The sequence below is a fragment of the Tianweitania sediminis genome (genome assembly GCF_017813335.1).
GTDB lineage: Bacteria > Pseudomonadota > Alphaproteobacteria > Rhizobiales > Rhizobiaceae > Tianweitania > Tianweitania sediminis.
Map to the genome: position 1 here is coordinate 980,001 of NZ_JAGIYY010000001.1, position 220,833 is coordinate 1,200,833.

A 220,833-nucleotide genomic window follows, 5' to 3' on the forward strand; every position below is an offset into this window, starting at 1 on the left:
ATCTGTTGCAATAGATTGGGATGACTTGTGGCTAGGGGTGAAAGGCCAATCAAACTCGGAAATAGCTGGTTCTCCGCGAAATCTATTTAGGTAGAGCGTCGACCGAATACCCTCGGGGGTAGAGCACTGGATGGGCTAGGGGTCCTCACCGGATTACCAAACCTAACCAAACTCCGAATACCGAGGAGTACTAGTCGGCAGACACACGGCGGGTGCTAACGTCCGTCGTGGAAAGGGAAACAACCCTGACCAACAGCTAAGGTCCCCAAGTTATGGCTAAGTGGGAAAGGATGTGAGGATCCCAAAACAACCAGGATGTTGGCTTAGAAGCAGCCATCATTTAAAGAAAGCGTAACAGCTCACTGGTCTAAATAAGGGTCTTTGCGCCGAAAATGTAACGGGGCTCAAGCCATACACCGAAGCTTTGGGTTTGCATCTTTGATGCAAGCGGTAGCGGAGCGTTCTGTAAGTCTGTGAAGGGTGACCTGTGAGGGCGCCTGGAGATATCAGAAGTGCGAATGCTGACATGAGTAACGATAAAGAGGGTGAGAGACCCTCTCGCCGAAAGTCCAAGGGTTCCTGCTTAAAGTTAATCTGAGCAGGGTTAGCCGGCCCCTAAGGCGAGGCCGAAAGGCGTAGTCGATGGGAATCACGTTAATATTCGTGAGCCTGGAGGTAGTGACGGATCGTGTGTGTTGTTCAACCTTATTGGATTGGTTGGGCTTCGAAGCGGTCCCAGGAAATAGCTCCTCCTTATAGCCCGTACCCGAAACCGACACAGGTGGACTGGTAGAGTATACCAAGGCGCTTGAGAGAACTCTGCTGAAGGAACTCGGCAAATTGCACGCGTAACTTCGGAAGAAGCGTGACCCTTTTTTGCGCAAGCAGAGGAGGGTGGCACAGACCAGGGGGTAGCGACTGTTTACCAAAAACACAGGGCTCTGCGAAGTCGCAAGACGACGTATAGGGTCTGACGCCTGCCCGGTGCTGGAAGGTTAAGAGGAGGGGTGCAAGCTCTGAATCGAAGCCCCAGTAAACGGCGGCCGTAACTATAACGGTCCTAAGGTAGCGAAATTCCTTGTCGGGTAAGTTCCGACCTGCACGAATGGCGTAACGACTTCCCCGCTGTCTCCAGCAGAGACTCAGTGAAATTGAATTCCCCGTGAAGATGCGGGGTTCCTGCGGTTAGACGGAAAGACCCCGTGCACCTTTACTATAGCTTTACACTGGCATTCGTGACGGCATGTGTAGGATAGGTGGTAGACTTTGAAGCCAGGGCGCCAGCCTTGGTGGAGTCACCCTTGAAATACCACCCTTATCTTCATGGATGTCTAACCGCGACCCGTTATCCGGGCCCGGGACAGTGTATGGTGGGTAGTTTGACTGGGGCGGTCGCCTCCTAAAGAGTAACGGAGGCGCGCGATGGTGGGCTCAGAACGGTCGGAAATCGTTCGCTGAGTGCAATGGCATAAGCCTGCCTGACTGCGAGACTGACAAGTCGAGCAGAGACGAAAGTCGGTCATAGTGATCCGGTGGTCCCGTGTGGAAGGGCCATCGCTCAACGGATAAAAGGTACGCCGGGGATAACAGGCTGATGACCCCCAAGAGTCCATATCGACGGGGTTGTTTGGCACCTCGATGTCGACTCATCGCATCCTGGGGCTGGAGCAGGTCCCAAGGGTATGGCTGTTCGCCATTTAAAGCGGTACGTGAGTTGGGTTCAGAACGTCGTGAGACAGTTCGGTCCCTATCTGCCGTGGGTGTAGGAATATTGATAGGATCTGTCCCTAGTACGAGAGGACCGGGATGGACGAACCTCTGGTGGACCTGTTGTGGCGCCAGCCGCATAGCAGGGTAGCTACGTTCGGACGGGATAACCGCTGAAGGCATCTAAGCGGGAAACCCACCTAAAAACGAGTATTCCCTGAGAGCCGTGGAAGACCACCACGTCGATAGGCCGGGTGTGGACACGCAGCAATGCATGAAGCTTACCGGTACTAATAGCTCGATCGGCTTGATCATTCTCATTACTCGTGCCCATCAAAGATGATGGACACGCGATCTTTAGCACTCACGCGTCGTATCGGCCCTCCAGGCCGAACGCTCCGCGAGGGCGGGCAAAAGTGCCCGGCGGCCAATTCGGCCTTGCGGCGCAAAAGCGCCGACGCCAGGATCGCGAAACCAAGCAGAAAAGATAAAAAGGGCTCAGCCCTGCACCAGCTTCTCAAACCTTTGAACAATGCGCTTCGTTGACCTGGTGGTTATTGCGGAGTGGCTGCACCCGATCCCTTTCCGAACTCGGCCGTGAAACGCTCCAGCGCTGATGGTACTTCGTCTCAAGACGCGGGAGAGTAAGTCGCTGCCAGGTCTGCAAAACGCATCGTTCAAAAGCTTCTCATCACACACGCACAGAACAACCCAATCTCCGGCCAAGCCACATCAAAAAGGCCAAAGGCCGAAGACAAACGCTGACCCAATCAGCGTATCGGTGACGCGGGGTGGAGCAGCCCGGTAGCTCGTCAGGCTCATAACCTGAAGGTCGCAAGTTCAAATCTTGCCCCCGCAACCAACAATTACCTCAGGTTTTAAAGAACGGCGGCGGCGTCTGCACGGACTTGCCGCCCTTGCTTTGCCGCACAAGAAGCCCATCCTTGCGTCGGATGGAGCGGCTGCATGCAGAAAGATGACCTTGGACTTCCTTTGAGCGGCGCCTCCAGTCGCAGCCGCGAGCTTTACGCCGTTGCCCTGGGCAATCTACAGCGCTTCGGCGGCGATCCCGTCGCCCGGCTGAATGAAGCCTTGGAACTCGACCCGCATTTCACCATGGCCCATGTGCTGAAAGGATACCTTTTCGCGCTGAGCACGGATGCCGCGGCGACCCGAACAGCGGCGAAGATTCACGAGGCGGCGCAAGCCACAAGCGGCACCGAACGTGAGCGGGTTCATGTTGCGGCGCTCGGGGCTTTGACTAGGGGTGGGTGGCATGATGCCGGCGCTCTTCTTCAAGAGCTTACAACAACCGAGCCCCGCGACGCACTCGCGTTGCAGGCTGGCCATCAGATTGATTTTTTCACAGGAAATGCCGCTCGGTTACGGGATCGGATCGGCTTGGCGATGCCGCATTGGCACGAGCGGATGCCCGGCTACCACGCGGTGCTGGCCGCGCATGCCTTCGGCCTCGAAGAAAACGGCGACTACGCAGCGGCCGAGAAGGCCGGTCGGCGCGCCGTGGAACTCGAGCCGCGCAACGGCTGGGCGCAGCATGCGGTCGCGCATGTGATGGAGATGCAATGCCGCCAGCGCGACGGTATTGCCTGGATGCGCGCCAACCCGGATGTGTGGTCGCAGGAAAGCTTTCTCCAGGTGCACAATTGGTGGCACCTCGCTCTTTTCCACTTCGATCTCGGCGAGGCCGACGAGGTGTTGGCGCTTTATGATGGTCCGATCTGGGGCAACCAGTCCAAGGCCGTTCTCAACATGGTTGATGCCTCCGCCATTCTTTGGCGGCTGCATCTCGGGGGCATCGACGCCGGGCAGCGCTGGAACACGCTCGCGGATGCCTGGGAGCCGGCGGCTGGTGCTGCAAACTACGCCTTCAATGACATGCATGCCATGATGGCCTTTGTGGGTGCCGGGCGGCCGGCTGCGGCCGCGCGCCTCTTGGAGGCGCAGCAGTCGACCATGAGGGGAACCAGCGACAATGCCGGATTCACGCGCGACGTTGGCCATCCGGCGGCCAAGGCCATATGGCTGTTTGGCCAAGGGCAGTATCGCGAGGTCGTGGCGCTTTTGAAGCCCTTGTCGAAGATCGCGCATCGCTTCGGCGGAAGCCATGCGCAGCGGGACGTGATCGACCTCACGCTGATCGAAGCGGCGTTGCGTGCCCGGGATGGCGAAACGGCAGCAATGCTTGCCGGGGCACGTAAGCAGAGCCGCCCCGAAAGTCCTCTGTCCCATCTTTTTGCCGATCGGGCTGCCGTCCTCCTCCCTTAATTTCGAGCCGCAAAGAAATCTGGCGCATCCGGCGTTTGCGGCTTCTCGGCTTCGGGCGATTTGCTATGAGTGGACCGCGCTGCGGGCGCTTGCCCGTTTCACTGGAGGACTGCGATGTATCTCGGACTCGATCTCGGCACCTCGGGCGTCAAAGCCCTGCTGATGGACGGCGAGCAGCGCATCATCGCATCCGCCAATGGCGAGCTTCAGGTTTCGCGCCCGCGTTCCGGCTGGTCGGAACAGAACCCGCAAGACTGGCTCAACGCAACGCAAACCGCTGTTGCAGGATTGAGGGCCAGCCATCCTGCGGAACTTGTGGCTGTGAAGGGGATCGGCCTTTCCGGGCAGATGCATGGCGCCACCCTTCTCGATGCGTCCGGCGCCGTTTTGCGCCCCTGCATCCTTTGGAATGACACGCGCTCGCACAAGGAAGCCGCCATTCTCGATGCCGATCCTCGCTTCCGTTCGATCACCGGCAACATTGTGTTCCCGGGCTTCACCGCTCCCAAACTCGTCTGGGTCAAGGAAAACGAGCCGAACCTGTTCGCCCAGGTCGCCAAGGTGCTTCTGCCCAAGGATTACCTGCGCCTTTGGCTTACGGGCGAGACCATCTCGGAGATGTCGGATTCTGCTGGGACGGCGTGGCTCGACGTCGGCAACCGCCGTTGGTCGTCGGAGCTTCTGGCCTCAACCGATCTCGACGAGAGCCACATGCCGCGCCTGGTGGAAGGAACGCAGGTGGGTGGCGTGGTCCGCGCAGAGCTCGCGGCCTCATGGGGCATGGGCAGCAGGGTCGTGGTCGCGGGCGGCGCCGGCGACAATGCGGCGTCAGCTTGCGGCATGGGCACGGTGACTCCGGGCTCCGCTTTCGTTTCGCTGGGTACATCCGGCGTTCTTTTTGCTGCCAACGCATCCTATCTCCCCAATGCAGAAAGTGCCGTGCACACCTTCTGCCACGCGCTGCCGAATACCTGGCACCAGATGGGCGTCATCCTGTCGGCGACGGACTCCTTGAACTGGCTGTCGCGCATCACCGGAAAGAAGGCGGCAGATCTCACACAGCCGCTCGGCGAAACGCTCAGGGCGCCAACGGGCGTGACCTTTCTGCCTTATCTTTCCGGAGAACGGACCCCGCACAATGATGCCCTGATCCGCGGTGCCTTTGTTGGCCTGGAACAAGAAACCGGGCCGGTTGAGATGACGCAGGCCGTGATTGAAGGCGTGGCTTTCGCGATCCGCGACAATCTGGAGGCCCTCCGCAGCGCCGGAACCGAGCTCGCCCGCGTCACCGCAATCGGCGGCGGGTCGCGCTCGGTCTATTGGCTCAAGGCAATTGCCACTGCGCTTGGAACGCCGGTCGACCTGCCGGCGGACGGCGATTTCGGCGCGGCGTTCGGCGCGGCACGGCTTGGGTTGATCGCAGCAACAGGTGCGGATCCTGTGGTTGTGTGCACGCCGCCGGCAACGCGATCCACCATCGACCCCGAAGGCGATGTAATGTCCGCCTTCGCGGATGCCTACGGCCGCTATCGCCGGCTTTACCCCGCCATGAAAGCGGCTTGAGCCGTTCCCCATCCGCTTCTTTTCGGAAGGATCTTTCCCATGACCACAGGTTTTTTCGGCGACGTTCAGCCGGTGCGCTTTGAAGGTGCGGATAGCACCAATCCGCTCGCCTACCGCTTCTACAACAAGGATGAGGTGGTGGCGGGCAAGCGCATGGAAGACCACCTGCGCTTTGCGGTGGCTTACTGGCATTCCTTTGCCTGGCCCGGCGGTGATCCGTTCGGCGGCCAGACCTTCGAGCGGCCCTGGTTCACCGATGACATGGCCGGCGCCAGGCTGAAGGCCGACGTTGCCTTCGAGATGTTCACCGCGCTCGACGTGCCGTTCTATTGCTTTCATGATGCCGATGTCCGGCCGGAAGGGCAGAGTTTCACCGAAAGCGCACGCCGGCTCGACGAGATCGTCGACATCTTTGCCCGCAAGCAGGAAGAAACCGGCGTCCAGCTCCTGTGGGGTACGGCGAACCTGTTTTCCCACCGCCGCTATATGGCGGGCGCCGCCACCAACCCTGACCCGGATGTGTTTGCTTATGCCGCCGCAACGGTGAAGCACTGCATCGATGTTACAAAGAAGCTCGGCGGTGCCAACTACGTGCTGTGGGGTGGGCGCGAAGGCTATGAAACGCTGCTCAACACCGACCTCAAGCGCGAACGCCAGCAGGCCGGCCGCTTCTTGTCCATGGCCGTGGACTACGCCAAGAAGATCGGCTTCACCGGCACGATCCTGATCGAGCCCAAGCCGCAGGAACCGACCAAGCATCAGTATGACTACGATGTCGCGACGGTGTACGGCTTCCTGAAGGAGTTCGGGCTCGAGAACGAGGTCAAGGTCAACATCGAGCAGGGCCACGCGATCCTTGCCGGCCATTCCTTCGAGCACGAACTTGCGCTGGCAGCCGCGCTCGGCATCTTCGGTTCAATCGACATGAACCGCAACGATTACCAGTCTGGCTGGGACACGGACCAGTTTCCCAACAATGTGCCGGAAATGGCGCTTGCTTACTACGAGATCCTGAAAGCGGGCGGCTTTACCACGGGCGGCACCAACTTCGACGCCAAGCTGCGCCGCCAGTCGCTTGATGCCGAGGATCTGCTCGTCGCCCATATTGGCGGCATGGATGCCTGCGCCCGCGGGTTGAAGGCTGCAGCCCGAATGCTTGAGGACGGTGTCTTGAGCGGCTTCGTCGAGGAGCGTTACAGCCGCTGGAACAGCGCGGAAGGCCAGGCGATACTTTCGGGCCAGCGCACGCTGGAAGACGTGGCGCGGCGCGTGATCAAGGATGCGGTCGACCCGCAGCCGCGTTCCGGCAAACAGGAATGGCTGGAAAACGTCGTCAACCGCTACGTTTGACGGCTCTTACTCCCAGAAGCGCTTGGCGTCGGCAAAGTCGCCATGCGCTTCGGACGCAGCTGCGATCAGCTTCTTTTTCTTGGTGCCGCCTGCAAGCGCCTGCGCATCGGGATCATCGCTCAAGCCAAGGTGCTGGATCAGATCCGGCGCTGCGGCGAGATCGTTCAAGGCTCCGAGCTGGTCCTGCAAGGCTTCCAGGGCTGCCACGAATTTGCCGTGGCGCCGGCGCTGGCGTTTGTCCGTGTAAAGGCCGGCAAAGAACTCGGCTGCATAGCGCAGCTTCTTTGCGTCCTTTCGGACCTCATGGCGCTCGGCTTCTTCCAGCTGGTCGAGCTTGCCACCGCCCTTCTTGACCTTCTTACGGAATTTCTTGAGCGGTTGCGCTGCAAAGATCGGCGCCGGCTTGGTTCGCTGCTCGTGCGTGTCCTCGTTCGTCAGCCATGGTCCCATCGAGGTCCACTCAACTAGGTCGATCATCATCATGCGCACGCGCTTGCCGTTCAGCGCCGTGATGATGCGGTCATAGGCTTCGTCGCGCGCCGTTTGCAGCCTTTCGCGCAGTGCTTCCGCTTCGTTTCGCTTGATGAGAACATCGAGGTCCCGCCCTTCACCCAAAAGGCCCGCGAGCCATTTCAGGTCACGGCGGATCAGCTCGGCATCGTCATCAGCGTATAAAGCCTTGAAGATCGTGAGCGCGGCGCGGAGGCGCCGCAGCGCCACGCGTGCCTGATGTAGCGCGGCCGGGTTCCTCGTATCGAGAAGCAGGGCTTCATTTAGCCGGTAGTGCCGCAAACAGGCGGTGATGATCGCCTGAAACGCCGATTGTGCCGACATTTCGGGCACGAGTTCGACCGACTCAGCCTTGAAGCTCTCGGCTTGAGCTTCCAGAAACAGATAACCTCGTTCGGCCTTGCTGTTGACGCTCAGCCGGACCGGCGCGAGTTCGTCAAGCTGGCGGGCAAGCCGAAACAGCACGGCAAGATCGCCGCGCTTGCTTTCCATTTCCATCTCGTGGATCGGCGAACGACGTTCGGAGGCGAGGATTTCGCCGACATCCAAGGCGCACTCGACGGCGTCCTCGCCATCCACGAACTGCCAGCGACGGCGCTTAACGCTCATGCGGAACACCGGCGTCAGGCTGTCCGCATCGTGGCCGAGCAGCATCGCCAACGGCGTTTGGCTGTCGATCACCAGGGTTTCCGATGGCACGACGCGCTCCCATTCAGGGCGCGCAAACAGGCCCGCCGCCTTTCTCGAGGTGCCTTTCAGCGTTTGGACAAGCTGATCGTTTTCGCGGCGAATGCGCAGGGAGAACCCGTTGGCCCGCAACTGTCGTTCCGGCGTGTCGAAATAGGTCGCCTTCAGCTCGAGCGTATCCGGGTCGCTTCCAAACAGGCCCGATGATGCGATCTTCTCGACATCGTCTTCAGCAATCTGAAGCTTCAGTTCAATTTCCATTCCGAGCCTCACAACGGCGAACGCTTCGCATCATAGCTAAGGCGGTTTTCGCTTTTCTGACAGTAGCTACCATTTATGTCGCGAGTCTCCAGCAGAGGGTCAGCCGCTGCGCATGCGGCCCGGCGGCTTGCCGAAGGCGCGCGCGAAGGCGCGGGTGAAACCGGCTGCGCTGGAGAAGCCCGTGCGTTCGGCCACAACGGCCATCGGCTCCCGCGTGTCGAGAACGAGTCGCCGCGCCGTCGCAAGGCGCAAGCGCAAAGCATAAGCGCCTGGCGTTTCGTTGAGCGCCTTCAAAAACAGTTTTTCCAGCGTGCGGGTGCTGACGCCCACCCGCCGCGCGATCGCAGAGATCGGCAGCGGCTGGTCAAGGTGACTTTCCATCAGGCGGATTGCGGTTGTTAGGCGGGGATCGTGACGGTCCAAACGGCCAAGCGACACCAAAGGCTGCGCATCGTTGGGAGCACGCGCCTGATCATAGATAAAGACGGACGCCACATCCAGCGCCACAACGGCACCAAGCCTTGTGCGCACCAGATGCAGCATCAGGTCGAACGTTGGCGACGCGCCGCCGGCGGTGAAAACCGGACCGTCGATCACATACCGATCAGGCCTGACATCGCTGCCGGGGAACGCGGTGGCGAAATCTTCCATGTCTTCCCAATGCGTGGTGGCGGCCCTGCCTTCCAGCAGACCGGCATGGCCCAGCACCCAGGTTCCGGCTTCCACGCCCCCGACCGCCCTCGCCGCACGGCCGACGCGCCGAATGGCTGCAAGTAAGGGCCGGTTGGTTTGAAGCCGTGTGCCGAAGCCCCCGATCGCAATCAGCACGTCGGTCGGTCTGCTTGCATCGAAGGAGCCATTCACCGCGACCGGCAATCCGCACGTGGTGATCGGAGGCGTTCCATCCGCCGACACAAGGTGGAAGTCGAACAGCTTTTCACCAGTAATACGGTTGGCAGCGCGCAACGGATCGAGAGCGGATGCCACGCACATGATCGAGGCTCCGGAGAAGACGAGAAAGGTCATGCGCAAGGGCGCATCTTCAGAACGGAAGATCGACGCTGGTTCGCTTTTCATCAACCGAGCTTCGTAAATCATCAAACGGCCGGTGCCAACTGCGTGGATGATCGCGCTTCCAATCTAGGAGGATCTGCACCATGCCGCTCGAAATGAACCGCGAGGTTTTCATCACCTGTGCCATCACCGGTTCGGGCGGAACACAGGACCGCAGCCCGCATGTGCCGCGTTCGCCTGAGCAGATTGCGCAATCCGCCATCGATGCCGCTAAGGCCGGCGCGGCCATCGTTCATTGCCATGTGCGTGATCCCGAAACCGGCAAGCCGCGACGCGACGTGCATCTTTACCGCGAAGTGACGGAGCGCATCCGCGACGCCAATGTCGACGTTGTGCTGAACCTCACCGCTGGCATGGGGGGCGACATGGTGTTCGGTGATCCTGAGAATCCGCTGCCGCTCAAGGAACAAGGCACCGACATGGGGGGTGCCACCAACCGCATGGAGCATGTGCGCCAGTGCCTGCCGGAAATCTGCACGCTGGATTGCGGCACGATGAACTTCGCGGAAGCCGACTACGTGATGACCAACACGCCCGGCATGCTGCGCGCAATGGGCGGCATGATGACCGAGCTTGGCGTGAAGCCCGAGATCGAGGCTTTCGACACCGGACATCTCTGGTTTGCCAAGCAGCTCGTGGCAGAGGGTGTTCTGAAACCGGACGCGCTGGTGCAGCTTTGCATGGGTGTGCCCTGGGGCGCACCGGACGACCTCAATACCTTCATGGCAATGGTCAATAACGTCCCGAAGGAATGGACCTTTTCGGCCTTTGCGCTCGGCCGCAACCAGATGGCCTATGTAGCAGCCTCGGTTCTTGCCGGCGGCCATGTGCGTGTCGGGCTGGAAGACAATCTGTGGCTCGACAAGGGCGTGCTTGCCACGAACGCTCAGCTTGTCGAGCGGGCGGTGACCGTGATCGAAACGATGGGCGCACGCGTCATCGGGCCGGAAGAAGTCCGCAAGAAACTGAACCTGACCAAGCGCGCGCCGCTGCCTTCCGCTGCCTGAGGATGCAAGCCATGACCAAGATCACCAAGGCTGCAGCGATCGGCGGCGGCGTTATCGGCGGGGGCTGGATCGCGCGGCTTGCGCTAAACGGGATCGACGTAAAGGTCTTCGATCCCCATCCTGAAGCCAAGCGCAAGATTGATGAGGTGATCGACAATGCACGGCGCGCTTACAAGCGCATGGCGGTCAAGGGCCTGCCTAGGGAAGGCGAGGTCACCTATTCACTGTCAATCGCCGAAGCCGTAGCTGGCGCCGACTTAATCCAGGAAAGCGTGCCGGAGCGGCTCGACGTCAAGCTGAAGACGCTGGCGGAGATCGATGCCGCGGCTCCGGTGGACGCGCTGATTGGGTCATCCACGTCGGGCTTCAAGGCGACCGACATGGCAAAGGACCTGAGGCACCCTGAACGCTTCCTAGTCGCCCACCCGTTCAACCCTGTTTACCTCCTGCCGATCAATGAGATCGTGCCTGGCGAGAAGACCAGCAAAGAAGCGGTGGAGCGTGCGCGCGAAGCCTATACCAGCATTGGCATGAAATGCGTTGTGCTCACCAAGGAGATCGACGCCTTTGTCGGTAACCGTCTGCTTGAGGCTGCATGGCGCGAGGCGCTGTGGCTGATCAAGGACGGCATATGCACCGTCGAGGAACTTGACGACATCATGCGCTATGGCTTTGGCATGCGCTGGGCGCAGATGGGCATGTTCCAAACCTATCGTATCGCCGGCGGCGAAGCAGGCATGCGCCACTTCATGGCTCAGTTCGGCCCGGCACTCTCCTGGCCCTGGACCAAGCTGATGGATGTGCCGGAGTTCAATGACGAGCTGGTCGACCTTGTCGCGAAACAGTCCGACGATCAGTCCTCCAAATGGTCGATCCGCGAACTTGAGCGGATCCGCGACGAAAACCTGATCGGCATCATGGAAGCGTTGGCCAAGGCCGAGAATGGCCAGGGGTGGGGCGCCGGCGAGTTGCACAACTCCTATGTCACGCGGCTCGGTAAGGGCGCGCCCAAGATTTCCAAGGCGGCCGAAAAGGCCAAGGCGACTAAGCCGAGGAAAGTCGGCGCGAAGAAGAAGGGCTGAACCCATGCATTTCGGTCTTTCGGAAGAGCAGCAGCTGATCGTCGATACGACGCGGGCCTTTGTCCAGAACGAGCTTTACCCGCATGAACTCGAAGTCGAGCGCACGGGCCATCTGCGCATGGACCTCATCAAGGAGATCCAGGGCAAGGCGATCGCAGCCGGGCTCTACGCCGCCAACATGCCGGAAGAGGTGGGCGGTGCGGGGCTCGATACCCTGACCTGGCTGCTTTACGAGAAGGAACTCGGCCGCGCGAATTATGCGCTGCACTGGACCTGCGTTGCCCGGCCCTCCAACATCCTGCTGGCCGGCACCGACGAGCAGAAGGAGAAGTATCTCTATCCCTGTATTCGCGGCGAAAAGTGGGACTGTCTTGCCATGACGGAACCGGGCGCGGGTTCCGACCTGCGCGGTATGAAGGCGACCGCGGTGCAGGACGGCTCCGACTGGGTGCTGAATGGCACCAAGCATTTCATCAGCCATGCCGACATCGCGGATTTCGCAATTTGCTTCATGGCCTCGGGCGAGGAAGAAGGGCCGCGCGGCAAACGCAAGAAGATCACCGCCTTTTTCGTCGACAAGGGCACGCCGGGCTTTGCCGTCCGCGATGGCTACCGCAATGTTTCGCATCGCGGCTACACGAATTCCGTTCTTGAATTCGACGACTGCCGTTTGCCCGCCGGCCAGGTGCTGGGCGAGGTGCACAAAGGTTTCGAAGTCGCGAATTCCTGGCTCGGCGCCACGCGCCTCCAGGTTGGCGCCACCTGTCTTGGCCGAGCCGAACGCGCGCTGGAGCAGTCGATCGCTTATGCGGCCGAACGGCAGCAGTTCGGCCAGCAGATCGGCAAGTTCCAAGGCGTGTCCTTCAAGCTGGCCGACATGGCAACGGAGCTCAAGGCAGCCAACCTGATGGTTATGGAAGCCGGCTGGAAATACGATGCCGGCACCGTCACCGACGAAGACATGGCAATGGCCAAGCTCAAGGCTACCGAAATGCTCGCGTTTGTGGCCGATGAAGCCATCCAGATCCATGGCGGTATGGGCTTGATGGACGACCTGCCGCTGGAACGCATCTGGCGCGACGCTCGGGTCGAGCGGATCTGGGAGGGTACTTCGGAAATTCAGCGCCACATCATCAGCCGTTCGCTGCTCCGCGCGGTGGGCGGATGAGCCGCCTCGAGCGTCTTCTTCGGCCCCGATCGATTGCTGTGGTTGGGGGCGGGGCCTTTGGGACGGCCGTCGTGGCACAATCGCTCAAGATGGGGTTTGCCGGCGAAATCTGGCCGATCCATCCGACGAAAAGCGAGGTCTCTGGCGTCACCGCCTATCCCGACGTCGCTTCTCTGCCAGGCGCACCGGATGCCGTTTTCATCGGCGTCAACCGCACGCTTACAGTGGATATGGTGGCGCAACTGCACGCCAAGGGTGCCGGCGGCGCAATTTGTTTCGCGGCTGGCTTCCTGGAAACGGACGCGGATGATGCGGACGGTGCGCGGCTGCAGCGCGAACTTATCTCGGCGGCCGGCGACATGCCGATCATCGGCCCGAACTGCTACGGCCTGATCAACTATGCCGATGGTGCATTGCTTTGGCCTGACCAGCATGGCGGACAACGCCTGCCGGAAGGCGCCCGCGGGGCGGCGATCATCACGCAATCCTCCAACATCGCCTGCAACCTGACGATGCAGCAGCGCGGCCTGCCGGTCGCGTTCTTGATGACGGCTGGCAATCAGGCTCAAACCGGCCTGTCCGATATGGCGCTCGGCCTTATCGAAGACCCTCGCGTTTCGGTTCTTGGCCTGCATATTGAAGGTTTCGATTCCGCCGCCGGGTTCGAGCGGCTCGCGGCGCGGGCGCGCGAACTGCGCAAGCCGATCGTTGCCATGAAGGTGGGGCGGTCGGAACAGGCGCGCGCTGCGACCGTCTCGCACACGGCGTCGCTGGCAGGCTCGGATGCCGCATCCGACGCTTTCCTGAAGCGCCTCGGCATTGCGCGGGTAGATACTATCCCCTCTTTCATCGAGACGCTGAAGCTGTTGCACGGCGTAGGTCCGCTGACGGGTGGCGCGCTTTCCTCGCTGAGCTGTTCTGGCGGAGAAGCATCGGTGATGGCCGACAGCGCCGAAGGTCGTAGCGTGTTTTTTCCGAAGATGGAGCGGCACCATTATGCGCGGGTAAAACAGGCGCTGGGGCCGCTGGTCGCGGTCGCTAACCCGCTGGATTACAACACCTTCATCTGGAACAACGAGCCCGCACTGACCCAGGCCTTCACCGCCATGGTTTCCGGCGGCTACGATCTCAACGTGCTTGTTCTCGACTTTCCTCGCACCGACCGTTGCTCCGACGCGGCCTGGTGGCCAACGGTAAATGCTTTTGAGGCCGCACTGAAGAGCCATGGCGCCAAGGGCGCGGTTGTCGCTTCCATGGGCGAAAACCTGCCGGAAGCCGTCGCACAGGACCTGTTCGGGCGAGGAATTGTGCCCATCCATGGCATTGCCGAAGCCATGGATGCGGCGGAGGCTGCGTTGGCAATCGGGAAGGTGTGGTCTGCACCTCCATCTGCTGCCCTGCCCACCGCGGCTTCGAGGCCAAATGGCATAACGCACACCCTGACGGAAGCAGCCGCAAAGGCCTCCCTTGCGCAAGCTGGCCTGCCCGTTCCACAAGGCATGGAGTGCGCCGGCACGGAAGAAGCAGTGGCAGCGGCTGAGCAACTCGGCTTCCCTGTTGCCCTGAAAGCGTTGGGGGTTGCGCACAAGAGCGATGCCGGCGCAGTCTTGCTCAACCTGAAGGACGAGGCTGCGCTTCGCGAAGCCGCGCATCGCATGGTGGGTCTGGGGACCGGCCTTTATGTCGAACGCATGGTGACTGGCGCTGTGGCGGAACTCATCGTCGGCATCACGCGCGAGCCGCTTTTTGGGCCGGTGATGACGCTGGGCAGCGGTGGCGTGCTTGTGGAACTCCTGCAGGATACGGCAACTCTGATGCTTCCTGCTTCGGCCGGCGAGATCGAGGCGGCGCTGCGTGGGCTCAAGCTTTTTCCGCTGCTTGACGGCTATCGCGGACGCGAGAAGGCTGATCTCATGGCGGCAATCGCTGCCATCGAGCGGATCGGCGCCTTTGCCCTCGAGCATGCCGACGGCATCGAGGAGATGGACATCAACCCGTTGATCCTTTGTCCGGCAGGCAAGGGCGCCTGGATCGCGGACGCCCTGATTGTGGAACGACTGGAAGGAGACCGCGCATGAGCGAGTTCATCAAGACGCGCAGGGAGGGTGGCGTTCTCGGAGTGACGCTCGACCGGCCAAAGGCAAACGCGATCGATCTTGCCACATCGCGAGAAATGGGACTGACGTTCCAGGCCTTCCGCGACGATCCGGATTTGCGGGTCGCGATTGTTCGAACCGCCGGCGACAAGTTCTTTTCGGCCGGTTGGGATCTGAAGGCTGCGGCTTCTGGCGACGCTGTCGACGGCGATTACGGCGTGGGCGGCTTTGCCGGGCTGCAGGAGCTGCGCGATCTCAACAAGCCGGTGATCGCCTGCGTGAACGGCATGGCAGTTGGCGGTGGCTTTGAACTCGCGCTTTCCTGCGACCTGATCTACGCGTCCGAGCACTCTTCCTTTGCGCTGCCTGAAATCAAGGCCGGTACGCTGGCTGATGCGGCCACCATAAAGCTGCCGAAGCGCATCCCCTACCATGTTGCCATGGATCTGCTTCTGACCGGTCGCTGGATGGACGTTGCCGAGGCGCATCGCTGGGGCCTCGTCAACGAGGTTTTGCCGGCCGACAAGCTGGAAGATCGTGTTTGGGAGGTCGCGCGGCTGCTTGCTGGCGGCCCGCCGCTGGTTTTCGCGGCGATCAAGGAAGTGGCGCGCGAAGCCGAAAGCAGGGGCTTTCAGGACATGATGAACTTCATCATGCGGCGCAAATTCCGGACGGTTGATGAGCTTTACGGTTCGGAAGACAACATGGAAGGCTTCAAGGCCTTTGCGGAAAAGCGGGATCCTGTTTGGAAAGGCAAGTGATGGCCGCGGATTATTCCAAGCTGATCGATGCGGAAACCTGGGCGTTTATCGAGCGCACCAACAGCTATTATCCGCCGGACACGGTGGATTACACAGTCCAGGAGCAGCGCGCGATCTACGACCGGATGTGCCGCGAGTTCCATTCGGGCTACCCCGCCGGGGTCACTGCCGGCACAGGCCCGGTGGAAGATCCCGCCGGTGATGTGCAATGCCGCGTGTACCGGCGCGACAATCCCGACAATGCGGCAGCCGTCATGTATCTTCATGGTGGCGGCTTTATTCTCGGCGGGCTGGAAAGTCATGACGACGTTTGCGCCGAGATTTGCGCGCAGACCGGCTTCGACGTCATCTCTGTGGACTACCGGCTTGCTCCTGAACACAAGCATCCGGCGGCCTTCAACGATGCCATGACAGTGTTCCGCTTTCTGCAAACACGTCCCAAGCCCATCGTGTTGTGCGGGGATTCTGCTGGCGGCAATCTGGCGGCTGCGGTGGCGCATGCAACGCGCGGACAGCCTAACCCACCGATTGGGCAAGTGCTGATCTATCCAGGGCTCGGCGGGAACCAGAGCGAGGGCTCCTACGTCACCCATGCCGACGCGCCGATGCTGACCAAGCGTGATCTCGATTTCTATCGCGCGGTGCGCACGAGCGGCGGCGATCTGTCAAAGGATTATACGTTCGCGCCCTTGAGGGACCCGGACATGAGCGGCCTGCCGCCAACCGCCATCATCACGGCAGAATGCGATCCTCTTTCGTCCGACGGCGAGACCTACCGCGACCGGATTCAGGAAGCAGGGGGGCGAGCCTGGTGGCAGGAGGAGGCGGGGCTTGTGCACGGCTATCTGCGGGCCCGGCATTCCGTCGCCAAGGCGCGCGACAGCTTCACCCGCATCGTGAACGCAGTATCGTTCCTTGGGCACAAGGAGTGGCCCTACTGAGTCGCTCTCATCAAAGTTCGTGCGACAGCAGCGTTGTCAGAGCGATGGCAGCCAGGGCGAAAACCGCGATTTTCCAAACGTCTTTTCGCTTGCGCAGGCCCGGAAGGCCCAAAGGCCGCCATAAATGAAGTGCCATCATTATCAGAATGATGATGGAAAGGGCTTTGCTCAAGAGACGTCCTCGCAGGTTCGGTGGCTGGCCTGCGCGCCTGATCTTTCGTATGACACGGCCGCGTCGACTCTCAAGAGAGCGTCCTAGCGAAAACGGGAGCGGCGGCAAAGCCGCAAGCGGGCGGCAATGACATCCCTGAGCAAAAGCGACGCTGGAGTTCGCGGTGCTGAAAGGAACACATCTGATCGGGCATACAAGGCTCGCTCTTGGAATGTGGCGTCATGCAGACAGGGGGAGTACGCATGCAGAAGCAACATGACGATCGTTTGAGCTACGAAAAGGCGGGTGGCGAGTTCATCCCGCTGTCCCCATCGACACCCGACCGCCGCGTTGAGATGAGCGTTGAACTCGACGCGGATGTTGCCGAGAAGATCAAGGCGCTCGGACCGGATTGGCAGGAAAAGGTCAACCTCATCCTCAGGACTGCAAAGCTCTAGCCTGATTGATCTTTCCCGCTGCATCGACTGGACGGCGGCGTTTCTGTCCGCCAAACATCACGGGCAAGGTGGAGGAAGAAGATGCCGTCGCAGTACCACGAAACTTATTCAGCCTGGCAACGTGACCCGGAGCGCTTCTTCGCCGAAGCCGCAAAGGAGATCGACTGGTTTACGCCTTGGGACAAGGTGTTTGATCCCGAAGCGGGCGTTTATGGCCATTGGTTTGTCGGTGCCACCTGCAACATGTGCTACAACGCCCTGGACCGGCATGTCGACGGCGGGCGCGCCGATCAAACGGCGCTGATCTATGACTCGCCGCTGACCGGCACGAAAGAAACCTACACGTATCGCCAGATCCTTGATGAGGTGGTGGCGCTCGCCGCAGTGATCCGCGCCCAGGGCGTCGAAAAGGGCGATCGTGTCATCATCTACATGCCGATGGTGCCGCAGGCAGCCTTTGCCATGCTTGCCTGTGCGCGGCTAGGCGCCATCCATTCCGTCGTGTTCGGCGGCTTTGCCGCCAAGGAACTCGCAACACGCATCGACGATGCGCGACCAAAGCTGATCATCTCGGCATCATGCGGGATCGAGCCCACGAGGATCATCGACTACAAGCCGCTGTTGGACCAGGCCATCGACATGGCGACTGCCAAGCCCGCCCGTTGCATTATCCTCCAGCGGGCGCAAAAGCCCTGCGCTCTGACCGAAGGGCGTGACCTCGACTACCGTGACAGCGTTGAGGACGCCAGAAGCGCCGGAACCACGGTGGAATGCGTCCCGGTGGAAGCGCCGGACCCTCTTTATGTTCTTTATACATCGGGCACCACCGGCAAGCCAAAGGGCGTGGTGCACGACACGGGCGGGCTCATGGTCATGATGAAATGGACCATGTGGAACGAGTTCGGCGTCAATCCTGGCGAGGTGTTCTTTTGCTCGTCCGATGTGGGCTGGATCGTCGGCCACCATTACATCGTTTATGGCCCGCTTCTGCACGGCGCTACATCGATTCTTTATGAAGGCAAGCCTGTGGGCACCCCCGACGCGGGCGCGTATTGGAGGGTGATCGCCGAACACGGCGCGGTGGGGCTTTTCACGGCGCCAACAGCCTTCCGCGCCATCAAGAAGGAAGATCCGGAAGGGCGGCTGGTCGGGGACTACGACCTGTCGAAGCTCCGCACGCTTTTTTTGGCGGGCGAGCGCGCCGATCCGGAGACGATCAAATGGGCGGAAAACAAGCTCCGCGTGCCGGTTGTCGACCACTGGTGGCAGACTGAAAGCGGCGCGCCGATCAGCCACAACCCGGTGGGGCTCGGCATGCTGCCGGTGAAATACGGCTCACCGGGCATGCCCATGCCCGGCTACGACGTGCAGGTAGTGGACGACAGCGGCCACCCGGTTCCCCGCGGCACGCTCGGCAATGTGGTGATCAAGCTCCCCCTGCCGCCAGGCGCGCTGCCGACGCTCTGGCAAGCGGATGAGCGCTGTCGGGAAGCCTATCTTGCCGAGTTCCCCGGCTTCTACAAAACGGCGGATGCAGGCTTCATCGACGAGGACGGCTATATCTTCATCATGTCGCGCACCGACGACATCATCAATGTCGCGGGCCATCGCCTGTCCACCGGCAGCATGGAAGAAGTGGTTGCGGAGCATCCGAACGTCGCCGAATGCGCCGTGATCGGCATCGCCGACTCCTTGAAGGGACAGGTTCCACTTGCGCTTGTTGTGCTCAACGCCGGCGTGGAGCGGGACACGGCCGAGATCGAGCGTGAGGTGGTGGCAATGGTCCGCGACCGGATCGGTGCGGTGGCGGCCTTGAAGCAGGTGATTGCCATCAAGCGCCTGCCGAAAACGCGCTCGGGCAAAATCCTGCGCTCCACCATGCAGAAGGTGGCGGATCGGGAAGAATGGACCATGCCAGCCACCATCGATGATCCGGTCATCATGGACGAGATCAGCGAAGCGATGGGCCAACGCGGCTTGGGCGGCAGCGGAATGGCCAAGGCCGGTTGATTTCGCTGCGCCGGGCAGACACTGTCGCGCCGCAACGCGACAGCCCAGCATGGAGATTAGCATGGCACTCGACGGCAAAACCGCAATCGTGACCGGAGGGGCAAGCGGCATCGGGTTTGCCATTGCGGAACGCTTCGTGCGGGAGCGGATCAAGGTCATCCTTGCGGATGTGGATGTTGCAGGTGGCGAGAAGACCATCGAGACCCTGAAGCGCTTGGGCGAGGCGAGCTTCGTCAAAACGGATGTGTCCAAGCGTCTTGACGTGCACAATCTGCTGGCGGCCGCGAACGACCTTTACGGTGACATCGACATACTCGTAAACAACGCGGGTGTGGTGCACGGTGCAGACTTCCTCGACGTGGAGGAAGCCGACTTCGACCGCGTTCTTGCAATTAACCTCAAGGGCGCTTTCCTTACCGGGCAGGCGGTGGCGCGCTTCATGGTGGAAAAGGTCAAGAACGGCGGAAGCGCTGGCGCGATCGTGAACATGTCCTCCGTAAACGCGGTTTTCGGCCTCCCAAACCAGGTCCCTTATTCGATTTCGAAAGGCGGCATGAACCAGTTGACCAAGGTGATGGCTATTTCGCTGGCGCCTTATGGCATTCGCGTCAATGCGATCGGTCCCGGATCCATCAACACGGCCATGCTCGCCTCGGTCAACAACGACCCTGAAGCTCGCCGCCGAATCTTGTCCCGCACGCCCATGGGTCGCGTGGGCGAAACCTCGGAAATCGCGTCGATTGCCGCCTTCCTTGCATCCGACGACGCCAGCTACATCACCGGGCAAACGATCTATGCGGATGGTGGACGTCTTCCGCTCAACTATACGGTTGCCGTGAAGGACTGACGCCTCACCTCGACTTACGCCCTTCCTGCTCTTCTGATCTCGCTTCGGATGTTCCTGACACTATGTTGTCAGCAGTGTCATGCGATGGTCCACTCCCGTCCGTCGTTGCGGACGCGGGTTTGCAGGTCTCGCCGCTTGTGGCTGAGCAGGAAAGGGTTTCGTCGATGCGCCGCGCCGATCGCCTGTTCCAGATCGTTCAGCACATGCGCGGCAGCCGCTTGGTGACGGCGCAGAAGCTCGCGCAATGGCTGGAAGTTTCCGAGCGCACCATCTACCGCGACATCGTCGATCTCCAGGCCACTGGCGTTCCGATCGAAGGCGAGGCGGGTGTCGGCTATATCATGCGGGAAGGCTATGATCTTCCGCCCTTGATGTTTACCCGCGACGAGATCGTGGCGCTCGTGGCAGGCGCGCGCATGGTACGTGCGTTCGGGGGCGCCACCATGGCCCGTGCCGCCGAGGAGGCCCTTGTGAAGATCGGGGCGGTTTTGCCTGAAGGCGAGCGCGAGCGGATCAACCGGACGGAAATTCATTCCCCGCTTTGGGTGATCAAGGACCAGGACCGGGCCGCCATTGATCTGATGGAGCGCGCGGTGGAAAGCCGCGATGTGGTTGCGCTCGACTATCTCGATGAGCAAGGTCGCGCGTCCACCCGGGACGTTTGGCCCCTGGGGCTCTGGTTCTGGGGCAAGGTCTGGACTCTAGCCGGGTGGTGCGAGTTACGCGGCGACTTCCGCACCTTTCGAATTGACCGCATCGCGAAGCTAGAACTGGCGGGGCGGCGCTTCAAGCCCGAACGTGGCCGTATGCTGAGCGACTTCTACCGCGCCATGGAAGCACGCGAAGGGCAGGAGCGTGTTTATCACCGAACTTCGGTGGCGAGCTGATCACAAAAAAGCGGCAGTCCGAAGACTGCCGCTGATTGGCGTCAGGAAGAGAGCACCGAGCCTTACTGCTCGTCCTCGTCTTCCGTCTGGCTGCGGTTCTTCAAGGAAGACAGCTTGGCGAAAACCGCATTCGCGTCGAGTTCCTTGTCGTCCTCGTTCTGCGGTTCCGCGACTTCAAGGCGCTCCGTCATGGATGCCGGCAGCAGGGTTTCTCCGGAGGCTGCTACGGGACCCTTTTCGCGCGACGCGCGGCTCACTTCGAGGTCAAGGTCAATCTGCGAGCACAGGCCCAACGTCACGGGATCCATCGGCGTGAGGTTGGCTGCATTCCAGTGCTTGCGCTCGCGAATCTGTTCAATCGTTGCCTTCGTGGTGCCGACAAGCCGCGAGATTTGTGCGTCCTTCAGCTCAGGATGGTTGCGGACGAGCCAGAGAATGGCGTTCGGGCGATCCTGGCGCTTGGACAAAGGTGTGTAGCGCGGGCCCTTGCGCTTCGACTCCGGCACGCGAACTTTTGGTTCCAACAGCTTCAGGCGATGGTTGGGATCCGCCTCGGCTTTGGCGATCTCATCGCGGCTGAGCTGACCTGTCATCATCGGATCCATGCCCTTGATGCCCTGCGCCGCTTCGCCATCGGCGATCGCTTTCACTTCAAGCGGATGCAACGAGCAGAACTGGGCGATCTGATCGAAAGAAAGCGCTGTGTTGTCGACCAGCCAGACGGCTGTCGCCTTGGGCATCAGGAGCGTGTTCGCCATCAGATAAATCCTCTCGTTCGCCCGCGTCTTTCTCGCGGGCGGTGGTTCAAACCACCAGATTTTGGAAATCACCTCCGATATAGCCAAACTGAGACCGTCCCGCAACGGGAATGGCTTCGCGGCGGTTTTTGCCGCGTGTTCGATCCGGCGCCGCTGGACAGAAAGGCCACTTTCGTTTCTGCTGCTGTTTAGATCCCTCGAAGGAACCAGCCATGGCCAAAGGACAAGTTCGCAGCAACAAGGAAGTGCGAAAACCGAAGAAGGACAAAGCGGCTGCTGCAAAGCCCGCTTCTTCGCCCTTCGGCTCGCAGGTCAAGGATTCCGGCAAGCCGGGAGCTCCCGGTAAAGGCAAGTAGCGCACGCCCGGGAGCGTCTCGACTCTCAGGGTACCTCAAGAACAATCTTGCCGATGTGATCACCGCCTTCCATGCGTTCATGCGCATGGCGGGCGTCGTTGAGCGTGAAAACACGATCCATGACCGGCGCGACTTCGCCCGAAGCAAGCAGCGGCCAAACATCGGCCTCCAGGGCCGCGGCAATTGCGGCCTTGAACTCTACCGAGCGTGGCCTCAGCGTCGAACCGGTGTGGTGAAGTCGCTTCACCATCAGCTTGGATACGTCCGTCTGCACGGACGCGCCGTTCAGGGTTGCGATCTGCACGATACGCCCGTCCATCGCGGCAGCGTCGTAGTTTCGCGCAACATAATCGCCGCCTACCATGTCCAGGATCACGTCAGCGCCTTTGCCGCCGGTGAAATCCTTCACGGCCGTCACGAAATCTTCTTCGCGGTAATTGATCGCGCGATCGGCGCCGAGCTGTTCGCAAGCGGCGCACTTGTCGGCCGAGCCAGCCGTAGCGATCACCTGAGCGCCGAAAGCTTTCGCCAGTTGGATGGCCGTCGTGCCGATGCCCGATGTACCGCCATGCACGAGAAAGGTTTCACCCGCCTTCAGCCCGCCACGCTCGAAGACGTTGTGCCACACGGTAAAGAAGGTTTCCGGCACTGCCCCGCCTTCCACCATGCTGAGGTTTTCCGGCAGGGGCAGGACGTTGGTTCCATGAACACGGCAGTATTCGGCATAGCCGCCGCCAGGCACGAGCGCCACGACGCAGTCGCCGACCGCCCAGCGGGGTGTTTCCGGCCCAACCGCTGCAATCTCACCCGCAACCTCGAGGCCCGGGAGGTCCGACGCATCCTTAGGTGGCGGATAGGCACCCTTTCGCTGCAAAACATCCGGGCGGTTGATCCCGGCAGCACGAACCTGGATCAGCACCTCGCCGCTCCGCAACTGGGGGAGGGGCCGCTGTTCCGGCACAAGAACTTCCGGTCCGCCGGGGTTCTTGATCGCCACGGCGCTCATTGTTTCGGGCAGATGACCGTTCACCGGTGCGTCAGGCATGACAATCCCCTTCATTCGGCTGGTTGCCTTTCATGAAGCCGCTTTATCTATGCTTCAAGCGAGCAGAATAAAGCGGAGGAGTTCGGTGAGCATCTTCGAGGAAGAATCGCGCAAGCGGTTGGCAGCCCATGAGATCGGTCAGGATCTGGCGCTCTTGTCGGCTGACGAGCTTCGCAGTCGCGTTGAGATGCTGCGAGCTGAAATCGCGCGGCTTGAAGAGGAACTGGCGGCCAAGCATCAAACGAAGTCGGCGGCCGAAGCGCTTTTCCGCCGCACTTAGTCGCCACCTGTCGCCTCCAACCTCCCTGCCGATTCGCTCGGCGGACTAACTCCAAAGATGGTGATCCATGCTTGCGAGCTACCGTCCGATCTTTTCCCTGCTGCGCGGCACTGCCTTCCTGCTTGCTGCGTCCGGTCTTCACAACCTGCTTCTCCCGCTGCGCGGACAGGCGGAAGGGTTTTCGACCTGGTCGCTTGGTCTTCTTGGCACAGCATGGGCGGGCGGCTTCGTGGCTGGCTGTGTTTATGCGCCCCGGCTCGTCCGCCGCGTGGGGCATGTGCGGGCGTTCGGCACTTTTTCCGCCTCCGCGGCGATCATCGTGCTGATTACTGGCCTCGTGATCAACGAGTGGGCCTGGATCATATCTCGTGTTTTCACCGGCTTTGTCATGGCCGGGGCATTCATGGTGATTGAAAGCTGGCTCAACGAGAAGGCGACCAACGAGAACCGCGGAACGGTGTTCGGTCTCTACATGATGGTCACCTATGCTTCCATCATGGCCGGGCAATTGGCGGTGGCAGCCGCGGATGTCAGCACAAGCTCGCTGTTCATGGTGTCAGGGATCCTGTTTTGCTGTTCCTTGATCCCGACCACCGTGTCCATTGCAGCAACGCCCCAGCCGCTGCAGGACGTTTCGCTCAATCTGAAAGGCCTTTATGCCAACTCGCCCGTCGCGTTCACGGCCTGCTTCCTTGTGGGCGTGGCGAATGGGGCGTGGGGCACGCTAGGCGCCGTCTACGGCGCGCGGATCGGCATCTCCACGGCCGAAATCGCCGTCATGATGAGCCTTGTCGTGGTGGCGGGAGCTGCGATGCAGATCCCGGCAGGGCGGTTGTCCGACATCACGGACCGGCGGTTTATCCTTGCGGGAGCGGCGCTTCTTGGCGCCCTGATCGGTGTCCTGATCTTCTTGATCGAGCCACGCTCGGGCCTCGTGGTGATCGTGACGACCTGCGCTTACGGCGCCATGGCCTATATCCTGTATTCGCTGGCTGTTGCGCATGCGAACGACCATGCCGATGCCAGCGATTTCGTGAAGATCTCCAGCGGATTGCTGCTGCTTTACGGCTTCGGCACCATGATCGGACCAGTGCTCGGTTCGGCCCTGATGTCGGAGATGCGGCCCGAAGCCGTATTTCTCGCCACCGCCCTCGCGCATGGCACGCTTGCAGCCTATGCGGTGCTGCGCATCTCGCGGCGAGCCCCGGTTCCGATCGAGCAGCGTGAGGCCTTCAACGCGCTGCCGGCGGAGCGGGCGCAAACACCGCAAGCCATCCTGCTAGATCCGCGTGGGCCGGATGATGAGGAGGAGGGACGGAGCGATGTGGAAGAACGAAAGGATCGGGAGCTTGCGGAGCCTGTTCCCGGCTAAACAAAAACCGCGCCACCAGAGGCGGCGCGGAGCACTGAAGACGTCTCGAGGGATCCGATGATCCCAGCACACTTAATGGGTCGTGTGCGCCACCTTGAGTTTCGTGATCTCATCCTTGAGCGCGAGCTTGCGTCGCTTCAAAGACAGGATTTCCAGATCGTCGCTGGAGGGGCTCGCCATCGCCTGCACGATCTGCTTTTCCAGATCTCCGTGCTTGCGCTGCAATTCCTCAAGATGGGAAGTCAAAGACATCATCTATTCTCCCTTCTGGTTCCTCGAACTGAACCGCGCCGGGCTTGTTCCACCGCGGCCCGAAGCTCCGTGACGGTTCAATGACACTTTGCCACCGAAGCAGTTCCGTGTCGAACATCACGTAGTAGCATTTAACGTTGGGACAAGATGTGTTATGCGCGAGCCAGATGCTGAAGGGCATCGTTTTCCACCCATGCCGCCAGCGTCCAGCGCCCGGAGTGACCACTTCATGTCCGAACAGGATCAGGCTGAAATCCGCCTGGAATATGCGCGCATCAGGCAAGAGCATGCTGATTTCGACGCCGCCATCAACGCAATGATTGCAACCGGCTGTGATCCGCTCCAGATCCAGCGGATGAAAAAGAAGAAGCTCGCCTTGAAGGACCGCTTGTCCGAGGTGGAAGACAAGATCATCCCGGACATCATCGCCTGACTAGTTGGCAAACGGAACAGGACGCCTCGCATGGACGGTAAAACCGTTGATGTCGCTGTGATCATGGGCAGCCAGTCTGACTGGGCGACCATGAAACATGCCGCCGATATCCTGGATCAACTGCGCATTTCGCATTCCGACCAGATCGTGTCGGCACACCGAACGCCCGAGCGGCTGTTCGACTTCGCCAAGGGAGCCAAGGCGGCTGGGTTCAAGGTCGTCATCGCAGGGGCGGGCGGTGCAGCGCACCTTCCCGGCATGGCCGCGGCCCTGACCCCGCTGCCCGTGTTCGGGGTTCCGGTGCAATCCAAGGCGCTTTCTGGCCAGGATTCGCTTCTGTCGATCGTTCAGATGCCGGCCGGCATCCCCGTTGGCACGTTGGCGATTGGACGCGCCGGCGCCGTCAACGCAGCGCTGCTCGCGGCCGCGGTTCTCGCGCTGCACGACGAGGAACTCTCTAAGCGGCTTGATGCTTTCCGAGCCAATCAGACGGCCGGCGTGGCCGATCATCCCCGGGATGACGCATGACGGGTTTGCCAGCGGGTTCCACCATCGGAATCGTGGGCGGTGGTCAGCTTGGCCGCATGCTCGCCATGGCCGCGGCGCGGCTGTCCTACAAGACAATCATCCTTGAACCGCAAGCGGACTGCCCGGCTGCGCAGGTGGCGAGCGCGCAGATCATTGCCGCCTACGACGACCGCGACGCGCTTGGGCAACTGGTGCAAGTCTGCGACGTGGTGACCTACGAGTTCGAAAACGTTCCGCTGCCGGCCGCCCACCACCTCGTCGCGTCCGGTGCTCGCCTGTTCCCGCCGGCACGTGCGCTCGAAGTGGCGCAGGACCGGATTGCCGAAAAGGCTTTCCTGAACGGAATCGGCATCGAGACCGCTAGGTATGCTGCGGTGGGAGATGACGCGGCGCTTTCCCGCGCGCTGGCTGACTTCGGGAACAGCGGTATCCTGAAAACCTGCCGGATGGGCTATGACGGCAAGGGACAGAAGCTGTTTCGCGATGCCCATCCGCAGCGGGTGGAGGGGACCTATGCCGCCATGGGCGGCGTACCACTGATCCTTGAAGCGCTGGTGCCCTTTGAGCGCGAAATCTCCGTAATCGCGGCGCGCAGCGTCGATGGCTCCGTTGTCGCCTATGATCCTGCAGAGAATGTCCACCGCGAGGGTATTCTGCGCAGCTCCACTGTCCCGGCGCGCATTGGGAGGCAAACCGCAGAACAAGCGCAGGCTACTGCCGGGCGCATTCTCTCGGCCCTGGACTATGTGGGCGTTATCGGCGTCGAGTTTTTCGCGCTCGCGGACGGCACGCTGAAGGTTAACGAGATCGCGCCGCGGGTGCACAATTCCGGCCATTGGACCGAAGCCGCCTGTGTCCTGTCACAGTTCGAGTTGCACATTCGCGCAGTGGCCGGCCTGCCGCTTGGCGACACCCGTCGCCATTCCGACTGTTTGATGGAGAACCTGATCGGAGATGACGTCGAGCGCGTCCCGCAGCTTCTCGCCGAGAGCGGTACGCTCGTGCACCTTTACGGCAAGAGCGAAACGCGCGCAGGCCGCAAGATGGGCCATGCAACGCGCTTGATCGGCTGACAGCTCACTGCGCGTCGGGAACGGGGCAGCTCATATCGATTTCATCGCACACGAGGTAGTCTTCGAGCTTGTCCGCGCGCTCGCTCGTGATGTCGGCGAGGCACTGGCTTTCGAGCATAGGAAAAATCGTGCCGCCTTCGGCGTTTGCATTGAGAAAGCGGCATTCGGCATCGCGGAAGGTGATCCACGCCCGTTGTGTCGCCCGCAACCGCTGCTTCAGGTCGTCTTCGCCTGTTAAACGGCTTTCGATGGCACGATAGGCTGTGTTGAGGCGGGTATCCGCTTCTTCTAGCGCCTCAGCGGCACACAGGTTCAGCTCCATCTGGTTTTCGCTGGTTTCACAGTCCTGGGCGGCCGCCGTCCGCGGCGAAACGCAAAACAGCGCCAGCATGGCAACAACAAAAATGGGTCGCATGATGAAGAACCTCCGGCCTGTTGTTAGATGCAACCGCGCGCCTATGGTCAAGATGCGGTTGACATCGGCACCGGCCCTCGGTTAGAGACACGCCACAGTTTCGGCGCGCCTTCGCGGGCGCGCCTTTCATTTCGGCCGCGAGGCCGCACCGACGGATTGAGCCGATGAAGATCAAGAACTCCCTGAAGGCCCTCAAGGGTCGTCACCGCGACAACCGCATGGTCCGCCGCAAGGGCCGCATCTATATCATCAACAAGACTGCGCCGCGCTACAAGGCTCGCCAGGGTTGATCGTTGGCCGGCTTTTGGCTGGCTCACGCATTTATCAGTTGGACGTTCCGCACGACCTGACTAATCTCAGGGTCATGCGGAACGTTTTTTTGTTTATGGTGCTGGTGCTTCTCGGCGGGCTTTCGGGTGCCCGGGCGGCGGAGCCCGACGTGCAGCAGGTCCTTTCCCCGACGTCGCGCGAAACGACGCGGCATAGCCAGACGTTGGACGACCTGTTCCACGCCTTGAAGCGCGAAGGCAACGTGGTTGAAGCCGAGCGCACCGCCAACAAGATCAATGCGGAACTGGCCCGTTCCGGCAGCTCCACGATCGACCTGATGATGAAGTGGTCGGCCGATGCCCTCAAAAACAAGAAGTACAGCGTTGCACTCGATTTTCTGGATCAGGTGATCACTCTCCGGCCCGATTTCGCGGAAGCCTTCAACCGCCGGGCGACTGTGCATTTCGCGATGCAGAACTACGCAAAGTCGATGGCCGATATCGAGCGGACGGTGGAACTTGAGCCGCGCCATATCGGCGCGATGGCGGGCTTGGCACAGATCATGAAAAGCACTGGCCGAAAGGAACTGGCGCTGCGTGCCTATGAGCGCGTGTTGAGCGTCTATCCCGCTTTCCGCCAGGCCCAGGATGAGGTCGGTCGCCTTGCCGATGAACTGGCCGGCGAGCGCGCCTGACGTCCTTGCCTTTTTCTATGAGCCGCAAGAATGCTGCAGTGAACCAGCGCTATAAGCCAGTCGTCCTTCCACCCGATTGGTGAGCGCTTCCATGCAGTCCGTTCTGCTTGCTGCTGCCGCAGTGCTTGCGACGCTGTTTTTCCTCACCCGGGTCGGCGCAGCATGGATTGCGCGGCGTTTCCCGCCCGTCGGACACTTCGCGACGGTCCGCGGAACGCGCCTGCATTATGTGCATGTGCCCGGCCCCGCCGATGGCAACCTTCCAGTTGTGGTTTTTATCCATGGGGCCAGCAGCAATCTGCGGGACCAGATGGTGCCGTTTCTTCCCGTGTTTCGCGGGAAGGCCGAGCTTCTTTTCATGGATCGTCCGGGTCTTGGCTGGTCGGAACGGGGCCCTCGAGGCACCAACCACACGCCAACCGAACAGGCGCAAACAATCGCCGCTCTCCTCGAGCACCTGGAGATAGACCGGGCCGTGATCGTCGCCATTCCTTTGGCGGCGCGGTTGCCGCCGCGTTTGCGGTGGCGGAACCGGCGAAAACCGCGGGGCTTGTGTTTCTTGCCGCCGCTTCGCACCCTTGGCCGGGTGCTGCCACTTCCTGGTACAACAAGGTCACGTCGGTGCCGGTGCTCGGCTTCCTGTTTGCCGAGCTTTTCGCACTGCCCGGCGGCTTGACGCGTTTGCCACAGGCTGTGGCTTGCGTCTTTGCACCGAACGCCCTGCCAGCAGACTATTCAGATCAGGCGGGTATTCCGCTCATCCTGCGGCCCGGTTCGTTTCGCGCCAATGCCGAAGATGTGGAAGGGCTTTACCGGCATGTCAGCGCCACCGCGCCGAATTACCCCACGATCACGGCGCCGACTGTCGTGATCACGGGAAATCGTGACACGGTCGTTTACGAGGAAATCCACTCGGAAGGGCTGGCGCGCGACATTCTCGGCGCCGAGCTGGTCTGGGTGGACAATCTCGGCCACAAGCCCGACTGGGTGGCACCTGACCTCGTGCTGGCGGCCGTTGCCAAAGTGGCAGGGAACAACGCGATCGACCTTCAGGCGGCAGCGCGGGTCGTCGAGGCGCGTATCGCGGGCGATCAACACAATGTCGGTCGTTGCCCTGAACCTGCCGGCGCAACGCAAAGCGAGCCGCTCGCGCAGTAGACTACAGGCCGCGAAGGCCGTCCGAACCGATATAGGCTATGCGCAGCATGTTGGTGGCGCCCGGCGTGCGCAGCGGCACGCCCGCCGTCACGATCACACGATCACCGGGCGAGCCGAACGCTTCGCTGTGCGCGATGCGGCAGGCGCGATCCACCATGTCGTCAAGATCGGTGGCGTCCGGCGTGACCACGCAATGGCAGCCCCACACGAGCGACAAGCGCCGGGCCGTTTCCACAACAGGCGACAACGCTATGATCGGCACCTGCGGCCGTTCGCGGGCCGCGCGCAACCCGGTGGTGCCGGATGCGGTGTAGGTGACGATCGCCGATAGTCTCAGCGTTTCCGCGATCTGGCGCGACGCCAGGGAAATGGCGTCAGCGCCCGTGGCTTCGGGCTCGGTGCGCTGGGCATTGATGATGCCGGGGTAGGTGGGGTCGCGTTCCACCCGTTCGGCGATCTTGTTCATCATCGAGACGGCTTCTGCCGGATATTGCCCGGCTGCCGATTCCGCCGACAACATGATGGCATCGGCGCCCTCGAACACCGCTATGGAAACATCCGAAACTTCGGCGCGGGTCGGAACCGGCGCCGTGATCATGGATTCCAGCATCTGCGTTGCCACCACCACCGGCTTGCCGGCACGGCGCGCTGCGCGTGTGATCTGCTTCTGGATCCCCGGCACGGCTTCGATCGGCATTTCGACGCCGAGGTCGCCGCGCGCCACCATGAGCGCATCCGAAAGCTCGATGATCTCGGCCAAACGGGTGACAGCCTGCGGTTTTTCGATCTTGGACATCAGCAAGGCCCGGCCGCGCGCAACCTTGCGGGCTTCCGCAAGATCTTCCGGCCGCTGGATGAAGGACAAGGCGATCCAGTCGACACCGGTTGCGAGAACCGCATCAAGATCCTTGCGGTCCTTTTCGGTAAGAGCTCCGACCGGCAGCTCCGTGTCCGGCAGGCTCACGCCCTTCTTGTCGGAGATTTTGTTGCCGGCAACGACGCGGCAAGCGATGCTCTGGCCGTCGCCTCCTTCCGCCAGAAGCTGAAGGCGGCCGTCGTCGATCAGCAGGCGGTGGCCCGGCTTCACTGAGGCGAGGATTTCAGGATGCGGCAGATGCACCCGGGTGGCATCGCCTGGCGTGGGATCGTTGTCGAGCGTGAAGCTTTGCCCGATCTCGAGTGTTACAGATCCAGCGGCGAACTTGCCGACGCGCAGCTTCGGCCCCTGCAGGTCTGCCAGGATCCCGATCGGGCGACCAACAGCCTGTTCCACAGACCGGATGCGCCCGACCAGCGTTTCCATCGTTGGATGATCGGTGTGGCTCATGTTGATGCGAAATACATCCGCGCCGGCTTCGAAAAGCTTGCGGATCATCGCTTCGTCGGAGGAAGCGGGTCCCAGCGTTGCGAGGATCTTGACCTTGCGGCTGCGTCTCATTGGCCACCCGTTCCGGTAACGGCGCCGTTGCCGTTTGCTGCCGGGTCGTCGGTCAACTGGACCATCCAGCTGCCTTGATCACCGGTGTCGTATTCCTGGAAGCCGGAGCGCTGGAAACCGCGTGCGAAGCAATCGTTGACGCCGGCAATTTTGAACTCTCGTTCGGCCACGCACATATTGACGGGGCCGTCCCAGCGTCCTCCACGCTCGGCATCTTCCGCATAAAGGTAGTAGTATCGCGACGAGAGCGGGCCCTCGATCAGCGTCTTGCAGCTGGAGCCCTCCACATGCCACCAGCCTTCCGTCACCCAACCGGCATTGGCGCGATAGCCGATGGCAACGCCAACCAGGTTCTGTGTTGCATTACATACCCGGAAGTCAGCTCGAGCTTCACCCGTTGCCGCACCCATCAACAAGGGCGCAAGAACAGCAGTTGGCAGGACGAGCTTCGCGGCGCGCGCGATTCGATCAAGCGCTGCGAGAACCGATGCGAATCGCTTCACTTCGTTTTCCCCTGCCCAATCCAAATCGACATGCTGACCACCCGCTCCTTTTCGGCAAACTCGGCCACCCTGTCAACGAAGCCGAGCCCCTCAATCAAATCGCTTGAATCCGCTTTTCTCGCCATTGGGCCTGATCGGCAACAATGTCGAAACAGCGGCATTGCTCGGCACAGCTGCACATGGGAAGAACCATGATCGTGCAACATGACAGATTTTCACCCTCAGCACTCATGACCCAACAGGTTTCCGAAGCGTTTGAGCGGATCGACGGCGATTGGAGCAGAGGCCTCTTGCTCCTGGCTGACCATGCGGGCCGAGCCGTGCCCGGCGATTATGCCGATCTCGGACTCACCGCACGGGAGTTCGACCGGCACATTGCCTACGATATCGGTGTCGCAAACGTGACCCGCGGGCTTGCTGCTGCGCTCGAGGTGCCGGCCGTGCTTTGTCCGTTCAGCCGTTTGCTGGTGGACCCGAACCGCGGCCACGACGATCCGACGCTGATCCGACAGCTCTATGACGGTACAATCGTGCCCGGTAACTACCCGCTGAGCCAGGAAGAGCGCGAGCGCCGGCTCGAGCGCTTTTACCGGCCTTACCACCGCGCGGTTGCGCAGGCCGTGGAGCAGGTCAGCCAAGCGAGCGGCAAGGCACCCTTTCTGTTTTCGGTGCACTCCTTCACGCCCGTGATGCAGGGACAAGAGCGGCCCTGGCATGTCGGCATCCTTTGGGACAAGGACGATCGCGTTGCGCGCCCGCTGATGGAGATGCTCGCGGCAGACCCGGTGCTATGCGTTGGAGACAACGAGCCCTACGAGGGCGCTCTGCGCGGCGACACGCTTTACCAGCACGCAACCGTGAAGGGCTATGCGCATGCCTTGATCGAGATCCGGCAGGATCTTCTTGCCACCGAAGCCGGTTGCATGGAGTGGATCGGACGGCTTGTGCCGATCCTGGAACAGCTGAACAGCATGTCCGACCTGCATCGCGTGCAGCATTTCGGATCCAAAACCGGTCCGCTCGACCACGAAGAAAATGTCTGAGGCTTTGAGATCATGACACCTGAACAAGAGCGCGATTTCGAGGCTGCGGCCTTTCGCCGGCTCCTTGACCACCTTTCGGCGCGCAGCGATGTTCAGAACATCGACCTGATGAACCTCGCCGGTTTTTGCCGCAACTGCCTCGCCAACTGGTATCGCGAAGCCGCGGAAGAAAAGGGCCAGCCGCTCAGCAAGGACGAGGCGCGCGAACTCATTTACCGCATGCCTTATGCCGAATGGCAGGCCTTGCATCAGAAGGAGGCGTCGCCGGAGCAGAAGATCGCCTTTGAGCAGGCGCGTCCAAGCGACCATTGAGGCGGCGAGCCTTCAACAGGCTTGACCCTGACCCGCGCCTTTGGCAATCGGACCGCCGCGCGACCGAACCCTTGTGTTCCTGAGTCGCTCCTTCCAGAACACCGGAGATCAGCATGGCCGATGAAGTGACCGATTCCTCGCAAACTGTTGCCGCAGGCCAGTTGCGCGCCTTCATCGAGCGGATCGAACGGCTGGAAGAAGAAAAGAAGAACATTTCCGACGACATCAAGGACGTGTACGCCGAGTGCAAGGGCACGGGCTTTTAGTCCCCCCTGCTTCGTGTAACCTTCGAACAAATCCAAACACTTCAATGGACTACACGATCGCGAGTGGCATCACACGCGTTCGAGCCGACCAAAGGAATCACGACATGGCCGACGAAGTCACCGACAGCAGCCAAACTGTAGCGGCAGGACAGCTGCGCGCCTTCATCGAACGCATCGAGCGCCTCGAGGAGGAGAAGAAAAATATCGCCGACGATATCAAGGACGTATACAGCGAATGTAAGGGGACCGGATTCGACACCAAAGCGGTCAGGCAGATCATCCGTCTCAGGAAGCAGGATCAGGCCGAGCGCGAAGAGGCGGAGGCGCTCCTCGACCTGTACATGAACGCGCTCGGCATGTGACTCCGATTTCAGGAGTGTTGCGTTGCGTTTCAGCGCCCGCTGCGAATGAGTGAGGCGTGAGTTGCTGGGGCGGCGTAGGCCCGAAGTGTAGCAAGCCGATGCCCAAGCAACACCTCCAGGAGGCTCCCTCCGGAAGAGACTTAGCTGCGGTTGGAGGATCTAATTTCTTCACCCTGCCCCTTGAGGGCAGGGCTTCCTCCGCCGAAGAAAAGCGGGCGGGAAGCCTAGCTGGGGCTTATCTCGGCAGTTGCTTCGAGAGAGCCATGTCCCGGCTGGCTCAGAACTGCAAGTTGCGATCCTGAAGTTTGTCGCGACGCAGTCGTAAACCCGGTCCGGCTGAAGCGTGCGCAGCGGTGGGTCGATATCGGATATCGCAGGTGGAGTCCTGGCCGGAGTTCTCGCCGTCCGCTTCGGTGCGAAGCCGCCAACTGGTTCGTCCGGAGGCCTATTCTACCCCAACCGTCCTGACAGGCGCCCCTTGAGCGGAAGTCAGCCTCGGCTTCAGAACCTCAGGTCATCTCTCGATAGCATCGAAAGCGGAATCCTGAATCCTGCCCCGTGACCCCCGTCGGCCTCGACGAAAAGGACTCCCTTTTTCTCCAGCGCCGCACGGAGAGCCGACAGCGTCTTGGCGGAGGCGGAACCGGCGGACCGGGCACGCACCAGCGTCCGGCCGCTCAGCTTGGCCGCGGCTGCCGTCTCGTCCACCGAGAGGCCGATCGCGTCCGCCGCAGCCGTCAGGACGGAGAGTTCCGACTCGTTGCCGGGTGGAAGCCGCAGGCCCGGACCTAGATCGCCTGCGCTCGGCTCGAATGTCATCCCGCACGCCACAAGGGCATCGCGCAGGGCGGCCAGCGTGGCTTGAGTCATCCGTTCATTGGCTTCGCTGCGCACCACGGTGCCCTTGTCCAGTCCGGCTGCGGCGGCGAGCTCGATCTGGGACAGGTCAGCGGCAATGCGAGCGGCGCGCAGCAACTCGTTCGGCACAAGCACGGGCAAGGATTCCTCGAATCCTTCCCTGATCGAATCCTTGCCGTCCTAGATCAAGGATTCGTTTCGGCGGGGTTGCAGCCACCATAAAAATGGCGTCTGAAGTTGTACTAAAAACGGTACTGGACGACATAATGCTAGTGCGGTATGTCGTCGTTCCAGGATCTTCCGAGATGATTCGGAAGCAGGAGAGATGATGACAGCTGATCGCAGAGCGAAGCACCAGCCGGACTATCTGCGGCTGCGTAGCCTCCGCGGCTTAGGCTTCAAGGTTGCCCGGGATCCCACGGAACTCATCGACGCGGGTGGCCCCGCAGTTCGATCGCCTTCCGCCGAAACGCCGTCGATCGCGACGCCATAGCGGACAGGCGCACCTGCTCGGGGTCGAAGGGGAGAGGGTAGTGGCCGTTTCGAAGGCGGCAGCGGACCGCAGGACAGCGCCCTCGCATCAGGGCCGACTGTCGACGGCGCTTTCCGGATCAGGCGAGCCTAAAGAACGAGCCTCAAGAAGAAGATGGACGTCATGGGAAACAAGACACCACGCGTTCGGGAAGCCCGCGGCGCAGGAGTTCCGGAAGCCGATCCGCTTCCGGGCTTTGCAGAGAACGGGCGCGCCTCGCTGGCTGGCGAGCATCTGCCCACCGCCGTCGAGTTGATGGCGGGCATGCCGTTCTTCGAGGGCAGCATGCACAGCGACATGGCGGAATGGGGGAGGGAGCATGCCAGGGAAATCCGGAAGCGCGGCGACCTGGATGGCGCCCTGCATCATCTGCGCCTTCTTGACCGCCTGGTCATGAACCCGGGCGAGGGGGCTGTCGAGAGGCTGCTCGCGGGGATCGATCCGGAGCTTGGCTGGCACGAGAGCGAGACGCGGCAGAGCCTGCTGCGGGCCCGCGTTTACCTCGCGCACTTCCTCGTGCCGGAGCACATGGTGTTCGTGGCAGGCGAACTCGCGGCCCTGAGCCTTTCGCATCCGGGCGCCGGCAGCCGCGTGTTCATCAGGAAGGCGTTCGCATGGACGGCGCTCTGCCACGAAATACAGCAGAGGGGCCTCCGTGGCGCCGTGACCGATTTCCCCGCCTTCGAGCGGGCCTTCGAGCTGAAGTTCGGAGGCGCTGCCCCGGCCTGCCGCGGAACCGCTCACTGAGGCTTCGGACACATGGCGGACGATCCGATCACGCGCCGTTACAGGCGCCGCGAACGTGCTGCAGCGCGCGGCGATCATCTCCCCGACGAGCGAGAGCTGCTGCGCGGCATGAGCTTCCTCTCCAACGACATCAACAAGGATGCCGCCGAATTTGCCAGCCGCCTCGCGCGCCGCATACGCAGGCGAAGGCAGCCCGCCCTGGACCCTCTGGCGCTGGCGCTTGACGAGCTCGAGCTCGGCTGCCTGGAGGATTCCGTGGATGCCATTGTCAGGCAGCTCGAAGACGTGCCCACCGACAGGTCCTTTTCCAGGGCAGCGGTGCGGCTGCGATGCCGCATCTATCTCGCCAACCTCGGGAGGTCGGACGCGATCGCCTTGACTGCGGCGGCGAAGGCGAAGGCAGCGCTCGACGAACGGTACTGGCGTCCCGAAGACAGGTTCCGGCTTGCCCTGGAAGCTTTGGGATGGGCAACCATGGCAGCCCGGATGGAAGCATCCACGCTGGGAGTGCCCCGTAATCACTACGCATCGCGTATCAACGGCGAAGCTGAATCCATCGGGCGCAGCTTCCGATCCGTCTTCGAGCACGCACGGGATGAAGCGGGTCCTGAACCGGAATTCAACGCTGATCCCGATCCTATTGAGGAACTCTCGTTCGAGAAAGAGCCCCTATCCGTCGCTAGGGCGCAGCAGGAGGGCGTGGTTGTTTTCACCAGGATAGGGAACGCGACGACGACAGCGGGAAAGCAGGTGCAGATAGAGTTTTCCGGGGTCGTAGGCGTTCGCCTTCCGCTGCCGGGGGTACCCAACGACCTCGCGGCTGTCCGTCGCCGTCTCCTGCACGAGTTTCCGTATGCGGAAGAGATCGTTGACTTGATGCTGGGGCCCCTTGCTTACCGTGATTGCGTGCGGATCCCGCCAACGGTCCTTATCGGAAGCCCGGGCAGCGGGAAGACAAGGTTCGCCCGTCGGCTCGCAGAAGAACTCGGACTCTCCTGCGAGGTGGTTCCCTGTGGCGGCATCTCCGACTCCTCGCTCGGGGGGACACCGCGCCAGTGGCACACGGGCCAGCCAAGCCTTCCCGTCATCACGATCCGGCGGGCCAAGAGCGCCGGTCCGCTCATCGTCCTGGACGAGATCGACAAGACGGGCGTGAGCCGCAACAACGGCGCGCTGCACGACGTCCTTCTCGGCCTTCTCGAACAGGAGTCCGCCGCGCGCTGGATGGACCCGTACGTGCTGGCTCCGTGCGACCTGCGGCACGTCACCTGGATCATGACGGCGAACGCTCCGGACCCGATTCCGCATCCGCTCCGCGACAGGCTGCGTTTCCTCCGCTTTCCTGATCCGCGCGCGGGGGACCTGGGCGTGCTTGCGGCACGGCTTCTGCAAGCCGGCTACGCAGAAAGGAACCTGGATCCGCGCTGGGCGATGCCGCTGGACGGGATGGAGCTCGAGGCGCTCTCCTCCGCCTGGCAGGGCGGATCGATGCGTGTCCTGCAGCGCCTCGTGGAATGCATCATAAAGACCCGGGATGCCGGCGGGCAGAGCCACTGAGGCAGTTAAATGAAGCCGACGATCCACTCCGGTCCCCGCCTCGGACATGACGAGCTCGATCCGGTCGTTCCTGCAGGGCCCTGCGACGTGACGGGCCAACTCAGCGCGGGTCTCATTCGGAACGATCTTCCAGGCTGCGGCACGGGTACGTGCAAGCCTTCGACAAACAGGAGCCAGGTGGGGACATGGTCATCAAGCTGAACCGGGACGGATCTCCGAATCCGCCGCTCGACCGGATGCTGGGCAAGCTCGGTTCCCTCGTGTCGGACATCGAAGCGATCCGGCGCGGAGTTTCGCCCGAAGAGCTGGCCGGCAACCAGCCTCCGATGCTCGCAAGCTGGACGCCTCGCCTAGGCCAAAAGATGTACCTCGAAGGGCTCTCGACGGGGCACCCGAAACTGTGCGGACAGGACCGCCTCATCTCGACGTCCGAGCTCTTCCTTCTTTCCGAGGACCAGGCGTGGGCGCGTACCCTTTCCCGCTGGTATCGGCTTGGCGAACCGGGCTTTCTCCCTGGCAGTGCCGTGCGCGCAGCCGAGACTTGAGGCATCGGAAAGGTCGGCTGTCATGAGGCTCTGGATCCTATCCGACCTCCATCTCGAGTACGCTCGTCTGAGCCAGCCGCTCGTCGTACCTGACGCGGATGTCTGCGTCGTCGCGGGCGACCTCTGCCGCGGGCCGGAGGCAGGAGTGCGCTGGCTGGAAGAGCACGTGGCCGGAAGCATGCCCTGCGTGTACGTCGCCGGAAACCACGAGTTCTATAAAGGCAGCATCCTGGAGGGCATCGAGGGAGGCCGCTCGGCGTCAGTCACAAGCGGGCGGGTCCACTTTCTCGAGAACGGGTCCGCGTCCCTGGGCGGCATCACCTTCGTGGGGGCGACGCTTTGGACCGACTTCCGGATCGAGGGTCACCGGCTGCTGGCCATGGCGCATGCGCGCGAGCGGATGAACGACTACCGGAAAATTTCCCTCCGCAGGAAACCATGGCAGAGATTCCTGCCTGAAAGCGCCGCAAGGCTTCACCAGGATTCCCGTTCGTTCATCGCCGCCGCACTTCGGTCCGCAGGCGGGCCTTTCGTGGTCGTCACCCACCACCTTCCCCTAAAGGCATCGCTCTCCGCGGAGCATGAGGGAGACCTGCTGAACGCCGCCTATGCATCGGACCTCTCGGAGATTCTCGATGAATCCGCGCCAGCCGTTTGGGTGCACGGCCACGTGCATGAGTCCTTGGACTACATCCACGGGGCGACCAGGGTCATCTGCAATCCCCGCGGGTATGCCGACGAGAACGGGCGGTTCGATCCTGCGCTGGTCGTCGAGGTTCCGGTCCCTTGACCTGACTTGCGCCTGCCGGGGTTGAGGGTGCCGTCGCGCCGTGACGAGACACCCGCTGGTTGCCCCGGCTCAGTGGCGCTGCCGATGCTGCACGGCACGGCACCCATAACCGAATTAGCGGTTATGGGCACCTCCCGTCTCCCGTTTCCTGGAACCCGCCATCCTTCCTGTCTTGGAAGCAAAGTCGAGGTCGGGGGTTGCCAGCGTTGTGGATCCGGACAAGCCTTGATGGCGAGCCAGAGAGGAAGTGCGCGATGAACCTGAACGTTTTCTGGGAAAGGGCAGAGCAGATGCTCGTGTCGGACAGGCACTGCCACAATCCCGCGCAGATCGCTGCCTTGCTGGAAGCAGCGGGTTTTCCGTGTACGGGTGCGGGGGCCTACGCCGTTCACGAACTGCTCTGGTCCACGGCGACGAAAGAAAGCAACCGCGTGCACCTGTTCCTCGCGATTACGTCCGCCCGGGCGGACCAGGTTGCCGAGGTGGGTCTCGATCGCCTTGGTGCCCTGCAGAGCTCTTTCCGGAGGCAGTCTCTCAGGCAGCCTGAACTGGCAGATTACGTTGATACCGCGGCGCGGTCGGTCGCCATGGCGGCGTTCGCAACTGTTATCCAAAAGAAGCGGGATCTGCTCGCGTTTCTCGGTTCGCAGAGCATCGGAGCCAACTCCAGCGGAATCGAGTTCCAGCGGCTCGAGGTCCTGAGCCTGGGAGAAGCCCTTGAGCTCGTGAGCGCGAACCGGGGAGGCATACTCCGCCTCCGCGGGAGGATCGGGGTGGGCTGCGAGTACTTCGACCGCTACGTCTCCCGAAACTGGGAGCGGTGGTCGCCTGTCCTGAAAGCGGACTTCCTCGGGATGCTCGACCAGGAGATGCCAGATATCGATCCCGTCGAGTTCCTCGACATCTTCCAGCAGGCCCTGATCGGCAGCGATTGGCGCGATGACCTTGCCGCTGAACTCGTGGCGCGAGGCAGCGGCATCCTTGATGCCGCTGCGCGATTGCGGTGGGAAGCTGCACTCAACGAGTTCGAGCCCGTCGATCCTGAGGAGCAGGCCGAAAGTCTGGGTAGCGAAGCCGTAGCTGCCTGAGCCGGGCCTCTCGCTTTCCAGGCGGAACGGCTACCTGGAAGTGCAGCACGGCTATTGGCCGCCGATTACAAAGGCACTGTCCTCAATGGACAGCTTGGACGCGATGGTTATTACGTCGGCCGCAATGAACCGGCCCGCATCATCAGTCATGCAAGAGAGATGGCAACCCGCCGTAACAGGATTCGGGCCTTCGAAGGATCGAGGACTGAAAACAGTCCGTTCTCAACCTTGAGCTGGCGGGGGGAAACCTGTCCAGAAGCAAGACGTCGCTCGTCCGCATCGCGCGAGCGCTGCTTGGCTGCACGACGGTCTTTCACGCTGAAGTATTCTGCCTTGGCGACCATTTCAGTCTTCTCTCAGAGCCGTTTATCCATCTTCAGATCACGAAAGTCAATAAACGGACCACTTGTAGCACTTCCCGATAACCAATTCATGAATTCCGGGTTCCAGGCAGCGGACCGGCAGCTTCCGGTGCACAGAAGGCGAACACAGCCGTTCCGGATGCTTCCGCCCTCGACGACCGAGAGCCGGACTTTTCGTTTGCGGTTCCACCGGAAGCCCGTCAGGCTGGTGACCCTCATGAAGGAGATCGTCACCGAACCGTTGGAGAAGCGGCTGGAGTCGAAGTTCGGCGAGGGCCCGGTCCACGAGGGCATCCTCGCGATCTGGGTGAAGTCGAGCCGGACGACGAGGCGGGGCCCTACGAGATCACGTTCCTCTTCGTCTGCGAAGACGAACCCGCAGCCGAGAATCTTGACCACCTGCTGACGGAGACCTTCGGCACGGAGGAAGCCGTCGGAATCGCCACGGTCGACATCAAGGTCGAGATGCGCGTCACAAGCGCTGAAGGAACGACCCTCGCCGATGTCCAGGATCACGAGCGACTGTCGACGTTCGACCATTTCAGCAGTCTGGAGGAAGCAACCGCCTGACGATTCAACTTATGGATCTCCGTCGGTTTTCTCACGCTACATGGGTCTACAATCGCACCGCTTATGGATTAGATGAGCAACGGAAAATCGCAGAAACGCTGGAACGGACAGCACGACTTGGGTCAGATCACATCGACCACCGGGCAAGATGCGCGACCGACTGAACGGAGCTGTGTTCCTAACCCGCCACGGCTGTCTGCTCCAAGCCCGAATGTGGCGAAGGCCTGAAGGAGAGGGCTTACACCTACCGTTCAAGCGCTGCTTCAGATTGCCACCGGTGAACGGCTTCCCTAGACGGTCGCAAGGAGGCCATCTAAGGACTTCCGAACGCCTGCGTCGGCATCGTGTCCTGGTATGGATGTAGTGCTGTACTGAAACGATTCGAGCGCATGAGCAGAGCCGCCACCCCATCCAGCCATGTCCCATCCGTCGACCGGATCCTGCCGGGGATTGGCCTCATGCTGGTCTTCTGTATCGTCGCTCCCTTGATCGATGTCGCTTCAAAGATCGCGGTGCAGACTGTGTCGCCAGGGGTGGTGACCCTCGCTCGCTTCCTTGTTCAGGCAGCGCTTATGGCGCCGATCGTGCTCTTGATGCGCTTGCCTATGAGGATGAACGCATCGATCGCCCGGTTGATCCTTCTGCGCGCGCTGGCCAACATCGGTTCCACCATCTGTTTCGTAGCTGCGGTCAGGGTCATGCCGATTGCCGATGCACTGGCAGTGACCTTCCTGTCTCCCTTCATCCTGCTCCTCATGGGACGGTTCCTTCTGGGCGAACAGGTCGGTGCGCGTCGCATCGCGGCATCGGTGGTGGCCTTCTGTGGCGCGATGCTGGTAATCCAGCCATCCTTCGCCCGTTTCGGCGCCACGGCTCTGCTTCCCGTGGGCTGCGCCTTCTTCTTCGCGCTGTACATGCTGGTGACACGCCATCTCAGCCGCGAGCAGCATCCGGTGACGATGCAGCTGAACACAGCACTCGCAGCGAGCCTCATCTGCATTACGCTGCTCTCCATCGGTACGGCTGCCGACATTGAACCATTCAGCTTCGTGCTGCCTGCCGGGACTATCTGGCTGGCCTGTCTGGCAGTTGGAGCCGCGGCGACGGTGAGCCACCTGGCGATTACGTATGCACTCTCCTTGGCCCCATCCTCCACGCTGGCACCCTTGAACTATCTGGAGATCGTTACAGGTACAATTTTCGGGTTCCTGTTCTTCGGCGACTTTCCCGGCGGCATGATCTGGACCGGGATCGCCGTCATCGTCTCCTCTGGGCTTTATGTGATCAACCGCGAACGGGCTCTCGCCAGATTAAGGCTACCAAGGGAACTAGCTCGCTAACTCGGAGGCACCCTTGCGGGCCGGGAGGCGAATGGCCGCTGGCAAATCAAGTAGCAGGCGCAAGGATGCCTCAACGGGGGTCGTAAGCTGTCGTTCGCTGAAGTATCCGGAGCGGTGGAATGGAGAGGCTCCCCAACACCTTCAACTACGATATGGACGTAGTGTTGACATCGTGCTTGGCAAACTGCCCTTGGCGGGACCCGAAAGCGAGTTCCGCTCGGCTGTGGCTGCTCGAGACGGGACAGCCCGCAGGCTGGAGGTCCAGCGTTCGCGGGAGGCGTTCTGCTGCTCTCCAAGACTGACGTTGCCACGCCTCTCGCATTGGCAGCCTTGCCCGGACCCGAGGCAACCGACTTCGCCAACGCTGCCTAGGATTGCCTATGGAGTGTCCGAGGTCAATGCCAAGCACGGAGTACGCATGGTGGCAGACCACAAGTGCAAGCAAGCGGGCGAGCACACCTTGAAAGGCGGCCATCGCCGTGCGGCGCTGGGACAAGGCGGCCTCAAGATTGCCTGAGATCATCAAGCTCGCCTTGGAAGAGGATCTCCACGAGGTCGTCCAGCGCCTGGCGGAAACCTTCGACGTGCCCCTGAACGCAGCCGTGGCCATTGCGCTGCGGGATTAGGCAATCGGCAACGGCTACCTGCCGCCGGATGATGCCTTGGACGAGGGTACCCCGACCGAAGGCAACGCCTGAGACGGGAGATGCCGCCGCAGAACCCTTAGGCCAGCGGCGGTTTTCACGTGAGGCTCAGTTATACGGCGAGCCACCTGGCGGCGCGGCCCGTGTCGGGCTGGAACGTGTTGTCAGTCATGCGGTAGGACCGATAGCGGTCGTGCCACCACTGCAGACGGCGGCTAAATGCGCGCGCGGCGGCCGCTGTTGCCCCGCCAATGATGGCTCCTGCTATGAACGCTGCCGAAGGGAACCGAACGCCTTCATGTTCGCGGCAGCCTGCCCGCCGCTCCCGATAGCCGCAGCGGCCGTTGTCGTAGGCCCGTCCGTTCCTGCGCTCGAACCGATTCTCGGGAGGTTCCTTTCGCCGTTTCCAGCTTCAGGAAACAACAGCGGTCGATACTTCGCGAAGCAGGCACCACGACCGGAGCACGACATGACGCGGCCTGTTTCCGAAATCACAGAGGATCTCGTTGCAAATGTTGCGAGGATCGACCGACTGCTGAACGAGGCTGAACTGACCGCCTGCATCGAGAGCGCGGTGACGGGCTCCCCCGAGAAAATAACCCGGGACGCGATCGACCGCCTTCTGTCCGCCCGGCATGCTTCAGCGTTGATGGCGGCGAGTTTCGGCCGAAGGGTCCGTCCTCGCGTGAGCTAGTGCGGCCAAGACCATCGTCGGTGGCGTCTCCGTTCTGTGGCCCTCCCGGAACGAGACGGCACGAGCGTGCTGGGGATGTGCTGGCACGTCGATCAACTTACGGTTTTACTGCCGGGAGCACCCTTCCGATCCTCGGAACGGCCTCGTAAGCGTTGGCCAGCGCCCGCTGTTGCGGAATTGCGTTTTGGCAGGAGATTTGATCGCATGCTGATCACCATCGGTATTCCGCAGGAATCCCTGGTGGCCTTCCACCGGCTGTGCAGCGCCCACGGCATCAAAGTCAGAAAGGAGATCGAGGAAGGCCCTGCGGGCGGGAATCCTAGCTTCCACCTTGCTGTACACGACGCTGCCGCGCTGGCAGCGTTTGCGGAGTTCTATTGGGGGTAGCGGGCTCCTGCGCCCTGCGGAAGTGCCTGCAAAAGATCCGGCGGGGCGAGGGCGCCCGCCTCAGCCTGCATAGATCTCGATGAATTTGCGATGCGCCCATCCGGAACTGCACGGTCCGGTGTAAGGTGCCGTCTCGCGCCAGTCCGTAGTGACGCCGCACGGTTCGAAGTCGCCCTTGATGTAGACGACTCCCAGCCAGTCACCTCTTTCCGCGCAGACGAATACCTCCTGGCCGTTGTGGATCTTGTCGATCCTCTTCGACTTGATGTCGGGTGCGGCCTTGACCGCCAGCCAGCCGTCGCCGTTTGGATCAAGCCCTTTCACGTAGGCGTTTGAGCATGGATCAAGCCCCGTTCCGCCCTCGATCATGACGGGCTTGGAAGGCCGCTTGAACCCTTCCTGCGAGCCGCTGGATGTCGTCGCGGCAGCCAGGAGGGCCATGCCCAAAAGGAATGTCTGCGTCTTCGCGGTCATAGATCCAGATCCTCCGTCGGCCCCAACGCGGATGTCTCGCGGGCGGATCCCTTGCGATCAGCCACACGCTTCCTCCGTCAGCCCCTTCCGTTTCCGTGAGCTTGGGGCCGATCGCTGCGGTCGCCGAGAAAGGTTTCGAGGCAGCAGTCCTGCGGCAGGGGCCCAGGTCAAGCGTCCTGATTTCGAGGCAGGACCGCACGTGCGGTGCAGAGGGTGCAATCGCCTCAGGCAAAACACGTCGTTCGTTCATCTAGGGTCGCAAGGAGCGGAGCCTGGGAGCAAGATCATCCCTTCTTCATCGCGACTGGCTTCTGCGGACACCGAAGCTGCTGCGGGTAGGCTTTTTCAACGGCTACCGGGCGCAGGCCCAAACACCTGTGCCAGTTGGTCGGCTGGTCGATTTTCAAACTCATGTAACAGGAGTAGCGGCTGGAAGTGACTTCCTGCCAAAGCTGGCGGTATACGCGGGAACGGGCATGTCAGACAGAGCGGCACACGCACAGGTGTTTTTGGTCGCTCTCCTCTGGGGGCTAAACTGGCTCGCAAGCAAATTCGCGCTGGCGGACATCTCGCCTTGGTTTTTCAGGACGCTCACCTTCGGCGTTGGTGCAGGTAACCTGATGCTTGCTTCGCGGTGGTGGGGTACCTCGATGGCGATCGCGAAGGGCATGCCGCGTCTTCACCTGGCGGTCGCCGGCATCTTGAACATCGGCGGGTTTGGCATCTTCTCTGCATTCGCCCTTCTTGAAACATCGGTGGCTCGCACCAGTATCTGCGCCTACACCATGCCCATCTGGACCACGCTGCTTGCCCGCATCGTATTGGAGGAACGCTTGACCCGGGCAAGAACCGGCGCGCTCGTTACAGGAACAAGCGGGTTGGCCGTGCTGCTCTGGCCGCTGTTTGCGGAAGGGATTCCCATAGGAGCGCTTTATGCCCTCGGAGCCGCCGTCAGCTGGAGTGCCGGAACAGTGTACCTGAAATGGTCTGGTGTGCAGGGCCATCCGCTGGCCATTGCGGCATGGCAGCTCGTCGCTGGCACCTGTGCGGTTACGATAGGGTTCCTGGTGGACGGAGCGGATTTCGGAAACCGGATGGACGCGCTTTCCGCCGCCGGCTTGATCTACGGCATCTTCCTGGGAACAGCACTTGCCTATCTGTTGTGGTTCAACCTCGTAGGACGGCTTTCCGCAAGTGCGGCCGCAATGGGAACGTTGATGGTTCCGGTGGTCGGCGTTCTCGCCTCGATCGGCTTCGGCGAACGACCGGATGAGGCCGATCTGGTCGGCTTCGCCTTGATCTTCGTTGCTTCATTGCTTGCGCTGTGGCCTGCGGGAAGCGACAGGAAGGTGACAACACGGAACCAGGCGCGGGCGGGCTCCGGAACGTGAATGCGCCTGCTTTCGCGAACGGGGGACGGCTCGGAGGCCAAGGCAGGCATCGTTCGCAAAGATCGCGGCGGAACAGGAGCGCGTTGCGCGGCCCGCGGCACCCTGATCCCCGCGCCGGGATCCGCCAATCCCTCCCAAGCTAGATCATCGCCAGCGGTCGCTTGCCCTCCGGCGGCGGGAAGAGGCGATCGAGCTCGCTCAGGTCCTCGGGCATCAGGATACGTTCCGCGGCCTCCACGTTCTCTTGCGCCCTCTCGGCGGAGGATGTTTTCGGGATCGCAATTACGCCGGGCCGGGACAGGACGAAGGAGAGAGCTGCCTGAGCGCCTGTAAGTCCTCGTGCCGCGGCAAAAGCTGCGAGGCGCGCATCCCGAAGAAGCCGCCCTTCGTCAAGCGGGGAGTAGGCCATGACGGCGACGCCGCGTTTCTGGCACCATGGAAGGAGATCATGTTCGATCCCGCGGCTGTCGAGGTTGTATAGCACCTGGTTCGCTGCAACGTTGCTGCCGCCGGGGACAGCCATGAGCTCTTCCATGTCGTCGGTGTCGAAGTTGGAAACTCCCCACGCGCCGATCTTGCCCTCGGCCTTCAGGTCCTCGAAAGCCGTAACGGTCTCCGCCAGGGGAATGCGGCCGCGCCAGTGCAGCAGGTAGAGGTCCATCTGCTCGATGCCGAGGTGGCGCAGGCTGCGTTCGCACGCCTCGCGTACCTTGCGACCGGAAGCGTTGGAGGGAAGAACCTTGCTGACGATGTAAGCCTCGTTGCGTCGACCGCTCACCGCCTTCGCCACGACCCGCTCCGCACGTCCCGAGCCGTACATCTCCGCGGTGTCGATGAGCGCCAAGCCAAGGTCCAAGCCGCGCCGCAGGCTGGCGACTTCGGCGGCCTCTCCGCTCGCGCTTTCGCCCATGTGCCACGTTCCTTGGCCGAGCGTGGGCACGGTCGCTCCGGACCGGAGTTCAGTCCCGGAAAGGGTGTTCATGGCAGCGCCTCCGTTGCGGCATCCAAGTCGAAGTGGGGCATCAAGAGGCTATGTAAAGCTCCGATGCGAAAGCCTGCCCATGCAGTGCCCTTCCGACGGGTCCTCGCATCCGTACCGCTGATCTGCCCCCTGAGCTTGACTGCGGGTAGAGGCAGGGAAGTCTGCGGACGATGCCACAAGCGCTACCGCTCTGCTCGCCTGACGCAGAAGTCGTTGCCCGAGGATCGGTTCAGGAAGCAGGTTCCGGATACGCTGTCTACGCGGGCTACGGTGTCGGTGCCGTTCACTTCGGCTCGGTCGCCTTCCCGCGGCACGACCGTCTTTGCGCCGGGAGGCCACGTGAACTCCCCGACGATGCCCGACGGCCACTTCTCGGACGTGGATCTTCCGAGCGACATGCTGCATGCCTCGTCATCCACGTCGCTTCCTCACGCAGGACCCTGCACTGGAAGGCGCTCGCAGCATCGCCGCGGACCGTTGCCGGTCTCCTGAGCGGCGCGAGCTTCGTTTAAGGGTATTAGAGGGCTAGCGGGTGTAGAATCTCGGCATCCGACCTGAAGCTGTCGGCCGTGCAGTTGCAGCGTGCATGGGTTGCCCGAGAGGGTTCCTGAGAGAACTGCCGCATAACCGGAGAAGCAGTTATGGCCGTTCCCGGAGTCTTGACGCAATGGAAGGTCCCGTGAGCCAGATACGGATCGGTAGGCTCGGCATGAGTCGGTTGCTGGACGGTGGCAAGATCTCGCGGCAGGCCGAGCAGGCTCGCACTGGATGAGAACTCGGCGTTCACCTGCGTTTTCTAAGACATCCCTGGCATCGGGATCATAGCGGTGACTGCGGTCGATCCCGCTGTTCCATTGCAGCTTACGGCCTCTGCGGCCGTTCTTCGCAAAGCTGATTATGGCAGTCACCAGCGGCACGCCTATGTCGGTCGACCCGGGCACAGACGACTTCGGCTCCTGACGCGGCAGCTCTAGGTCCGCCTCGATTGTATCAACGCGACAGCGCTAGCCCGTTCAGCATGGCTAGCGCTTCCGACGCTAGTTGGCGCGTCAGCTGCCCTGCCGACATCTCTCGTCCAAGCGAGGCTGCCTGGCCTGCCCAGAGTGACATGAAGTCTCCCGAACCCTGCGGTTCCGTGGCAGCACGCAGTGGCGCCAGCGCGCCACCCGCAAGCGGGAACCCGGGCGCATCGGCGGCAATTGGCCCAACCTCCCGCATGACGCGGTTCACGATGCCGCGCGCAGGCCTTCCGGTAAAGACGTTGGTGAGCGCCGTTTCCTCCGCCTGTCTGCTTCTGAGGGCGAGGCGGTGCGGAGCAGCAACCCTAGCTTCCGGCGTGAACAGGTAGGCGGTACCGATCTGAACAGCCGCAGCTCCCAGCACGAATGCGGCGACGATGCCGCGCGCGTCGGTGATTCCGCCTGCCGCGATGACAGGCAACTTAACAGCATCGACCACCTGCGGTACCAGCGCAAAGGTGCCCACCTGTGTCGAAAGGCCGTCATGGAGGAAGTTGCCTCTGTGCCCGCCTGCTTCGAGCCCCTGCGCGATTATGGCATCGCAGCCATGCTCCTCCAACCAGCGCGCCTCTGCCACAGTGGTGGCCGACGAAAGGACTGTCGCGCCCGTGGCCCGAACCCGGTCGAGCAGTCGTCGCTCTGGAAGGCCGAAGTGGAAACTCACCACCTGCGGCCGAAATTCTTCCACCAGTTCGCAGAGCCGATCGTCGAATGGAGTGCGGTTGGAGACAGGAACGGGACGGTCAGGGTCGAGCCCGACCTCAAGGTAGTAGTTCCGGAGACGCTCGCGCCAGCGGGCCTCCCGCATTGGATCCGGGGTGGAAGGCGCGTGGCAGAAGAAGTTGACGTTGATCGGTCGGCGGGTCTGCTGCCGGATGGCCTCGAGCTCGCTGCGGGCATCGGCGGCTGTCAGTGTGGCGCAGGGAAGGGAACCCAGCCCGCCCGCATTGGCCACGGCTACGACCATGTCCGAGAACACCGGGCCGGCCATAGGCGCCTGGATCAAGGGGAATTCGATTTCCAGCACATCAAGCAGTCGTCGGTCAGGCCATGGCATCGGTGCGCTCTTTGCCTTCGGTTGAACATGGTCCCAGTGTTATTCTGGAGGTGCAGAAGAGAACAAACGAAAAGAAGCTGCTTCGTAGTGCAACTTTCGTGCACCAAGCAGATACCCTCGATGTCGGAAGCCACGTCGTGCCCGTCTTGAAGTCGACAGCGCAAGCAGGGAGGCGGCCGTTCTTGGGTGTCAGAGGGTCGGACGGCCGAACCCGGAGCGGCTAGCTTGTACATCACCTCGTTTAGATCGAGTCCTCCAGATCACGGCTCCTGACGGGATGATGCCAAGTGCATCAGGATGTTCCGGTCAACTTCGGACAGCCGCGTGTCGAGCACGCCGATGGCGATACCGCTCTCATCGGAAGTCCCCTCGCGGAGAATGACGTAGACGATGTACGTGATGATGGTCACGAAGTTGAAAGCAACGCGTCGCGGTCGGGCCGTTCGGCTTCAGTGTGCCACTGCATGATGCTAGTCACGGCGCGACCAACAACGAGGCGCATCGAGATGTTCAAGAACGAAGCCGACCGGATCTGGGTGGAAGAGGCCATCCGAGAGATCGAGGCGGATTTCAACAGGTCCGCCGATACCCACCTGCTTCGGGTGCCGATCGCGGCATGCCCGCAGATCGCGCTGTACCTCAAGGATGAATCGACGCACCCGACGGGCAGCCTCAAGCACAGGCTGGCACGCTCGCTTTTCCTTTACGGCCTCTGCAACGGCTGGATCGGGCCTGGGACCGTCATCGTGGAAGCCTCCAGTGGATCGACGGCGGTGTCCGAAGCGTATTTCGCACAGATGCTCCATCTTCGCTTCATAGCGGTGATGCCGCGCTCCACCTCCGCCGAGAAGGTCGCGCAGATCGAGTTCTACGGAGGGCAGTGTCATTTCGTGGAAAACGCCTCTGACATGTACGCGGAGAGCGTAAGGCTGGCCGCGAAGCATCGTGGCCATTACATGGACCAGTTCACCTTCGCCGAGCGGGCGACGGACTGGCGCGGAAACAACAACATCGCGGAGTCAATTTTCTCGCAGATGGCAGACGAGAGGCATCCGGTTCCAAGTTGGATCGTCGTGGGAGCGGGCACGGGTGGGACCTCTGCAACCATCGGCCGATACATCCGCTATCGGAGGATGCAAACCCGGCTCTGCCTGGCGGACCCGGAAAGTTCAGTCTTTCACCGGCATCTCGCTGACAGCTGCGTCGTCTCGGGCTCCGGAGAGCGCTCCTTGATTGAGGGGATCGGACGGCCGCGGTGCGAACCTTCCTTCTTGCCGGAACTGATAGACGCCTGTTATTCCGTTCCGGATGTCGCAAGCATCGGTTCCACCCGCGCACTTTCGCGCCACATCGGCAGGTCGTGTGGCGGATCGACGGGGACGAACCTGTATGCGGCCGCACGTGTAATCGCCGGAATGAAGGCTCGGAACGAATCCGGATCGGTGGTGACCCTGCTGTGCGATTCAGGAGACCGCTACCGGAGCACGATCCTTGACGATGCCTGGCTCAGGCAACGAGGCATCGACGTTTCGGAGGTCGAGGACCAGATGAAGCGTTTTCTGGAAAGCGGCGAGTTGCACTGAGTTGATCGGATGCAGTGCACACGGTCGACTTGGGCATCACCATGCTTGATGGCAAGGCGGAGCTGGGAGGGTGGATGACGGAGTCCCGCTGAGGCCATACGGACCGATCCTGCGCAGATCGCGCAGGACACCCGTCGGAACGATCGCCGCCTAGATGGTGCTGTCGGCGTTCCGGCTCATCGAGGTGCATCTCCCGTCCGCTTGTATGCCCATGACAGGGCCGGGACATAGAACCCGATGCCGATCAGGATTCCTAAGGTAGCGGTGACCAGGATGGACACCGGCGTGGTCACGCCGCGAACGGTCGATCCCTCCTTGAGGATGACCCCCAACGAAGCCTGTCCCCGTATTGATGCGCGATCTCACCATGTCCGAAGCGGAAATCCGTGCCTGCTGAAGGATCAAGGCTTCAAGGCGGAAAGCATTTCCCGCGTCGTGAGCAACGGCCAATTTGTTCGAATACCGGATGCGGAACCACACCCCGCAGGCTATAGATGCATTCGCGCGCCTGCCGCAGGTGAAGACATTCGCCATAGCGGCCTTGAACGCGTGATTGCCCGACCCGGTTTAGGTGCCGCAGCCGTTATAGGGCGACTGTGGGATAGTCGATAACGACTCGATGGTCTTCGACACCCTTCACTCCGGGCACGTTTTCCGCGAGCACACGGGTCGCCCGACGTTCGTCTTCGGAGATAATCCAGCCCCGCAGGATGACAATACCGTTTTCAACCTCGACGTCGGTTTCGTCGGCTGTAGCCCAGGGTTGACCCTTCAAGTCATCCAGCAACCGCAAGCGGATCAGGGAGTTCGAAGGCGGGACGGTCGCGGTGGACTGGCCGGACGCAGAGGATATGAGCATCCGGACGATGTCGCTCCGGCTGACGATGCCGACGACCTGCTGTCCTTCAAGGACCGGGACGCGCTTTATGCGCAAGCGCTCCAGCTTGTCGACTATATCTGGCACCGGTGTCATGGCATCCACCGAGTACACACGATGCGTCATCACGTCGGAAACCCGCCGCGAGTGGGAACGTGCGTATTCCTCTGCCAACGTGCAGGATTCGAGAAAGAGCCTGAGCCACCAGGAACGACGGTGTTCCGCGGTCCCTAGTTCCGCACGGTGAAGCAGGTCGCCTTCACTGAGAATGCCTACCAGCCTGCTGCCATGGACAACGGGAACAGCGCTCACCTGGTTCTCGACCATAGCTTTTGCCGCTTCCAAGACCGTAGTGTCAGGCGTGACCGTAGTCACCTCCACCTTCATGATGTCCTTTGCGTACAGCATAACCTGTCTCCTTGTTAAACGGAGACAGGTTGTTCCTCCCAGCGGTTTAGTTCAAACGAATATAAATGCTCTGCGGGTGCAGCAAAACCTTATCCCGAAACTTGCAATGAAGGATTTCCACGACCCGCGTGTAAGGGTTCTTACAGCGCGTCAGTGGGAGCCGGCACTTCTACACTTCGACGATCGCTTCGAGCTCTCGCAGCCGGGAAGGGGCTGCACAGCGGAGCTGAGGTGAGCTCTTCTTGGATCCGCAGCCGTGTCGGTCGCCCATGTCGGTCGAACGCCCTACGTCATTCGGTGATCAGCAGATCCATCGGGATGTCGTGAGGCTGCGGGTAGATGGTTGGGATCCTCGTCTCGCCGTAACCGATGCCTATCACGCAAGGCTTGGAAGGCATCGCTGCCAAGGTACGGTCGAAGAAGCCGCCGCCGTAGCCCAGCCTGAATTTGTGCGGGTCGTATCCGACCAGCGGCGCGACGACTATGTCCGGCAGAACGGCTGCGCCATGGGCAGGCACGAGAATGTTCCATACGCCGCGTTCAAGAGGGTCGCCGGGCATCCATAGGCGGTACTCGAGTGGCGATCCCTTTGCGATCACGACAGGCAGTGCCAGCCGTCCTCCGCGTTCTACGATGCCGATCGCCCAGCTGCGCAGGTCCGGCTCGCCCCGGACGGGCCAATAGGAGCCCACCGTCTTGCCTTCGGGGTCGCCGATTTCCTGCTCGAGCCTTCTGACGATCCTGGCGGAACGTATGCTTCTTTCTTCGACAGGAAGGGCTAATCGTTCTGCAAGGAGCCGCTCGCGGACAGCCTTTCTCCAGGCTGCAACGGTGTCAGGGTCGCCTACACGGAGCGGTTCATAGGAGAACTCGCCCAGATAACAGGGAGGGGAGGAGTAGGTGCGGCGACCGAGATCTTCTTCCACGTTCGACATCCCGTTGACTGCGTTAGCGTCGTGGAAGCGACGCAAGAGCGCAAACGGAATAATTTGCTGTATGAATGCAAGAAAATCGTTTTGGGACAGATCGCGGCCTTGGACATCGACAGAGCGAAGACCTTTCTTGAGATCATACATTCGGGGAACTTCCTGAAGGCAGCAGACAGGCTGCATGTCACCCAGACGACCGTTAGCGCCCGCATCCGGACGCTTGAAGAGGAACTGGGACGAAAGCTGTTCGAAAGGAGAAGGGAAGGCGCGGTGCTGACCCCAGCGGGTCGCGAATTCGAACGCTTCGCTCAATCGTTCGTGCAGGTCTGGGAGCGCGCGCGTCTACAGCTCCGGATGCCTCCGGGGCGCACGAGCATCGTCGCGATAGGAGGGGAACTCAGCCTCTGGAATCCGCTCCTTCTGGACTGGCTGGTCTGGATGAAGGAAAATCGGCCTGCCACCGCCATCCATGTCAAGGTAGGGCTTCCCGATCAACTCGTCGAGCAGCTCAGGACCGGAGTGCTGGACCTTGCCGTGCTATACGCGCCGAAGCTGGTGCCGGGTTTCAAGGTCGAGCTCATCAAGGAAGAAGAGCTGGTGCTCGTGACAAGCGAACCGCAGGACGAGGATGCCACCAACTACGTTCATGTAGACTGGGGTCCTCAGCTGTCCGTAGACCACGTGCTTGGTAGTGGGGGGACTTCCGAACCGGGATTGCTGGTCGGCCTTGCCCCGCTCGGCCTCAGCTACATCCTCCGTGTCGGAGGGACGGGCTATTTCCGGATGGGAGCGGTCAGGCCGCATCTGGAAGAAGGCAGACTCCGCCTGGTGCCCGATGCTCCGAAATTCACCTATCCCGCCTATGCGGTCTATTCCGAAGCAACGGACGCGAGAGCAGAAGTACAGGAAGCGCTGACTGGATTGAAGGCGATCGCGCGCTGAAACTTTGGCGGCAGCGGCGTGGAACAAAGATGCGGGGAACCGCGGTATTCTCCTCACGTTCCTCGCGAATGAAGAACCCTTTCTATTCGGTAGGTCATTCCACCCGAAGCATCGACGCGTTCGTACGGCTGCTCGGTGCCGGACGCGTGGACTTCGTCGTCGATATCAGGACAGTTCCGCGATCAAGAACAAACCCGCAGTACAATACAGACGTTCTCGCCGACAACCTGCGTCCGTACCAGATCGGCTACGAGCATGTGCCTGAACTCGGCGGACTGCGTAAACGGCAGGAGATGGAGGATTGCTGCGCGAACGCCTTCTGGACCAACAACAGCTTCCGCAACTATGCGGATTACGCAACCTCGGAAGCTTTCCAAGAAGGATTGGACAGGCTCATCCGACGGGGCCGTGGCCGCACGATTGCGATGATGTGCTCGGAAGCCGTTTGGTGGCGCTGCCACAGGCGGATTGTTGCAGACTACCTGCTGGTCCGGGGTGAAGCCGTGTTCCATCTGATGGGCGATGGCCGGGCCGATGCGGCGAAGATGACCCCCGGTGCTCGCGCCAGCGAGGACGGGCGCGTTATATATCCTGCAGGTGAGGCATCTTAGGCTTTGACTTTCCTGCGGCATCGGTCAGGATGGCACCGTGAAAAAGATAACGTTCCGACATACTCATATCTGGAAGCGGCCGAAAAACGGCCGTTAGCCCTGGCCCGTCGGCTAAGTCCTTCTGGCCAGGGATGACACTCCTCAAAGCAATATAAACAGCTCCTTACCGCCGATACTGCACTTGGCGGTTCGGTAGTGCATGGACAGGAGTCCGGAATGTCGAAGAGAAACGGTAATCGCGAGATGCGGAAGCCAAGGCAGCCGAAGGAGCCGAAGTCGGTAGCGCCGACGAGCGTTTCGCAGATCGGACAGCGACTGCCGTCAGGCAAGCGTTGACGGAAAGGCGGTGTCGGCGTGGTCTGCCGATGCCGCCTCATTGGCTCGGCAATGGGATCCGCTCATTCGCCTCTATCGGGAAAGTCTCATGCGGCGCTCGGCGGAATGACCCAAGTTTGATCCTGTTTCTTAGCGGGAAATCCGACGCAAAACGTTTCTTGCACACCTGCCAAAGGAATCGCAGCTCCACATGCCGCCCTAGGCAGGATGATATGGGTGCATCCTCGAATGAGTTTCTAAAGGGTTCAAAAACATATTCGAAACATCGTAGCTGTGCTAGCCATGGTTAAACATCCAATTTCTTGAGAAGTGCGGATCCCTCTGACCCAATTAGTTCACGTCTTCACGAGCTAACACTTGAACGTGCTGGCTTCAGGCAATACTTATTGTCCGGCTGCATGGATCTAAACTGAGCACGCATGGAACCCACCGGGGCCGTCGAAGGTCCGCTTAAGTCAGAACCGTCAATGGAAAGGCATGCAATGGAACTCGCTCCAGGCGATGTCGTTCAGCTCAAGTCAGGCGGCCCTAGAATGACGATAGAGAAAGTCGAAGGGGCCCAGGCCGTTTGCGCGTGGATGGATCGAATCGCACACAACAACCTCGGTAGCTATCAACCTCAGCGACACACCTTCGCTTCGGCAGCGCTCATAAAAGTCGAGGAATAGGCTCTTGCGGTCTTTGCAAGCATTTCAAGCTTTTCTCGTTCGCTCCGGACCACTAGATGTTGATCCGCAAACCGACAAGGAAAGATCTGGCTCTATAGGGAAAGGCAGCTCGTCGTGTTGTAGAGGGCAGCTTCAAAAAAGCGGGTAATATGATGGAGCAGTGGCGCGGGAGCGAGGCTAGAACACATCCTCCGATTGATGGGTCGGATATGAAGTAACGGTCGGTAGAGCGTCTGATACGGAGTCCGCTGCGATGGAAGTGGATGATGGCCGGAGCGCTGAGCGAGGATCTGCGGTTATGGGTTTTGGAGGCATCGTCGGAGGAGTGTCGGCCGATCAGGCTGCTGATCGGTTCGGGGTCGGCATATCGACGGCAATCCGACAGCTTCGTCGTCGTAGACGCTGCCAAGGTCTGGACCTGATGCCCGAGAACTCCCGGACCATCGCAGAAGCAGGCATCAGGATCACCAATGCCGCGAACGCGCAGCTTGGCTTCTCTCACTCCAATAAACCCCGACTGGAAGGACATCCCGTTGTGCTGCGGGACCTTTTCGTAAGGAGGACAGGAAGCTGAAGGGCCCGGCCGGTCGTGGCCATTTAGCCGGGCAAGCTCGACCGCGTCCTAATCGGAACCGCGGCGTCCGCCCGCCTCGCTCCTTCACGCAAGGAGGGAGATGAAGCAGGGTAGCGAACTTCTGAACGACAACATCCAAATAGGTAGTGGGAGTGTTGCGGAGCGCCCGTGTTTACAGATAACCGGATATCCGGTTATCTGGTTCCTGCAGACGCTGAACGGGGAATCCGCTTCAGTCGAGCAGCGAAGAGGAACTGATGTCTCAGTTGCCCCGTCTTTTTGTAACGGCTGACCTTCGCGCTTGCTCGGAGCCACTCCGGTCTTGTGGGTGAGCAGCCCCGTCTACCTGCTCGCCTGCGTGGCGGCGTCGGCGACCGTCTTCTTCCTCGCCCATGTGCCGCAGTCGCGGGAATCGCTGCTGCTGCGTTTCGATGCGGTAGAACTCGCGCTCTTCGCTGTGCTGGGTGCGGACAAGGCTCTCGACATCGGCGCGGGACCTGTCGCCGCAGTCGCGATGGGAGTCGTGACGGCCACTCTTGGAGGTGTCGTGCGGGACGTGCTGAGCGGCGAAAGCCCCGCCATACTGAGCCGCGAGATCTATGCGACGGCCGCACTCGCCGGAGCAGTCGTGTTCGTCCTGTTCCTCGGGGCCGACGTGCCGCGCGAGACGGCGATGGTCACTGGTTTCGTCGTGGCTCTGGCGATCCGCTTCGGGACCCTGCATTGGAACTGGTCACTGCCACGTTACGGCCAGCCTTCCGGCGACACGTGACCGCCGCAACCCGGCCTCGGCACCCTTGCTTCCGGATGGCGGCAGGAGAAGGCTGGCCCGCAAAGAAGAACCGAAGGAGAAGAGAATGATAACTGGTCCGCAATGCCGGGCGGCGAGGGCGCTCGTCGAGATCACCCGCGGCAAGCTCACCATCCGCTCGGGCGTCGATGAAGCCGTCATCCGCGACTTCGAGCACAAGCTCGACGAGCCTGACGACAGGACCATCGCGGCGCTCCAGGCAGCCCTGGAGGAACTCGGCGCGGTGTTCATTGACGAGAACGGCGGCGGCATTGGGGTGCGGCGGAAATTCACGGAATCGGAAGCCAAGCGCATCGCCCGTCTGGAGGGCGAAGGAGGGATCGTCGCCAACGACCGGGTGCCCTGATCGGTCCGGACGCGCGATCCGCTTCGCGCGCGTCCGGACCCTCGTCAGGTCACTGCGCCGGCGGAGGCCAAATGGCCCGCTGTTTCGGGGTTCCTCTCCATCGCTTCGATTGCGGCCAAGGCTTCTGCCGGGGAAGTCGCCTGGCGGAGGTATTCCCGATGGGCGGGCCGGCGAAGCAGGCGGCTCGATTGCGACAGGCTGAGAAGGAAACCTCCCGCGTCGCTCGGCCACAGGAGCCCGAGCATCAGATCGATGTCGCCGTCTTGCGCGTCGAAGGCAACCGGATGCTGCATCGTCGCGATCACCGCGGCAGGCATCGAAATTCTTGGAAGCGCGGCATGCGGCATCGCTAGACCGTCGCCTTCGCGGTCCACCCGAGACGCTCGCGGCGACAAAGCGCGTTCAGGACCTGTCCCTGTGGCCGCCCTGTCCTGCGGCCGAGCCTGGACGCGACCGCCTCGAGCGCGGAACGCTTTTCCCTCGACGGCAAGCCTAGCAGGAAATCGTCTTCCCTGAGGAGTTCGCTGAGCTTCACGACAGCCTCGGCACCATGCCGCGCGGATCGCGGTGCGGGATCGGTCGGTCCAGCAGCGCGGCCGGCACGACGGTTGAATCGATGCACCACGGGCAACGGGATGCCGCTCTCGGCAGGGATCGGTTGCAGGAAAGGCAGACGTGCTTCGTCCGGAGTATTCTCATGTCACGCTCCATCGTGCGGCGCGGTGGCGCCGCGGGAATGAACCGCATCGTCGGGGTAGTGCCGGAGCAGGGCGTTGAATGCGGGATTGAGGGTGGCGCTGCCCGCTCCGGCGAAGGATTCGGCCTGTTCCGACAAGCCTCGAAATCCTGATGAAGGTTTCAGTGCACATGGCGATCTTCCAGCATCCTTTCCTTTACGGATGGCGTGTGCCGCCCCCCGTGTTTGTTTCCTTCAGAACACCAAGAACGCAATGATCATCATGCCGAAAAGGCTCACGCCCACGATCGTCATGGTCGCCATATCCAATGCCATCTTCCTTCATTGCATTCGGGCCGCGCTCAGGAGCCTGGCGGCATGCGTCGCGGTCCGGGCATCCTGTGATGAGGTCTCGATATTCGAGGGAACGAGACCCGCCACCACGTGGGGAATGTCGTTCCGCGAGATGCCGATGTCTTCGAGCTGCCTGTCGTCAAGTCGATGAAGCGCGGCGGCGGCCTGGCCACGGTGCCAGCGCTCCATCGCGCGGGAGATCAGACCTGCGACGGTCGCGCGAAAGACAGGCATCAAAACTGATGCGGGGTGGGTATTGGGTTGATTGAATTCGGACATGATTGCCGCTCCATTCACAGTGCTGATCAAGCCACGCGCGGAAGAGTGCGCAGGCGGCGTGCATGACATCGGGTGCGTTCCCGGGAGGAGCGCGCCGTCGCGAAATGCTTGATTGTCTTGGGAGCCCCGAGGCGGAGAACGCGTGCGTTCGAGCCGCTCGGGGTTATGAGCGGGTCAGGGTTGGCGCGAAGAAAGCGAACCAGTTGTTCTTTTGCATGAAGTTCAACATACGAGATATATAGTCAGATCGGAAAGAAATTTCAACATACAAGGCAGATTGCGGCCTTGCGTCGCTGCTTGTTTATTTTGTTTATGTTTGACTTTATTGTTGATTTGTCATGATGTCGGCCATGACTAGAATTCCTTCACACGGACTTTCCTTCCGGCGGCGGCCCAAAGCGGGATTCTAGCCCTGGTCCGCGGCGAGCGCCCCAGGACCAGGGCTGACCTTCCCATAGTTCGAAGCATTCCCATCCAGGATCCGGCGCGCTCGTGCGCGGCCCGATCGATGGGACGTTGGAAGAAGGAATACCGAAATGGCGACAAGAAGAGGCAACCGCGAAGTCCGTAAGCCGAAGCAGCCCAAGGAGAAGGAGGTTCAGGCTGCGTCGACAGTATCGGCGATCGCCGCGCCCGGACCTGGAGCGAAGCGGCGTTAGCGCTTCGCAACGGGCTGGGCCGCGTGAATGCGACCCGGCCCCCCAACCAAGTCCCGTGATCCTGCGTCCGGGGAAATCCCGTCAGTCCAATCATGCCACGAGCCTCCAGAAGAACGCCGCGCTCATCGCGGTGCCCAGCGATGACCCCCGCTCTCACCATCCACGCCGGAAGCGCTCTTGCGACAGGTGCGCCGAGGTAACCGCCGATCGTCGCGGCCGTGATCATCACGACCGCCTGCGGCCAGGCCACCAGGCCGGCTGCCGCGAAGGTCGCCATCGAGATCGCCGACACGACGAAGGACAGGCCGTTCTTCCGGTTGAGGTCGCGCATTCCCCACTGCGAAAACAGCGCAAGCAGCATGATCCCGAGCCCGCCGTTGAAGTAGCCTCCGTAGACCGCGATGACCATCGTCCCGACTGCCCCGGTGGCACCCGCTCCGGCGGCGTGCTTCTCCATCAGTGTCCTGAGGCGGTCGCCGAACGCGAAGACGAGGGTGGCCAGCGCCAGAAGGAACGGGACCACGGCCGCGAAAGCTTCGTTGGAAGACACAAGAAGCAGCAGCGAGCCGACAAGACCGCCTGCGGCCATCGCTGCCGTGGCCCGCAGTAGCATGCCCGGGTCGAGTGCCCTGATCTCCCCGCGAAAGCCTGCCGCCCCGCCGAGATACTCCAGAAAGACGGTGACGGCGCTAGTCGCATTGGCCGCTATCAGCGGCACGCCGTGTAGACGAGGGCGGGAAGGTCAGGAACGTGCCTCCGCCCGCGACCGTGTTCAGCATGCCCGCGAAAAAGGCCGCAACGGCCAGCAGCAGATACTCGGTCATCGTGTGCCTTCGCGGTCACGTCACTGCCGTCAAGCAGCCGAAGGGCCGGGATCGTCAAACCCGTCTGGGGAGGCGGCGACAAGCGGAGCCCGGTCGTAAAATGCGCCGCGGATCAACCTCAGCGAAGGTTTGCCGTGCCCGTTTACCATCGAGTGTCTTTCCAGAGCTTCCTTTTCCCGCCTGGCTGCTTCCGGCTGGTAGTCCACCTTCTCGAGCAAGATGCGCTCCTCGACACCGTCGCTGTTCGTGAACACGAAGTGCTCGCCCTCAGCGAGGCCAAGAAGCGCCAGACCGCGCGAGGTGGTGACGGGCAGGAGCATGCCGACCGTCGACGCCATTCTGTCGTGCGAGATGATCCTAGTATCGGGATCGCGTCCGCTCACGCTGAATGTGACGCGACTGCTCATGGTCGCGACATCGTCCGGAACGTCGTCGCGGAACATGACGATGGCGGATTCGATCTTCCGCTTGAGGATCGGCGCGAGCGGATCGTCCCGGCCGAGGCAGCGGTCGCGCATGACCTCGACGATCGTGAAGTCCTTCGTGGTGAGGATGCAGGTTTCTTGTGACATCGTAATTCTCCATTGCTCCGCCTGGGAGCGGTAAAGTCGGGGCGTGGTGGAGAACCGCTGGCGGCATGCATGCGGCACAGGGGGCTACGATCCTGCTGTGAGGCATCCTCCGTATAGCGAGAGGCGGCTGAGCGGCATCGACATGGTCATGCCGGCCGCAGTTCGGGCTGCGCCCGTGCAGGCTGGACGACTTCCGTCTGTTCGACGCTCTCCACGGTCAGCCTGTGGATGCGGCCGTCGCGCGATGTCCAGTCGATCGACTGTGAAGCGGACAAGCCGATAAGGGCCGCGCCGATCGGCGTGAGGACTGAAATCTTGCCTTCAGCAATGTCTGCCTCGCCCGGAAACACCAGCGTTACGGTTCTGGCTTCGCCTGCATCGGTGCTGTAGCTCACTGCGGATCCCATCCGCACGACCCCGGATGCAATGCGTCGGTCATCGACGATGCGACCCCGGTCGAGCTCGGCGAGAAGTTCCTCGGCCGTCTCTGAACCCTTGGCAGCACGTATCTCGGCGAGGCGCACCAGCTTCTCGTGCTCAGTGCGGGCGATGGTGATTGCAGGCTTGCGCCCGCCCATGGTGGTGGCCATTTTCGAAAACTCTTCCAAAATGATAGAACCGCGGGCGCGAAAGGGCACCAACGGCTGAAAGATTGACTGTGTGGATTGGTTTGTCGCCGTTCCTACATCGCCGCGTTTCGCAGCGCGTGTAGGCCTATGCCCCGCGGCCGGGGCGCGACGCGACCGAGCCGGGGGTTAGGTGCCCGCGATGGGGAACGCCCGTTCAAGCGGGAGGATGCAGCGATCGGTCGACATGATGCAGAACGTGGGATACGCCAGACGCAAAGTCAAGCCAGGCAAGTTTCTGCAATTCATCCGACTTGGCCCTACCTATTGCTGCCGCCACGGCTGCTTGACAAGCATGCCGATAGCGCCCACCACTGGGGCATGACCAGCGTCTTCCCCCTCAATGGAATTCTCTTCAGGGTGTGCCCCATCGCGGGCAATTAGCCCCCGGTCGGGACGCGTTGCGCCCGGCTGCGGGACACAATGCTGGCTGCGGCCGCTCCACTCCGCACAAGCGACTCCTTTCCAAACACGAAGATCAGACCGTCGATACGCGCTGGGAGTGGGGCGGTCACCGCGCGACGTAGGCCGGAAACGGACCCGTCACGACAAGTGGCTCAAGCCGCTGATGGCGCCGACGCGCGACAAATTCGACGCGCTTCCGCGTCTGGCGATCTCCCCGCGCACTCCGAGCCAGAACAGCGCGCCGAACAGGCGCAGAATTGAAGATTGGACACTCTCATGAACACCAACGAATGGCCGGTTCACGGCAGGATTACGGGGCCCCTCGTCATGATCGGGTTCGGCTCGATTGGCAAAGGAATGCTGCACCTGCTGGAGCGACATTTCGAGTTCGACCGCTCTCGCTTCGTCGTCATCGATCCGAACGACGCGGACCGCGCGCTCCTCGACGCGAATGGCATTCGCTTTGTCCACGCGGCCGTCACCCGCGACGGCTACCGTGACCTCCTTACTCCGCTGCTCACCGAAGGCGGCGGGCAGGGTTTCTGCGTCAACGTATCGGTCGACGTTTCGTCGCGCGCCGTCATGGAGCTCTGCCGCGAGGTCGGTGCGCTTTACATCGATACCGTCGCCGAGCCCTGGGCGGGCTTCTACCTCGATGAGAGCGCTGGTCCGGAGGCACGCACCAACTACGCCCTGCGCGAGATCATCCTCGAGGCCCAGGCAGAAAACCCTGGTGGCCCGACAGCCGTGAACTGCTGCGGCGCCAATCCGGGCCTGGTCTCATGGCTGGTCAAGCAGGCCCTGCTGAACCTTGCCAAGGATATGGACATAGAAGGTCCGGAGCCGAAGACCCGATATGAATGGGCCGCGCTTATGCAGCGCGTAGGCGTCAAGGGAATCCACATCGCCGAGCGCGACACCCAGCGTTCGCTATCGCCGAAGCCGATCGGAACATTCGTCAACACCTGGTCCGTCGAAGGATTCGTCGCCGAAGGCTTGCAACCGGCCGAACTCGGCTGGGGCACGCACGAGACTTGGATGCCGGAGAACGGCCGCAGGCATGGGAAGGGCTCGCAGTCCGCGATCTACCTTCTCCAGCCCGGTGCCGACACGCGCGTTCGTTCCTGGACCCCGACCGCCGGCGCCCAGCACGCTTTCCTCGTCACCCACAACGAGTCGATCACGCTGTCGGACTACTTCACCGTCCGCGACGAGCACGGGACTGCTGCCTTTCGCCCGACGTGCCATTACGCCTACCATCCTTGCGATGACGCGGTGCTGTCGCTGCACGAGATGTTCGGCAAGGCCGGAACGCCGCAGGAGACCTTCCACATCCTCGGGGAGGACGAAATCGCCGATGGTGTCGACGAACTGGGCGTGCTCCTCTTCGGGCATGACCGGAATGCCTACTGGTACGGCTCGACGCTTTCCATTGAAGAGGCGCGCGCGCTCGTCCCTCACCACAATGCGACGGGGCTTCAGGTGACATCCGCGATCCTTGCCGGAATGGTGTGGGCACTCGAAAACCCGTCGGCAGGCATCGTCGAGGTCGAGGAACTCGACTTCCGTCGCTGCCTGGATATCCAGACCCCCTATCTGGGGAAGGTTTCCGGGACTTACACCGATTGGACACCGCTTGACGGTCGGCCCGGGTTCTTCCCGGAAAACATTGATGCATCGGCTCCCTGGCAGTTCCGAAACGTGCTCGTCTCCTAGCGGCCTAACCGCACGATGAGGCTACGGCGGAAAGGGTTCGTCTCTGCTCGGCCGGAACCTCGGTCGTGTGGCCGCCCTGTTCCAGGAGTGCAGTCTCCGGAACGAGCGCTGCAAGCGCGCGGATGCTCGCGCGGGCGCGGCCCGCCGCTACTCCTTCCAGCAGTTCCCCAAGCAGGAACAGGAAGACCACGGCGGCTGCTTCCTCGGTGTCGTCGATAAAGACAGCGCCAAGGGCCGCTACCGTCATCAGCGTTTCGATGGTGAAGGGCATCCCGATGCGTGCCGCAGCCCACGCGCGGCGGGCGATCGCCCCTCGCGATGCAGCATGTCCGGACTGCGAACTGCCTGTGGACTATCGTTCCCGGCAGGAGTGAACGTTGAACATATCCGCAAGGTCGTTATGATGCGGCCGTGTTGTCCTATTGGAGAGTTCCTGCCGTGTGTCTTTCGCAATCCTCTGATTGCAGCATTTCGAGAACCCGCGTTCGCTTCTTGAACCACGCGGGGAGCCTGATCGCAGGACTATAGCCCTGGCGCGGCCGCAAGGCCGTCGACCGGGGGCCGGAAATCCACCCAACCTCAAGTTCGGTTCTGATTTCCGGGTCTGCCACCGCTGGCCCGGTGGAGACTAATATGTCCATGTCAATTGCTGGCGGCTCGCTTGCCGCGTCTTGCTCCGTCCGCGGAGACAATCTGAAATGAAGATCCTCATCGTCGGCAGCGGGGTCATCGGCGTGACTTCCGCATGGTACCTCGCACGTGCGGGCCATGAGGTGACCGTGCTGGATCGCCAGCCCGGACCCGCCCTCGAAACCAGCAATGCAAACGCCGGAGAGGTGTCGCCGGGTTACTCGTCGCCATGGGCTGGGCCGGGGATGCCCCGGAAGGCGGCCAAGTGGCTCATGATGAAGAACGGACCTCTTGCCATACGGCCCCGCCTCGATCCCGCTATGTGGTCATGGTTGCTGAAGATGCTGGGAAACTGCTCGGCCGAGCGGTATGCCATCAACAAGGCGCGCATGGTTCCGATCGCCGAGTACAGCCGAGACTGCCTGCGCGAGCTTCGTGCTACTACGGGCATTGCCTATGACGAGCGTACGCGAGGTACCCTCCAGCTCTTCAGGACGCAGGAACAGCTTGACGGTTCCGCAGACGATGTCGAGGTCCTGAAGGAATTTGGCGTCCGGCATGACATCCTGGACCGTCAAGGATGCATCGATGCCGAACCGGCCCTTGATTTCGTGTCGGAGAAATTCGTCGGTGGACTCCGGCTTCCGCAGGACGAGACGGGCGATTGCCGCATCTTTACCGAGCGGCTGGCAGCCTTGGCCTCGGCCGCGGTCGATTTCAGGTACGGAACCACCGTGGAAAGCCTGGTTCTCGACGGTGGAAGGATCGTCGGGGTCAAGGCTTCCGACGAAACCCTCATGGCAGATGCGGTAGTTGTAGCAGCGGGCAGCTATTCGCCCCGACTCCTGGACCCGGTCGGGGTGCGCCTGCCAGTCTACCCGGTCAAGGGCTACTCGATCACCTTCCCTGTCATGAACGACGCAGCATCCCCGGTTTCCACTGTCATGGACGAAACCTACAAGATCGCGATCACCCGCCTGGGTGACAGGGTGCGTGTCGGGGGTACAGCCGAAATCTCGGGCTTCGACCTTTCTCTGCCGGTCTCCCGCCGTGCTCCCCTGGAACATTCCGTGACTGACCTGTTCCCGGGTGCGGGCAGGGTGGATGGCGCCAGCTTCTGGTGCGGGCTGAGGCCGATGACGCCGGACGGTCCGCCGATCGTAGGAGCAACACGGGTGCAGGGCCTCTACGTCAACACCGGACACGGGACGTTGGGCTGGACGATGGCGTGCGGCTCCGGGAAGGTGCTGGCGGACGTAATATCCGGATGCGCTGCGGACATCGACGTATCTGATCTGGAACCGGGACGTTACGGGCGATGACTTCGTCTGCTCTGAAGTCGGGAGGAATCCTTACGGTCGATCTCGAAGCGGTGGCCGCGAACTGGAAGCTGCTCTCGGCAAAGGCCTCGCCAGCTCGCTGTGCTGCAGTGGTCAAGGCAGATGGCTATGGCCTCGGCGCGGTTCCCGTCGCGGCCGCCCTGCAGGCGGTCGGCTGCAAGGAATTTTTCGTCGCGCATCTGCAGGAAGGCATCGCTCTTCGGGAGGCAACGGGTTGGTCATCGCGGGTATTCGTACTCAACGGCACGCCTCCCGGAACCGAGGGCCTCTTCGTGGGTTCGGACCTCATCCCGGTGATCAACACTGCCGGGGAGCTCGCCAGGTGGCGTTCTTATTCGGCCGATACGAACAGCCGTATGCCTGTCGGGCTTCAGCTCGACACCGGAATGTCTCGGCTTGGAATGACGCAGTCTGACCTCGCCGACATAGCGGCGGATCCGACGCTGGTCCGCGGTCTGGACGTCGTCCTGGTCATGAGCCATCTCGCATGTGCCGACGATGCGGGCAGCTGCGCGAATGAATCCCAGCGCAAGGAATTCGCACGCCTGCGGGCGATGCTTCCGTGCGCGGCCCCTGGGTCGCTTGCGAATTCATCCGGTATCTTCCTCGGAGAGGCCTACGGCTACGATCTCGTTCGTCCGGGAGCGGCCCTGTACGGAATCAATCCCGATCCGTCCAAGCCGAATCCTATGCGCCAGGCTGTCAACCTGTCCGCCCCGGTGATACAGGCCCGACGGGTCCCGGAGGGCTCCTTCGTGGGATACGGCTACGCTGCCCGCGTCAGAAGGTCCTCGGCGCTTCTCACCGTTTCGCTCGGCTACGCCGATGGCTGGCCAAGGACGGCTTCATCTTTGTCAGCCTTCTTCGGCGGACAGCGGCTGCCACTCGTCGGAAGGGTGTCGATGGACACTCTGGTAGTCGATGCGACCGACTGTGCCCATCCTCCGGTGGAAGGCGATCTCCTCGAATTCATATGTCCGCAGCAGACCTTGGACGACATCGCCAGCTCCGCCGGAACCATAGGGTACGAGATACTCACCGGTCTCGGAAACCGCTTCAGGCGGATTTACCTGGCTGCCCCCCGCCGAGCCTGAGTCCAGCGCCGACGAAGACTGACTGTGTCCTGTGTCTAGCTGAAGGAATGTCGATGGCCGAGCACACACTGCTTGATGATGCCATGGTCCGCCTGGACGAGGCCGCGTCCCATCTGAGCATCGATCCGGATGTCATTGAAAAGCTCAAGTATGCCCGCGAGACCACCAAGGTGCGCCTGATGATCCGCATGGACGATGGCTCGAGAAAGTCGTTCCTCGCCTGGCGCTGTCGTTACGATGATACCCGCGGCCCAACAAAGGGAGGGATCCGCTTCCATCCTGGGTCCACGGCCGACGAGGTCGAAACCCTTGCATTCTGGATGACGTTCAAATGTGCGGTCATGAACCTGCCTTACGGCGGCGGCAAGGGAGCGGTGCAGGTCGACCCGCGCAAGCTCTCGAAGGCCGAGCTGGAAAGGCTTTCCAGGGCCTACATCCAGGCATTCGCGCGTATCCTCGGACCCGACCGCGACATACCCGCGCCGGATGTCTATACGAACTCGATCATCATGGGCTGGATGGCCGACGAATACGCGCAGATCGTCGGCCAGCATGAACCCGCAGTCATCACCGGAAAGCCGATTTCGCTTGGCGGTTCGCTGGGTCGCGGCGATGCGACTGCTCGAGGCGGATATTACCTCGTTCGCCATCTTGCCGCAGACCTCAAGCTCGACGGTCAGCTGCGGGTGGCCGTTCAGGGCTTCGGCAACGCGGGACAGCACATAGCACGCCTGCTTGGTTCGGACGGTCACCGTATCGTGGCGGTTTCAGATTCCGGAGGCGCGATCTTCTCAGACAACGGCCTGGAGCTGGATGCGCTTCTCCGGGCCAAGACCGAGGGAAACAGCGTTGTCGCGACGGCTGGCACGAACGGACATGAAGTCATCTCGCCAGGGCAGCTTCTGGGTGTCGAATGCGACCTCCTCGTTCCCTCCGCGCTGGAAAACATGATCCATGAGGAGAACGCAGCAAGCATACGAGCCAAGTTGGTCCTGGAGCTTGCAAACGGACCGATCACGCCGGAAGCGGACGGTATCCTGAAAGCCGCGGGTACAGTGGTCCTTCCCGATATCCTGGCCAACGCGGGCGGCGTGACGGTCTCCTACTTCGAGTGGGTCCAGAACCGGCAAGGCTTCTACTGGCCCGTGGAAGAGATCCATCAGCGTCTTCAGGCCATCGTGGAACGGGAAGGCAGGGCAGTGTGGAACGTGAGCCGCGAGAAAGGTGTGACGATGAGGACCGCGGCGTACGTGCATGCATTGGAACGGCTAGCGGAATCCATCGAAGCTCATGGCACACAGAGCTTCTTCCAGAGCTGACCTTGCCAACAACGGAGCAGGGCTGAGCTTGCTCCTTACCCGGCCCGAGAACCAAGGCGACCTGATGGCGCGTATCCTGAGGGAGAGCGGGCATGCCGTACATCAGGCTCCGCTCCTGAAGGTCAAGCGCCTTGACCATGATCCCAGGCTTCTAGCTGGCGCCTCAGCGGTGATAGTCACATCCGCCAACGCGGTTCCCTCGCTGCTGGCGGCGGCCGCCGACCTGAAGGTTTTCGCAGTGGGTCCCGACACGGCGGCCGCGCTCCGCGAAGCAGGTTTCCGGCAAGTAAAGGCGGCTGCCGGAACGGCCGAAAGCCTCATCAGGCTGATCGCAGGTGAATGGAGTCCCCAAGACGGGCCGATGGTGCATGCCGGCGGCGAACATCTCTCGGTGAACGTGTCCGCGCGGTTGTCGGATCTTGGGTACAGCTGCTCGCGGGTTGCGGTTTATACAACCGAACCCGCAACGCGATTGCCGGAGGAGATCGATCATCTGCTGGCGAGCGGCGAGATCGATGCTGCCTTGTTCATGTCCGCGCGTACGGCCGACGTGTTCGTCGAACTCGTTAAAGCGGCGGGCCATGCGGAGAAATGCCGCTACATTACGTGCCTGTCGCTTTCAGAGCGGATTGCGGGCCGGCTCGCAGGGCTTCCCTGGAACGGAAGTTCGGTGGCAACCAGTCCGACGCGCGCGGGAATCCTTGCTTTGATTGATGCCATGAGGCCCCGGGCCGTTGCACTCCCTGACGCAGGCCACTGAAGGCCGCAGCGTGTCGAAGGCAGAAGGACCCGCGCCCGAGGGGTGTGGGAGGCGCGGGCCCTTCCGTCAGGTCAGGGAAAGAGCAACTCCCGGTCGTCTTCCCCTTCGCTGATATGGCTCGGCAGACCTAGCTGGCCAAGCAGGCCAAGGAACGGGCGGGGAGGAAGCTCCTCGACGTTCGCCATCCTCCCGATGTCCCACCGTCCCGTCGCCACGAGGATCGCGGCGGCGGCTGCGGGCACGCCTGCCGTATAGGAGATGCCCTGGCTGCCGACCTCTTTGAACGCTTCCTCGTGGTCTGCAACGTTGTAGATGAAGATTTCCCGCTCTTGGCCGTTCTTGACCCCTCTCACAAGGTCTCCGATGCATGTCTTTCCCTTGTACCCGGGCGCCAGGGACGACGGATCGGGGAGTGCCGCTTTCACCACCTTCAACGGGACGACCTCGAGGCCTTCGGCTGTCGTAAGCGGCTGCTCCGACAGCAGGCCAAGGTTGTTCAAGACGTTGAACACGTTGATGTAATGCTCGCCGAAGCCCATCCAGAACCGCACGGTCGGCACCCCGAGCAGCTGCGATAGCGAATGCACCTCGTCATGCCCGGTGAGGTATGCCTTCTGCCGCCCGACGACCGGCAGGTCCCACTCTTTGCCTACCTCGAACATCCGGTTGGAGATCCACTTTCCTTCCTGCCAGGACCACACCCTTCCCGTGAATTCGCGGAAGTTGATCTCCGGATCGAAGTTAGTGGCGAAGTACCGCCCGTGGCTCCCGGCGTTGATGTCGATGATGTCGATCGAATCGATGCGGTCGAAGTATTCGTCTCTTGCGAGCCGCGCGTAGGCGTTGACGACGCCCGGATCGAACCCGGCGCCGAGGATCGCCGTAACGTGTGCCCTCTCGCATTCGCCCCGCCTCTTCCATTCATAGTTCGCATACCAAGGAGGCGTCTCGCAGACCTTGGACGGCTCTTCGTGAATGGCGGTGTCGATGTAGGCCGCTCCGGTCGAAATGCATGCCGACAGCACCGACATGTTCACGAACGCGGATCCTACGTTGATGACGATTTCAGCACCTGTCTTCCTGATCAGCGCTTCCGCTGCGGCGATATCCATCGCGTCGAGGCTATGGGCTTGCAGCTCGCCATTCGCCGCGAGGGATTCGCTCTGGCGCACTGATCCGACGATGGACTCGCATTTCTCAAGCGTTCTGGAAGCGATGTGGATGTCGCCGAGGATGTCGTTGTTCTGCGCGCACTTGTGCGCGACGACGTGTGCAACGCCGCCAGCGCCGATGATGAGGACGTTTCTCTTCATTTCGGGGGGATGGTCTCTTCCGTTTTAGGGTTAGCTACTCAGGAAAGGCTCGACTCGTAGTCGGCGTAGCCGAACTCACGGACGGCCGTGACCGAGCCATCGAACTCGCGAATGGCGATGGCGGGCATCGCGATGCCGTTGAACCAGTTCTTCTTCACCATGGTGTAGCCGGCCGCGTCCTGGATCGAGATGCGGTCGCCTACCCTGAGCGGGTCCTCGAAGCGGAAGGTGCCGAAGATGTCGCCTGCCAGGCATGATTTGCCGCACAGGATATACTTGTGAGGCCCGGTATCCGGATGAACCTTCGCCTCTTCCCGGTAGATCAAGAGGTCCAGCATGTGGGCCTCGATGGACGAGTCCACGACGGCCACGTGGCGACCGTTGAACATCGTGTCGAGGACCGTGACCTCCAGGCTTGCGCAATCAGTGACAGTGGCTTCGCCGGGTTCCAGATAGACCTGCACCCCGAAGCGTTCCGAAAACCCGCGCAGGCGGTCGCAAAGCGCATCCAGGGGATAGCCTTCGCCAGTGAAGTGAATGCCCCCTCCCAGGCTGACCCAGTCTACGTACTTCAGCAGCTCCCCGAACCGCGATTCGATGTCGTCCAGCATGAGGGAAAACTGGTCGAAGTCGTCGTTCTCGCAGTTGTTGTGAATCATGAAGCCGTTGATCCGATCGAGGACGGCTTCGATTCTGCCTGGGTCCGGCTCGCCGAGGCGGCTGAAAGGGCGGGCTGGATCTGCCAGTTCGAAGGACGACGAACTGATGCCCGGGTTTATGCGCAGGCCGCACGCAATGCCGCCCGCGCGTCTGCCGAAGCGGTCGAGCTGGCTTACCGAATTGAAGATGATCTTGTCGGCGTGGCTGACTGCCTCGTCGATCTCGTGATCCGCCCAGGCAACGCTGTAGGCATGCGTCTCGCCCCCGAAGCGCGTGTGTCCGAGCTTCACCTCGTTGAGAGAGGACGAGGTGGTCCCGTCAAGGTACGGACGCATGAAATCGAACAGCGACCAGGTGGCGAAACACTTCAAGGCAAGGAGCGCTCGCGCGCCGGACTTCCTGCGAAGGTAGGCGATCTGCGCGAGGTTTCGCCGAAGCTTCCTCTTGTCGATCAGGTAGAACGGCGTTTTCAGCATAGGCTTCTGGTTCCTGCGAAAAGGGCGGGAGGCTTCGTTGGGGGTACGCCAGTCACGGCCAGGCCAAGAACGCGCCGCTTCATGCTGCGGGCGGCCAGCGAAACGTTGATCGAGACTTTCGAGCCGAAGACATCGGCGTGAGGGGTTCTGACCGTGCCTGAAAGCGGGCCCTGCAGCATGCCCGGGGATCGCTCGGCGAACCTGTCCGGGGCAGGCCGGAAGTGTCCTCCTGACAGCGAGCCTATCCATTCGCACACGTGTTCGGCAGGCTGCCGGAGCCGCGACAGCACCTCGAGATATTGTTCCTGCAGTGCGGGAACGTCTTCGCATCGACTGACGTGCGAAAGCCGAAGGATATCGCACCCCAGCTGGTGGGCCTCTTGGACAGGTCTTCTCCAGTAGATCCTCTTGCCATCGGCGATCTCTATGTATTCGTCGATCGCGGGTACGGGGATCGCCTCGGTTGCATGGGCCGCCATGAACATGAAGGGATCGCAACCGCCAAGCGACGAGTTCAGACGGGTGTCATTCGCACCAAAGGGCGGAGGTTCGAAGTCGATGACCTTCGAAACTGACGAGCTGATCTGCCAGCTGCTTGCCGCCACCTCCGCCGCTTCCTGCAGAGACAGTCCCGCATGCGCGTGCAACGCGTTCGCGATCGCCAGCCTGATGCAGTCTCGGGACGATCGCGTATTGGGCGAATGCCGCGATGCCGATGCTTGGTGACAAGCCTCTTTCAAGCGGTGCACGGTTGGCACATCGAGCCCGAGCACCTCGGCGATCTCGCTTTCCGGCACGGTGCCGTTGAGCCACGCGTTCAACTTGACGATGTGGAAGGATTCACTCATCGCGTGGCTTCCCGTCTCGCGAACGAGGACTGTGCCCTCGCGTCCAAGCACTGCCGCGCCGAAACGGTGGTCGCCTGCAGCTGGGAAAGGATCTCGTCGGCCGATGGAGCTCGACGCAGGCTCCTGAAGGTATCGGGCTGGTACAGGATGCGACAGAAGGAGGAGAGTGCCCGATTGAAGGCAACTGCCTCCTTGCGCGGCCAGATGACCGCAAGCACCACGTCGACCGGCTGTGAGTCAGGCGAGCCGAAGTCGATCGGGTCCTTCAATATGGCCAGTGCAGCCGCCGGTCTCCCCATGTCTCCCACGAGGGCATGAGGAAGGCCGATGCCATGCCCGATACTCGTGGAGCCGAGCGCCTCCCGGTCAAGGAGAGCTGTGGAGACCGCAAGCGCCGGGAGGCCCGTCACTTCGGCGAGGTGACAGGAGAGTTGCCGAAGGACGAAGCGCTTGGCAGGTGCCTTGACCTGCATGAAGACATCATCCGCAGTCAGGAGGTCGGTGATTTCCATATTGCCTCCTCGCCATGGCCGTAGGACCACGGACGATCGACACCTCGAAACAAGGCGTGAAGGTCGTTCTGATTATCGTGAAGCCTGGCAGACCCGGACGCTGAGCCAGGGGTCAGATCGCGTCCGGGTCAGATTCCCGCTTTGAGCAGGCGCGTTCCCCTGGGGGAAACGAAGGAAGGCACGGTCAACATGCTCGAACCCTAGCCATTCCGCGCGCTGGTGCAAGGCAGGCCGATCCGGAGTTCAGGCACCGACCTGTCTCGGCGACTCGGCCCGGCAGCGTAGAGTTCATCGAGGATCCGCGGAAGGTCTTCCCGAGCGATCCCGAAGCCCTCCAGCTGACGGTCGCCTGAGGTCTCGAAACGCCTGATCGACCTTGACTGCCGCTGAAGGCTGAAAAAGGAAGCGACGCGGCCCGCAAGCCCGCGAAGCCTCTGCACGCCGTTTTGAACGTGTCTCGGAAACGCGGATGCTGCCGCCGCGAGCAGACTGGATTCCCTGAAGCCAAAGGAGGGCGAGGGATGAAACACCGGGGTCGAGCACCATGGGCACCTGATGGCTGCCTTCGGCACGGTACGATTGCAGGTAATGCAGTTGAGCTTGAAAGGAAACTTCCTCATCACAGCCTCCGTCGTGCGACGCATCCACGTCGCGAGGTCAGTCCGCGATGTATTCCCCGAAGAAGGCGCTGTGCGGAATCAGAAGTCGAAGTGCCTGCTTCGGGAAAGGGACCGTCCCTCTCCGGCAAGCCTCGATACTTTGATGAAAGTCTCCATGCACATGCCTCTAACTTAATCCTCAGGTTCCAAATTGTCGAGGCGACGGAATGTCACCTGGTGGGTACGTAGATTGCGAAACGTTACAGCCGGGGGGGACCTCATCGCGAAGGAAGCCAGGCATGCGGTTCATCGACCGCATGCCTGTAGGAGGTTGACTACATCAGTAGTTGAGGAACGCGACGATCAGCAGCCCGAAGATGACTGTTGCAAGTATGGCGGTCGTGGCGGTGTCCATCGGGGGGCCTATGCTTCACCAGCCGCGACTGACCGATCGCGCGGCATTTTCAACGTTCCCTGAGTGGGATCTGTTGGGGAAGCGGTCGCTGGGCTTCTCGAAGCCGACGCAAACATCTCGTCTACCGTACGGGAAATGTCGTTCCTGGCGATGCCGATGTCTTCGAGTACCCTGTCGTCCAGGGAGTGGAGCAGGGATTCCGCCTTGTATCGGTGCCACCTTGTGAAAACGCAGGTCAGCGCCCCCGCCAGCGGAGAATGGTTGATCGATCTTTTTCGGTTGGACATGATGCCCTCTGCACACGGGCCTGGCGCGGGCTCGAGATGCAATGCTGCCAGGCGAAGAAACGTCAGGTGGCTCGGCTTCCGCCGCACGCAGGCTTGCGTTGACGGGAACTGACACCATCTGGGTGAGCGCAGCGCCCCCGGGAGGATGCAGGCACGCCTGCAGATCCCCCGGGGCTACGGGCGGATCAGAAGTGATCTCGACGACAGCAAGTAGATGCGGGAATGCCGTGCAGCATTCCGGCACGGCAATGCCGGATCTGTGCGCCTCAACCGACGGACAGCCATTGATCGTCCTTCTGCCCGGCTCCCGTTATCCTTCACATCCAGGCTCGCCAGAAGAAGACCGCGCTCATGATCATTCCGACCGCTATGACCACGAACCTGATCACGGCCGGCGGCAGGGATCTGGCAACGGGCGCTCCAAGATATCCTCCGACAGTGGCCGCCGCCATCATCAGCAGCGCTTCGGGCCAGGCGACAAGGCCCGCCGTGGCAAAGGTAATGACCGAAACTGCAGAAAGGACGAGCGACAGGGCGTTCTTGAGCCCGTTCATGACGTTCAGGTCCCTCATTCCCCATAGGGAAAACAGCGCCAGCAGCACGATGCCCAGCCCGCCGTTGAAGTAGCCGCCGTAAACGGAAACCATCAGGGTTCCCATGGCGCCTTCCGGCTTGCCGAAGCTATGCCGCCGGGCGAACGCCTGAATAGGGGCGCCGAAGGCAAACGCCAGCGTCGCAATGACGAGCAGGAATGGAACCACCGCCGAAAACGCCTCGTTCGAGGAGACCAGCAGCAGAAGGGATCCGCCCAGTCCCCCGAGAGCCGTCACGGCGACGATCTTCACAAGCCGGAGGCGGTCGAAAGTCGATATCTCCTTCCGGAAACCCAAGGTGCCGCCGATATAGCCGGGAAACACCGCGACGGCGCTGGTTGCATTCGCAGCCACGGCGGGAACGCCTGCGTAGACGAGCGCGGGAAAGGTAAGGAAGGTTCCTCCGCCCGCGACCGTGTTCAGCATTCCCGCGAAGAACGCGGCCGCGACCAGGACCAGATACTCCGGCACGGTGTGCTCCTGCTATGATGGCGGTCAAGCCGCCGACGGTCCGGGATCATCGAAGCCTTCCGGTGTCGGCGAGGCGAAGGGATCAGGGTCGCGGAGCGCCCCCTGGATGACCCTGAGGTTCAGCCTCCGCTGTCGGGGAGTGGACATCTGCTCGAGAGCGTCCCTCTCGCGCCTAGCGGCTTCCGGCTGGTAGTGGACCTGATGCAGGCGGATCCGTTCTTCAGCCCCGTCATGTCCCGGCATGACGAACTCCTGCCCCTCTTCGAGGCCAAGCAGCGCCAAGCCCCGCCCTGTCGAGATCGGCAGGTACAGTCCGATCGGCGATGTCATGCGGTCGTGGCAGACGATCCGAGTATCAGGGTCGCGGCCGTTCACGCTGAAGGTCAGCCTGCTTCCGAGCGTGGCTACGTTTTCCGGCATCTGGTCACGGATTACGATCGTGGCAGCCCTGATCTTCCGGTTCAAGATGGGCACCAATGGATCGGACCGGCTCATGCAGCGGTCCAGCATGACCTCAAGCACGGTGAAATCTTTGGTCGTTAACAGGCAGGCATCGTTTTTCATCGCTGTTCTCCCTCGCCCCCTTCGGGAGCGGTTACCTTGAGGCATGACGGAGACTCCCCTGGCCGCCCCAGGCGGGCAGGGGTCAGGATCCTGCGATGAGGCAGCCTCCATACAAGGAGAGACGGCAGCAAGGCCCTTCTTGAGTCACGAGGCATCCCGCAAGTCTGCCGCGGCCGAAGAAGGCACCGAGGTCTCCGGATTGTCCACTGACCGGAACGTCAGCCTGTGTGTCCGCCCGTCGCGCGCGGTCCAGGCGATAGAATGTCCGGCAGACAGCCCGATCAAAGCGGTGCCTATAGGTGTCAGGATCGAAACCTTGCCCTCTGCGATGTCTGCTTCACCCGGAAAGACCAGGGTCACGGTCCTGTCTTCACCGAGGTCGCTGGTGTAGCACAGCGTCGACCCCATTCGGACTACGTCAGCGGCGACCCGGCGGTCATCCACCACCCGACCGCGCTCCAATTCCGAAATGAGTTCCTCGGCCAACCCGGGATTCCGCGAGGCGAAGGATTCGGCGATGCGCCAGAGCCTTTCGCTGTCCGAACGTGCGAGCGTGATGGCGGGTTTGCGGTGCTTTTTGATCGCAGGAGCCATTTACTTGGCCTCCTCGAGGCTGTTGCCGACCGACAGCGTAATGTCGTCCGGATGTGATCAAATGGGAATTTTCGCTTTTCGGATGCCCGGAAGGGCATATCTGCCTACGCCCCGCGGCCGGGACGCGACGCGGCCAGCCGGGGGTCAGATGCCCGCGATGGGGCAAACCCTGAAGAAAGTAGAAAGGGCGCGCGAGAAGCAAACCATGATGCGACAGACGTGGGCCTTCGGAACGGAATTGTCAAGTCGTGGACCTGTCGCGCGCCGGGGGCAGCTACTCCGGGCCTGCCTTCGCGGGGACATAAGAGAGGGAGCGATACAGGTCCGGGCCGTCCAAGCGGAGTTCAAGCATCTTGGGCAGGCTAGTTGAACCAGACGATAGAGCAGGCGCGGAACTCGCGCTCGACTGGATCGCGGAGTTTCCATCATCTACAGGATGCCTAGCACGCAGCCGAATGTCCTGCTTGCCGACCTGTCCTAGGCCTGTAACTACATGCGCCATTATCCCGTCGGGCCACCACAAGCTCTCGTGGAGATGCACCTGCACTACCGGAGCGGCGAAGACCGGATCGTCGCAGGTCTGCTTCTTGATCGAATTCTTGGTAGCGAAGCGCTGAGACGCTTGGTCGGGCGGCCAGGCAATGGCTCAGGAGAGGCGCTTCCGAGAAGATAGACATCCGTGCCGCCCCTATTGACCATGCGGTATCGACCCGAAGGCTGCGATGCCGTCAGCCACGGCGGGTTCCGTCCTCCAAAAACCAGCCCTCTGGCTGGATCAGAATGGCCTGCGCGACCTCCCTCTCTGGTCTTGCCCCCATTCCGACCTAGGCAAGTTTGCGGGCGCTTTCTTTAGCTTAGGCTGATGCGATCGGCCGACTGAGGCGCTTGACAGGGATGCAGTCCTATCGCCTGCGGAAGCCACTCCAAGACAGACTTACGCTGATGGCTGCCATGGTTATAGGCTGCTCAGGTTCCTTATCGCACAGGGGCAAGGCACCGATGCTTGCGCCGTCCAAACATCCCTTGGATGCTGCGTCGCCGTGCTACGGCGCGTCCGGCATAGCCAAGTTGCACAAAGCTCTTCCAAGGCATGACCTCTGTGCACCGGGGGCAGTGCGACGGCAATGCGCTTGTGACCGGATCCACGACGGCAGCCAAGGCGACACTAGACTCGCCGTCAGCGGCGCCTCCGGAGGCGCCGCCCATTCCTAAGGGCTTCCTGTACTAGCCAAGACGGCGTCACGCTGCAAAGGATAGCCTGCTGAAATCACCTGCTCCATCGAGCTGTTTGGGCTGAGCTAGTTACGCCCGGCCCTGCAACGTGGACCCGACATGGCTGGATCCTCGTCCCCCATCATTCCACGGAACTACTACTCCGAGCGAACTGCAACTTGTGGTGCTGATTTGCTGTTTATGACGAGGAACACCTGAGATAGGGATGCCAAGCCAGCTGAGGCTGGGATGAACTGCAGGTGACGTGCGATGATCGACGAAAAGCTCCAACCCATCTTAAACCAGGTCCTTCAACGCAATGCAGGCGAACCTGAGTTTCACCAGGCCGTGCGGGAGGTCTTGGAGAGCTTAGGGCGGGTCGTGGCAAAGCACCCTCACTATCTTGAACATGCGCTGATCGAGCGCATATGCGAGCCTGAGCGCCAGATTATCTACCGGGTTCCCTGGGTCGACGATGAAGGGAATGTCCGTATCAACAGGGGATTTCGGGTGCAGTTCAATTCCGCTCTCGGACCTTACAAGGGCGGGATCCGTTTCCACCCGTCTGTCAATGTCGGAATCATCAAGTTTCTTGGCTTCGAGCAGACGTTCAAGAACGCTCTTACTGGGATGCCCATCGGGGGCGGTAAAGGCGGATCGGACTTTGATCCGCGCGGCCGGTCCGACGGAGAGATCATGCGGTTCTGCCAATCCTTCATGACCGAGTTGCACCGGCACATAGGAGAGTACACCGACGTTCCTGCTGGCGACATTGGCGTGGGCGGACGCGAAATCGGTTACATGTTCGGGCAGTACAAGCGACTCACGAACCGCTACGAGGCAGGAGTTCTGACTGGGAAGGCTCTATTCTATGGCGGATCGAGAGCTCGCACTGAAGCGACGGGATACGGCAACACCTACTTCGTCCAAGCGATGCTTGCAACCAAAGGCCTGAGCTTCGAAGGCAAGAAGGTCGTGGTGTCAGGATCGGGCAACGTTGCAATCTACAGCGTCGAGAAGGTTCAGTCCTTCGGAGGCAAGGTTGTCGCAGTCTCTGACAGTTCCGGCTATGTCGTTGACGAAGAGGGCATCGATCTAGGACTTCTCAAGCAGGTTAAAGAGGTGCGGCGCGGACGCATTGCCGACTATCTGCGGCTCAAAGGGGAAGGTCGATGCACCTTTTTCATCAAGGCTGGTGAGGGAACGATCTGGGATGTTCCTTGTGACGTTGCCATGCCTTCTGCAACGCAGAATGAACTGACAGGCCGCGATGCGAAGGTCTTGATCGACAACGGCGCCATCGCCGTCGGTGAAGGCGCGAACATGCCATCGACTCCTGATGCCGTCCGCATATTCCAGGAAGGGGGCGTGATGTTCGCTCCGGGCAAGGCTGCCAATGCGGGCGGCGTAGCAACGTCAGCCTTGGAGATGCAGCAGAACGCCTCCCGCACAGCTGGACGTTCCAGCAGACCGAAGCTCGCTTGGCCGACATCATGCGCACCATCCATGACACGTGCGCGAGCACGGCTGAAGAATTCGGGTCGCCTGGTGACTACGTCCTCGGTGCCAATGTCGCGGGATTCGTCCGCGTGGCTGAGGCAATGCGTGCGTTGGGCGTAATCTAAGCGAATGCCGCTCATGGGCGGGTGCGGGGATCGTTGTCCCTGGCATTCAGGAGCGGACCTAAGCACGCAGCGGCTCCGTGGCAGCTTCCTTGGTAGAGCATGTGAGCCATAAGAACTTCGTTGACCGCTCGGCTGCTCGTCCGGCTGTCACAACAAACGGAAGTAGCTGGAGGGGAATCGGCTGGATCAATATCGCCCGTGAGCCGGAGGTTCAGAGCCGCTGGCAGGCTCTTCCGGATGTATTCCGACGCGATGGTGATTGACGAGGGACCCGCCCTTCCATCCTGAGAATAGGAGGAGAAGCACTACTGCGGCGGACAATAGCAAACCCCAGGGGAGCACCCCCTGGGCAGGATCAGGTCCCCAACGCACGAACAGATTGATCATTGCGAGTACCACCGCTGCGAGGTTGGCAATCATGTGCTGCCACGCATCGCTCATCTGGCGGATCCGAACGTTGCCGAAGAAGTCGACGAACCCTGCAACGGCAGCCAGGGTGCTCATGAACAGAGCGGAGACGAGGAGCCAAAACGAACCACGGCCCCAAAATGCATCACCCGTCCCCCAGAACACGAGGTCGCTGGTAAACGTGGCGATTAGCAGGGCGATCGGGAACGGAATCAGCATTGGGTGGATGGGATGGCCGGCGATTTTCGCGGTGGTGGCAATTCCTCTTAGGTCCTGCAGCATGGCGTCACCTCCATATCGGGATCCAACGGTGTCTGAGGTTCTAGGTTCCCTAAGGACGTGCGCCGTGACGCGGCCGGGACTGTGGCGGAACGGATATCGCGCGTGGCGTGGCGAACGTTCGATCGCCGCGATCAACGAAATCGAACCGTGCCGTGACTGAGCAGGCGAACAGGTCGCACCCACAAGCTCGTGAGCGGCCAAGGACTGGCATCAGAAGACTGCCGCGAGAACCGCAATGAGGGCGACTGCGAGTGCGGCGAGGCTAGGCACCATAACTACTGCTCCGGATGCAAGTGCAAGCGCCGCCACCCAATCGAAAGGCCTGTCAGATGCTTCTCTCACTTATTGCTCCTTTCACCGACGCCTTCCGTGAGAACGCCACCGACGGACAGCACGTTCCCACTCAACGAGGAAGGCGCCGCGGACAACTGCTCCTTCCATGCTTCCTGCAGCAGGGGGGCATCCGTGCCTTCCGCGATCAGGACTCGTTCTGCTGCACCGTCGAGATCGTCGTACTGCCCGCTCCGCATGGACCACAAGAAGGCTGCAAGGCCCGCTATTCCCATTCCCAGCGCTATCGGCACCAGCCAGGCCAGGTAGCTCATGCCGCATCCGCGAGGCGCATAGCCTCTAGCTCAGGCCCAGCGGCAGCGGACTTCTTCACGCGAGGAAGGCGCAGCGAGTTGCCGACCACGACGATCGATGATGTCGACATGGCAATCGCAGCCATCAGGGGTGTCACGTGGCCCAGCACCGCCAGAGGTACGACTAGGACGTTGTATGCAATCGCGAGGCCAAGGTTCTGCCGCACGAGGCGTGCAGCGGCACGGGCGACACCGACCGCCTGCGGCACGGCTTCCAGGCTGCGTCCCAGGAACACAAGGTCGGCCGCGTTGCGGCCTACGTCGGCCGCCGAAGATGGGGCAATCGAGACATGCGCGGCCGCAAGCGCGGGCGCGTCGTTGAGCCCGTCGCCGACCATCAGCACCCTTCGCCCCGCGGATGCCAGCTCCGCGAGGCGCGCGACCTTGTGTTCCGGCAACGCGCCGTGGCGAGCCTCCGAAATCGCCAGCGCCGCCGCTACTTTGCCGACTGCCTCTGCGTTGTCGCCGGACAGCAACTCGACGGTCATCCCGACTTTCGCCAGCGTCCGAACGGCTTCTGCCGCGCCAGCCCGCAGCCCGTCCGAGATCGTGAACGACCCCACGGACTGCCCGTCTTTGCTTAGCCACGCACCGGCTTCGTCCGAAACACGCCCGGGCTTGGCTGAGGCCCAATCCGGCCGTCCTAGCCTGTAGACGCTTCCTCCGACGCGCGCCTCGATGCCGAAGCCGGGAATCTCGCGAAGGTCCTCGACGACCGTACGCGAAGCTGTAAGTGCAGCCACAGCGCGGGAGACCGGGTGCCTCGAGTAAGACGCGATGCTCGCGGCGGCCGTAAGGTCTGCAGCCGCCACCGCATGCGGGACCGAGCGCATCGCTCCGGCGGTCAACGTGCCCGTCTTGTCGAAGACGACAGCGTCGGCTTCGGCGAGGCGCTCGAGAGCACTGCCGTCCTTCAAGGTAATGCCAAGGTCGAATAGGCGACGCGCTGCGACGACCTGCACCATCGGCACGGCAAGGCCCAGCGCACAGGGGCAGGTGATAATGAGAACGGATATGGCGACTGTAACTGAGGTATGCCAGTTGCTCGTGAGCAGCAGCCATGCTGCGCAGGTGGCGAGCGCCAGCAGGTGAATCACGGGCGAATAGAGCGCCGCCGCTCGGTCTGCAATCCGCCGGTACCGCGCGCGCCCGTCCTCGGCCGCCTCCATGAGCCTCACCATGTCGGCAAGAAAGGAATCGCGCGCCATCCTGTCGGCCCGGATCGTCAGCGCGCCATTACGGCTAAGCGTGCCGGACAGCACCTCGCTGCCAGGCTGCGCGCGTTCGGGAGCCGACTCGCCCGTCACGACCGAAAGGTCAAGGCTGCTGACACCCGCCACGACGGTGCCGTCTACCGGAATACGATCTCCGGGCGCGACCAGCAGATGGTCACCGACCTCGATCTCCGCGATGTCACGGAACTCGCGCGCTCCGTCAGGTCGGATCAATGTCGCGCCCCTCGGCATCAGGCGGGCTAGCCCCATCACAGCATTCCGCGCCTTGGCTCGCATCGCATGGTCGAGGGTGCGCCCCGCAAGCAGGAAGAAGATCAGGGATGTCACCGCGTCGAAGTAAGCATGCTGTTCTCCTGCCAAGGTGTCGTAGAGGCTGAGCCCGAGGGCAAGGAGGATGCCAACCGAGATCGGGAGGTCCATGCTCGAGGTCCACGTGCGGACCGAATGCCAGGCCGAGGCGAAGAAGACGCGCCCGGAATATCCGACGGCGGGCAGGGCGAGGAGGGCGGAGATCAGGTGGAAGGCGTCGCGTGTTTCCGCGTCCGCCCCCGACCACACCGAGGCGGAAAGAAGCATGATGTTCATGGCAGCGAAGCCGGCGACGGCCGTCGCCTTCAGCAGCCGTGACAATTCCGGATCGCGTGCATCGTTGCCCACATCGACCACGCTGGCATCGTAGCCGGCGGCCTTCAGCGCATCGAACAGGGGAGGCACGTTTCCTTCGCTCTTCCACCGCACCGCCACTCGGCGCGACGTCAGATTCACGCGGGCGGCAACTACCGAATCAAGCCCGCCTAGCGCGCTCTCGATGGTTGAGATGCAGGCCGCGCATCGCACCTGCGGCACGGACAAGTCGGTCTGGAACATGCCGCCGCCCAAATCTCTGCTCGCCAGAACCATCTCGCGAGCGGAGAAATCGCCGATCTTCGCCAGCAGTAGCCCAGCCTCGGTTCCCGGCGCACAGCAGCCCATGGTCAGCCCTCCGGCAGGGCCACTGCCCTGTAGGCATGCCACGTGGCATGTCCAAGCAGAGGGAAAATTACGACCACCCCGACGAGCCCTGTGGCGACGCAGACGCCGAAAAGCACGAGAACCATTGCGCCCCACACGATCATCGGCAGCAGGTTGTTCCAAACCAGCTTCATGCTCGTCGCCATTGCGGTCAGCGCGTCGACGCGTCGGTCGAGCAGCATAGGCACCGCGAAGACGCTGGTGGCGAAGGCGAAGGACGCAAACAATCCGCCAACGACAGTGCCCACCAAGAGCATAGCCCATCCATACGGGCTTCCTACGAGCAGCCCCACGACACCATCGAGACCGGGGAAGGCGGTGACACCGAAGAACAGCGCCCACAGCAGCACGGCTGCACGGTTCCAAAGAAGCGTCAGCATGCACAGCAGCAAACCTGTGAAGAACACCTGCGCGCCGGCGCTCGGACGCACGCGGAGCATCGCGCCGAAACTGGCCTGCCGCCCCTGCTCGATCGCCCGGCTCTTCTCGTAGAGGCCGGCGGCGAGGGAGGGGGCGACGATCAAGAAACCCGCCAGGGAGGGAAAAAGGATGTAGTCGCGACCGAACGCGATCAGGGTCCAGACAAACGCCACGGACAGGACGAAGACACCCACTCCGTAGGCGATACTGAACGCTGGCCGGATCCAGAAATCCCGCCAGCCGGCTGCCAACCAGCCTGCGCCGGCGAGGAGCGGCAGGTGGCGCTGAAGACGCGGGTCCCTCGTCTCGCCGATGCCGGATGTCTCGCTGAGCAGCCAGTATGAATTGTCGGTTTGGCCCATCTTCTTCTCCTCAGCACGCCGACTTTGCAGCGCGGTAGCCTTGGCCGCTGCTGGCGGCCTTAAGGTGTTGCACGCATTCCGGCTGCGACTGGAACGCGACGTAGACGAGGTGCGCGTTTGCTCCGGCAAAGATCAGCAGCCCCGCCGGGACGAGTAGCCATGCGAGCCGCAGTTTCCGGCGGGATAGCTCGGTCCGAGAGGTCAAGGCTGACGCGCCCCTAGATCGTGGACGTAGAGCGACAGCGTGCGGATCTCCACGTTTGACAGCCGTTCGTCCCATGTCGGCATATGGCCCTGCCTGCCTCCGTGTACGGAAGCGATGATGCTATCCATGGTGCCCCCGTATACCCAATAGGCATCGGTCAGGTTGGGAGCCCCAACCTCCGAGCTGCCTGCAGCGTTTTCCCCGTGGCAAGCGGCGCATGTGGTGGCGAACACCTCGCGCCCGGCCTCAATCCGCTCCAGGTTCTCCGCGGTCGAGTATTCAGGGTTCGTGAGTGAGTACACGTAGGCGGCGACGTTCCTGACCTGCTCACGATCAAGCATTTCGTCTCGCCCGAAGGCGGGCATCTGGGCGATGCGGGATTCGGGATGCCTCGTATTGATACCGACGCGCATCGTCTGCTCGATAAGCTCCGGGCCGCCGCCCCAGAGCCAGTCGTCGTCGGTCAGGTCGGGATAGAAGGCGCGCCCCTTGCCGTCGCGTCCGTGGCAGGCTGCGCAGTTGTCACCGAAGAGCTGCTGCCCGGTGCCACGGACAGTCTTCATCAACGCCTCGTCCGCCACTATCGCGTCGTAGGGTTCGGTCTCGAGGCGCGCCATCCAGGGTGCCCGCTCCTCCTGGCCTTCGACGAGGCGCGCCTCAACGGTGGTCCTCTGATCTGCCCCGAGAAGTCCTTTCGTGTACGTCTCGCCCAGCGGCCACGACGGCATGAAGAACCAGTACGCGAAGGCCCACAGGTGGGTGATGATCAAAAAAATCAAGACCCCGCGCGGAACTGGCGTGTCGAGTTCCTTGATGCCGTTCCACTCGTGGCCCGTGGTTTCACGGCCGGTGACCGGATCGCGCTCTACTTCTGCCATGGCTTGTCGTCCTGATCGAGGATGCTGTGCTTGGCGCGGTCAAAACGTTTCCGGTTCTTTGGCCAGAACGCGTAGACGCAGACGCAGAGGAAGAAGCCCATCATGTAGAACAGGCCCCAACTTTTGGAGAACGCCACAAGCGAGTTGTAGCTGAAGTCCATTCCGATCTCCTTAGTCTTGCGCCTCCGGCGGCTTCTCGGTGGCTGCAGTGTCGCGGTAGGCGGCGTTAGTCAGCCGTCCGAGGATCTGGAGATAGGCGACAAGGGCGTCCATCTCCGTGACGTGGGTGGTCACACCATCGAAGGCGCTAACCTGCGTCGCGTCGCCGTACCGCTCGGTAACGCCTGCCGCGAAATCAGTGTCAGGCGTAGCCTGGCCGTAGGCGTCTCGCGCGGCATTCTCCACCATCTCTTCCGTATACGGAACGCCGAGCGTGCGCTGCACAGCAAGGTGGTCCCGCAGGTCCTCCGTCCTCAACTGATTGCGGGCCAGGAAAGCGTAGGCGGGCATGTTCGATTCCGGCACCACGTCCCGCGGGTTCGTCAGGTGCGCCACGTGCCAGAAGTCGGAGTACTTGCCGCCGACGCGGGCGAGATCCGGCCCAGTGCGCTTCGATCCCCACAACATCGGTCGGTCATAGCGGGACTCGACCGCAAGCGAATATGGACCGTAGCGCTCCACCTCGTCGCGCAGCGTGCGGATCATCTGGCTGTGGCAGGCGTAGCAGCCCTCGCGGATATAGATATTGCGGCCAGCCAGTTCCAAAGGCGTGTACATGCGCATGTCCGGAGCTTCTTCCACGGTCTCGTCGATCGTGAAGAGCGGCGCGATCTCGATGATGCCGCCGACGCTCGCCGCGGCGATGATGGCGAGCACGAAGAGGACCGCCGAGCGCTCGATCTTGCGGTGAAACATCTCAGGCATATCGCTACTCCCCCGGCACCACAGCGGCCGTTACGGGCACGTCGGCCGTCCGTGCTGCCATGGGCACTGACCGCACGGTCATCCACATGTTGTAGCAGCCAACGACGGTTCCGATGAGGAACAGGAGGCCGCCGAAGGCTCGGGCAATGTAGTAGGGGTACATCGCCACCAGCGAGTCGATGAACGAGTAGGCGAGCGCGCCTTCCTCGGTGTAAGTCCGCCACATCAAGCCCTGGATAATGCCGGAGTTCCACATCGCGAACACATAGATCAGCGTTCCCACGATCGCCAACCAGAAGTGGATCTCCACCAGCGCCGCCGAGTACATGCGTTCGCGCCTCCAGAGGCTTGGCACCAGCGTGTAGAGCGATCCGAAAGTGATCAGCGCCACCCAGCCTAGCGCGCCTGCGTGAACGTGGCCGACGGTCCAGTCCGTGTAGTGGCTTAGCGAATTGACGGGCCGGATCGCCATGAACGATCCTTCGAAGGTCGACAGCCCGTAAAACACTGCCGCCGCCATCATGAAGCGGAGCGTCGCGTCATCACGCACCCTGTGCCAGGCACCGTTGAGGGTCAGAAGCGCGTTTCCAGCGGATGCCCAAGAAGGGACGAGGAGCATGACCGAGAAGGTCATTCCCAGCGTCTGCACCCAGTGCGGGAGTGCTGTGTAGTGCAGGTGGTGCGAACCCGCCCACATGTAGAAAAAGGTAATACCCCAGAAGCTCAGAATGGACAGACGATAGGAGAAGATCGGTCGCTGAGCCCTTACGGGGAGGTAGTAGTAGAGCATGCCGAGGAAGCCGGCCGTCAGGAAAAACGCTACCGCGTTGTGTCCGTACCACCACTGCACCATCGCGTCCTGCACACCTGGCCAGATCGTGTAACTCTTCACGCTGCCCCACGAGACCGGAATCGCCAGGTTGTTGACGATGTGCAGGATGGCAACCACCAATATGAATGCCATGAAATACCAGTTCGCGACATAGATGTGCGGCTCCTTCCGGCGCGCGATCGTCGCGATGTAGAGAATGAAGTAGGTCACCCAGACGATCACCAGCCAAAGATCAGCATACCACTCGGCTTCCGCGTATTCCTTGGACTGGGTGACACCCATCAGATAGCCGGACACGGCCAGCAGACAGAACAGGTTGAAGCCCAGCAGCACGAACCAGGGGCTGATCTGTCCAGCCAGCCGGGCACGGGACGTGCGCTGCACAACGTGGAAGGAGGTCGCTATCAGGGCGTTGCCACCGAAGCCGAATATGACACCGCTCGTGTGGGTTGGCCGCAGCCGACCGAAGGTCGACCATCCAGCATCGAACGCCAGGTCCGGCCAAGCCAGCTGCGCGGCGACCCAGACCCCCATGAACATGCCAAAGACGGCCCATGCCATCGACAGGATGATCCCCGCCTTGATCGGGTCGTCGTAGTACGAGGCTGCGCGGTCCTCCGTCGGTTCGGGATCGTAGAACGTCGACATGACCAGGTAAGCCACGATGCCGCCGAACAGCATGACGATAACGCCATGGACGCCGAGCACGTCCGAACGCCCGACCGCCGCCATGGCGATGCCGACGATCGCCACCGCGAGCGCGATGACCAGCGCGTTTTGCCGCTCCGAGGACGTAAGCTGCCGAATCATGATCCCTCCGTCTGCTGCCAAGCGGGCACCATTCCCAAGCGGCCGCTTGGCGAATCTCGACCTCGCAAGCCTTGGGAAACTTTGCAGCCCGAGGCCAGGTCCGCAAGCGTGCACTGGTCGAACACGCCGAGGTAGGCCTTCAGGGCTGCTGCGGCGAGCCCGGCCAGGCTGATTGCCGAGGAAGGCGCGCGCTGCCCGTGTTCCATACGCGTGCTGCCGCTGGAGGCGAAAGCTTCCATATGCCTGACCACTTCTCCGAGATAGATTCCTTCGAGGTGCCTTGCGAGCGAGAGTCCCCCGCTGCGCCCCCTGGCGCCCCTGACGTATCCTGCCCGGCCAAGGTTCAGCGCGACCTTCATGAGGTGATTGCGGGAGGTTCCGTAGAAGGCAGCGACATCCGCCACGGTGACGCGTGCCCCGGGGTTGACCGCAAGGTAGACCAACATGTGCACGGCGTGCTCTGTATGGAGGGTAAGTCTCATGCTGCTCCGATGGCTCCAGTGCGTTCCAGACACGTCAGACCTGTGCCACCGCAGCCGTGGCAGCGGCGCGGAAACAATCCGCACGCTCGCCCGCGCGGAAGGGAGCGGGCGGTAACGAGTTGGCGACGCTGTTCGCGCTTGGGGCGAAGGAGCGTTGTGGATCGAGGAGAAACCACGTCAGTCCTCACGTGGCTGGGCCATCGGCAGCCGGAAGAACATGGCGAGCTTCAGGCTCTGCGCGATTCTCTCTGCGCGCTGCACAAAAACCTTCGCGACATCCGGCTCGCACAGGTCTGCGGCGGTCTGCCTGAAGATGCCAAGCCAGATGTCGAAATCCTCCTCGCGGACCTGCTTGAGCTTCAGGTGCGCCGGGACCGGACGGCCGCTGTAGGCGCCGTTCTTCAGGATCACCGCGCTCCAGAAGTCGGTGAGCTTCTCGAGATGCGGCTCCCAATCCCTGCCGATCACCCCCTCGAAAATGGGGCCGAGCCGATGGTTCGCGCGCACCCTCCGATAGAACTCGCGGACCAGCCTGCCAATGAAAGCGCGGTCGATCTCAGGATGATCGAGAGCCCGTTCCTCGACCGGGCGCGGTCGGCCTGCCAGCGGTGCGTTCATGTCTGATCCTCGCCCGAGTGGCATCCGGGACGCGTTCCAAGCGAGAGGCCTCGGAAAAGATCTTCTGCGCTGATCATTTGTCAGCGACGTGGACTGGGACACGCGAAATCAGCAGTTGCTCGCCGTGCGCGGCCTGAGCGAACAGGTAGTAGGTTCCTGGTTTGGGGAAGGTGACCGTCGCCGCGATTTCCGGCCCAAAGGTTTCCATGTCAGCCTTGCCACTCGCATGACCGTGGTGCGCGTCACCATGGCCGACGCCGCTCGCGTCCGGAAGCGTCCCATGAGTATGGAGGAAGATCGTGAGGTCGTCTTTCACGACAGCCAGATGCAAAGGCGCCTCCAGGTAAGGTCTCAGATCTGTCAAAGGCTCCCCACCTTTCATGACGCGGTAAGCGAAACTCGCCGCCTCACCGGCTTTGATCTCATCTGGCTGTTGAACGGAAACTGCATAGTCCTGCGCCTCAGGCGTAGCCGAAAAGGAAGCAGCCTCAACATAGCGGTCCTCTTCTTCCAGTCGCACGGAGAGGATGCTGGACGGGGCTTCCGTTCGCGTCGGATTGGCAGCGCCTTTGACTTCAACCATGAATTGCTTGTTCTGAGCACCTTCCTCGGTCATGAAGTCGACCGCGACGAGATAATCACCGGGCTGAGGGAACGTGAAGAACGCCTTGGTTGTTTCGCCGTCCACTTCGTCATCGAAATCCTCGGGATGGATATGTCCAAGCACATCCATGGTCTTGCTGACGATGACGATGTGAAACTTGCGGCCGTGATGCGCCAGAAGTTCGCCCAGAGGCTGGTCGGATGGACTTTTCAGGGAGAAAACGAGCTCTGCACGGTCGCGCGTCCGCAACCTCTCTGGTTGCGTCTTCATCTCAACCTGCACAGATGCGCCCCGAACGGAGCCATGCTGATAGGTGCTGTCTTCTGCTTTCGGCGTATGCTGGTGAGCGTGGTTATTTTGATTTGTTTGTACGGGGGAGGGAGCCGTGCCCCCTGCGGAAGCCACTCCCGTCCACATCGAAAGGCATGCGCCGAACGCTGCGACAGTAAGGATCCTGCTGATCATGGTCTCTCCTAGTCGGTAAGCACCGTTCCAATAGCGATGTGCGAGCGCGCTCCCAAGCGCGGCTGAGCGTGCAGCACATGGGCCAAGGAAGGCCATTCTGGCTGTAGGAGCTCGCTTCACCTGCTCGTTCTTTATCGCAGACGATCAGGCGAATGTTTGCGCGGGAACAAACATTTCTACGATGCTCCGTCGCTGTGATCTCCGCGCTAAGCCTTGGGGCCCACACAAGTTGAAACCGATCATTCTTCGTCCACGGCGGGGCTTCCATCTCCTTTGTCTGCGCGCCGGCCGCGATTGGTGGCTCTTGGCGGCTCATGAGGTGCCGAGGTGCCGCCGCTCGGGCCGAGCCTGCGCCCGGAACCCGAGTCGCCGCGCCTCGTTTCGACGACATGGAAAACCCCTTCTTCTCCGTCGGTCATTCGACGCGCTCGATTGAGGAGTTCGTGGCCCTGCTAAGGGCGGGCAGCGTCGACTTTGTCGTCGACATCCGCACCATGCCCCGTTCACGCACCAACCCCCAGTACAACACTGACACGGTCGCCGATCAGCTCGCGGCTTATCAGGTTGGCTACACGCATGTTCCCGAGCTCGGCGGCCTGCGAAAGAAGGGCAAGGCGGACCAGGAGGACACCAATGCCTTCTGGAGCAACCAGAGCTTCCGCAACTATGCTGACTATGCTCTGTCCCAACCCTTTCAGGAGGGACTCATGCGCCTGATCCGGCTGGGCCGGGAGCGCCGGGTTGCGATGATGTGCTCGGAAGCCGTGTGGTGGCGCTGCCACCGACGCATCGTCGCTGACTACCTGCTCGCACGCGGCGAGGCGGTCTTCCACCTGATGGGAGAGGCGAGGATGGAACCGGCCGAGCTTACTCCAGGCGCCCGGCCGCAGCCGGGCGGCATGATCACCTATCCTTCGGAATGATTTCTTCCACCGGAAGCCAAGGACGCCCAGGTTTCAAGTTGAAAACGCATGAAGGCTGCGGAGGCCGCAGCCCGCAGCTAAGACATCCACAGCGGCCGCGTCCGATCAGACGCGCGGAACTCCGGCTTCGTCGGTGATGATCATGTCCATTGGGATATCGTGCGGCTGTGGGTATATGGTCGTGACGCGGGCAGTGGCGAACCCCACACCGATCTTCCGCGGCATATGAGGCATGGCCGCCAAGGTACGGTCGAAGAAGCCTCCGCCATGACCGAGACGAAAGTTGGTTTGGTCGAAACCAACGATCGGTGCGATCACGATGTCCGGCAGCACGGCGGGACCGCCCGAAGGGACCAGGATGTTCCAAACGCCGCGCTCCAGCGGATCACCAGGCTTCCAAAGGCGAAACTCCAGCGGCGCGTCCTTCTCGATGACTACAGGCAGCGCGATGCGCCCCCCGCGCTCCATGACCCTTATCGCCCAATCGCGCAGGTCGGGCTCGCCCCGGAAAGGCTAGTAGCTGGAGACGATCTGCCCGCTAACCCCGCCAACTGCTTCATCAAGGTTCGCCGCCAGGCGAGCCGACCGGAGCGCCCGCTCGTCGGCGTTCAAAGCCATTCGCTCAGCGATCAGCCGGTGGCGCTCGGCCTTGCGCCAGCGCGAGACGTCGCTCCAAGAGTCGGCCCGAACCCGGTCCATCTGGAACTCAGGCAACGCAGCCGGGCGTTCGGTATCTGACGTAAGCCACTCCGAGTAAGCCTAATCAAGCCTGCAGCGCATGAAAGAGGAAGGCAAATGGTTTCCACGTCCCTCGGGTCACGCTCCCTCACGCGGGCGCCACAGGATTGGCCCGTACCGGATCGCGAACAGCAGGAAAGCGAAGGTCCAGACGCTGCCGCTGGCAATGATCACCGCTCCGTAAGCATCGGGAAGCATGGGAGCCAGGACTCGCAGCAGGGCTCCTAGGGACACTGCAGCATAGATCAGTGTGGTGATCCGATCGCTGGCGATCAGGCGTCCTGTATGGCCGAGGCTGGCGCGTGTCATGACCGACAGCGTCATGGTCCCGACAGCGCCAGCTGTCAGCGTGTGGATTGCCGCGTCAGCTGGAACCAGCCCGGGCCAGAGGATAGACGCACCGAGCATCGCCACCCCAGCTGCGAGCCAAAGGTAGCCGAGGTGAAGCACTGCAAGAATTGGTTCGCGCCAGGAGAGCCAGCCCTTCCAGCGCAGCAGACGTCCGATCAGGAAGGTCCCCGCTATCAACAGAAGCGCAGCCGCCCATACGGCCTGTGGTACGATGATCCAGGCGAGCACCCCACTGAGGGTTGTCGCTAGCGCTAGGCCGTCCAGAAATCCGAACGGAGCTGGCAAGGTTCTGCTTCCTTGCTTAACGAGCCAATTGCGGGTGAAGCTTGGAATGATCCGCCCTCCGATCAGCGCCATCAAAAGCGTGATTACGCCGAGCGCAAGCCGCACCGGGAGACCTGGTTCAAATATACCGTTGGCCTCTAGGTGGTGGAGGGCTCCTGCCAGCGCAAAAAAGGAAAGAAGTGCCGCAACTGGGATGTTGCGCAGGTTACGGCCGACGAGCACCTCGCGCCAGATCGCCAACGCCAAGCTGACGGGAAACAGCATATCGAGGGGCAGCGCCACCCATGGCGCGGCGACCGTCGCGCATGCAATCCGCCCGATGAGCCACAACAGCACCAGAACGGCCAAACGCGTTCCGCTCAAGGGAAGCCGTCCCGTCCAGTTCGGCACGGCCGTGAGCACAAATCCGGCGATCACTGCGGAAAGAAATCCGAACAGCATCTCATGCGCATGCCAAACGCTACCCGAAAAGGGTCCATGCAGGACATAGCCGCTTGCGTGAGCCCATACCCAGAATGGCACAATCAAGGCGGCGTAAAGCGCGCCAAGCAGAAAGAAGGGCCTGAAGCCGTAGCTCCAAACAGGTGCTCCGCCCAAAACGCGGCCCGCCCGTCGATACCGGTCTCCCCGGCCTTTCGCCGCCTCCGGGGCACGGTACGGTCGGGCGGATTCGGTGCGGAGCCGGACGAGCTGGAAAGGGAACTTTATCAAACGAGGTAACCCCCGGGTGGTTAAACGCCTGCGCGGAGCTCGGACGTGACAGTGTTTCTACAGGAACAGGGGCAGCCAAACCTTGTGCTGCCGCAAGGTTCAGCGATTCAGGGCGCTGGATGCTGGCGCGGCAAAGCGCTACTTGCGAGACATGTCACGCCTTGATCGCTCCCTTCTCCGTCCGTTTCCTCTGTTCCGCGGTCTTGCCGACGCAGATATGGAGGTGATCCTGGAGAGCGCGGCAACCCGCAGGGTGGCCAAGGGTGCCACCTTGTTCGAGCAAGCTGCTGAAGCAGATGAGTTTTTCTTCCTGCTGGACGGGCGCTTGAAGGTGATGAAGTTTACGTCCGATGGCGACCAGGTTCTGATCCGCTTTGTGGTCGCTGGCGAAGTCTGCGGCATGGCAGCCGCGATCGGAAGAAACACCTATCCTGCCACAGCCAAGGCGGCAGCCGATTGCGTCGTTTTGGCCTGGCCATCCACGATGTGGCTGCGACTTGTCGAGAAGGTACCTGCTCTCGGTGCTGGAGCAATGCGGGCCCTCGGCCAGAGGCTGGAGGAAGCTCATACCCGCATCACCGAACTGTCCACCGAAGAAGTTCAGCGCCGCCTCGCAAACGCGATTACCCGCCTCGCAGGACAGGCTGGTCGCAAAGTTGACAAGGGCATACTCATCGACTTCGCTGTCACACGACAGGATCTCGCTGAAATGACCGGAACGACACTGCACACGGTGAGCCGTATCATGAGTTGCTGGGAATCCAAGGGACTGCTGGAGGGCGACCGTCAGCACCTACTACTCCGCGAGCCTCACAAGCTGCTGATGATCGGCGAAGGAAGCTCGGCGGACGGCTGAGGACATGAGGGGCGAGGTGGTGCCAAGATCGCTATCTCAAGATCTGTCAGAAACGAGCGTGGGTCCACGTCATGCTCGCGGCAAGCCTCCGCGATCGTGTGCAGCCGACCGATGGCGCATCCAATGCAGCGCATCTTGTACCTGAGGAATACAGCGACGGTAGGTGGCCATTGGCGCATCACCTCGTCCACCAGCCTCTGATCATGAAGTTCTGACATCAACTTTCTCGCGCTCCGCCGCTCCCTGCTTGTTTGAGAGGGATAGCACCGTGGCGGCGGTCTTTCGTTGTGCCGGAACAAAAAAGCCGGGCCAGCAACAAAATCTTGACGGGTTGATCCAGCGCAAAGTCGCCTTCGCGAGTAAGGGCTACACAACGCGCAGATCGATCGGGAGAACAGGTGTCCCCGAGAGACGCAAGTTGCAAAAGGAAGATAAAATGAGATCCTTGATCCTTATGGCCGCTGCAGCAGCGCTGGCTTTCGCCGGCCCGGCCTTCGCCGCTGACCACCAGGTGAAGATGCTGAACAAGGGTGAAAAGGGCGCGATGGTGTTCGAGCCGGACTTCGTCCAGGCTGCCCCAGGCGACACGGTGACCTTCGTTATTGTTGACAAGGGACACAATGCCGAAAGCATCAAGGGCATGACGCCAGAAGGCGGCGAGCCGTTCAAGGGCAAGATCAACGAAGAGGTGAAGGTCACGCTCGATAAGGAAGGCATCTGGGGCGTGAAGTGCACGCCGCACTACGGGATGGGCATGGTCGCCGTGATCAAGGTCGGCGAAGCGGCCGTTCCTGAAGAAGCCCTGGCTGTGAAGCATCCTGGCAAGGCCAAGACCAAGATGGCCGAGCTACTGGCGCAGGCAGCCCAGTAACAAGCGGGGCTTCGGCCCCGCGTCCTTCCAATCCAGAAAGTGAATGAGACCATGGACAGCATCCAACATGCCGTGGACGGCGAACACGTCGACATTTCTCGGCGCAATCTCCTGCGGGGAACAGCCGGCCTCGCCGTCGCGGGTGCCGCTCTGGCCGCCGGCACGTCCTCGGCTGCAGCACAGCACAGCCATGGCGCACACGGCGCCAACGCAATGCCCTCGCCCGGCGGCAGCCTCAGCAACCGCATCTACCAGGTTGTGGACGGCCTGACGGATATCGGCAAGAACCCGACCGACATTCCGGGCCCCATCACACGCAAGCAGCCAGAAACTGTAAAGGTCGAGCTCGAGACGGTTGAACTGGAAGCACGGCTCGATGGCCGCACCACCTTCCGCTACTGGACCTTCAACGGCACCGTGCCGGGGCCCTTCGTTCGCGTGCGGGTCGGTGACATCGTCGAGGTGACGCTGAAGAACGCCGAAGACAGTTCCATGATGCACAATGTCGACTTCCATGCCGTGACCGGACCCGGAGGCGGTGCGGAAGCCACCACGGCAGCACCTGGCGAAACCAAAGGCTTCACTTTCAAAGCTCTGAATCCCGGCCTCTATGTCTACCATTGCGCTGTGCCGCCTGTCGCGATGCACATCGCCAACGGCATGTACGGCATGATCTTGGTGGAGCCCGAAGGAGGCCTGCCGCCTGTAGACCGCGAGTTCTACGTCATGCAGGGCGAGATCTACACGGAAGAAACCTTCGGTTCATCGGGCCTGCTAACCGAAAGCTACGAGAAGCTGCTGAACGAGCGGCCGGAATATTTCGTGCTCAACGGCCATGTCGGCGCGCTCACGGAGCACTTCCCGCTGAAGGCGAATGTAGGAGAGACTGTCCGCATATACTTCGGTGTTGGCGGACCGAACTTCACCTCTTCGTTCCATGTTATCGGTGAGATCTTCGACAAGGTCTATCAGCTTGGATCGGTGACTTCGCCACCGCTGACCGACGTGCAGACCGTCACGGTGCCGGCGGGCGGCGCCACGATCGTGGAGTTTAAGACCGAGGTACCCGGCCGCTATGTTCTGGTGGATCATGCCTTGTCGCGGGTGGAACGCGGGCTTGCGGGCTTCCTGATTGTGGAGGGCGAAGCGAACCACGAGATCTTCCACGCGTCCGAACAAGCGGAGTAGCGAGGTTTCCAGATACGCGGGAGAGGGCGGAACACGATCCCGCCCTTTTCGGTGGTTCGCAACCGTCGAGCTCTGCTGCTGGTTCAAACCGCAGAGCCACAAACGACAAGGACGAAATTTATGACGATGCTCAAGCTGGCGGCCGCCGCAGCGATGACCGCCGCGTTGATGGGGCAAGCGCTGGCGCATGTCTCAATCGAGCCCGCTGAAGCGCCTGCAGAGAGCACCTACAAGGGAGTGCTCAAGGTCGGCCACGGCTGTGAGGGTGCCGCAACTACCTCGATCCGGGTGCAGATACCCGAGGGCGTGATCGCGGTGAAGCCCATGCCCAAGGCAGGCTGGGAACTCTCCACCAAGGTCGAGTCATACAGCGAGCCTGTAAGATACTACGACCAGTCCCTCACTGAGGGCGTCCGGGAGATCGCCTGGACAGGAGGCAAGCTGCCCGACGACTGGTACGACGAGTTCGTGTTCCGGGCGCGGCTTCCGAAGGCTGAGCCGGGAACGGTAATACGCTTCCCGGTCGTGCAGGATTGTGAAGCCACCACTGTGCGCTGGATCGAGGTTCCGGCTGAAGGGCAGGATTCCCATGACCTCAAGGAGCCTGCGCCCGAGGTCACGATCACCCCTGCAGCACCGCACCACCATTGACCGCCTGCCAACTACCAGTGCGCTCTTCCGCATGGGCCATAATCCTTGCAATTGGAGCCATGATTTTGATGGCGTTGCTGCCATCGCCCGCTTTGGCGCACGCCGTTCTCGTCTCATCCGATCCTCTGGACGGCAGCAGCGTCCAGAGGATGCCCTCGGAGGTGGTCCTGAGGTTCAGTGAGCCTGTCGCTCCTGTCAAACTTCGCCTGGCGGGATCGGCTGAACCGCTGCCGGAGTTGCACGGCACGCAAACTGCCGACAACGGGATCCGGGTGCCGCTGCCGGATGACCTTGGGCAGGGCAGCTATGTCCTCAGCTACAACGTGACTTCCCTCGACGGCCACCCTGTCGCGGGCGCCATTTCCTTCGGGGTAGGGACAAGCGCTGCAATCGCTCCGGCGCAGGAAGCGGCTGGAGGCATCGACCTTCTTGCGGCCCTTGTCCGCGCGCTCCATTACGGGTCCTTGCTGGCCGCAACCGGAGGCGGCCTGTTCGTGCTGCTGGTGCTCAAGGGCGAACATGTTCCACGCGCGCTTCTGCGCGGGCTGCTGACCTTCGCTGCCCTTGCCGCGACAACACTCGTGCTACTGGTCGGGCTTAACGGACTGCAACTGACGGGACTGCCATTTCCCGGACTGCTTACAAGGGAACCATGGATCGCAGGTGCGGGGACCACGCTTCTGAGGAGCGCTATGGCGGGAGTTGCAGGACTGCTGTTGCTCGTGGTCGGTCTTTTGCAACGATTGTCCAGGTGGGACCGTCTTGTGGTCGGCGGCGGGAGCCTTCTGGCGCTTGCATCGCTTCCCTTGACTGGCCACGCGGCCATTGCTCCGCCTGCTTCGATCGCCGCTCCTGCGGTCTACATCCATGGCGTGGCCGCAGCCTTCTGGACGGGATCTCTGTGGCCGTTGTGGATCATGCTTCCCAGGATGTCGCCCGTGGACGGCGTCCGGATGGTCGACCGGTTCTCGAGCTTGGCGATTGGGCTAGTGGTGGTCCTGATCCTTGCCGGATCCCTTTTGAGCTTTCTTCAGATGGGCAGTCCGGACGCAGTTTTCACCACCCCTTACGGCTGGACCTGGGCACTGAAGATTTGCCTCGTACTCCCCCTGCTGGGGCTGGCTGCGCTCAACAGGCAGGTGCTCCTGCCGAACCTCGCAAGAAGGGGCCCACTCCTCCTTCGACGCAGCCTTGTCGCCGAGACAGTCCTGATCGCCGCGATCATCATGGCCACGTCGATGCTCGGCCAGACCCCGCCGCCGCGGGCCTTCGCAGGCGGACAGGCATCGGCGGGACCGACTGAGGCGGCCCCCACCCGCTATGAAGCGCGGTCAGGTCAGCGGAACCTGGCGTTGATGATCCACCCGGGGGCGCTGGGGCAGAACCACGTGTCGGCCCAGCTTTCTGATGCGGATGGGAAGGCGCTAGCTGTGCAGGAAGTCACGACCGCGTGGTCCCTTCCGTCGTCCGGAATCGAAGCGCTGGAGCGTCCTCTGGCTAAATCCCCGGAGGGAGAGGTCTCAGGAACGGTCGACCTGCCGCTCGGCGGCGATTGGGTGGTTCAGGTCGAGGTTCTCGTCAGCGATTTCGAGAAGGCGGTGTTTCGGCTGGAGGTCCAGATTGCCGCGCATTGATCGCCAGCCGACGCTAGCGCGTCAGCATGATCGTGAGGAGCAAGGAGGAATCCTGGAGGCCTTCAACCGAGTGGACTTGATCGCCTTCTAGGAAGATCCAGCAGCCGGCAGCGAGTTCCAGGCTTCTGCCCTCCGTCCTGATCTCCACGCGACCTTCCAGGCAATGGAGCGTGAGTTCCCCGGGCACCTTGTGTGCGGGGAGCACCGCCCCTTCTGGTAAGATGAGGCGAATGGCCTCGAAAGAGGCAGTCTTGACGATCGCATGAGTTTTCGATCCGCGAAGCGCGTCGCCTAGCGGCGATACGTCTACGACCTCCATGGCTTTAGCATGCTTGAGTGCCATAGTTTCCTCCGGAAGCGAAGCCTTGCAGCCGCCTCGAATGCCATCCTGTCTCCGTCAGATGCGTCTTCGCAGCAGCCGCGATCTGCACCCTGTCCGATACACGAGAGCTGCAGCAAAGCGCCGAGGCGGTATACGGAATGAGGACGGGACGATAGAGTTCCCGCTTAGGCTGCCGCTTCCGAACCATGCCCAGCAGCAGGCGGGCCGTTCCAGGTCCAGCACCCGCTCTGACTAGCGGACGAGGGTGTCTTTGCTGCAGAAGTGGCATGTCACTTTATAGATCGGATGACAGGAAACTCTACGCCAGATTGGGGAGTAAGCAGAACGGCTGCGTTTGCGGGTCATTCGCCTGCAACCCGACGGTTAGCTACCGGCCCAGGAAGGTTGCCGGAATTTTCCTGTTGCAGCGTGTGTAGGCAGATGCAAACGGCTGTACTTGGCTGGGATACGCACTGGCAGGCTTCGGCAGGCGACGCTGCGAAAGCTGCTGGCCCAGCGAACTTACACGGCAACGTATCAAGGAAGCAGTCAAGATCCTGAATCTCTTCTCTCTGCATCTGCGTTAGAAGTCTGTGGCAAGATGCGGGGTACTGCTGCGAGGATGATTAGGACGATCACTGTCGATAAGATGGCCGTGGCTTCCAATCCGAGTCCCGCAATCACACCGATCCCGGCTGTCGCCCAAATACTAGCAGCCGTAGTCAAGCCCTCGACTTGATGATGCGCAGTCCGCACAATTATAGCGCCAGCGCCTAGGAAGCCGATCCCCTGTACGATGCCCTGCAGCACGCGCGACATATCTTCGATAGGCATGCCACTCTGCAAGGGACCCAAGACAAAAAATCGCTGCACCGACAGCGACGAGCATATGGGTCCGCACCCCAGCACTTCGCCCCTTGCTTTCACATTCGTATCCAAGGGCTCCGCCAAGTACTGCCGCAATCACCAGGCGCAACGTGGTACGAGTAATGGCAGACAAATCTGGAACGTCCGAAAATTCATCAACGAGGGTCAACCAGATTTCGTGTCCCGAAACAGTTTCCTCTTGCCCATCCTCTGATTGTGGTTAAGGCGCATGCCAGACAAACACTTGATTGGCAATTCGAACGACGAACCACCTGTGATCGGCTTCGCCATGGCCGAGATGCTGAGGTACTCCGCGAGCGCTGACAACCACATTAGGACATCCGTGCATGATCTCCATTCTTGAAGTCAGCCCCGCGTCAATGGCCGATGAATACGTGTTGCTCGGCACGTGGTTCGCGCAGGTTTGACCGATCCATTGCGTGCTGGACTGGCGGTCGCCAGTGTCTTGCCGCTTGCGGCGTTGCTCATTCCGCGGTCTCCCTTGCTTCTCATGGCCGTGATCGTGATATTTCTGGTTGGTTTCTGGGCATCGGAGACTTGAGAGACCTCGTTCGCCGTCAAGGACGGCCGCCGTATCGTCATAGACGAGGTGGCCGGCTATCTCGCGGGAGTGATGGTCTTAGGACGTACAAGCTGGCTTGCCACGGGCGGCTTCGCCATACTTATCCTGGCCTTGACCGCTTTAAGCCCTGGCCTTTCACTTGGTTGAAAACTTCTCCGGCGGCCTCGGCATCATGCTCGACGATCTGGCCGTTGCAATTGCGGTGGGGTTCGCCATTGTCCTGGCGGCGGCGGTTCGTGAACGCTTGGTAAAGAAGCCAATCGCCTCCTGATGTTCACTTATCGCGAAACGAGCGATGCGCGAACAACACGTTGTCGCAGCTTTTTTCAAAGCATGTGAGACACTGAACCGCCGACCAGGGGTCGCAAGCTGCCGCAGGCCAGAATGGCGTGATCTGGGCGATGGGGTGGACACCCCCGACGGCATCGATGTGCCAGAAAGGAGTGTTTCAACCATTGAAGAGGAGGCATCCATGTCTGAGGTTACTACGATCGGTCTGGATATCGCGAAGAATGTGTTTCATGCGCACGGTGCCGATGAGGGTGGCCGGGGCTTGTTTCCGAAGCACCTGACGCGGGCCAAGCTGCAGGCCTTCAGCGCCACGCAGCGCGCTGCACCGTGGCGTTGAAGGCTTGCGGTGGCGCGCATCACTGGGCTCGGGAACGGACCAGGCTGGGCCATGAGGTCCGGCTTATCCCGCCTGCTTATGTGAAGCCGTTTGTGAAGCGGCAAAAGAACCGCGCGGTGGATGCCGAAGCGATCTGCGAGGCAGCGCAGCGTCCGATCATGCGCTTCGTGGCCGTGAAGAGCGAGGAGCAGCAGGCATCCGCGCTCGTGTTCCGAGCCCGCGACCTCCTGGTTCGCCAGCGCACCCAGCTCATCGCTGCCGTCCGCGGTAACCTGTCCGAGTATGGCTGGGTCGCACCGAAAGGCCCAACCTACGTCTCGATGCTCTGTGATCTTCTCGATGATGAGTTGGGGGCATGTTAGCCCTGCAGCGGCGGTCTCAATGTTCCACGTCACGCTCGACCTCCTGACCGATCTCGATGAGCGCATCACCGCTCTGGACAACGAAATCATCCAGCGCGAGGCAAGGAAGCCGTAAGCGCCGTAATCGGACTTGTTGATCGTGTTCTTGAAGCCGAAGCTCAGCAGACTGAGAGGCTCGAGGACCTCGCTGAGGCACATCGCTGCTGCAGCGCCTCGGCCTCACCGTAGTTCACGGGTGCCATACGCTCAGAACGCTGGATCGCAGGGCCGTGGGCATCAACCAGGTTGCAAGCAGTGTTAAGGACACCAACGTGTGTGAAGCCTTGAGGGAAATTCCCCAACTGCCTTTGGTCGACCGGATCATACTCCTCCGCAAGCAGCCCCAGGTCATTGCGAAGCGCCAACAGCCGCGTGAACAGCGCGTTCGCCTCATCCATACGGCCGAGCATAACGTAAACGTCGGCGAGCCAGAACGAACAGGCCAGAAAGGCGCCCTCGCGACCGCCGACCCCGTCGTCCACCTCTTCCGTGACGTAGCGGAGTACGAAGCCATCGTGCATCAGTTCCCGTTCGATCGCCGCGACCGTCCCCCTGACGCGCGGATCGTCGGGGGGCAGGAAGCCAACCTGGGGGATGAGCAGCAGTGCAGCGTCAAGGCTGTCGCTTCCGTAAGACTGAACGAAGCTGTTCTTTCCTGCGTTGAAACCATGCTCGAGAATGTCAGCTCGGATCTCGTCACGGACGGCCCGCCAATGATCGGTCGGGCCTTCAAGCCCAAACCGCTCGCAGGCCTTGACGGCCCGATCGAACGCGACCCAGCACATCAGCCTTGAATGGGTGAAAGCGCGCGCAGGACCGCGCACTTCCCATATGCCGTGGTCTGGTTCGCGCCAGACCTTTTCCACGTGGCCAAGCAGGGATTTCTGAAACTGCCAGGCCTCACCGTGCGGGCTGAGCTCGGCCTCGCGGGCGGCGTGAAGAACGTCCATCAGTTCGCCATAGACATCAAGCTGGCTTTGCCCGGCCGCTCCGTTCCCCACGCGGACGGGCGGGCTACCTTCGTAGCCCGGTAGCCACGGCACTTCTATCTCCGGCAGCCAGCGCTCGCCCGAGATCCCGTACATGATGTGCAACTGCTCCGGATGGCCGGCAGCGGCACGCAGCAGCCATTCGCGCCATGCCTCAGCCTCCTCCCGGTAGCCGCCGTTCAGGAGGGCATAGAGCGTCAGGGTGGAATCCCGGATCCAGCAGAAGCGGTAGTCCCAGTTGCGGGTGCCTCCGATGGCTTCCGGCAGCGACGTGGTCGGCGCAGCGACGATGCCGCCGGTGGGCTGGAAGGTCAGGAGCTTCAAGGTGATCAGCGAGCGCAGCACCGCCTCTCGCCATGGGCCCTTCGGGTCAAACCTGCAACGGCCGGACCATTCGCGCCACCAGGAAACGGTTCTGTTGAGGCTTTCTGTGCGGTCAGCCACAAAATGCGGCGTCTTGTGCGAACGGTGGTAGGACAACGTGAACGGAACGGTCTCGCCTTCGCTCACCTCGAAGGATGCAAGCGTCGTCATGTTCTGCCCTGAAAGGGGCAGGTCGGTATGAAGCTCGACCGCATCAGGGCCGCAGATCGCGCTCAACCCATAGTCTCGACGGCGCACCCAAGGGGTGGCTTCGCCGTAATTGAAGCGAAGGATCAGCTCCATCTTCATGTCAATCCTGCCGCGCACGCCGCTCACGATGCGAACGACGTCGATCTTCTCCTCGTCCTCGGTCAGCGGCATGAAGTCGGTCAGGGTGGCTGCGCCGTCCTTTGTCTCGAAACGGGTCTCTATGACGGCCGTTCCCGGCAGGTACCGCCGCGTTATGCGGCAGTCCTCTTTCTCGGGCGAAATCTGCCACCGTCCATGCTCCGGCCCACCAAGGAGAGCCGCAAAGCACGCGGCGGAATCAAAACGGGGAAGGCATAGCCAGTCGATCGAACCGTCGCGGGAAACAAGTGCCGCCGACATCATGTTGCCGATCAAACCGTAGTCTTCGATGGGCCGAGATCTCGTGGCCGAGCTCAGGGGAGAACGAATGGTGCTCATGGTCAGCCAGCGCCTCTGAATGCAGGATAAAGGCTCATGCCTCCGTCAATGACCAGGCTCGTCCCGGTGACGTAGTCCGATGCGTCCGAGGCAAGCCAGGCGACGGTGCGGCCGATATCCTCCGGTTCCCCTAATCGACCGTAGGGGATGAGACTGAGGAGGTCCTCCATCTCTGCCTGGGTGTCCCGGCTGGCGGCGTTGATCGGCGTTCGGATTGCGCCCGGTGCAACCGAATTGACCCGGATCTTCATAGGCGCGAGTTCCTGCGCCATCGATTTCATCAGGAGCATCATGCCACCCTTGGAGGCAGCGTAGTTCGCCTGAAAGGCCCAGGGGATAAATTCATGCACTGAGCTCGTGAACACGATCTTGCCAGCGGCCAGGGACAGGTTCGGCTGAGGTCCTCGGCGGAGGAATTCACGTGCGGCCGCTCTGGCGCTGAGGAAGGCGCCGGTCAGGTTGACATCGATTACCGCCTGCCACTGGCTCAGGCTCATCTCGTGGATAGGCGCAGGCCGCTCGATGCCCGCATTGGCAACCATGATGTCCAGCCCGCCGAAGAGCCGGAGGGTTTCTCGCACCATCGCGTCGACCTGCTCTTCTTTCGAAACATCGGCGCCGAGGGCTGCCGCGACTCCTCCGTCGGCTTTGATTTCAGCGACGACCGCCGCCGCCTTCTCCATAGACCCTGCCGTGGGAGGATGGTTGACCAGCACAGAAGCGCCCGCCTTCGCCAGTGCTTTTGCGGCCGCGTGTCCGATGCCGGACGAAGCGCCGGTCACGATCGCGACCTGCCCGACAAGAGAGTGAGGATCTCGTGACGAAGGTCGTGTTGCTTCGGAAGGACTAGCGTGCGCGGTATCGGATCTACTCATCCCGCTGAACTAGGGCGAACGACAATCCTGGCAATTTGTGCGCAATGCATTGGAGCTAATTAGCTCAACACTATTGAGCATTGTTCGCGCCCTGTCCTCAGCTAAGGATATTCTCGTTGTTCCCCGGGGATGAAACTCCGTGAAGTCATGCATGCTGCCCCGAACCCACCGTGCTTTGGTCGAGCCACGATGGAGTGCCGCTCTCCAGCCGAAAATCAAGTACCTCGCGTGGAGTGAGTTTGCCGACGACGATCAAGATCTTCTTGAATCCGATGCAACAAAGAAGTTGCTGCCGATCGGCAATTCTATTCGTTTGATCCAAGGCAGGCGTCGGCTCATTCTACTTCCAGAATGTTCCAAACGCTGAGGTGTGAGGATGCTATACGCCAAGGACATCATGAGCGGTGCAGTTCTATCAATCGGCCCGAACGCCACGATCCTGGAGGCGGCCAAGCTGATGATCGACGAGAAGATCAGCGCGGTTCCGGTTATCGACGGTAGCGTGTTGGTGGGGATACTGAGCGAGGGAGACCTAATCCATAGGGCGGAGATCGGAACCGCAGAACATCGTCACTCCTGGTGGTTCCGGCTGTTCCAAGACAGCGGCGTCCTAGCGGAGGAATATGCTCGTTCGCATTCGCGTCACGTGTTCGATGTGATGACCCGGCATGTGCACACGGTTGCTGAACTGACCCCCATAACGGATGTCGCCGAAGTCCTCGATCGCAACCGGATAAAGCGCGTCCCGGTCCTTAGGGACCGATCCGTGATCGGAATCGTGAGCAGGGCAGACTTGATGAAGGCGATCGTTGCCGCGGCAAGCGTGGAGGCGCCGCTGTCCCAGGAAGGGGACGACGACACCATATGTACAAGGTTGCAGGAAGAGTTGCGTGGCCAGCCTTGGGCTAGCGTCAATGGAGCACGCATTGAGGTGAAGAGCGGGTTTGTCACCCTGAAGGGTGCCATCAGCTGCGAAGACGAACGTAAAGCAACGCGCGTTCTGGCAGAAAGCGTCTCCGGTGTAAGAGGCATCGATGATCAGCGCATCATCATCGATCATCCGGCCATGCTGTTTTGAAGGATGGCACGTTCTCATCTTAGGATCACCTGAGGAACTGCCTTATCACTCGGGATGACTGTACACGCCGTCGTGAGCCGACACCACGCAGCCACCGCCACCGTAGACGATGGACTTCGGAGGTGGGCTCGGGCACCACGGCACCACCACTGGGTATAGCTGTTGCGGAACGGATTCGCCGCGCTCCCGTTGCCGATTCCTGGACAATCCTTTCTTCTCCGTCGGTCACTCGACCCGCTCGATCGAGGATTTTGTTGCATTGCTCAGGGCCGGAAGCGTCGATTCCGTCGTCGACATCCGCACGGTGCCCCGCTCACGCACGAACCCCCAGTACAACACCGACACGATTGCCAATCATCTTGCGCCTTATCAGATTGGCTACACGCACCTTGCCGAGCTCGGCGGCCTGCGCAAGAAGCGCAAGGCGGATCAGGATGACACCAACGCCTTCTGGACCAACCAGAGCTTCCGCAACTACGCCGACTACGCCATGTCCCAATCCTTTCAGGAGGGACTGGAGCGACTTATCCGGCTCGGTCGAGAGCGCCGGGTTGCCATGATGTGCTCGGAAGCCGTGTGGTGGCGCTGCCATCGACGCCTCGTCGCTGATTATCTGCTCGCACGCGGCGAGGCGGTGTTCCACCTGATGGGCGGAGCCCGGGTCGAACCCGCCACCCTTACTTTAGGTGCCCGGCCGCACCCCGACGGCACGATCGGCTATCCTTCCGCCTGAGGATCCAGGTGTCAGCTGAGCCTTTCCGAGGCTGCGAGAGCTCATGGACGGGGGAATCAGGCTCCTCCCGACAACAGGCGCTAGTCAGTGACGATCATATCCATGGGAACGTCGTGGGGCTGGGGGTATATTGTCGGAATTCGCGCGCTGGCAAAGCCGATGCCGATCCTGCGCGGCATGCGGGGCATGGACGCCAAGGTGCGGTCGAAGAAGCCTCCACCATGGCCAAGACGATAGTTCGCCGCGTCGAAGCCAACAACCGGTGCGATCACGATGTCCGGCAGCACGGCTGGACCATGTGACGGTACGAGGATGTTCCACACGCCACGCTCCAGGGGATCTCCGGGGACCCAGATGCGAAACTCCAGCGGCGCGTCCTTCTTGATGACCAAAGGCAGCGCGATACGTCCGCCGCGCTCTATGACCCTGATCGCCCAGTTGCGCAGGTCCGGCTCACCGCGGAACGGCCAGTAGCTCGAGACGATTTGCTCGCTTACTTCGCCTATAGCTTCGTCGAGTCTATCCGCCAGGCGGCTCGATCGAAGCGTTCGCTCGTCCGCCTCCACGGCCATGCGCTCCGCAATGAGTCGCCGGCGCTCCGCCTTGCGCCAGCGAGACACATTATTCCAGGTGTCGGCCCGAACCATTTCCTGCCGGAAGCCCGGTTCCAGTTCATGCAGGAAACAGGGTGGGGAGGCGTATTCATGAACATCGGAGCCTTCAGGATCAGACATGGCGCACCTCAAAGGGACTGCCACAAACTTGCAGCCACCTTTGAGGGAAGGCAAACGGAATTAGATGCACTAAAGGTGCAAGATTATTGCAGCGAGAGGGGGTGCAATGGACATCGATCGCGCGCGCACTTTTCTTGAGATCGTCCATACGGGAAACTTCCTGAAGGCCGCTGACCGCCTCCACGTAACGCAAACAACGGTTAGCGCCCGTATTCGGACGCTGGAGGAGGAGCTGGGTCAGCGGCTGTTCGTGCGTAATCGAAGTGGCGCCACGCTAACTGCCGCAGGCCGCGAGTTCGAACGCTTCGCTCAATCCTTCGTTCAGATCTGGGAGCGGGCGCGCCAGCAGCTTTCCGTCCCGGCCGGGCGCACCAGCATGATCACTCTCGGCGCGGAGCTCAGCCTTTGGAATCCACTGATGCTCGACTGGCTTGTTTGGATGAAGAAGGAGCAGCCGAAGATTGCCCTGCGCGCCCACGTGGGTGTCCCGGATCAGCTCCTCGAACAGTTGCGGACAGGTGTGCTGGACATCGCAGTCCTTTATGCGCCCAAGCTGCTGCCCGGCTTCAAGATTGAACTTGTCGAGGAGGAGCAGTTGGTGCTCGTTCGCTCTCCTCCAGCGGAGAAAAGAGGTGAAATCGATTACGTGCATGTCGACTGGGGTTCCCAGCCCGGTGTGCCGCGCGACTATGGCTCGGCGTTCACGGGTGCGGGTGTGGCTGTGAACCTGGGTCCTCTGGCGCTAGGCTATATCCTTCGTGTCGGAGGCAGTGGCTACTTCCGGCGTGGTGCCGTTGCGCCCCACATTGCGTCCGGCGAGCTGCAGAAGGTGGGCGGAGCGCCCGAGTTCACGTATCCAGCCTACGCGATCTATGCGGAAGCAGCCGAAGAACGAGACGACGTCCAGCACGCGCTGCGGGGCCTGAAGCAAGTCGAGCGCTGACGGACATTGGCTCCACGGGTCTGGGTTCAACAGCGCGCGGTCACGAGCGTGCGGCTTTTCTGCCGTTTGGCTTGCCGCTGGCAGCTGCATTCGTCTCTCGTAAGGCGGTACTGCACAAGACGGCCGAGCCTTTGAGGCCGCCGCCAGCGTCCATGCTCCCGTTCTCGCTAGAGCCGCCTCGCACGTCAGCGGGATAGCCCAGGCCTGTTCAAGATGGCGAGGGCCTCTGACGCAAGTTGACGCGTCAGCTCGCCAGCCGGCATCTCGCGCCCGAGGCGGGCTGCCTGTCCTGCCCAAAGGGACATGAAGTCTCCGGACCCCTGCTTTTCCGTTGCCGCGCGGAGCGGCGCCAGCGCTCCACCCGCGAGAGGGAACGCAGGCGCTTCAGGAGCCATTGGGCCGACCTCACGCATGACGCGGTTCACGATGCCGCGGGCCGGCCTCCCCGTGAAAACGTTGGTCAGGGCGGTCTCTTCCGCGTGCTCGCTGCGGAGCGCAGCGCGATGTGGGGCCGCGACCCGGGCTTCAGGCGTAAACAGGTAAGCGGTGCCGATCTGCACGGCTGCGGCGCCCAAAATCAACGCCGCAGCGATACCGCGCGCGTCGGTGATCCCGCCCGCCGCTATGACGGGTAAGCTGACAGCGTCCACCACCTGCGGAACAAGCGCGAAAGTGCCCACCTGCTTGGAAATGTCTTCGCTGAGGAAGTTTCCTCGATGTCCCCCGGCCTCGAAGCCCTGCGCGATGATTGCATCGCAGCCATGTTGCTCCAGCCAGCGCGCCTCCGTCACCGTGGTTGCGGAAGAGAGGATCTTCGCTCCAGTCGCCCGGACCCGCTCGAGCAGCCGCGGCTCCGGAAGGCCGAAGTGGAAGCTCACCACCTCAGGCCGAAACTCTTCCACCAGATCACAGAGCTGATCGTCAAAAGGAGTGCGGTTGGAGGTTGGGACGGGGACATCAGGATCCAGCCCCGCTTCCAGATAGTAGGTCCTGAGCCGCTGACGCCAGCGGGCTTCTCGCTCTGGGTCGATCGCCCGCGGGATGTGGCAGAAGAAGTTTACGTTGATCGGTCGGCTGGTCTGCTGGCGGATGATCGAGAGTTCCCTGCGCACGTCAGCGGGGGACATGGTTGCGCAGGGAAGGGAGCCCAGGCCCCCAGCCTCAGCCACAGCCACTACCATGTCCGAAAACACTGGGCCCGCCATGGGCGCCTGGACCAGGGGAAATTCAATGCCGAGCAGGTCGAGCATTCGTCCGTCAAGCCATGACATCGCGCACTCTCTTTGTTTCGCGGAACAGCGACAGCGAAGTCTATTGCCAGGTCGGCCAAAAGAACAGACGAAAAGAAGCTGCCGGAAGGTCCCGCGACCGCGAACGTTGCTTCTCCTTCAGGCCAGCATGGCGGGCAGCGATAGGACGATCAGGGCTGCCATAGGGAGGTTGAACATCCGCACCGCCACTCTCGAGCGCCCCAGCAGGTTGCCTACGACGCTGAAGCCAGTTGGAGCGACGGTGGTGGGAAGGGATATGATCGTGAATACGGCAGCCTTCAGACGGCGCAGGATGCCCGGCTGCGTCGCAAGGAGGCAGTTCAGGCCGCGGGTGTGAGCACGATTTAGTACACGCGGACGGAGCAGGGCCGCGCGGCCTCCGTGTCATCTGACACTCTGTCGGGATGGGCCCGCGCCCTCAGGCTGGGGAGGCCGAGCCGGTTCATCTTTTCCGGCTGGGCAGGTCGCTATGACCCGTCGCGGCCATCCACATCCCGAAGTAAGGCGCTCCTGAAACGGCTTCGGCAAGTCTTGGAAGCGTTCGCCGTGCCAGCTTACGTGATGGTTCGTTTTTGGAACGTGAAGGCAGCTAATGCATATATGGGCCAGAAGACGCAAACCTCCTGCACTACGTGTTCATCGACAGTAATGCACGCGCGCTGATTTCAGAATGGGAAACAAGAGCGCGACAGAAGCGCATCTACTGGAATGACCGCTCCACAGTAAGTGAGGTTGGCCGCGTCTTTCAGCGATGGGGCAACCACCAGCGCGGCATTGTAGATTAAGCCATGCACGACGACTGGTCCGGCCACACGGTCGATGCCCCATCCTGATCATGCCTGGCTCGCAGCGACTTTATCACGGCCTGGCTGAACCGATGCCCAATTGGAACCGAGCTGCGAAGCTTTCGTGGCCTGGTTATCCTGCCCGCGGAGGCACCAGAACAATTAGCGATTTAGCAGGGAAGGCTGGTGGTTCCGTTCAGCTGATGCGTTTTCCCGAGAAGTTGGCCACAGGTTGTCGCGCCGCCTGCGCTTCCTGTCCCAGCGCCTGCCAGACAGAGTGATGCTGCTGTCTCGAAAACTCATCTCGGCGGAGACGCACGACCTCTTAGCCGGAGACGTCGCTTCCGAAGTTCAGGCGGCCTCGGCGACGCGGCTCCCGGTTCGGAAGCTACCAAGCAAATGAAAGCGATCTGCTAACCGCGATTGCGGGGAGGCACCGATCGTTCTCGCTGATCGATTTCATCATACCCGGGGATCAGGTAAGCGACAGTACGCACGGGGGAACATCTGTGATTGGATCGCGCGGCATCGGCTACGCCTGTCTTGTAGCTACCGCTATCGGCTGGGGCCTGAACTGGCCTTGGATGAAGATCCTCCTCCAAGAGTGGCCGCCGCTGTTCTCCCGCGGGCTTGCTGGAACGATTGCCGCTGCCCTTCTTGCGCTGGTGGCGGTTAAGCGCGGGGAGCGCCTCGCCATTGCGCGACCGACACTCCCTTCGCTGCTCTTCGGGTCCTTCACCAACGTTTTCGCCTGGATGGGCTTTTCGACAGTCGCCATGCAATGGCTCACCGTCAGCGAGGCATCTCTCGTCGTGTATACGATGCCTCTTTGGACAACGCTGCTCGCCTGGCTTCTTGTTGGCGCGAAGCCAACCGCAAGGGAGCTCCTCGGTCTGGGACTGGGGTTCCTCGGGATTGGTGTCCTGCTTGGCGGACAGGGCCTGGCTGTCGGAACCGACAAGCTGCTAGGCTATGGCTTGGCAGTGGGAGCCGCGGTGCTCTTTGCCCTCGGCAGCGTGCTCCGCCCACGAGGCGATGTGATACCCCCGTTCACCCTCGTGGCATGGCAGGTCGGAGTGGCTTGTTCAGTGATGATGTTGATCGGGATCGTGTTCGAGGGGCCTGACCTGACACAGCTGTCGTTCGCTGGAGGACTGGCCATGGGATACATGACCGTGATCGCGATGGGTCTGTGCTATCTGACCTGGTTCGAGACAAGGCGCCGCCTGCCTGCTTCCACGGCTGCGACGGGTATGCTCCTGGTTCCAATCGTCGGTATCGTGGCCGCTGCCGCCATGCTCGGCGAACACCTGGGACCACGAGAGACTTTGGCGATGGGGCTTACTCTTGGCGGGGTTGCCCTGGCCGTTGCACGGTGAGTGCTACCGTGCTCCTCCAGATCACGAAGCAGGAAGAACCGGAGGTCTCATGCGATCGCCTGTCCATCTCAACGCCATGCGCGCCTTCGAAGCCAGCGCTCGTCACGGAAGCTTCTCTGGCGCTGGCAAGGAGCTCAACGTCACCGCCGCCGCGGTCGGGCAGATGGTACGCAGCCTTGAGGAGTGGCTGCAGATGCCGGTTGATCCGTCGACGATCCAGATCGAGATCCCGAGCTTCGGCGGTGACGGTGGTGGAATCCCGCACTTCGAGTTGCCGCCGCTAGGTGGATAGCGTTCTGTCCGATGCCTGTCGACGCGTTAATCATCGAGCTTGTGGGTGGAGCCAACCAAGATCGTTGCGGAGGACGAGGCTTCGACGAGTGAGGCAGCCTCGAACCAGATCTGGTTCGGTGACTTCCGGAGGGATACGTCGTCGATGATGCCTGGTTCCCGAGAAGCTTGTCAAGGGTTCGCGGTTTCAAGCCGAACTCCCGCGCGGCGCTGCGGCAGCTGCTAGCGATCGTAAAGTTCGATACTGACCCCCTTCGGATCTGTTTGAAATTGCTGACCTTCTGGATAGGACGATATTCCACGCCCAAAGTCAGGTACCTGCCACATCCAAAAGTTGTGTATTTGGATGTCGCCAAGCGGGCTGACGGAGCTCTGAAGGTTAGAAGCCGCTGCGTCTCGCGCAGGCAGTATCGTGTGATCGACAGAAGTAATCGGCCGTGTGCCGCCCACCGGCGCGGGCGAGGAGAGCCCAAGGGCATCCGGAGCGGCATCCGCTCCTTGCCCGGCCGCCCCGACCATCAGGACGAGGGGCGGCGTAGACGAAGACTTTCCAGTCGACCGTCAGCGGTCGCTCCTGATAAGTCTCACCCGCTGAAGCGGTTGCTGGCGCTTTCTGCGGCATCGACTCCCGCTTCAAGTCCAGAAGCGTCCAGTACTCCGCAGGGGCGGGGATGCCGCGTCTCCACTCGATGGGCGCGTACGCATCAGGCTGCGTGAACTGCGCCTCTTTCTCGTTCTCCAGGAACGCGTGCGTCGAGGCCCACAGGACTATCCAAGAAGGTTTTCAGCCACCCGTGCGAACACCCTGGCCCCGATCGGAATCAGGTCGTCGGGAAAGTCGTAGTCCGGGTTGTGCAGGGATGGGTGATCCTCACCGGCTCCCAGGAAGAACATCGCCGACTTCGCGCTGCGGCGGTAGAGGCCGAAATCTTCCGATGCCCGCATCGGGAGGGCATCTTCGCTGTGTCGGATGCCTTCCTCCTCAAGCGCCCGTCGAAGGTGCTCGACCGCTTCCGGTGCATTGACGCTGGCGACGAAGACTTCGTGGTATTCGATTCCGTGCGCCAGGCCGTGCTCCGTAGCAATGTCGGCCGCCAGAGCTTCGGCCGCCTGACAAAGCTCGGCCATGTTGTCGTCGAGCCGGGTGCGCAACGAAGCCCACACCTCGGCATAGCCGGGAGCGACACCGTAGACGGCTTCGCCCATGCAAGCATGGGATACGGTCACCATTCGGAAGTCGTCGTCTTGGAAGGTCATCCGTCCGAGCATCGGCAGTCGCGGCATCAGCTGGCTGATTGCTGGCATCGGCGACACGCCCGTTTCTGGCATGGAAGAATGAGCGGTCTTGCCTGTCAGCTTGATGCGCATGCCCCGCGACGCGCAGTTCACGGTTCCAGCCTTCAGCCTGACTTCGCCGAAGGGAACACCCGGAAGATTGTGCAGGGAAAATGCGAAGTCGGGCGCAATCTCCCGGTATCGAGGATCGTTGACGATGCCGACAGCGCCATCGCCGCTTTCCTCGGCTGGCTGGAACATCAGGATCACGCGGCCCGTCGCAGGTCTCCTGCGCCCGAACTGGCGCGCAAGCGCTGCCAGGATCGTGGTATGGCCATCGTGGCCGCACATATGCGACTTGCCCGGTACAAGCGATGCATGCGGCACGCCGGAAAGTTCGTAAATGGAAAGTGCGTCGAGTTCGGATCTGAACAGCACGGCCAAGCCGGGCTTCCCGCTGTCGTAGATCATCGCCACGCCATGACCTCCCATTCCGGTCAGAATGCGGTCCGGATCTGTATCCTGGAGGAACGCGACCACTTCCGCGGCAGTCTTCTCTTCTTCGTTCGAGGTTTCCGGATGCTGATGGAGCTTGCGCCGCCATGCAGTCAGTTCGATCAGGTCATGGTTGGTCAGGGTCAAGGTCAAGCTCTCCAGCAGTTGATACCGCAGCCATGATCGGGTTCCGAAACGGTTTTCGGAAGCCCGGTGTTCCGGAAAGGGCTGCACCGCTTCGTGATCGGGTGAACGGAGCTTGAGTGAACCTTGTACTTACGGTTCCCTGTCGTCCCGCGTCCTGGCGCATCATCTGGCCGGATGCCTACCTCGCTTCGACGAGACGTTTTCCTGCCAGTCCCTGAAGTCCCGCAGGGCCCGCCTGAAGTCGGATTTCTTCGCGCACGGTAAGCCCTCCCGGCTCATCGCTTCTTCCAAAGCCAAGGCTTCCGCGCCACGGCATCGAAGATCGCGTCCCCCTAGAAGCTGCCAGGCCTGCTTCGCTCGCCATTTGACATTGGCCACTACCTGCGGTCTCTTCCCCGTCTTGGCAAGCCATTGGCCGAAATTGCCCGGAACCTCCGGAGAGCTTTCGCCGAAGTGCCTCTTCAGTATCTCGGAGCCGAGGATGCGCGCCAGCGGCGGCGGGACCGCGTTGGCGATCATCTGGTCTACGTCCCGGCTCAGGCTGCCGGACCAGTCCCAAGATACCGGAAAACCCTGGATGAGCGAGACATCCGACTGCGTGAGAACGTAGGCGGTCGATGCGGGACTGGGATCGCCGTGATGCGGCTTGTCGAGGTAAGACTGTCGGGGCTTCTCGCGTGAAGTGCGGACGATCGCGGGAGCACTCTCGTCTAGGCTCCAGACGCCGCGGCCGTCGAAGAAAGGCCGCATGTAGATCGCCTGGGCCTCGGCGAAGTTCGAGTCGTTAGGATGAGGTTCGTAGCTCCTGGGCTGCGGGCGGCGCGCGTTCCTGACGGTCGGTCCGGGGCCATCGACCGACCAGACGCCACGGCGGTCGGCAGCGCGCGGGTGGCTGTAAAAGTGGTCGCCGATACTGCTGCCGAACAGGGCCCGAAGCGGCATGGGTTCGGGAGCGGCGGCATTGCGGATGGAAGCATCCATGAAGTTGTCGCGCTCGCCCCGACGACCGATCACGATGAAGCGCTTCCGTTTCTGCGGCACTCCATAGAACGAGGCATCGAGGACCATCTCCGACATCCCGTAACCTGCTCTCGAGAGCATAGCGCGTGCGTCTTTCCAGGCATCGGAGTTCCGCGCACGCGACACGTTCTCCATGATGAACCACTCCGGTCCTATGCATGACACGTAGCAGGCGAAGATGCGGGTATGGTTCGCCCGGTCTCCCTCGGCTCGCGGACCGGCCGAAGAGAAATCCTGGCATGGAGGTCCACCTGCCACGAGATCGGGCCTGAGGGCGACCAATTGCGAGATCATTGTCGCCATGTTGGTCAGGTCGGCAGCGACCGCGTGATAACCGATATTCCGGTTATAGGCCGCAACGGCCGCGGCGCTATGGTCATAGGCCCTCAGGATCTCGAACCCGGCCTCGGCGAGACCCAGCGACATACCGCCCGCGCCGGAGTAAAGTTCCACCGCTGCCAAGCCGCGTCCGGATTGTGTCGGTGGCGGTGCCTTTGAAAAGGCATCGGCAACTTCCAGATACAAGTGATTCTGCCGCCCGTTGATGCGGCGACGGGGATGACATGACTTGGTTAAGGAAGCTATAGCCGACCATATGGACATGACGCTAGGTAATGGAGTGCTTCGCCCTTTATCGTCGGATGAAACTATTGTGCTGTCGTGACGACTTCTATTCGGAAGTCTGACGGCCGATGTCGTTCGATGCTTCGGGACCTGTTTGCACGGCCCTGCAAGTCTCCGGTACTACGTATTCTGCGCGGAAGCGCTGCTGCACATGCCGCTTCAGCATCGACGCGCTTCAGTCAACCTATAATGGCCGCTCGGGGGGAGCGTCGGCAGCCAGAGGAGCTGATATGGTTCCCGCGCAGGTCAGAGGTCTTCGGGTTCCGCAAACGGGGAGAGTGGAGCCAGCGTAGGCAGGACAGTGGGATCTCCCTCGTCTTCATCGCCACCATCCCGCACGTGTGACATCGGCCCACGAAGTCGTCATCGTTCGCACCCAGCACGTCGCCGTCGCAGTGCTGGCAGTTCGCGCGTTGAACCGCGAAGTCACATCCGCACATGATGCAGGCGATGGACTTTCCTGAAGGACCGAGACAGGCGGTCGCGCACTCCGGCTTGTTCAATCCTGCGTAACGCGTGTCGCCCGCATCCACGCACTCGTGGCATGGAAAGCGCCTGCGCATTTTCCTGCGGCCGAAGAGGCGCTTGAATTCTCCGTTGGTGAAGAAATCGACATCGGCGGGCCACTCATGCAGTACCTCCATATGTGTCGACGTGTATTTGCCGTCGTGCAGCCAGGCCCGGCGCGTTCCGCCGAAGTCCAGGCGATCCGCCAGCCACCTCCTGGGCGGCAGCGCGTTCGCGATCTGCCTCTTCTGGAGGTCGGGCGTTCCGGCGAACTTCCAGTCGTCGGGAAAGCCTTGAAGCCGCGCGCCCATCTCGACCGTCAGCCGGAAGTGTCCTTTGTGGCCCGGCATCGGCGGTTCCTCGGCAAGCACGGTCGAGTCGATGTCGGCGACCTCCCACTCCTCTTTCTGGTAGATGGACGCGAACCCGAGCTTGTTGGATGTGGATGCCGCTCCGATGACCGTTGGCGATACGATGGAAGCCTTATTCGCCCAGGCCTCCGTTCCTTCCCAGCGGTTCCTGGCCACGATGTCGCGCAGCGCTTCTCCCAAGGTCAGGCGATCGGCCTCCGCAGAGGGCACGGGCGGCATCCGGAAACGTTCGAGAAGGCCGTCACGGAAGCCGACGAGCGCAACGCGGAGATGCCGTTGAGCAAGCCCGTAGTCGTAAGCCCGAATCGTCAGCAGCCTGCTGTCGTAGCCGAGGTCGTTGAAGCGGTCGTACACAGCTCGGCGCGGTAGGCCGTGTTGCCGACCGGTCCGAATCCTTCAACGTTTTCACTTCCGAGGGAGGATGCCGAGCGGAAAGGCGTCATCTTGGTATCCCATGGTTTCCGTGGACGTGCGACTCACGCGGCCCGGATCCGCATCCCATCCGGATCTGAACAGGTGCTCCGTGCAGGCCCGCCGCGACCGCTGCCTGCTTCAGGTGGGTCGGGTCACATGAGTTCTTGCGAGCAGATTCTCCTGGGACGTTCCAAGAAGCGTCGCGCGGGCAGTCGATGCGGCCGCGGCCGAATCAGGCAGGCGGCGCCGGTGCTTTATTAAGATCTGACGCCGTAGCCCTTCCGACCGTGTTTGCACGGAAGGACATTGTCATGGAAGCGCCCGACCCGCTCGGGGAGAAGCAGGCAGGCGAAGCGGGGGCTTTGGAACGCGACGGAAGGACCGGAGACGCAGAAACGACTGTGGGATGTCTGGTGATCGACTTTCCGTACCTTCTTGAACCCCTTGCTTTCGATGGCCGCACCAGCCGGAAAACGAAGCTGATCAGTCTGCCTGTCCTGGCGGTCCGCGTGGACAAAGGAGAGGTCGTGGTCCCGGACGAGGCGCTGAACTGGTCCAGGCACCTCGCCAGGAACGATGTCCCGCACAAGGAAATCCGACGTCGGCTTAATTCGGTCGGTCGGCTATTCGAGTTCGTGGAAAACGTGCTGGGGGAACTGAAGGCCGTTCCCGGAGCGATGGACCTTTCAGTCTGGGAGTACCTGATGGCGCGGATCAGCACTCCGCATGACCTCAAGGAAAGGCTCTTCGATCACTGGCAGCCTGTCGGCTATACGACCGTTCTGACCGAGTTCAGGGATCTCGTGGACTTCGCGAGGTACTGCGGCGCCTATACAGGCTCGGGTTCCATGATGGCGAGCGCCTTCAGGTCGAGCAGCGACATCTGGCTCAAGGTGGACCGCAAGCTCGTCGGCGACGACCTCCTGTCCCATTTGAACGCGCAGCGTCAACGCTGGCACGATCTCCTCGGCGAAGACAGGCCGATGCCGCCGCGCAGCCTGAAGAAGGCCGCCCGCAAGGGCGTGAAGAAATCAGACAACAGCACGACCATGTCCATCGATCAGGTCGAAAGCTTGATCGATGGCGAGAAGAACCCTGTTTTCAAGGCGACGTGGATGGAGCTCGCCTATCTCGGTCCCCGCATCAGCGAACTGCTCAACCAGTGGCGCTGCGACGTTCTCGATGCATCGTACGCGCCTCGGCTGTTTGAAGCGCCCGTCGCCGGGCCGCTGGTGATCTTCGCGGATCCGCGGAAATCGACGTACACGGGGTCCATGGACCTGCGTCGCAATTCGTTCCGCACACGCGAGCAGGTCCTGGCCGGAGACTACGGACTGCTTCCACGGCCTGACGAACTGGATGCCGTGCGCGCCGGACATAAAGGCATGTCCGTCTTCAATGCCGAACTTCAGATCACGCACGGCACCTGGACCTGCCTGGAAAAGGCGGCTGAATACGAACTCCTCGTACAGGAAATCCTTCACTACCACCGCATCTTCAAAACCGATCACGCGCATCCGTACCTGTTCATCAACGTGCGAAACGCCGAATACCGCGGGGAGCCATCCAAGATCGGGAACATGGAGAAGGCCTTCGACCGCGCTTGCGTGAGGGTGGGGATCAGGCCTCACGAGGAGGCCGGGGCGCATCTCCACGGGCTGCGGCACTTCTACCGCTGGTACGCCAAGGAGGTTCTGAAGGCCAGTCCCGAGATCATGAAGCTGATGCTCCGCCAGGAAAGCATCGACAGCCAGTTCGCCTACGGCAAACATGCAGAAGACGGGAACAACGCGATGCTGAAGCTGCGCGATGGCGCTCGCTCACATCGCGGCAACGACGAGTCCGAAGAATGAGGCCAAACTTGAAACTCGCATTCCGCGACGATGTGAACGTCGCCACCTCCGACCAGGAAGCTGGAAGCTACTTCAACAACACGGACCGCATGGTCCTGCTGCGGACACCGAGCGTCGCGGAACTTCAGGAACTCTGGCAGGAGTTCGATCGGGAGCTGCGGGCAGCCATCAAGGAGCTGATGCTTCAGCCCTACGGCGAGATCGTTCGCAGTCTCGGCCGCTTGGGCTTTCGGGAGAAGGAAGCCGAGAGCCGGGAGAACGTGCTCTTCGGCATGCTGACGAGCGGCAGCCCCGCCAAGTCAGCTCAGTTCCGCAAGAGCGCGATGGCAAAGGCGTTGATCGCGCTCGACCTGGTCCCCGATACCACTCCGCACGGGAAGAAGCGCACCCGGATCGTCCGCGGCAACGGTTCGGTCGAAGACTATGCGCTCGCCATGACCCGGGAACAGCAGCGCGCCTTCATCGATGCCGTCGTCGAGATCGAGGACGTGGATGAATGGCTGCTTACCGCACAGGGAAGCCGGGCCGGATGGAGCGACATTCAGGCGAGCCTACGCAAGGCGACCGACTCTCTCCAGTTCCTGAACGTTCTCGCCGAGCAGGTGGACAGGTTCATGGGCGATCCGGATGTCCGCACCAAGCGCCACGCGAGCATTGAGGAGAAGATCGTCTATGCACCCAGCTGGTTTGCCCAGTTCCTTGCAAAACGTGGCATCTGGCTATGGCCCGCACGATACGTAGCGAGGATCGTCTACCTTTATCCGGCCCGCTTGATCCCGCTCGTCTCCCGACTGTCAGTTCCCGACAGGTACCGCGAGCTTGCCGACAAGGTTTTCCGCTACCACCAGGATCAAAGGCATTCCGGTGCTGTCCTTTCGCTCCAGGCCTTTACGATCGCCGGTCTCGCGGGAAACACCTGGTCTGAGACAACGCCCGGCCTGTCGGGCAGCGACCCGGGGGACTATCGTTGGTACCCTTTGAGCTGCTTCAAGGCTGTTGGAAACACCCAGAACAACCTGACCAGTTCGATTAACGCCGTCTACCGGATCGCGACCGAGCATTTCGGGTTCGACTACGGGGAACGTCAGGAGAGCGCGCTGTTCCTCCATACGATGAGGCTGGATAAATCAGGGGTGGATGCCTTCAACTGGACGAACAGCCCGACGCCTCAAAATACAAGGCTCGCCACCCGCCTGCTCGGCGAACCTGTCACGGAAGTACCGCCTCATGTGAGAAACTGGGCCCGCGAATTGCGGTCCATGCTCACCCTGTTCGATGTCCAGGCGATCAAGCAGGTAGAGGATGCCCTGAACATCTGGCTGATATACCTGATGACGCTCGAGCCGGAGGAGGCGCCAAGAGACTTCCGTTCGATCAAGAGACGGCTCCATATCCACGACATGCGCGACGAGAACCTGCGCACCTTCTACGTGTTCCTGAACGCGTTCTTCACCGGGAAGTCAGCGGATCGCGGCAACCGGGCCATGCAGCAGCTCAGGAAGGCTTTCCACCTCGCCGCAGTCCGCGACGGGTTCGAGGGAGAAGACAATCCGGTCGATCCGGATCATGACATGCTCACCCGGGAAGACGTACGTCGTCTCGACGTGACACCACGCAAGGCGCTGGACAAGGAAGTCTGGGAACTGCTCGTCCGCAAGAACCGGGAGAACGATTTCGCTTTCGCGCGTGGCCTCGGAGACGGAAAGCAGTGCTGGCACACGCTGCGCAACACCGAGACGGGCGAGTACGAAACGGTGTTCTGGCCGGATGTAGCGGTCATCGTCGACATCGCCCTCAACTCCGGGATGAGAAACGTCAGCGGGCGCTGGATCGACAGCGGCGAAGGCGACGAGAAGATCCTGGCTGTCGAAACCATGGCGATGGTCCCGAATCCGCATCCTTGCGCCACCCCGGGACGCGAAGAGGGCTTTCTGCGCGTCGTGGACATACCGGGCTTTGAGAAGCGCCAGATCATCGGAATGTACGTCGGCATCAACAAGACCGGAAGAAGGTTCGTCCTTCCCTGGACGGACAAGCACGTCGTCAGTTCAGTCGAGCGGATGAAGGCCCTTCAGGCCAGGTACAATCCCATCCGCCACATCGTCAGCAGGGCCGAAGAGGGTGTCGTCAGCACCACGCGGGGCAATGTCGAGCGGTTCGACAAGATCTACCCCCTCTTCCGTGACCCCAGCAAGAAGACGAACGTGGCGGTCACCGAGGGGAGGGTGCGGGCCTACTGGAAGGCCCTCCTGCTGTCGGTCCAGGACGAAGTGGACGCACTGTATGGCCGTCCCTATCCGCTGGTCGAGGACGACAAGGTCATCTTCGGCATCCACGCCCTCCGAGTGACGATGGTGTCGAACCTGATAGAAGCGGGGGTGAGCCCCGAGATCGTCCGCGACCTCGTAGGCCATGCCACTTGGGTCATGACCTGGCACTACAACGCCCGTCGCAGCGCAACGCTTCACGGGGCGCTGCAGATGTTGTTTGCAGCCCGAAGCGAAGCGCTCGAGAGGCTGGCCGCCGGCGACAGGTCGGCGGTTATGGAGCTCGCCGACCAGGCGATCCGGCCCGAGTTCGTCACCGACCATGTCGGTGCCGACCTCATGCGCAATCACGTCAAGCGGGGTTCGAGGGCACCGTTCGACGTGATGCAGCACGGCATCTGTCCTGGCGGCGTGTGCTCGGAAGGCGGCGAGAAGGTGGGGGAGGGGAAATACAAGCCAGTCTGGCGGCCGAAAGCCTGTTCCGGATGCCGCTTCCGCGTCACGGGGCCGCATTTCCTTCCGGGCATCATGAACCGCATCAACAACCTGATGGCCGAGATCTGGCTTTCGGGACAGCGGTCGCAGGAACTGTCGAACGAAATCGCCCGTATACGCGAGGCGGGGAAAAATCCGCACGTCCTGGAAGCCAGCCGCGACCTTGAAACCATGTTCCGCGACGATCTTACGAAGGAGCTCGGGATGGAAAACCAGATTCTAAGCAAGTGCATGGAGATGGCTGCCGTGGCAGCCGAGAAGGGGCGGTCAGCCGATCACATCATGCTGCCAGCATCGCCTGATCTCGACATCGGGCAGGTCGGCTACGGCTACAGCGAGGCGCATCCTTTCCAGCTCATGCATATGCTGGTCAAGGAAACACAGATCCTGCCTGCTTCCATCATGGAGATCCCCCACGGTGTCGAAGAGAACTGGAAGAAGATGACGAACCGGATCATGAAGGCGAACGGCTTGGCCGAGTTCCTCTACAGAATGCCGGAGCAGAACGAGAAAAACGCCTTCATCAGGATCGGGGATGCCTTGATCGAAGCATTCCCTGAGGCATCCAAGTTCCAGCAGCTGGTGCAGGGCTCCATCAGGCTCGACTCGGATGCGCAGATCCGCCTGCGGGACCATGTCACGGCCATCCTCGAGGAATCATCGGCAACGCCTCAGATCACGTACGAAGCAGCATGAGCGACATGGTCGAAGCAATCACCGCCCAGCAGGTGATGGAGAAGCTCGAGGCCGATGCCGGCGGCAACCGGACGCGTCTCGGAACCTTGGCCCGCGTCGTCGTTGCCTGCGACGACATGGTCTCCGGAGAAGCCCACAAGCTGGCCAAGAAGGCCAAGATGCACGGTGCAAAGTTCGATCCGCAGTTCGTGAAGATCAACTCGCGGACCGTGCACGCCTATGTCAAGCTCCGCGCCCATCTGGACGGTCCCAAGACGGAATGGGTCGGGCCTTGGGACACGGTGATCCGTGCTGACAAGGACTTGAAGGCATACGTCGACCTGCGGCATCAGGAGCTCGTCGAGGGCCAGCCTGCGAAGCCGAAGAGCCGGGGAGCGCGCTCGGTCGAGGTCGAGCGGATCGTCGATGGCATCGAGAGCTTGACCGACCGACAGACGCTTCGGTTCGCCCTCGCGGATGCCCGCAAGTGGAAGCGCGACTACGACATCCTGGCGGCGACGCTCAGCAGGATGCCTGCGCTGAATGTCGAGGAACTCTTGAAGGGCAATGCCTCCCCGACAGCAGTCGCGGGCAGCGCCTCACCGGGGGTGCTCACTCCGGAAGAAATGCGTACACTCAGGAAACTGGTGGCGCGGCTGCGGGATGACCGCGTCCTCGCGGACTTCGAACTGATGCATGCCAGCGGTGCCGTGAAAATGGATGGTCCGCCAGGACTGGATCTCGTGTACCCCGAAGAAATCGGTCTGCTGGCCCGGCTTTCCGGCGAGAAAGGCAGCGGATAGTTGTTTCCGGGAAGGCGCCTCCCGGGTGTCGGGCAGTCATCACATTCCGACTGCTGCTGCAAGCCTCGAAACCGACTTGACCATCCTAGCCAGCGTGGCAGACAAAATCATGAACGCTAGACCGAACTGGAAGCTTGCCGAATACAGCCTGCTGGCCGGCGGGCGTGGCTCCGTACCGTCCAGGATCGATACCTTTCTCATGCAGGCGGGCTTCAGGGTCAACGAGCCGGAATTCAGGGCCGTTCATGAAGTCCTTTGGGGAACGGCGATGCCAAACAGCACCGCCGCTCATATCTTCGTCGCGCTCTGGTACGCGAGCCCCGAACAGGCAGTGGCGGCGGGAATGGATCACGTCATGGAACTGCTAGGCGGCCTGAAAGAAGATCAAGGCGCGGGGGAATTGGTGGACATGCTCGAAGGCCGTGTCAGGTCGCTTGTGCAGGATTGCGGAAAGATACTCGTCGCTCGACAGCGTGACCTCTTCGCCTTTGTCGGTTCACGTCGGCTCGTGGCAGTGGTCTCCTCCCTGCAGTGCGATGACATCACCATCGCCTCGCTGCGGGAAGCGATATCGCTGGTGGCAAAGGAACCGATGGGAATACCAACCTTCCGCTCGATGCTGGCCTCGGGGCACGAAGGTTTCGACCGGACGCTTGCCATGGACTGGCACCGCTGGTCGCCCGTCCTGCGGAGCGACTTTATTGGGATGCTGGACAACGAAGCAGGTGTCATCTCGGACCCGGTCAAGTTCCTCGAAACCTTTCCGGAGGCACTCGGGAGCAAGGAATGGGAGGAGGCATTGGCGGTCGAGCTGGCAGATCGCCACGAGGGTGGGTTCCCGGAGCAGGCACCAAGGCAGAGATGGGAAGCAGCAGCGGCATGCTTCGCGAAACCGGACTGCACTGCCACCGCCTCCTGATGCATGCGGAAGATTAGGCTTGGCGCACGGCGTTCTAATCTACCCGGATCCTTTCGCCAAGGCCGAGCCTTTCGCGCAGGTACGTAGGGGCAACAACTTGTAGCGAGTCATGATCCGGCCCGGAAGAGAACCGCGAGCCACCTTTGACCGGGTGACTGAAGCCAGTCGGCTCCTGCGGTCCTCCCGAAGTCTGTGACGCATCCGACCAGCGCGCCGAGCGGATAGCCCTATCGAGATCTTTAACGTAACCGCAGTTCCGGTTATCTGCCATCCGCTTCACAGCGTTGGGGGCCGTCCCGCTAGTTTAGGTCGGGTGCGCTCGAGGTGTCGTTCAGGCCATGAAATAGTCGCCGCTTGGTTTTGTGTGGCCGTCGTCGTCGAGTTCCTCGTCATCGGTCTGGTAAAACAGCTCTTCGTTGTCCGGGTTGATCAAGAATTCTCGTGACAAGCGATCGACTGCGACCCAGCCTTCGTCTGGATTCAGGATGCTCAGCGTCCTCCCGTCTGCCAGCTGGATGAAGACATCCACATCAAATCCGGCCTTGAGCTGATGCCAGGTAAGCGCCTTACCTGCGGCTTGCTGCTCCATGAACCGGACGAACCTCCGGCGCGCGTACTGTTGTTGGTTCATCGACATGATGCTTTCCTCCTGTCAGTTGCGGCTACGAAGTCGCCGCCCAGGAAGCGTGATGCCGATCTGGAAGCGATGCAAGCAGGTTTGTCGTGCTTTGCTGCGGTCACGGTATCTGCAGATGGTCAAAGCAGGAGGAAGGCTTGCATCGACAGGGTAGCGCTTCGGGTAGATGGTAAGCGCGCGCTTGAACCGTCCTCCCGCAGTTAACAGGAAGCGTCGGTTCGGCGGTTCCTGATGACAAAAACTGCAGGCGAAAACGCCTCGTCGACTCCGTTGCTGCATAAGCTACCAAAGGCAAATCTCGGTTGCCAGCCAACCGCCCGACTGCATTCTGGGCGCTGCTGCCACCTGGCAGGCGGCTTGAACGGCATTTGACAAGAAAGCATCTGTCATACCGTCACTCCCCCGAACAGGAGCCTGGCCGAAGCCGCTATCGGGGACGGCTACAGCGCTAAATGGATTGCGCGCCGCCCCCGATAGCTGCCGTGGGAGCTCTATGACGGGATCACACTTAAGCGTAGGGGGGAAAAGGCTTCGACACCAAGGCCGTTCGTCAGATCATCCGCCTGCGCAAGCAGGATCAGGCGGAGCGTGAAGAAGCCGAGGCGCTGCTGGAACTCTACATGAACGCGCTCGGCATGGCCTGACGTCCGTTTCCGCTGGCTTTTCCTTAAAGGATGGCCGGCAGGAACGTGACTCTCGCTCGGCTCAAGCAGCGGGCGCGGTTGTCAGACGGTAACCGTCCCGCGCCAGGTCGCCCGCCAGAAGCGGCGCGATTGCGTGCGCCTCCTCCTCGTCGAGCCTGTGCGTTGTGACGAGTTCCGCCAGGAAGGCAGCATCGGCGCGGCGGCTGACATCGTGACGGGCCGGGATGGAACACAGCGCCCGGGTATCGTCGTTGAAGCCTACCGTGTTCATGAAGCCCGCGGTTTCGGTCGCCCGTTCGCGGAACCGGCGGATCCCTTCGAAACTGTCATGGAACCACCAAGGTGGACCCAGGCGCAGGGACGGGTACGCGCCGGCCAGCGGTGCCAACTCGCGGGCATAGGTCGTTTCATCCAGCGTAAACAGGATCAGCCGCATGCGCGGGTCCATTCCCACGACGTCGAGCAACGGCTTCAACGCTGTCGTGAAGCTAATCGGGACCGGAATGTCGAAGCCCCGGTCGCGCCCATATCGTTCCTGAACCTGGGGGCTGTGGTTGCGAAACGAGCCAGGGTGAAGCTGCATCACCATGCCGTCGTCCACCGACATGCGGGCCATCTCGGTCAGCATCTGGGCGCGAAACAGTTCCGCATCGGCCGCTGATGCCTTACCTGCGCGAACCCGGTCAAACAGCGTCGCTGCTTCGGCCCTTCCGAGGTTTTCCGTGTGGGGCGTGGGGTGGCCATGGTCGGTTGCGGTTGCTCCCATTTCCCGAAAAAAGGCGCGGCGTGCGCGGTGTGCGTCGAGATAGCCCTGCCAGGTTCCGGTGTCGCAGCCGGTGATCTCTCCAAGCTTGTCCAGGTTGGCCGCGAAACCATCGGCTTCGGGATCAATCACCGCGTCGGGTCGATAGGTGGGCACGACGCGGCCATTCCAGTCGCTGCCCTGCACCTGGCGATGGTGGTGCAGGTCATCCAGCGCCGAATCCGTCGTGGCGATGACCTCGATGTTGAAGCGGTCATAAAGCGCGCGGGGACGATAATCAGGCTCCGCCAGCTTTTCCGCGATGGCATCGTAGTGCGCATCCGCGTTAGCGGGTGACAGCCGTTCAGTTAGGCCGAACACCGTTTGGAGCGAATGGTCGATCCACAAGCGCGATGGCGTGCCTGCAAACAGATGGTATTGCGCTGCGAAAGTGCGCCAGATCTTGCGTGGGTCCGTTTCGGCTTCTTTCCCGATGCCGAGGGCCTCATAGGGCGTGCCCTGGCTGACCAGCATCCGCACCACATAATGATCGGGGATCACCAGCAGTTCGGCCGGGTTCGCAAACGCCGGGTTCTCACCCCACCACCGCGGGTCGGTATGGCCGTGCGGCGAAACGATGGGAAGGTCCGCGACGCTCGCGTAAAGGTCGCGGGCAATCGTCCGCGTCGTCGCGTCTGCCGGAAAAAGGCGATCAGGATGCAGCGCCATGGTTAGCGCCCCATCATCAGGTTGGGCAGGAACATGACCACGTCGGGGAAGAGGATCATCACCGCCACTACCGCCAGAACGGCAGCGGCGAGAGGGATCAGTTCGCGCGTATATTCCTTGTAGGAACAGTTCAGGATGCCGCACACGGTGAACATCGAGACGCCGACGGGCGGCGTCATGCCGCCAAAGGTCACCAGCGTCATCATGATCAGGCCGAAATGCACGGGGTCGATCCCCGCGGCCGTGATCACCGGAACGAGGATCGGCGTCAGGAGCATGACGATCACCGTTGCCTCGACCAGCATTCCGAAAAGCAGCAGGAACACCGAGATCGTGAAAAGCAGCGCGGTTTGCGAAGAAAAGAGCCCCAGGGTCAATTGCGCAAGTGTTTGCGGCACGCGCTCGAAGGTGATGACATAGCCGAAGGCGCCGGACAGGAGAATGATGAACATGATCATGCCGATGTCTCGTACTGAAAGCACGAGTGCATCGACGATCGAAGCCAGCGAAAGCTCGCGATAAATCAGCAAGCCGACGACGAGGGCATAAGCAACTGCGAAGGCGCCGGCTTCGGATGGCGTGAAGATGCCAAAGCGGATGCCGACGATCAGCCAGACCGGAAAGAGGATGGCCCAGAAGCTGGTTCTGATGGCCGACAGAACTTCACGGAACGTAGGCGCGCGCTCGACCACCGGCTTGTAGTCGCGCGATCTGGCAATCCATGCGGTCGCGGTCATGAGGGCAATCGTGAGCAGCACACCGGGCACGATCCCGGCGATGAACAATCGACCGATCGAGACTTCGCCCAGGAAGCCGTACAGGATCAGGCCAAGGCTGGGCGGGATGGTGGCGGTGATCAGTCCGCCCACGGAAAGAAGGGCAGCCGTGAAGCCCTTGGTGTAGCCTTCCTTGATCATCGGGGCACCGAGGATGCGCGACTGCATGGCGGCATCGGCCACGGCCGAACCAGAGATGCCGCCCATCAGGGCCGAAAGCAAAAGGCTGACCTGGGCAAGTCCACCGCGCATCCAGCCGGCACAGGTCGAGGCGAGCGTCATCATCCTTTCCGTGATGCCGGATCCGTTCATCAGATGTCCCACCAGGATGAACAATGGCACGGCCAGCAGCGGAAAGGACTGACTCGATGCAATGATCCGCTGCACGGCCGTTGCATCAGGCATGAACGTCGTGGGGAGCAGAAAATAAGTGAGGCTCGCGACGCCAATGGCAAAAGCCACGGGCATTCCGATCACCATGAAACCCAGTGCCAGGCACAGGATCGCGAACGAAATCAAAGCAGTTGCTCCCCTTGTCGGCTGTCGGGCTCGATGGCGTATAGCATTCCGCGCAGCACGATCCGGCGGATGAGCGAGATGATCATCAGGACACACCCCACGGGCAGGGCGAGTGTCACCCAGCCATAGGAAAGCCCGGAGGCTCCCATTTCACGCGCCCAGTTGGACATTGCGAGGTTCCATCCTAACCAGCCGCAATAGCTGAGAAAGGCAAGGATGCAGGCGACACAAACGAGGTGCAGAATACGACGGCCGCTCGGCGACAGCGCGTCGGGCAGGCTCGAGATGCGGATGTGTTCCCCGCGGCGGATCACCAGATCAGCGCCCAGCATCACCGTCCAGATCAGCAGGAGTTGGGCGATCTCGTTGCCGGCCGGCACCGGATGCCCGACTGAGCGACCCACAGCGCCTATGATCACCGCCGACACCGTGCCGCCAAGAAAGATCATCGCGATGATCTCCTCGATGCGATCAAAGGTCTTACCCATGCTTGTCCTCCCACTCACCCGTCATGCTGGCCGGCGCGGCGGCTTCCGCCGCGCCGCTTGTCAGCTCAGGGCTTGGCTGCGTCGATGAAGGGCTGCAACTCGGCGCGCGCATCTTCGAGGCCGAGCTGCTCGTAAACGCCCGTCGTCAAGGCGCGGAAATCTTCAGGATTGACCTCGTTGACCACGATTCCCGCAGCCTTCATGTCAGCGAGCACCTGCTCACCCTTGGCAACGGTTGCGGCCGAAGCCTCGTCACCTGCTTTCTGCAACTCCTCCGAGATGATGGTCTGTTGCTCCGGAGTGAGGCCCTGGAACCAGGCTTCAGAGGTGGTGAGGCCGGTCAAGAGCTGCACATGGTTGGTGAAAGCCAGGTTGCCGGTGACTTCATGAAGCTTGATGCCGTAAGCGCCGGTCAGCTGGGCTTCCGCGCCGTCGATCGCGCCGAGCTGCAGAGCCGAATACACTTCCGACCATGCCATTGGCACAGCGGTGGCACCCATCGCGTTGATTGTTGCCAGCCAGCCCGGCGCATCGATGGTTCGCACGCGCACGCCGCTCAGATCGGCAGGCTTGGTCACCGGCGCTTTGGTGAACATCTGCCGAGTGCCCTGGAACCAGTTGTAGTTCAAAAGCCGCAGACCGGTGGACGAGGCGAGTTCTTCCACCCACTTCTTGTAAGGTTCGGACGCCGTTATGGCGGCGTACTGCTTCCAGTCGTCAACCAGATAAGGTGCCGACAGGATGCCGAGCTCTTTTTGGAATGGCGCCAAGCGTCCGGCATCAACAAGAACCGCAACGGCAGCACCATTGCGGATCTGCTCGAGGACGTCGTTGTCGGATCCGAGCTGCGACGACGGATACACGGTGACGTCGATTTCGCCGTTGCTGCGTTCCTCGATGCGGGTTGCCGCTTCTTCCATCGCTATTGCGAGGGGGTCGGTGGCGTTCTGCGAGGTGGACAGGGCGAACTGGACCTGGGCCAAGGCACCCACGGAGGTGGATGCAAGAAGTGCAGCGGCGAGGGTCAGTGTTTTGAAGCGAAGCATGTGTGTTTTTCCTCCTAAGATGTGGTCAGTGCCGAGGAATGCCCGGCCATAGTCCGGCCCCCGCCCCTTCGGTCAGGGCGAGCGCAAGATGGTAGAAAAGGCGTGTGAGGGTTGCCGGCTGGATCACATGGCCGTCCGCGGCGAGCTGGTTCACCCAGAACCGCCGACCGGCGAACCAGCGCTCGAACATCAAACAAAGCAGTGCGCGAGCCCGGACGCCCGCCTGATCGTCACCCGCCATGGCGCGCGCCGCGTACCACTTGATGGCCTCGGTTTGCGGCCAAAGCAGAAAAGTTTCCTCCACCACGGAGCCCTGCGCCGAAACCGCATCAAGAGCAGCGCCTGCCATTGGTCCGGTGGCGGCAACGCCGTGGCGTTCGGCAAACAGGGCAAGTTGTTCGGCGAGATCGCGGGTTGCAGGGTCGCCGCCGAGTTCGGCTTCGCGCCACAACAGCCAGGCCCATTCATATTGGTGTCCGGGCTCGCGCCGCAAACCCATTGCGTCTTGGAGGGGGCGCAGGTCCGGCGCTCGCCATTCCGCTATGCTGCCGGTTTCCGTGTCGTGGAAATGCCGGAGCGCCAGTGATCGCGTGCTTGCCGCGCGGGACATCCAGATGCTCTGGCGTGACACTTTGAAGGCCTGCAAACAGGCTTCATAAAGATGCATGTGCGGATTCTGAGCGCGGTGTGGGGCGAGTGGAGCGCTGGGCTCCGCCACCTCGTCGTGTTCAAGCAGAAGGCCGGTTGCTGGATCGGTCAAGCGCGTGGAAAGCAGTTCCCAGCAAGCCTCCAACTTCGCTCCGACTTCGGAGGAGGGCGCGATGGCGTTCCACGTCGCGAAGCCGAGGATCACAAAGGTCTGATCGTAGCTGCGGGCGACGTCGTCCGCCGCCTGGCCCGTCCGGGCGCCAGTTCTCCCCCCAGCGCGCCGGTACAAGCCGGCTTCTTTTTGGAAGCGAGGCAAGAAGGTGGCCTGCCGTTTTGCGGCTTCAACAAGCGCCGGATTACCCGACAGCCTTGCCAGATGCGAAAGCGTGAAAAGGGTGCGGGCCTGAGCCAGCACCGTCTTCTCCGCCGATCTGTCGGGGTGACCTTCTTGATCGAGAGCGTCGAATACGCCCCCGCCTTCCTCGTCGCTGACGTGCGTCAGCCAGTCCGGCAGCAACTCGGCCCAAAACCATGTCGCCCACCAATCGGCGTCTCGCGGCGCATCGGGAGCCTCTTGTCGCGGATCGCGGCTGAACTGGCTCATCGGAGCGCTCCCGTTCCGATGAAGAAATCCGGCTGCGCTTGGACGATGCCGGGCAGATCAACGACGATTTCGCGCAAGTGGATGCGCATCGCTTCCACCGCCGCAGCAGCATCCCGCATCCGGATGGCTTCCACGATGTCGGCGTGTTGGCCGATCAACCTTTCGCGCGAAACCTGCCGAGCGCTGATGTGGCGCACGCGGTTCATGTGGATCTTCAAATCCTCCAGGTGGTCGGCCACGGAAGCGTATCCGGCCAGAACCGCCAAGGTCCTGTGAAAGTCCTCATCTACCCGCATGAACTCGTCGCCCGGGGCGGCGGCATGCAAGGCACGTTGTTCCGCGATGGAGGCGTCCAGCGCGTCCAATGCGGCTGCGTCGGCAGTTTCCGCGACGCGGCGCACAATGTCGGCCTCGACCGCTTCGCGGATGAAGCGTGCTGTGAGAACAGCCGGAACCGAGATCAGGGTCACGAAGGTGCCGCGCTGCGGACGCACTTCCACCAGCGCTTCTTCCGAAAGCTTGATGAAGGTTTCGCGGACCGGCTGGCGCGAAACCGAGTAAGCGGAAGCGATCTCGGTTTCAGAAACTCGGGACCCCGGCACGATGTCGCCGCGGATGATCCTGTCGCGCAACACACGGTGGAGCTGCGGCCCCACGGCCGCGCTTTGCTCCAGCAGATGTACCTGCGCCAAGCCAGTCAATAGCAGATCCTCCCGCCGCTGGATTAGCTCCGAACTTCCATACTAGTCAACTGCTGCTGACGCTGTTAGATCGGGTCAGATATAAGCAGGAGGAGACTACCCATGCGGCAGACTTGGCGTTGGTTCGGGCCGAAGGACCTGTGTTCGGTGGACGACATGTGCCAGGCCGGCGTTCAGGGCGTGGTTTCGGCCCTGCACCACGTCGCCACTGGCGCCGTGTGGCGTCCGGACGATATCGAGCAGCGCAAGTCCGAGATCGCGACGATGCGGGACGGCACCCCGTCCGGTTTGGCATGGGAGGTTGTCGAAAGCCTCCCGGTTTCGGAAGACATCAAGCGACAGACCGGCGACTGGCGGCAGCACATCGAAAACTGGAAAACGTCGATGCGGCATTTGCAAGCGGCCGGCATCGACGTGATCTGCTACAACTTCATGCCGGTTCTGGATTGGACGCGCACGGATCTTGCCTGGCGTCTTCCGACCGGCGGCACGTGCATGCGCTTCGATCTGACGGATTTCGCGGCGTTCGACATCCACATCCTGGCGCGTCCCTCTGCGACAGGCGACTACACGCCGGAAGTGGTGGACGAAGCGAACCGTCGGTTCTCGGCGATGAGCGATGACCGAAAGGCCCAACTTGCAAAGAATGTCGTTTTCGGCTTGCCCGGTGCTGCCGAGAACTTCAGCCTGGACGATGTGCGGGCTCACCTTGCCAAATACGCCGACATAACCGCCGACCAACTGCGGAGCCACCTCGTGGACTTCCTGGCAGAAGTCGCGCCGCTGGCCGAGGAACTCGGCGTCCGCCTGTGCTGCCATCCCGATGATCCGCCGTTTGCGCTGCTTGGGCTGCCGCGCGTCATGTCCACGGAAGACGATTACAACAAGGTCATGGATGCCGTGGATCTTCCGGCGAACGGCGTCACGCTTTGCGCCGGCTCGCTCGGTGCCCGGCCCGACAACGACCTTCCGGGCATGATGGACCGGCTGGGAGACAGGGTGCATTTCCTACACCTCCGCAATGTGCTGCGCGAAAGCTCCGATGTGAAAGGCAGCTTTCACGAGGCCGAGCACCTGGGCGGCGGAACGGACATGGTGGCGTTGATTGCCGCGGTGCTGCGCCAGGAGCGGCGGCGCAAGGCGGCGGGCCGCACCGATGTGTCGATCCCCTTCCGGCCCGACCATGGTCAGGACATCCTGGATGACCTGAAGCGACAAGCTCAGCCGGGCTACCCGTCCATTGGCCGCTTGAAGGGACTGGCGGAACTGCGCGGCATCCTCACGGCTTTGGACCACCCCGTCGAGGGACTGCAATGACACGGCTTTCGTCGCTTGCGGCGGTTCAAGGTGAAGCGCTTCTGCCCGGCTATGACCCCTCGCAGCACGGGCGCGGGATTGTGCATCTCGGCATCGGCGCCTTTCACCGGGCCCATCAGGCGGCGGTGACGGATGCCGCGCTTTCTGCGGACGGCGGAAACTGGCGCATTACCGGCGTCAGCCTCCGCTCGCGGGAGGTTGCCGACGCCCTGAACCCGCAGAACGGGCTTTTCACCTTGATCGAGCGGGGCGCTGCGGGAACGAGGGCTCGCGTCGTTGCCGCAATCCGTGACGTGATCGCCGCCGATCCGGGAGCAACGCTTGCCGCGCTCTGCGATCCACAGGTGCGGATTGTGACGCTTACCGTAACGGAGAAGGGCTACGGCATCGACCGGGTGCGCCGCAGCCCCGACGCGGATGATCCCGCCGTGAAGGCCGATCTCCAGGCACCTGATGCGCCGTCCGGTGTGCTCGGTCTTCTGGTTGCCGCCTTGCGCCAGCGCCATGCCGCCGGCGTCGAACCCTTCACCGTGCTTTGCTGCGACAACCTGCCGGAAAACGGTGCGCTTCTTCGCGACGGCGTGATCGGCTTTGCCCGCATGGTGGACCCGACGCTTGCCGACTGGATCGCCGACCATGTGGCTTTCCCGTCGTCCATGGTGGACAGGATCACGCCCGCCGCCACGGATACCACCTTGGCGGAAGCCAAGCGCCAGACCGGCTGTGACGACCTGGCCGCAGTGGAAACCGAACCGTTCCTTCAGTGGGTGATCGAGGACCATTTTCCGCAGGGGCGGCCCGCTTGGGAAGCAGGTGGCGCGATCTTCGTGGCCGATGTTGCTCCCTACGAGCGCATGAAGCTGACCATGCTCAACGGCAGTCACTCCATGCTGGCCTATGCCGGCTTCCTGACCAGCCGGCGCTATGTTCGTGACGTCATGGGCGATCCGGTGCTTTCGGTCCTGGTTTCGCGACATCTGAGGGCTGCCGCTTCGGTCCTCCCCGCGCTGCCGAGCATCGACCTCGCCGCTTATGCCAAGGCTTTAGAGGAGCGCTTCCGAAATCCAGCCATTGCACACGAAACCTGGCAGATCGCGATGGACGGCACCCAGAAGCTGCCGCAACGCATTTTCCAGCCGGCCTTGGCTGCGTTGGGACAAGGGCAATCTGTTCGGCCATTCGCGCTTGCGGCGGCCGCGTGGATGCGCTTCACGCTCGGGCGCACCGACGATGGTCGCGACCACGCATTGCGTGATCCGCGCGAAGCCGAAATCCGGAATGCGCTTGCCGGCGTTTCCCGTGAGACGGGCGAAGCGATCCGCGATGCCCTTTCTGGCCTGCCGGGCCTCGTTCCGGCGGAGCTGGCGGCCACTCCCGCGTGGCGCGACGCGGTGGCGGAGCTTTTGCAGGGTATGCTCGACAAGGGTGTTGCGGCGACCTTGCAAGCGGAAGCCGCGACATGAGCCTGTTTATATCGATCGGCGAGGCAATGGTGGAACTCTCCAGCGCGACCGATGCCGGCGATGGGCTTTGGCGCCTGGGCTTTGCCGGCGACACGCTGAACACCGCCTGGTATGCCCGCGCATGCCTGCCCGATGCTTGGCAAGTCGGCTACATGACAAGGCTTGGCCAAGACCCTTTTTCGCCCCAGCTGGCCGATTTCCTGGAAAACAACAACATCACCGGGGACTTCATCAGGACTGAGCCGTCGCGTTCTGTCGGCTTATACGCGATCCAGTTGAAGGACGGCGAACGGAGCTTCGCTTATTGGCGCGGGCAGTCCGCCGCCCGGCTCTTAGCCGATGATCTGGCGCTCCTCGACCGAGCTTTTGCAGCGGCCGACGCCATCTACCTGTCGGGCATCACTCTTGCGATCCTGCCGGATGCCGGGCGCGACGCACTGGTGTCGCGCCTCGTTGCCGCGAGGCGTGCCGGCACGTTCACCGCGTTCGACCCCAACCTGCGCCCCCGGCTTTGGGAAGACGCGGACACGATGCGGCACTGGCTGACCCAAGCTGCGGCCGGCGCGGGTGTCCTTCTCCCGAGCTTCGATGACGAAGCTGAATGGTTCGGCGATGCCACGCCCGAGGCCTGCGCGCGACGATGGCAGGCTGCGGGCGCTTCGGAGGTGATCGTGAAGAATGGCGGCGGGCCGATGGTCCTCTTGCAAGGCGGGGATCTGCTGACCGCGCCAGCCGAGTTCATCGCGCCCGTGGACAGCACCGGCGCAGGCGACAGCTTCAACGGCGCTTATCTGGCGGCACGATTGACGGGGTCGTCTGCGGCTGACGCTGCGCAAGCCGGCCACGCGGTGGCGCTCAAGGTGATCGCGCATCGCGGCGCGCTGATTCCCTTGCGGGATCTGACAGGTTTCCGACGCGCCTAGAGCCTGTTCATCCGGTCCGAGGCCATAGCCTACACCTTGAGCGGTGTGCTAGAGCGACTGTGCTGAAGGTTGATCTTTCGAGCGCGCCTTTGCGTCCACCAGGAGATCCAAGGATCATGCGCGGTGTTGCCCGTACAACTGCTTTCCTTGTTGCCGCAGCCTTTATTCCGATCATCGCGCTGGCGCAAACGCCGGCCGGTTTCGAGTTCCAGATCACGCTGTCAAAGCAGGCTGCGCAGCGTCTCGCTTCTTCCGGAGAGGGCATCACCGTTCAGGCGAGCTACTACGGCGAACCCAAGAAGGGTGCCGAAAAGCATGTCGACGAGATGGGCCAGATTTACCTCGGCGATGAGCGCATCGACCTGCCCGGAAAAGCCGCCACTGCGCGGATTAACGGGTCGGGCTTCGAGCAGGCCGCTGTGAAGTGGCTTGACGGTCCGGCCATGGTGAACGTCAACATCTTCTCGTCGCGAAAAGCCGGTCCGGATAACATCCTCAGCTGTGATCTCATTGACGGCGAACTGCAGGTTGTTCGGAAAAGCAGGTTTGCCGTTCATTGCGCCTTGATCGAGGAAGGCATGCAGACGGAACTGAAGCCCTAGGCTTCAGAAGGGCCGGTGAGCAGACGCTTGCCGTCTGCTGTGAGTTCGTAATGCGTTCGCAAGGTGCGCGCATCGCGGCGAGTGATTGCCAGCAGATCTCCCAGCATCTCCAGTTCCGTCAACTCACGCAGAACCAATGCATGGGAAACGCCGAGCTTGTTGGCGAAGCTGCGGGTGTCATGCGCCAGGTCTAGGTGAGCGGCGGCGAGGATGGCCGCCTGGAGCTGGCTCAGCCGTGTATCGAAGGAAGCGATGCGCTCGACGAACGCAAGAAAAGCGTCGGCTTCCGCGTCATCGCTGCTCAAGCCACCCGTACTTCCTGCTTGCGGAACGACACCATGATCGACTTGGAGGTTGGCGTGTCGCTTTCCGCTCCGGCGCTGCCCAGCGGCACCAGTACGTTTAGTTCCGGGTAATAGCCGGCGATGGAACCGCGCGGAATGTCATAGGGTACCAGGCGGAAGCTCGGGGCGATGCGCTCGACCCCGTCGTCATACTCGCCAACCACGTCGATGCGATCACCCGCAACAGCCTCGATCTCTTCGAGATCGCGCGGGTTGATGAAAATGACCTGGCGTTCGCCGTAAACGCCGCGGTAGCGGTCGTCGAGGCCATAAACGGTGGTGTTGTACTGATCGTGGGACCTGAAGGTTTGCAGCGCGAAGCGGCTGCCGTCACGGCTGGCCTTCTGGTGTATGGTCTCGCTCGGCAACGCGCCCGAATAGAAGGTCGCCTTTCCGGCCGCCGTGTTCCATTCGCGATGCGCGGCGGCATTGCGCAGGTGGAAGCCGCGTGGTTCGCGCACGCGGGTATTGTAGTCGTCGAACCCTGGGATGGTCGCTTCGATATGGTCACGGATCAGGTCGTAGTCATCGGCAAGCTCCAGCCAATCGACCTTGTCGGAGCCAAGTGTGGCGGCGGCGATGCCGGCGATGATCTGAACTTCCGAGCGCAGTTCCGCCGAAGCAGGTCGGTTGATGCCCCCCGAGCCATGCACCATGCTCATGGAATCTTCCACCGTGACGATCTGCTTTAGGCCACGGGAGTTCACATCCATCTCCGTGCGCCCGAGGCAGGGCAGGATGAAGCTCACGTCTCCCGACATCAGATGCGAGTGGTTCGGCTTGGTGGCGATGTGAACGGTCAGCTTCTGTCGGCTGAGCGCCTCCGCAACAAGGGCGCTGTCGGGCGTGGCGCGGGCGAAATTGCCGCCAAGCCCGATGAAGGCCTGTGCCGAGCCGTCGAGCATGGCGCCGATGGCAGCCAGCACGTTGTGGCCGTTCTCGCGCGGTGCTTCGAAACCGAACCGACGCTCCAGCGCATCCAGAAAGGCTGGCGCCGGCTTTTCGTTGATCCCAACGGTCCGGTCGCCCTGAACATTGGAATGGCCGCGCACGGGGCAAAGACCAGCGCCCGGTCTGCCGATGTTCCCTCGCAGGAACATGAAATTGGAGATCTCGCGGATCGTCGCTACCGAATGGCGATGCTGAGTGACGCCCATCGCCCAGGTGCAGATCACGCGGTCGGCGGCCATGTAGATGCCGGCTGCCTTTTCGATCTCGGCACGGGAAAGCCCCGACTGATCCTCGATCTCGTGCCAGGTCGTTGCCTCAACAGCCTTGCGGTAGTCGTGAAACCCGAGGCCGTGTTCGGCCAGAAAGGCGTGGTCGAGCACGGGCGGCTTGCCGGCGGCAATCGCCTCGTCTTCCGCCGCGAGGACGACCTTCGCCATGCCGCGCACGGCTGCCATGTCGCCACCCAGCTTCGGCTGGAAATAGTCGCTTGCAATCGGAGTCGAACCGCCGCGGATCATCTGCAGCTTGTCCTGTGGATCGGAGAAGCGCTCCAGGCCCTTTTCGCGAACAGGGTTGAACACCGCAATCCGCGCTCCGCGCATGGCAGCACGGCGCAGGTCGCCCAGCATGCGGGGATGGTTGGTGCCCGGGTTCTGGCCGATCACGAAAATCGCGTCAGCCTTTTCGAAGTCTTCAAGGAGCACCGTGCCCTTGCCCACGCCGATCGCCTGGCGAAGGGCGACACCGCTCGCCTCGTGGCACATGTTGGAGCAATCGGGGAAATTGTTCGTGCCGTACATGCGCACGAAGAGCTGATACAGGAAGGCTGCCTCGTTGGAGGCGCGGCCTGACGTGTAGAACTCGGCCCGATTGGGATTGTCGAGCGAGCGCAGGATCGTGCCGATCTCGGCGAAAGCGTCCTGCCAGTCCACGGCCAGGTAGCGATCCGTTGCGCGGTCATAGCGCATCGGATGCGTCAAACGGCCATGCAGTTCGAGCTCGTAGTCCGTGAGCTTCTTCAGTTCGGACACCGTGTTCTGTTCAAAGAAGTCCGGCGTCGCCCGCTTTTCCGTCGCTTCCCAGGCAACGGCCTTCACGCCGTTTTCGCAGAACTCAAAGGAGGAGCCATGTTCCGGGTCGCCCCAGGCGCATCCCGGGCAGTCGAAGCCATCGGGCTGGTTGGCTTTCAGCATGGTGCGGGCGCCCGCAAGCGGCGAGCCGCTCTGCATCAACCGCTTGCCGCAGCTCTTGAGTGCGCCCCAGCCGCCTGCTGCAGCCGATTTCTTGCCAATGAAAACCGTTGTGCTCATGGCGCTCATCAGCGCGCCGCGACACTCTCCGTCAAGCAGGCGGTCCCCATCGAATGATAGGCTTCTTCTATCAAGCGACTTTGGCTGAAGCTTGGATTACCACGACTTGCGCCCCCACCGGCACGCGCTCGTAAAGGTCGATAATGTCGTGGTTCAACATGCGGATGCAGCCGCTGGACATAGCGTGGCCGATCGACTGCGGCTGGTTGGTGCCGTGTATGCGGAACATCGTGTCGTTGCCCCGGCGGTAAAGATAAAGCGCCCTTGCGCCAAGCGGATTGTTCGGACCGCCGGGCATGCCGCCAGCATATTGCCGATAGCGTGGTTCGCGTCGGATCATGTTGGCAGTGGGCGTCCAGGACGGCCATTCGGCCTTACGGCCGACCGTGGCGCCGCCGCTCAGAGCCAAGCCAGCGCGGCCGACGCCGACGCCATAGCGGATTGCACGATTGTTGCCGAGCACGAGATAAAGGCGACGCGCCGGTGTGTCGACGATCACCGTGCCCGGCTTGTGCTTGGTTGGGAAATCCACTTCCTGACGGCGCAGTTCCGGCTTGATCTTGTCGAGCGGCATGGCCGGCAGCGGGAAGGTTTCCCCTGGCATGGCCGCATACATCATCGGCGCCGAATATTGCGACGTCGCGCAGCCCGCGAGAAGCGACGACAGGCCAAGCAGCACGCTGCGGCGGGTAAGGGACATCGGGCGGCTCCGCGGATCGGTGATCAACCACTCCGCGTTAACCTTGTTATGGTTAATGAACCCTTATTTGCGCCACATTGCGCCCGAGCCGAGCCTCAGGCTACGTGCTGCTCTGCCGGTACGAAGTTCAGCGCCACACCGTTGATGCAGTAGCGCAGGTAGGTCGGGGCAGGGCCATCCTCGAAGACATGGCCGAGGTGGCTGCCGCAGCGCGCGCAATGCACTTCCGTGCGCACCATTCCGTAGGAGCGGTCAGTGGTTGTTTCCACTGAACCCGGCACAGGATCATTGAAACTCGGCCAGCCGGTTCCGCTCTCGAACTTCAGGGTTGATTCAAACAGCGGCTGGTCGCAGCCTGCGCATTCGAAGGTGCCGGCGCGCTTCTCGTAGAGCAGGGCACAGCTGCCGGGGCGCTCGGTGCCGTGGTTGCGCATCACGGCATATTGCTCGGGCGTCAGGCGCTCGCGCCATTCGGCATCCGTTCGGGTGACTGGAAAGCGGTGCTGTTCCATCGTTCAACTCCATAATCTGTCGGCTGACCCCGTATGTAGGTTCGGCCGGGCCACACAAAAGGGCTCAGTGTTTGCGCGACAATGCACGGGTGGCCGCTTCCAACCCACTCAGGCTCAGCGGGAACATGCGGTCGGTGAAGATCTCGCGGATCATGCTGATGGAGTGGGTGTAGCCCCACAGCCGCTCCGGCGTCGGGTTGAGCCACACGGTGCTTGGCCATTTCGCCAGCGCACGTTGCAGCCAGACAGCGCCGGCTTCCGTGTTCCAGTGCTCCACCGCGCCACCCGGATGGGCGATCTCGTACGGGCTCATCGAGGCATCACCGACAAAGATCGCCTTGTAATCATGGCCATAGCGGTGAAGCACATCATAGGTCGGGATCACCTCGGCGTGCCGGCGGCGGTTGTCCTTCCAAACGCCCTCGTAAAGGCAGTTGTGGAAGTAGAAGTATTCAAGCTGCCGGAACTCGGCGCGCGCGGCGGAGAAAAGTTCTTCCACGACCTTGATGTGGTCGTCCATGGATCCCCCGACGTCGAAGAACATCAGGAGCTTCACGGCGTTGCGCCGTTCCGGCCGGGTTTGGACATCGAGATAGCCATGTTCGGCAGTGGCATGGATCGTGCCGGGCAGGTCGAACTCGTCGGCTGCCCCTTCGCGAACCCAGCGCCGCAGCCGCTTCAGGGCGACCTTGATGTTGCGCGTTCCGAGCTCAACGCTGTCGTCGAAGTTTCGGAACTCGCGCTTGTCCCAGACTTTCACGGCGCGGCGATGGCGGCTTTCCTGCTGGCCGATCCGCACGCCTTCCGGATTGTAGCCATAAGCGCCGAACGGTGAGGTGCCGGCCGTGCCGATCCACTTTGAGCCGCCTTGATGTCGGCCTTTCTGCTCTTCAAGCCGCTGCTTCAACGTTTCCATCAGCTTGTCGAAGCCGCCCAGGGCCTCCACCAGCTTCTTTTCCTCGTCTGTCAGGTGCTTTTCAGCGAGCCGGCGCAGCCACTCTTCCGGCAATGCAGCAGGATCGATCCCGCCTTCTCCCGAAACGGCTTGCAGACCCTTGAAGACATGCGCGAAGACCTGGTCAAAACGGTCGATATGGCGCTCATCCTTCACCAGCGCCGCGCGCGCCAGAAAGTAGAAGCCCTCGACGTCGTATTCGACCAGACCCGCGTCCATGCCCTCGAGCAGCGTCAGGTATTCACGCAAGGAGACGGGAACGCGGGCCGCTTTCAGCTCGAGGAAGAAGGGAATGAACATCAAACCGCCATTTGCTGGAAGCTACACGGCCCAACCATTCTAAAGCAGATCATACTCGATGAACCCGGTGCGCCTTGCCACGCGGTCATAAAGCTTGCGCGCAGTGGCGTTGGTTTCGTGGGTCATCCAGTAAACGTTCTTGATGCCCTTTTCGCCGGCAATGCGCTGGACCGCTTCGATCAAGACCTGTCCCAGCCCAGTGCCGCGCCGCTCCGGATCAACGTAGAGATCCTGCAGGTAGCAGTTGTTCACCAGCGACCATGTCGTTCGGTGATAAAGGAAATGGACAAGACCCATGGGCTTTGTGTGGGTGACGGCCAGCAGGCACCGCGGCTCGTACTCGCCTTCCGTGTGCAGGCGCTTCCAGGTTTCGGCGTAGACTTCTTCCGGAACCTTGGTTTCGTAGAAGTCGAGATAGGCTGTCCAAAGACGCCGCCACTCGGCTTCGTCATCAAGCGTTGCGGGCCGGATTTCCATGCCTTCCATCGTGAAACTCCTCAGCCGCGCCGTGCCATGAAGGCCAGCCGTTCAAAAAGATGGACGTCCTGCTCGTTCTTGAGAAGCGCCCCATGGAGCTTCGGCAGCGCGTTCTTCGGGTCTGCGCGCAGGTCCTCAGGGGCCACATCGTCGGCCACAAGCAGGCGGATCCAGTCCAGCGCTTCGGAAGTTGATGGCTTCTTCTTCAGGCCGGGCACCTCGCGGATCTCGTAGAAGCGGGTGAGGGCGGAGCGAACCAGGTTCTGCTTGATGCCGGGATAATGGACCTCGACGATCTTTTGCAGCGTATCGGCTTCGGGGAAGCGAATGTAGTGGAAGAAGCAGCGGCGCAGAAAAGCGTCCGGCAGTTCCTTCTCGTTGTTGGATGTGATGATCACGATCGGGCGCACCTCGGCGCGGATCGTTTCACCGGTCTCGTAAACAAAGAACTCGTTGCGATCGAGTTCCTGGAGAAGGTCATTCGGAAACTCGATGTCTGCCTTGTCGATCTCGTCGATCAGGAGCACGACCTTCTTGCCGGCAGCAAAGGCGTCCCAAAGCTTGCCGCGCTTGATGTAGTTCGTGATGTCGTTGAAGCGGGCATCGCCGAGCTGGCTGTCGCGCAGGCGGGACACAGCATCATATTCGTAGAGCCCCTGCTGGGCCTTGGTGGTGGATTTCACGTTCCACTCAATGAAGTCGAGACCAAGCGCCGCGGCAACCTGACGGGCCAGCTCGGTTTTGCCGGTGCCCGGCTCACCCTTTACGAGGAGCGGGCGTTCCAAGGCGATGGCGGCGTTCACCGCAATCATCAGATCCTTGTCGGCCACATAAGCCGAGGTGCCTTCAAAACGCATAGACCTTCTTCTCCCGAGACGTGTTTCCAAACGCACAGCCGAACGCTATCTGCCTTCCACAGGGGCCAACGACAAGACCCTGTGCTTTGATCCAGGAGTACGCATCCAGTGTCACTGGTTCTTCAACGGCGCATATTCTCCGTGCTTGTCGCCGTTTTTGCGTTGATCCCGATTTCGGCTGGTGTTGCAGGTGTGTTGTTAGGCCCGCGCTTCCTCCAGCTCGACGCCCCATGGCCCGCCGACCTCGCGAGCCACCTGCGCTTCCTGTCCGGCATCTTCCTTATGATGGGCTTGGCTTGGTGGAGCTGCCTGCTTGACCTCGAAGGCACGGTCAGCCGTTTCCGCTTGCTCGCCTTACTGACGGTCGGTGGCGGTTTTGCGCGCCTCCTATCACTTGCAGTCGACGGTCAGCCAGCGGTCGGACACCTGGCGGGACTCGGCATGGAACTTCTCGTCGTTCCGCTTCTGACGCTTTGGCATCATCGATTGTACGGAAATCAGCGGCGGCTCTAGCCAAGTGCAGCGCATATCCCTATCTTCCGTATCGGCGTTCTGGGCTTCCCGACAGGAGTAACTTATTCTCGGGGCCTTATTGATTCCTAGGGAGCTGTCCCTGGCCAGACCCGTGGGTTTGGACACACGGCGCCCACCTACTTTGTAGGTCCCGGGATCGATCTCTCCACCGGTCGTCCTGGATCGCCACTTCTCCTTTCTTCTGTCGATTTCGGCCACCTTTTTGCCGGTGATGCGCTCGCGTGGAACTCCGCGCGCTGATAAACGGGCGTCATGGATACGACATCAATCAAGAAGTCGCTGCGCGCCGAAACCCTCGCGCGGCGGGATGCCTTGCCGGCGGACTATCGTCGCGAAGGCAGCGAAAGCATGGCCAAGGTGGCTCTCAACCTCGCGCCCGGCACCGTTGTTTCCGGCTTCTGGCCGATGCGGACGGAAGTCGATGTGCGGATCCTCATGGATTCGCTTGCCGCACAGGGCCTCCGCATCTGCCTGCCGGCTATCCTCGACAAGACAACCATCGTTTTCCGGGAATACCTGCCGGACCACGCAATGGTTGACATGGGTTTCGGGACGATGGGGCCGCCCGCCCATTCGGCCGTGCTCGATCCAACCGTGATGCTGGTGCCGCTGGTCGCATTTGACAACCGGGGCCACCGGATCGGTTACGGCGCAGGCTATTACGACCGTGCTATCGCCGCGCTGCATGCCAAGGGCATCCTGCCGCGCTTGATCGGCATCGCGTTTGACTGCCAGGAAGTCGACCGGGTGCCGGATGAACCACACGATGTCCGCTTGTCTGAAATGCTGACGGAGAGCGGCTTGCGCGCCTTTGAGCCGGGCTGATAGGACCAAGCTGAACCCGGTGTCCGGCACCGGCAGCGGAGACGGTGATCTTGCGACTTCTTTTTCTCGGCGACATGGTGGGCCGCACAGGGCGCACTGCGGTTTGGGATCGCCTGCCGGGCCTGATCTCCGACTTCAAGCTCGATTTCGTGATCGTGAATGGCGAGAACGCCGCGGGCGGGTTCGGCATCACGGAGGATATCTTCCATGAGACGATCAAGGCCGGCGCGGATGTGGTCACGACCGGAAACCATGTCTGGGACCAGCGCGAAGCTCTCACTTTCGCTTCCCGCGAAGATCGCTTTCTGCGCCCCGCCAACTTCCCGAAGGGAACGCCTGGACGCGGTTCCGGTGTTTACATCGCCAAAAACGGCGCACGCGTTATGGTTTCCAACATCATGGGCCGGATCTTCATGCATCCCGAGCTCGATGACCCGTTCCAGGCCGGCGAACGCGAGTTGGCTGCGTGTCCGCTCGGCGAACAGGCCGACGCCGTGGTGTTCGACTTCCATGCCGAGGCGACCAGCGAAAAGGTCTGTTTCGGGCATTTCGTGGATGGCCGCGCGAGCCTCGTCGTCGGAACGCATACGCATCAACCCACGGCCGACCACCAGATCCTGAGTGGCGGTACCGGGTATCTCAGCGACGCAGGCATGTGCGGCGATTACGACTCGTCGATCGGAATGGACAAGGAAGAACCGCTCAACCGCTTCCTTTCCAAGGTGCCCAAGGGGCGCATGGAGGCAGCCACGGGGCCGGCCACCATCTGCGGCGTCGGCGTTGATCTGTCGGATCGTACGGGGCTTGCCGAAAAGATCGCTCCGCTTCGGCTCGGGCCACGCCTGGAAGAGACTGTGCCATCCTTCTGGCGTTGAACACCACCCGTGCCGCCGCGCTTTCCTTCAGCCGCAGAGTTGTAGAAGCTCTCTGCGCACCCTACTTGCACCGCACATTTGGCGAAGCGAGGGGTAAACTAAGCCATGTCGGAATTCTTCGGGTTCATCAATGATCCGACGGCTTGGGTCGCTTTGGCGACCCTGGTCGTGATGGAGATCGTGCTCGGCATCGACAACCTGATTTTCATCTCCATTCTTACCAACAAGCTGCCGAAGGAGCAGCAGCAGTTCGCCCGGCGCCTGGGCATCGGCGCGGCGCTGATCCTGCGCCTGGGGCTGCTGTTGACGATCTCGATCATTATCGGGCTTACAGCCCCGGTGTTCTCGGCCTTCGGGATCGACTTCTCGTGGAAGGACATCATCCTGATCGCCGGCGGGCTTTTCCTGGTGTGGAAGGCGACAAAGGAAATCCACCACACGGTGGATACCCATGACAGCAAGGACAACATAGTCGGTGGCACGGTTCAGCTGACCATGGCCGGAGCGATCTTCCAAATCCTGTTGCTGGATCTGGTGTTCTCCGTTGACTCCATCATCACTGCCGTCGGCATGACCGACGAGATTGCAATCATGTTCATTGCGGTGATCGCGGCCGTGACCGTGATGCTCCTGGCAGCCGAACCGCTGGCCAAGTTCATCAACGACAATCCGACGATTGTGATGCTCGCTTTGTCGTTCCTGCTGATGATCGGCATGACGCTGATCGCGGAAGGGTTCCACGTGAAGGTGCCGAAGGGCTACATCTACGCGGCCATGGGCTTCTCGGCTCTGGTTGAAGCGTTGAACATGCTGTCGCGCCGCCGCAAGGCGCGACGGGCCCAGCCCCATTGAAGACGGGAGGCCCGCTTCGGCGGGCCTTTCTTATTCCGCTGCTTCGAAGGCGTCGGCGCCGCGCTCGAACTGCATGCGTGCCAGGCGGGCGTAAAGGCCGTTCTTCTGAACCAGGCTGCGATGGGTGCCTTCCTCGACGATTTCGCCATCGTCCAGCACGAGAATGCGGTCCGCTTTCAGCACCGTTGCGAGACGATGGGCGATCACCAGCGTGGTTCGGCCCTTCATGAGATGCTCCAGCGCCGACTGCACCAGCGTTTCACTTTCGGCATCCAAGGCCGACGTGGCTTCGTCGAGCAGGAGAATGGGGGCATCGCGCAGGATCGCGCGGGCAATGCCGATGCGCTGGCGCTGCCCACCTGAAAGCGTGATGCCGCGCTCGCCAACCTGCGTGTCGTACCCGTTCTGCAGCCCGCGCAGGAAGGTGTCTGCCAAGGCGTCGCGCGCGGCCGCCTCAATCGCTTCGCGGCTCGCGACCGGATTGCCGTAGGCGATGTTGGCCGCAGCCGTGTCGGCAAAGATTGCGACATCCTGCGGAACGACGGCCATGCGACTGCGGACCTCGAGCGGGTCGGCATCGCGAAGATCGACCCCGTCGATGAAAACAGCCCCATGCTCCGGATCATAAAAGCGCATCAGCAGGGAAAACACCGTGCTCTTGCCGGCGCCCGATGGGCCGACTATCGCCACCGTTTCCCCGGGACGAACGGTGAAGGACAGGTTCTTCAGAGTTGGGCGATCGGAGCGCGTCGGATAAGCAAACGACACCTCGCGGAACTCGACCGCGCCAAGCGCCTTTGCCGGCAAGGGATGCGGCACTGCAGGCGCGGCGATGCCCGGCTTTTCTTCCAGGATGTCGCTCATGCGCTCGGCCGCGCCAGCGGCCTGGCTGATTTCGCCCCAGACTTCCGACAGGGAGCCCAGCGCTCCGGCAGCGAGAACCGCGTAAAGCAGGAACTGGCTTAGCGTCCCTGCCGTCATGGCGCCGGACAAGACATCGCGTGAGCCGAACCATAGCACGGCCACCACCGACGAGAAGATGAAGAAGATCGCGAAAAAGGTGAGAACCGCGCGCGCCTTGATCGAACTGCGTGCGGCAAGGAAGGCGCGATCCACCGCAGCCGCAAACTTTCCCACAACCAGCTTTTCGTTGGTGAAAGCCTGCAGCGTGCGGACCGCCACGATCTGTTCGCCCGCAAATGCGCCGGCTTCCGCAAGCATGTCCTGCGCATGCCGCGAGCGGGCACGCACGGAGCGGCCGAAGCCGACAAGAACCAGCACGATCACGGGGATTGCACCCAGCACCATCAGCGACAAGCGCGGGCTGGTGACAACCATCATGGCCGCGCCGCCGATCGCCATGATCGCGTTGCGCAAAGCTTGCGAGGCCGTGGCGCCCACAACCGACTTGATCTGCGCGGCATCCGCCGTCAAGCGCGAAACGATCTCGCCTGATCGTGCCGTGTCGAAAAAGGCGGGCGACAGGGTTGTGACATGGGCGAACACATCGCGGCGCAGATCGGCCACCACGCGTTCACCGATGGTGATCACGAAGTAATAGCGCAAGGCGGAAGCCGCTGCCAAAACTGCCGCAATCACCACGAGCATGGCGAAATAGCTATGGATGACGCCAGCCTGCGCTTCGTTGAAGCCGTGATCGATCATGCGTCGCACGGCCACAGGCAGGGTTAGCGTTGTCGCGGCTGCCAAAACCAGCGAAACCAACGCGCCGGCCACCAATGCGCGGTAGCGGCGCAAATAAGGGAAAAGGCGTGCAAGAGGAGCAATCGAGCGGCGGCGAGCGTCCTTGATCGGCGCTTCATCAGCCATTTTGGTCTCCCTGGCTCTCGCGGCGCGCGGTGATGCCACGGCCTTGTGCTTGGTCGGAGGCTGATGTATAGGCTCGCCGACCCTTTTTGAAGCCGTAGCCCTCCTTCGCTGCGGCTTCAAGTTTTACGGACCGGGTGACATCGCCGCAGGGCTGCCGCTACCATCAAGCGCCTGCTCCGGCTGAAGCCCAGTATAACCAGGACTCGAGCCATGAAGACCAACATCCATCCCGACTACCACACCATCAAGGTCGTGATGACCGATGGCAGCGAATACACGACCAAGTCGACCTGGGGCGCCGCTGGCGACACCATGAACCTCGACATCGACCCGCGCACGCATCCAGCCTGGACCGGCGGCACGCAGACGCTGCTCGATCGGGGTGGCCGTGTGACCAAGTTCAAGAACCGCTACGCAGGGCTCGGCATCTAAGCTGAACTCGCTTTCAGCGTCATCAAAGCCCCGCTTCGGCGGGGCTTTTTGTTTGTCTTGGGAATGTTGAGGCCACCACGCCGGGGGCGACCTTCTATTTGCGGTCGGAATGCCCGAGATCGCGCTCCGGCGCGATCACATCGCGCACCCGCTGCTTTAGAACCTTGGCTTCGGGGAAGCCCTCATCCCTTTTGCGCTCCCACACGAGCACCGGTTCGCCGTTTTCCGCTTGGCACCAGATCTCGAAGATGCCGCCCGTACCCGGCTGAAGCGCAACCTCGCCAAGCTCGGTTGCGAAGGTGGAAAGGAGCTCCTGCGCCAGCCATCCTGCACGCAACAGCCATTGGCACTGCGTGCAGTAGGTGATGGTGACGCGCGGCCGGCTCTGGGTCATTCGCGCGAGCCGAACGTCAGGCCGCGCTCAGCTTGGCCATGGTGGCCTCGTCCACCTCGAAGTTGACGTAAACGTTCTGGACGTCGTCATCATCTTCCAGCGTGTTCACGAGCTTCAGGATCGATTGCGCGCGATCCTCGTCCACCGGAACGTTGGTTTGCGGCCGCCAAACGGTTTTCACCGATTCAGCCTCGCCCAGGGCACTTTCGAGCGCCGAGGACACGTCGCCAATGTCTTCGAAGGCGCAATAGATGGTGTGGCCGTCTTCATCGGACTGGACGTCTTCCGCACCCGCCTCGATGGCGGCTTCCATAAGCTTGTCCGCGTCACCCGCTGCGGCGGGATAATAGATCTCACCGGCGCGGTCCCACATAAAGGAAACGGAGCCGGTTTCGCCCAGGGCTCCGCCGGCCTTGGTGAAGGCCGCGCGAACGTTGGCGGCCGTGCGGTTGCGGTTGTCGGTCAGAGCCTCGACGATCAAAGCGACGCCGCCCGGGCCATAGCCTTCGTAGCGCACTTCCTCGTAGTTATCCGCATCGCCGCCGGAAGCCTTGGCGATTGCGCGCGCGATGTTGTCCTTCGGCATCGAAACCGCCTTGGCGTTCTGGACGGCCAAACGCAAGCGCGGGTTCATTGCGGGATCCGGCAGTCCGGCCTTTGCCGCCACCGTGATTTCGCGGGCGAGCTTCGAGAACATCTTTGAGCGGACCGCGTCCTGCCGCCCCTTGCGGTGCATGATGTTCTTGAACTGTGAATGGCCAGCCATGGCACCCCTGTCGTCTGCAGATGATTTCGTGGATTGGCCGGGCTTATAGATAAGTTGCCGGATAAAATCCAGCGCGTCGCGCCTCATGCCCTTGGCGATCACAGCCGCCGTTGATCGCGCGAACGTGAAGGCGAGGTCCCGGAAAGCGACTGGCATCCAAGCGCGGGACAGGCGAGCTTTCTCTTTCCACGGAGGCTTTCCGCATGCTGTTCAGCGAAGTTCTGAAGCGTCCCGTCTGCCGCGCCCTTCTTGCGGCGCTTACCCTCACTCTTTTCTTGGCGGCACCGCAGGACGCGACCGCGCAGAACACCGATGGACCGGTTCCCAGCAGTTGCCTTGCCATGGCGCAAAGCATGCCGCCTGTTTTGAAGGCAAGCTTTACCCGGGTGCAGGCCGAGGAGGAAACAGTAACGATCACCTATGCGGGACACTCCACCTACCGCATCGACACTCCGGGCGGGATCACCATCGCCACGGATTATTCCGGCCACTACGGAACGACGCCGACGCCGCATGTAGTGACCATGAACAAGGCGCATCGGACACACTATACCGACATGCCCGACCCCACGATCGAGCATGTGCTGCGCGGCTGGAACCCTGACGGAGGTCCAGCAAAGCATGCCCAGGTGGTGGAGGATGTTTATATCCGCAACGTGCCAACCGACATCCGCCGGTGGGGCGGCGACATGGAGCGGGACGGAAATTCGATCTTCATCTTCGAGGTGGCAGGGCTGTGCATTGGACACCTTGGCCATCTGCACCACGACCTCACCAACGAGCATTATGCTGCGATCGGTCGCCTCGATGTGGTGATGGTGCCGATCGACGGCGGCATGACCTCTTCCGTGGATAATATCGGTGAGATCACCCGGCGGCTTTATTCCTCTGTGATCCTGCCGATGCACCGCCATTCCACGCCGCTGTCGGAGTTCACCAGCCGCATGGGCAAGAATTTTGCCCTGCAGCGTCTAGACGGCAATACGATGGACGTGTCGCTGCGCAACCTGCCGCGCCAGCCCACCATCTTCGTTCCTCGGAGCCTCTGAACGGGTCAGCCGTAGCGCGCTTCCAGATGCCGCTTGAAGTGCGTGGCGTCGAGCGCCGCACCCGTCGCGCGCTGCATCAGTTCGGGTGTCGACCAGCGGGAGCCCTGCGACCAGATGTTGTCGCGGCGCCATGCGTTGATGCGGCTGAACTCCCCGGCTGACAGATCCGCTTCGATGTCCGGAACAGCCGCGGCGATGCTCGTCCACTGCTGCGCGGCCATCATCGCGCCGAGCGAATACGACGGGAAGTAACCGAGCGCGCCCGATGGCCAGTGAACATCCTGCATCGGCCCATCGCCTGGCGAGTCGATCGTGGAAAGCCCGAGGTAATCCTGCATCTTGGCATCCCACGCTTCCGGAAGGTCGCGCGTTTGCAGCTTGCCCGAAACGAGGTCCTGCTCGAGTTCGAAGCGCAGGATGATGTGAAGGGGATAGGTCACCTCGTCGGCATCCACCCTGATCAGGCCGCGCTCCACATGGTGCACATGAGGAAGGATGTCCTCGATCGACCAATCCTCGCCAAGATGCCTTTCCACCACGGGCAAGGCCCAAGCCCAGAAAGCGGGGTTGCGGCCGATCTGCTTTTCAACAAACAGGCTTTGGCTTTCGTGCACGGCCATGCCACGAGCCTTGCCGAGCGGCCAATGCGCCCATTCCTTGGGCAGGTTCTGTTCGTAAAGTGCATGGCCTGTTTCGTGCAGAACGCCCATCAGCGACGACAGAAACTCGCTCGTCTTGTAGCGCGTGGTGATGCGCACATCGGTCGGCACGCCGCCGCAGAAGGGGTGATGGGACACGGCGAGGCTGCCATGGGTGAGATCGAAGCCCACAGCCTGCATCATGGCGAGCCCGAGTTCACGCTGCCGCTCGATCGGATAGGAACCGGACAGCGCCTTCATCGGCCGCTTCGACAGCCTGTTGTCCTGGGCGCCGAGCGCGCGGGGGACGAAGTCCACCAGGAAGCTCTTCAGGTCATTAAACACCGGCGCGATGTCGGAAACACGCGTGCCGGGGTCATATTGCTCGACCAGCGCATCGTAGGGGGCAAGCTTCAGCGCGTCGGCGCGCATGGCGGCTTCTTCGCGCACGAGCTGGATCACGCCATCCAGGGCGGGCTCAAAGGAATGCCAGTCCTTCTTCGCGCGGAGATCACGCCACAGCTGCTCGCAGCGCATGCGGGTGCGCATCTGCTTTTCCACGAACTCGACGGGCAAGCAGGTGAGGTTGGTATATTGCCGCTTCAGTTCGCGAACAGCCGCCCGCTGGTCATCGGATAGATCTTCCTGCTCTGCAGCGTCGATCCAATCGGCGATTTCCGGGGCACTGGCCTGACGGTGCTGCATGCCAGCAAGAGCGGACATGGCTTCCGCGCGGGCTTCGCCGCCGCCGACCGCCATCGCCACGGCTTCATCAACGCCGAGGATCGACAGCGCATGGCTGAAGGCCTCGAGGCGTCGGCCAAGGTCATCGAGTTTCTGGAAGGACATGGATGGAAACTCCGGTGAAAACAGGAGATGTGCTCGCCGTCGAAACGATCAGCGTTCGGTCAATTTCAGTTCGATGCGGCGGTTGCGGTCGCGCGCTTCCGGCGTGTCGGAAGGATCGAGCGGCTGGTATTCGCCAAAACCCGCGGCAACGAGGCGGTTCGCGGGCACACCCTGGTCGATCAGGAATTTCACCACCGAAGTCGCGCGGGCCGTGGAAAGCTCCCAGTTGTCGCGATAGCGGCCCGAACCAGACAGCGGGCGATCATCCGTATGGCCGTCAACACGCAACACCCAGTTGATTTCCGGTGGGATCTCCTGCTGCAGTTCCAGGATGGCCTGGGCAAGCTTTTGCATTTCTTCCTGACCAGCGGGATTGATCTGGTCGCCGCCAACCGGGAAAAGCACCTCGGACTGGAACACGAAGCGATCGCCGACAATCCGGATGTTTTCGCGGTCTGAAAGGATTTCGCGAAGGCGGCCAAAGAAATCAGAGCGATAGCGGTTCAGTTCCTGGACGCGCTGGGCAAGCGCCACGTTCAAGCGTTTGCCCAGATCGGCGATCTTGGCGTTCGACTCCCGATCGCGGGTTTCCGAAACATCCAGTGCCGCTTCAAGCGCACCGATCTGGCTGCGCAAAGCGGCGATCTGCTGGTTGAGCAATTCCACCTGGCTCAAGGCGCGCTGACTGATCTCGCGCTGGCCTTCCAACTCGCCCGTCAAGGTCCCGATCTGGGCTTCGGCCGCCGCGTCAGCGCCGGTGCCCTGATTCAGGAGCTGCTGAAGGCGCGTGCGATCCTGTTCCATCGCGGAAAGCGAGGCCTGCAGGCTGGCCAACTGGTCATTGGCGTCCTGGTTGCTGCTGCGCTCCAGCGCCAGCAGTTGCGTCAGCTCATTGATCTGCGAGTTCAGGCGATCCAGCACCGCGTCCTGCCCGCTGACTTCGCGGCTGAGCAGGAACTGCGCCAGCACGAAAACGGACAAAAGAAACATGATTGCCAGAAGCAGCGTCGACAAGGCGTCGACGAAGCCCGGCCAATAATCAACGGTTCTCTGACTGCGTCGCCCGCGCGCAAGGGCCATCGGCTACTTGTCTCTTTCGGTCAAGGCATTCGCCAGTTTGTCGAGCGTCGCCCGCACGGCTTTCTGCTCTTCGGCCTGGGCTTCCACCCAGTCGCGCATGAGCTGCTGCTCGCTGCGCATGTTCTTCACCAGTCCGGAGATCCCATCGGCCAGGTTGGCCATCGCAGCGGCGACCCGCTGATTGGAACCGCCGCTTTCCTGCATGGTGCGCAGGCGCTCCGACAGGAGTTTCAGCTCGTCCGTGGACGTGACGGGCGCATCCACAGTGGGCATGGCGGATTCAAGATCGGTGACGGAGGAGAGCCAGTTTTCCAGCTCGATATAGAAGCGGTTCTGCGCCCGGCCCGCCTGAAGATCGAGGAAGCCCAGCACCAGCGAACCTGCCAAGCCGAACAAGGACGAAGAAAAGGCCGTTCCCATGCCTGAAAGCGGCGCCGCCAAGCCCGATTTCAAAGCGTTCAGAACATCGTTGGTGTCGCCGGTGCCGGGATCGAGCGACTGGATGGTTTGGCCGATGGAGCCGATCGTCTCCAGCAAGCCCCAAAAGGTGCCAAGCAGGCCAAGAAACACCAGAAGGCCAATCAGGTAGCGTGAGATGTCCCGGCTTTCATCAAGCCGCGTTGCGATCGAATCGAGGATCGAGCGCATGGAGTTGGTGGACAGGGCGATGGTGGAGGCGCGGCTGAGAAGGCCGCGCATGGGTGCCAGCAGCACCGGATCGCCGGAATCGTTGCCGGCGCGGAAGTTGTTGACCCAGCGCACTTCGCGGAACAGGCGGATCACCTGCATCAGCGCCAGCAGGACACCCACCGCCAGCACACCAAGGATCAAGCCGTTCAAACCGGGATTGGTGCGAAATGCTTCCGCAATCTGGCGGGTCAGGATGATCGCAACAAAGCCCGCGATCGCCAGAAAGACGATCATGGAGGCAAGAAAGACTTGCGGACTGGAGAGCTTGTATGGGTCGTCCTGTCGCGCATCAACAAGACGATCAACACCAAGCGTCTTCGCCAAAGCCATCAATGCGCCTCCAAGCCCTCAGGGTTCCTTACCTCAGAGCTTTAAGCGGAAATATGTCAGAATTGAAAGGCGCGCAGTGCCGCGCCCCCTCGAAGATCAGCGCTCAGGCCTTCTGAACCGGCTTGTTCAACGTCTTCAGAAGCGCTGCGTGGATCAGCTCGTTGCCCACAACCACCGAGCCGGTTTCCAGCATGTCCTGGTTGCCGTGACGGGTGGAAACAAAGCCTCCGGCTTCGCGCACCATCAGCATTCCGGCTGCCATGTCCCAAGGCTGAATGGCATCTTCCCAATAGGCGTCGAAGCGACCTGCCGCGACGTAAGCCAGATCGAGAGCTGCGGCGCCGAGGCGGCGAATGCCTGAACTGTCGGCCATCACATGACGCATGTCGATCAGCGCGCGTCCGTGATCCGGGCGGCCGAGATGCGGGATACCGGTGGCGATCACGCAGTCAACCATCTGCCGCCTCGCCGCGACCCGCATGCGGCGGTCGTTCAGAAAAGCACCGCCGCCACGTTCGGCGACATACATCTCGTCCATGGCCGGGTTGTAGATCACGCCTGCCACGATCTGACCCTGGCGCTCCAGTGCAATCGAGATCGCAAAGATCGGAATGCCATGCAGGAAGTTGGTGGTGCCATCGAGCGGATCGACGATCCAGCGATGCTGCTCGTCGTCACCTTCCACCGGGCCGCGCTCTTCCATCAAGAAGGAATAGCCTGGCCGGGCGCGCGAGAGTTCGTTGTAGATGATCTCTTCGGCCTTGCGGTCGGCCTGGCTGACATAATCACCCGGACCCTTCAACGAGACCTGCAGGTTCTGCACTTCGCCGAAGTCGCGCGCCAGCGAACGGCCAGCCTTGGTGGCGGCGCCAACCATGACGTTGAGGATCGCAGAACGCGCCATCGAACTTCCTGTGTCTGTGGCCGGCCGTTAGTCGGCGCGGCGAATGTAAGTGAGTTCGCTGGTATCCACGATGATCCGTTCACCAGACGAAATGAAGGGGGGCACCAGAACGCGAACGCCGTTTTCCAAAACAGCGGGCTTGTAGGAGGAGGCCGCTGTCTGCCCCTTCACCACCGGATCGGCTTCGGTGATGGTGAGGGTCACCTGGTCCGGCAACTGGATGCCGATCGGACGCTCTTCGTAAAGCTCCACCGTCACCGTCATGCCGTCCTGGAGAAACGCCGCACGCTCGCCAACGAAATCCTTCTGCAGCTCGAGCTGCTCGTAGGAATCCTTGTCCATGAAGATCAGCGCGTCGCCCTGTTCATACAGGAACGAAAAGTCCTTCTGCTCCAGCCGGACTTTTTCAACCGTTTCGGCGGCGCGGAACCGCTCGTTCAGCTTGGTGCCGTTGATGAGGTTCTTCAGCTCGACCTGGTTGTAGGCTCCGCCCTTGCCCGGCTTCACTGCGTTGGTTTTCACCGCGACCCACAGGCCGCCATCATGCTCGATGACGTTGCCGGGACGGATTTCGTTGCCGTTGATCTTTGCCATGTCGCTGTGTCCGGGATGTTGGCGCCGCTGCGGCGTAGTTGGCGCTCACAACCATACTTTAGCCGCGGAAACAAGACCGCGGCCCGCGACGCACGGCTGCGTCAGAGCTTGTCGGCCTGCTCCTCGGCGCTTTTCAGCTGCGCTTCCGTGAGGCCGCGAAGATGGTCGTCCATGTATGGATCCCGCAGGCCGGCGCGCTGCGCACGCAGATACCAGGCTGCCCCCGACACGGGATCGCCCTCAACCCCAAGGCCATCGACGTAAAGTTTCGCCAGCCGGCCGCGCGCTGCGACGTTGCCGCCTTCAGCAGCCTTTTTCATCCAGTTGAAGCCGGCGGTCATGTCGCGCGTCCCGCCGCGGCCTTCGATCAGCCAGGAGGCATAATCGAGCTGCGCCGTGTCATAACCCTGCTTGGCTGCGCGCTCGAGGTAGATTCGCGCTCGCGCATCGTCTACTGCGCGTCCACCGCTGCCGGTCGCCAAAGCCTGCGCCATCGCATATTCGGCGTCGGGGAGTTTCTGTTCTGCGGCGAGCTCATAATAATCCACCGCCCGCTTGCTCGTTTCCGCGTCCGGCACGGCGGCCGAAGCAAGCAGCATCTGCGCGAAGTTGAACTGCGCCAGGCGGTTGCCGGCATTGGCGGCTTCTTCCATCAGTGCAAGCGCCTGCTTCGCGTCCCGCGCAACGCCGCGGCCGTCCATCAGCATCATGGCATATTGAAACTGGGCCTCGACCACGCCTTGTTCGGCAGCACGGCCATACCATTTGGCTGCTTCCGATTCGTTGCGCGAAACGCCCAGCCCGCGCGAATAGATTTCGCCGAGCAGGGTTTGCGCCGCCGGATCTCCGAGTTCGGCGCGTGGCTCAGCCAGTTCGCGCGCGGTGACATAAAGGCCGCGCTGGTAAGCGCCAAACGCTCCGTCGGCTTCGCGCTGGCCAAAGCGGCGCGGCATCACCTCCGTTGCCGATGGTGCACCCGGGCGGTCGCCATCCGCAGCGAAAACGGGGACAGGCTGATAAGCCGCCGAGCCGGCAAGAAGGGAAAGCAACAAGAAGCGAACCAGAACCATGGATCAGTCTTCGAAGCGGGGTGCGGACTCGTCAAGAAGCGCGTTGATCGCCGCCACCGCTTGCCCGGGCGTGCCGTTTGCGCCGCTGAAGAGGGCAGCCGACAAGGCGACGAAGTCCGCGCCGGTTTCGGCAACGGTCAAGGCTGACGCAGGGTCGCTGCCGCCCAGAACCACACAAGGAAGCGCAATCATCTCAGACCACCATTCGGCAAGCTTAAGGTTGCGGCTGTGGGCTTCGGGTTTGGTGTCATAGCCGAAGCGTCCGAAAAACACATAATCCGGGCCGGCTTCGCCGGCTTCCAAAGCCTCGTCGCGTGTCTTGATGCCGCCGGCGCCGACCATCATGCGGCCATTGAGGCTTTCGATCTGCTCGCGAAGGACCGCAGCGCCTTCTTCCAAATGAACGCCATCGGCCTTGATGCGTCCCGCAACTTGCGTATCGCCTTCCACAAGGACGGCGACGTTGCGGCCCTGCGCGATCGGCACGAGCGCTTCGCCGAGCTTCTGCAAGCTGGCACTGTCGCGGTTAGCGATGGGGAGGATCAGCGATGCCACGTCGCCTCCCGCCAAAGCGTCTTCCACCTTGCGCACGCAGTCATCGACGGACGGGAGATCGGGCGCGATCAACACGATGCGGCAGCGGTTGGACAGGGTCGGTTTTGCCATGGAGGCGCTATCCCAAGGAAAGGTGGTGCGAATGCGGCATTGCGTAAACGAGGTGGATCGTCATTGCCAGCCTCGCCGTGTCAGGTCTCCCTTAACGATATATTAAGCTTTACGAGTGTTTACTGTGATCATCCAGTGACGCTGGATTCATGCTGAGTGGCCTGTCCCACTTCGTTTGATGCCTCCCTGTTAGACTCCTGAGAGCCGCTTCCCGCGGCTCTTTTTTTGTGCTGCGAAAATTCCGCTGGAGGCCCCCGGATCGCAGCTTCAGGAGCGGTGTTAACCCTTTGTTAAACATCCTCTTGCGTTGCAAACCGACGCGAAGCAATGTCACCTCCGTGCCATCCTGCGGAACCTTGCCGCCGGTTTGTACGTATCAAGCGTTGTTCGAGTTGAGGGACCAGGGATGATCGAAGCCGAGCGCAGCGTGACCGTGAGTTTGGCGGAGCGGCGCATCCTGTCTCCCTTGTTCAAGGGGCTGTACGACGAGGGCATGGGGCTTGTTGAACAAGCCGCAAGCTATCTTGATGGCGAAGGTCGCGCGGCAGCCAAAACGCTGACGCGGGAAGAAGCGACCCTTTATGCCGCCGAATCCATGCGCTTGACGACGCGGTTGATGCAGCTTGCCTCGTGGCTCCTGCTGCAGCGGGCGGCCAATGCCGGCGAGATGACGCGCGATCAGGTTTCGGCAGAAAAAGCGAAGGTGCGACTGGATACCGGCTCGGCTCGCGAAGAAGTCGCGCTTTTCGGCAGGCTTCCCGAAACGTTCCAGGACCTGGTTGATCGGTCGCTTTCGTTGCAGGCGCGCGTTCACCGCATGGATCAGGAAATCTATGGTGATGGCGCGAGCAGCGCAGTGCGGCGCGCCAACGACAATCCTGTTTCCGAGCAGATCATGCTCCTGAAGACCGCCTTCGGTCGCTAGGCGCTGTCTGAACCACTAGGGCTGATGCTATGGCTTCGCGCATGGCATCAGCGATTCGCATCATCGGCATCGATCCTGGACTGAGGCGCACCGGCTGGGGCGTGATTGACGCGGTCGGCAACAGCCTGCGCTTTGTGGCAGCGGGAACGGTCACGTCTGACGACAAGTGCGAGCTCGCCAGCCGTTTGTGCCAGTTGCACGATGCGCTATCGGATGTGGTCCATGTCCATCAGCCGGAAGAAGCGGCGGTGGAACACACGTTCGTTAACGTCAATCCCACATCTACGCTGAAGCTCGGCCAAGCCCGTGGGATCGCCCTGCTTGTTCCAGCGCGTGCCGGCCTCGCTGTTGCGGAATACACGCCGAACGCGGTGAAAAAGGCGGTGATCGGGGTTGGTCATGGCGACAAGGCCCAGATCCAGATGATGGTGAAGGTGCTGATGCCGCGCGCCGTTTTTTCCGGCGGGGACTCTGCCGATGCCCTTGCGGTTGCGATCTGTCATGCCCACCACCGCCAGGGCGCGATGCGGATACCTGTGGCCGTCACCTAGATGTTCTTGCCTTGTTCCGGTGCGTGCAGTAGGTGACTCCAGAGAGGTTTACCATGCGAGCAACGTCCAAGGGTCAGGTGGCTATTCCAAAGCCGATCATTGATCGGCGAGGGACGCGCAGCGGTGGCAGAAAAACTTCGCTTTCGGACTTCGACATCGGCTCGGGTACGCATCCATGATCGGCAAGCTGAAGGGCCTGGTGGATGAGATCGGCGAGGATCACTGCGTGGTGGATGTAGGCGGCGTCGGTTACGTGGCCTTCTGTTCCTCACGCACCTTGAGCGCCTTGCCTGGCCCGGGAGAAGCGGTCACGCTTTTCATCGATACCTATGTCCGCGAGGACATGATCCGCTTGTATGGCTTCCAGAGCCACCTTGAGCGCGAATGGTTTCGCCTTCTGCAACTGGTGCAAAGCGTGGGCGCCAAGGTAGCGCTGGCGGTGTTGTCCACGCTGACTACGGCCGAACTCGCCAATGCGATCGCGCTTCGGGACATCAGCATGGTGGCCCGGGCGCCGGGCGTCGGCCGCAAGGTGGCCGAACGCATCGTGACGGAGTTGCGAACCAAGGCCCCTGCCTACGCCGGGGACGCAAGCGGCACGATCGGCCTCAAGCAGGAACTGGGCGAAGGCGTGGCTGCAGCCCCCGTATCCGATGCGGTCTCAGCGTTGACCAATCTTGGTTATTCCCGCGACGTCGCCGCCAACGCGGTTGCTGCTGCGATGAAGGAAGCGGGCGAGGGCGCGGATTCTGCCAAGCTGATCCGCCTTGGTCTCAAGGAACTGGCGCGTTGAGCGGGCTGTCCGGCCGGTTTTGACGCAAGGCGGAAATCGCCTATGAGGTTTTCGCATGAGTGATGCCCGCCGCCTGATCACGCCGGACAAACGCGCCGACGACATAGATACGTCGCTGCGGCCGCAGGTGCTGGACGATTTTGTCGGCCAGGCGGCTGCGCGTGCCAACCTCAAGGTCTTCATCGAAGCGGCGCGGGGACGCGGGGAAGCGCTTGATCACGTGCTGTTTGTTGGACCACCTGGTCTCGGCAAGACGACCTTGGCGCAGATCATGGCACGAGAGCTGGGCGTCAACTTCCGTTCGACATCGGGGCCGGTGATTGCCAAGGCCGGCGACCTGGCGGCGCTGCTGACAAACCTGGAAGACCGCGACGTCCTGTTTATTGACGAAATCCACCGCCTCAGCCCGGCGGTGGAGGAAATCCTTTATCCAGCGATGGAGGATTTCCAGCTCGACCTCATCATCGGCGAAGGGCCGGCGGCACGTTCCGTCAAGATCGACCTGGCGAAGTTCACCCTTGTTGCTGCAACCACCCGGCTCGGCTTGCTCACGACCCCGCTGCGCGACCGCTTCGGCATCCCAGTGCGTCTCAACTTCTACACCGTGGACGAGCTTGAGCTGATTGTGCGTCGTGGCGCCCGGCTGATGGGTTTGCCGATCGACGATGGCGGAGCGCTGGAAATCGCCCGGCGCGCGCGCGGCACGCCGCGCATCGCGGGTCGCCTGCTGCGTCGCGTTCGCGATTTTGCCGACGTGGCGAAAGCCGAGGTGGTGTCGCGCACAGTCGCGGATGCCGCGCTATCGCGGCTGGACGTGGATGCGCTCGGTCTCGACCAGCTTGACCGGCGGTACCTCACGATGATCGCCAACAATTTCGGTGGTGGGCCCGTTGGGATCGAAACGATCGCCGCCGGCTTGTTTGAGCCGCGCGACGCGATCGAGGACATCATCGAGCCGTTCTTGATCCAGCAGGGCTTCATCCAAAGAACGCCGCGCGGCCGGGTGCTGACCGCCAATGCCTGGAGGCATCTTGGCCTCGAGGCGCCGCGCGACCTTGCGCAGCAGCAGATCAACCTTTTTCAAAGCGAAGACTGAGGCGGCCGACTGCATGAGCGACCGAGGCAAACCCGCAGCCACAACGGAGGTCAATCCGAGCGTCGGTCTTGCGGGCACCTTGTTTTCAGGTGGCCACCGCCTGCAGGCGCGCGTTTATTTCGCCGATACAGACTTTTCCGGCGTGGTTTACCACGGCCGCTACCTCGAGTTCTTCGAGCGGGGACGGTCGGATTACCTGAGGCTGTCCGGCGTTCATCACACGCAACTTGCCGCGGGTGAGCACGGCGAAGCTTTGACCTGGGTGGTGACGCGCATGGAGATCGACTGGCGCTCGCCGGCACGGATCGACGATGTGCTGACGATCGAAACCCGGACAGAAGCCATCTCGGGCGCCCGCATCCGCATGGCGCAGGAAATCAGGCGCGGCGATCAGGTCCTGGTGCAAGCCAAGGTGCAGGCGGCGGTTATCGGGCCCGACGGAAGGCCGCGCCGATTTCCACGCCATTGGCTTGAGGCATTCGCACCCGCCGAACTGTCCTGACGCGCCGTTACCGAACATTAACCTTACTGCTTCATGAACGAGGCTCATGGATGCCATGGGGAAGTTCGTGCGCCTTCGTTTCACCAAGATTCCTTCCGAGAAGGCCGCCAAACGCGCCGGCGGGCGGAGCTTGGCTTTCGCGGAAAGCGGATCCGCTCACGCGCGGAACACGGCTTCTTCCAAGCCCGGTACGATCAGGGATCAATAAAGATGGAAACCTTGCCGTTGGCTGCAACAAGCCACGATCTGTCGATCTGGGGTCTGTTCTGGCAGGCCGGCTGGGTGGTCAAGCTCGTGATGCTCGGCCTGCTTGCCGCTTCAGTGTGGACCTGGGCAATCGTCGTGGACAAGGTCATCGCCTTCAGCCGGATGCGTAGGGCCTTGAACCGCTTTGAGCAGACCTTCTGGTCGGGTCAATCGCTCGAAGAACTTTATCGCAACCTGTCGGACAAGAACCCGGTGGGCATGGGCGCCATCTTTGTTGCCGCGATGCGTGAATGGAAGAAGAGCTTCGAAAAGGGCGCCCGCTCGCCCATCGGCTTGCAGAACCGCATCGACAAGGCGATGGACCTTGCGCTCACCCGCGAGATGGAACGTCTTGAAAGCCGCTTGACCTTTCTTGCTACGATCGGCTCGGCTGCTCCCTTCATTGGCTTGTTCGGCACTGTGGTTGGCATCATGACCTCGTTCCAGGCGATCGCCGGATCGAGTTCAACCAACCTTGCGGTTGTGGCGCCGGGCATCGCGGAAGCGCTGCTTGCAACGGCAATCGGGCTTCTGGCCGCCATTCCAGCGGTTATCGCCTACAACAAGCTTTCCACGGACGTGTCCAAGATCTCGAGCCGCATGGAAGGCTTTTCGGACGAGTTCTCGGCCATACTATCGCGCCAAATCGATGAAAAGGTCGTGCAACGCGCCGCTGCTTGATTGGTGGCCAGAGCGCGAGGAGTAGCATTCGATGGGTATGTCGATCAGCCAGGGTGGAAGTGGTCGCGGCGGGCATCGCCGCCGCGGGCGCAAGCATGGCGTGATGTCCGAGATCAACGTCACGCCATTCGTGGACGTGATGCTTGTGCTGCTGATCATCTTCATGGTGGCGGCGCCCATGCTGACGGTGGGCGTTCCGATCGACATGCCGGAAACGCAGGCCAAAGCGTTGAACTCCGACACGCAGCCGATCACCGTTTCCGTGAACCAGTCCGGCCAGGTCTTCCTGCAGGAAACCGAGATCCCGATCGAAGAAGTCGTGGCCAAGCTGCAGGCGATTGCGCAGACCGGCTATGAAGAGCGCATCTTCGTGCGTGGCGACAGATCGGCCGACTACGGTACTGTGATGCAGGTCATGGCGCGCATCAACGCGGCCGGCTACCGCAATCTGGGCCTCGTTACGCTGCCGGAACAGAACAACTAAGATGCAGATGAGGGCGGGGCTCACCACATCGGTAGTTCTGCATGCGGCAGCGCTCGGCTTCGGCCTGTTCACGCTGTCCGCACCCGCGCCGCTTGATGCGGGCGCGATGGAATCATTTCCCGTCGACATCGTTCCGGTTGCCGAGTTCGCCGAAAGCGTGAAGGGCGACAAGAAGGCTCCGGTGGCAGAAACCCCGGCACCGGTGCCGGCCACGCGTCCGGAAACAGTCCCGGATGCGCAGAACGTCGGCGACAACGACGTTGATCTGTCGACCCCGCCGACGCCCGAACCCGCCAAGCGCGAGGTGGAGGCTGCCGCGGCGCCGCCACCATCGCCGGAACCTGCACCAAAGCCGGCAGAAGAAGCCCCTGCCGAGGCGAAGCCAGAGCCAGTTCCTGCACCGGATCCGGCACCCGTTGCCGCCACCGAAGTGGCGCCGGAGCCTGCACCTCCGCAGGAGGTGAAACCGGAGCCTACGCCGGAAGCTGCAGTTGCCGAAGCGGCGCCAGCGGAAACCCTGCCGTTGCCGACCTCCGCTCCGTCGCCACAAGCGCGTCCTCAGCCGCCCCAGGCACAAACCGCCAAGGCGCCGGAACGCAAGGAGCCGGAGAAGCCGAAGCAGCAGGAAGTGGCGCAGAAGCCGAAATCCGAGGAAAAGACCTTTGACGCCGATGAAGTGGCTGCGCTTTTGAACAAGGCGGCCGCCAAGGGCGGTGGTGCCAAGCGCTCCACCGAAACGGCGGCGCTTGGCGGCAAGCAGACCACTGGCGCCAAGCTTACGTCGAGCGAAATGGGGGCACTCTCCAGCCAGCTCGCCGGCTGCTGGTCGATCCCCGCGGGCGCCGAAGGCGTCGAGTCCATGCGTGTCAGCGTTCGTTTCCGGCTAGATCCAAGCGGCAAGCTTGATGGCGAGCCTGTTGTGGACAGTTCGAGCGGCAATTCTGCTTTCGATCGCAGCGCCATCCGTGCCGTTCAGAAATGCAACACCGAGGGCCTGCAAGTTCCCGCCAGCAAGGCCGAGGTCTGGGCCAGCGGCGTCGTCGTCAATTTCGATCCGAGCGAGATGTTCTGATTTCTTCAGGCGTTCGCTCTCTTTCCGACATCAAGAGGCTGGATGGAATGATCCAAAAACTCCGAGTTCTTTTCACCGCCGCGGCGGTTGCGCTGGGCGCTGTCACCTTCGTGGCGCCGGCTCAGGCGCAGCTCGTCATCGACGTCAACAAAGGCAATGTCGCGCCGCTTCCGATTGCGGTGACCGACTTTCTGTCGTCGGACGCCATGGGGGCGGAGATTTCCTCCATCATCACGGCGGACCTGAAGCGTTCTGGGCTTTTCGCGCCGATCGCGCGTGAAGCTTTCATCGAGAAGATCACCAATCCGGATGTCGCGCCGCGCTTCCAGGATTGGCAGGTAATCAACGCCCAGGCGATCGTCACGGGCCGAGTATCCAAGGAGCCGGATGGTCGCTTGAGGGCCGAGTTCCGCTTGTGGGACACGTTTGCCAACAAGCAGCTGACGGGGGAGCAGTTTTTCGCCAACCCGCAGAACTCGCGGCGTGTCGCACACATCATTGCCGACGCGATCTACGAGGCGCTGACGGGTGAGAAAGGCTATTTCGACACCCGTGTTGTCTACATCGACGAGTCGGGATCCAAGGCGCAGCGCGTGAAGCGGCTCGCCATCATGGATCAGGACGGCGCAAACAAGCGCTTCCTTTCCGACGGGCGCACCATTTCGCTGACGCCGCGCTTTTCGCCCAACCGGCAGGAAATCACCTACATGTCCTATGAAAGCGGTCAGCCGCAGGTTTACCTGCTGCAGATCGAGACGGGGCAGCGCGAACTTGTCGGCAATTTCCCCGGCATGACCTTCGCGCCGCGCTTTTCGCCCGATGGCCAGAAAGTCATTATGAGCCTGCTGCGCGACGACGGGAACTCCAACATCTTCACCATGGACCTGCGCAGCCGCAACACGATGCGCCTGACGAACTCAAACGCGATCGATACGTCCCCGTCCTATTCTCCGGATGGCTCGCGGGTTGTTTTCACCTCCGACCGTGGTGGCCAGCCGCAAATCTACGTGATGGGGGCAGACGGCTCGGGCGCGCAGCGCATCTCGTTTGGCGGCGGAAGCTATTCCACGCCGGTGTGGTCGCCTCGCGGAGACCTGATTGCCTTCACCAAGCAGACTGGGGGCGAGTTCCAGATCGGGGTCATGAAAACGGATGGCTCGGGTGAGCGCATCCTGTCCAGCGGCTTCCAGCAGGAAGGCCCGACCTGGGCGCCCAACGGGCGCGTGATCATGTTCTTCCGCGAAGCCGCAGGTTCAGGCGGTCCGAAGCTCTACTCGGTTGATCTGACGGGCCGCAATGAACAGCAGATCCCGACCGACAATTTCGCGTCGGATCCGGCATGGTCGCCGCTCCTCGAGTGATCCGGCCGCGTTGCTCGCGCGATCGATCTGAAAGGAGGCCTGCGTGGCCTCCTTTTTTTTGGCGCAGTTGAGCCGCAATCCCAAGGTCGTCAGACAACGCGATTCGCCTGGGGACGCAGCGAAAGCGTTTGTTAACCAAGTTCGTTGATTCAGGATTAACCCAAACGTGGTTACTCGTGGATCAACGAAATCCCTTAATTCTCAGGAGAGGGCGAATGCGCCGTATCGCAGCCATCACTCGCAATCCGATCGCCGTGGCGCTCGTCGCTTCGCTCGCGATCGCGGGTTGCGCTTCCAAGAAGAACAACGTGCCCAACAGCGCCGCGGAACTCGGTCTCGGCGGTGCCGGCGGGGCCGGCGCTGCCACGCCGGGTTCGTCGCAGGACTTCACCGTGAATGTCGGCGATCGCATTTTCTTCGACACCGACTCGTCCGCGATCCGTGCCGACGCGCAGCAGACTCTGTCGCGCCAGGCCCAGTGGCTGCAGCAGTATCCGAGCTACGCCATCACTGTTGAGGGTCATGCGGACGAACGCGGCACACGCGAATACAACTTAGCGCTCGGCGCGCGCCGCGCTGCCGCAACCCGCGACTTCCTCGCATCCCGCGGCGTACCGGCCAATCGCATCCGCACCCTGTCCTATGGCAAGGAGCGTCCGGTGGCCGTGTGTGACGACATTTCCTGCTGGTCGCAGAACCGCCGCGCTGTCACTGTTCTGGGCGGCGCCGGCAGCTGATCGACATGTTCTAACTGGATCAACGGGAGGCGGCTGCAGGGCCGCCTTTCCTGTTTTTGGAAGAGGATTTCGGCGTCAAACAAACTTTGGCCGAAAACAGCACTTGTAGCTAATCTCAACAGGCAAGCCGTCGCGAAAGCGCGGCCTCGAAGAATGAGGATGAAGTGACGGGAAAAAGCGTGAAAAGAACCCTGACCCGATGCCTGCTTGCCGCAGGCCTGACCCTGCCCGCCGCATTGGCCGTGACACCTGCCTCGGCGACAAAGCTCCCTGCAACGGGCGAAACCCAGCTGGAGCAGGTGGCAATGCTTGGCGGCGTGTTCGGGCGACCGGCGCAAGCATCGCGTCCCTCGCAGCCGGATGTGCAGTATGTTCAGCTCGGCGATCCGCGCGTTACCGCTCTTGAAGAGCAGGTGCGGACGCTGAACGGAAAGCTTGAGGAGTTGAACTTCCTGATCCTGCAAATGCAGGAGCAACTGCGCAAACAGCAGGAAGACAACGAGTTCCGCTTCCAGGAACTGGAAGGGGGCGCCAAGCCAGCGGGCGAAAAGCGGACGGAGGCGACGCCAACAGCGCCTCCCGCGTCGCAATCGGCCGGCGCTGCCGCATCCGTCGCGCCGAGCCGGGAAAGCGCCGCAACCAGCGGTGGTGCCGTACCACCCTCGACCGGCAGTAGTGCGCAAGCCAGCGCACAAGCGCCCGGCGCCCAGCCACCTCAGGCCGGATTGCCGCAGAACTTGGGATCGATCCGCTTCGATGCCAACGGCAACCTGATCGGCGGAACGACCTCGGAAGAACCGGTGGATCTTCTCAGCGGCACCGTGGGGTCGCCCGCCGGGCAGGACACGACGACGGTTGCAGCGCTGCCGTCGACGGACGATCCGGAAGAGCTTTATCGCAATTCTTATGAGTTCATCCTGTCGGGTGACTACAAGACGGCCGAAGCGGGTTTCCGCAGCTATATCGAGCGCTTCCCGGATGCCGCGCGCGTTCCGGACGCCAATTTCTGGCTCGGAGAAGCTCTCGCCAGCCAAAATCGTCACCGCGACGCTGCAGAAGTCTTCCTGTCGGCCAGCCGGGAATATCCGGAAGCGAAAAAGGCAGCCGACACGCTTTTGAAGCTCGGAATGAGCCTCAACGCGCTGAAGCAGCGTGAAGTCGCCTGTGCCACCTTCCGCGAAGTGGGGCAGCGCTACCCCTCTGCATCTGACGCCCTCAAGGAGCGCGTTCGCCAGGAAATCGCGACCAACGGTTGCTGACGGCCGCTGACGAGGCGCCCTGCGCCAGCAAGCTTTTTCGAGCGCTGGACCCCACCCGACACCACGCCATGGTCGTGGCAGTCTCCGGTGGCAGTGACTCCACGGCCCTTCTTCTTCTTCTCCACGATCATCTGCAGCGGCACGGCTGCCTGTCCAAGCTCCTGGCCGTCACCGTCGACCACAAGCTACGCACCGAGGCTGCGGATGAAGCGCGCGCTGTTGCTGCGCGCTGCGCCCGGCTCGGGATCTGCCACCGCACCATGACCTGGCTCGAGCTGAAGCCGGCCACCGGCGTTGCGGCCGCAGCGCGAGCGGAACGCTACCGGTTGCTGCTTCAAGCGACCGAAGAAGCGGGCGCCGACCTTCTTTTCACGGGCCACACCGCAGACGACCAGGCAGAAACGGTCGCCATGCGCGCGCAGCGGGGAAGCGGGATCGGATTGGCCGGCATGGCACCTGCAACGTTGGTGCAGCGCAGGGTCTGGCTTTGGAGGCCGATGCTCGATGTCACCCGAGCCGAACTGCGCGCCTTCTTGTCGCATCGGGGCGAAGGCTGGATCGAAGACCCAAGCAACACCAACCCCGCCAGCGAACGCGTGCGGGTACGATCATTGCTCGACGACCAAAGCCGCAGACGCTGGGTCTCGGAAAGTAAAGGAGCAGCCGCACGACGGCGGGAGCTTGCCCTTCGTGCAGCCGATCTGATCGCAGCGACGATCCGCGTTCAGGACTCGGCTGTCGTGGTTGCGCCGGATCTTTTCGGTGATGTCAATCGAGACGCAGCCGTGCATACGCTTCGCTTCTTGTTGCAGCTGATCGGGGGCAACCCGCATCTTCCGGACGAGCAGCGCACACGTGCTTTGCTGGTCCAGCTCAATGATCGAGGGCAGAGCACAAGCCTCGCCCGCTGCGTTCTTACCCATCGGCGCGACGGGATTCTCATCCGGCGCGAACAACGGGGAAGCGCAGAACCGGCACCGGCGGCGATCACGCTTTTGCGAGAATCGCTGGTTCAGCGACCGGTCACGTCCGCTTTCGACCTGCCTTTGATCGCGGCTTTCGCACTTCTTGCCGGAGCGCCTGAATTGCCGCCGTTGCCCTTCCGCGAAGGGGATGCGCCGATCCCTTAACCGATCGTGCGCGATCTTCTTGGCAAGGGGAAAGGGTCCACCTATGTTAAGGACAATATCCAGCGCCTGCACCACCATCGGTGCCGGATCGGAATGGGGCGAGACGAGGCCAACGGGCCGGAAAGGCGGTCCGCTGCGGCGGCTCCGACAGGACACAGAATGAATCCGAATTATCGCAATCTCGCTCTTTGGGCGATCATCGCCGTCCTCCTGATTGCACTGTTCAACTTGTTCCAAACGCCACAACAGCGCGGCGCTTCGCGCGAGATCGCCTATTCCGAGTTCCTGCAGGAGCTTGAAGCCGGGCGGGTGAAAAGCGTCACGATCGCGGGAGAGCGGATCACCGGCACCTATGGCGACAATGCCGCAGGCTTCCAGACCTATTCGCCTGGCGACGCCAACCTCGTGCAAAGGCTTGAGGACCGGGACGTTGCAATCACCGCACGTCCGGAAACCGATGGCCAGAACTCGTTGTTCGGGTACCTGATCTCCTGGCTGCCGATGATCCTGATCCTCGGCGTCTGGATCTTCTTTATGCGCCAGATGCAGTCCGGCTCGGGCCGCGCGATGGGCTTTGGCAAGTCCAAGGCCAAGCTTTTGACAGAAGCGCATGGCCGCGTGACTTTTGCCGACGTGGCCGGTGTGGACGAAGCCAAGCAGGACCTCGAAGAAATCGTTGAATTCCTGCGTGATCCGCAGAAGTTCCAGCGCCTTGGCGGCAAGATCCCGCGCGGCGTGCTGCTTGTGGGCCCTCCCGGCACCGGCAAGACGCTGACGGCGCGCGCCGTGGCGGGCGAAGCCAACGTACCGTTCTTCACGATTTCAGGTTCCGACTTCGTGGAAATGTTCGTTGGCGTGGGTGCGAGCCGCGTGCGCGACATGTTCGAGCAGGCCAAGAAGAACGCGCCCTGCATCATCTTCATCGACGAAATTGACGCGGTTGGCCGTCATCGCGGCGCCGGCCTTGGCGGCGGCAACGACGAGCGCGAACAGACGCTCAACCAGCTGCTCGTCGAAATGGACGGCTTTGAGGCCAATGAAGGCGTGATCCTGATTGCGGCCACCAACCGTCCGGATGTGCTCGACCCCGCGCTGCTGCGTCCGGGCCGCTTCGACCGCCAGGTGGTTGTGCCTAACCCGGACATCGTTGGCCGCGAAAAGATCCTCAAGGTGCATGTGCGCAACGTGCCGCTTGCTCCCAATGTCGACCTCAAGATCCTGGCCCGCGGCACGCCCGGTTTCTCCGGCGCCGACCTGATGAACCTCGTCAACGAAGCCGCCCTTATGGCTGCGCGCCGCAACAAGCGCCTCGTCACCATGGCGGAGTTCGAAGACGCCAAGGACAAGATCATGATGGGCGCCGAGCGGCGTTCCAACGCGATGACGCAGGCGGAAAAGGAACTGACGGCCTACCATGAAGCGGGCCATGCCGTTACCGCACTCCACGTGCCGGCTGCCGATCCGCTGCACAAGGCAACCATCATTCCCCGCGGCCGCGCGCTCGGCATGGTGATGCAGTTGCCCGAAGGCGACCGGTATTCCATGAGCTACAAGTGGATGACCTCGCGGCTCGTGATCATGATGGGCGGGCGCGTTGCCGAGGAACTGAAGTTCGGCAAGGAAAACATCACCTCGGGTGCTTCGTCCGATATCGACCAGGCAACGAAGTTGGCGCGCGCCATGGTCACGCGCTGGGGCTTCTCCGACAAGCTCGGCCATGTAGCCTATGGCGAGAACCAGGAAGAAGTGTTCCTTGGTCATTCGGTGGCGCGAACGCAGAACGTTTCGGAAGAAACGGCCCAGCTGATCGATGCGGAAGTCCGCCGCCTGATCGACGAGGCCTATACAGAAGCAACGCGCATCCTGACCGAGAACAACAAGGAATGGATCGCCATCGCGGAAGGCCTGCTCGAATACGAGACGCTGACGGGCGAGGAGATCAAGCAACTCATGGCCGGCGAAAAGCCATCCCGCGATCTCGGCGACGACACGCCGCCGTCGCGCGGTTCGGCGGTGCCGAAGGCCGGATCTGCGCCCGGGCGCAACAAAAAAGGCGAGGAGCCCGATGGGCCTATGGAGCCCCAGCCGCAGGGCTGAGCTCGCTCGTCACAAACCCAGCATCAACGCCGCGGCCTTTGTCGCGGCGTTTTCGTTTGGCGCTCGTGTTTTCCGGCAGTGGCTCGCAGAAACACCTCGGCTCCGGGGCGCGGCTCCCCTTCGCAAGCTCAGAAAGCAGTAACACCTGCTCATATAAAGTGATGTTTCTTGGATGAGGTTCTGTGGCAGACCAGCGCCACGACGCAACTCTTTGCGGGGCGAGCAAGCAGTATGAGCAGGAAGTACTTCGGTACCGACGGGATCCGCGGAACAGCCAACCAGTTTCCGATGACAGTGGAAGTGGCGATGAAGGTCGGCATGGCCGCCGGCATGTGCTTCCAGCGCGGCAAGCACCGCCATCGGGTGGTGATCGGCAAGGACACCCGCTTGTCCGGCTATATGATCGAAAATGCGCTGGTGGCGGGTTTCACCGCCGCGGGTCTGGATGTCTTTCTTCTCGGCCCGGTGCCCACGCCGGCTGTTGCCATGTTGGCGCGGTCGCTTCGCGCGGATCTCGGCGTAATGATCTCGGCTTCGCACAACCCTTACTACGACAATGGCATCAAGCTGTTCGGCCCCGATGGCTACAAGCTTTCCGATGAGCTTGAAGCGCGCATCGAGGCAATGCTCGACCAGGAAGCGCCGCTTTCGGTCGCCGAGCCGGATGATATCGGCCGCGCCAAACGCATCGACGGCGTACATGACCGTTACGTCGAGTTCGCCAAGCGCACGTTGCCGCGCTCCATGTCCTTGTCGGGCCTGCGTGTCGTGATCGACTGTGCCAACGGCGCTGCCTACAAGGTCGCCCCCGCCGCCCTTTGGGAACTCGGCGCCGAGGTGATTGCCATCCACAACGAGCCGAATGGCTTCAACGTCAACAAGGATTGCGGCTCGACGCACCCGCTCAGCCTGTCCAAGAAGGTGCATGAAGTGCGTGCCGATATCGGCATTGCGCTTGATGGCGATGCCGATCGCATGATCATCGTGGATGAGAACGGCACGCTTATTGATGGCGACCAGATCATGGCGCTGATCGCCGAAAGCTGGCAGCAAAGCGAACGTCTGGCAGGTGGCGGGCTTGTGGCGACCGTCATGTCCAATCTCGGGCTCGAGCGCTTCCTGTCGGACAAGGGCCTGTCCCTGCACCGCACGAAAGTGGGCGACCGCTATGTCGTGGAGCACATGCGCGCCCACGGCTTCAACGTCGGTGGCGAGCAATCCGGGCATATCGTGCTGTCCGATTTTTCCACCACCGGTGACGGTCTTGTCGCAGCCCTCCAGGTGATGGCGTGCATCAAGCGGGAAAACAGGCCGGCTTCCGAGGTGTGTTCCAAGTTCGAGCCTGTGCCGCAGGTGCTGAAGAATGTCCGTTATTCCGGCGGCCGGCCGCTGGAAACGCCGCCCGTGCAGCGGATGATCGAAGATGCTCGCCAGCGCCTGGGCGCCGGCGGCCGACTGGTGATCCGTCCCTCGGGAACAGAGCCCCTGATTCGCGTCATGGCTGAAGCGGACGACCGCGGCCTGGTGGAAACCGTGGTGCGCGAGATCGTTGAAGTCATTGCAGATCAGCGCAACGCTGCCTGAGATCAACCTCGCGTCACCATTCAAAGCAGGTCGCTTCGGCGGCCTGTTTTTTTACGTCGCTGGAACTGCGTGGTTAAAGAAGACGGTTAAGTCGCATTTAACCAATCCAGTCCAATGTCGCTTGAGAGTTCATCAAGCGCCGAGTCGTTCGGCATGTGTTCAGGGGTATGATGATGTTCGACTTCCGCACGCCGCTTCTTGGCGCATTCCTGGCGGGCAGCCTTGCGGCACCGGCCTTTGCAGCTGATCTTTACGAGCCGCCGGTGGAAACACCACCTGCGATCGAATACCGTGAAGTTTCCACTGGCGGCTGGTATATCCGCGGTGACGTCGATTACAGCAAGCTGAAGTTCCGCGGCGCGGATTATACCGTCGTATCCACCACCACCGATTGCTGCGGCGAGGTGATCGGCGCGCGCCTGGTTGACGGAAACAAGCTCGATGGCAAGTTGCGCAACTCTTTCAGCTTCGGCGGTGGTATCGGCTACAAGATCAACCACTATCTGCGCACCGATTTCACGGTCGATTATCAGAGCAAGTCGAAGTTCCGCGGCCGCACCGAAGGCTGTGATGGCTTCTGCACCTCCACCGACCTTACCGACATGACGGCTCTTTCGCTTCTGGCGAATGCCTATGTCGATCTTGGCACCTGGCATGGCCTGACGCCCTATATCGGCGGTGGTCTCGGTGGTGCGCATGTGAAGTGGAACACGCTGCGCAACACTGCCTGCTACTCGGACGGCGCTTGCGATGCGACCTTGTCTCACGAGGGTCACGACGATTGGCGCTTCGCTTATTCCGCGGCGGCAGGCGTATCCTACGCCTTCACGCACAACCTGGCCCTCGATGTCGGGTACCGCTACACACGCGTGACCGGCGGGCGCATGTTCGGTGGCGATGATGCGGAGGGCGGTCCTTACACGGGCCACGGCCGCGACAACGGCATCGACTTCCATTCCGTCAAGGCAGGTCTGCGCTACTCCTTTGGCAGCACGCCCAAGGCCGAGCCGGCCTTCTATGAGCCACTGCCTGTCTACAAATAAGCAGACGGCCCCTTTGATAACAAAACGCCCGGGCCAGCCGGGCGTTTTGCGTTCAAAGACAGAGGCAAAGTTGTCCGCAACATGCTTAGCAAGTCGTTGCACTTAACGTCGATTTAACCAGTTTCCTTAAGAATGGCGGTATGAAGAAGCGCGGTTCACCCAAGCGCGCTGGGGATCGGGGATAGATCATGCTTCCAACTCGCTTGTTGCTCGCCGCAGGCTTCATGTTTGCTTCCGTTGCCGCTCAGGCAGCCGACTACGATCCGCCGATCGTGATCGACGACATCCAGGAAGTCGTTCCGGTCGAAGTCGGATCCGGCTGGTACCTTCGCGGCGATGTCGGCTACACATTCTCCAGCCGCTACAAGAACTACGAGCGCACCGGCTACGTCCCCGATTTCGAAATCGGCGAGGACAACACCTCGTTGTTCGGCGGCGCAGGTTTTGGCTACAACATCACCGACTACCTCCGCGTCGATCTGACCGGCGGATTCCTTCGTCGTGAAAAGGCCTGGGGAGAGAACATCGACCCCTTCGATGCTGCCTTCAGCGCCCGCTCGGAAATCGAAACGTCCATGGCTTATGGCATGGTCACGGGCTACATCGATCTCGGAACATTTGCCGGGTTCACCCCCTATGTTGGTGCCGGCGCGGGCATGGTCTACACGCATTCCAAGGGCTACGGCGACATCCGCGTGCCGGACAACGAAGCCTATTTCGGCGACTTCAAGCGCGACGATTTCGGCTTCGCCTATACGCTCAACGCGGGCATGGCCTACAGCCTCACGCAGAACCTGTCGCTGGATGTCGGCTACCAGTATTTCAACGCTCCGAAGGCTGACTACTTCTCCTTCGAGAAGCCGGGTCTTTACGGGCAAGGCCTCGATTTCCACCAGGTCAAGGTCGGCCTGCGTTACGACCTCTGGTAAGCACAGCTTTCCATTCGCACGACAAAACGGCGGGCTCAGGCCCGTCGTTTTCGTTTCAGGTTCTGTTTGCGACGCAGCCTTTCTTCTTGACGGCAGCCGATTGCATCCATAAACGCGTTCGTGGGCCACGCCTCCCCAACGAGGTGCTGACTATCTGGAAGGATAGACCACGATGACGACTCTGACGAAGCCGGCAGTGCGCCCGGCAAATCCCCAATTCTCGTCCGGACCTTGCGCCAAACGACCGGGATGGTCGTTGGAGGCCTTGAGTGATGCCGCGCTCGGCCGCTCGCACCGCGCCAAGATCGGCAAATCCAAACTCCAGGAAGCAATCGACCTCACCCGTGAGGTGTTGCAGGTGCCGGCGGACTACCGCATCGGCATCGTCCCGGCGTCCGACACGGGCGCCGTGGAAATTGCGCTGTGGTCGCTGCTCGGCGCGCGCGGCGTCGATGTGCTCGCCTGGGAAAGCTTCGGTGCCGGCTGGGTTACCGATGTGGTCAAGCAACTCAAGCTGCCCGACGTGCGCACCATCGACGCGCCTTATGGTGCGCTGCCTGATCTCGCTCAGGTCGATTTCAACCGCGACGTCGTGTTCACCTGGAACGGTACGACGTCTGGGGTGCGCGTGCCCAACGCCGACTTCATTCCAGCTGACCGCGAGGGTCTGACGATCTGCGACGCGACCTCAGCTGCTTTTGCGCAGCGCCTCGACTTCGCCAAGCTCGATGTTGTCACCTTCTCCTGGCAGAAGGTTCTGGGCGGCGAGGGCGGCCATGGCATGCTGATCCTCAGCCCGCGCGCGGTGGAGCGCCTGGAAAGCTACAAGCCGGCCTGGCCTTTGCCCAAGATCTTCCGGCTGACTTCGGGCGGCAAGCTGATCGAGGGCATCTTCAAGGGCGAGACCATCAATACGCCGTCCATGCTGTGCGTCGAAGACTATCTCGATGCCCTGCGGTGGGCGAAGTCGGTGGGCGGCCTTGATGGATTGGTCGCCCGCGCAGACGCGAATTTCGCCGCCCTGGATCGCTTTGTTCAAGACGGCGACTGGCTCGGTCATCTTGCGGTGGCGCCGAATACCCGCTCGAACACCTCCGTGTGCCTGACCATCACCGACCCGCAGGTCGAAGCGCTGGACACAGATGGCCAAGCTGCCTTTGCCAAGGGCATGGTTTCAGCGCTCGAGAGGGAAGGTGTCGCGCTCGACATCGGCGCTTACCGCGATGCCCCTTCTGGCTTGCGCATCTGGTGCGGCGCGACGGTAGAAACAGCCGATATCGAGGCGCTTTTGCCTTGGCTCGACTGGGCCTTTGCCGGGCAAAAGGCGCAGCTCAAGGCCGCGGCCTGAGGCGGGACAACGCGTCGTGGCTGTTTCGGCAAAGACGCGAAGCTTTCTGGCAGACACGTTGGCGCTGGTGATCTTCTTCACCATCACCAGCGGCCTCAACGAGCGCTTCGTGGCAGGTCTGAACTGGAGCGAAGTTGCGACGGCGCGCGCGATTGGGGCGCCCTTGATGGTGCTGACGGCCAGACCCTACGGGATCTGGCGCGAATGGCTCCTGTGCAAGATCAATCCGTCTTCCCGCTTTGCCACGATTGCTGCCGACGGTCTTGCGCTGCTGGTTTTCCAGGTGCCGATCTATGTCGCGATCATCATGGCAGGCGGTGCGAGGGGATCGTCCGTGATCTCGGGTGCTCTTGGCTTCGCAGCGCTGATGATCGTTCTTGGACGGCCATACGGCGTGTGGCTGGAATTCGTGCGGCACCGCTTCGGTCTCGAGGGACAGGGGCAGAAGCCGATGTCGCTTGGCGGCTGAAGCCGCTCGCCAGAAAGGCCCTGACGGCCTTCTGTTTCTTATTCAACTCGGTGGCGCCAGCCACGTATCGAACAGGATGGTTTTCATGCCGCGCGTACTCGTTTCCGACAAGCTTTCCCCAACCGCCGTGCAGATCTTCAAGGACCGCGGCGTGGACGTCGATTACCTGCCGGATCTCGGCAAGGACAAGGAGAAACTCCTGTCCGTGATCGACCAGTATGATGGCCTCGCCATCCGGTCTGCCACGAAGGTCACCGAAAAGCTGATCGCTGCCGCAACCAATCTCAAGGTGATCGGGCGTGCGGGGATCGGTGTCGACAATGTCGACATTCCGGCCGCCAGCCGGAAGGGCATCATCGTGATGAACACGCCCTTCGGCAACTCCATCACCACGGCCGAGCACGCTGTGGCCTTGATGTTTGCAATGGCGCGCGAGTTGCCGGAAGCGAATGCATCGACCAAGGCCGGCAAGTGGGAAAAAAACCGCTTCATGGGCGTGGAGATCACCGGCAAGACACTGGGCGTGATTGGCTGCGGCAACATCGGCTCGATCGTCGCGACGCGTGGCGTCGGCTTGAAGATGCATGTGATCGCGTTTGATCCTTTCCTTTCGGAACAGCGCGCTGCCGAACTTGGCGTGGAAAAGGTCGAGCTGGACGAACTCCTCCAGCGCTCGGACTTCATCACGCTGCACACGCCGATGACCGACAAGACAAAGGGCATCATCAACGCCGAAGCCTTTGCCAAGATGAAGACGGGTGTGCGCATCATCAACTGCGCGCGCGGTGGCTTGATCGTCGAGGCCGATCTCGTCGAAGCGCTGAAGAGCGGCAAGGTGGCGGGCGCCGCCGTTGACGTGTTCGAAATCGAGCCGGCAACCGACAGCCCGCTTTTCGGGCTGGAAAACGTGGTCGCGACGCCGCATCTCGGCGCCTCCACCTCGGAAGCCCAGGAGAATGTCGCGCTGCAGGTGGCCGAGCAGATGGCCGATTATCTGATCAAGGGCGCGGTTTCCAACGCGATCAACATGCCCTCGATCACGGCCGAGGAAGCGCCGCGCTTGAAGCCGTTCGTGAAGCTCGCGGAAGTGCTCGGCGCCTTTGTTGGACAGGTCACCGAGGAGCCGATCACGGAAGTCGAGATCCTGTTCGATGGATCAACAGCAACCATGAACACGCGCGCGCTGATCTCGGCCGCCCTGGCCGGGCTGATCCGGCCGCAGGTAGCGGACGTCAACATGGTATCCGCGCCGATCATGGTGAAGGAGCGCGGCATCATCGTTTCGGAGGTCAAGCGCGACAAGTCGGGCGTGTTTGACGGCTACATCAAACTAACGGTGAAAACCGAAAAGATGACGCGCTCGATCGCCGGCACCTGCTTCTCGGACGGCAAGCCGCGCTTCATCCAGATCAAGGGCATCAACCTTGATGCCGAAGTAGGGCAGCACATGCTCTACACCACAAATGCTGACGCGCCCGGCATCATCGGCCTGCTGGGCACCGTGTGCGGCAAGAATGACGTCAACATCGCGAACTTCCAACTCGGCCGCAATCGTCCCGGCGGCGATGCCATCGCGCTGCTTTATCTCGATGCACCATTCCCCGAACCGGTGCTGCGCGAAGTTAACGAGCACCCGGCCATCCAGTCAGCAAAGCGTCTGCAGTTCGACATAGCATGAGGGTGCGGGGCTCGTCAGTCCAAGGGATTGACGAGCCGTTCTATATGCCGACGAAGTGCTTGATGTTTCGGTGACCATCACCCGCGAGCCGTCAGGCTCCAGCCGGCGCGCGGCGTTCCGCGAGATAGATGCCGCCCAAGACCATGACCAGGGCCACGGCATGGTAAGGCTGGAAGGCTTCGCCCAGTAGGACGATCGACAGCAAGGTGCCGAAGATCGGCACCAGGTTGATGAAAAGACCCGCGCGGTTGGCGCCGATCAGTTCGACCCCTCGCACATACGATACCTGCGCGATCAGCGATGGAAACAGTCCTGCAAAAGCGAGAACAGCCCATCCGGTTGGTGTCGGAACCATGGAATGGTTTGTCCAAGCCTCGATCACAGCGAAGGGCAGGGAGGTTAGGAAGCCGCTGGCGGTGACGGCCAGCATGAAGGTTTGCCAGTGAAGCGCAGGGCGGAAGCGCAACGCTACCGTGTAGCTCCCATAGAGCATGATGCCGAACACCATGATGGCGTCGCCGATGTTCAGGTCTAGCTCTCCAAGCCGGGCAAACTCGCCATGCGTAACGGTGACAATGACGCCGGTGATGGAGATCACGAAGCCAATGATCTGGCCGGCGGACACGCGCATGCGGAAAAACAAGAAATTGGCCGCGAACACGATCAGAGGCATCGAAGCCTGTTCGATCGATGCATTGATCACGCTGGTGAAGGTCACCGCCACATAAAGCGAGATGCCGAAACCAGTCATGCCGGCGGCGCCAAGCCCAAAAAGCAGCGGCGCGTTCGCCTTCATCACCGGCCACTCGTTTTGCAACCGCTTGCGCGCGAGAAGCGCCAGCACAACAGCCGCGATCAGCCAGCGCAGCGTGTTGAGAAGCATCGGGGAAATGTTGCCGACAGCGAACTTGCCCGCGACTGCGTTTCCTGCCCAAAGCAGCATGGTGAAGACGAGCAGCAGGTAGGCAGTGCGTTTCATGGAGGTTCCGAATCTGGCGGAACCGTCCGCTAGAAGCTTGCCACCTGCGAGTAAACCCTCGCGCCGCGTCAAATGTTGGTCCAGAACTGAAGCGCCAGCGCAAAATGGGTCGCGTCAAAGGCGCGCGATGGCTATAGACACAGCGATTCCGCTCGCGTTCGACCAAGGAAAGAGTGTCATGGCCAATGTTGTTGTCGTCGGTTCGCAGTGGGGCGACGAAGGCAAAGGCAAGATCGTTGACTGGCTGTCGGAGCGTGCCGACGTCGTCGTGCGGTTCCAGGGCGGCCACAATGCTGGCCATACGCTTGTTGTGGACGGCAAGGTCTACAAGCTTTCGCTGCTTCCGTCCGGCGTTGTGCGTCCCGATACCTTGTCCGTGATCGGAAACGGCGTGGTGTTCGACCCGCATGCCTTTGTCACGGAACTTGAACGCATTCGCGCGCTGGGGGTGGAGATCGGGCCGGATCGGCTGAAGATCGCCGAAAACACCCCGCTGATTTTGTCCGTGCATCGGGAACTCGATGGATTCCGCGAGGACGCTGCATCCAGCACGGGTACCAAGATTGGCACGACACGCCGCGGGATCGGCCCGGCCTACGAGGATAAGGTGGGTCGTCGCGCCATCCGCCTCATGGACCTTGCCGACCAGGAAACGCTGCCGGGCAAGCTCGAGCGCCTGCTGACGCACCACAACGCACTGCGCCGAGGTTTGGGCCACCCGGAAGTGGTGCATGAGGTGCTTCTGGAAGAAGTGACTTCCGTCGCCGCCCAGATCCTTCCTTATATGGACCGCGTCTGGAAGATCCTCGATGACAAGCGCCGCGCAGGCGAGCGAATCCTTTTCGAGGGCGCGCAAGGCACGCTGCTCGACATCGATCACGGCACTTACCCGTTCGTCACCTCGTCCAACGTGGTGGCAGGCCAGGCGGCAGCGGGCTCGGGGGTTGGTCCGAACGCGATCAACTATGTTTTGGGGATCACGAAAGCCTACACGACTCGCGTCGGCGAAGGCCCATTCCCAACAGAGCAGGACAACGAGGTCGGCCAGTTCCTTGGGGAGCGCGGCCATGAATTCGGCACAGTTACCGGGCGTAAACGGCGGTGTGGATGGTTCGACGCTGTTCTTGTTCGCCAGGCCGTGGCCGTGAACGGGATCCGCGGCATCGCGCTGACCAAGCTCGATGTCCTCGACGGACTGGACGAAATCAAGGTCTGCACAGGCTACCAGCTGGATGGCGAGGACATCGACTATCTGCCGGCAAGCCAGGGGGCGCAGGCGCGGGTGGTGCCGGTTTACAAGGTGCTGGAAGGCTGGAAGGGTACCACAAAGGGTGCGCGGAGCTGGAACGACCTGCCTGCCCAGGCCGTGAAATATGTCCGCTACATCGAGGAATTGATCGGCGCGCCGGTGGCGCTGCTGTCAACAAGCCCCGAACGAGACGATACGATCCTTGTGACCGACCCGTTTCAAGACTAATTTTCAATGCCCGGCCGGCTCAACTGATTTGCCCCAGGGGGCGCACGTACAGCAGGAACCAAGACCCGAATGGCCGATTTCGTCGCCGTCCTTAAGAAAACAGTCGAGGGGCTGAGCGAAAACACGCCGGAAGTTCGTGCGAGGGTCTACAACAAGGCCAGGGCGACGATCCAAGCCAAGCTCGCGGCTCTGTCGCCTCCGCTCCCGGACGGTGTGGCAGAGCGGCAGCGGCAGGCTCTGGAAGACGCCATCCGGGTGGTTGAACAAGCCTATGAGCCTCCGGTCGAGCCAGAGCTCGACGAACTCGACAACTTCTTCGGCAACTACGCTTCCGAACCCGATGCGGCACCTGCCAGCGATCCCCAGGCGGGCTTCGAGCCAACGCGCGGTTCTCTGCCGCGCGTGGATCCTTTCGCCTTGCCGGAGCAGGATCAGGCTCGTTACCCCAAAGCTGAGGGGGATCATCAGGTCGGTGACGACGCCGCTGAGAACGACGCGGTGGAAGCGGACGAGATCCGGTTCGAGCGCATTGCAGCACCCGTTTCGCCGCAAACCGCGCCGCGGCGTCGCTTGTCGAACGGGCTGATTGCGGCCGTTCTTGCGCTTGTGGTTCTCGGCGGCGGTGCCTACGCCCTTTGGCTCAACCAGGACGCCTTTACCGCGCTTCTCGGGCAAACCACCACGGCCGAAGACGGCATCGTCCGGCCCGCGGATGTCGCTGAAGGCACCGATATTCCCGATGATGCGGCCGTTAACGGCGAAGAAGGGGACGCAGCCGAGATCGCATCCGGCGACAACAGCCAGCCGCTGACGGAAGGCACGGAGGAGCAGGATGTCGCTGCCGCCGACCCGCAGGGCTTGGTGGAGGATGTGCCGCCTGCCGACGACGCCCCGTCACAAGACGACGCTGCCAAAGAACCGGACGCGACAACCGATCCGGCCGGAGAACCGATCCGCAAATACACGCAGCGCCTCCAGCCCGATGGTACAGAAGTCGACGCCGGTCCAGCGAATGGCGGCGTTTCCATCGGCGAGGGCACATCGGTCGCCGAATTGACCCAACTTGCGCAAGCTGAACAGCCGGCCGCACCGGCAAATCCCGCTCCCGCCGGCGCGCCTGCGCCTAGTGCGCCCGCGGGAGAGTCGGTCGCCGTCGGCCAGCGCGCAATTTTTTACCAGGAGCGCACTGCCACAGCCGCGGCTTCGGCCGACAGCGGCAGCCTTGTTTGGTCCGTGGTTCAGGAGTCGCCGGGCGGTGACGCGCCGCCAGAGCCGGCGATCCGTGCGGAAGTGATGATCCCAGCCAAGGACCTGCAACTGCGCATGACGATTCGTCGCAACGCGGATCCGACTTTGCCCGCCAGCCACATCATGGAAATGATCTTCCTGACCCCGGAGGGGTTCGAAGGAGGCGGCATCGAGAATGTAGTTCGCGTTGCGCTGAAGGACACGGAGCAGTCGACGGGCAGTCCGCTGCTCGGCATCCCCGCGCGTATTGCCGACGGCTTCTTTCTTGTGGCGCTGAGCGACTCGCCCGCCGAGGTACAGGCCAACATGACGTTGCTGCGGCGACAGGACTGGATCGATATTCCGCTGATCTACAAGTCGGGCCGGCGCGCCTTGATCACTCTAGAAAAGGGCATTCCGGGCGGACGCGTTTTTGAAGAAGTGATGCGGGCGTGGCCGAACACCACGGCGGGCTAGATCTTCCGCTCTGTCCAACGCAAAAAGCCCGCCTATCATCAGGCGGGCTTTTCTTGTTAAAGCGACTTGGACGTCGTCAGGCCGGTTCAGCTTCGATGGTGCGCAGCGCCTGCGCCTGCCGACGTGCGGCCTGCTGCACCGCATCTTGGACCTTTTCGAAAGCGCGCACTTCGATCTGGCGCACGCGCTCACGGCTGATGTCGAATTCGGACGACAGTTCTTCCAGCGTCATCGGGTCTTCCGACAAGCGACGTGCCTCGAAAATGCGCCGCTCACGGTCGTTGAGAACGGACAAAGCGCCGCTCAGCATTCCGCGACGGTTGTCGAGTTCGTCCTGCTCGATCAACATCGTTTCGGCATTGTCGCTGTCGTCGACCAGCCAATCCTGCCACTCGCCGCCTTCACCCTCGCTGGCGCGAATAGGTGCGTTCAGCGAAGCGTCGCCGGACAGGCGCCGGTTCATCGACACGACTTCTTCTTCCGACACGTTCAAGCGGGTGGCGATCTCGGCCACCTGATCGGGACGCAGATCGCCATCATCCAGAGCCTGGATCTTTCCCTTCGCCTTGCGAAGGTTGAAGAACAAGCGCTTCTGATTGGCCGTGGTCCCCATCTTCACGAGGCTCCAGGAACGCAGGATATATTCCTGAATGGACGCCTTGATCCACCACATGGCATAGGTGGCCAAGCGGAAGCCGCGTTCCGGCTCGAACTTCTTGACGGCCTGCATGAGGCCGACATTGCCTTCGGAAATCACTTCGCCGATGGGCAGGCCATAGCCGCGATAGCCCATCGCGATCTTCGCGACGAGGCGGAGGTGACTGGTGACGAGCTTATGGGCAGCCTGCGTGTCCTCATGCTCGAGATACCGCTTGGCGAGCATGTACTCTTCCTGCGGCTGCAGCATGGGAAAGCGGCGAATTTCTTCCAGGTAGCGGGACAAGCCGCCTTCACCGGAAACGATGCTCGGTAATGTTTGGGCCATGAAAGCACCCTCCTTCTTCACCGGCCTCCATGATGGCAGGCCGGACGGACCTACTTTCGTCCGGCCCGACACACATCCTTATACAGGAACAAACCGGGAAATTACACTCATTTCGTGGCGGGCGACGCAGCGTCACCAACGTGTGAACGATCGGGAGCAGCGGTCTACAAAGCGCGGAAGCCTTGGAGGAGTTCGGCAAAGTCCGCAGGGAGTTCCGCCTTAAAGGCCATCTGCTCGCCAGTTGCCGGGTGCCGAAAACCCAACAGTCGGGCATGCAACGCCTGCCGCGGCAGTTTAACGACCTGATCTCGAAGCGGTTCCGGCAGACGGTTGGCCTTCGTGCGAAAGCCTCCGCCGTAGTCCGGATCCCCGATCACGGGATGGCCGATATGGGCCATATGAACGCGGATCTGATGGGTGCGGCCTGTTTCGAGTGTGCATTCCACCACGGAGGCGACCGGTTCCGCACTTGCTCCGAATGTTTCCAGCACGCGGTAGTGGGTCACCGCATGCCGCGCGTCGTCTCGGGTTTCCGGTACCACGGCACGACGAACGCGGTCTGACGCGCGGCCGAGGGCCGCCTCGATCGTGCCCGATGCCCGAGCCGGCGCGCCCCAGACGAGGGCAAGGTAGGCGCGCTCGAGATCGCCGCTGCGGCCGTGGTCGGCGAAGGCATCGGAGAGGGCGCGATGAGCCGCATCCGTTTTGGCCGCCACCATGACACCGCTGGTGTCCTTGTCGAGCCGATGCACAATGCCCGGCCGTTTTACCCCGCCGATGCCTGAAAGGCTTTCGCCGCACCGGTGGATCAGGGCGTTCACCAGCGTTCCGGTCCAGTTGCCCGCGCCGGGGTGCACAACGAGCCCCGCGGGCTTGTTGATCACGATCAGGTGCTCATCTTCAAACAGGACGTCCAGCGGGATGTCTTCGCCCTTCAGCTCCCCATCCTGAGCGGGCGGCACATTGAGCACCACTTCCGCACCCGTCCACAGCTTGCGCTTCTGGTCGAGCACCACCTGGTCATCCAGGCGCACGGCACCGCCCTTGATCAGCGCTTGCACGCGGCTGCGCGAATAGTCCGGCGCGAGCTTGGCTGAAAGCCATTGATCGAGCCGCATCCTGTTGCCGGCTTCCTCCACGCTGAGGGCAAGGCTGTTTTCCTCATCATCCGTTCCGGCGACTTTCCATGACGGGTCGGCTTCGCTATGGGGACCGTTCATCGTGGTACGGATCTTTCGAATTGCAGCACATCGACCAGAACGAGCTTGAAGACGAGAACAAGCCGCTCGATCCAGCGGTGGAGCGTGTGCGCCGGAAGCTGGTGCGCTTCATGGCGATCAATCTCGGGCTGTTGTTTGTGGCGCTTATGGCGGTGGTGTTGGCGATTGTCTACCGCTGGACGCGCGATCCGGAGCCGGCGCAGGACGCTGTTGCGCTTGGCTCCGCGGAGATTCCGGGCGAAGCGGTGCGGCGTCAGGTGCCTTTGGAGCCGGGAACGCGGGTTCATTCCCAGGCGCTATCCGGCGACCGCGTCAGCCTTCACGTTGAAACGGCTGGAGGGGCACGCCAACTGGTGATCTACGATTTCGCGCAAGGGCGGATCATCGCGCAACTCGATTTGCCGAATTTCTGAGGCTGTCTTTTGCGCTGCGCCGACCTGGCGCGGCCCGGTTGCGTTTCTTTCCGACCCTCGCTATATGCGAACAACTTGCTAGCGCCCATCGTCTAGCGGTCAGGACGGCGCCCTCTCACGGCGCAAACAGGGGTTCGATTCCCCTTGGGCGTACCAAGTCTTTCAATCTTCATTCTGTCTGTTTCTGTCGTGAGTTGGGCAACAACTCATTGGCCCGCTTGTCCAGTCGACTAGGACCACCTCCGGAACAGAAAAAGAGGGAGCAAATGCCCCCTCTTCTTAGCTGGTCGCGTGATGCGGCAGGTTATTCCGCGGCTTCAAACGCCGGGGCGTCTTCCAGCTGCTGGCGCGTGAAGCTGACCTGAATGTGGTCAAGGCCAGCGCCGGACCAGCCAAAGCGGCTATCAGTCGTCGGCATATCGGTGCCCGTCATCCCGGTGTTGCCCGTGGCTGCGGTGTCGGTCGTGGTTCCCGCCATCGGAGCCGTGCCGGTGGCCGCTCCCGTTGCGGTTCCATCTGCGGGAACTGCGGCGGGATCCGGGTTTGTGGTTGACGCGGTTGTTGCGCCACCGGCAGGCGCTGCAGCAGTTGGTGTTGTTCCGGCAGGCGCCGCGGCGGTCCCTGCATCACCGCTCATCGCTGCGGCGTCCTGCGCAAGAACGAATTCCAGCTGATCGTTCGCGATCGCGACGTTCTTCTGCCCAATGCCCAAGAAACCGCCAACCCCGACAACAACGGCCTGAACCTGGCCATTCCGGTCAAGCAGGAGGTCGTCGACCGTGCCGATATTCTCGCCGTCCGCGCCGCGGATGTTGGCACCCATCAAGCCCGAGCCCAGGACCTGATTTCCTTCCTGATAGGTGATGAACCCGCCCTGGCTCTGCATCTCGGCGCTGGCGCCCGTTGTCTGCATCGCGCCTTCGGTCGTGTTACCGGTCGGCTGCGTCATCGTGTTCGTGGTGGTGGCTGGCGCCGTGTCGGTGCCTGTGGCCGGCGATGTGGTGGCTGCCGGCGCTGTTGTTGTTTCGCCTGTTGTGGTCGTCTGCGCCAATGCAGGTGCGGCCAGACAGGATGTTGCGAAAAGAGCTGAAACCAAAATCTTCTTCATCAAAGCGTTCCTCATCGATTATCTTGCCCTTCCCAACCGCGATCCGATCAAACCGTTCCTCCCGGGTTCTATGAAGGTTTCGTGAGCATCATCTGATCTACTGCTGTGGAAGAGACACGTCATCCAGAGCAGAGCGCCAGCCGGCTCAGTGATGTATTTGCAATTTCGGGTTGGCCGCAGCAGATGACCGCTTGCTCGGCAGGTATCAATCCTGCAAATCCGCCCTGCGCCACCGGCGATCGGGAGCGATTCACCTGCTTGTTCATTGAAGCTCCTCGAACAACCCACGCGACGAGACTCCATGCCGTTCATGACCAATCTGATTAGCGGCTATGAGCCTCTTCTAGCTCTGGCGATCCTGGCCGGCCTGTTTGCCGCCTTTATCTGGGAGAAGTACCCGCCCGAAGTCCCAGCCGTTGTGGCCGCGGCTTTGTTTGTCGTGTTCGGCTTCCTGAATACAGATCAAGTGATGGGCGTGTTTTCGAATTCGGCACCGATCACGATAGCAGCGATGTTCGTGCTTTCGGGCGCGCTGGTTCGCACGGGCGTGATCGAGGCCGCAGCCGGCATGATCACCAAGCATGCGACGGTTCGGCCGTACCTCACGATCGGATTGGTTCTCGCGGTCGTGATGGTCGCGTCCGCCTTCATGAACAACACGCCCATGGTGCTCGTCATGATCCCGATCATGATGCGCCTTGCAAAAGCGGCAGGTGTTGCCTCCACCCGGCTCCTGATGCCCTTGTCGTTTGTTGCCATTCTGGGGGGCACCTGCACCCTGATCGGCACTTCCACCAATCTTCTTGTGGACGGTGTCGCGCGTCAGAACGGGATGGCGGCCTTCAACATTTTCGACATTACGCCTGTGGGCCTAGTGGCGGCCGCGACTGGCGCGCTGGCGCTTTTGTTGCTCGGGCCTCCGCTTCTGCCAAGCGAGCAGAAGGAAGGGCAGGTCGGCGAGGAAACGGAGTTCCTGACCGAGGTTCTGGTGCGGGATGCCTCCACCTTTGGTGAGCGTCCGTTGTCCGAGGTCGCCGCCTTCAACCAGGCCGGCGTGCGGGTAATCGGGTTGCGGCGTGGGGGTGAGACCCAGCGCAACAAGCTCGGAGAGGCCGTTCTGCAGGACAAGGACATGCTCATTGTCATGGCGACGACCTCCGAGCTTCTGACGCTCAACGATATGCCGGAGCTGCTTGTTGGGCGCGGACGGCGGGCCGAGGGCGATGTGGTCACGGTTGAGGCTGTGGTTTCTCCCACCAAACGCAGCACGGGTTCGCGGCTTGCGGATCTGGCGCTTGGCCGTCGCTTTGGCGTACGTGTTCTTGGCGCAAGCCGACATCAACATATCGCCGGGCCGGATCTCGCGTCCGTCCGCTTGAAGCCAGCCGACAAGCTTCTTCTGGAAGGGCCGGCCGATGCCTTCGACACGCTGGCTGACGATGCGGCGCTTGTATCCGTGTCTCGCCCGTCCGGCCGCGCGTTCCGCCGTTCCCGTGGGCCTATCACCATTTCCGCTCTTGCGGCGGTGGTCCTGCTTTCGGCCATGAACTTCATGGATATCGGCGTTCTCGCGATGCTCGCGGTTGCCGTTATCCTGGTGCTGCGCTGCATTGACGCCGATGAGGCCTGGGGCGCGATCGATGGCGCGATCCTGATCCTCATCTTCGCTATGCTGATGGTGGGGCGCGGGCTGGAAAATGCAGGCGCGATCAAGATGATCGTGGAAGGGCTCGCCCCGTCCTTCGCGAACTACCCGCCGATCTTGATCCTGGGCGCCATTTATCTTCTGGCGTCCGTCCTGACCGAGATGATCACCAACAATGCCGTGGCAGTGGTTCTGACCCCGATCGGGATCCAACTTGCCAACCAGATCGGCATCGATCCCGTGCCGATCGTGGTCACGATCATGTTTGGTGCCAGCGCCAGCTTTGCCACACCGATCGGCTACCAGACGAATACGCTTGTGTACGGTGCAGGCGGCTATCGTTTCGCTGACTTCCTGAAGGTTGGCATTCCGATGAACCTGATTGTCGGCGTGGCCAGCGTCTTCGCCATCAGCTTGATCTTCCCGTTCTGACGAGAACGGGAAGATCAAAGGGACAGCTTACCGGCTGTCTCGTTTGGCCTGGGCCACGGCCGCCGCCTTGCGCAGCCGGCCCCGCTCCATTGGCCGCACGAGGCTATTGCGCCGTTCAGCCGCGATCTTGCGCATCCCCTGATGGGCGTGTCGCGTGTTGAACGGGACTTCATCGTTGTCGCCGGCTTCCTGCTTGAGCTTCAACGCGTTGCGCGAAAGTTCGGCCTGGGACACCTGCGACGCCATGCGGTCGCGCCGAGACCGTTCGCCGTTCAGCCGCCGCACCGCGGTCGACAAGACTTCCAGCTTGGTCTTGTTGCCTTCGGCGGAAGCCGATGGTGTTGCCCCTTTTGGCGCGGCCTTGCCGCGCATCTCGCGTCGCCGTCGCTGCATCTCCGTGCGTGCCTTGTCTCGCCGCTCGCGAACCAGCTTCAGCAAGGACGCAAGTTCCTTGTCTTCCAGATCCTGGAGCTGTGGATGGTGCGACTTGGCGACCATCTCCATTTCGCTCTTGTCGAGTGCACGCTCTTCTTGGCTCCGATTGATCGACATACGATCTCCTTGCTGGCTGGTTTGAGTACCTGCGCCAACAAACCGGGGACAAAATGGTTGCGGCACACTGCTGCTGCTGCGCGTGCATCACTCGCAGGGCTTCGGATCGCGTGGGCTCCGAAGGTGCGTTCTAGATCAGATACCGCACTGAAGCGAAGCCAGCAGCCAAAGTGACCAGTCCGACCGTGAAAACAAGCCCAAGACGCTTCTCGATAAATGTGCGAACAGCTGGTCCAAACAGGTAAAGCAGCCCGGCCACCGCGTAGAAGCGAATGGCTCTCGCAATGATGCTGAACAGCAGGAACTGCCAAAGGTTCATGGCGGTCATTCCGCTGGCAATCGTGACGACCTTAAAGGGAAATGGCGTCAGCCCGGCCAGCAACACGATCCAGGCGCCCCAGGCGTTGTAGCCTTCGGCGAACTCGTCAAACTTGTCGGCATAGCCATAGAAGGACAGGATCGGCTGCGCGGCTTGTTCAAAGAAGAAGGCGCCGATCAGGTATCCTGCAAGCGCCCCCAGAACCGAAGCTGCGGTGCAGACGAAGGCGAAACGCCATGCCCTCAGGCGGTCGGCGATGACCATCGGGATCAGGAGTACATCGGGCGGGATCGGAAAAAAGGAGCTTTCGGCGAACGAAACGCCGGCCAGCGCCCGTTCCGCATGCGGCTTGCTGGCCATTTCAAGGGTCCGGTTATAGAGCCGTCTCAGCAAGGCCTAGCTGCCTGCAACACGATCAGGAGGGAAAGGCGATCGCCGTTGGCGCAATCGGCTTCGCCGCTTGTGCGAGCGCGACACAAACCAGCGCACGAAGCTGTAGCTGGCGACGTAAACCACCAGTGCCAGCGGAATGGCACCGATCATCATGGTTTTCCAGACCGGCCAGATCGCCCAGATGCTTTCCGAAACCAAGGCGCCCATGATGTCTTCGATTTCATTGCCGCGCATCATGTCTTCCGCAGCCAAGTCGGAACCTGGCGTCAGCCAACGGCCCATGCGGTAGGCCGCTGAAAAGATGAACGGGAACGTGAGTGGATTGCCGACCGCTGTTCCAAGGGCTGCTGCGAGCATGCTTCCCCGCGTCAGGAAAGCGAGCACAAACCCGAAGATGAAGTGGAAGCCGATAAGCGGAAACATGCTGACCGCAGCGCCGGCGGCAGCGCCTGCCGCCACCTGGTGCGGTGACGCGGTCATTCGTTCGAGCCGACGCAGAAGATATCTGCCGTAGCGCTTCAAACCCATCCTGGGCCAAAGAAAACGACGAAGGCGTTGCGTCCAACTCACGAGCGGCTCCCTTTTCGGCGCGAGATTTACGCCAAGCCGCCTTCAAAAGTTAGATGGGCCGAGGACATTGTTTCAGCCCTGGGGAGGGCAGAGCGCTGGCTGGCGCGCCTGCCCACTTCTAGAGCTTGCGATCAGAAGATCAGGTTGAACAAGCCAAGCACAACCGCCAACCCGATCAGAAAGATGATGAGAACAGCGATACCGAGGAACTTGAACATGGAAAAAATCTCCTGATTGAGCGCTGTCTTTGAACGTCTGCGCGGGCGCGGCGTTCCAACGGCCGTGGCGGTCCTCGCCTCCATCAGCCCCAAACCTACTTCGCGAAGGCGGCGATGCGGGCGCAGGCCTCGCCCAACTTCTCGTCAGGCACGGTCAGGCTCAGCCGCACGAATCGTGCCGCATTCTCGCCAAAGGAGCTTCCCGGCATTACCGCGACATGCGCTTCGGAAAGCAAGCGGCGCGCGAAGGTGTGGCCGTCCATGCCGCTTGCCGAAACGTCCAGCAATGCGAACATGCCGGCTTCAGGAGGCAGAACCTTCAAACCAGCCACGCCGTGCAGTTTCTCGACGATCAAGCCCGCACGCGCCTTGTAGTGTTGGCGCATCAGCCCTGACGTCGGCAGGTCATGGGTCAAGGCATAGGCCGTCATATCGGCAATGAAGGGCTGGTTGCCGAACAGCATGGACTCTGACAAGGGCAACAAAGCCCGGGCAAATTCCACGGGCCCTACAGCCCAGCCGCTGCGGAAGCCGGGCGCTGCATGCGACTTCGAAATGGACGACACGACAACCGTACGATCTGCGAGTTCCGGCAGGTCGAAGGGGGAGGCGAAGGGCGCGCCGAAGGTCAGATCCTCGTAGACTTCGTCGCTGACGATCCAAAGGTCGTGCTTGCGGCACACCTCGCCAATGGCCGCGATTTCTTCGCGGGTTAGCACGGCGCCGCTTGGGTTGTGGGGCGTATTCAAAAGCAGCAAGCGGCAGCCGGGAACGATCGCCGCTTCAAGATCTTCCGCCTGAAGGTGAAAGCGTTGGCTGGCGCGCAGCCGCACCGGCACAAGCTCGGCGCCGGGCGAGCGCACAACGGCTTCATACGTCGCGTAATAAGGGTCGGGTGCAAGAACCTTGTCGCCGGCTTCCAGCAGGCCCATCAGCACCGCGAACAAGGAGGTCTGTGTTCCGGGAAAGCACAGGATGTTGTCCTCGGTAATCTGTCGGCCGGTGCGGCGAGTGTATTTCGCCGCGATCGCCGCAAGCACTGCTTTTTCGCCGCGTCCGTTGGAATAGCGGGTGCGGCCTGCACGCATGGCACGATCGCAGGCGTCCAGGAGCGCTGCGTCCGGGGGCAGGTCTGGTTCCCCAATCGTGAGTTCGATGACGGGTTCGCCGCTGGCTGAAAGCTGCCGTGCGAGATGATGGATCTCCCACTTGTTGGAGCCGAGACCGGCCAGCCTGGCGGTGATGGAAGCAAACTGCATGATGGGTGTCACAAACAGGGGGTGGGGAGCTTGATTGCCAGCAAGGCTTCAACGGAGCGCAGGCCAAGCTCGATCTGCTTGCGCTCGTCCATGTCTTCGGAAAGGCAGCCTTCCAGCCAAAGACCGTCGATCACCGCGTGAACCGCGATGGCAAGATCTTCGATCTCCTGGTCGGTAGGTTGGCGGCCTTCACTCCGCAAAACTTCTTCAAGCAGAGGCTCGGTGGCGCGCCGGAAGTCGACGTAGCTGACCTGGTGTTCGCGCGCAATCAGCGGATCGACGCGTACCCGACTGATAAAGGTCGCCCAGATGGAGAGCATCCGTGGGTTGGCCACCGGACCTGTCAAACAAGCGATCACAAAGCGCGCGAGGCGTTCGTGCGCCGGAAGGTCCGGCAGTCTCAGGGCTCCCAAAGCCGGTTGCAGCATTCGCTCGATCGTCAATCGATAGGCGGCGAGGATCAGGTTTTCCTTTGTGGCGAAGTGGTGCCGGATCAGCCCATTGCTGACGCCTGCGCGTGCTGCCACGGCCCTTACCGTCGTGGCGGTGATTCCGAGATCTGCGATGCAATCGAGCGTTGCTTCCACCATGGCATCGCGACGCTGCCCGTCCGGTGGCCGTTTCGAAGAAGCCAGCATCGCCACCCCCTTCACCCTTCAACGGCGTGTGATTTGTTCCATCATGCACTTGAACCCAGGCTATGCAAGTGTACAGTTTGATCAGGAACGAGGCAAAAGGTGTCGCTGCTGATTGACGCGCCACTGTCTATGGGAAAACATTGTCAGATGCGCCAAAGGCCGGAAGAGCCGCCGTGCAGCTGAAGGGAACATTCGAATGGGCCAACACGAGCAGGCGGTCTCGATCCAGAACCTCCACAAGCGCTTCGGTGACCTCGAAGTGCTGAAAGGCGTGTCCCTCGAAGCGCGCGAGGGCGACGTGATCGCCGTGATCGGGGGAAGTGGTTCGGGCAAGTCGACGCTTTTGCGCTGCATCAACATGCTGGAACTGCCCACGGCTGGAACCATAGCCGTCCATGGCGAAGTGATCGCCATGAAGAGCGACGGGCGCGGCGGGCAGCAACCGGCGGACCGCAAGCAGGTCCAGCGCCTGCGGGCGCGGCTCGGCATGGTGTTCCAGAACTTCAACCTGTGGCAGCACATGACCGTGCTGCAAAACGTGATCGAAGCGCCGATCCAGGTTCTGGGCGTGCCGCGCGACCAGGCGGTTGAAACGGGCGAGGCGCTCTTGCGCCGGGTCGGGCTGTTCGACAAGCGCGACACGTATCCCGCCTTCATGTCGGGAGGCCAGCAGCAGCGTGCAGCCATCGCACGGGCTCTGGCGATCGACCCGCTGGTGATGCTGTTTGACGAGCCGACCTCGGCGCTCGACCCGGAACTCGTGGGCGAGGTGTTGGCGATCATCAGCGGACTTGCCGCTGAACGGCGCACCATGATCCTCGTCACGCACGAAATGAAATTCGCCCGCAACGTCGCCAGCCACGTCATTTATCTTCATGGTGGCGAGATCGAGGAGGAAGGGCCGCCCGAAGCGATCTTCGAGGCACCGCAATCCGGACGATTGAAGCAGTTCATCAGTTCGGTTCACTGAACGGCAATAAGAGAAAAGGGAACAAGCGTGAAAAAGCATCTCTTGGGAACGATCTGCCTCAGCGTCGTGCTGGGGCTTGCGGCGACGGCCGCGCAAGCAGAGCAAGTCAAGCTCGGCATCGCTGCGGAGCCTTATCCGCCCTTCACGTCTCCGGATGCTTCGGGCAATTGGCAGGGTTGGGAAATCGATTTCGCGAAAGCGGTGTGCGAGGAGGCGGAACTCGACTGCGTGGTCACCCCCGTTGCGTGGGACGGCATCATTCCGGCCCTCACCAGCAACAAGATCGACATGATCGTCGGCTCCATGTCGATCACGCCGGAACGGCAGCAAACGATTGATTTTTCCGACAAATACTACAACACGCCGACCATCGTGATTGGGGCAAAGGATCTTGAATTCGAGGCCACACCGGAAGGCCTGTCCGACAAGACGCTCGGCGTGCAGGTTGCCACCATCCACCAGGTCTATGCCAACAAGCATTTCGCTCCTGCTGGCGCGACGATCCGCGAATACCAAACACAGGATGAGGCCAACAACGACCTCGCTGCTGGACGTCTTGATGCTGTGCAGGCGGATTCCATCGCACTCAAGGCTTTCCTCAAGACGGAGGCCGGGCAAGCTTGCTGCGAGGAAAAGGGCGTCGTGGCCGCTGATGTCGAGGTTCTGGGGCCAGGCGTCGGCATCGGGCTGCGCAAGGGCGACACGGAGCTGAAGGAAAAGCTCAACGCGGCCATCAAGGAAGTGCGTGCCAACGGCACCTATGCGGAAATCTCCAAGAAGTATTTCGACTTCGATCCTTGGGGCAATTGATCGGCTTCCAGCGGCGCCGCCCCTCCGGCTGCGCCGCTGGTTCCATGAACCCGCAGAACCGGACCGCACCGCATGATTGACTGGAGCCTGCTTGCGCTCGACCCGCCCGGCTGGGGCGGCGTGCTGCTTCAGGGCCTGTTCGCGACCTTGCAGATTGCCATCGGTGGCTATCTGCTTGGCGCTGTGATCGGCATCTTTGGCGCGCTCGGCAAGCTCTACGGCGGGCCCGTGACGCGGGACCTGATGGAGGTCTACACCACCATCGTTCGTGCCGTTCCCGAACTGATCCTGATCCTGATCCTCTATTACGCGGGAACGGATCTCTTGAACCAGCTCCTCGGGCTGGTGGGCTGGGGCCCGGTCGACATCAGCGGGCTTGCGGCGGGCATCTTCGTGATCGGCGTTGTACAGGGCGCTTATTCTACCGAAGTGATCCGCGGCGCCATCAAGGCCATTCCTCCGGGGCAGCTGGAAGCAGCCCGCGCCTTCGGATTTTCGCCTGCCACTGTTTTGCGGCGGATCACCATTCCCGCTATGCTGCCTTACGCGATTCCCGGCCTCGCCAATCTTTGGCTGATCGCCACAAAAGACACGGCGCTGCTTGCGGTTGTGGGGTTCAGCGAATTGACGCTCGTGACTCGGCAAGCGGCGGGAACCACGAAAAGCTACATGCTCTTCTTTCTTGCTGCCGGCGCGCTTTACCTCGCGGTGACGCTGATCTCCAACGCCGTGATCGGCATGGTTGAGCGCCGTTCCCGCCGTGGCTTTGCGAGGCCGGGATGAGCGCTGTCGCAAGCGCCACGGCTGCGCCGGATCAGGCTCCAACACGGCGGCTGCAAACGCACCGCGTTATTCTGGTGCTTGTTGCCCTTGCCTTGATCGGCATGGCGATCGCGTTCGGGCGCTGGGACTGGCTGCCGCGCTATGGACCGCGCCTTTGGTCGGGGCTCCTGATGACGTTGGCGATGCTGGCGGGCTCGGCTTGCCTTGGCTTTCTCCTGGCCGTGCCGTTGGGCCTCGTTCAGGTCACGGGTCCAGTGTGGCTGAAGGTTCCCGCCCAGGCTTTCTGCACCGTCATCCGCGGGACACCACTGCTGCTGCAGCTTTGGCTGTTATATTACGGACTCGGCTCCCTGTTCCCTTCCATTCCGGAGATCCGCACCTCCTTCCTTTGGCCCTATCTGCGCGAAGCCTGGCCTTACGGCCTAGCGGCGCTGACGATCTCCTTTGCCGCTTATGAGGGCGAGGTGATGCGGGGCGCCTTTGCTGGTGTGCCGGCCGGCGAACTGCAGGCCGCTCGGGCCTTCGGCATGTCACGAGGCCAAACCCTGCGACGAATCTGGCTGCCGCGCGCACTGCACCGCGCCCTGCCGACCCTCAGCGGGGAAACGGTGCTGCAACTGAAGTCCACCCCGCTGGTGGCCACCATCACCGTGGTCGACCTTTACGGCGTGATCTCGCGCGTGCGGCAGGAAACATACCTCGTTTACGAGCCGCTCTTGCTGCTCGCCGCGATCTACATGATCCTGACTGCGATCCTGGTTCTGGTCTTCCGCTTCTTTGAAAACCGCATTCCGACGCGGGGGCACTAACGTGGCTGATATGTCTCTTCTGACCAACACGCTGGACGAACTGGTTGCGCTCCGCCGCGACTTGCACACGCACCCCGAACTCGGGCTGGAAGAGGTACGAACGTCCGACCTCGTGGCGCGGGAACTCACCCGCATGGGCTACCACGTCGAACGAGGACTTGCGAAAACCGGCCTTGTTGCGACGCTGAGCAACGGCTTGAGCCGGAAGGCGGTCGGCATTCGCGCGGACATGGACGCTTTGCCGATCGCCGAAGAAACCGGGTTGCCTTATGCCAGCAAGATGCCCGGCCTCATGCATGCCTGCGGCCACGATGGCCACACGGCAATGCTGCTCGGCGCAGCCAAGGCCATTGCAGAAAGGCGGAACTTTGACGGAACCGTTCACCTGATCTTCCAGCCCGCCGAAGAGAATTTCGGAGGCGCCGAGATCATGGTGAACGAGGGCCTTTTCAAGCGCTTCCCTTGCGATGCGGTGTTCGCCCTTCACAACGATCCCATGGGGCCGCTCGGGCAGTTTTCGTTCCGCGAAGGCCCGATCATGGCTGCCGTGGACGAGGCGCTGATCAAGGTCGTGGGATCCGGCGGCCATGGGTCCGAGCCAGAGCATACGGCCGACCCGATCGTAGCAGGCGCTTCGATTGTCATGGCGCTGCAAAGCATCGTGTCGCGCAACATCGCCGCGCTGGATCCGGCTGTGGTGACAGTCGCGGCCTTTCACGGCGGATCGGCAAGCAACATCATCCCCTCGAGCGCGGACATCGTGGTGGGGATCCGATCCTTTGAGCCGGGCGTTCGCGATGAAGTGGAGCGCCGCATCAAGCTCGTGTCGACCAATCAGGCCGAAAGCTTCGGCTTGACCGCAGAGGTTGATTATCGCCGCTCCTATGACGCCACGATCAACCACAAGGCGGAAACCGAGTACGCGCGCTCTCTGGCCCTGCGCTTTGCCGGACCGGACAAGGTGGTGGACATGCAGCGGCCGCTGATGGGAAGCGAAGATTTTGCTTACATGCTGCGCGAATGCCCAGGCACCTACTTCTTCCTTGGCGGCAAGCGCGGCAAGGACGATTATCCGCTGCATCACGCGCGCTACGACTTCAACGACGATCTCCTGCCGATCGGCGCTGCATTCTGGACCGAGTTGGTCGAGGACTACCTGCGCCCGGCCTGACCGAGGCCCGGCAATCACGACAAAGAAGAAAGAACGCGACCATGTCCGATTTCCCCGTTTACGCCTTCGATGCGGCGATCGTCCGCGAGCCAGCTCCATCCGTGGTGAACGGCTTGCGTGCCGAAGATCGCGGTGATCCCAGCTTCGATGGCATTTTGGCCGAGCATGCGGCTTACGTTCAGGCGCTACGCGATGCCGGCGTCGAGGTGACGGTGCTGCCTGCGCTCGCAGATTATCCCGATGCGATCTTCATTGAGGATCCGGCACTGGTGTTCACCGAAGGCGCTGTTCTGCTCCGCCCCGGTGCGGCGTCCCGGCTGGGCGAGGCGGGCGAAATCCTGCCGACGCTGCGCGATCAATTTGGGCAGGTCTTCGATTTGCCGCAACCCGGCTTCGCGGAAGGCGGAGACGTTCTGACCACGCGCGATGCGGTGCTGATCGGCATGTCCGCACGGACCGACCGTGCCGGTGCAGAAGGGCTGGTGCAAACCTTGGCCGTACTCGGCCGCAGGGCAAGGATCGTGGAAACGCCAAAGGGCGTGCTGCACTTCAAGACCGATTGCTCCCTGCTGGACGAGGAAAGCATCCTGATGACGCATCGTCTGGAAGGAACGGGCATGTTTCCGGGTCACCGCGCCGTTGTGGTTCCCGCCGGTGAAGAAGCGGCGGCAAACGCTTTGCGCGTCAACGATGTGGTGTTTGTCGGATCAGACTATCCGCGCACCATCGAGATGCTGGACAATCTGGGCTACAAGGTCGTGCCCTTGAAAACCACCGAGATCGGCAAGATCGATGCTGGTCTATCCTGCATGTCGTTGCGCTGGAAGAAGCCTTCCTGACAGGAACAAGATACTCGGCCCCTCAGCGCGCCTTGCGTGTCGGCGCGTTGAAGTCCGGAGGCTTGTTGGCGATCCAGTCCAGGAAGCGCGCAATCGCGGGATCGCTTTTCAGCGCTGAGCCCGTTCCCGCCTGTTTTGCCAGCTCGAGATTGGAAAAGAGCGCATGGATCGTGCGATGGCAGATCGGATGGACAGGGACGGTGAGGCGGCCGCCTCGGCTCTTCGGCAGGGGATGATGCCATTCCACGCGTTCACCGAGCGGCCTTTCGCAAAGCCAGCAGGTTTGGGGCTCGGCCGGCGGCTTTTCATCCCCGCTCGCCGCATCCCGATTTCGGCGTTTTCGTGCCATCAGCCTGTTGCGGCCGCAACGGCTTTCCTTTGCTTTCAGGCGGCGTAGCCGTTCACCGCTTGTCGCAGAGCCGTTGAAGCCACCATCGGCTCGACCTCATCATCGTCCCACAGGATGCCGCGGGCGGAAGCAAAAGCGATCAGCGCCTTCCGTGCGAGGGCGACGGACGCGCCGCTTTTTCGCGCAGCGCTGCAAGCCTGGAGTGCGGCTTCCCGGAGCGGGCCTCGAGACCCCGCGGAACACTCCGAAAGAAACTCATGCATCTCGTCCAGCGTGGCAATCTCGCGCTTGAAGCCCAATCCAACACTTACGGCGACGGGTTTGTCGAACGCTTCGTTTGTCATCATGGTCTTGGCCTCCGATCACATCCACCCCCGGGGGCAAAGATATGCCGCGCATGCCGGTCAATCTTTGGGGGTACAGAACAGCAAGAAAACGCGCGAAGCAACTTGATTGTTCCTTTGCCGTCTCAAAGCTGCGGAGGCCAGGTGCGTCGATCAGAGAGCTCCCCGACATTTTCCAGAGTAAAAGCGATCTTTCGGTTCCACCGGAGTTCCGCACCCGCTAACCAGCAACGCAAGCAAGCGAGAGAGGCAAGCATGACAACCATACAGGCGCCGGAAAGCTATCCCTTTCACAAGACGGAAGGCCTGCGCTACTCGGACACCGACCGACAAGGCCACGTCAACAATGCGGTTTTTGCCACCCTGCTGGAGAGCGGGCGCGTCGGAATCATCTACGAAAACGGGTTGTCTATTGCGGCGAAGGGCTGCGCCTTTGTGATCGCGCGCGTCGAGATCGATTTCCGCGCCGAACTCACCTGGCCCGGTACGGTAGACGTCGCAACCGCCGTGACCCGTATCGGTCGATCGTCTGTTGAACTGAGCCAGGCGCTGTTTCAGAACAACCGATGCGCCGCCTTGAGCCGATCCGTAGTCGTCCAGATGAACGAAGCAACCCGACGATCCCATGAGCTGGAGGAACCGGCACGCAGATCGCTCGGACAGTGGATGATCCAGGCAAATCTCACCGAAGGTGGAGCGGCTGTGCCCGCCTAGTCCGGCTCGGGAGCCGTTAGGCGTCCTTCTGAAGATGCGCCGGCAAACGGACCGTCAAATGCCAGGGCCCGACCATGGCGCACGGCGCTGATGGCAACCAGCTGCACCAACTCGTCATCCGTGTGCTCGCACTCCGGAACGGTGATCTTCAGATGTTCAACGGCGGCTCTGGTGGAAAGCGGCAGCAACGTTTTTTCACGTGCCAGAATGTATTTCTCGACGGCCGCCCACGCGGTCGGCCTCCGGTTCGACGACATGTTACGCACAACCTCACTAACCGCCGCTGATGTAGGAGTGGCTTTTATCTTGTCCACAGGGTGAGGCGCGAAATTTCGCTCCCGACGCGACTGCCGGCCGCGCACCACCCCCCGTGCCCGCCGAGGCCCTGTGGGGTGACAGAAGCCGAAGCGGTGCTTAAGTGTCCGCCATCATGAAGCGGAAAATGTCGTTGACGCCCGAGTTGGTGGCGCTGAGCCTCCGGCCGGAGCCTGAACTCGGGCCTGAAGAAGGCTGGGAACTGCTTTCGGACGGTGAACTTGATGCGTTGGCGCAGCGCATCAATGAGGAGTGCGGCTCAACGCCGCTTTGGGTCTTTGCCTACGGATCGCTGATCTGGAAGCCGGATTTCGACGCGGTTGGCCATCTCCGCGCGACTGCGTATGGCTGGCACCGCTCCTTTTGTTTGAAGATGCGGTCCTGGCGTGGCACGCCAGAGCAGCCGGGGCTGATGATGGCGCTGGAACAAGGTGGCCGCTGCGATGGCGTGATCTACCGGATCCGCGAGGAAGATCGGTTGATGCAGATCCGCCGGATGCTGTTTCGAGAGGTACGCTTCCGCCACAATCTCGCGATGGTCCGATGGATCCCGGTCGCAAGCGAAGAAGGCAAGCAGCGCGTGCTTGCCTTCTGGGTCGGCCCGCGGGGCGAACAGGTTGCACGCAAACTGCCCTTGCAGACTGTCGCCGGCGTGCTTGCGCGGGCCTGCGGCCATGCCGGATCCTGTGCGGAATACCTTTACAACACGGTTGTCCACCTCGAGAACTTCGGCGTTCACGATCGCAATCTGTGGCGCCTCCAGCAGCTCGTTGCCGATGAACTTAGGGCCATCCACAAAGTGGCTTGAGAGACCACTGAGGGCTGAGGCGGGCTATCCGCTCACACCTCGTCGAAGCGGGGCCGTTCCTTCGAATTGTCCCGACCCAGCGCACGTTCTTCGCGGTCGTCGGGAAGCGCCTCGTCAGACTCCTCGTAGGGATTGTCGTCGTCTTCCCCGATCACATCGTAAGCTTCGTCTTCTATTTCGCCTTCGAGCGGGATCAGTGTTTCACCCAGGTCGCTGTCCAGGTCATAAACGTCGCTTTCGGCCAGGAGATTGTCCTCGGCGGTGTCAGTGACGTCCCCTGTCACGGGCGCATCTTCCGAAGGGGTCGGCATGCTCACTGGAGCGGCATTCGGGTCCGGGTATTCGTTTTTGCGGTTGTCGGCCATCATTCATCCTTTCGAGGATCGAGCCTCAACAACCCGTTTGGAGGCGATCCGGTTGCGGCCGACGCTGTGTTTGTGCCACGACGGCGACAAGGAACCATTCCGGGCGCTTTCCGTTAGGTCCGGCATTGCCACAAATCACTTTAGTAAGGGGACACACATGGCTTCATTGTCGAAGATCCGCGACGACGTTGAAAGCGAACTGAGCGATCAGGTCGCGTCGCTGCAAAAGGAAGTTGCGCGGTTGACCAAGACAGTGCGACGGCAGTCTTCGCACGCCTATGGCGACGCGTCCGACAGCCTTTCGGACCTGGTCGACATGCTCCTGAGCGGAACCAAGGATGCCCGACGCGAGCTTTATCATCGTGCCCGTCAGGTTGAGGATACCGCCAAGGAAAATCCGGTCACAACTGCGGTAATCGGTTTGACGTTGATCGGCCTTCTTGTGGCGCTGTTTTCTTCTCGTCGATAAGCTTTTCGGCCGACCGGTTTAGCGGCAGGCTGAAACAACTCTTTTCTGGTGTTTCTGAACGGCGTCCTGCTGCCAAACAGGGCGCCGTTTGCTTTGAGCTGGTCCAAATGAGTGGTGTGAAACACGGGGTTTGATCTTGATCCTCCGCGTGCCGCTTGGTGCTTTTCGCAACCGACGGGCTTGTATCAGCCTCGTTAAGCACTCCTTAGGCATCGATCATCGAGCCGATACAGAACTGTCATGTAACTGTTACATGCATTTCCTAAAGCCTGCCTCGTCGCCAGGGCGAAAAGCTCTGTGGCGCAGATCCGACGAGATTTCTGAGTTCCCAAACGGAGTAGGCTCCATGAACAAGCTCATGCTTTCGACCGCAATTGCGGCTGTCCTTTTCGCCGGCCATGCCTCGGCTCAGTCCCGCGACACCATCCAGATCGCAGGTTCCTCCACCGTGCTTCCTTTCGCTTCGATTGTTGCGGAAGAGTTCGGCAATGCTTTCCCTGACTTCAAGGCGCCGGTTGTCGGTTCCGGTGGTTCGGGCGGCGGCCTGAAGCAGTTCTGCCAGGGCGTCGGCGAGAACACCATCGACATCGCCAACTCTTCGCGCCCGATCAAGAAGGAAGAAATCGCCACCTGCAACCAGAACGGCGTCAACAAGATCCACGAAGTGAAGTTCGGCTACGACGGCATCGTGTTCGCCACGAGCGCCGATCAAGGCGAGTTCAAGCTCGAGCCGGTACACGTCTTCAAGGCGATCGCCGCCAAGGTGCCGGTTGACGGCAAGATGGTCGACAACCCTTACACGACCTGGAACGAAATCGACCCGTCGCTCCCGAACCAGGAAATCAATGTTGCGATCCCCGGCTCCAACCACGGCACCCGCGAAGTTTTCCAGGACAACGTGATCGCCGCTGGCTGCGAAGCTGCTGAATTGCCGGCTGACGCTGGTGAAGAAGCTTGCGAAACCTTCCGTCAGGATCGCGTCGTCGAGATCTCGGGCGACTACACGGAAACGCTGGCTCGCCTGCAAGCCAACCCAGCAACCATGGGCGTGTTCGGCCTGTCGTTCTACGACCAGAACCGTGACACCCTGAAGGTCGCTACCATGTCTGGCGTTTCGCCGAGCCTCGAAACGGTTGCTTCCGGCGAATACCCGGTTTCGCGCCCGCTGTTCTTCTACGTGAAGGGCGAGCACATCGGCACGATCCCTGGCATCCAGGAGTACACCGAGTTCTTCCTGTCCGACCAGATGGCTGGTGCAGGCGGCACGCTTGAAGGCGCTGGCCTGATCCCGATGCCGGAAGAAGAGCGCGCTGCCGCTCTGAAGAGCTTCCAGGACGGCGAAACCAAGTCGGCTTCGAACTAAGATCGATCTTAGAGGCGGAGCTCACCGCTCCGCCTCTAGACCTTTGGATAGAGCGGCGCTTTCGCCCGCCCTGCCGCCTGCAGGTCCTCAGGCAAGCGCATCGCGCGTGTTTCTTTTGAATTCCTTGGGGTGGTTTCGTGAACAGCCTGGTTGTCGCCGCTCTGCTGCTCGTCCTGCTCGCAGTTTCTTACCAGGTGGGCTTGTCGCGAAGCCGCGCGGTTGCCACCGGCAGCACCCTCAAGATGCATTCGCGGCCGAACTACCACGGCATGATGGTCGCGCTTTGGTGCCTGATCCCTGCCGCCCTCATCCTGCTCGCCTGGCTCTTTTTCGGCGACAACATCGAGCGCTCCTACACGCTGTCGCTGCTGCCGCCGGAAGTGGTCAACAGCGACCCCAATCAGCTACGCGACGTTTTGCGACGGGTTGAGCAGATCTCAACCGGCTACGGAGTGGTTGGCGACAGCCAGCCCTATGAGAACGCCGCCGGCCAAGCGCTGCAGGAATTCCGGTTGCTGACCTTCTGGTCCATTGTCGCGGCTGCTGCGGCCGTAGGGATCATCGGTTTGCTGGCCATGCGGGCGCGGATCGCGCCACGCTTGCGAGCCCGCAACGAATTCGAGACCATCATCAAGTTTCTCTTGGCCGTGTGCTCGGGCATTGCCATCCTGACGACGGTCGGCATTGTCGCATCGCTTCTGCGAGAAGCGCTTCGCTTTTTCACCTTCATTTCACCGATCGACTTCTTTTTCGGGACGGTTTGGTCGCCCCGCTTCGCCGCAACGGCGAGCGGTGACTACGGACAATACGGCCTGTTGCCCTTGCTTTGGGGTACATTGATGGTGGCTTCCATTGCCATGATGGTAGCCATCCCGCTTGGCCTGATGTCGGCAATCTACCTGGCCGAATATGCACCGCGGAAAGTTCGGGCCGTTGCCAAGCCGATGATCGAAATCCTCGCCGGCATTCCTTCGGTGATCTACGGCTTCTTTGCCCTTGTGACGCTGGGGCCAGCCCTCAGCGCGCTCGGCGACATGATCGGCGTTCCGATCCGCGCTACCAGTGCGCTAACTGCCGGCATCGCGATGGGGATCATGATCATCCCCTTCGTGTCTTCCTTGTCGGATGACATCATCACCCAGGTGCCGAGGGCGATGCGCGATGGTTCGCTGGGCATGGGTGCGACGAAATCCGAAACCATCAAGCGCGTCATTCTCCCGGCCGCGCTGCCGGGCATCGTCGGCGCCTTTCTTCTCGCCGTGTCCAAGGCCTTCGGGGAAACGATGATCGTGGTTCTTGCCGCAGGCAACGCCCCGATCCTGCGCTTCAACCCCTTCGACGCGACCTCGACGGTGACCGTTTCCATCGTCAACCAGCTGACCGGCGACACCAACTTCGCCAGCCCACAAAGCCTTGTGGCCTTCGCGCTTGGCCTGACGCTGTTCGTGATGACGCTCGGACTGAACGTGATCGCACTCTACGTCGTGCGCAAATACCGCGAGCAATACGAGTAGACCATGACCGACATCACCGCCTCCTCGGCCGCTTCCGCTCCCAATCGCGAGCGCATCAAGGCAAGCCTGCGCCGCCGCCAGGCTGCAGAAACCCGCTTCCGTGCATTCGGAATCGGGTCGGTCCTGATTGCGGTCGGCTTCGTTGTCTTCCTTTTTTCAACGATCCTGCATGACGGCCTGCCTGCCTTCTGGCAGCCCGTTGTCACCGTCGACGTCTTCTTTGACCCGGAAATCATCGAAGTCGATCCCAAACCTGAACCGCTGGAAGGGCAGTCCGCAGCGGAATTTCAGCGCGCCTCCTTGGATTGGCAGCGCCAGGTCACGATGGTGAACTGGAACCGCATCATTCAAAACAGTGTCGCTCGCGAGGCACCGGATGTGGAGCTTTCCGCGCGCGAGATCCAAGCGCTGATTGAGTCAAACGAGCGCTATCGCCTTCGCGACATGTTCGTGGTGAGCCCTGGGCTGCTCGGCAGCACCGTGCCCCTGGAACTGCTGGCGTCCGCCAATGTGGACGTGTGGCTGAAGGGCGATATTGACCGCTCGCTCGGCAACGACCGGCAGCAGTTGCCGGAAGCCACCCGCATTCTGGCTGACCGCTTTTATGAAGATGGCCGCATCCGCATGGCCTTTGCTTCGACACTGTTCACCAACACCGACTCGCGCAACGCACCGGCGGAAGCGGGGCTCCTCGGCGCGTTCATCGGTTCGCTTTACATGATGCTGATCGTGATCGTGCTTGCCGTTCCGATCGGCGTGGCGAGCGCCATCTACCTCGAAGAATTCGCGCCGAAGAACAAGATCACGGACCTGATCGAGGTCAACATCAACAACCTCGCCGCCGTTCCGTCCATCGTGTTCGGTCTGCTGGGCGCGGCTGTGTTCATCAACTACTTCCAGCTGCCCCTTTCGGCCCCGCTGGTGGGCGGTCTCGTGTTGACGTTGATGACGCTTCCCACCGTCATCATTGCCACTCGCGCTGCCCTTCGTGCCGTGCCGCCGTCGCTGCGCCAAGCTGCGCTGGGTCTCGGCGCATCCAAAAGCCAGGCGGTGTTCCACCACGTGCTGCCGGTGACCTATCCCGGCATTCTGACCGCAACCATCATCGGCGTCGCCCAGGCGATCGGCGAAACGGCGCCGCTTCTTTTGATCGGAATGAATGCCTTCGTGACGACGCTGCCGACCACGCCGCTTGATCAGTCGACGGCCCTGCCGGTCCAGATCTTCCTTTGGGAAGGCAATGAAAACCGCAACTACTTCGAACCGAAAACCGCTGCGGCCATCATCATTCTCCTGGCCGTGATGTTGGTCCTCAATGCGATCGCCATTATCTTGCGGTCGCGCTTCGAAAGGCGCGCATGATGTTTAATGCTCCGGAGTCGCAGAAAATGAACACGAACGCCGCGCCGGTCGCGATCGCAGACCCGAAGAAGGTCGACCTGCCCACGGGCTTCAAGACGGTTCGTACACCCGACCCGGAGCCCAGGCCCGTTCGCGTGCATGCCGACGACGTTTGCGTCTTCTATGGTTCCAAGCAGGCGCTGTTCGACGTTTCGATCGACATTCCGGAAAAGGCCGTCACCGCCTTCATCGGACCCTCGGGTTGTGGCAAGTCGACGTTTCTGCGTTGCTTGAACCGCATGAATGACACGATCGAAGGCGCGCGCGTTGAAGGCAAGATCACGCTCGACGGTGAAGACCTCTACGATCCAAAGCTCGACGTGGTGGAACTGCGTGCCCGTATCGGCATGGTGTTCCAAAAGCCAAATCCGTTCCCGAAAACGATCTTCGAGAACGTGGCCTACGGCCCGCGCATTCACGGTCTTGCCAGAAGCAAGACCGATCTCGAGCAGATCGTCGTGGAAAGCCTGAAGAAGGCCTCGCTTTTCAACGAGGTGAAGGATCGCCTGCATGAAGTCGGCACCGGTCTTTCGGGTGGCCAGCAACAGCGCCTTTGCATCGCCCGCGCCATTGCGGTGTCGCCCGAGGTGATCTTGATGGACGAGCCGTGTTCCGCGCTCGATCCGATTGCCACGGCCAAGATCGAAGAGCTCATCGACGAGTTGCGGGCCAACTATACGATCGTGATCGTCACCCACTCCATGCAGCAGGCTGCGCGCGTTTCACAGCGCACGGCGTTCTTCCATCTCGGGATCCTGGTTGAAGAAGGTCCGACCGAGATGATGTTCACGAGTCCTGCCGAGAAGCGCACGCAGGACTACATCACCGGCCGGTTCGGCTGATCCGGGGGAGGGGCATCGCATGTCTGGACATACAGTAACGTCCTTCGACGAGGATCTCGGCGCGATCGACCGGATCATTCGCGACATGGGCCACTTCTCGGCGGCCATGGTGGATGCCGCGGTCGCGGCGTTGCTCAACGGCGACGTAGCCATGGCGCAGCGGGTCGTGGCGGATGATGCGGTTCTTGATACCCGCCAGCGCGAGCTCGACGAGCGCGCCATCACGATTATCGCCAAGCGCCAGCCGATGGCACAGGATCTGCGGGCTGTTGTCGGCGCCATCCGCATGGCTTCCGATCTTGAGCGCATCGGCGATCTCGCCAAGAACATCGCCAAGCGCGTGACCGCGCTCGAAAAGAGCGTGGCGCCCAAAGGGTTCTCGCACAGCATCGAAACCATGGGCCAGCTCGTGCATCAGCAGCTGGAGCGGGTGATCGACATCTATATCGCCCGTGAATCCGAGGCACTGAACCCGCTGCGCACCGACGACGAGAAGATCGACGTGCAGTATACGGCGATCTTCCGCGAACTCCTGACCTACATGATGGAAGATCCGCGCAACATCACGCCCTGCACGCATCTCCTTTTCTGCGCCAAGAACCTGGAGCGCATCGGCGACCACGTCACCAATATCGCCGAGAACGCCTATTACATCATGACCGGATCGCAGCTCCCGGCAAACCGTCCCAAGATGGATGAGACCGGGACCATCATCCCGCTCGCATGAGGTCCTGAGTTGATCGCACCGAAGATCATGATCGTTGAGGATGAGGAGCCTTTGGGCGTTCTCCTCCAGTATAACCTGGAGTCCGAAGGGTATCAGGTTGAGATCGTGACGCGCGGCGACGAGGCCGATCTTCGGCTTCAGGAGCATGTGCCGGATCTCCTGGTGCTTGACTGGATGGTGCCAGGTGTTTCCGGGATCGAAATCTGCCGCCGGCTTCGCATGCGGCCCGAAACCGAGCGTTTGCCTGTGATCATGCTGACGGCGCGCGGGGAAGAAAGCGACAGGGTCCGCGGTCTTGCCACCGGCGCGGACGACTATCTGGTGAAACCGTTTTCCACGCCGGAGTTTCTGGCACGGGTGCGCGCGCTTCTGCGCCGCGCAAAGCCTGAAGTGCTTTCTTCCGTCCTCAAGGTCGGGGACCTGGTGCTCGACCGCGACGCGCATCGCGTGTTCCGCAAGAAAACGGAAGTGAAGCTTGGGCCGACGGAATTCCGCTTGCTAGAATTCATGATGCGGCATCCTGGGCGCGTGTTTTCGCGCGGTCAGTTGCTCGACAATGTTTGGGGCGAAACCATCTACATTGACGAGCGAACCGTGGATGTTCATGTCGGGCGTTTGCGGAAGGCCGTGAACACCAACCGCTTACCCGACGTGATCCGGACGGTCCGTGGCGCGGGCTATTCCATCAGCGAAGAATAGCCGCGGCGGCGGTGCTGCGCGCAGGCAGTGCGCTTGCCGCCACGCCAGCAATCTCAGCATCCAATGTGGTCAAGGCGTGGAGAGCACCGCCTTCCAGCGTTAATGCCATGTTGGGACGCTCAACCACGCGAAAAGAAAAGGCTTCGCTCCGCTGCCCGCCCAAAGTTCGGGCCAGCGCTTCCCGAATGGGCTCTTCCAGGAGGTCAAACGCCGTGGCCCCGATGCCGACCAGCGCCACCGGAGCAGGATCGATCAACGCGAACAAGCTTCCAAGACCGTAGCCGATCGCCGTTCCGGCTTCGTGGAACGCCTCCCGCTCGGGACCATCCCGCTCGCGCGCTGCCACCATCAAGTCTTCCACTTGTGCGTCTGACACTGCTTTCTCCGGCATTTCGGTCGGCGGCAACCCCTTGGCGCGCCGCCAAAGCGCATAGCTGCCCGCATAGGCCTCAATGCAGCCGTTTCTGCCGCAACGGCACCGAGCACCGCCGGGTTGGTGCGTGACGTGGCCGAATTCTCCGGCCGACGACCGCGTTCCATGAAAAACCTCGCCGCGCAGCATCAAACCCATGCCGATGCCGTGGGAAAGCAGGAGCGCCACAAAGTTGCTGCGGTAAAGCGCTGGATCCCCTTGCTGGAGCGCGAAGACCAGCATGTTGCAATCGTTTTCGACGGTTGTTTGAACGCCGAAGCGAGCTTCAAGCAGATCGGCGAACGGAACGTCGCCGTGCGGCGTGATCGGCGACCATAAGAGGCTCCGGGCTTCGGCATCCGTCACCCCCTGGATCGCGAAAGCAATGCGGCGGACCGCTGCCGCCGGCCAGGGCCGGGCTGAAATAAGTTCTGCTATTTCGCTGGTCACCAGGTCAAGAAGATCGCTACGAGCCATGGAGGTGGTTGGCAGGTCGCAGCGCCGCTGCGCCTGCACCTTTCCCGCATAGTCCACCAGTGCAACGGACAGATTGTTCAGCGACAAGAGAGCCGTCACCACCAGGGCGGCTTGCGGCTGCAGCGCCAGCGCAATTTGCGGCCGCCCGCGACGCCCCTGCATCGTGTCAGGGCTTTCGCATAGCACCCCGTCGCCGATCAGATCGGCAGAAATGGCAGAGATCGTGGAATGAGACAGTCGCGTGCGGTTCGCCAGTGCGGTGCGCGACGTGGCGCCTCCAACCCGCACAGCCGAAAGAACCAGATGCCTGTTGCGCAAGCGCAGATCGTCCTGCCGGATGAGCATCGCCGATGCCACCGCTTCCCCCTCCAGATGCGTGAGCCGAAGGGATTATTGACAGAAGGTCGGCTATGAGTCACACTTTTTTCGAAGCTCGAAAAAATGAGCTTTTTAAGCATTCACGCCACAGGCGTGCAGGGAGGAACTCATGAAACGTTTGGCAACCGCCATGCTGGCGGGTGTTGCACTGTCGTTCGCTTTCGCTGGCGCCGCGCAAGCGGAAGGAAAGGTGATCGGCGTGTCCTGGTCGAACTTCCAGGAAGAACGCTGGAAGACCGATGAAGCCGCCATGAAGGCCGCCATCGAGGCTGCCGGCGACAAGTATATTTCCGCAGATGCGCAGTCTTCGGCATCCAAGCAGCTAACCGATGTGGAATCGCTGATTTCGCAAGGCGCCGACGCCCTCATCATTCTCGCACAGGATGCCAGCGCCATCGGACCTGCTGTGCAAAAGGCTGTCGACGAGGGCATTCCTGTGGTCGGCTATGACCGCCTGATCGACAACAAGGACGCGTTCTACCTCACGTTCGACAACGTTGAAGTCGGCCGCATGCAGGCTCGCGAAGTGTTCAAGGTGCAGCCCGAAGGCAACTACGTCTTCATCAAGGGCAGCGGTGCTGATCCGAACGCGGATTTCCTTTTCTCGGGCGCCATGGAGGTCCTGAAAGAGGCAATCGACAGCGGCAAGATCAAGAATGTCGGCGAAGCCTACACCGATGGCTGGCTGCCGGCGAACGCGCAGAAGAACATGGAGCAGTTCCTCACCGCCAACAACAACGAAGTCGACGCGGTTGTTGCGGCCAATGATGGAACGGCCGGCGGCGCGATCGCGGCGCTTGATGCGCAGGGCCTCGCCGGAAGTGTTCCGGTTTCGGGGCAGGATGCCGATCATGCCGCGCTGAACCGCGTTGCTCTCGGCACCCAAACCGTTTCGGTCTGGAAGGACTCTCGCGAGCTCGGCAAGACTGCCGCGGAGATCGCTTCCCAGCTGGCCGACGGCAAGGCGATGTCAGAAATCGCGGATGTCACGACCTTCAAGTCGCCATCCGGAACCGAGTTGACCTCGATGTTCCTTACCCCGGTTCCGATCACCAAGGACAACTTGAACCTTGTGATCGACGCGGGCTGGATCTCGAAGGAAGCCGCTTGCCAGGGCGTCAGCGCCGGCTCGGTTGCTGCCTGCAACTAAGCCCAACATCAAGCGGGTACGCGACCTAGGTTCGCGTACCCGCTTCTTTGCTATTCTAGCCGAAGCACCACGCCGGCTACTTGAGATCCGCGGCATCGATGCGCGGGAGGGCATTCATGACCGACATCACCACTGCACCGGTGGATCGAGCGCGCGCATCCGAACTTGGCTTTGCCGGCCGCTTCTTGAAGGCAACTGAGCTCGACGTCCGCATGCTCGGCATGCTGGCAGCCCTGGTGCTGATTTGGATCACCCTGCATATTCTTTCCGGCGGATTGTTTCTGACGCCGCGCAATCTCTGGAACCTGTCGGTCCAGTCTGCCTCCGTTGCGATCATGGCAACGGGCATGGTGCTGGTAATCGTGACACGCAACATCGACCTTTCCGTCGGTTCGGTCCTTGGTTTCTGCGCCATGGTCATGGGGGTCATGCAGACCCAGTGGCTGCCGCAATATCTCGGCGTCCCAATCGGCAGCTCCTATCTTTGGGTGCTTGCGCTTTGTTCAGGACTTGTTGCTGGTGTCGTGATCGGCGGCCTGCAGGGGTATGTCATCGCATATATGGGCGTTCCCGCCTTTATCGTGACACTTGGCGGTCTCCTTGTGTGGCGGGGTGGCGCCTGGTGGCTGACGAGTGGCCAGACGGTGGCTCCCATGGACCCCACCTATCGCCTGATGGGCGGCGGACCTGAAGGCGCGATTGGCTCGACCTGGAGCTGGGTGGTCGCTGTTGTCGCCTGCATCGGAGTTCTTTTTCTGCTCCGGTCGGTGCGCCAGCAGCGCAAGCGCTTCCATTTCCCCTTGAAACCGGTTTGGGCGGAAGTCCTTCTTGGCGTTGTCGCCTGCGTGGCGATCCTTGGCGCGGTTTGGGTGGCCAACTCCTATTATTGGCCCGCCGGCATCGTCCGGCGCTATGCTGCGGAAAACAACATCGCTGTCCCAGATGGCGGCCTGCAGATCGCGCATGGCATCGCCATCCCGGTTCTGATGGCGATCACGGTCGGGATCGTGATGACCTTCATCACCACGCGCACGCGGTTCGGCCGTTATGTATTTGCGATCGGCGGCAACCCGGAAGCCGCGGCACTTGCCGGCATTGCCACGCGCTGGGTCACCATGAAGATCTTCATGCTGATGGGCCTTCTTGCCGGCATCAGCGCGGCCATTTCGTCTGCCCGTCTAAACGCATCCACTAATGCGCTCGGCACGCTGGACGAACTGCTGGTGATCGCTGCAGCCGTGATTGGAGGCACATCGCTGGCCGGTGGCTCCGGGACGGTGGTTGGGGCGATGCTCGGCGCCCTCCTGATGCAGTCATTGCAATCCGGCATGGTCCTGCTCGGCATCGACACGCCCCTTCAGAACATCGTGGTCGGCCTCGTCCTCGTGCTCGCGGTTTGGGTGGACACGATTTATCGCAAGCGGCTTTGAGGGCAGGATGACCATCATGACCAATCAAGGACCCGCCACTCCAACTGCAACGCCGTTGGTGGACATGCGCGACATCTCGATCGCGTTTGGCGGCATTCGCGCTGTCGATGGTGCGTCGATCGACCTTTACCCGGGCGAGGTCGTCGCGCTGCTCGGGCACAATGGCGCGGGGAAGTCGACCCTGATCAAGATCCTGTCGGGCGCCTACAAGCGCGATACCGGCACCATCTTCGTCAATGGACAGGAAGCGTCCATCAGCAGCCCGCGTGACGCAAAGGGCTACGGCATCGAGACGATCTACCAGACGCTCGCCTTGGCCGACAATGTGGATGCTGCGGCAAACCTTTTTCTCGGGCGAGAATTGAAAACTGCCTGGGGCACGCTCGACGATGTGGCGATGGAAGCTGAAGCCCGCAAGGTGATGGGGCGGCTCAACCCGCGCTTCCAGCGCTTCAAGGACCCGGTGAGCCGCTTGTCAGGCGGCCAGCGACAGTCTGTGGCAATCGCGCGCGCGATCCTCTTCAACGCCCGCATCCTGATCATGGATGAGCCAACGGCAGCCCTCGGGCCGCAGGAGACTGCTCAGGTTGGGGAACTCGTGAAGCAGTTGAAGGCCGACGGCATCGGCATCTTCCTGATCAGCCACGACATCCATGATGTTTTCGATCTGGCGGACCGCGTCTGTGTCATGAAGAACGGTCAGGTGGTGGGCACGGCTCGCACCACCGACGTGACGCAGGACGAGGTTCTCGGGATGATCATCCTCGGAAAGTGCCCGCCGGGGGCCGTTCCGGGTCCGGGTGCCGTCAGGGCTGCCGCCTGATATCGACAGCGATCTCCGGAATGGCCGCTTGACGCGAGAATAAAAAAAGAGGCCCGAAAGGACCTCTTTTTTTCGAAAACCGGCGCGTTGTTTAGCAGCGTGCTTCGTAGCGACGGCCCGTGCGACGGTCCTCATACAGACAATAGCCCGGCGTTGCTGCACGCCCAACAAGATAGCCTGCAACTGCGCCGGCGCCTGCGCCGATCAGAGCACCTTCGGTGCCGCCGGCCAGACCGCCAATTGCTGCGCCACCAACGCCGCCGACCACCGCGCTTTGCTCAGCCGTCGTGCAACCTGCTACGGTGCCAAGGGCTGCTACTGCAAAAATCGTCTTCTTCATTCCGTGCTCTCCTCAAAACAAAGCCTGCTGCGGATCATCAGCAAGTTTGTGGCCTCGGCAATTTATTCCTGCCCCACGTAGCGGTCCTGTTTGGCAGCTGTTGCAACCATGACATCCGGAACTTCTACGGCTGCGTACAACGTCCCATCCGGCTGGAGGTTCCACACGAGTTCTGCATCTTCCTCTTCCATGGCCGGGTCGACAGCGACGCACTTGGCCATGACTTGCGGAAAGCGACCGCTCAGATCCAGCAGAGCAGGATTGACCTCAGCATCGCACTCTTCAGCACTTTCGAAGATTGCCGTCGGAGCCGGAAGCTCCTGGCAGTGAGCCATGTCGTCCGAGCAGCCAATCAGCAGGAGAACAGCAGCAATATGTTCCATGTTGAACATCCTTTCGCCGTCAACAACGGATGATCCCGCCGAGAGGTTCCTTCTTCGTTTCTTTCTTGTGCTTCGGCATTGTTGTTGCCGACTTGCGAAAGAGGATCGGCCCTGTTCGCAGCGCGGCACGTTTCGCATGCACTTGCTGCCGCTGGACAGGGCTAACTCCAGCACGCATCGCTCCGGTAAATTTTTTTCTTGAACAGCCGGAACCAGATCTTCGTCTGCGCTTTATTGCTGCAACACGAGGCGTCGCGTTCTATCGCCCCCCACCCCAAAGCGGTGCTCTCGTGCTTCGTCGGGAACGATCCCCCCTCGGTTCCTGACATTAAAAAGCCGGCCTCAAGGGCCGGCTTTTCTTTTGTGCCTTCTAAGGCTTCAATCCAAAGCGGGCAGCCGCGTGGCAGCCCTTCACGTTCTCACAGAACGCGGCGGAGAACTCCGGTGAAAAGCGAGATCACGATGAAGCTGCCGAACAGCGCAGCCAGAACCGGCGTGATGCCGATGGCGGCAGCGCTCATGCCGACGCCCAGAGCGCCAGCAATCGCCGCAACAACGGAAGCCACGAGAAACCAATAAAGCATCGTCACTACTTCCCTAACAATTCGACGCGGGGTGCGAGCCTCAATCAGCTCGACAGGAGCACATGCACAAAGGTCACGCCACGCGATCGCGACGGGACCTTTGCACTTGCTTACTCTTTTATTTAGTATCCGCTGTCTGAACGTTTGCTGAACGGCAGGGTTCAGGCTGCAGCGCGGCTTTGCTGATCAAAGAAAAGCGCCTGGCTGATCAGGGCCTTCACCATGTCGGGGTTGAAGGGCTTGGTGACGAGGAAAGCCGGTTCAGGGCGCTCCCCGGTCAGGAGACGCTCGGGAAATGCCGTGATGAAGATCACGGGAATCGCGCGGTCGGCGAGGATTTCATTCACGGCGTCGATGCCGGAACTGCCGTCGGCCAACTGAATGTCCGCCAGAACCATCTTGGGATTGGTGCGGTGGAAAAGGTCAGTCGCTTCCGAGTGGGTGCGTGCCACGCCGACAACCCGATGCCCCAGGCTTTCCACCATCTCCTCGATGTCCATCGCGATCAGGGGCTCATCCTCGATCACCATGATATCGGTCGCCACCTGGCGCGAGATCTCGTTGCTGGCTTCGGTCAGCAGTTCGGAAAACTCCGCGTCTGAAACATCCAGGATTTCGGCCGCTTCGGTATCCGTGAAACCCTCCACCGCGACGAGCAGAAAGGCCTGCCGCGGGCGTGGTGCGAGCGCCGACAGATTTGCCATTGCGCTCTGTTCCCAAGCGGAACTCGGCGATTCCTGGGGAACGCGGACAACGATCGAAGTGAACAGCTTCGCAAAGATCTTGTAGAGCGCGATCTTCTCGTTGCTCGCCTGCGGAAAAATCGAAACGTCGGCAATGATGGCTTCGAGCATGGCTGCCACGAGCGCATCCCCGCTCGTTTGCGAACCTGAAACCGCTCGCGAGAAACGCCGCAAATAGGGCAGGTGCGGAGCGATCGACGAGGAAAGACTCATGTTTGGTAATATCCCTCAGGTAGGAAGTGAGCGCCATGCGCGCCTGTCCCATAACACCATCGCGCGAAAAATGTTCCTGACGGAAGGAACATTTTTATAGCGAGACCGTTTAGTGCAGCTTGTGCGCCGGCGAAGAGTGTCGGTAGCCGCGCTGTGCCGAGGCCGGTGCTAAAGAAACTAAGGGCGGTTCGAGAATGAGCGAAAACAACAAATCCGTGCGGCAGCCAGGCGCGCGGGAGAATGGACACCTTGATCCGCTTGGAACGAATTCCGAAATAGGTAGGAAGCTGAAGCAATTCTACGACGGCATCGTTTCGGACACCGTGCCGGATCGGTTTGCGGATCTGCTGAGCAAGCTTGAAGCGGCTGACAGCGCCCGCAAGAAGGACTGATGATGTCAGACGGCCAGCAATTCAAACAGGACTTGCTTGGCGCGATTCCAAGCCTTCGTGCTTTCGGCGTTTCCTTGACGCAGAATTCCGACAAGGCCGACGATCTCGTGCAAGAAACCCTCGTCAAGGCTTGGGACAAACAAGCCAGCTTCCAGCCTGGGACAAACCTCAAGGCGTGGCTGTTCACCATCCTGCGCAACGAATTTTATTCGCAGATGCGCAAGCGCGGACGCGAGGTTCAAGACAGCGACGGCGCCATGACCGCGCGCCTTGCTATCCATCCTTCGCAGCATGGCTCGCTGGATCTGGAAGATTTCAGAACCGCTTTGGAAACGCTACCGGAAGATCAGCGTGAAGCGATCATCCTGATCGGCGCTTCGGGCTTTTCGTATGAAGAAGCTGCCGAGATCTGCGATTGCGCGGTGGGCACGATCAAGAGCCGGGTGAGCCGAGCGCGAACACGGTTGCAGGAAATCCTGAAGGTTTCCGGAGAAGCGGATTACGGCCCTGACGCGATCTCGTCGCATGTGATGGGCTCAGGCGCCGGCGTTTAGGACGCCGGAGCCGTTTCGCTCGAGGGTTCCGACGCCTTCATTGCCGAACGCAGCGCGGCCACGAGTTGCGGCGCCGCATAGGGCTTCGTCACGACCGGCACGTCTTCGAAGGCCTGGAAGGCTTCTTCGCGCTGCGACAAGCCTGTTGCAAACACAAAAGGTATGTTCCGGTCGCGAAGGCGGTGGGCGAGATCGAAAGTCGCGCCGCCGTCGATCATCACGTCGATAACCGCCACGTCGACTGCGTCAGCCGTGATGACATCTTCGGTAATCTCCGCCAAAGCCCGGAAAACAAGCACCTCCGCGCATCCTTCGTCGCGGCAAATATGCTCGACGTCCAGGGCAATCAGGAACTCATCTTCCAGCAAAAGGACGCGTTTGCCCGCAAGGGCCTTGTCTGCCAAACCTCGAACTCCTACCGCCGTGCGTCCTGCTTCGCGTTCATCCCGCCCTGTGTCATTTAAATAAGACACGTTCAGGCCAAGGTCTGGCGGGCAGCTGACAGCGTATGGTTGGCTGCCGCAACTTTCTTGATCTTGTTCTGGAACCTCCGCCGTGCTTGCCCGTTCTCAGCGCGTTAAGGCAACAGGAGTAACTCATGGCCAATTCGCCCACTTCGGAACCCAAGATGAACGACGCCGGCACTTCGGCGAGCAGCAGCGATCTGGAGGCCGAAGTTTCGCGTTTGCGCGCTGATCTTTCGGCGCTGACGAAGCAGTTGAGTTCGGCGGGCAGCCATTCCTATGACGCGGCCAGGGCAGCAGCACAGCAGGGCGTGGATCGCTTGCGCAGCAATGCTCAGGTCCTGGAAGACCAGGTTGTGGAACGCGTGCACGAGAAGCCTTTGCAGGCTTTGGCCATTGCGGCGGCTGCCGGCTACTTCCTCGCTCTGCTTAACCGCAGGTAGGATCAGTGATTGGACCGCTGATAGCGGCTTTTGTTTCCGGTGAAGCGGGATTGGCCGTGGCGCGTACGAAACGCGCGCTCGCGGCCTATCTTGTCGCCGGTATTTTTGCCTTGCTGGGCGCGATTTTCGTGCTGATTGCAGTGTTCGGCTATCTCGCCCGGATCTACGGCCCCGTGACGACGGCAGGATGGTTCGCCATCGTGTTCTTCCTGATCGCTGGCGGAATCGTGGCTGTTCATCGGGTGAAGGCCGGCATCGAGGAACGACGGATCGCACAGAAGCGACGAACCGACCTGGTCGGACTGGGGACGACCGCAGCCGTTGCCGCAATCCCGTCGCTGATGCAGGGACGGCGTCGCCGCGGTGCGGGATTGGCTGCAGCCGCTTCTCCCGTTGCCCTAGCTTTGGCTTACTTCATGTACAGGCGCCACCGCGGTGCCCACAGGTCGGACCTCTAGTCCGACCTTCTCCGGATCTATCGCTCCAACAGAACCGAGATTTCGGCGCGAACACCTTCCGGCAGGAAGCTGTGCTTCACTTCGCTGGTCAGGACCTTGTCCAGACTGCGGCGGATCAGAATTGAGCCGAACCCCGTGCGCGTCGGTTCCATCACGCGAGGTCCGTCCACCTCCTGCCAGGTGAGCGTCAGGCGCGGCTTCAGAATTCCGGTCACCGACCAGGATATCTCCACATGGCCTAGAGGAACCGAAAGCGCACCATGCTTCAGCGCGTTGCTGGCGAGTTCATGCAGGATGAGACCGAGCGCCAGCGCTTGATCCGGCGACAACAGAACACGGTCTCCCGTTGCAAGAATGCGGGGAGCATCAGCTTGCGTAAACGGCATCACCTGCAGCCGAACAACTTCCGTAAGATCGATGCCGCCCCATTCGCGATCCGAAAGAAGCCCGTGAGCCAGCCCGAGCGCCTGGAGCCGTCCGGTGAATGCTTCCAGGAAGTTCCGCGGTTCCTTGGCGTGGCGAACGGTTTGGGTGGCGAGGGCTTGCACGGTGGCCAGGGTATTTTTTACGCGGTGGTTGATTTCCCGCAGGAGAAGGCGCTGTCGCTCCTCGAAGGTCTTGGTATCCGTGATGTCGAAGTTCACGCCAACGACGAGTAGAGGCCGTCCATCGGCATCGCGGTCCAACACGCGGCCGCGGGCGGCGAGCCAGCGCGTTGGAGCGACATTGTGGATGCGGTACTCGCCCGTGTAATCGTTGCCGCTTTCCAGCGCATCACGAATGTTTCTCAGCGCCTGATGGGTGTCACGCCGGTCGATGGCCCTGAAGATCCGCAGGGAGGGTATCCGGTTGGCGTGCGGCAAACCGAAGAAACGCGGCATGAGTTCGTCGCATTCGATCATGCCGGTACGCAGATCCCAGACCCAACTCGCGATGTTAGCCGCTTCAAGCGCCAGGGTGTGTCGCTTTTCTTCTCGAACCAGGGCGGCGCGAGCCTTGTCGCCGCGGTTCGCACTGTCCTTTAGCTTGAATAAGGTGGCGGCAAGGCCTGCAAGCTGCTGCAACTGCTTCAGCTGGACATCGGTCGGTCGGGGCCTGGGGATGGTGTCGATGACGCAGAGGGTTCCAATCTTCTCGCCCATGACAGTCATCGGGACCCCAGCGTAGAAGCGGATCTTCGGCTCCCCCGTGACAAGAGGGTTATGCTCGAAGCGCGGATCTTTGGCCGCGTTTTCGACAACAAACGCATCGTTACCCGGCTGCGCGATGGCATGGGCGCAGAACGAGACATCGGCAGGGGAGCCCGTCAGCGTGGTGCCGGTCTTCGCGTGAAATGTTTGCTGCTCGCGATCAAGCAGGGTGACCAGCGCCACCTTTGTTCCCAGCAGGTCAGAGGCAAGCGAAACTACGTTCTGGAAATCGCTGTCAGGACCGCTCTCGAGGTTCAAGGAGGTCAGCACTGCATTCCGCTCATCGCGGTTCAGCACGTCCCGAACGTCAATGGGGAGTGGATCGCCGTGCGGCTCGCTAACGATCAATTCAGCCCTGCCTCATCTGCTAGGGCTAACCTAGGATCGAATGTTCAGGTTGGAAGCCCCCGGGGAGGCGAGCACTGCATTCTTTTGCGCCTGCTTCTTTTCCTCAGCGGAACCAAGGGCGCCATCCTGCATTGCACATTTGAAACCGGACCAGGCTTGGGAGTGCGATTTGGAAAAGAAGGTTCAACCGGAAAAGGCTCGTCAGGGCAAGCTTGGTCGGCCAGTGTTGCTGGTGCTCGTGTGCGCCCTGGTCCTCTTGGCGATCGCGTGGTTCATCGCCGAGCAGTACGGCCAGGCCATCGATGACAGCACGATGAACAACGGCGCTGAACCAACAACGCAAACAGAGCCGGCGGGGAACGCTGACGTTATCAATTAGCGCCATCACGTCGGAACGAGCACCTTCAGCGCAAGCGGATGGATCTTGATCGACGTTTCGCGCGCCAGGTTACTTGTTTCGCCGTCTACTACGCAGCGGTAAGGCTTCCTGCGCTTGCCGCGCACCTTCAGCAACAGCGCGCTGGTTTGGTGGATCTCTACCTTCGTGTTCTTTTTCCAGCGTCCGATCGCGAGGTTGAGCAGAAAGCGTATGATCTCAGCGGTCGTGCGCGCGGTGGTGATGTAGATCCCCAGAATGCCCTGGTCCAATCGATCCGCGTAGGGAAGGTGTCCCTCTCCAAACAGGTTGTTGGAGATCCCGATGCCGGTGGTTCTGGCCACGATCTCGGACGAGTCGGTGATAATGCTGACGTTGACGTGCGGCGGTTGAATGATCGTCGTGAAGGCAGCCCGCATCGAGGCCCGCATCTTGCCCATGCGGGAGCCATATTTCATCTTGTCGCGCATATCGACCAGCTTGGCGTGAAGGCCAATCGAGAACTGATGCACAAACGGCTTGCCGTTGGCCGAGGCAATGTCGACCTGCTGCACGCGCCCGGTTGCAAAGGCCTCCATCGCGGCATCCAGCCCCAGCGGGATCTTAAGGCTTCGCGCAAAAAGGTTCATTGTGCCGGCCGGTAGGATCGCCAGAACGCGATCTGTGTTCATCATGATGCCCGCGGCCGTTGAAGCTGTTCCGTCTCCACCGCCCGCGATCACCACATCCACGCTTTCGTCTTTTGATGCGCGTTCCAGTGCCGCAACGAGTTCACGCCCCGCGACGATCACGGCATCCATCGTATGGCCTTCGGCAGCGAACCGCTCCCGGCTCCGCTCCACAAAGGCTTCCAGATCGGTCGTGCGGAGCGTCCCGCCGTCCTTATTGAGAACAGCCACGAAATGCATGGGCGAAGGTCCTAATGCAGCGCATCCAGAAAGGAACGCGGTGAGTCATACAGAAGACAGGAAACGCGGGTGCGGGGAAGATGCTCCCAAGGCATTTTTGATGAAGTGCAATGCGAATGTTGCCGCTGCACGCCGGAACGAATTGCCCTTCCTGCCGTTGGAGCAGGGTAAAAGCCAGGCGCCATCTTCCCGCGAAGTCCGATCGCGCCTGGCACGCGTCATTGACGTGTAACGCACAAGGAGAGCTTACTATGATCCGCACGCTTTTAGCTACAACCGCAATTGCCACTGTTATCGCCACGGGCGCCATGGCTCAGACCGCTACCCAGCCGACGGCCGCTTCGCCTGCGCCTGCTGCTCCGACCGCAACGGAAGCTCCTGCCGCAGCCGTGATGCCTGCAGATGGCCACCTCGCCAGCAATGTGATCGGCGAGAATGTTTACAACGGCGCTGGCGACGATGCCGAAAACATCGGCAACGTGAACGACCTCGTCATGAACAACGAAGGCCAGATCGAGTCGGTTGTGATCGGCGTCGGTGGCTTCCTCGGCATCGGCGAGAAGAATGTCGCCATCTCCTTCGATGAACTTGATTGGGCTGAGCGCGATGGCGATCGTTATCTGACGGTTGCAACCACGAAGGACGCGCTAACCTCGCTTCCTGCTTTCGACCGCCGCGCTTATGATCCGCAGACGGCTGCTACCGCCTCGAACACGGCTGCTCCGGCCGGTGGCACCATGACCACGGTTCCGGCCTCCGGCGCTACTACGACCACCGATACCGCCATGGCACCGGCTGCCAACACGACCACGACTACGACCGCGCCGGCCACGGCTACAACCCCGACTGCAGGAGCGACAACCGCAGCGCCTGCAGGCACCGCGATGGCTCCTGCCGCTGGCGGCGCGGCCATGAACTCGACCGACACAACCACGACGGCCGCTGTTGACCGCAGCCAGATGACGGAAGTGCCGGCGGATCAGCTGTCCGCGGAAAACCTTGAAGGCACCACTGTGTACGGGGCCAATGAAGAGAATGTCGGCGACATCGGCGACGTGATCCTGACCAGCGATGGTCAAGTAGACGCCGTGATCATCGATGTTGGCGGCTTCCTTGGCATCGGCGAAAAGCAAGTTGCGGTGGGCATGGACGACCTCGCTTTCATGCAGGACGCTCAGGGCAATCGCTACCTTTACACCAACTTCACGGAAGAGCAGCTTGAAGCTCAGCCGGAATATAACGAGGAGAACTGGGCTTCTCAGCGCGACCAGATGCGCATGATAAACCGGTAATTAGTCGACGTCACGAAGGGGTTGCGCTCCGCGAGAGCGCGGCCCTTTTCTTTGTTTGAAAGTTGATTGTTGAACAGTCTCTAGCAAGAGTCTGATTTTTGGTGAACAGTGCGTGCTTTCCGCTCAAGCTGGTAAAACCTGCTTTGGCACGCCAGATTGCGCTTCATCGAAAGCGAAAGCTTCAGTGGAGATCGTCATGCTCAACCAGATCCAGGGCCTGCACCACGTCACGTCCATGGCGCGCGACGCACAGGACAACAACAGCTTTTTCACCCGGACGCTTGGCCTGCGGCGTGTGAAAACCACCGTCAACTTCGATGCGCCGGACGTTTATCATCTTTACTATGGCGATGAGCGCGGCACGCCCGGTTCGGTGATGACCTATTTCCCGTTTCCAAACATCACGCGAGGACGTCCCGGCACGGGCGAGGTCGGGGAAACGGTGTTTTCCGTGCCTCAAGGAGCGCTAGGCTTCTGGAAGAAGCGCCTTGTTGCGCAGGGGGTGAGCGGCCTCAGCCAGAGCGAAAGTTTCGGCCAGAAGCGACTTGCCTTCCACGGACCGGATGGCGATGGCCTTGCGCTTGTGGAGGATCCACAGGACGCCCGCGCCCCGTACCTTGGAAGCGATGTGCCGGCCGATGTGGCGATCCGCGGCTTTCATTCCGCTTCCATGCGGTTGCGCGATGGCGGTGCGACGGAAGAACTGCTCCGCTTCATGGGCTATGAGCCCGCTGAAAACTCGGGCACGATCAAGCGCTTCGCGATCAAAGGGAACGGCGCCGATTTCATCGACGTCGAAACCCTTCCCGGTGCCGCACCGGCGCGACTCGGCGCTGGGTCCGTGCACCACATCGCGTTTGCCGTGGAAAATCGCGCCAAGCAGCTCGAGGTTCGCAAAGCACTGGCCGACACCGGGTTTCAAGTCACCCCAGTGATTGACCGGGATTACTTCTGGGCGATCTACTTTCGCACGCCGGGCGGCGTGCTCTTCGAGGTGGCGACAAATGAGCCCGGCTTCGATCGGGACGAAGACATGGCTCATCTGGGTGAAGCGCTGCAGCTTCCAAAGCAGCATGCCCACCTGCGTCCGTATCTGGAACAGTCGCTGCAGCCTCTGGAGTCCTGAGCATGGCGCTTGAAAGCTACCTCCATCACAAGCAGCCCGGCCAACCCGGGGGCGCGCTTCTTTTCACCTTTCACGGAACGGGCGGCGACGAGAAACAACTCGTCGCGCTCGGCCGTGATCTGGTGCCGGAGGCTACCATCGTTTCACCGCGCGGCGACGTTTCGGAAGCGGGCGCCGCCCGCTTCTTCCGGCGCACGAGCGAAGGCGTTTACGACATGGAGGACTTGGCGCGAGCGACGGGCGCGATGTCTGCCTTTATCCGGGCGCACGTCGATGCCGCCGAGCCCTCGCACGTTCTCGGCCTCGGCTATTCCAATGGAGCGAATATCCTCGCAAGCGTGATGTTTGCGCAGCCCGATATGTTTGATCGCATCGTGCTGATGCATCCGCTGATCCCGTTTGAACCGCAGATCAACGGCACTCTGTCTGGCGCACGCCTCCTTGTCACGGCCGGCGAACGCGACCCGATCTGCCCGCCTCACTTGACCCATCGCCTCTTGTCACACCTTCAGGCGGCAGGTGCGACCGTGGAAACCCTGTGGCATCCTGGGGGCCACGAGGTGCGGCCGGACGAGCTCGCAGCTGCAACGCGGTTTCTGACCGAGGAGACAAAAGCATGAGCGAAGGTGCAATCGACATCCGCCTGGAAAGCGGGGAAAGCAAGGGGCGCTACGTCTACCAGGCGCCGGAAGGCGAAGCAGAGATGACCTTCACCAAGGTCGGTGCCTCGCGTCTGATCATCGACCACACGGGCGTGCCGGATGTTTTCCGCGGGCAAGGCATCGGCCTGAAGCTGGTGCAGCGCGCAGTCGAGGATGCGCGCGTCGCCGGCAAAATCATCATCCCGCTTTGCCCTTTCGCCGCCGCTCAGTTTCGCCGGCACCCGGAGTGGGCCGATGTCCTGGGGCAACAGGGGGGAAAGCCGCAATGACCGACATCACCGATTTTGCCATGCGCGAAGACGGCCAGCGCCGACGCTATTTTCTTTCCATGCCGAATGGCGAGGAAGCGCGGCTGACGCTGGTGAAGACCAGTGCCACGCACTGGATCGCCGACCACACTTTCGTGCCGGTGCCTTACCGCGGCAGAGACATCGCCGAACGTCTGGTGGATCGCCTAATCGCCGATGCACGCAAAGAAGGCGCGAAAATCACGGCGACCTGCTGGTATGTTGCCGACGCTTTCAAGCAGCATGCGCCGGACTGGGATGACGTGCGTGCCTGAGGCGCGGTCGCCATCGCTCCCGGTGATCCCGTTCTGATCCGGGTTGGTTCTTTTGGAACGAATCGGCGTCTAAAACAAAAGCTTACCAAAAGGTTTCGGAATCGCTTCCGGTAGAAAGGGGGATCAGTTCTCGCCTTTCACTACGCCCACAAAGGGAAGTTCGCGAAAGGCGTGCGCGACGTCCATGCCGTAGCCCACCACAAAATAATCGGGGCAGTCGAAGCCGACGTAATCAGCGGTCAGATCGGTTTGGCGCCGCATCTGCTTGTCGAGCAGAACGGCGATGGAAACGCTTTTCGCACCGCGCGACAGCATCAGGTCCCGGGTGAACTTCAGCGTTTTGCCGGATTCCAGAATGTCATCGACCAGAAGAACGTCACGGCCGGCAACATCATTGTCGATGTCGCGCAACACGCGCACCTCGCCACTCGTGGTTCCGGCGCCGTAGCTCGAAATGAACATGAACTCCACTTCTGGAGCCAAGCCCGTGTCGTGCATCGCGCGAATGAGGTCTGCTGCGAAGATGAACGACCCTTTCAGGATCGAGATCACCAGCAGATCCTCGTAATCATGCGCGGCAATCTCCTTTGCGAGTTCGAGATTGCGGCGGGCGATGGTCGATGCCCCAAACAGAACTTCGATGTCTTTTCCCCGAACCGACGGCATGTACAAGAACTCCGGCTAAGCAAAAGCCCGCCGCGTTCAGTCGGCGGGCTTCAAGGTCACTGCCACGGATTGTACCCCTTCGGGCGACACTCGCAACCGGCTAGAAAAGAGATAAGTGCCGTCGGCAGCAACGCGCGCGCCGCCGCCAGAGATCTGGTAGCGGGTAACGGTGCCCGCTTGGCCAGTCACGGCAACCAGGATCGTCGGCATGGCCCGGTCCATCGCACCGTTGTTGCGCGCTTCACCGTCCACCACCAGAACCGCGCGGCCTGCGCTTTCTTCCACGCGTGTTTCCACGTTGGTGATCGTCACACCGGCGGACTTGGTGAGGGAGCCTTCCGGCAATATCGAGTGTCCGCCGGAGATCCAGAATGCGCAGAAAGCCAGGGCGGAGCCGCAGATCCAGAACATGGCACCAGCACGAGCTGCTTGGAGCGATCCGGGGTATCGCTCAAGAATGCCTAATCCTCGCGTCTTGGCCGAAGCGCCTCCGTGCGCCGGCTTGGGCGCGAGGGGAAGGGCGTCGACGCCCATTGTGGCAAGCGATGTGCGACTCGTCCTGCCCCGGCCCGGCGTCATCATTTCGCCGGAAACCGGGCGTCGTTGGGTGTCGGGCAACATCACGAATCCGCTCTGACCTTCCCGTGAAGTAAACAAGCTTGGTTAACAAACTGGTTCTTCGGGAGGGAGGCTTGTTAAGCGCTCCTTAACCACGTTTGCCCATGGTTTGGAGCGACGCATCGCACCAACTTTCATTCGCAAAGGTCTCAAACCCGCTCGTGTTCCGTTTCGAAAATGTCGGCTTGCGCTATGGCATGGGGCCAGAGATCCTGCGCGACATCTCGCTGGAAATACCCGAGCGCTCGTTTCAATTCCTGACCGGGCCTTCCGGTGCTGGAAAAACCACCCTGCTTCGGCTCCTGTTTCTGGCCTTGAAGCCAACCCGTGGGTTGATCACCGTGTTTGGCAAGGATCGCGCGCGCATCACGCGCCGCGAACTGCCTCTTCTGCGGCGGCGGATCGGCGTTGTGTTCCAGGACTTTCGCCTGCTCGACCACATGACCACCTACGAGAACGTCGCGCTGCCGTTGCGGATCCGTGGGCGCGAAGAGTCCAGCTATCGCAACGACGTGGTGGACCTCCTCAAGTGGGTGGGACTGGGCGAGCGCATGCATGTGCTGCCGCCCGTGCTGTCTGGCGGCGAAAAGCAGCGCGCGGCCATTGCCCGCGCCTTGATCGAGCAGCCCGAGATCCTGCTTGCTGACGAGCCTACCGGCAACGTGGATCCGCCACTTGCCCGACGCTTGTTGCGCTTGTTTATCGAACTCAACCGCCTCGGCACCGCCGTCGTGATCGCCACCCATGATCTGACCCTCATGGAGCAGGTCGACGCCCGTCGGATGATCCTTTCAGATGGCCGGCTCGATGTTTATGACTGATCAGGCGGAGGCTGCCACGCGCGCCGCGGCGCCTGCATCCCCATCGCGTGCAGCGCCAATGGGGGCCTCACACCGAC

The 220,833-nt window shown here is 61.7% G+C and carries 231 protein-coding genes, 2 tRNA genes, 2 rRNA genes, 1 other RNA gene and 7 pseudogenes (2 of these 243 running past the window's edge); 136 read left to right on the forward strand and 107 right to left on the reverse strand.

The genetic code is table 11. The annotated features are described in order from the left end of the window. The 6 genes from J5Y06_RS04685 to xylA all read left to right on the forward strand — a co-directional run. A 23S ribosomal RNA gene (locus tag J5Y06_RS04685) occupies positions 1–2,022 on the forward strand (it extends 787 nt beyond the left edge of the window). A gap of 231 nt (positions 2,023–2,253) precedes the next feature. Next, a 5S ribosomal RNA gene (gene rrf, locus J5Y06_RS04690) occupies positions 2,254–2,368 on the forward strand. A 124-nt stretch (positions 2,369–2,492) separates the two neighbouring features. After that, positions 2,493–2,569, forward strand: a tRNA-Met gene (locus tag J5Y06_RS04695). Positions 2,570–2,673: 104 nt separating this feature from the next. Further along, positions 2,674–3,993 (forward strand): tetratricopeptide repeat protein, encoded by a 1,320-nt coding sequence (locus tag J5Y06_RS04700; RefSeq protein WP_209333894.1) that lies wholly within the window; start codon positions 2,674–2,676, stop codon positions 3,991–3,993. A 114-nt stretch (positions 3,994–4,107) separates the two neighbouring features. Next, positions 4,108–5,556 carry a xylulokinase gene (xylB, locus tag J5Y06_RS04705; RefSeq protein WP_209333895.1) on the forward strand — a complete coding sequence of 483 codons (1,449 nt, stop codon included), beginning with the start codon at positions 4,108–4,110 and terminating at the stop codon, positions 5,554–5,556. 39 nt (positions 5,557–5,595) lie between these two features. Next, complete coding sequence (gene xylA / locus J5Y06_RS04710) at positions 5,596–6,906, forward strand: xylose isomerase (protein ID WP_209333896.1); 1,311 nt, start codon at positions 5,596–5,598, stop codon at positions 6,904–6,906. Positions 6,907–6,912: 6 nt separating this feature from the next. Here the strand turns inward: xylA and J5Y06_RS04715 are convergent, their stop codons facing one another. Beyond that, positions 6,913–8,364 carry a CYTH and CHAD domain-containing protein gene (locus tag J5Y06_RS04715; RefSeq protein WP_209333897.1) on the reverse strand — a complete coding sequence of 484 codons (1,452 nt, stop codon included), beginning with the start codon at positions 8,362–8,364 and terminating at the stop codon, positions 6,913–6,915. Positions 8,365–8,463: 99 nt separating this feature from the next. Next, the gene (locus J5Y06_RS04720; RefSeq protein WP_209334385.1) at positions 8,464–9,444 is read right to left on the reverse strand and encodes a GlxA family transcriptional regulator; all 981 of its coding nucleotides are present in this window, start codon (positions 9,442–9,444) and stop codon (positions 8,464–8,466) included. Positions 9,445–9,521: 77 nt separating this feature from the next. Between J5Y06_RS04720 and bcoG the strand changes: the two genes are divergently transcribed. The 6 genes and pseudogenes from bcoG to J5Y06_RS04750 all read left to right on the forward strand — a co-directional run bounded on the left by bcoG (position 9,522) and on the right by J5Y06_RS04750 (position 16,493). Further along, on the forward strand, positions 9,522–10,445 hold the full coding sequence (bcoG, locus tag J5Y06_RS04725; RefSeq protein ID WP_209333898.1) for a 3-dehydrocarnitine:acetyl-CoA trimethylamine transferase BcoG: 924 nt from the start codon (positions 9,522–9,524) through the stop codon (positions 10,443–10,445). An 11-nt stretch (positions 10,446–10,456) separates the two neighbouring features. Further along, positions 10,457–11,524 (forward strand): annotated as a pseudogene (locus tag J5Y06_RS04730) (3-hydroxyacyl-CoA dehydrogenase NAD-binding domain-containing protein); the annotation flags it as partial. Positions 11,525–11,531: 7 nt separating this feature from the next. Next, positions 11,532–12,695, forward strand: coding sequence for an acyl-CoA dehydrogenase family protein (locus J5Y06_RS04735; protein WP_209333900.1), 1,164 nt, complete (start codon positions 11,532–11,534; stop codon positions 12,693–12,695). Then, positions 12,692–14,773, forward strand: a complete 2,082-nt coding sequence (locus J5Y06_RS04740; protein WP_209333901.1) for an acetate--CoA ligase family protein — start codon at positions 12,692–12,694, stop codon at positions 14,771–14,773. Before J5Y06_RS04735 ends, J5Y06_RS04740 begins: the two co-directional genes overlap by 4 nt. Further along, positions 14,770–15,552 carry a carnitinyl-CoA dehydratase gene (locus J5Y06_RS04745; protein ID WP_209333902.1) on the forward strand — a complete coding sequence of 261 codons (783 nt, stop codon included), beginning with the start codon at positions 14,770–14,772 and terminating at the stop codon, positions 15,550–15,552. Before J5Y06_RS04740 ends, J5Y06_RS04745 begins: the two co-directional genes overlap by 4 nt. Further along, on the forward strand, positions 15,552–16,493 hold the full coding sequence (locus J5Y06_RS04750) for an alpha/beta hydrolase (protein ID WP_209333903.1): 942 nt from the start codon (positions 15,552–15,554) through the stop codon (positions 16,491–16,493). The genes J5Y06_RS04745 and J5Y06_RS04750 overlap by 1 nt, the downstream gene beginning before the upstream one ends. A 10-nt stretch (positions 16,494–16,503) precedes the next feature. Here J5Y06_RS04750 and J5Y06_RS04755 read toward each other — a convergent pair whose 3' ends face one another. Then, complete coding sequence (locus tag J5Y06_RS04755) at positions 16,504–16,665, reverse strand: hypothetical protein (RefSeq protein ID WP_209333904.1); 162 nt, start codon at positions 16,663–16,665, stop codon at positions 16,504–16,506. 242 nt (positions 16,666–16,907) lie between these two features. Between J5Y06_RS04755 and J5Y06_RS04760 the strand changes: the two genes are divergently transcribed. From J5Y06_RS04760 to J5Y06_RS04775, 4 genes are all read left to right on the forward strand, one after another. Next, the gene (locus J5Y06_RS04760; RefSeq protein ID WP_209333905.1) at positions 16,908–17,102 is read left to right on the forward strand and encodes a BrnA antitoxin family protein; all 195 of its coding nucleotides are present in this window, start codon (positions 16,908–16,910) and stop codon (positions 17,100–17,102) included. A gap of 81 nt (positions 17,103–17,183) precedes the next feature. Next, complete coding sequence (locus J5Y06_RS04765; RefSeq protein WP_209333906.1) at positions 17,184–19,112, forward strand: propionyl-CoA synthetase; 1,929 nt, start codon at positions 17,184–17,186, stop codon at positions 19,110–19,112. A 61-nt stretch (positions 19,113–19,173) separates the two neighbouring features. Beyond that, the gene (locus J5Y06_RS04770; protein WP_209333907.1) at positions 19,174–19,959 is read left to right on the forward strand and encodes an SDR family NAD(P)-dependent oxidoreductase; all 786 of its coding nucleotides are present in this window, start codon (positions 19,174–19,176) and stop codon (positions 19,957–19,959) included. Positions 19,960–20,123: 164 nt separating this feature from the next. Next, positions 20,124–20,846, forward strand: a complete 723-nt coding sequence (locus J5Y06_RS04775; RefSeq protein WP_209333908.1) for a helix-turn-helix transcriptional regulator — start codon at positions 20,124–20,126, stop codon at positions 20,844–20,846. A gap of 62 nt (positions 20,847–20,908) precedes the next feature. Here the strand turns inward: J5Y06_RS04775 and J5Y06_RS04780 are convergent, their stop codons facing one another. Further along, positions 20,909–21,604, reverse strand: coding sequence for a DUF1013 domain-containing protein (locus tag J5Y06_RS04780; RefSeq protein ID WP_209333909.1), 696 nt, complete (start codon positions 21,602–21,604; stop codon positions 20,909–20,911). Between the two features lie 212 nt (positions 21,605–21,816). On the opposite strand from J5Y06_RS04780, the gene J5Y06_RS04785 reads away from it, so the two are divergent. Further along, on the forward strand, positions 21,817–21,960 hold the full coding sequence (locus J5Y06_RS04785) for a hypothetical protein (RefSeq protein WP_209333910.1): 144 nt from the start codon (positions 21,817–21,819) through the stop codon (positions 21,958–21,960). Positions 21,961–21,985: 25 nt separating this feature from the next. On the opposite strand, the gene J5Y06_RS04790 is transcribed toward J5Y06_RS04785, so the two are convergent. Further along, a complete protein-coding gene (locus J5Y06_RS04790) occupies positions 21,986–22,966 on the reverse strand; it encodes an NAD(P)H-quinone oxidoreductase (protein WP_209334386.1) in 981 nt (326 codons plus the stop codon). A gap of 124 nt (positions 22,967–23,090) precedes the next feature. Between J5Y06_RS04790 and J5Y06_RS04795 the strand changes: the two genes are divergently transcribed. Next, entirely contained in the window at positions 23,091–23,285 is a 195-nt protein-coding gene (locus J5Y06_RS04795) for a DUF1192 domain-containing protein (protein ID WP_209333911.1), read from the forward strand. A gap of 67 nt (positions 23,286–23,352) precedes the next feature. Beyond that, entirely contained in the window at positions 23,353–24,657 is a 1,305-nt protein-coding gene (locus tag J5Y06_RS04800; RefSeq protein WP_209333912.1) for an MFS transporter, read from the forward strand. A 72-nt stretch (positions 24,658–24,729) separates the two neighbouring features. Here the strand turns inward: J5Y06_RS04800 and J5Y06_RS04805 are convergent, their stop codons facing one another. Further along, positions 24,730–24,912, reverse strand: a complete 183-nt coding sequence (locus J5Y06_RS04805) for a YdcH family protein (protein WP_385930770.1) — start codon at positions 24,910–24,912, stop codon at positions 24,730–24,732. Between the two features lie 226 nt (positions 24,913–25,138). Between J5Y06_RS04805 and J5Y06_RS04810 the strand changes: the two genes are divergently transcribed. The 3 genes from J5Y06_RS04810 to J5Y06_RS04820 are packed head-to-tail and all read left to right on the forward strand — an operon-like array spanning position 25,139 to position 26,943. After that, positions 25,139–25,342 (forward strand): YdcH family protein, encoded by a 204-nt coding sequence (locus J5Y06_RS04810; protein WP_209333913.1) that lies wholly within the window; start codon positions 25,139–25,141, stop codon positions 25,340–25,342. A 30-nt stretch (positions 25,343–25,372) separates the two neighbouring features. Then, positions 25,373–25,870, forward strand: coding sequence for a 5-(carboxyamino)imidazole ribonucleotide mutase (purE, locus tag J5Y06_RS04815; RefSeq protein ID WP_209333914.1), 498 nt, complete (start codon positions 25,373–25,375; stop codon positions 25,868–25,870). Then, positions 25,867–26,943: a 5-(carboxyamino)imidazole ribonucleotide synthase gene (locus tag J5Y06_RS04820; protein WP_209333915.1), complete on the forward strand. Its 1,077-nt coding sequence runs from the start codon at positions 25,867–25,869 to the stop codon at positions 26,941–26,943. Before purE ends, J5Y06_RS04820 begins: the two co-directional genes overlap by 4 nt. Positions 26,944–26,947: 4 nt before the next feature. On the opposite strand, the gene J5Y06_RS04825 is transcribed toward J5Y06_RS04820, so the two are convergent. Then, positions 26,948–27,358, reverse strand: a complete 411-nt coding sequence (locus J5Y06_RS04825; protein WP_209333916.1) for a lysozyme inhibitor LprI family protein — start codon at positions 27,356–27,358, stop codon at positions 26,948–26,950. Between the two features lie 164 nt (positions 27,359–27,522). Here J5Y06_RS04825 and ykgO point away from each other — a divergent pair, with 164 nt between their 5' ends. From ykgO to J5Y06_RS23415, 3 genes are all read left to right on the forward strand, one after another. Next, positions 27,523–27,648 (forward strand): type B 50S ribosomal protein L36, encoded by a 126-nt coding sequence (ykgO, locus tag J5Y06_RS04830; RefSeq protein WP_188824503.1) that lies wholly within the window; start codon positions 27,523–27,525, stop codon positions 27,646–27,648. A 74-nt stretch (positions 27,649–27,722) separates the two neighbouring features. Beyond that, positions 27,723–28,322, forward strand: coding sequence for a tetratricopeptide repeat protein (locus J5Y06_RS04835; RefSeq protein ID WP_209333917.1), 600 nt, complete (start codon positions 27,723–27,725; stop codon positions 28,320–28,322). Between the two features lie 522 nt (positions 28,323–28,844). Beyond that, positions 28,845–29,480, forward strand: a complete 636-nt coding sequence (locus J5Y06_RS23415; protein ID WP_342453365.1) for an alpha/beta fold hydrolase — start codon at positions 28,845–28,847, stop codon at positions 29,478–29,480. Between the two features lies 1 nt (position 29,481). On the opposite strand, the gene pyk is transcribed toward J5Y06_RS23415, so the two are convergent. Next, positions 29,482–30,918, reverse strand: coding sequence for a pyruvate kinase (pyk, locus tag J5Y06_RS04845; protein WP_209333918.1), 1,437 nt, complete (start codon positions 30,916–30,918; stop codon positions 29,482–29,484). Then, a complete protein-coding gene (locus tag J5Y06_RS04850) occupies positions 30,915–31,328 on the reverse strand; it encodes a DUF1036 domain-containing protein (protein ID WP_209334388.1) in 414 nt (137 codons plus the stop codon). The genes pyk and J5Y06_RS04850 overlap by 4 nt, the downstream gene beginning before the upstream one ends. Before the next feature lie 323 nt (positions 31,329–31,651). Here J5Y06_RS04850 and J5Y06_RS04855 point away from each other — a divergent pair, with 323 nt between their 5' ends. From J5Y06_RS04855 to J5Y06_RS04870, 4 genes and pseudogenes are all read left to right on the forward strand, one after another. Further along, positions 31,652–32,464, forward strand: a complete 813-nt coding sequence (locus J5Y06_RS04855; protein WP_209334389.1) for an N-formylglutamate amidohydrolase — start codon at positions 31,652–31,654, stop codon at positions 32,462–32,464. Between the two features lie 12 nt (positions 32,465–32,476). Then, positions 32,477–32,776, forward strand: a complete 300-nt coding sequence (locus tag J5Y06_RS04860; RefSeq protein ID WP_209333919.1) for a DUF1244 domain-containing protein — start codon at positions 32,477–32,479, stop codon at positions 32,774–32,776. A 113-nt stretch (positions 32,777–32,889) separates the two neighbouring features. Next, positions 32,890–33,039, forward strand: a pseudogene (locus tag J5Y06_RS04865) (GapR family DNA-binding domain-containing protein); the annotation flags it as partial. Between the two features lie 107 nt (positions 33,040–33,146). Then, positions 33,147–33,404 (forward strand): DUF2312 domain-containing protein, encoded by a 258-nt coding sequence (locus tag J5Y06_RS04870; RefSeq protein WP_209333921.1) that lies wholly within the window; start codon positions 33,147–33,149, stop codon positions 33,402–33,404. A gap of 501 nt (positions 33,405–33,905) precedes the next feature. On the opposite strand, the gene J5Y06_RS04875 is transcribed toward J5Y06_RS04870, so the two are convergent. Then, a complete protein-coding gene (locus J5Y06_RS04875; RefSeq protein ID WP_209333922.1) occupies positions 33,906–34,397 on the reverse strand; it encodes a helix-turn-helix domain-containing protein in 492 nt (163 codons plus the stop codon). Between the two features lie 520 nt (positions 34,398–34,917). On the opposite strand from J5Y06_RS04875, the gene J5Y06_RS04880 reads away from it, so the two are divergent. From J5Y06_RS04880 to J5Y06_RS04900, 5 genes are all read left to right on the forward strand, one after another. Next, a complete protein-coding gene (locus J5Y06_RS04880; protein WP_209333923.1) occupies positions 34,918–35,541 on the forward strand; it encodes a hypothetical protein in 624 nt (207 codons plus the stop codon). A 12-nt stretch (positions 35,542–35,553) separates the two neighbouring features. Further along, positions 35,554–37,098, forward strand: a complete 1,545-nt coding sequence (locus J5Y06_RS04885; RefSeq protein ID WP_209333924.1) for an AAA family ATPase — start codon at positions 35,554–35,556, stop codon at positions 37,096–37,098. Between the two features lie 185 nt (positions 37,099–37,283). Next, positions 37,284–37,643: a DUF6634 family protein gene (locus tag J5Y06_RS04890; RefSeq protein WP_209333925.1), complete on the forward strand. Its 360-nt coding sequence runs from the start codon at positions 37,284–37,286 to the stop codon at positions 37,641–37,643. Between the two features lie 22 nt (positions 37,644–37,665). Then, entirely contained in the window at positions 37,666–38,433 is a 768-nt protein-coding gene (locus J5Y06_RS04895) for a metallophosphoesterase (protein WP_209333926.1), read from the forward strand. 254 nt (positions 38,434–38,687) lie between these two features. After that, the gene (locus tag J5Y06_RS04900; RefSeq protein WP_209333927.1) at positions 38,688–39,521 is read left to right on the forward strand and encodes a hypothetical protein; all 834 of its coding nucleotides are present in this window, start codon (positions 38,688–38,690) and stop codon (positions 39,519–39,521) included. Positions 39,522–39,667: 146 nt separating this feature from the next. Here J5Y06_RS04900 and J5Y06_RS04905 read toward each other — a convergent pair whose 3' ends face one another. Then, on the reverse strand, positions 39,668–39,865 hold the full coding sequence (locus J5Y06_RS04905) for a hypothetical protein (RefSeq protein WP_209333928.1): 198 nt from the start codon (positions 39,863–39,865) through the stop codon (positions 39,668–39,670). Positions 39,866–39,877: 12 nt separating this feature from the next. Beyond that, positions 39,878–40,423 carry a hypothetical protein gene (locus J5Y06_RS04910; RefSeq protein ID WP_209333929.1) on the reverse strand — a complete coding sequence of 182 codons (546 nt, stop codon included), beginning with the start codon at positions 40,421–40,423 and terminating at the stop codon, positions 39,878–39,880. A gap of 419 nt (positions 40,424–40,842) precedes the next feature. Between J5Y06_RS04910 and J5Y06_RS04915 the strand changes: the two genes are divergently transcribed. After that, a complete protein-coding gene (locus J5Y06_RS04915) occupies positions 40,843–41,793 on the forward strand; it encodes a DMT family transporter (RefSeq protein ID WP_209333930.1) in 951 nt (316 codons plus the stop codon). A gap of 756 nt (positions 41,794–42,549) precedes the next feature. On the opposite strand, the gene J5Y06_RS23520 is transcribed toward J5Y06_RS04915, so the two are convergent. Further along, positions 42,550–42,705, reverse strand: a complete 156-nt coding sequence (locus tag J5Y06_RS23520) for a BA14K family protein (RefSeq protein WP_209334390.1) — start codon at positions 42,703–42,705, stop codon at positions 42,550–42,552. Between the two features lie 201 nt (positions 42,706–42,906). Here J5Y06_RS23520 and J5Y06_RS04925 point away from each other — a divergent pair, with 201 nt between their 5' ends. Both J5Y06_RS04925 and J5Y06_RS04930 read left to right on the forward strand, forming a co-directional pair. Then, a complete protein-coding gene (locus tag J5Y06_RS04925) occupies positions 42,907–43,131 on the forward strand; it encodes a hypothetical protein (RefSeq protein WP_209333931.1) in 225 nt (74 codons plus the stop codon). Positions 43,132–43,335: 204 nt separating this feature from the next. Next, the gene (locus tag J5Y06_RS04930; RefSeq protein WP_209333932.1) at positions 43,336–43,518 is read left to right on the forward strand and encodes a hypothetical protein; all 183 of its coding nucleotides are present in this window, start codon (positions 43,336–43,338) and stop codon (positions 43,516–43,518) included. Between the two features lie 60 nt (positions 43,519–43,578). Here the strand turns inward: J5Y06_RS04930 and J5Y06_RS04935 are convergent, their stop codons facing one another. Beyond that, positions 43,579–43,992 carry an integron gene (locus J5Y06_RS04935; RefSeq protein ID WP_209333933.1) on the reverse strand — a complete coding sequence of 138 codons (414 nt, stop codon included), beginning with the start codon at positions 43,990–43,992 and terminating at the stop codon, positions 43,579–43,581. Between the two features lie 476 nt (positions 43,993–44,468). Between J5Y06_RS04935 and J5Y06_RS04940 the strand changes: the two genes are divergently transcribed. After that, the gene (locus J5Y06_RS04940; protein ID WP_209333934.1) at positions 44,469–45,383 is read left to right on the forward strand and encodes a DMT family transporter; all 915 of its coding nucleotides are present in this window, start codon (positions 44,469–44,471) and stop codon (positions 45,381–45,383) included. Between the two features lie 139 nt (positions 45,384–45,522). On the opposite strand, the gene J5Y06_RS04945 is transcribed toward J5Y06_RS04940, so the two are convergent. From J5Y06_RS04945 to J5Y06_RS04960, 4 genes are all read right to left on the reverse strand, one after another. Then, positions 45,523–46,365 (reverse strand): aldo/keto reductase, encoded by an 843-nt coding sequence (locus tag J5Y06_RS04945; protein ID WP_209333935.1) that lies wholly within the window; start codon positions 46,363–46,365, stop codon positions 45,523–45,525. A 182-nt stretch (positions 46,366–46,547) separates the two neighbouring features. Further along, positions 46,548–46,763 carry a hypothetical protein gene (locus J5Y06_RS04950; RefSeq protein ID WP_209333936.1) on the reverse strand — a complete coding sequence of 72 codons (216 nt, stop codon included), beginning with the start codon at positions 46,761–46,763 and terminating at the stop codon, positions 46,548–46,550. A 592-nt stretch (positions 46,764–47,355) separates the two neighbouring features. After that, complete coding sequence (locus J5Y06_RS04955) at positions 47,356–48,441, reverse strand: NAD(P)H-dependent flavin oxidoreductase (protein ID WP_209333937.1); 1,086 nt, start codon at positions 48,439–48,441, stop codon at positions 47,356–47,358. Between the two features lie 260 nt (positions 48,442–48,701). Beyond that, complete coding sequence (locus J5Y06_RS04960; RefSeq protein WP_209333938.1) at positions 48,702–48,851, reverse strand: hypothetical protein; 150 nt, start codon at positions 48,849–48,851, stop codon at positions 48,702–48,704. A gap of 96 nt (positions 48,852–48,947) precedes the next feature. Between J5Y06_RS04960 and J5Y06_RS04965 the strand changes: the two genes are divergently transcribed. Continuing rightward, entirely contained in the window at positions 48,948–50,024 is a 1,077-nt protein-coding gene (locus tag J5Y06_RS04965; protein ID WP_209333939.1) for a PLP-dependent cysteine synthase family protein, read from the forward strand. A gap of 176 nt (positions 50,025–50,200) precedes the next feature. Here the strand turns inward: J5Y06_RS04965 and J5Y06_RS23525 are convergent, their stop codons facing one another. The 3 genes from J5Y06_RS23525 to J5Y06_RS04980 all read right to left on the reverse strand — a co-directional run bounded on the left by J5Y06_RS23525 (position 50,201) and on the right by J5Y06_RS04980 (position 52,244). Beyond that, entirely contained in the window at positions 50,201–50,356 is a 156-nt protein-coding gene (locus J5Y06_RS23525) for an MgtC/SapB family protein (protein WP_209333940.1), read from the reverse strand. 251 nt (positions 50,357–50,607) lie between these two features. Then, complete coding sequence (locus J5Y06_RS04975; protein ID WP_209333941.1) at positions 50,608–51,309, reverse strand: CBS domain-containing protein; 702 nt, start codon at positions 51,307–51,309, stop codon at positions 50,608–50,610. Between the two features lie 290 nt (positions 51,310–51,599). Next, positions 51,600–52,244: a 5-formyltetrahydrofolate cyclo-ligase gene (locus tag J5Y06_RS04980; RefSeq protein WP_209333942.1), complete on the reverse strand. Its 645-nt coding sequence runs from the start codon at positions 52,242–52,244 to the stop codon at positions 51,600–51,602. A 21-nt stretch (positions 52,245–52,265) separates the two neighbouring features. Here J5Y06_RS04980 and J5Y06_RS04985 point away from each other — a divergent pair, with 21 nt between their 5' ends. The 5 genes from J5Y06_RS04985 to J5Y06_RS05005 all read left to right on the forward strand — a co-directional run bounded on the left by J5Y06_RS04985 (position 52,266) and on the right by J5Y06_RS05005 (position 56,526). Beyond that, positions 52,266–53,180, forward strand: coding sequence for a LysR family transcriptional regulator (locus tag J5Y06_RS04985; protein WP_342453366.1), 915 nt, complete (start codon positions 52,266–52,268; stop codon positions 53,178–53,180). A 68-nt stretch (positions 53,181–53,248) separates the two neighbouring features. Then, complete coding sequence (locus tag J5Y06_RS04990) at positions 53,249–53,791, forward strand: DUF488 domain-containing protein (protein ID WP_209333943.1); 543 nt, start codon at positions 53,249–53,251, stop codon at positions 53,789–53,791. An 818-nt stretch (positions 53,792–54,609) separates the two neighbouring features. Then, positions 54,610–54,795, forward strand: coding sequence for a YodC family protein (locus J5Y06_RS23530; protein ID WP_209333944.1), 186 nt, complete (start codon positions 54,610–54,612; stop codon positions 54,793–54,795). Positions 54,796–55,697: 902 nt separating this feature from the next. After that, positions 55,698–56,141 (forward strand): trimeric intracellular cation channel family protein, encoded by a 444-nt coding sequence (locus tag J5Y06_RS05000; RefSeq protein WP_342453367.1) that lies wholly within the window; start codon positions 55,698–55,700, stop codon positions 56,139–56,141. A gap of 85 nt (positions 56,142–56,226) precedes the next feature. After that, on the forward strand, positions 56,227–56,526 hold the full coding sequence (locus J5Y06_RS05005; protein ID WP_209333946.1) for an XRE family transcriptional regulator: 300 nt from the start codon (positions 56,227–56,229) through the stop codon (positions 56,524–56,526). A gap of 44 nt (positions 56,527–56,570) precedes the next feature. On the opposite strand, the gene J5Y06_RS05010 is transcribed toward J5Y06_RS05005, so the two are convergent. Continuing rightward, positions 56,571–56,900 carry a PTS sugar transporter subunit IIA gene (locus J5Y06_RS05010; protein WP_209333947.1) on the reverse strand — a complete coding sequence of 110 codons (330 nt, stop codon included), beginning with the start codon at positions 56,898–56,900 and terminating at the stop codon, positions 56,571–56,573. 323 nt (positions 56,901–57,223) lie between these two features. On the opposite strand from J5Y06_RS05010, the gene J5Y06_RS05015 reads away from it, so the two are divergent. After that, entirely contained in the window at positions 57,224–57,376 is a 153-nt protein-coding gene (locus tag J5Y06_RS05015; RefSeq protein WP_209333948.1) for a hypothetical protein, read from the forward strand. Positions 57,377–57,544: 168 nt separating this feature from the next. On the opposite strand, the gene J5Y06_RS05020 is transcribed toward J5Y06_RS05015, so the two are convergent. From J5Y06_RS05020 to rnk (J5Y06_RS05035), 5 genes are all read right to left on the reverse strand, one after another. Beyond that, complete coding sequence (locus tag J5Y06_RS05020; protein WP_245247564.1) at positions 57,545–57,835, reverse strand: DUF1127 domain-containing protein; 291 nt, start codon at positions 57,833–57,835, stop codon at positions 57,545–57,547. Between the two features lie 354 nt (positions 57,836–58,189). After that, positions 58,190–59,212 carry a sulfite exporter TauE/SafE family protein gene (locus J5Y06_RS23000; RefSeq protein ID WP_342453368.1) on the reverse strand — a complete coding sequence of 341 codons (1,023 nt, stop codon included), beginning with the start codon at positions 59,210–59,212 and terminating at the stop codon, positions 58,190–58,192. Further along, entirely contained in the window at positions 59,184–59,318 is a 135-nt protein-coding gene (locus tag J5Y06_RS23250) for a hypothetical protein (RefSeq protein WP_280818994.1), read from the reverse strand. Before J5Y06_RS23250 ends, J5Y06_RS23000 begins: the two co-directional genes overlap by 29 nt. Positions 59,319–59,347: 29 nt before the next feature. Next, the gene (locus J5Y06_RS05030) at positions 59,348–59,890 is read right to left on the reverse strand and encodes a GreA/GreB family elongation factor (protein WP_209333949.1); all 543 of its coding nucleotides are present in this window, start codon (positions 59,888–59,890) and stop codon (positions 59,348–59,350) included. 146 nt (positions 59,891–60,036) lie between these two features. After that, the gene (rnk, locus tag J5Y06_RS05035; protein ID WP_209333950.1) at positions 60,037–60,480 is read right to left on the reverse strand and encodes a nucleoside diphosphate kinase regulator; all 444 of its coding nucleotides are present in this window, start codon (positions 60,478–60,480) and stop codon (positions 60,037–60,039) included. Positions 60,481–61,197: 717 nt separating this feature from the next. Here rnk (J5Y06_RS05035) and J5Y06_RS05040 point away from each other — a divergent pair. Beyond that, entirely contained in the window at positions 61,198–62,637 is a 1,440-nt protein-coding gene (locus tag J5Y06_RS05040; RefSeq protein WP_209333951.1) for a homospermidine synthase, read from the forward strand. 46 nt (positions 62,638–62,683) lie between these two features. Here the strand turns inward: J5Y06_RS05040 and J5Y06_RS05045 are convergent. Further along, positions 62,684–62,944 (reverse strand): annotated as a pseudogene (locus J5Y06_RS05045) (heavy metal translocating P-type ATPase); the annotation flags it as partial. A gap of 391 nt (positions 62,945–63,335) precedes the next feature. Between J5Y06_RS05045 and J5Y06_RS05050 the strand changes: the two are divergent. The 4 genes from J5Y06_RS05050 (at position 63,336) to J5Y06_RS05065 (ending at position 67,780) form a co-directional block, all read left to right on the forward strand. Further along, positions 63,336–64,589 (forward strand): D-amino acid dehydrogenase, encoded by a 1,254-nt coding sequence (locus tag J5Y06_RS05050; RefSeq protein ID WP_209333952.1) that lies wholly within the window; start codon positions 63,336–63,338, stop codon positions 64,587–64,589. Beyond that, on the forward strand, positions 64,586–65,701 hold the full coding sequence (gene alr / locus J5Y06_RS05055) for an alanine racemase (protein ID WP_209333953.1): 1,116 nt from the start codon (positions 64,586–64,588) through the stop codon (positions 65,699–65,701). The genes J5Y06_RS05050 and alr overlap by 4 nt, the downstream gene beginning before the upstream one ends. A gap of 53 nt (positions 65,702–65,754) precedes the next feature. Further along, entirely contained in the window at positions 65,755–67,020 is a 1,266-nt protein-coding gene (locus J5Y06_RS05060; RefSeq protein ID WP_209333954.1) for a Glu/Leu/Phe/Val family dehydrogenase, read from the forward strand. A 64-nt stretch (positions 67,021–67,084) separates the two neighbouring features. Beyond that, positions 67,085–67,780: a uroporphyrinogen-III synthase gene (locus tag J5Y06_RS05065; RefSeq protein WP_209333955.1), complete on the forward strand. Its 696-nt coding sequence runs from the start codon at positions 67,085–67,087 to the stop codon at positions 67,778–67,780. Positions 67,781–67,851: 71 nt separating this feature from the next. Here the strand turns inward: J5Y06_RS05065 and J5Y06_RS05070 are convergent, their stop codons facing one another. The 7 genes from J5Y06_RS05070 to rnk (J5Y06_RS05100) all read right to left on the reverse strand — a co-directional run bounded on the left by J5Y06_RS05070 (position 67,852) and on the right by rnk (J5Y06_RS05100) (position 75,112). After that, entirely contained in the window at positions 67,852–69,093 is a 1,242-nt protein-coding gene (locus J5Y06_RS05070; protein ID WP_209333956.1) for a saccharopine dehydrogenase family protein, read from the reverse strand. Positions 69,094–69,131: 38 nt separating this feature from the next. Further along, complete coding sequence (locus J5Y06_RS05075; protein WP_209333957.1) at positions 69,132–70,229, reverse strand: carboxynorspermidine decarboxylase; 1,098 nt, start codon at positions 70,227–70,229, stop codon at positions 69,132–69,134. Then, positions 70,223–71,077, reverse strand: a complete 855-nt coding sequence (locus J5Y06_RS05080; protein WP_209333958.1) for a hypothetical protein — start codon at positions 71,075–71,077, stop codon at positions 70,223–70,225. Before J5Y06_RS05080 ends, J5Y06_RS05075 begins: the two co-directional genes overlap by 7 nt. Beyond that, a complete protein-coding gene (locus tag J5Y06_RS05085; protein ID WP_209333959.1) occupies positions 71,074–71,589 on the reverse strand; it encodes a PTS sugar transporter subunit IIA in 516 nt (171 codons plus the stop codon). Before J5Y06_RS05085 ends, J5Y06_RS05080 begins: the two co-directional genes overlap by 4 nt. A gap of 1,618 nt (positions 71,590–73,207) precedes the next feature. Further along, the gene (locus J5Y06_RS05090; protein ID WP_209333960.1) at positions 73,208–73,954 is read right to left on the reverse strand and encodes a sulfite exporter TauE/SafE family protein; all 747 of its coding nucleotides are present in this window, start codon (positions 73,952–73,954) and stop codon (positions 73,208–73,210) included. Between the two features lie 24 nt (positions 73,955–73,978). Next, positions 73,979–74,518, reverse strand: a complete 540-nt coding sequence (locus J5Y06_RS05095; protein WP_209333961.1) for a GreA/GreB family elongation factor — start codon at positions 74,516–74,518, stop codon at positions 73,979–73,981. Positions 74,519–74,662: 144 nt separating this feature from the next. Further along, a complete protein-coding gene (gene rnk, locus J5Y06_RS05100) occupies positions 74,663–75,112 on the reverse strand; it encodes a nucleoside diphosphate kinase regulator (RefSeq protein ID WP_209333962.1) in 450 nt (149 codons plus the stop codon). A gap of 1,482 nt (positions 75,113–76,594) precedes the next feature. Between rnk (J5Y06_RS05100) and gdhA the strand changes: the two are divergent. After that, a pseudogene (gene gdhA / locus J5Y06_RS05105) lies at positions 76,595–77,949 on the forward strand (NADP-specific glutamate dehydrogenase). Between the two features lie 186 nt (positions 77,950–78,135). On the opposite strand, the gene J5Y06_RS05110 reads toward gdhA, so the two are convergent. From J5Y06_RS05110 to J5Y06_RS05160, 11 genes are all read right to left on the reverse strand, one after another. Beyond that, positions 78,136–78,639: a DUF2231 domain-containing protein gene (locus J5Y06_RS05110; RefSeq protein ID WP_209333963.1), complete on the reverse strand. Its 504-nt coding sequence runs from the start codon at positions 78,637–78,639 to the stop codon at positions 78,136–78,138. Positions 78,640–78,977: 338 nt separating this feature from the next. Then, positions 78,978–79,244 carry a cbb3-type cytochrome oxidase assembly protein CcoS gene (gene ccoS, locus J5Y06_RS05115; protein ID WP_209333964.1) on the reverse strand — a complete coding sequence of 89 codons (267 nt, stop codon included), beginning with the start codon at positions 79,242–79,244 and terminating at the stop codon, positions 78,978–78,980. After that, positions 79,241–81,490: a heavy metal translocating P-type ATPase gene (locus tag J5Y06_RS05120; RefSeq protein WP_209333965.1), complete on the reverse strand. Its 2,250-nt coding sequence runs from the start codon at positions 81,488–81,490 to the stop codon at positions 79,241–79,243. Before J5Y06_RS05120 ends, ccoS begins: the two co-directional genes overlap by 4 nt. Before the next feature lie 2 nt (positions 81,491–81,492). Continuing rightward, a complete protein-coding gene (locus tag J5Y06_RS05125) occupies positions 81,493–82,311 on the reverse strand; it encodes a DUF2189 domain-containing protein (protein ID WP_209333966.1) in 819 nt (272 codons plus the stop codon). Positions 82,312–82,512: 201 nt separating this feature from the next. Further along, positions 82,513–83,394, reverse strand: coding sequence for a cytochrome-c oxidase, cbb3-type subunit III (gene ccoP / locus J5Y06_RS05130; protein WP_209333967.1), 882 nt, complete (start codon positions 83,392–83,394; stop codon positions 82,513–82,515). Beyond that, positions 83,382–83,555, reverse strand: coding sequence for a cbb3-type cytochrome c oxidase subunit 3 (locus J5Y06_RS05135; protein WP_209333968.1), 174 nt, complete (start codon positions 83,553–83,555; stop codon positions 83,382–83,384). The genes ccoP and J5Y06_RS05135 overlap by 13 nt, the downstream gene beginning before the upstream one ends. A gap of 10 nt (positions 83,556–83,565) precedes the next feature. Continuing rightward, positions 83,566–84,318 (reverse strand): cytochrome-c oxidase, cbb3-type subunit II, encoded by a 753-nt coding sequence (gene ccoO, locus J5Y06_RS05140; RefSeq protein ID WP_209333969.1) that lies wholly within the window; start codon positions 84,316–84,318, stop codon positions 83,566–83,568. Positions 84,319–84,322: 4 nt separating this feature from the next. Continuing rightward, positions 84,323–85,960, reverse strand: coding sequence for a cytochrome-c oxidase, cbb3-type subunit I (gene ccoN / locus J5Y06_RS05145; protein WP_245247565.1), 1,638 nt, complete (start codon positions 85,958–85,960; stop codon positions 84,323–84,325). Further along, positions 85,957–86,442, reverse strand: a complete 486-nt coding sequence (locus tag J5Y06_RS05150) for an RrF2 family transcriptional regulator (RefSeq protein WP_209333970.1) — start codon at positions 86,440–86,442, stop codon at positions 85,957–85,959. Before J5Y06_RS05150 ends, ccoN begins: the two co-directional genes overlap by 4 nt. Before the next feature lie 177 nt (positions 86,443–86,619). Then, positions 86,620–87,060 (reverse strand): group III truncated hemoglobin, encoded by a 441-nt coding sequence (locus J5Y06_RS05155; RefSeq protein WP_209333971.1) that lies wholly within the window; start codon positions 87,058–87,060, stop codon positions 86,620–86,622. A gap of 73 nt (positions 87,061–87,133) precedes the next feature. After that, on the reverse strand, positions 87,134–87,934 hold the full coding sequence (locus J5Y06_RS05160; protein WP_209333972.1) for a hypothetical protein: 801 nt from the start codon (positions 87,932–87,934) through the stop codon (positions 87,134–87,136). Positions 87,935–88,518: 584 nt separating this feature from the next. Between J5Y06_RS05160 and J5Y06_RS05165 the strand changes: the two genes are divergently transcribed. Then, positions 88,519–89,052 carry a DUF488 domain-containing protein gene (locus J5Y06_RS05165; protein WP_209333973.1) on the forward strand — a complete coding sequence of 178 codons (534 nt, stop codon included), beginning with the start codon at positions 88,519–88,521 and terminating at the stop codon, positions 89,050–89,052. Positions 89,053–89,157: 105 nt separating this feature from the next. On the opposite strand, the pseudogene J5Y06_RS05170 reads toward J5Y06_RS05165, so the two are convergent. Together J5Y06_RS05170 and J5Y06_RS05175 are read right to left on the reverse strand one after the other, a co-directional pair. Beyond that, a pseudogene (locus J5Y06_RS05170) lies at positions 89,158–89,751 on the reverse strand (5-formyltetrahydrofolate cyclo-ligase). Positions 89,752–89,868: 117 nt separating this feature from the next. Continuing rightward, a complete protein-coding gene (locus J5Y06_RS05175; RefSeq protein ID WP_245247566.1) occupies positions 89,869–91,023 on the reverse strand; it encodes an NnrS family protein in 1,155 nt (384 codons plus the stop codon). A 265-nt stretch (positions 91,024–91,288) separates the two neighbouring features. Here J5Y06_RS05175 and J5Y06_RS05180 point away from each other — a divergent pair, with 265 nt between their 5' ends. Continuing rightward, the gene (locus J5Y06_RS05180; protein ID WP_209333974.1) at positions 91,289–91,993 is read left to right on the forward strand and encodes a Crp/Fnr family transcriptional regulator; all 705 of its coding nucleotides are present in this window, start codon (positions 91,289–91,291) and stop codon (positions 91,991–91,993) included. On the opposite strand, the gene J5Y06_RS05185 is transcribed toward J5Y06_RS05180, so the two are convergent. Continuing rightward, positions 91,948–92,211 carry a DUF1858 domain-containing protein gene (locus tag J5Y06_RS05185; RefSeq protein ID WP_209333975.1) on the reverse strand — a complete coding sequence of 88 codons (264 nt, stop codon included), beginning with the start codon at positions 92,209–92,211 and terminating at the stop codon, positions 91,948–91,950. The genes J5Y06_RS05180 and J5Y06_RS05185 overlap by 46 nt on opposite strands. 218 nt (positions 92,212–92,429) lie before the next feature. Between J5Y06_RS05185 and J5Y06_RS05190 the strand changes: the two genes are divergently transcribed. The 4 genes from J5Y06_RS05190 to J5Y06_RS05205 all read left to right on the forward strand — a co-directional run bounded on the left by J5Y06_RS05190 (position 92,430) and on the right by J5Y06_RS05205 (position 96,337). Next, entirely contained in the window at positions 92,430–92,864 is a 435-nt protein-coding gene (locus J5Y06_RS05190) for a pseudoazurin (RefSeq protein WP_209333976.1), read from the forward strand. 51 nt (positions 92,865–92,915) lie between these two features. Next, positions 92,916–94,052 (forward strand): copper-containing nitrite reductase, encoded by a 1,137-nt coding sequence (gene nirK / locus J5Y06_RS05195; protein WP_209333977.1) that lies wholly within the window; start codon positions 92,916–92,918, stop codon positions 94,050–94,052. A 120-nt stretch (positions 94,053–94,172) separates the two neighbouring features. After that, a complete protein-coding gene (locus J5Y06_RS05200) occupies positions 94,173–94,703 on the forward strand; it encodes a YcnI family copper-binding membrane protein (RefSeq protein ID WP_245247567.1) in 531 nt (176 codons plus the stop codon). A gap of 68 nt (positions 94,704–94,771) precedes the next feature. Continuing rightward, a complete protein-coding gene (locus J5Y06_RS05205) occupies positions 94,772–96,337 on the forward strand; it encodes a copper resistance CopC/CopD family protein (protein WP_209333978.1) in 1,566 nt (521 codons plus the stop codon). 13 nt (positions 96,338–96,350) lie between these two features. Here J5Y06_RS05205 and J5Y06_RS05210 read toward each other — a convergent pair whose 3' ends face one another. Then, positions 96,351–96,680: a cupin domain-containing protein gene (locus tag J5Y06_RS05210; RefSeq protein ID WP_209333979.1), complete on the reverse strand. Its 330-nt coding sequence runs from the start codon at positions 96,678–96,680 to the stop codon at positions 96,351–96,353. Positions 96,681–97,208: 528 nt separating this feature from the next. Next, positions 97,209–97,626: pseudogene (locus J5Y06_RS23535) on the reverse strand (MgtC/SapB family protein). A 622-nt stretch (positions 97,627–98,248) separates the two neighbouring features. Here J5Y06_RS23535 and J5Y06_RS23255 point away from each other — a divergent pair. From J5Y06_RS23255 to J5Y06_RS23545, 3 genes are all read left to right on the forward strand, one after another. Next, complete coding sequence (locus J5Y06_RS23255; protein WP_280818995.1) at positions 98,249–98,380, forward strand: hypothetical protein; 132 nt, start codon at positions 98,249–98,251, stop codon at positions 98,378–98,380. 201 nt (positions 98,381–98,581) lie between these two features. After that, positions 98,582–98,737 carry a hypothetical protein gene (locus J5Y06_RS23540; RefSeq protein WP_209333980.1) on the forward strand — a complete coding sequence of 52 codons (156 nt, stop codon included), beginning with the start codon at positions 98,582–98,584 and terminating at the stop codon, positions 98,735–98,737. Between the two features lie 92 nt (positions 98,738–98,829). After that, positions 98,830–99,099, forward strand: coding sequence for a transposase (locus tag J5Y06_RS23545; protein WP_209333981.1), 270 nt, complete (start codon positions 98,830–98,832; stop codon positions 99,097–99,099). Positions 99,100–99,257: 158 nt separating this feature from the next. Here J5Y06_RS23545 and J5Y06_RS05230 read toward each other — a convergent pair whose 3' ends face one another. Together J5Y06_RS05230 and J5Y06_RS05235 are read right to left on the reverse strand one after the other, a co-directional pair. After that, positions 99,258–101,177 (reverse strand): glycoside hydrolase family 15 protein, encoded by a 1,920-nt coding sequence (locus J5Y06_RS05230; protein WP_209333982.1) that lies wholly within the window; start codon positions 101,175–101,177, stop codon positions 99,258–99,260. Between the two features lie 2 nt (positions 101,178–101,179). Beyond that, positions 101,180–101,959 (reverse strand): glucose 1-dehydrogenase, encoded by a 780-nt coding sequence (locus tag J5Y06_RS05235; RefSeq protein WP_342453369.1) that lies wholly within the window; start codon positions 101,957–101,959, stop codon positions 101,180–101,182. Positions 101,960–102,449: 490 nt separating this feature from the next. On the opposite strand from J5Y06_RS05235, the gene J5Y06_RS05240 reads away from it, so the two are divergent. Beyond that, entirely contained in the window at positions 102,450–103,130 is a 681-nt protein-coding gene (locus J5Y06_RS05240; RefSeq protein ID WP_245247673.1) for a CBS domain-containing protein, read from the forward strand. A 199-nt stretch (positions 103,131–103,329) separates the two neighbouring features. Beyond that, positions 103,330–103,863, forward strand: a complete 534-nt coding sequence (locus tag J5Y06_RS05245; RefSeq protein ID WP_209334395.1) for a DUF488 domain-containing protein — start codon at positions 103,330–103,332, stop codon at positions 103,861–103,863. Between the two features lie 80 nt (positions 103,864–103,943). Here the strand turns inward: J5Y06_RS05245 and J5Y06_RS05250 are convergent, their stop codons facing one another. Then, positions 103,944–104,597, reverse strand: coding sequence for a 5-formyltetrahydrofolate cyclo-ligase (locus J5Y06_RS05250; RefSeq protein WP_209333985.1), 654 nt, complete (start codon positions 104,595–104,597; stop codon positions 103,944–103,946). Positions 104,598–104,703: 106 nt separating this feature from the next. On the opposite strand from J5Y06_RS05250, the gene J5Y06_RS05255 reads away from it, so the two are divergent. Continuing rightward, entirely contained in the window at positions 104,704–105,540 is an 837-nt protein-coding gene (locus J5Y06_RS05255) for a LysR family transcriptional regulator (protein ID WP_209333986.1), read from the forward strand. Positions 105,541–105,725: 185 nt separating this feature from the next. Here the strand turns inward: J5Y06_RS05255 and J5Y06_RS05260 are convergent, their stop codons facing one another. Then, positions 105,726–106,811: an NAD(P)H-dependent flavin oxidoreductase gene (locus J5Y06_RS05260; RefSeq protein WP_209333987.1), complete on the reverse strand. Its 1,086-nt coding sequence runs from the start codon at positions 106,809–106,811 to the stop codon at positions 105,726–105,728. 1,294 nt (positions 106,812–108,105) lie between these two features. On the opposite strand from J5Y06_RS05260, the gene J5Y06_RS05265 reads away from it, so the two are divergent. Beyond that, positions 108,106–108,975 carry a DMT family transporter gene (locus tag J5Y06_RS05265; protein ID WP_209333988.1) on the forward strand — a complete coding sequence of 290 codons (870 nt, stop codon included), beginning with the start codon at positions 108,106–108,108 and terminating at the stop codon, positions 108,973–108,975. A gap of 49 nt (positions 108,976–109,024) precedes the next feature. Beyond that, on the forward strand, positions 109,025–109,267 hold the full coding sequence (locus J5Y06_RS23550; protein WP_385930716.1) for a LysR family transcriptional regulator: 243 nt from the start codon (positions 109,025–109,027) through the stop codon (positions 109,265–109,267). A 767-nt stretch (positions 109,268–110,034) separates the two neighbouring features. Here J5Y06_RS23550 and J5Y06_RS05275 read toward each other — a convergent pair. The 3 genes from J5Y06_RS05275 to J5Y06_RS05285 form a co-directional block, all read right to left on the reverse strand. After that, positions 110,035–111,183 (reverse strand): amidohydrolase, encoded by a 1,149-nt coding sequence (locus J5Y06_RS05275; protein ID WP_209333989.1) that lies wholly within the window; start codon positions 111,181–111,183, stop codon positions 110,035–110,037. Positions 111,184–111,345: 162 nt separating this feature from the next. Then, positions 111,346–112,728 carry a DNA cytosine methyltransferase gene (locus J5Y06_RS05280; RefSeq protein WP_209333990.1) on the reverse strand — a complete coding sequence of 461 codons (1,383 nt, stop codon included), beginning with the start codon at positions 112,726–112,728 and terminating at the stop codon, positions 111,346–111,348. A gap of 278 nt (positions 112,729–113,006) precedes the next feature. After that, complete coding sequence (locus J5Y06_RS05285; protein WP_209333991.1) at positions 113,007–114,059, reverse strand: DNA cytosine methyltransferase; 1,053 nt, start codon at positions 114,057–114,059, stop codon at positions 113,007–113,009. A 371-nt stretch (positions 114,060–114,430) separates the two neighbouring features. On the opposite strand from J5Y06_RS05285, the gene J5Y06_RS05290 reads away from it, so the two are divergent. From J5Y06_RS05290 to J5Y06_RS05305, 4 genes are read left to right on the forward strand one after another with little or no spacing between them, the layout of a single operon-like run. After that, positions 114,431–115,972 carry a hypothetical protein gene (locus J5Y06_RS05290; RefSeq protein WP_209333992.1) on the forward strand — a complete coding sequence of 514 codons (1,542 nt, stop codon included), beginning with the start codon at positions 114,431–114,433 and terminating at the stop codon, positions 115,970–115,972. Positions 115,973–115,980: 8 nt separating this feature from the next. Next, positions 115,981–119,430 (forward strand): VPA1269 family protein, encoded by a 3,450-nt coding sequence (locus J5Y06_RS05295; RefSeq protein WP_209333993.1) that lies wholly within the window; start codon positions 115,981–115,983, stop codon positions 119,428–119,430. Positions 119,431–119,435: 5 nt separating this feature from the next. After that, a complete protein-coding gene (locus J5Y06_RS05300; protein ID WP_209333994.1) occupies positions 119,436–120,212 on the forward strand; it encodes a hypothetical protein in 777 nt (258 codons plus the stop codon). Beyond that, positions 120,130–121,131 carry a hypothetical protein gene (locus J5Y06_RS05305; protein ID WP_209333995.1) on the forward strand — a complete coding sequence of 334 codons (1,002 nt, stop codon included), beginning with the start codon at positions 120,130–120,132 and terminating at the stop codon, positions 121,129–121,131. Before J5Y06_RS05300 ends, J5Y06_RS05305 begins: the two co-directional genes overlap by 83 nt. A 331-nt stretch (positions 121,132–121,462) precedes the next feature. Here the strand turns inward: J5Y06_RS05305 and J5Y06_RS05310 are convergent, their stop codons facing one another. Next, positions 121,463–121,768 (reverse strand): hypothetical protein, encoded by a 306-nt coding sequence (locus tag J5Y06_RS05310; RefSeq protein WP_209333996.1) that lies wholly within the window; start codon positions 121,766–121,768, stop codon positions 121,463–121,465. A 521-nt stretch (positions 121,769–122,289) separates the two neighbouring features. Between J5Y06_RS05310 and J5Y06_RS05315 the strand changes: the two are divergent. Continuing rightward, a pseudogene (locus J5Y06_RS05315) lies at positions 122,290–122,412 on the forward strand (GapR family DNA-binding domain-containing protein); the annotation flags it as partial. A 61-nt stretch (positions 122,413–122,473) separates the two neighbouring features. On the opposite strand, the gene uxaC reads toward J5Y06_RS05315, so the two are convergent. From uxaC to J5Y06_RS05345, 6 genes are all read right to left on the reverse strand, one after another. Beyond that, a complete protein-coding gene (gene uxaC, locus J5Y06_RS05320) occupies positions 122,474–123,883 on the reverse strand; it encodes a glucuronate isomerase (protein WP_209333997.1) in 1,410 nt (469 codons plus the stop codon). Positions 123,884–123,885: 2 nt separating this feature from the next. After that, positions 123,886–125,178: a TRAP transporter large permease gene (locus J5Y06_RS05325; RefSeq protein WP_245247568.1), complete on the reverse strand. Its 1,293-nt coding sequence runs from the start codon at positions 125,176–125,178 to the stop codon at positions 123,886–123,888. Beyond that, positions 125,175–125,666 carry a TRAP transporter small permease gene (locus tag J5Y06_RS05330; RefSeq protein WP_209333998.1) on the reverse strand — a complete coding sequence of 164 codons (492 nt, stop codon included), beginning with the start codon at positions 125,664–125,666 and terminating at the stop codon, positions 125,175–125,177. Before J5Y06_RS05330 ends, J5Y06_RS05325 begins: the two co-directional genes overlap by 4 nt. Before the next feature lie 65 nt (positions 125,667–125,731). Then, on the reverse strand, positions 125,732–126,712 hold the full coding sequence (locus J5Y06_RS05335) for a C4-dicarboxylate TRAP transporter substrate-binding protein (protein WP_209333999.1): 981 nt from the start codon (positions 126,710–126,712) through the stop codon (positions 125,732–125,734). A 25-nt stretch (positions 126,713–126,737) separates the two neighbouring features. Next, positions 126,738–127,964 (reverse strand): AGE family epimerase/isomerase, encoded by a 1,227-nt coding sequence (locus J5Y06_RS05340; protein ID WP_209334000.1) that lies wholly within the window; start codon positions 127,962–127,964, stop codon positions 126,738–126,740. Next, on the reverse strand, positions 127,961–128,665 hold the full coding sequence (locus J5Y06_RS05345) for a GntR family transcriptional regulator (RefSeq protein WP_245247569.1): 705 nt from the start codon (positions 128,663–128,665) through the stop codon (positions 127,961–127,963). Before J5Y06_RS05345 ends, J5Y06_RS05340 begins: the two co-directional genes overlap by 4 nt. Positions 128,666–128,767: 102 nt before the next feature. On the opposite strand from J5Y06_RS05345, the gene uxuA reads away from it, so the two are divergent. The 4 genes from uxuA (at position 128,768) to J5Y06_RS05365 (ending at position 132,970) form a co-directional block, all read left to right on the forward strand. Next, the gene (gene uxuA, locus J5Y06_RS05350) at positions 128,768–129,982 is read left to right on the forward strand and encodes a mannonate dehydratase (RefSeq protein ID WP_209334001.1); all 1,215 of its coding nucleotides are present in this window, start codon (positions 128,768–128,770) and stop codon (positions 129,980–129,982) included. Continuing rightward, the gene (locus J5Y06_RS05355; protein ID WP_209334002.1) at positions 129,979–131,445 is read left to right on the forward strand and encodes a mannitol dehydrogenase family protein; all 1,467 of its coding nucleotides are present in this window, start codon (positions 129,979–129,981) and stop codon (positions 131,443–131,445) included. Before uxuA ends, J5Y06_RS05355 begins: the two co-directional genes overlap by 4 nt. Further along, entirely contained in the window at positions 131,442–132,368 is a 927-nt protein-coding gene (locus J5Y06_RS05360; RefSeq protein WP_209334003.1) for a sugar kinase, read from the forward strand. The genes J5Y06_RS05355 and J5Y06_RS05360 overlap by 4 nt, the downstream gene beginning before the upstream one ends. Positions 132,369–132,484: 116 nt before the next feature. Continuing rightward, complete coding sequence (locus J5Y06_RS05365) at positions 132,485–132,970, forward strand: hypothetical protein (protein ID WP_209334004.1); 486 nt, start codon at positions 132,485–132,487, stop codon at positions 132,968–132,970. On the opposite strand, the gene J5Y06_RS05370 is transcribed toward J5Y06_RS05365, so the two are convergent. The 7 genes from J5Y06_RS05370 to J5Y06_RS05400 form a co-directional block, all read right to left on the reverse strand. Further along, on the reverse strand, positions 132,967–133,275 hold the full coding sequence (locus J5Y06_RS05370) for a hypothetical protein (protein WP_209334005.1): 309 nt from the start codon (positions 133,273–133,275) through the stop codon (positions 132,967–132,969). The two genes, J5Y06_RS05365 and J5Y06_RS05370, sit on opposite strands and share 4 nt — an antisense overlap. Beyond that, complete coding sequence (locus J5Y06_RS05375) at positions 133,272–135,575, reverse strand: FdhF/YdeP family oxidoreductase (RefSeq protein ID WP_209334006.1); 2,304 nt, start codon at positions 135,573–135,575, stop codon at positions 133,272–133,274. The genes J5Y06_RS05370 and J5Y06_RS05375 overlap by 4 nt, the downstream gene beginning before the upstream one ends. Positions 135,576–135,645: 70 nt before the next feature. Continuing rightward, positions 135,646–136,275: a L,D-transpeptidase gene (locus J5Y06_RS05380; protein ID WP_209334007.1), complete on the reverse strand. Its 630-nt coding sequence runs from the start codon at positions 136,273–136,275 to the stop codon at positions 135,646–135,648. 95 nt (positions 136,276–136,370) lie between these two features. After that, positions 136,371–136,787: a peptide-methionine (R)-S-oxide reductase MsrB gene (gene msrB, locus J5Y06_RS05385; protein ID WP_209334008.1), complete on the reverse strand. Its 417-nt coding sequence runs from the start codon at positions 136,785–136,787 to the stop codon at positions 136,371–136,373. A 64-nt stretch (positions 136,788–136,851) separates the two neighbouring features. Continuing rightward, entirely contained in the window at positions 136,852–138,042 is a 1,191-nt protein-coding gene (locus J5Y06_RS05390; RefSeq protein ID WP_209334009.1) for a vWA domain-containing protein, read from the reverse strand. 39 nt (positions 138,043–138,081) lie between these two features. Beyond that, the gene (locus J5Y06_RS05395; RefSeq protein WP_209334010.1) at positions 138,082–138,528 is read right to left on the reverse strand and encodes a GNAT family N-acetyltransferase; all 447 of its coding nucleotides are present in this window, start codon (positions 138,526–138,528) and stop codon (positions 138,082–138,084) included. A gap of 11 nt (positions 138,529–138,539) precedes the next feature. Continuing rightward, positions 138,540–139,376 carry an AAA family ATPase gene (locus J5Y06_RS05400; RefSeq protein ID WP_209334011.1) on the reverse strand — a complete coding sequence of 279 codons (837 nt, stop codon included), beginning with the start codon at positions 139,374–139,376 and terminating at the stop codon, positions 138,540–138,542. Positions 139,377–139,484: 108 nt separating this feature from the next. Between J5Y06_RS05400 and J5Y06_RS05405 the strand changes: the two genes are divergently transcribed. The 5 genes from J5Y06_RS05405 to J5Y06_RS05425 all read left to right on the forward strand — a co-directional run bounded on the left by J5Y06_RS05405 (position 139,485) and on the right by J5Y06_RS05425 (position 142,462). Next, positions 139,485–139,889, forward strand: a complete 405-nt coding sequence (locus J5Y06_RS05405; protein WP_209334012.1) for a DUF4345 domain-containing protein — start codon at positions 139,485–139,487, stop codon at positions 139,887–139,889. Positions 139,890–139,922: 33 nt separating this feature from the next. Then, positions 139,923–140,078, forward strand: a non-coding RNA gene (gene ssrS, locus J5Y06_RS05410) — 6S RNA. 84 nt (positions 140,079–140,162) lie between these two features. Continuing rightward, complete coding sequence (locus J5Y06_RS05415; RefSeq protein ID WP_209334013.1) at positions 140,163–140,735, forward strand: 5-formyltetrahydrofolate cyclo-ligase; 573 nt, start codon at positions 140,163–140,165, stop codon at positions 140,733–140,735. Positions 140,736–140,785: 50 nt separating this feature from the next. Beyond that, positions 140,786–141,610: a TIGR00282 family metallophosphoesterase gene (locus J5Y06_RS05420; protein WP_209334014.1), complete on the forward strand. Its 825-nt coding sequence runs from the start codon at positions 140,786–140,788 to the stop codon at positions 141,608–141,610. A 105-nt stretch (positions 141,611–141,715) separates the two neighbouring features. Beyond that, positions 141,716–142,462, forward strand: coding sequence for a TerC family protein (locus J5Y06_RS05425; RefSeq protein WP_209334015.1), 747 nt, complete (start codon positions 141,716–141,718; stop codon positions 142,460–142,462). A gap of 30 nt (positions 142,463–142,492) precedes the next feature. On the opposite strand, the gene J5Y06_RS05430 is transcribed toward J5Y06_RS05425, so the two are convergent. Continuing rightward, a complete protein-coding gene (locus tag J5Y06_RS05430; RefSeq protein WP_209334016.1) occupies positions 142,493–144,292 on the reverse strand; it encodes an ABC transporter transmembrane domain-containing protein in 1,800 nt (599 codons plus the stop codon). Positions 144,293–144,502: 210 nt separating this feature from the next. Here J5Y06_RS05430 and rpmE point away from each other — a divergent pair, with 210 nt between their 5' ends. Continuing rightward, complete coding sequence (gene rpmE, locus J5Y06_RS05435; protein ID WP_209334017.1) at positions 144,503–144,724, forward strand: 50S ribosomal protein L31; 222 nt, start codon at positions 144,503–144,505, stop codon at positions 144,722–144,724. A gap of 94 nt (positions 144,725–144,818) precedes the next feature. Here rpmE and J5Y06_RS05440 read toward each other — a convergent pair whose 3' ends face one another. Then, positions 144,819–145,118, reverse strand: a complete 300-nt coding sequence (locus J5Y06_RS05440) for an Rdx family protein (protein ID WP_209334018.1) — start codon at positions 145,116–145,118, stop codon at positions 144,819–144,821. Between the two features lie 16 nt (positions 145,119–145,134). Continuing rightward, complete coding sequence (locus J5Y06_RS05445; RefSeq protein ID WP_209334399.1) at positions 145,135–145,884, reverse strand: YebC/PmpR family DNA-binding transcriptional regulator; 750 nt, start codon at positions 145,882–145,884, stop codon at positions 145,135–145,137. A gap of 203 nt (positions 145,885–146,087) precedes the next feature. Here J5Y06_RS05445 and J5Y06_RS05450 point away from each other — a divergent pair, with 203 nt between their 5' ends. Then, positions 146,088–146,933 (forward strand): MBL fold metallo-hydrolase, encoded by an 846-nt coding sequence (locus J5Y06_RS05450; RefSeq protein WP_209334019.1) that lies wholly within the window; start codon positions 146,088–146,090, stop codon positions 146,931–146,933. Positions 146,934–146,938: 5 nt separating this feature from the next. Here the strand turns inward: J5Y06_RS05450 and J5Y06_RS05455 are convergent, their stop codons facing one another. The 7 genes from J5Y06_RS05455 to J5Y06_RS05485 form a co-directional block, all read right to left on the reverse strand. Further along, positions 146,939–148,420: a carboxypeptidase M32 gene (locus J5Y06_RS05455; RefSeq protein WP_209334020.1), complete on the reverse strand. Its 1,482-nt coding sequence runs from the start codon at positions 148,418–148,420 to the stop codon at positions 146,939–146,941. 48 nt (positions 148,421–148,468) lie between these two features. After that, positions 148,469–149,500 carry a peptidoglycan -binding protein gene (locus J5Y06_RS05460; protein WP_209334021.1) on the reverse strand — a complete coding sequence of 344 codons (1,032 nt, stop codon included), beginning with the start codon at positions 149,498–149,500 and terminating at the stop codon, positions 148,469–148,471. A gap of 3 nt (positions 149,501–149,503) precedes the next feature. Next, entirely contained in the window at positions 149,504–150,520 is a 1,017-nt protein-coding gene (locus J5Y06_RS05465) for a MotA/TolQ/ExbB proton channel family protein (protein ID WP_209334022.1), read from the reverse strand. Between the two features lie 103 nt (positions 150,521–150,623). Then, a complete protein-coding gene (locus tag J5Y06_RS05470; protein WP_209334023.1) occupies positions 150,624–151,424 on the reverse strand; it encodes an inositol monophosphatase family protein in 801 nt (266 codons plus the stop codon). A 27-nt stretch (positions 151,425–151,451) separates the two neighbouring features. Continuing rightward, a complete protein-coding gene (gene efp, locus J5Y06_RS05475; RefSeq protein ID WP_209334024.1) occupies positions 151,452–152,018 on the reverse strand; it encodes an elongation factor P in 567 nt (188 codons plus the stop codon). A 101-nt stretch (positions 152,019–152,119) separates the two neighbouring features. Beyond that, positions 152,120–153,088, reverse strand: coding sequence for a tetratricopeptide repeat protein (locus J5Y06_RS05480; protein WP_209334025.1), 969 nt, complete (start codon positions 153,086–153,088; stop codon positions 152,120–152,122). 3 nt (positions 153,089–153,091) lie between these two features. Continuing rightward, entirely contained in the window at positions 153,092–153,754 is a 663-nt protein-coding gene (locus J5Y06_RS05485) for a thiamine phosphate synthase (RefSeq protein ID WP_209334026.1), read from the reverse strand. A gap of 406 nt (positions 153,755–154,160) precedes the next feature. Here J5Y06_RS05485 and rcdA point away from each other — a divergent pair, with 406 nt between their 5' ends. The 19 genes from rcdA (at position 154,161) to serA (ending at position 173,739) form a co-directional block, all read left to right on the forward strand. Further along, positions 154,161–154,679 carry a protease adaptor protein RcdA gene (gene rcdA, locus J5Y06_RS05490; RefSeq protein ID WP_209334027.1) on the forward strand — a complete coding sequence of 173 codons (519 nt, stop codon included), beginning with the start codon at positions 154,161–154,163 and terminating at the stop codon, positions 154,677–154,679. A 41-nt stretch (positions 154,680–154,720) separates the two neighbouring features. Then, on the forward strand, positions 154,721–155,230 hold the full coding sequence (ruvC, locus tag J5Y06_RS05495; protein ID WP_209334028.1) for a crossover junction endodeoxyribonuclease RuvC: 510 nt from the start codon (positions 154,721–154,723) through the stop codon (positions 155,228–155,230). A 175-nt stretch (positions 155,231–155,405) separates the two neighbouring features. After that, a complete protein-coding gene (ruvA, locus tag J5Y06_RS05500) occupies positions 155,406–156,023 on the forward strand; it encodes a Holliday junction branch migration protein RuvA (protein WP_209334029.1) in 618 nt (205 codons plus the stop codon). A gap of 55 nt (positions 156,024–156,078) precedes the next feature. After that, a complete protein-coding gene (gene ruvB / locus J5Y06_RS05505; protein WP_209334030.1) occupies positions 156,079–157,119 on the forward strand; it encodes a Holliday junction branch migration DNA helicase RuvB in 1,041 nt (346 codons plus the stop codon). Positions 157,120–157,132: 13 nt separating this feature from the next. Further along, positions 157,133–157,621, forward strand: a complete 489-nt coding sequence (gene ybgC, locus J5Y06_RS05510) for a tol-pal system-associated acyl-CoA thioesterase (protein ID WP_209334031.1) — start codon at positions 157,133–157,135, stop codon at positions 157,619–157,621. 210 nt (positions 157,622–157,831) lie between these two features. Then, positions 157,832–158,548, forward strand: coding sequence for a protein TolQ (gene tolQ, locus J5Y06_RS05515; RefSeq protein WP_209334032.1), 717 nt, complete (start codon positions 157,832–157,834; stop codon positions 158,546–158,548). A gap of 31 nt (positions 158,549–158,579) precedes the next feature. Continuing rightward, entirely contained in the window at positions 158,580–159,032 is a 453-nt protein-coding gene (gene tolR, locus J5Y06_RS05520) for a protein TolR (protein WP_209334033.1), read from the forward strand. A 7-nt stretch (positions 159,033–159,039) separates the two neighbouring features. Beyond that, on the forward strand, positions 159,040–160,104 hold the full coding sequence (locus tag J5Y06_RS05525; protein ID WP_209334400.1) for an energy transducer TonB family protein: 1,065 nt from the start codon (positions 159,040–159,042) through the stop codon (positions 160,102–160,104). A gap of 47 nt (positions 160,105–160,151) precedes the next feature. After that, the gene (gene tolB, locus J5Y06_RS05530) at positions 160,152–161,465 is read left to right on the forward strand and encodes a Tol-Pal system beta propeller repeat protein TolB (RefSeq protein ID WP_209334034.1); all 1,314 of its coding nucleotides are present in this window, start codon (positions 160,152–160,154) and stop codon (positions 161,463–161,465) included. Between the two features lie 215 nt (positions 161,466–161,680). Next, positions 161,681–162,202, forward strand: a complete 522-nt coding sequence (pal, locus tag J5Y06_RS05535; protein WP_209334035.1) for a peptidoglycan-associated lipoprotein Pal — start codon at positions 161,681–161,683, stop codon at positions 162,200–162,202. 179 nt (positions 162,203–162,381) lie between these two features. Continuing rightward, a complete protein-coding gene (gene ybgF / locus J5Y06_RS05540; protein ID WP_342453370.1) occupies positions 162,382–163,461 on the forward strand; it encodes a tol-pal system protein YbgF in 1,080 nt (359 codons plus the stop codon). After that, on the forward strand, positions 163,455–164,591 hold the full coding sequence (tilS, locus tag J5Y06_RS05545; RefSeq protein WP_209334036.1) for a tRNA lysidine(34) synthetase TilS: 1,137 nt from the start codon (positions 163,455–163,457) through the stop codon (positions 164,589–164,591). The genes ybgF and tilS overlap by 7 nt, the downstream gene beginning before the upstream one ends. A 159-nt stretch (positions 164,592–164,750) precedes the next feature. Then, positions 164,751–166,688, forward strand: a complete 1,938-nt coding sequence (ftsH, locus tag J5Y06_RS05550; RefSeq protein WP_209334037.1) for an ATP-dependent zinc metalloprotease FtsH — start codon at positions 164,751–164,753, stop codon at positions 166,686–166,688. A 231-nt stretch (positions 166,689–166,919) separates the two neighbouring features. Then, the gene (gene glmM, locus J5Y06_RS05555) at positions 166,920–168,272 is read left to right on the forward strand and encodes a phosphoglucosamine mutase (RefSeq protein WP_209334038.1); all 1,353 of its coding nucleotides are present in this window, start codon (positions 166,920–166,922) and stop codon (positions 168,270–168,272) included. Between the two features lie 167 nt (positions 168,273–168,439). Next, positions 168,440–169,315 (forward strand): outer membrane protein, encoded by an 876-nt coding sequence (locus tag J5Y06_RS05560; RefSeq protein WP_245247570.1) that lies wholly within the window; start codon positions 168,440–168,442, stop codon positions 169,313–169,315. Positions 169,316–169,503: 188 nt separating this feature from the next. Further along, complete coding sequence (locus tag J5Y06_RS05565) at positions 169,504–170,244, forward strand: outer membrane protein (protein WP_245247571.1); 741 nt, start codon at positions 169,504–169,506, stop codon at positions 170,242–170,244. Positions 170,245–170,416: 172 nt separating this feature from the next. Then, positions 170,417–171,592 (forward strand): phosphoserine transaminase, encoded by a 1,176-nt coding sequence (locus tag J5Y06_RS05570; RefSeq protein WP_209334039.1) that lies wholly within the window; start codon positions 170,417–170,419, stop codon positions 171,590–171,592. Between the two features lie 16 nt (positions 171,593–171,608). Then, positions 171,609–172,061, forward strand: a complete 453-nt coding sequence (gene alaE, locus J5Y06_RS05575; protein WP_209334040.1) for an L-alanine exporter AlaE — start codon at positions 171,609–171,611, stop codon at positions 172,059–172,061. 85 nt (positions 172,062–172,146) lie between these two features. Beyond that, positions 172,147–173,739 (forward strand): phosphoglycerate dehydrogenase, encoded by a 1,593-nt coding sequence (serA, locus tag J5Y06_RS05580; RefSeq protein WP_209334041.1) that lies wholly within the window; start codon positions 172,147–172,149, stop codon positions 173,737–173,739. A 91-nt stretch (positions 173,740–173,830) separates the two neighbouring features. Here serA and J5Y06_RS05585 read toward each other — a convergent pair whose 3' ends face one another. Continuing rightward, complete coding sequence (locus J5Y06_RS05585) at positions 173,831–174,718, reverse strand: DMT family transporter (protein ID WP_209334042.1); 888 nt, start codon at positions 174,716–174,718, stop codon at positions 173,831–173,833. 178 nt (positions 174,719–174,896) lie between these two features. Here J5Y06_RS05585 and J5Y06_RS05590 point away from each other — a divergent pair, with 178 nt between their 5' ends. After that, on the forward strand, positions 174,897–176,195 hold the full coding sequence (locus J5Y06_RS05590; protein WP_209334043.1) for an adenylosuccinate synthase: 1,299 nt from the start codon (positions 174,897–174,899) through the stop codon (positions 176,193–176,195). A 69-nt stretch (positions 176,196–176,264) separates the two neighbouring features. Further along, a complete protein-coding gene (locus J5Y06_RS05595; protein ID WP_209334044.1) occupies positions 176,265–177,899 on the forward strand; it encodes a hypothetical protein in 1,635 nt (544 codons plus the stop codon). Positions 177,900–177,975: 76 nt separating this feature from the next. Here the strand turns inward: J5Y06_RS05595 and rpoH are convergent, their stop codons facing one another. Together rpoH and J5Y06_RS05605 are read right to left on the reverse strand one after the other, a co-directional pair. Next, positions 177,976–178,884 (reverse strand): RNA polymerase sigma factor RpoH, encoded by a 909-nt coding sequence (rpoH, locus tag J5Y06_RS05600; RefSeq protein WP_209334045.1) that lies wholly within the window; start codon positions 178,882–178,884, stop codon positions 177,976–177,978. A gap of 164 nt (positions 178,885–179,048) precedes the next feature. Next, the gene (locus J5Y06_RS05605) at positions 179,049–180,104 is read right to left on the reverse strand and encodes an RluA family pseudouridine synthase (protein ID WP_385930676.1); all 1,056 of its coding nucleotides are present in this window, start codon (positions 180,102–180,104) and stop codon (positions 179,049–179,051) included. A 20-nt stretch (positions 180,105–180,124) separates the two neighbouring features. Between J5Y06_RS05605 and J5Y06_RS05610 the strand changes: the two genes are divergently transcribed. Beyond that, entirely contained in the window at positions 180,125–180,517 is a 393-nt protein-coding gene (locus J5Y06_RS05610; RefSeq protein WP_245247572.1) for a fimbrial protein, read from the forward strand. A gap of 81 nt (positions 180,518–180,598) precedes the next feature. Further along, positions 180,599–180,673, forward strand: a tRNA-Glu gene (locus J5Y06_RS05615). Positions 180,674–180,821: 148 nt separating this feature from the next. Here J5Y06_RS05615 and J5Y06_RS05620 read toward each other — a convergent pair. Beyond that, positions 180,822–181,466 (reverse strand): PRC-barrel domain-containing protein, encoded by a 645-nt coding sequence (locus J5Y06_RS05620; protein WP_209334046.1) that lies wholly within the window; start codon positions 181,464–181,466, stop codon positions 180,822–180,824. Position 181,467: 1 nt separating this feature from the next. On the opposite strand from J5Y06_RS05620, the gene J5Y06_RS05625 reads away from it, so the two are divergent. Beyond that, positions 181,468–181,710, forward strand: coding sequence for a hypothetical protein (locus J5Y06_RS05625; RefSeq protein WP_209334047.1), 243 nt, complete (start codon positions 181,468–181,470; stop codon positions 181,708–181,710). A gap of 34 nt (positions 181,711–181,744) precedes the next feature. Here the strand turns inward: J5Y06_RS05625 and J5Y06_RS05630 are convergent, their stop codons facing one another. Continuing rightward, positions 181,745–181,891 (reverse strand): hypothetical protein, encoded by a 147-nt coding sequence (locus J5Y06_RS05630; RefSeq protein WP_209334048.1) that lies wholly within the window; start codon positions 181,889–181,891, stop codon positions 181,745–181,747. Between the two features lie 44 nt (positions 181,892–181,935). Here J5Y06_RS05630 and J5Y06_RS05635 point away from each other — a divergent pair, with 44 nt between their 5' ends. Next, positions 181,936–183,702: an SLC13 family permease gene (locus J5Y06_RS05635; RefSeq protein ID WP_209334049.1), complete on the forward strand. Its 1,767-nt coding sequence runs from the start codon at positions 181,936–181,938 to the stop codon at positions 183,700–183,702. 27 nt (positions 183,703–183,729) lie between these two features. Here the strand turns inward: J5Y06_RS05635 and J5Y06_RS05640 are convergent, their stop codons facing one another. The 6 genes from J5Y06_RS05640 to J5Y06_RS05665 all read right to left on the reverse strand — a co-directional run bounded on the left by J5Y06_RS05640 (position 183,730) and on the right by J5Y06_RS05665 (position 187,651). Next, positions 183,730–184,254, reverse strand: coding sequence for a hypothetical protein (locus tag J5Y06_RS05640; protein WP_209334050.1), 525 nt, complete (start codon positions 184,252–184,254; stop codon positions 183,730–183,732). A gap of 130 nt (positions 184,255–184,384) precedes the next feature. Then, positions 184,385–184,966: a YqaA family protein gene (locus tag J5Y06_RS05645; RefSeq protein WP_209334051.1), complete on the reverse strand. Its 582-nt coding sequence runs from the start codon at positions 184,964–184,966 to the stop codon at positions 184,385–184,387. 3 nt (positions 184,967–184,969) lie between these two features. Continuing rightward, complete coding sequence (locus tag J5Y06_RS05650; RefSeq protein WP_280819012.1) at positions 184,970–185,494, reverse strand: DUF2062 domain-containing protein; 525 nt, start codon at positions 185,492–185,494, stop codon at positions 184,970–184,972. 173 nt (positions 185,495–185,667) lie between these two features. Then, positions 185,668–185,838: a small membrane protein YohP gene (locus J5Y06_RS05655; RefSeq protein ID WP_209334053.1), complete on the reverse strand. Its 171-nt coding sequence runs from the start codon at positions 185,836–185,838 to the stop codon at positions 185,668–185,670. Positions 185,839–185,849: 11 nt separating this feature from the next. Then, a complete protein-coding gene (locus tag J5Y06_RS05660) occupies positions 185,850–187,013 on the reverse strand; it encodes a pyridoxal phosphate-dependent aminotransferase (RefSeq protein ID WP_209334054.1) in 1,164 nt (387 codons plus the stop codon). 8 nt (positions 187,014–187,021) lie between these two features. Beyond that, positions 187,022–187,651: a TetR family transcriptional regulator C-terminal domain-containing protein gene (locus tag J5Y06_RS05665; RefSeq protein WP_209334055.1), complete on the reverse strand. Its 630-nt coding sequence runs from the start codon at positions 187,649–187,651 to the stop codon at positions 187,022–187,024. A gap of 196 nt (positions 187,652–187,847) precedes the next feature. On the opposite strand from J5Y06_RS05665, the gene J5Y06_RS05670 reads away from it, so the two are divergent. The 6 genes from J5Y06_RS05670 (at position 187,848) to J5Y06_RS05695 (ending at position 193,033) form a co-directional block, all read left to right on the forward strand. Beyond that, complete coding sequence (locus tag J5Y06_RS05670) at positions 187,848–188,621, forward strand: ABC transporter ATP-binding protein (protein ID WP_209334056.1); 774 nt, start codon at positions 187,848–187,850, stop codon at positions 188,619–188,621. Between the two features lie 27 nt (positions 188,622–188,648). Then, positions 188,649–189,431, forward strand: coding sequence for a transporter substrate-binding domain-containing protein (locus J5Y06_RS05675; protein WP_385930666.1), 783 nt, complete (start codon positions 188,649–188,651; stop codon positions 189,429–189,431). Positions 189,432–189,503: 72 nt separating this feature from the next. Continuing rightward, a complete protein-coding gene (locus tag J5Y06_RS05680; RefSeq protein ID WP_209334057.1) occupies positions 189,504–190,214 on the forward strand; it encodes an ABC transporter permease in 711 nt (236 codons plus the stop codon). Beyond that, positions 190,211–191,023: an ABC transporter permease gene (locus tag J5Y06_RS05685; RefSeq protein ID WP_209334058.1), complete on the forward strand. Its 813-nt coding sequence runs from the start codon at positions 190,211–190,213 to the stop codon at positions 191,021–191,023. Before J5Y06_RS05680 ends, J5Y06_RS05685 begins: the two co-directional genes overlap by 4 nt. 10 nt (positions 191,024–191,033) lie before the next feature. Continuing rightward, the gene (locus tag J5Y06_RS05690) at positions 191,034–192,194 is read left to right on the forward strand and encodes a M20 aminoacylase family protein (protein ID WP_209334407.1); all 1,161 of its coding nucleotides are present in this window, start codon (positions 191,034–191,036) and stop codon (positions 192,192–192,194) included. A gap of 41 nt (positions 192,195–192,235) precedes the next feature. Continuing rightward, complete coding sequence (locus J5Y06_RS05695; protein ID WP_209334059.1) at positions 192,236–193,033, forward strand: dimethylarginine dimethylaminohydrolase family protein; 798 nt, start codon at positions 192,236–192,238, stop codon at positions 193,031–193,033. A 22-nt stretch (positions 193,034–193,055) separates the two neighbouring features. Here J5Y06_RS05695 and J5Y06_RS05700 read toward each other — a convergent pair whose 3' ends face one another. Both J5Y06_RS05700 and J5Y06_RS05705 read right to left on the reverse strand, forming a co-directional pair. After that, on the reverse strand, positions 193,056–193,382 hold the full coding sequence (locus J5Y06_RS05700) for an HNH endonuclease (protein ID WP_209334060.1): 327 nt from the start codon (positions 193,380–193,382) through the stop codon (positions 193,056–193,058). A gap of 35 nt (positions 193,383–193,417) precedes the next feature. Beyond that, a complete protein-coding gene (locus J5Y06_RS05705; protein ID WP_245247573.1) occupies positions 193,418–193,729 on the reverse strand; it encodes a DUF982 domain-containing protein in 312 nt (103 codons plus the stop codon). Between the two features lie 252 nt (positions 193,730–193,981). Here J5Y06_RS05705 and J5Y06_RS05710 point away from each other — a divergent pair, with 252 nt between their 5' ends. Continuing rightward, positions 193,982–194,440 (forward strand): acyl-CoA thioesterase, encoded by a 459-nt coding sequence (locus J5Y06_RS05710; RefSeq protein WP_209334061.1) that lies wholly within the window; start codon positions 193,982–193,984, stop codon positions 194,438–194,440. Here J5Y06_RS05710 and J5Y06_RS05715 read toward each other — a convergent pair. Further along, a complete protein-coding gene (locus J5Y06_RS05715) occupies positions 194,437–194,697 on the reverse strand; it encodes a hypothetical protein (protein WP_209334062.1) in 261 nt (86 codons plus the stop codon). The two genes, J5Y06_RS05710 and J5Y06_RS05715, sit on opposite strands and share 4 nt — an antisense overlap. Positions 194,698–194,882: 185 nt before the next feature. On the opposite strand from J5Y06_RS05715, the gene J5Y06_RS05720 reads away from it, so the two are divergent. Further along, entirely contained in the window at positions 194,883–195,563 is a 681-nt protein-coding gene (locus J5Y06_RS05720) for a gamma-glutamylcyclotransferase (protein WP_209334063.1), read from the forward strand. A gap of 32 nt (positions 195,564–195,595) precedes the next feature. On the opposite strand, the gene J5Y06_RS05725 is transcribed toward J5Y06_RS05720, so the two are convergent. Continuing rightward, positions 195,596–195,931 carry a hypothetical protein gene (locus J5Y06_RS05725; RefSeq protein ID WP_245247574.1) on the reverse strand — a complete coding sequence of 112 codons (336 nt, stop codon included), beginning with the start codon at positions 195,929–195,931 and terminating at the stop codon, positions 195,596–195,598. 154 nt (positions 195,932–196,085) lie between these two features. On the opposite strand from J5Y06_RS05725, the gene J5Y06_RS05730 reads away from it, so the two are divergent. The 7 genes from J5Y06_RS05730 (at position 196,086) to phoB (ending at position 202,943) form a co-directional block, all read left to right on the forward strand. Further along, positions 196,086–196,397 (forward strand): hypothetical protein, encoded by a 312-nt coding sequence (locus J5Y06_RS05730; protein WP_209334064.1) that lies wholly within the window; start codon positions 196,086–196,088, stop codon positions 196,395–196,397. Between the two features lie 346 nt (positions 196,398–196,743). Further along, positions 196,744–197,760 (forward strand): substrate-binding domain-containing protein, encoded by a 1,017-nt coding sequence (locus J5Y06_RS05735; protein WP_209334065.1) that lies wholly within the window; start codon positions 196,744–196,746, stop codon positions 197,758–197,760. 137 nt (positions 197,761–197,897) lie between these two features. Next, positions 197,898–199,274, forward strand: coding sequence for a phosphate ABC transporter permease subunit PstC (gene pstC, locus J5Y06_RS05740; RefSeq protein WP_209334066.1), 1,377 nt, complete (start codon positions 197,898–197,900; stop codon positions 199,272–199,274). Positions 199,275–199,277: 3 nt separating this feature from the next. Continuing rightward, positions 199,278–200,636 carry a phosphate ABC transporter permease PstA gene (gene pstA, locus J5Y06_RS05745; RefSeq protein ID WP_209334067.1) on the forward strand — a complete coding sequence of 453 codons (1,359 nt, stop codon included), beginning with the start codon at positions 199,278–199,280 and terminating at the stop codon, positions 200,634–200,636. Between the two features lie 26 nt (positions 200,637–200,662). Then, positions 200,663–201,517: a phosphate ABC transporter ATP-binding protein PstB gene (gene pstB, locus J5Y06_RS05750; protein ID WP_209334068.1), complete on the forward strand. Its 855-nt coding sequence runs from the start codon at positions 200,663–200,665 to the stop codon at positions 201,515–201,517. Positions 201,518–201,536: 19 nt separating this feature from the next. Further along, a complete protein-coding gene (gene phoU, locus J5Y06_RS05755) occupies positions 201,537–202,244 on the forward strand; it encodes a phosphate signaling complex protein PhoU (protein WP_209334069.1) in 708 nt (235 codons plus the stop codon). 9 nt (positions 202,245–202,253) lie between these two features. Beyond that, complete coding sequence (phoB, locus tag J5Y06_RS05760) at positions 202,254–202,943, forward strand: phosphate regulon transcriptional regulator PhoB (RefSeq protein ID WP_209334070.1); 690 nt, start codon at positions 202,254–202,256, stop codon at positions 202,941–202,943. Here the strand turns inward: phoB and J5Y06_RS05765 are convergent. Continuing rightward, positions 202,930–204,189 (reverse strand): ROK family transcriptional regulator, encoded by a 1,260-nt coding sequence (locus tag J5Y06_RS05765; RefSeq protein WP_342453371.1) that lies wholly within the window; start codon positions 204,187–204,189, stop codon positions 202,930–202,932. The two genes, phoB and J5Y06_RS05765, sit on opposite strands and share 14 nt — an antisense overlap. Before the next feature lie 130 nt (positions 204,190–204,319). Here J5Y06_RS05765 and xylF point away from each other — a divergent pair, with 130 nt between their 5' ends. From xylF to J5Y06_RS05780, 3 genes are all read left to right on the forward strand, one after another. Then, a complete protein-coding gene (xylF, locus tag J5Y06_RS05770) occupies positions 204,320–205,360 on the forward strand; it encodes a D-xylose ABC transporter substrate-binding protein (RefSeq protein ID WP_209334071.1) in 1,041 nt (346 codons plus the stop codon). A 116-nt stretch (positions 205,361–205,476) separates the two neighbouring features. After that, positions 205,477–206,790 (forward strand): sugar ABC transporter permease, encoded by a 1,314-nt coding sequence (locus tag J5Y06_RS05775; protein WP_209334072.1) that lies wholly within the window; start codon positions 205,477–205,479, stop codon positions 206,788–206,790. Positions 206,791–206,806: 16 nt separating this feature from the next. Next, positions 206,807–207,613 (forward strand): ATP-binding cassette domain-containing protein, encoded by an 807-nt coding sequence (locus J5Y06_RS05780; RefSeq protein ID WP_209334073.1) that lies wholly within the window; start codon positions 206,807–206,809, stop codon positions 207,611–207,613. 91 nt (positions 207,614–207,704) lie between these two features. Here the strand turns inward: J5Y06_RS05780 and J5Y06_RS05785 are convergent, their stop codons facing one another. The 4 genes from J5Y06_RS05785 to J5Y06_RS05800 all read right to left on the reverse strand — a co-directional run bounded on the left by J5Y06_RS05785 (position 207,705) and on the right by J5Y06_RS05800 (position 209,876). Continuing rightward, positions 207,705–207,953: a YMGG-like glycine zipper-containing protein gene (locus J5Y06_RS05785; protein WP_209334074.1), complete on the reverse strand. Its 249-nt coding sequence runs from the start codon at positions 207,951–207,953 to the stop codon at positions 207,705–207,707. A 62-nt stretch (positions 207,954–208,015) separates the two neighbouring features. Then, the gene (locus tag J5Y06_RS05790) at positions 208,016–208,336 is read right to left on the reverse strand and encodes a hypothetical protein (protein ID WP_209334075.1); all 321 of its coding nucleotides are present in this window, start codon (positions 208,334–208,336) and stop codon (positions 208,016–208,018) included. A gap of 419 nt (positions 208,337–208,755) precedes the next feature. Further along, a complete protein-coding gene (locus J5Y06_RS05795; protein WP_209334076.1) occupies positions 208,756–208,920 on the reverse strand; it encodes a DUF1328 domain-containing protein in 165 nt (54 codons plus the stop codon). Between the two features lie 161 nt (positions 208,921–209,081). Then, positions 209,082–209,876 (reverse strand): response regulator, encoded by a 795-nt coding sequence (locus tag J5Y06_RS05800; RefSeq protein WP_209334077.1) that lies wholly within the window; start codon positions 209,874–209,876, stop codon positions 209,082–209,084. Between the two features lie 194 nt (positions 209,877–210,070). Between J5Y06_RS05800 and J5Y06_RS05805 the strand changes: the two genes are divergently transcribed. Both J5Y06_RS05805 and J5Y06_RS05810 read left to right on the forward strand, forming a co-directional pair. Next, on the forward strand, positions 210,071–210,268 hold the full coding sequence (locus tag J5Y06_RS05805) for a NepR family anti-sigma factor (protein ID WP_209334078.1): 198 nt from the start codon (positions 210,071–210,073) through the stop codon (positions 210,266–210,268). Beyond that, positions 210,268–210,822 carry a sigma-70 family RNA polymerase sigma factor gene (locus J5Y06_RS05810; RefSeq protein ID WP_209334079.1) on the forward strand — a complete coding sequence of 185 codons (555 nt, stop codon included), beginning with the start codon at positions 210,268–210,270 and terminating at the stop codon, positions 210,820–210,822. Before J5Y06_RS05805 ends, J5Y06_RS05810 begins: the two co-directional genes overlap by 1 nt. On the opposite strand, the gene J5Y06_RS05815 is transcribed toward J5Y06_RS05810, so the two are convergent. Next, positions 210,819–211,226 (reverse strand): response regulator, encoded by a 408-nt coding sequence (locus J5Y06_RS05815; RefSeq protein ID WP_209334080.1) that lies wholly within the window; start codon positions 211,224–211,226, stop codon positions 210,819–210,821. The genes J5Y06_RS05810 and J5Y06_RS05815 overlap by 4 nt on opposite strands. Positions 211,227–211,420: 194 nt before the next feature. Between J5Y06_RS05815 and J5Y06_RS05820 the strand changes: the two genes are divergently transcribed. Together J5Y06_RS05820 and J5Y06_RS05825 are read left to right on the forward strand one after the other, a co-directional pair. Next, on the forward strand, positions 211,421–211,729 hold the full coding sequence (locus tag J5Y06_RS05820) for an ElaB/YgaM/YqjD family protein (RefSeq protein WP_245247575.1): 309 nt from the start codon (positions 211,421–211,423) through the stop codon (positions 211,727–211,729). 5 nt (positions 211,730–211,734) lie between these two features. Then, the gene (locus J5Y06_RS05825; RefSeq protein WP_209334081.1) at positions 211,735–212,187 is read left to right on the forward strand and encodes a hypothetical protein; all 453 of its coding nucleotides are present in this window, start codon (positions 211,735–211,737) and stop codon (positions 212,185–212,187) included. Between the two features lie 17 nt (positions 212,188–212,204). Here the strand turns inward: J5Y06_RS05825 and J5Y06_RS05830 are convergent, their stop codons facing one another. Beyond that, entirely contained in the window at positions 212,205–213,725 is a 1,521-nt protein-coding gene (locus J5Y06_RS05830) for an HWE histidine kinase domain-containing protein (RefSeq protein WP_209334082.1), read from the reverse strand. Positions 213,726–213,894: 169 nt separating this feature from the next. Between J5Y06_RS05830 and J5Y06_RS05835 the strand changes: the two genes are divergently transcribed. Next, entirely contained in the window at positions 213,895–214,104 is a 210-nt protein-coding gene (locus J5Y06_RS05835) for a hypothetical protein (protein ID WP_209334083.1), read from the forward strand. A 5-nt stretch (positions 214,105–214,109) separates the two neighbouring features. Here the strand turns inward: J5Y06_RS05835 and J5Y06_RS05840 are convergent, their stop codons facing one another. After that, positions 214,110–215,009, reverse strand: a complete 900-nt coding sequence (locus J5Y06_RS05840; protein WP_209334084.1) for a diacylglycerol/lipid kinase family protein — start codon at positions 215,007–215,009, stop codon at positions 214,110–214,112. A 251-nt stretch (positions 215,010–215,260) separates the two neighbouring features. On the opposite strand from J5Y06_RS05840, the gene J5Y06_RS05845 reads away from it, so the two are divergent. From J5Y06_RS05845 to J5Y06_RS05865, 5 genes are all read left to right on the forward strand, one after another. Next, positions 215,261–216,301 (forward strand): PRC-barrel domain-containing protein, encoded by a 1,041-nt coding sequence (locus tag J5Y06_RS05845; protein WP_209334085.1) that lies wholly within the window; start codon positions 215,261–215,263, stop codon positions 216,299–216,301. A gap of 196 nt (positions 216,302–216,497) precedes the next feature. Next, positions 216,498–217,427 carry a VOC family protein gene (locus tag J5Y06_RS05850; protein WP_209334086.1) on the forward strand — a complete coding sequence of 310 codons (930 nt, stop codon included), beginning with the start codon at positions 216,498–216,500 and terminating at the stop codon, positions 217,425–217,427. A gap of 2 nt (positions 217,428–217,429) precedes the next feature. Continuing rightward, the gene (locus tag J5Y06_RS05855; protein WP_209334087.1) at positions 217,430–218,047 is read left to right on the forward strand and encodes an alpha/beta hydrolase; all 618 of its coding nucleotides are present in this window, start codon (positions 217,430–217,432) and stop codon (positions 218,045–218,047) included. Next, positions 218,044–218,358 (forward strand): GNAT family N-acetyltransferase, encoded by a 315-nt coding sequence (locus tag J5Y06_RS05860; RefSeq protein WP_209334088.1) that lies wholly within the window; start codon positions 218,044–218,046, stop codon positions 218,356–218,358. Before J5Y06_RS05855 ends, J5Y06_RS05860 begins: the two co-directional genes overlap by 4 nt. Continuing rightward, the gene (locus J5Y06_RS05865) at positions 218,355–218,651 is read left to right on the forward strand and encodes a GNAT family N-acetyltransferase (protein ID WP_209334089.1); all 297 of its coding nucleotides are present in this window, start codon (positions 218,355–218,357) and stop codon (positions 218,649–218,651) included. Before J5Y06_RS05860 ends, J5Y06_RS05865 begins: the two co-directional genes overlap by 4 nt. A gap of 123 nt (positions 218,652–218,774) precedes the next feature. Here J5Y06_RS05865 and hpt read toward each other — a convergent pair whose 3' ends face one another. Next, a complete protein-coding gene (hpt, locus tag J5Y06_RS05870; protein ID WP_209334090.1) occupies positions 218,775–219,317 on the reverse strand; it encodes a hypoxanthine phosphoribosyltransferase in 543 nt (180 codons plus the stop codon). Positions 219,318–219,353: 36 nt separating this feature from the next. Then, positions 219,354–219,938: a hypothetical protein gene (locus tag J5Y06_RS05875; RefSeq protein ID WP_209334091.1), complete on the reverse strand. Its 585-nt coding sequence runs from the start codon at positions 219,936–219,938 to the stop codon at positions 219,354–219,356. Positions 219,939–220,096: 158 nt separating this feature from the next. On the opposite strand from J5Y06_RS05875, the gene ftsE reads away from it, so the two are divergent. Both ftsE and J5Y06_RS05885 read left to right on the forward strand, forming a co-directional pair. Beyond that, positions 220,097–220,756: a cell division ATP-binding protein FtsE gene (ftsE, locus tag J5Y06_RS05880; RefSeq protein ID WP_209334092.1), complete on the forward strand. Its 660-nt coding sequence runs from the start codon at positions 220,097–220,099 to the stop codon at positions 220,754–220,756. Then, positions 220,749–220,833: the 5' portion of a cell division protein FtsX gene (locus J5Y06_RS05885; RefSeq protein ID WP_385931101.1), read on the forward strand. It continues 914 nt past the right edge of the window; the window shows 85 of its 999 coding nt (coding positions 1–85); it begins with the start codon at positions 220,749–220,751; its stop codon lies off the right edge, out of view. Before ftsE ends, J5Y06_RS05885 begins: the two co-directional genes overlap by 8 nt.

Excerpts from the sequence above, each read along its gene's own strand:
- purE (WP_209333914.1), top strand. The coding sequence starts at position 25,373 with ATGGACGGTAAAACCGTTGATGTCGCTGTGATCATGGGCAGCCAGTCT.
- uxaC (WP_209333997.1), bottom strand. The coding sequence starts at position 123,883 with ATGGCGCTGCATCCTGATCGCCTTTTTCCGGCAGACGCGACGACGCGG.
- J5Y06_RS05020 (WP_245247564.1), bottom strand. The coding sequence starts at position 57,835 with ATGTCCGAATTCAATCAACCCAATACCCACCCCGCATCAGTTTTGATG.
- J5Y06_RS05210 (WP_209333979.1), bottom strand. The coding sequence starts at position 96,680 with ATGGCACTCAAGCATGCTAAAGCCATGGAGGTCGTAGACGTATCGCCG.
- J5Y06_RS05715 (WP_209334062.1), bottom strand. The coding sequence starts at position 194,697 with ATGTCGTCGAACCGGAGGCCGACCGCGTGGGCGGCCGTCGAGAAATAC.
- J5Y06_RS05810 (WP_209334079.1), top strand. The coding sequence starts at position 210,268 with ATGATGTCAGACGGCCAGCAATTCAAACAGGACTTGCTTGGCGCGATT.
- J5Y06_RS04925 (WP_209333931.1), top strand. The coding sequence starts at position 42,907 with ATGACGCGGCCTGTTTCCGAAATCACAGAGGATCTCGTTGCAAATGTT.
- J5Y06_RS05635 (WP_209334049.1), top strand. The coding sequence starts at position 181,936 with ATGACCAATCTGATTAGCGGCTATGAGCCTCTTCTAGCTCTGGCGATC.
- J5Y06_RS05290 (WP_209333992.1), top strand. The coding sequence starts at position 114,431 with ATGGAAGCGCCCGACCCGCTCGGGGAGAAGCAGGCAGGCGAAGCGGGG.
- J5Y06_RS05795 (WP_209334076.1), bottom strand. The coding sequence starts at position 208,920 with ATGCTTTATTGGTTTCTCGTGGCTTCCGTTGTTGCGGCGATTGCTGGC.
- J5Y06_RS05570 (WP_209334039.1), top strand. The coding sequence starts at position 170,417 with ATGACGACTCTGACGAAGCCGGCAGTGCGCCCGGCAAATCCCCAATTC.
- J5Y06_RS04940 (WP_209333934.1), top strand. The coding sequence starts at position 44,469 with ATGTCAGACAGAGCGGCACACGCACAGGTGTTTTTGGTCGCTCTCCTC.
- J5Y06_RS05620 (WP_209334046.1), bottom strand. The coding sequence starts at position 181,466 with ATGACGCAGCCGACCGGTAACACGACCGAAGGCGCGATGCAGACAACG.
- J5Y06_RS05585 (WP_209334042.1), bottom strand. The coding sequence starts at position 174,718 with ATGAAACGCACTGCCTACCTGCTGCTCGTCTTCACCATGCTGCTTTGG.
- J5Y06_RS04735 (WP_209333900.1), top strand. The coding sequence starts at position 11,532 with ATGCATTTCGGTCTTTCGGAAGAGCAGCAGCTGATCGTCGATACGACG.
- J5Y06_RS05730 (WP_209334064.1), top strand. The coding sequence starts at position 196,086 with ATGGCTTCATTGTCGAAGATCCGCGACGACGTTGAAAGCGAACTGAGC.
- J5Y06_RS05455 (WP_209334020.1), bottom strand. The coding sequence starts at position 148,420 with ATGTCCTTCCAGAAACTCGATGACCTTGGCCGACGCCTCGAGGCCTTC.
- tolR (WP_209334033.1), top strand. The coding sequence starts at position 158,580 with ATGGGTATGTCGATCAGCCAGGGTGGAAGTGGTCGCGGCGGGCATCGC.
- J5Y06_RS04945 (WP_209333935.1), bottom strand. The coding sequence starts at position 46,365 with ATGAACACCCTTTCCGGGACTGAACTCCGGTCCGGAGCGACCGTGCCC.
- ybgC (WP_209334031.1), top strand. The coding sequence starts at position 157,133 with ATGAGCGACCGAGGCAAACCCGCAGCCACAACGGAGGTCAATCCGAGC.
- rpmE (WP_209334017.1), top strand. The coding sequence starts at position 144,503 with ATGAAGACCAACATCCATCCCGACTACCACACCATCAAGGTCGTGATG.
- J5Y06_RS04975 (WP_209333941.1), bottom strand. The coding sequence starts at position 51,309 with ATGCTGTACGCAAAGGACATCATGAAGGTGGAGGTGACTACGGTCACG.
- pstA (WP_209334067.1), top strand. The coding sequence starts at position 199,278 with ATGACCGACATCACCGCCTCCTCGGCCGCTTCCGCTCCCAATCGCGAG.
- J5Y06_RS05415 (WP_209334013.1), top strand. The coding sequence starts at position 140,163 with ATGGATACGACATCAATCAAGAAGTCGCTGCGCGCCGAAACCCTCGCG.
- ccoN (WP_245247565.1), bottom strand. The coding sequence starts at position 85,960 with ATGATTCGGCAGCTTACGTCCTCGGAGCGGCAAAACGCGCTGGTCATC.
- xylA (WP_209333896.1), top strand. The coding sequence starts at position 5,596 with ATGACCACAGGTTTTTTCGGCGACGTTCAGCCGGTGCGCTTTGAAGGT.
- J5Y06_RS05875 (WP_209334091.1), bottom strand. The coding sequence starts at position 219,938 with ATGTTGCCCGACACCCAACGACGCCCGGTTTCCGGCGAAATGATGACG.
- serA (WP_209334041.1), top strand. The coding sequence starts at position 172,147 with ATGCCGCGCGTACTCGTTTCCGACAAGCTTTCCCCAACCGCCGTGCAG.
- phoU (WP_209334069.1), top strand. The coding sequence starts at position 201,537 with ATGTCTGGACATACAGTAACGTCCTTCGACGAGGATCTCGGCGCGATC.
- J5Y06_RS05660 (WP_209334054.1), bottom strand. The coding sequence starts at position 187,013 with ATGCAGTTTGCTTCCATCACCGCCAGGCTGGCCGGTCTCGGCTCCAAC.
- rpoH (WP_209334045.1), bottom strand. The coding sequence starts at position 178,884 with ATGGCCCAAACATTACCGAGCATCGTTTCCGGTGAAGGCGGCTTGTCC.
- J5Y06_RS04935 (WP_209333933.1), bottom strand. The coding sequence starts at position 43,992 with ATGACCGCGAAGACGCAGACATTCCTTTTGGGCATGGCCCTCCTGGCT.
- J5Y06_RS04900 (WP_209333927.1), top strand. The coding sequence starts at position 38,688 with ATGAACCTGAACGTTTTCTGGGAAAGGGCAGAGCAGATGCTCGTGTCG.
- J5Y06_RS05065 (WP_209333955.1), top strand. The coding sequence starts at position 67,085 with ATGGCGCGTATCCTGAGGGAGAGCGGGCATGCCGTACATCAGGCTCCG.
- J5Y06_RS04760 (WP_209333905.1), top strand. The coding sequence starts at position 16,908 with ATGCAGAAGCAACATGACGATCGTTTGAGCTACGAAAAGGCGGGTGGC.
- J5Y06_RS05365 (WP_209334004.1), top strand. The coding sequence starts at position 132,485 with ATGCGCGGTGTTGCCCGTACAACTGCTTTCCTTGTTGCCGCAGCCTTT.
- J5Y06_RS05260 (WP_209333987.1), bottom strand. The coding sequence starts at position 106,811 with ATGTCATGGCTTGACGGACGAATGCTCGACCTGCTCGGCATTGAATTT.
- J5Y06_RS05790 (WP_209334075.1), bottom strand. The coding sequence starts at position 208,336 with ATGGAACATATTGCTGCTGTTCTCCTGCTGATTGGCTGCTCGGACGAC.
- J5Y06_RS04740 (WP_209333901.1), top strand. The coding sequence starts at position 12,692 with ATGAGCCGCCTCGAGCGTCTTCTTCGGCCCCGATCGATTGCTGTGGTT.
- pyk (WP_209333918.1), bottom strand. The coding sequence starts at position 30,918 with ATGAGACGCAGCCGCAAGGTCAAGATCCTCGCAACGCTGGGACCCGCT.
- J5Y06_RS05425 (WP_209334015.1), top strand. The coding sequence starts at position 141,716 with ATGTCGGAATTCTTCGGGTTCATCAATGATCCGACGGCTTGGGTCGCT.
- J5Y06_RS05685 (WP_209334058.1), top strand. The coding sequence starts at position 190,211 with ATGAGCGCTGTCGCAAGCGCCACGGCTGCGCCGGATCAGGCTCCAACA.
- J5Y06_RS05775 (WP_209334072.1), top strand. The coding sequence starts at position 205,477 with ATGACCGACATCACCACTGCACCGGTGGATCGAGCGCGCGCATCCGAA.
- J5Y06_RS04990 (WP_209333943.1), top strand. The coding sequence starts at position 53,249 with ATGAAGAACCCTTTCTATTCGGTAGGTCATTCCACCCGAAGCATCGAC.
- J5Y06_RS05255 (WP_209333986.1), top strand. The coding sequence starts at position 104,704 with ATGGACATCGATCGCGCGCGCACTTTTCTTGAGATCGTCCATACGGGA.
- J5Y06_RS04750 (WP_209333903.1), top strand. The coding sequence starts at position 15,552 with ATGGCCGCGGATTATTCCAAGCTGATCGATGCGGAAACCTGGGCGTTT.
- J5Y06_RS05190 (WP_209333976.1), top strand. The coding sequence starts at position 92,430 with ATGAGATCCTTGATCCTTATGGCCGCTGCAGCAGCGCTGGCTTTCGCC.
- J5Y06_RS05650 (WP_280819012.1), bottom strand. The coding sequence starts at position 185,494 with ATGGGTTTGAAGCGCTACGGCAGATATCTTCTGCGTCGGCTCGAACGA.
- J5Y06_RS05250 (WP_209333985.1), bottom strand. The coding sequence starts at position 104,597 with ATGTCTGATCCTGAAGGCTCCGATGTTCATGAATACGCCTCCCCACCC.
- J5Y06_RS05560 (WP_245247570.1), top strand. The coding sequence starts at position 168,440 with ATGATGATGTTCGACTTCCGCACGCCGCTTCTTGGCGCATTCCTGGCG.
- ruvA (WP_209334029.1), top strand. The coding sequence starts at position 155,406 with ATGATCGGCAAGCTGAAGGGCCTGGTGGATGAGATCGGCGAGGATCAC.
- J5Y06_RS05310 (WP_209333996.1), bottom strand. The coding sequence starts at position 121,768 with ATGTCGATGAACCAACAACAGTACGCGCGCCGGAGGTTCGTCCGGTTC.
- J5Y06_RS05680 (WP_209334057.1), top strand. The coding sequence starts at position 189,504 with ATGATTGACTGGAGCCTGCTTGCGCTCGACCCGCCCGGCTGGGGCGGC.
- J5Y06_RS05565 (WP_245247571.1), top strand. The coding sequence starts at position 169,504 with ATGCTTCCAACTCGCTTGTTGCTCGCCGCAGGCTTCATGTTTGCTTCC.
- J5Y06_RS05080 (WP_209333958.1), bottom strand. The coding sequence starts at position 71,077 with ATGAGTGAATCCTTCCACATCGTCAAGTTGAACGCGTGGCTCAACGGC.
- J5Y06_RS04890 (WP_209333925.1), top strand. The coding sequence starts at position 37,284 with ATGGTCATCAAGCTGAACCGGGACGGATCTCCGAATCCGCCGCTCGAC.
- ruvB (WP_209334030.1), top strand. The coding sequence starts at position 156,079 with ATGAGTGATGCCCGCCGCCTGATCACGCCGGACAAACGCGCCGACGAC.
- J5Y06_RS04835 (WP_209333917.1), top strand. The coding sequence starts at position 27,723 with ATGCGGAACGTTTTTTTGTTTATGGTGCTGGTGCTTCTCGGCGGGCTT.
- glmM (WP_209334038.1), top strand. The coding sequence starts at position 166,920 with ATGAGCAGGAAGTACTTCGGTACCGACGGGATCCGCGGAACAGCCAAC.
- J5Y06_RS04950 (WP_209333936.1), bottom strand. The coding sequence starts at position 46,763 with ATGTCGCTCGGAAGATCCACGTCCGAGAAGTGGCCGTCGGGCATCGTC.
- J5Y06_RS05450 (WP_209334019.1), top strand. The coding sequence starts at position 146,088 with ATGCTGTTCAGCGAAGTTCTGAAGCGTCCCGTCTGCCGCGCCCTTCTT.
- J5Y06_RS05180 (WP_209333974.1), top strand. The coding sequence starts at position 91,289 with ATGTCACGCCTTGATCGCTCCCTTCTCCGTCCGTTTCCTCTGTTCCGC.
- J5Y06_RS05840 (WP_209334084.1), bottom strand. The coding sequence starts at position 215,009 with ATGCATTTCGTGGCTGTTCTCAATAAGGACGGCGGGACGCTCCGCACG.
- alr (WP_209333953.1), top strand. The coding sequence starts at position 64,586 with ATGACTTCGTCTGCTCTGAAGTCGGGAGGAATCCTTACGGTCGATCTC.
- J5Y06_RS04870 (WP_209333921.1), top strand. The coding sequence starts at position 33,147 with ATGGCCGACGAAGTCACCGACAGCAGCCAAACTGTAGCGGCAGGACAG.
- J5Y06_RS05330 (WP_209333998.1), bottom strand. The coding sequence starts at position 125,666 with ATGGGTAAGACCTTTGATCGCATCGAGGAGATCATCGCGATGATCTTT.
- J5Y06_RS05710 (WP_209334061.1), top strand. The coding sequence starts at position 193,982 with ATGACAACCATACAGGCGCCGGAAAGCTATCCCTTTCACAAGACGGAA.
- J5Y06_RS05060 (WP_209333954.1), top strand. The coding sequence starts at position 65,755 with ATGGCCGAGCACACACTGCTTGATGATGCCATGGTCCGCCTGGACGAG.
- J5Y06_RS04700 (WP_209333894.1), top strand. The coding sequence starts at position 2,674 with ATGCAGAAAGATGACCTTGGACTTCCTTTGAGCGGCGCCTCCAGTCGC.
- xylB (WP_209333895.1), top strand. The coding sequence starts at position 4,108 with ATGTATCTCGGACTCGATCTCGGCACCTCGGGCGTCAAAGCCCTGCTG.
- J5Y06_RS05380 (WP_209334007.1), bottom strand. The coding sequence starts at position 136,275 with ATGTCCCTTACCCGCCGCAGCGTGCTGCTTGGCCTGTCGTCGCTTCTC.
- J5Y06_RS05655 (WP_209334053.1), bottom strand. The coding sequence starts at position 185,838 with ATGGAGGCGAGGACCGCCACGGCCGTTGGAACGCCGCGCCCGCGCAGA.
- J5Y06_RS05640 (WP_209334050.1), bottom strand. The coding sequence starts at position 184,254 with ATGTCGATCAATCGGAGCCAAGAAGAGCGTGCACTCGACAAGAGCGAA.
- J5Y06_RS04980 (WP_209333942.1), bottom strand. The coding sequence starts at position 52,244 with ATGTCGAACGTGGAAGAAGATCTCGGTCGCCGCACCTACTCCTCCCCT.
- J5Y06_RS05525 (WP_209334400.1), top strand. The coding sequence starts at position 159,040 with ATGAGGGCGGGGCTCACCACATCGGTAGTTCTGCATGCGGCAGCGCTC.
- J5Y06_RS05430 (WP_209334016.1), bottom strand. The coding sequence starts at position 144,292 with ATGGCTGATGAAGCGCCGATCAAGGACGCTCGCCGCCGCTCGATTGCT.
- J5Y06_RS04780 (WP_209333909.1), bottom strand. The coding sequence starts at position 21,604 with ATGGCGAACACGCTCCTGATGCCCAAGGCGACAGCCGTCTGGCTGGTC.
- J5Y06_RS04775 (WP_209333908.1), top strand. The coding sequence starts at position 20,124 with ATGCGCCGCGCCGATCGCCTGTTCCAGATCGTTCAGCACATGCGCGGC.
- J5Y06_RS05480 (WP_209334025.1), bottom strand. The coding sequence starts at position 153,088 with ATGGTTCTGGTTCGCTTCTTGTTGCTTTCCCTTCTTGCCGGCTCGGCG.
- J5Y06_RS05630 (WP_209334048.1), bottom strand. The coding sequence starts at position 181,891 with ATGAACAAGCAGGTGAATCGCTCCCGATCGCCGGTGGCGCAGGGCGGA.
- J5Y06_RS04770 (WP_209333907.1), top strand. The coding sequence starts at position 19,174 with ATGGCACTCGACGGCAAAACCGCAATCGTGACCGGAGGGGCAAGCGGC.
- J5Y06_RS05155 (WP_209333971.1), bottom strand. The coding sequence starts at position 87,060 with ATGAACGCACCGCTGGCAGGCCGACCGCGCCCGGTCGAGGAACGGGCT.
- J5Y06_RS05355 (WP_209334002.1), top strand. The coding sequence starts at position 129,979 with ATGACACGGCTTTCGTCGCTTGCGGCGGTTCAAGGTGAAGCGCTTCTG.
- J5Y06_RS05860 (WP_209334088.1), top strand. The coding sequence starts at position 218,044 with ATGAGCGAAGGTGCAATCGACATCCGCCTGGAAAGCGGGGAAAGCAAG.
- J5Y06_RS05865 (WP_209334089.1), top strand. The coding sequence starts at position 218,355 with ATGACCGACATCACCGATTTTGCCATGCGCGAAGACGGCCAGCGCCGA.
- tolB (WP_209334034.1), top strand. The coding sequence starts at position 160,152 with ATGATCCAAAAACTCCGAGTTCTTTTCACCGCCGCGGCGGTTGCGCTG.
- J5Y06_RS05340 (WP_209334000.1), bottom strand. The coding sequence starts at position 127,964 with ATGAGCCAGTTCAGCCGCGATCCGCGACAAGAGGCTCCCGATGCGCCG.
- J5Y06_RS05590 (WP_209334043.1), top strand. The coding sequence starts at position 174,897 with ATGGCCAATGTTGTTGTCGTCGGTTCGCAGTGGGGCGACGAAGGCAAA.
- J5Y06_RS04745 (WP_209333902.1), top strand. The coding sequence starts at position 14,770 with ATGAGCGAGTTCATCAAGACGCGCAGGGAGGGTGGCGTTCTCGGAGTG.
- xylF (WP_209334071.1), top strand. The coding sequence starts at position 204,320 with ATGAAACGTTTGGCAACCGCCATGCTGGCGGGTGTTGCACTGTCGTTC.
- ykgO (WP_188824503.1), top strand. The coding sequence starts at position 27,523 with ATGAAGATCAAGAACTCCCTGAAGGCCCTCAAGGGTCGTCACCGCGAC.
- J5Y06_RS05150 (WP_209333970.1), bottom strand. The coding sequence starts at position 86,442 with ATGAGACTTACCCTCCATACAGAGCACGCCGTGCACATGTTGGTCTAC.
- J5Y06_RS23530 (WP_209333944.1), top strand. The coding sequence starts at position 54,610 with ATGGAACTCGCTCCAGGCGATGTCGTTCAGCTCAAGTCAGGCGGCCCT.
- J5Y06_RS05135 (WP_209333968.1), bottom strand. The coding sequence starts at position 83,555 with ATGGACTTCAGCTACAACTCGCTTGTGGCGTTCTCCAAAAGTTGGGGC.
- ccoO (WP_209333969.1), bottom strand. The coding sequence starts at position 84,318 with ATGCCTGAGATGTTTCACCGCAAGATCGAGCGCTCGGCGGTCCTCTTC.
- J5Y06_RS05125 (WP_209333966.1), bottom strand. The coding sequence starts at position 82,311 with ATGGGCCAAACCGACAATTCATACTGGCTGCTCAGCGAGACATCCGGC.
- J5Y06_RS04855 (WP_209334389.1), top strand. The coding sequence starts at position 31,652 with ATGACCCAACAGGTTTCCGAAGCGTTTGAGCGGATCGACGGCGATTGG.
- J5Y06_RS05855 (WP_209334087.1), top strand. The coding sequence starts at position 217,430 with ATGGCGCTTGAAAGCTACCTCCATCACAAGCAGCCCGGCCAACCCGGG.
- J5Y06_RS05070 (WP_209333956.1), bottom strand. The coding sequence starts at position 69,093 with ATGAAGAGAAACGTCCTCATCATCGGCGCTGGCGGCGTTGCACACGTC.
- J5Y06_RS05820 (WP_245247575.1), top strand. The coding sequence starts at position 211,421 with ATGGCCAATTCGCCCACTTCGGAACCCAAGATGAACGACGCCGGCACT.
- J5Y06_RS05400 (WP_209334011.1), bottom strand. The coding sequence starts at position 139,376 with ATGCGTTTTGAAGGCACCTCGGCTTATGTGGCCGACAAGGATCTGATG.
- J5Y06_RS05085 (WP_209333959.1), bottom strand. The coding sequence starts at position 71,589 with ATGGAAATCACCGACCTCCTGACTGCGGATGATGTCTTCATGCAGGTC.
- rnk (WP_209333962.1), bottom strand. The coding sequence starts at position 75,112 with ATGGCTCCTGCGATCAAAAAGCACCGCAAACCCGCCATCACGCTCGCA.
- J5Y06_RS05205 (WP_209333978.1), top strand. The coding sequence starts at position 94,772 with ATGGCGTTGCTGCCATCGCCCGCTTTGGCGCACGCCGTTCTCGTCTCA.
- J5Y06_RS05695 (WP_209334059.1), top strand. The coding sequence starts at position 192,236 with ATGTCCGATTTCCCCGTTTACGCCTTCGATGCGGCGATCGTCCGCGAG.
- J5Y06_RS05095 (WP_209333961.1), bottom strand. The coding sequence starts at position 74,518 with ATGAAAAACGATGCCTGCCTGTTAACGACCAAAGATTTCACCGTGCTT.
- uxuA (WP_209334001.1), top strand. The coding sequence starts at position 128,768 with ATGCGGCAGACTTGGCGTTGGTTCGGGCCGAAGGACCTGTGTTCGGTG.
- J5Y06_RS05110 (WP_209333963.1), bottom strand. The coding sequence starts at position 78,639 with ATGCTGCAGGACCTAAGAGGAATTGCCACCACCGCGAAAATCGCCGGC.
- J5Y06_RS04765 (WP_209333906.1), top strand. The coding sequence starts at position 17,184 with ATGCCGTCGCAGTACCACGAAACTTATTCAGCCTGGCAACGTGACCCG.
- J5Y06_RS05735 (WP_209334065.1), top strand. The coding sequence starts at position 196,744 with ATGAACAAGCTCATGCTTTCGACCGCAATTGCGGCTGTCCTTTTCGCC.
- J5Y06_RS05780 (WP_209334073.1), top strand. The coding sequence starts at position 206,807 with ATGACCAATCAAGGACCCGCCACTCCAACTGCAACGCCGTTGGTGGAC.
- J5Y06_RS05460 (WP_209334021.1), bottom strand. The coding sequence starts at position 149,500 with ATGGCCCTTGCGCGCGGGCGACGCAGTCAGAGAACCGTTGATTATTGG.
- J5Y06_RS05850 (WP_209334086.1), top strand. The coding sequence starts at position 216,498 with ATGCTCAACCAGATCCAGGGCCTGCACCACGTCACGTCCATGGCGCGC.
- J5Y06_RS05200 (WP_245247567.1), top strand. The coding sequence starts at position 94,173 with ATGACGATGCTCAAGCTGGCGGCCGCCGCAGCGATGACCGCCGCGTTG.
- J5Y06_RS05690 (WP_209334407.1), top strand. The coding sequence starts at position 191,034 with ATGTCTCTTCTGACCAACACGCTGGACGAACTGGTTGCGCTCCGCCGC.
- efp (WP_209334024.1), bottom strand. The coding sequence starts at position 152,018 with ATGGCAAAGATCAACGGCAACGAAATCCGTCCCGGCAACGTCATCGAG.
- rcdA (WP_209334027.1), top strand. The coding sequence starts at position 154,161 with ATGATCGAAGCCGAGCGCAGCGTGACCGTGAGTTTGGCGGAGCGGCGC.
- J5Y06_RS05605 (WP_385930676.1), bottom strand. The coding sequence starts at position 180,104 with ATGAACGGTCCCCATAGCGAAGCCGACCCGTCATGGAAAGTCGCCGGA.
- J5Y06_RS23540 (WP_209333980.1), top strand. The coding sequence starts at position 98,582 with ATGTCTGAGGTTACTACGATCGGTCTGGATATCGCGAAGAATGTGTTT.
- J5Y06_RS05040 (WP_209333951.1), top strand. The coding sequence starts at position 61,198 with ATGAACACCAACGAATGGCCGGTTCACGGCAGGATTACGGGGCCCCTC.
- J5Y06_RS04715 (WP_209333897.1), bottom strand. The coding sequence starts at position 8,364 with ATGGAAATTGAACTGAAGCTTCAGATTGCTGAAGACGATGTCGAGAAG.
- J5Y06_RS05440 (WP_209334018.1), bottom strand. The coding sequence starts at position 145,118 with ATGACCCAGAGCCGGCCGCGCGTCACCATCACCTACTGCACGCAGTGC.
- J5Y06_RS23550 (WP_385930716.1), top strand. The coding sequence starts at position 109,025 with ATGCGATCGCCTGTCCATCTCAACGCCATGCGCGCCTTCGAAGCCAGC.
- J5Y06_RS05665 (WP_209334055.1), bottom strand. The coding sequence starts at position 187,651 with ATGCTGGCTTCTTCGAAACGGCCACCGGACGGGCAGCGTCGCGATGCC.
- J5Y06_RS05160 (WP_209333972.1), bottom strand. The coding sequence starts at position 87,934 with ATGAAGACGCAACCAGAGAGGTTGCGGACGCGCGACCGTGCAGAGCTC.
- J5Y06_RS04955 (WP_209333937.1), bottom strand. The coding sequence starts at position 48,441 with ATGCCATGGCCTGACCGACGACTGCTTGATGTGCTGGAAATCGAATTC.
- J5Y06_RS05800 (WP_209334077.1), bottom strand. The coding sequence starts at position 209,876 with ATGAGTCTTTCCTCGTCGATCGCTCCGCACCTGCCCTATTTGCGGCGT.
- J5Y06_RS04860 (WP_209333919.1), top strand. The coding sequence starts at position 32,477 with ATGACACCTGAACAAGAGCGCGATTTCGAGGCTGCGGCCTTTCGCCGG.
- J5Y06_RS05485 (WP_209334026.1), bottom strand. The coding sequence starts at position 153,754 with ATGGCAAAACCGACCCTGTCCAACCGCTGCCGCATCGTGTTGATCGCG.
- J5Y06_RS05845 (WP_209334085.1), top strand. The coding sequence starts at position 215,261 with ATGATCCGCACGCTTTTAGCTACAACCGCAATTGCCACTGTTATCGCC.
- J5Y06_RS05395 (WP_209334010.1), bottom strand. The coding sequence starts at position 138,528 with ATGGAAGGCATGGAAATCCGGCCCGCAACGCTTGATGACGAAGCCGAG.
- J5Y06_RS04930 (WP_209333932.1), top strand. The coding sequence starts at position 43,336 with ATGCTGATCACCATCGGTATTCCGCAGGAATCCCTGGTGGCCTTCCAC.
- J5Y06_RS05335 (WP_209333999.1), bottom strand. The coding sequence starts at position 126,712 with ATGCTTCGCTTCAAAACACTGACCCTCGCCGCTGCACTTCTTGCATCC.
- J5Y06_RS04850 (WP_209334388.1), bottom strand. The coding sequence starts at position 31,328 with ATGGGTGCGGCAACGGGTGAAGCTCGAGCTGACTTCCGGGTATGTAAT.
- J5Y06_RS23250 (WP_280818994.1), bottom strand. The coding sequence starts at position 59,318 with ATGACCGAGTATCTGCTGCTGGCCGTTGCGGCCTTTTTCGCGGGCATG.
- J5Y06_RS05185 (WP_209333975.1), bottom strand. The coding sequence starts at position 92,211 with ATGTCAGAACTTCATGATCAGAGGCTGGTGGACGAGGTGATGCGCCAA.
- J5Y06_RS05120 (WP_209333965.1), bottom strand. The coding sequence starts at position 81,490 with ATGGGCTGCTGTGCGCCGGGAACCGAGGCTGGGCTACTGCTGGCGAAG.
- pstB (WP_209334068.1), top strand. The coding sequence starts at position 200,663 with ATGAACACGAACGCCGCGCCGGTCGCGATCGCAGACCCGAAGAAGGTC.
- J5Y06_RS04820 (WP_209333915.1), top strand. The coding sequence starts at position 25,867 with ATGACGGGTTTGCCAGCGGGTTCCACCATCGGAATCGTGGGCGGTGGT.
- J5Y06_RS05705 (WP_245247573.1), bottom strand. The coding sequence starts at position 193,729 with ATGATGACAAACGAAGCGTTCGACAAACCCGTCGCCGTAAGTGTTGGA.
- J5Y06_RS05240 (WP_245247673.1), top strand. The coding sequence starts at position 102,450 with ATGAGCGGTGCAGTTCTATCAATCGGCCCGAACGCCACGATCCTGGAG.
- J5Y06_RS05030 (WP_209333949.1), bottom strand. The coding sequence starts at position 59,890 with ATGTCACAAGAAACCTGCATCCTCACCACGAAGGACTTCACGATCGTC.
- J5Y06_RS05305 (WP_209333995.1), top strand. The coding sequence starts at position 120,130 with ATGGTCCGCCAGGACTGGATCTCGTGTACCCCGAAGAAATCGGTCTGC.
- J5Y06_RS05720 (WP_209334063.1), top strand. The coding sequence starts at position 194,883 with ATGTCGTTGACGCCCGAGTTGGTGGCGCTGAGCCTCCGGCCGGAGCCT.
- ccoS (WP_209333964.1), bottom strand. The coding sequence starts at position 79,244 with ATGAGCTACCTGGCCTGGCTGGTGCCGATAGCGCTGGGAATGGGAATA.
- J5Y06_RS05785 (WP_209334074.1), bottom strand. The coding sequence starts at position 207,953 with ATGAAGAAGACGATTTTTGCAGTAGCAGCCCTTGGCACCGTAGCAGGT.
- ftsH (WP_209334037.1), top strand. The coding sequence starts at position 164,751 with ATGAATCCGAATTATCGCAATCTCGCTCTTTGGGCGATCATCGCCGTC.
- J5Y06_RS04915 (WP_209333930.1), top strand. The coding sequence starts at position 40,843 with ATGAGCAGAGCCGCCACCCCATCCAGCCATGTCCCATCCGTCGACCGG.
- J5Y06_RS04895 (WP_209333926.1), top strand. The coding sequence starts at position 37,666 with ATGAGGCTCTGGATCCTATCCGACCTCCATCTCGAGTACGCTCGTCTG.
- J5Y06_RS05700 (WP_209334060.1), bottom strand. The coding sequence starts at position 193,382 with ATGGCACGAAAACGCCGAAATCGGGATGCGGCGAGCGGGGATGAAAAG.
- msrB (WP_209334008.1), bottom strand. The coding sequence starts at position 136,787 with ATGGAACAGCACCGCTTTCCAGTCACCCGAACGGATGCCGAATGGCGC.
- J5Y06_RS04790 (WP_209334386.1), bottom strand. The coding sequence starts at position 22,966 with ATGAGCGCCGTGGCGATCAAGAACCCCGGCGGACCGGAAGTTCTTGTG.
- J5Y06_RS05725 (WP_245247574.1), bottom strand. The coding sequence starts at position 195,931 with ATGATGGCCGACAACCGCAAAAACGAATACCCGGACCCGAATGCCGCT.
- J5Y06_RS05595 (WP_209334044.1), top strand. The coding sequence starts at position 176,265 with ATGGCCGATTTCGTCGCCGTCCTTAAGAAAACAGTCGAGGGGCTGAGC.
- nirK (WP_209333977.1), top strand. The coding sequence starts at position 92,916 with ATGGACAGCATCCAACATGCCGTGGACGGCGAACACGTCGACATTTCT.
- J5Y06_RS05075 (WP_209333957.1), bottom strand. The coding sequence starts at position 70,229 with ATGCTGAAAACGCCGTTCTACCTGATCGACAAGAGGAAGCTTCGGCGA.
- J5Y06_RS05470 (WP_209334023.1), bottom strand. The coding sequence starts at position 151,424 with ATGGCGCGTTCTGCGATCCTCAACGTCATGGTTGGCGCCGCCACCAAG.
- J5Y06_RS05445 (WP_209334399.1), bottom strand. The coding sequence starts at position 145,884 with ATGGCTGGCCATTCACAGTTCAAGAACATCATGCACCGCAAGGGGCGG.
- J5Y06_RS04905 (WP_209333928.1), bottom strand. The coding sequence starts at position 39,865 with ATGGTCGCCAAGGCAGAATACTTCAGCGTGAAAGACCGTCGTGCAGCC.
- rnk (WP_209333950.1), bottom strand. The coding sequence starts at position 60,480 with ATGGCCACCACCATGGGCGGGCGCAAGCCTGCAATCACCATCGCCCGC.
- J5Y06_RS05390 (WP_209334009.1), bottom strand. The coding sequence starts at position 138,042 with ATGTTCATTCCCTTCTTCCTCGAGCTGAAAGCGGCCCGCGTTCCCGTC.
- J5Y06_RS04810 (WP_209333913.1), top strand. The coding sequence starts at position 25,139 with ATGTCCGAACAGGATCAGGCTGAAATCCGCCTGGAATATGCGCGCATC.
- J5Y06_RS05165 (WP_209333973.1), top strand. The coding sequence starts at position 88,519 with ATGGAAAACCCCTTCTTCTCCGTCGGTCATTCGACGCGCTCGATTGAG.
- bcoG (WP_209333898.1), top strand. The coding sequence starts at position 9,522 with ATGCCGCTCGAAATGAACCGCGAGGTTTTCATCACCTGTGCCATCACC.
- J5Y06_RS04805 (WP_385930770.1), bottom strand. The coding sequence starts at position 24,912 with ATGATGTCTTTGACTTCCCATCTTGAGGAATTGCAGCGCAAGCACGGA.
- J5Y06_RS04800 (WP_209333912.1), top strand. The coding sequence starts at position 23,353 with ATGCTTGCGAGCTACCGTCCGATCTTTTCCCTGCTGCGCGGCACTGCC.
- ccoP (WP_209333967.1), bottom strand. The coding sequence starts at position 83,394 with ATGGCAGAAGTAGAGCGCGATCCGGTCACCGGCCGTGAAACCACGGGC.
- J5Y06_RS05015 (WP_209333948.1), top strand. The coding sequence starts at position 57,224 with ATGTCACGCTCCATCGTGCGGCGCGGTGGCGCCGCGGGAATGAACCGC.
- tolQ (WP_209334032.1), top strand. The coding sequence starts at position 157,832 with ATGGAAACCTTGCCGTTGGCTGCAACAAGCCACGATCTGTCGATCTGG.
- ruvC (WP_209334028.1), top strand. The coding sequence starts at position 154,721 with ATGGCATCAGCGATTCGCATCATCGGCATCGATCCTGGACTGAGGCGC.
- J5Y06_RS05375 (WP_209334006.1), bottom strand. The coding sequence starts at position 135,575 with ATGAGCACAACGGTTTTCATTGGCAAGAAATCGGCTGCAGCAGGCGGC.
- J5Y06_RS05005 (WP_209333946.1), top strand. The coding sequence starts at position 56,227 with ATGATAACTGGTCCGCAATGCCGGGCGGCGAGGGCGCTCGTCGAGATC.
- J5Y06_RS04885 (WP_209333924.1), top strand. The coding sequence starts at position 35,554 with ATGGCGGACGATCCGATCACGCGCCGTTACAGGCGCCGCGAACGTGCT.
- J5Y06_RS05300 (WP_209333994.1), top strand. The coding sequence starts at position 119,436 with ATGGTCGAAGCAATCACCGCCCAGCAGGTGATGGAGAAGCTCGAGGCC.
- J5Y06_RS04965 (WP_209333939.1), top strand. The coding sequence starts at position 48,948 with ATGTTCAAGAACGAAGCCGACCGGATCTGGGTGGAAGAGGCCATCCGA.
- J5Y06_RS05670 (WP_209334056.1), top strand. The coding sequence starts at position 187,848 with ATGGGCCAACACGAGCAGGCGGTCTCGATCCAGAACCTCCACAAGCGC.
- J5Y06_RS04880 (WP_209333923.1), top strand. The coding sequence starts at position 34,918 with ATGGGAAACAAGACACCACGCGTTCGGGAAGCCCGCGGCGCAGGAGTT.
- J5Y06_RS05805 (WP_209334078.1), top strand. The coding sequence starts at position 210,071 with ATGAGCGAAAACAACAAATCCGTGCGGCAGCCAGGCGCGCGGGAGAAT.
- hpt (WP_209334090.1), bottom strand. The coding sequence starts at position 219,317 with ATGCCGTCGGTTCGGGGAAAAGACATCGAAGTTCTGTTTGGGGCATCG.
- pal (WP_209334035.1), top strand. The coding sequence starts at position 161,681 with ATGCGCCGTATCGCAGCCATCACTCGCAATCCGATCGCCGTGGCGCTC.
- J5Y06_RS04910 (WP_209333929.1), bottom strand. The coding sequence starts at position 40,423 with ATGGTCGAACGTCGACAGTCGCTCGTGATCCTGGACATCGGCGAGGGT.
- J5Y06_RS05050 (WP_209333952.1), top strand. The coding sequence starts at position 63,336 with ATGAAGATCCTCATCGTCGGCAGCGGGGTCATCGGCGTGACTTCCGCA.
- J5Y06_RS04785 (WP_209333910.1), top strand. The coding sequence starts at position 21,817 with ATGGCCAAAGGACAAGTTCGCAGCAACAAGGAAGTGCGAAAACCGAAG.
- J5Y06_RS05360 (WP_209334003.1), top strand. The coding sequence starts at position 131,442 with ATGAGCCTGTTTATATCGATCGGCGAGGCAATGGTGGAACTCTCCAGC.
- J5Y06_RS04825 (WP_209333916.1), bottom strand. The coding sequence starts at position 27,358 with ATGCGACCCATTTTTGTTGTTGCCATGCTGGCGCTGTTTTGCGTTTCG.
- J5Y06_RS05465 (WP_209334022.1), bottom strand. The coding sequence starts at position 150,520 with ATGGCTTTGGCGAAGACGCTTGGTGTTGATCGTCTTGTTGATGCGCGA.
- J5Y06_RS05230 (WP_209333982.1), bottom strand. The coding sequence starts at position 101,177 with ATGAGCACCATTCGTTCTCCCCTGAGCTCGGCCACGAGATCTCGGCCC.